This is a genomic window from Nonomuraea sp. NPDC005983, from assembly GCF_040614375.1.
Lineage (GTDB): Bacteria > Actinomycetota > Actinomycetes > Streptosporangiales > Streptosporangiaceae > Nonomuraea.
Genome location: NZ_JBEXUP010000003.1, coordinates 1 through 162610, shown reverse-complemented (window position 1 = coordinate 162610; position 162610 = coordinate 1). Strand labels below are relative to the sequence as shown.

Annotated in this window: 157 protein-coding genes and 2 pseudogenes; 70 read left to right on the top strand and 89 right to left on the bottom strand. The window is 70.2% G+C overall.

All coding sequences use genetic code 11. The features are described from left to right. Positions 1-90: 90 nt before the first annotated feature. From ABZ297_RS03235 to clpS, 5 genes are all read right to left on the bottom strand, one after another. Positions 91-1038 carry a cysteine synthase gene (locus tag ABZ297_RS03235; protein ID WP_350802754.1) on the bottom strand — a complete coding sequence of 316 codons (948 nt, stop codon included), beginning with the start codon at positions 1036-1038 and terminating at the stop codon, positions 91-93. Position 1039: 1 nt separating this feature from the next. Next, entirely contained in the window at positions 1040-1312 is a 273-nt protein-coding gene (locus tag ABZ297_RS03230) for a MoaD/ThiS family protein (RefSeq protein ID WP_355338555.1), read from the bottom strand. A gap of 137 nt (positions 1313-1449) precedes the next feature. Continuing rightward, positions 1450-1851, bottom strand: a complete 402-nt coding sequence (locus ABZ297_RS03225; RefSeq protein WP_355338552.1) for a M67 family metallopeptidase — start codon at positions 1849-1851, stop codon at positions 1450-1452. A 9-nt stretch (positions 1852-1860) separates the two neighbouring features. After that, positions 1861-2385 (bottom strand): DUF2017 domain-containing protein, encoded by a 525-nt coding sequence (locus tag ABZ297_RS03220; RefSeq protein WP_350802758.1) that lies wholly within the window; start codon positions 2383-2385, stop codon positions 1861-1863. A 10-nt stretch (positions 2386-2395) separates the two neighbouring features. Continuing rightward, on the bottom strand, positions 2396-2689 hold the full coding sequence (gene clpS / locus ABZ297_RS03215; protein ID WP_253766829.1) for an ATP-dependent Clp protease adapter ClpS: 294 nt from the start codon (positions 2687-2689) through the stop codon (positions 2396-2398). A gap of 46 nt (positions 2690-2735) precedes the next feature. On the opposite strand from clpS, the gene ABZ297_RS03210 reads away from it, so the two are divergent. Both ABZ297_RS03210 and ABZ297_RS03205 read left to right on the top strand, forming a co-directional pair. Further along, a complete protein-coding gene (locus tag ABZ297_RS03210) occupies positions 2736-4019 on the top strand; it encodes a nicotinate phosphoribosyltransferase (protein WP_355338547.1) in 1284 nt (427 codons plus the stop codon). 15 nt (positions 4020-4034) lie between these two features. Further along, a complete protein-coding gene (locus ABZ297_RS03205) occupies positions 4035-4604 on the top strand; it encodes a nicotinamidase (protein WP_355338544.1) in 570 nt (189 codons plus the stop codon). A 140-nt stretch (positions 4605-4744) separates the two neighbouring features. On the opposite strand, the gene ABZ297_RS03200 is transcribed toward ABZ297_RS03205, so the two are convergent. Beyond that, on the bottom strand, positions 4745-4987 hold the full coding sequence (locus tag ABZ297_RS03200; protein WP_355338541.1) for a CopG family transcriptional regulator: 243 nt from the start codon (positions 4985-4987) through the stop codon (positions 4745-4747). Between the two features lie 156 nt (positions 4988-5143). On the opposite strand from ABZ297_RS03200, the gene ABZ297_RS03195 reads away from it, so the two are divergent. Next, positions 5144-5683 carry a hypothetical protein gene (locus ABZ297_RS03195; RefSeq protein WP_355338538.1) on the top strand — a complete coding sequence of 180 codons (540 nt, stop codon included), beginning with the start codon at positions 5144-5146 and terminating at the stop codon, positions 5681-5683. Between the two features lie 130 nt (positions 5684-5813). Here ABZ297_RS03195 and ABZ297_RS03190 read toward each other — a convergent pair whose 3' ends face one another. The 6 genes from ABZ297_RS03190 to ABZ297_RS03165 all read right to left on the bottom strand — a co-directional run bounded on the left by ABZ297_RS03190 (position 5814) and on the right by ABZ297_RS03165 (position 13527). Next, the gene (locus tag ABZ297_RS03190; protein ID WP_355338535.1) at positions 5814-7565 is read right to left on the bottom strand and encodes a DEAD/DEAH box helicase; all 1752 of its coding nucleotides are present in this window, start codon (positions 7563-7565) and stop codon (positions 5814-5816) included. Positions 7566-7699: 134 nt separating this feature from the next. After that, the gene (locus ABZ297_RS03185) at positions 7700-8734 is read right to left on the bottom strand and encodes a hypothetical protein (RefSeq protein WP_355338532.1); all 1035 of its coding nucleotides are present in this window, start codon (positions 8732-8734) and stop codon (positions 7700-7702) included. Between the two features lie 339 nt (positions 8735-9073). Further along, positions 9074-10459 carry an MFS transporter gene (locus ABZ297_RS03180; protein WP_355338529.1) on the bottom strand — a complete coding sequence of 462 codons (1386 nt, stop codon included), beginning with the start codon at positions 10457-10459 and terminating at the stop codon, positions 9074-9076. A 9-nt stretch (positions 10460-10468) separates the two neighbouring features. Then, positions 10469-11458: a zinc metalloprotease gene (locus ABZ297_RS03175; protein WP_355338526.1), complete on the bottom strand. Its 990-nt coding sequence runs from the start codon at positions 11456-11458 to the stop codon at positions 10469-10471. Positions 11459-11535: 77 nt separating this feature from the next. After that, positions 11536-11802, bottom strand: a complete 267-nt coding sequence (locus ABZ297_RS03170) for a DUF3039 domain-containing protein (RefSeq protein WP_355338523.1) — start codon at positions 11800-11802, stop codon at positions 11536-11538. A gap of 120 nt (positions 11803-11922) precedes the next feature. After that, positions 11923-13527: an MFS transporter gene (locus tag ABZ297_RS03165; protein WP_355338520.1), complete on the bottom strand. Its 1605-nt coding sequence runs from the start codon at positions 13525-13527 to the stop codon at positions 11923-11925. 156 nt (positions 13528-13683) lie between these two features. On the opposite strand from ABZ297_RS03165, the gene ABZ297_RS03160 reads away from it, so the two are divergent. Next, complete coding sequence (locus ABZ297_RS03160) at positions 13684-14295, top strand: TetR family transcriptional regulator (protein ID WP_355338517.1); 612 nt, start codon at positions 13684-13686, stop codon at positions 14293-14295. On the opposite strand, the gene ABZ297_RS03155 is transcribed toward ABZ297_RS03160, so the two are convergent. Continuing rightward, positions 14292-14870: a YqgE/AlgH family protein gene (locus ABZ297_RS03155; protein WP_355338514.1), complete on the bottom strand. Its 579-nt coding sequence runs from the start codon at positions 14868-14870 to the stop codon at positions 14292-14294. The two genes, ABZ297_RS03160 and ABZ297_RS03155, sit on opposite strands and share 4 nt — an antisense overlap. A 109-nt stretch (positions 14871-14979) precedes the next feature. Here ABZ297_RS03155 and ABZ297_RS03150 point away from each other — a divergent pair, with 109 nt between their 5' ends. After that, entirely contained in the window at positions 14980-15534 is a 555-nt protein-coding gene (locus tag ABZ297_RS03150; protein ID WP_355338511.1) for a hypothetical protein, read from the top strand. An 18-nt stretch (positions 15535-15552) separates the two neighbouring features. Here ABZ297_RS03150 and ABZ297_RS03145 read toward each other — a convergent pair whose 3' ends face one another. Then, entirely contained in the window at positions 15553-16170 is a 618-nt protein-coding gene (locus ABZ297_RS03145; protein ID WP_355338508.1) for a TetR/AcrR family transcriptional regulator, read from the bottom strand. A gap of 67 nt (positions 16171-16237) precedes the next feature. On the opposite strand from ABZ297_RS03145, the gene ABZ297_RS03140 reads away from it, so the two are divergent. After that, positions 16238-17617: an MFS transporter gene (locus ABZ297_RS03140; protein WP_355338505.1), complete on the top strand. Its 1380-nt coding sequence runs from the start codon at positions 16238-16240 to the stop codon at positions 17615-17617. Positions 17618-17690: 73 nt separating this feature from the next. Beyond that, a complete protein-coding gene (locus ABZ297_RS03135) occupies positions 17691-18188 on the top strand; it encodes a hypothetical protein (RefSeq protein ID WP_355338502.1) in 498 nt (165 codons plus the stop codon). Positions 18189-18197: 9 nt separating this feature from the next. On the opposite strand, the gene ABZ297_RS03130 is transcribed toward ABZ297_RS03135, so the two are convergent. The 4 genes from ABZ297_RS03130 to ABZ297_RS03115 are packed head-to-tail and all read right to left on the bottom strand — an operon-like array spanning position 18198 to position 21775. Continuing rightward, positions 18198-19607 carry an NAD-dependent malic enzyme gene (locus tag ABZ297_RS03130; RefSeq protein ID WP_355338499.1) on the bottom strand — a complete coding sequence of 470 codons (1410 nt, stop codon included), beginning with the start codon at positions 19605-19607 and terminating at the stop codon, positions 18198-18200. Positions 19608-19662: 55 nt separating this feature from the next. Then, on the bottom strand, positions 19663-20292 hold the full coding sequence (locus ABZ297_RS03125; protein WP_355338496.1) for a cytidylate kinase-like family protein: 630 nt from the start codon (positions 20290-20292) through the stop codon (positions 19663-19665). A gap of 9 nt (positions 20293-20301) precedes the next feature. Next, on the bottom strand, positions 20302-21240 hold the full coding sequence (locus tag ABZ297_RS03120; RefSeq protein ID WP_355338493.1) for a tetratricopeptide repeat protein: 939 nt from the start codon (positions 21238-21240) through the stop codon (positions 20302-20304). Continuing rightward, entirely contained in the window at positions 21224-21775 is a 552-nt protein-coding gene (locus ABZ297_RS03115) for a MarR family transcriptional regulator (protein ID WP_355338490.1), read from the bottom strand. The genes ABZ297_RS03120 and ABZ297_RS03115 overlap by 17 nt, the downstream gene beginning before the upstream one ends. A 230-nt stretch (positions 21776-22005) precedes the next feature. Between ABZ297_RS03115 and ABZ297_RS03110 the strand changes: the two genes are divergently transcribed. The 3 genes from ABZ297_RS03110 to ABZ297_RS03100 all read left to right on the top strand — a co-directional run bounded on the left by ABZ297_RS03110 (position 22006) and on the right by ABZ297_RS03100 (position 24359). After that, a complete protein-coding gene (locus ABZ297_RS03110; protein WP_355338487.1) occupies positions 22006-23355 on the top strand; it encodes a hypothetical protein in 1350 nt (449 codons plus the stop codon). 91 nt (positions 23356-23446) lie between these two features. Next, entirely contained in the window at positions 23447-24055 is a 609-nt protein-coding gene (locus ABZ297_RS03105) for a DUF4230 domain-containing protein (protein WP_355338484.1), read from the top strand. A gap of 151 nt (positions 24056-24206) precedes the next feature. Continuing rightward, positions 24207-24359: a hypothetical protein gene (locus ABZ297_RS03100; protein WP_355338481.1), complete on the top strand. Its 153-nt coding sequence runs from the start codon at positions 24207-24209 to the stop codon at positions 24357-24359. A 170-nt stretch (positions 24360-24529) separates the two neighbouring features. On the opposite strand, the gene ABZ297_RS03095 is transcribed toward ABZ297_RS03100, so the two are convergent. Beyond that, on the bottom strand, positions 24530-25711 hold the full coding sequence (locus tag ABZ297_RS03095; protein WP_355338478.1) for an acetyl-CoA C-acetyltransferase: 1182 nt from the start codon (positions 25709-25711) through the stop codon (positions 24530-24532). 85 nt (positions 25712-25796) lie between these two features. Here ABZ297_RS03095 and mce point away from each other — a divergent pair, with 85 nt between their 5' ends. From mce to ABZ297_RS03080, 3 genes are all read left to right on the top strand, one after another. Then, positions 25797-26219 (top strand): methylmalonyl-CoA epimerase, encoded by a 423-nt coding sequence (mce, locus tag ABZ297_RS03090; RefSeq protein ID WP_355338475.1) that lies wholly within the window; start codon positions 25797-25799, stop codon positions 26217-26219. Between the two features lie 192 nt (positions 26220-26411). Next, positions 26412-27701 carry a DivIVA domain-containing protein gene (locus ABZ297_RS03085; protein WP_355338472.1) on the top strand — a complete coding sequence of 430 codons (1290 nt, stop codon included), beginning with the start codon at positions 26412-26414 and terminating at the stop codon, positions 27699-27701. 145 nt (positions 27702-27846) lie between these two features. After that, entirely contained in the window at positions 27847-29094 is a 1248-nt protein-coding gene (locus ABZ297_RS03080; RefSeq protein WP_355338469.1) for an AI-2E family transporter, read from the top strand. On the opposite strand, the gene ABZ297_RS03075 is transcribed toward ABZ297_RS03080, so the two are convergent. From ABZ297_RS03075 to ABZ297_RS03060, 4 genes are all read right to left on the bottom strand, one after another. Further along, entirely contained in the window at positions 29054-29848 is a 795-nt protein-coding gene (locus tag ABZ297_RS03075) for an alpha/beta fold hydrolase (protein ID WP_355338467.1), read from the bottom strand. The two genes, ABZ297_RS03080 and ABZ297_RS03075, sit on opposite strands and share 41 nt — an antisense overlap. Before the next feature lie 181 nt (positions 29849-30029). Further along, a complete protein-coding gene (locus ABZ297_RS03070) occupies positions 30030-30734 on the bottom strand; it encodes an alpha/beta fold hydrolase (RefSeq protein ID WP_355338464.1) in 705 nt (234 codons plus the stop codon). Between the two features lie 36 nt (positions 30735-30770). Continuing rightward, positions 30771-31061, bottom strand: coding sequence for an ATP/GTP-binding protein (locus ABZ297_RS03065; RefSeq protein ID WP_355338462.1), 291 nt, complete (start codon positions 31059-31061; stop codon positions 30771-30773). Then, the gene (locus ABZ297_RS03060; RefSeq protein WP_355338459.1) at positions 31058-31210 is read right to left on the bottom strand and encodes a hypothetical protein; all 153 of its coding nucleotides are present in this window, start codon (positions 31208-31210) and stop codon (positions 31058-31060) included. The genes ABZ297_RS03065 and ABZ297_RS03060 overlap by 4 nt, the downstream gene beginning before the upstream one ends. A gap of 36 nt (positions 31211-31246) precedes the next feature. On the opposite strand from ABZ297_RS03060, the gene nucS reads away from it, so the two are divergent. From nucS to ABZ297_RS03035, 5 genes are all read left to right on the top strand, one after another. Continuing rightward, positions 31247-31909: an endonuclease NucS gene (gene nucS / locus ABZ297_RS03055; RefSeq protein ID WP_350802793.1), complete on the top strand. Its 663-nt coding sequence runs from the start codon at positions 31247-31249 to the stop codon at positions 31907-31909. A 133-nt stretch (positions 31910-32042) separates the two neighbouring features. Further along, positions 32043-33347, top strand: coding sequence for a carotenoid oxygenase family protein (locus tag ABZ297_RS03050; protein ID WP_355338456.1), 1305 nt, complete (start codon positions 32043-32045; stop codon positions 33345-33347). Then, positions 33344-33904: a GNAT family N-acetyltransferase gene (locus ABZ297_RS03045; RefSeq protein WP_355338453.1), complete on the top strand. Its 561-nt coding sequence runs from the start codon at positions 33344-33346 to the stop codon at positions 33902-33904. Before ABZ297_RS03050 ends, ABZ297_RS03045 begins: the two co-directional genes overlap by 4 nt. Before the next feature lie 32 nt (positions 33905-33936). After that, positions 33937-35409: an aldehyde dehydrogenase family protein gene (locus tag ABZ297_RS03040; protein WP_355338450.1), complete on the top strand. Its 1473-nt coding sequence runs from the start codon at positions 33937-33939 to the stop codon at positions 35407-35409. A 145-nt stretch (positions 35410-35554) separates the two neighbouring features. Next, the gene (locus tag ABZ297_RS03035) at positions 35555-36097 is read left to right on the top strand and encodes a TetR/AcrR family transcriptional regulator (RefSeq protein ID WP_355338447.1); all 543 of its coding nucleotides are present in this window, start codon (positions 35555-35557) and stop codon (positions 36095-36097) included. Between the two features lie 201 nt (positions 36098-36298). On the opposite strand, the gene ABZ297_RS03030 is transcribed toward ABZ297_RS03035, so the two are convergent. From ABZ297_RS03030 to ABZ297_RS03015, 4 genes are all read right to left on the bottom strand, one after another. Beyond that, on the bottom strand, positions 36299-36616 hold the full coding sequence (locus ABZ297_RS03030; RefSeq protein WP_355338444.1) for an STAS domain-containing protein: 318 nt from the start codon (positions 36614-36616) through the stop codon (positions 36299-36301). Between the two features lie 90 nt (positions 36617-36706). Further along, entirely contained in the window at positions 36707-37879 is a 1173-nt protein-coding gene (locus tag ABZ297_RS03025) for a histidine kinase (protein WP_355338441.1), read from the bottom strand. After that, positions 37880-38989, bottom strand: coding sequence for an ABC transporter permease (locus ABZ297_RS03020; RefSeq protein WP_355338438.1), 1110 nt, complete (start codon positions 38987-38989; stop codon positions 37880-37882). After that, positions 38986-39882, bottom strand: a complete 897-nt coding sequence (locus tag ABZ297_RS03015; protein ID WP_355338435.1) for an ATP-binding cassette domain-containing protein — start codon at positions 39880-39882, stop codon at positions 38986-38988. Before ABZ297_RS03015 ends, ABZ297_RS03020 begins: the two co-directional genes overlap by 4 nt. 127 nt (positions 39883-40009) lie before the next feature. Here ABZ297_RS03015 and ABZ297_RS03010 point away from each other — a divergent pair, with 127 nt between their 5' ends. Then, positions 40010-40600 (top strand): cob(I)yrinic acid a,c-diamide adenosyltransferase, encoded by a 591-nt coding sequence (locus tag ABZ297_RS03010; protein WP_355338432.1) that lies wholly within the window; start codon positions 40010-40012, stop codon positions 40598-40600. A gap of 45 nt (positions 40601-40645) precedes the next feature. Here ABZ297_RS03010 and ABZ297_RS03005 read toward each other — a convergent pair whose 3' ends face one another. The 19 genes from ABZ297_RS03005 to rpmE form a co-directional block, all read right to left on the bottom strand. Then, the gene (locus ABZ297_RS03005) at positions 40646-41026 is read right to left on the bottom strand and encodes a DUF2550 domain-containing protein (protein WP_355338429.1); all 381 of its coding nucleotides are present in this window, start codon (positions 41024-41026) and stop codon (positions 40646-40648) included. Between the two features lie 25 nt (positions 41027-41051). Then, positions 41052-41453 carry a F0F1 ATP synthase subunit epsilon gene (locus ABZ297_RS03000; protein ID WP_355338426.1) on the bottom strand — a complete coding sequence of 134 codons (402 nt, stop codon included), beginning with the start codon at positions 41451-41453 and terminating at the stop codon, positions 41052-41054. A 64-nt stretch (positions 41454-41517) separates the two neighbouring features. After that, positions 41518-42966 carry a F0F1 ATP synthase subunit beta gene (atpD, locus tag ABZ297_RS02995; protein ID WP_355338423.1) on the bottom strand — a complete coding sequence of 483 codons (1449 nt, stop codon included), beginning with the start codon at positions 42964-42966 and terminating at the stop codon, positions 41518-41520. 1 nt (position 42967) lies between these two features. Then, entirely contained in the window at positions 42968-43870 is a 903-nt protein-coding gene (locus tag ABZ297_RS02990) for a F0F1 ATP synthase subunit gamma (RefSeq protein ID WP_350802806.1), read from the bottom strand. Positions 43871-43873: 3 nt separating this feature from the next. Further along, entirely contained in the window at positions 43874-45523 is a 1650-nt protein-coding gene (gene atpA, locus ABZ297_RS02985) for a F0F1 ATP synthase subunit alpha (RefSeq protein ID WP_355338420.1), read from the bottom strand. Positions 45524-45546: 23 nt separating this feature from the next. After that, the gene (locus tag ABZ297_RS02980; RefSeq protein WP_355338417.1) at positions 45547-46356 is read right to left on the bottom strand and encodes a F0F1 ATP synthase subunit delta; all 810 of its coding nucleotides are present in this window, start codon (positions 46354-46356) and stop codon (positions 45547-45549) included. Beyond that, positions 46356-46907, bottom strand: coding sequence for a F0F1 ATP synthase subunit B (locus ABZ297_RS02975; protein ID WP_355338414.1), 552 nt, complete (start codon positions 46905-46907; stop codon positions 46356-46358). Before ABZ297_RS02975 ends, ABZ297_RS02980 begins: the two co-directional genes overlap by 1 nt. A 31-nt stretch (positions 46908-46938) precedes the next feature. After that, positions 46939-47169 (bottom strand): ATP synthase F0 subunit C, encoded by a 231-nt coding sequence (atpE, locus tag ABZ297_RS02970; RefSeq protein ID WP_350802810.1) that lies wholly within the window; start codon positions 47167-47169, stop codon positions 46939-46941. A 70-nt stretch (positions 47170-47239) separates the two neighbouring features. Beyond that, positions 47240-48031 (bottom strand): F0F1 ATP synthase subunit A, encoded by a 792-nt coding sequence (gene atpB / locus ABZ297_RS02965; RefSeq protein ID WP_355338410.1) that lies wholly within the window; start codon positions 48029-48031, stop codon positions 47240-47242. 67 nt (positions 48032-48098) lie between these two features. Then, complete coding sequence (locus ABZ297_RS02960; protein ID WP_355338407.1) at positions 48099-48314, bottom strand: AtpZ/AtpI family protein; 216 nt, start codon at positions 48312-48314, stop codon at positions 48099-48101. Between the two features lie 72 nt (positions 48315-48386). Next, on the bottom strand, positions 48387-48809 hold the full coding sequence (locus tag ABZ297_RS02955; RefSeq protein ID WP_355338404.1) for a hypothetical protein: 423 nt from the start codon (positions 48807-48809) through the stop codon (positions 48387-48389). Between the two features lie 130 nt (positions 48810-48939). Beyond that, a complete protein-coding gene (locus ABZ297_RS02950) occupies positions 48940-50220 on the bottom strand; it encodes an MraY family glycosyltransferase (RefSeq protein ID WP_355338401.1) in 1281 nt (426 codons plus the stop codon). Positions 50221-50277: 57 nt separating this feature from the next. After that, the gene (gene glyA / locus ABZ297_RS02945; protein WP_355338399.1) at positions 50278-51543 is read right to left on the bottom strand and encodes a serine hydroxymethyltransferase; all 1266 of its coding nucleotides are present in this window, start codon (positions 51541-51543) and stop codon (positions 50278-50280) included. A 20-nt stretch (positions 51544-51563) separates the two neighbouring features. Continuing rightward, entirely contained in the window at positions 51564-51941 is a 378-nt protein-coding gene (locus ABZ297_RS02940; protein ID WP_355338396.1) for a hypothetical protein, read from the bottom strand. Beyond that, on the bottom strand, positions 51941-53650 hold the full coding sequence (locus tag ABZ297_RS02935; RefSeq protein WP_355338393.1) for a hypothetical protein: 1710 nt from the start codon (positions 53648-53650) through the stop codon (positions 51941-51943). Before ABZ297_RS02935 ends, ABZ297_RS02940 begins: the two co-directional genes overlap by 1 nt. An 88-nt stretch (positions 53651-53738) precedes the next feature. After that, positions 53739-54386: an L-threonylcarbamoyladenylate synthase gene (locus ABZ297_RS02930; RefSeq protein ID WP_355338390.1), complete on the bottom strand. Its 648-nt coding sequence runs from the start codon at positions 54384-54386 to the stop codon at positions 53739-53741. 9 nt (positions 54387-54395) lie between these two features. Beyond that, entirely contained in the window at positions 54396-55250 is an 855-nt protein-coding gene (gene prmC, locus ABZ297_RS02925) for a peptide chain release factor N(5)-glutamine methyltransferase (RefSeq protein ID WP_350802819.1), read from the bottom strand. Further along, positions 55247-56299 (bottom strand): peptide chain release factor 1, encoded by a 1053-nt coding sequence (gene prfA, locus ABZ297_RS02920; RefSeq protein ID WP_355338386.1) that lies wholly within the window; start codon positions 56297-56299, stop codon positions 55247-55249. The genes prmC and prfA overlap by 4 nt, the downstream gene beginning before the upstream one ends. Positions 56300-56388: 89 nt before the next feature. Beyond that, positions 56389-56607, bottom strand: coding sequence for a 50S ribosomal protein L31 (gene rpmE / locus ABZ297_RS02915; RefSeq protein WP_355338383.1), 219 nt, complete (start codon positions 56605-56607; stop codon positions 56389-56391). A 217-nt stretch (positions 56608-56824) separates the two neighbouring features. On the opposite strand from rpmE, the gene ABZ297_RS02910 reads away from it, so the two are divergent. Next, positions 56825-57904: a hypothetical protein gene (locus ABZ297_RS02910; protein ID WP_355338380.1), complete on the top strand. Its 1080-nt coding sequence runs from the start codon at positions 56825-56827 to the stop codon at positions 57902-57904. A 180-nt stretch (positions 57905-58084) separates the two neighbouring features. Here the strand turns inward: ABZ297_RS02910 and rho are convergent, their stop codons facing one another. The 3 genes from rho to thrC form a co-directional block, all read right to left on the bottom strand. Then, positions 58085-60091 carry a transcription termination factor Rho gene (rho, locus tag ABZ297_RS02905; RefSeq protein WP_355338377.1) on the bottom strand — a complete coding sequence of 669 codons (2007 nt, stop codon included), beginning with the start codon at positions 60089-60091 and terminating at the stop codon, positions 58085-58087. A gap of 453 nt (positions 60092-60544) precedes the next feature. Further along, positions 60545-61450 carry a homoserine kinase gene (thrB, locus tag ABZ297_RS02900; RefSeq protein ID WP_355338374.1) on the bottom strand — a complete coding sequence of 302 codons (906 nt, stop codon included), beginning with the start codon at positions 61448-61450 and terminating at the stop codon, positions 60545-60547. Between the two features lie 83 nt (positions 61451-61533). Continuing rightward, entirely contained in the window at positions 61534-62592 is a 1059-nt protein-coding gene (thrC, locus tag ABZ297_RS02895; RefSeq protein WP_355338372.1) for a threonine synthase, read from the bottom strand. A 145-nt stretch (positions 62593-62737) separates the two neighbouring features. Here thrC and ABZ297_RS02890 point away from each other — a divergent pair, with 145 nt between their 5' ends. Next, positions 62738-64222, top strand: a complete 1485-nt coding sequence (locus ABZ297_RS02890; protein ID WP_355338369.1) for a glycosyltransferase — start codon at positions 62738-62740, stop codon at positions 64220-64222. Between the two features lie 19 nt (positions 64223-64241). On the opposite strand, the gene ABZ297_RS02885 is transcribed toward ABZ297_RS02890, so the two are convergent. Together ABZ297_RS02885 and ABZ297_RS02880 are read right to left on the bottom strand one after the other, a co-directional pair. Continuing rightward, positions 64242-65855: a glycosyltransferase gene (locus tag ABZ297_RS02885; protein WP_355338366.1), complete on the bottom strand. Its 1614-nt coding sequence runs from the start codon at positions 65853-65855 to the stop codon at positions 64242-64244. After that, on the bottom strand, positions 65852-66931 hold the full coding sequence (locus tag ABZ297_RS02880) for a glycosyltransferase (RefSeq protein WP_355338363.1): 1080 nt from the start codon (positions 66929-66931) through the stop codon (positions 65852-65854). The genes ABZ297_RS02885 and ABZ297_RS02880 overlap by 4 nt, the downstream gene beginning before the upstream one ends. A 236-nt stretch (positions 66932-67167) precedes the next feature. Between ABZ297_RS02880 and ABZ297_RS02875 the strand changes: the two genes are divergently transcribed. Genes ABZ297_RS02875 through ABZ297_RS02860 form a run of 4 tightly spaced genes read left to right on the top strand, consistent with a single transcriptional unit; the run spans position 67168 to position 72849 of the window. Continuing rightward, entirely contained in the window at positions 67168-67605 is a 438-nt protein-coding gene (locus ABZ297_RS02875; protein ID WP_355338360.1) for a hypothetical protein, read from the top strand. Further along, the gene (locus tag ABZ297_RS02870) at positions 67602-69104 is read left to right on the top strand and encodes a glycosyltransferase (RefSeq protein WP_355338357.1); all 1503 of its coding nucleotides are present in this window, start codon (positions 67602-67604) and stop codon (positions 69102-69104) included. The genes ABZ297_RS02875 and ABZ297_RS02870 overlap by 4 nt, the downstream gene beginning before the upstream one ends. Beyond that, on the top strand, positions 69101-71047 hold the full coding sequence (locus ABZ297_RS02865) for a glycosyltransferase (RefSeq protein ID WP_355338354.1): 1947 nt from the start codon (positions 69101-69103) through the stop codon (positions 71045-71047). The genes ABZ297_RS02870 and ABZ297_RS02865 overlap by 4 nt, the downstream gene beginning before the upstream one ends. Then, positions 71044-72849 (top strand): glycosyltransferase, encoded by a 1806-nt coding sequence (locus tag ABZ297_RS02860; RefSeq protein WP_355338351.1) that lies wholly within the window; start codon positions 71044-71046, stop codon positions 72847-72849. Before ABZ297_RS02865 ends, ABZ297_RS02860 begins: the two co-directional genes overlap by 4 nt. Positions 72850-73036: 187 nt before the next feature. Here the strand turns inward: ABZ297_RS02860 and ABZ297_RS02855 are convergent, their stop codons facing one another. Further along, a complete protein-coding gene (locus ABZ297_RS02855) occupies positions 73037-73630 on the bottom strand; it encodes an ATP-binding protein (RefSeq protein ID WP_355338348.1) in 594 nt (197 codons plus the stop codon). 285 nt (positions 73631-73915) lie between these two features. Between ABZ297_RS02855 and ABZ297_RS02850 the strand changes: the two genes are divergently transcribed. Continuing rightward, positions 73916-74725: a helix-turn-helix transcriptional regulator gene (locus ABZ297_RS02850; protein ID WP_355338345.1), complete on the top strand. Its 810-nt coding sequence runs from the start codon at positions 73916-73918 to the stop codon at positions 74723-74725. Then, entirely contained in the window at positions 74713-74919 is a 207-nt protein-coding gene (locus ABZ297_RS02845; RefSeq protein ID WP_355338342.1) for a DUF397 domain-containing protein, read from the top strand. Before ABZ297_RS02850 ends, ABZ297_RS02845 begins: the two co-directional genes overlap by 13 nt. A gap of 250 nt (positions 74920-75169) precedes the next feature. Here the strand turns inward: ABZ297_RS02845 and ABZ297_RS02840 are convergent, their stop codons facing one another. The 4 genes from ABZ297_RS02840 to ABZ297_RS02825 form a co-directional block, all read right to left on the bottom strand. Continuing rightward, entirely contained in the window at positions 75170-76459 is a 1290-nt protein-coding gene (locus tag ABZ297_RS02840) for a homoserine dehydrogenase (protein WP_355338339.1), read from the bottom strand. Beyond that, positions 76456-77838 carry a diaminopimelate decarboxylase gene (gene lysA / locus ABZ297_RS02835; RefSeq protein WP_355338336.1) on the bottom strand — a complete coding sequence of 461 codons (1383 nt, stop codon included), beginning with the start codon at positions 77836-77838 and terminating at the stop codon, positions 76456-76458. The genes ABZ297_RS02840 and lysA overlap by 4 nt, the downstream gene beginning before the upstream one ends. Positions 77839-77962: 124 nt before the next feature. After that, complete coding sequence (locus ABZ297_RS02830; RefSeq protein ID WP_355338333.1) at positions 77963-78565, bottom strand: anticodon-binding protein; 603 nt, start codon at positions 78563-78565, stop codon at positions 77963-77965. A 7-nt stretch (positions 78566-78572) separates the two neighbouring features. Then, positions 78573-80414 carry a hypothetical protein gene (locus ABZ297_RS02825; protein ID WP_355338330.1) on the bottom strand — a complete coding sequence of 614 codons (1842 nt, stop codon included), beginning with the start codon at positions 80412-80414 and terminating at the stop codon, positions 78573-78575. Between the two features lie 71 nt (positions 80415-80485). Here ABZ297_RS02825 and ABZ297_RS02820 point away from each other — a divergent pair, with 71 nt between their 5' ends. Together ABZ297_RS02820 and treS are read left to right on the top strand one after the other, a co-directional pair. Continuing rightward, a complete protein-coding gene (locus ABZ297_RS02820; protein WP_355338327.1) occupies positions 80486-82129 on the top strand; it encodes an asparagine synthetase B family protein in 1644 nt (547 codons plus the stop codon). Between the two features lie 258 nt (positions 82130-82387). After that, complete coding sequence (gene treS / locus ABZ297_RS02815; protein WP_355338324.1) at positions 82388-84076, top strand: maltose alpha-D-glucosyltransferase; 1689 nt, start codon at positions 82388-82390, stop codon at positions 84074-84076. Here the strand turns inward: treS and ABZ297_RS02810 are convergent, their stop codons facing one another. Genes ABZ297_RS02810 through ABZ297_RS02800 form a run of 3 tightly spaced genes read right to left on the bottom strand, consistent with a single transcriptional unit; the run spans position 84077 to position 87598 of the window. Continuing rightward, positions 84077-86344 (bottom strand): FtsX-like permease family protein, encoded by a 2268-nt coding sequence (locus tag ABZ297_RS02810; RefSeq protein WP_355338321.1) that lies wholly within the window; start codon positions 86342-86344, stop codon positions 84077-84079. Positions 86345-86363: 19 nt separating this feature from the next. After that, positions 86364-87095 carry an ABC transporter ATP-binding protein gene (locus ABZ297_RS02805; protein ID WP_350802854.1) on the bottom strand — a complete coding sequence of 244 codons (732 nt, stop codon included), beginning with the start codon at positions 87093-87095 and terminating at the stop codon, positions 86364-86366. After that, positions 87092-87598, bottom strand: a complete 507-nt coding sequence (locus ABZ297_RS02800) for a PadR family transcriptional regulator (protein ID WP_350802855.1) — start codon at positions 87596-87598, stop codon at positions 87092-87094. Before ABZ297_RS02800 ends, ABZ297_RS02805 begins: the two co-directional genes overlap by 4 nt. A 129-nt stretch (positions 87599-87727) precedes the next feature. Here ABZ297_RS02800 and ABZ297_RS02795 point away from each other — a divergent pair, with 129 nt between their 5' ends. The 7 genes from ABZ297_RS02795 (at position 87728) to ABZ297_RS02765 (ending at position 94069) form a co-directional block, all read left to right on the top strand. Further along, entirely contained in the window at positions 87728-88975 is a 1248-nt protein-coding gene (locus ABZ297_RS02795; RefSeq protein ID WP_355338317.1) for an ABC transporter substrate-binding protein, read from the top strand. Between the two features lie 8 nt (positions 88976-88983). After that, positions 88984-90309, top strand: a complete 1326-nt coding sequence (locus tag ABZ297_RS02790; RefSeq protein WP_355338314.1) for an ABC transporter substrate-binding protein — start codon at positions 88984-88986, stop codon at positions 90307-90309. An 11-nt stretch (positions 90310-90320) separates the two neighbouring features. Next, positions 90321-91688: an ABC transporter permease subunit gene (locus ABZ297_RS02785; RefSeq protein WP_355338311.1), complete on the top strand. Its 1368-nt coding sequence runs from the start codon at positions 90321-90323 to the stop codon at positions 91686-91688. After that, on the top strand, positions 91685-92584 hold the full coding sequence (locus ABZ297_RS02780) for a carbohydrate ABC transporter permease (RefSeq protein ID WP_355338308.1): 900 nt from the start codon (positions 91685-91687) through the stop codon (positions 92582-92584). Before ABZ297_RS02785 ends, ABZ297_RS02780 begins: the two co-directional genes overlap by 4 nt. Positions 92585-92665: 81 nt before the next feature. Continuing rightward, positions 92666-93343, top strand: a complete 678-nt coding sequence (locus ABZ297_RS02775) for a uracil-DNA glycosylase (protein WP_355338305.1) — start codon at positions 92666-92668, stop codon at positions 93341-93343. 11 nt (positions 93344-93354) lie between these two features. Next, the gene (locus ABZ297_RS02770; RefSeq protein ID WP_355338302.1) at positions 93355-93675 is read left to right on the top strand and encodes a hypothetical protein; all 321 of its coding nucleotides are present in this window, start codon (positions 93355-93357) and stop codon (positions 93673-93675) included. A gap of 103 nt (positions 93676-93778) precedes the next feature. Beyond that, the gene (locus tag ABZ297_RS02765) at positions 93779-94069 is read left to right on the top strand and encodes an MTH1187 family thiamine-binding protein (protein ID WP_350802867.1); all 291 of its coding nucleotides are present in this window, start codon (positions 93779-93781) and stop codon (positions 94067-94069) included. Between the two features lie 118 nt (positions 94070-94187). On the opposite strand, the gene ABZ297_RS02760 is transcribed toward ABZ297_RS02765, so the two are convergent. After that, entirely contained in the window at positions 94188-94748 is a 561-nt protein-coding gene (locus tag ABZ297_RS02760; RefSeq protein ID WP_355338299.1) for a GNAT family N-acetyltransferase, read from the bottom strand. Between the two features lie 238 nt (positions 94749-94986). Between ABZ297_RS02760 and ABZ297_RS02755 the strand changes: the two genes are divergently transcribed. Next, positions 94987-96627 (top strand): FAD-dependent monooxygenase, encoded by a 1641-nt coding sequence (locus tag ABZ297_RS02755; RefSeq protein ID WP_355338296.1) that lies wholly within the window; start codon positions 94987-94989, stop codon positions 96625-96627. Between the two features lie 243 nt (positions 96628-96870). Here ABZ297_RS02755 and ABZ297_RS02750 read toward each other — a convergent pair whose 3' ends face one another. From ABZ297_RS02750 to glgX, 5 genes are all read right to left on the bottom strand, one after another. Then, positions 96871-97356, bottom strand: coding sequence for a hypothetical protein (locus ABZ297_RS02750; protein ID WP_355338293.1), 486 nt, complete (start codon positions 97354-97356; stop codon positions 96871-96873). A 245-nt stretch (positions 97357-97601) separates the two neighbouring features. Next, a complete protein-coding gene (locus ABZ297_RS02745) occupies positions 97602-98546 on the bottom strand; it encodes a hypothetical protein (RefSeq protein WP_355338290.1) in 945 nt (314 codons plus the stop codon). A gap of 194 nt (positions 98547-98740) precedes the next feature. Continuing rightward, complete coding sequence (gene treZ / locus ABZ297_RS02740; protein ID WP_355338287.1) at positions 98741-100453, bottom strand: malto-oligosyltrehalose trehalohydrolase; 1713 nt, start codon at positions 100451-100453, stop codon at positions 98741-98743. After that, complete coding sequence (gene treY / locus ABZ297_RS02735) at positions 100443-102851, bottom strand: malto-oligosyltrehalose synthase (protein WP_355338284.1); 2409 nt, start codon at positions 102849-102851, stop codon at positions 100443-100445. The genes treZ and treY overlap by 11 nt, the downstream gene beginning before the upstream one ends. Further along, a complete protein-coding gene (gene glgX, locus ABZ297_RS02730; RefSeq protein WP_355338281.1) occupies positions 102844-104937 on the bottom strand; it encodes a glycogen debranching protein GlgX in 2094 nt (697 codons plus the stop codon). Before glgX ends, treY begins: the two co-directional genes overlap by 8 nt. Positions 104938-105245: 308 nt before the next feature. Here glgX and ABZ297_RS02725 point away from each other — a divergent pair, with 308 nt between their 5' ends. Next, positions 105246-105824, top strand: coding sequence for a hypothetical protein (locus ABZ297_RS02725; protein ID WP_355338278.1), 579 nt, complete (start codon positions 105246-105248; stop codon positions 105822-105824). A gap of 42 nt (positions 105825-105866) precedes the next feature. Continuing rightward, on the top strand, positions 105867-106838 hold the full coding sequence (gene pip, locus ABZ297_RS02720; protein ID WP_355338275.1) for a prolyl aminopeptidase: 972 nt from the start codon (positions 105867-105869) through the stop codon (positions 106836-106838). On the opposite strand, the gene ABZ297_RS02715 is transcribed toward pip, so the two are convergent. Continuing rightward, the gene (locus ABZ297_RS02715) at positions 106780-107340 is read right to left on the bottom strand and encodes a phosphatase PAP2 family protein (RefSeq protein ID WP_355338272.1); all 561 of its coding nucleotides are present in this window, start codon (positions 107338-107340) and stop codon (positions 106780-106782) included. The two genes, pip and ABZ297_RS02715, sit on opposite strands and share 59 nt — an antisense overlap. Positions 107341-107472: 132 nt before the next feature. On the opposite strand from ABZ297_RS02715, the gene ABZ297_RS02710 reads away from it, so the two are divergent. Next, positions 107473-108315: a universal stress protein gene (locus ABZ297_RS02710; RefSeq protein ID WP_355338269.1), complete on the top strand. Its 843-nt coding sequence runs from the start codon at positions 107473-107475 to the stop codon at positions 108313-108315. Between the two features lie 31 nt (positions 108316-108346). Here ABZ297_RS02710 and ABZ297_RS02705 read toward each other — a convergent pair whose 3' ends face one another. Both ABZ297_RS02705 and ABZ297_RS02700 read right to left on the bottom strand, forming a co-directional pair. Next, positions 108347-109462: a glycosyltransferase gene (locus ABZ297_RS02705; protein WP_355338266.1), complete on the bottom strand. Its 1116-nt coding sequence runs from the start codon at positions 109460-109462 to the stop codon at positions 108347-108349. Then, positions 109459-110445, bottom strand: coding sequence for a glucosyl-3-phosphoglycerate synthase (locus ABZ297_RS02700; protein WP_355338263.1), 987 nt, complete (start codon positions 110443-110445; stop codon positions 109459-109461). Before ABZ297_RS02700 ends, ABZ297_RS02705 begins: the two co-directional genes overlap by 4 nt. 106 nt (positions 110446-110551) lie before the next feature. On the opposite strand from ABZ297_RS02700, the pseudogene ABZ297_RS02695 reads away from it, so the two are divergent. From ABZ297_RS02695 to ABZ297_RS02685, 3 genes and pseudogenes are all read left to right on the top strand, one after another. After that, a pseudogene (locus tag ABZ297_RS02695) lies at positions 110552-110905 on the top strand (Gfo/Idh/MocA family oxidoreductase); the annotation flags it as partial. 24 nt (positions 110906-110929) lie between these two features. Next, positions 110930-111499 (top strand): Gfo/Idh/MocA family oxidoreductase, encoded by a 570-nt coding sequence (locus ABZ297_RS02690; protein WP_355338559.1) that lies wholly within the window; start codon positions 110930-110932, stop codon positions 111497-111499. Further along, positions 111492-112595 carry a zinc-binding dehydrogenase gene (locus ABZ297_RS02685; protein WP_355338260.1) on the top strand — a complete coding sequence of 368 codons (1104 nt, stop codon included), beginning with the start codon at positions 111492-111494 and terminating at the stop codon, positions 112593-112595. The genes ABZ297_RS02690 and ABZ297_RS02685 overlap by 8 nt, the downstream gene beginning before the upstream one ends. A gap of 1184 nt (positions 112596-113779) precedes the next feature. Here ABZ297_RS02685 and ABZ297_RS02680 read toward each other — a convergent pair. Both ABZ297_RS02680 and ABZ297_RS02675 read right to left on the bottom strand, forming a co-directional pair. After that, positions 113780-114565 (bottom strand): sugar phosphate isomerase/epimerase family protein, encoded by a 786-nt coding sequence (locus tag ABZ297_RS02680; RefSeq protein ID WP_355338256.1) that lies wholly within the window; start codon positions 114563-114565, stop codon positions 113780-113782. A gap of 4 nt (positions 114566-114569) precedes the next feature. Next, the gene (locus ABZ297_RS02675) at positions 114570-115598 is read right to left on the bottom strand and encodes a zinc-binding alcohol dehydrogenase (protein ID WP_355338253.1); all 1029 of its coding nucleotides are present in this window, start codon (positions 115596-115598) and stop codon (positions 114570-114572) included. 114 nt (positions 115599-115712) lie between these two features. Here ABZ297_RS02675 and ABZ297_RS02670 point away from each other — a divergent pair, with 114 nt between their 5' ends. The 4 genes from ABZ297_RS02670 (at position 115713) to ABZ297_RS02655 (ending at position 119856) form a co-directional block, all read left to right on the top strand. After that, entirely contained in the window at positions 115713-116600 is an 888-nt protein-coding gene (locus ABZ297_RS02670; protein ID WP_355338250.1) for a sugar phosphate isomerase/epimerase family protein, read from the top strand. A 32-nt stretch (positions 116601-116632) separates the two neighbouring features. Continuing rightward, the gene (locus tag ABZ297_RS02665) at positions 116633-118003 is read left to right on the top strand and encodes an extracellular solute-binding protein (protein WP_355338247.1); all 1371 of its coding nucleotides are present in this window, start codon (positions 116633-116635) and stop codon (positions 118001-118003) included. A 112-nt stretch (positions 118004-118115) separates the two neighbouring features. Further along, positions 118116-119024: a sugar ABC transporter permease gene (locus ABZ297_RS02660; RefSeq protein WP_355338244.1), complete on the top strand. Its 909-nt coding sequence runs from the start codon at positions 118116-118118 to the stop codon at positions 119022-119024. Continuing rightward, the gene (locus tag ABZ297_RS02655; protein WP_355338241.1) at positions 119011-119856 is read left to right on the top strand and encodes a carbohydrate ABC transporter permease; all 846 of its coding nucleotides are present in this window, start codon (positions 119011-119013) and stop codon (positions 119854-119856) included. Before ABZ297_RS02660 ends, ABZ297_RS02655 begins: the two co-directional genes overlap by 14 nt. 229 nt (positions 119857-120085) lie before the next feature. On the opposite strand, the gene ABZ297_RS02650 is transcribed toward ABZ297_RS02655, so the two are convergent. Further along, complete coding sequence (locus tag ABZ297_RS02650; protein WP_355338238.1) at positions 120086-120844, bottom strand: helical backbone metal receptor; 759 nt, start codon at positions 120842-120844, stop codon at positions 120086-120088. 119 nt (positions 120845-120963) lie between these two features. On the opposite strand from ABZ297_RS02650, the gene ABZ297_RS02645 reads away from it, so the two are divergent. Next, complete coding sequence (locus ABZ297_RS02645; RefSeq protein WP_355338235.1) at positions 120964-121767, top strand: SAM-dependent methyltransferase; 804 nt, start codon at positions 120964-120966, stop codon at positions 121765-121767. A gap of 73 nt (positions 121768-121840) precedes the next feature. Here the strand turns inward: ABZ297_RS02645 and tpx are convergent, their stop codons facing one another. From tpx to ABZ297_RS02625, 4 genes are all read right to left on the bottom strand, one after another. Then, a complete protein-coding gene (gene tpx, locus ABZ297_RS02640) occupies positions 121841-122341 on the bottom strand; it encodes a thiol peroxidase (RefSeq protein WP_355338232.1) in 501 nt (166 codons plus the stop codon). Between the two features lie 141 nt (positions 122342-122482). After that, the gene (gene icmF, locus ABZ297_RS02635) at positions 122483-125695 is read right to left on the bottom strand and encodes a fused isobutyryl-CoA mutase/GTPase IcmF (RefSeq protein ID WP_355338229.1); all 3213 of its coding nucleotides are present in this window, start codon (positions 125693-125695) and stop codon (positions 122483-122485) included. A 51-nt stretch (positions 125696-125746) separates the two neighbouring features. Beyond that, a complete protein-coding gene (locus ABZ297_RS02630; RefSeq protein ID WP_355338226.1) occupies positions 125747-126559 on the bottom strand; it encodes a CHAP domain-containing protein in 813 nt (270 codons plus the stop codon). A 181-nt stretch (positions 126560-126740) separates the two neighbouring features. Further along, complete coding sequence (locus tag ABZ297_RS02625; RefSeq protein ID WP_350802915.1) at positions 126741-127511, bottom strand: protein phosphatase 2C domain-containing protein; 771 nt, start codon at positions 127509-127511, stop codon at positions 126741-126743. Between the two features lie 76 nt (positions 127512-127587). On the opposite strand from ABZ297_RS02625, the gene ABZ297_RS02620 reads away from it, so the two are divergent. From ABZ297_RS02620 to ABZ297_RS02585, 8 genes are all read left to right on the top strand, one after another. Continuing rightward, positions 127588-129336 carry an N-6 DNA methylase gene (locus ABZ297_RS02620; RefSeq protein ID WP_355338222.1) on the top strand — a complete coding sequence of 583 codons (1749 nt, stop codon included), beginning with the start codon at positions 127588-127590 and terminating at the stop codon, positions 129334-129336. Between the two features lie 39 nt (positions 129337-129375). Next, entirely contained in the window at positions 129376-130266 is an 891-nt protein-coding gene (locus ABZ297_RS02615) for a serine/threonine-protein kinase (RefSeq protein WP_355338219.1), read from the top strand. A 123-nt stretch (positions 130267-130389) separates the two neighbouring features. Then, positions 130390-131685 (top strand): ABC transporter substrate-binding protein, encoded by a 1296-nt coding sequence (locus ABZ297_RS02610; protein ID WP_355338216.1) that lies wholly within the window; start codon positions 130390-130392, stop codon positions 131683-131685. Then, positions 131682-132638, top strand: coding sequence for a sugar ABC transporter permease (locus tag ABZ297_RS02605; RefSeq protein WP_355338213.1), 957 nt, complete (start codon positions 131682-131684; stop codon positions 132636-132638). Before ABZ297_RS02610 ends, ABZ297_RS02605 begins: the two co-directional genes overlap by 4 nt. Continuing rightward, positions 132635-133438, top strand: a complete 804-nt coding sequence (locus tag ABZ297_RS02600; RefSeq protein WP_355338211.1) for a carbohydrate ABC transporter permease — start codon at positions 132635-132637, stop codon at positions 133436-133438. The genes ABZ297_RS02605 and ABZ297_RS02600 overlap by 4 nt, the downstream gene beginning before the upstream one ends. Next, complete coding sequence (locus ABZ297_RS02595) at positions 133435-134805, top strand: GH1 family beta-glucosidase (RefSeq protein ID WP_355338208.1); 1371 nt, start codon at positions 133435-133437, stop codon at positions 134803-134805. Before ABZ297_RS02600 ends, ABZ297_RS02595 begins: the two co-directional genes overlap by 4 nt. A gap of 65 nt (positions 134806-134870) precedes the next feature. Beyond that, on the top strand, positions 134871-135878 hold the full coding sequence (locus tag ABZ297_RS02590; protein ID WP_355338205.1) for a hypothetical protein: 1008 nt from the start codon (positions 134871-134873) through the stop codon (positions 135876-135878). 73 nt (positions 135879-135951) lie between these two features. Then, the gene (locus tag ABZ297_RS02585) at positions 135952-136947 is read left to right on the top strand and encodes a LacI family DNA-binding transcriptional regulator (RefSeq protein WP_355338202.1); all 996 of its coding nucleotides are present in this window, start codon (positions 135952-135954) and stop codon (positions 136945-136947) included. 12 nt (positions 136948-136959) lie between these two features. Here ABZ297_RS02585 and ABZ297_RS02580 read toward each other — a convergent pair whose 3' ends face one another. The 6 genes from ABZ297_RS02580 to ABZ297_RS02555 form a co-directional block, all read right to left on the bottom strand. Then, the gene (locus ABZ297_RS02580) at positions 136960-137517 is read right to left on the bottom strand and encodes a carboxymuconolactone decarboxylase family protein (protein WP_355338199.1); all 558 of its coding nucleotides are present in this window, start codon (positions 137515-137517) and stop codon (positions 136960-136962) included. Beyond that, complete coding sequence (locus ABZ297_RS02575; protein ID WP_355338196.1) at positions 137514-139028, bottom strand: glycoside hydrolase family 13 protein; 1515 nt, start codon at positions 139026-139028, stop codon at positions 137514-137516. Before ABZ297_RS02575 ends, ABZ297_RS02580 begins: the two co-directional genes overlap by 4 nt. A 2-nt stretch (positions 139029-139030) precedes the next feature. Continuing rightward, positions 139031-139960, bottom strand: coding sequence for a carbohydrate ABC transporter permease (locus tag ABZ297_RS02570; RefSeq protein ID WP_355338193.1), 930 nt, complete (start codon positions 139958-139960; stop codon positions 139031-139033). Beyond that, on the bottom strand, positions 139957-140823 hold the full coding sequence (locus ABZ297_RS02565; RefSeq protein ID WP_355338190.1) for a sugar ABC transporter permease: 867 nt from the start codon (positions 140821-140823) through the stop codon (positions 139957-139959). Before ABZ297_RS02565 ends, ABZ297_RS02570 begins: the two co-directional genes overlap by 4 nt. A 5-nt stretch (positions 140824-140828) precedes the next feature. Beyond that, positions 140829-142181 (bottom strand): extracellular solute-binding protein, encoded by a 1353-nt coding sequence (locus tag ABZ297_RS02560; protein WP_355338187.1) that lies wholly within the window; start codon positions 142179-142181, stop codon positions 140829-140831. Positions 142182-142275: 94 nt separating this feature from the next. Continuing rightward, the gene (locus ABZ297_RS02555; RefSeq protein ID WP_355338184.1) at positions 142276-143265 is read right to left on the bottom strand and encodes a LacI family DNA-binding transcriptional regulator; all 990 of its coding nucleotides are present in this window, start codon (positions 143263-143265) and stop codon (positions 142276-142278) included. A 268-nt stretch (positions 143266-143533) separates the two neighbouring features. On the opposite strand from ABZ297_RS02555, the gene ABZ297_RS02550 reads away from it, so the two are divergent. After that, positions 143534-146761 carry a discoidin domain-containing protein gene (locus tag ABZ297_RS02550; protein ID WP_355338181.1) on the top strand — a complete coding sequence of 1076 codons (3228 nt, stop codon included), beginning with the start codon at positions 143534-143536 and terminating at the stop codon, positions 146759-146761. Between the two features lie 9 nt (positions 146762-146770). Here ABZ297_RS02550 and ABZ297_RS02545 read toward each other — a convergent pair whose 3' ends face one another. Further along, on the bottom strand, positions 146771-147649 hold the full coding sequence (locus ABZ297_RS02545) for a sugar kinase (protein WP_355338178.1): 879 nt from the start codon (positions 147647-147649) through the stop codon (positions 146771-146773). A gap of 192 nt (positions 147650-147841) precedes the next feature. On the opposite strand from ABZ297_RS02545, the gene ABZ297_RS02540 reads away from it, so the two are divergent. The 3 genes from ABZ297_RS02540 to ABZ297_RS02530 all read left to right on the top strand — a co-directional run bounded on the left by ABZ297_RS02540 (position 147842) and on the right by ABZ297_RS02530 (position 149881). Then, positions 147842-148570: a hypothetical protein gene (locus ABZ297_RS02540; protein WP_355338175.1), complete on the top strand. Its 729-nt coding sequence runs from the start codon at positions 147842-147844 to the stop codon at positions 148568-148570. Positions 148571-148815: 245 nt separating this feature from the next. Continuing rightward, positions 148816-149526 carry a maleylpyruvate isomerase family mycothiol-dependent enzyme gene (locus tag ABZ297_RS02535; RefSeq protein WP_355338172.1) on the top strand — a complete coding sequence of 237 codons (711 nt, stop codon included), beginning with the start codon at positions 148816-148818 and terminating at the stop codon, positions 149524-149526. A 79-nt stretch (positions 149527-149605) separates the two neighbouring features. Next, a complete protein-coding gene (locus tag ABZ297_RS02530; protein WP_355338169.1) occupies positions 149606-149881 on the top strand; it encodes a DUF6343 family protein in 276 nt (91 codons plus the stop codon). A gap of 48 nt (positions 149882-149929) precedes the next feature. On the opposite strand, the gene ABZ297_RS02525 is transcribed toward ABZ297_RS02530, so the two are convergent. Together ABZ297_RS02525 and ABZ297_RS02520 are read right to left on the bottom strand one after the other, a co-directional pair. Beyond that, complete coding sequence (locus ABZ297_RS02525; RefSeq protein WP_355338166.1) at positions 149930-150166, bottom strand: DUF3040 domain-containing protein; 237 nt, start codon at positions 150164-150166, stop codon at positions 149930-149932. A gap of 197 nt (positions 150167-150363) precedes the next feature. Beyond that, complete coding sequence (locus ABZ297_RS02520; protein ID WP_355338163.1) at positions 150364-150609, bottom strand: type B 50S ribosomal protein L31; 246 nt, start codon at positions 150607-150609, stop codon at positions 150364-150366. 152 nt (positions 150610-150761) lie between these two features. On the opposite strand from ABZ297_RS02520, the gene recQ reads away from it, so the two are divergent. Further along, a complete protein-coding gene (recQ, locus tag ABZ297_RS02515; RefSeq protein ID WP_355338160.1) occupies positions 150762-152567 on the top strand; it encodes a DNA helicase RecQ in 1806 nt (601 codons plus the stop codon). A 160-nt stretch (positions 152568-152727) separates the two neighbouring features. Here recQ and ABZ297_RS02510 read toward each other — a convergent pair whose 3' ends face one another. Together ABZ297_RS02510 and ABZ297_RS02505 are read right to left on the bottom strand one after the other, a co-directional pair. After that, complete coding sequence (locus ABZ297_RS02510) at positions 152728-153324, bottom strand: helix-turn-helix domain-containing protein (protein WP_355338157.1); 597 nt, start codon at positions 153322-153324, stop codon at positions 152728-152730. 157 nt (positions 153325-153481) lie between these two features. Then, positions 153482-154090 (bottom strand): TIGR03086 family metal-binding protein, encoded by a 609-nt coding sequence (locus ABZ297_RS02505; protein WP_355338154.1) that lies wholly within the window; start codon positions 154088-154090, stop codon positions 153482-153484. A 565-nt stretch (positions 154091-154655) separates the two neighbouring features. On the opposite strand from ABZ297_RS02505, the gene ABZ297_RS02500 reads away from it, so the two are divergent. The 5 genes and pseudogenes from ABZ297_RS02500 to ABZ297_RS02480 all read left to right on the top strand — a co-directional run. Next, positions 154656-155201, top strand: a complete 546-nt coding sequence (locus ABZ297_RS02500; protein WP_355338151.1) for a hypothetical protein — start codon at positions 154656-154658, stop codon at positions 155199-155201. Positions 155202-155332: 131 nt separating this feature from the next. Then, positions 155333-155824, top strand: coding sequence for a methylated-DNA--[protein]-cysteine S-methyltransferase (locus ABZ297_RS02495; RefSeq protein ID WP_355338148.1), 492 nt, complete (start codon positions 155333-155335; stop codon positions 155822-155824). Continuing rightward, complete coding sequence (locus tag ABZ297_RS02490) at positions 155821-156531, top strand: 2OG-Fe(II) oxygenase (RefSeq protein WP_355338145.1); 711 nt, start codon at positions 155821-155823, stop codon at positions 156529-156531. The genes ABZ297_RS02495 and ABZ297_RS02490 overlap by 4 nt, the downstream gene beginning before the upstream one ends. After that, entirely contained in the window at positions 156531-157232 is a 702-nt protein-coding gene (locus ABZ297_RS02485) for an Ada metal-binding domain-containing protein (protein ID WP_355338142.1), read from the top strand. Before ABZ297_RS02490 ends, ABZ297_RS02485 begins: the two co-directional genes overlap by 1 nt. A gap of 76 nt (positions 157233-157308) precedes the next feature. Next, positions 157309-157431, top strand: a pseudogene (locus tag ABZ297_RS02480) (alpha-ketoglutarate-dependent dioxygenase AlkB); the annotation flags it as partial. Here the strand turns inward: ABZ297_RS02480 and ABZ297_RS02475 are convergent. Beyond that, complete coding sequence (locus tag ABZ297_RS02475; RefSeq protein ID WP_355338139.1) at positions 157426-158127, bottom strand: helix-turn-helix domain-containing protein; 702 nt, start codon at positions 158125-158127, stop codon at positions 157426-157428. The pseudogene ABZ297_RS02480 and the gene ABZ297_RS02475 overlap by 6 nt on opposite strands. A 64-nt stretch (positions 158128-158191) precedes the next feature. Here ABZ297_RS02475 and ABZ297_RS02470 point away from each other — a divergent pair, with 64 nt between their 5' ends. The 3 genes from ABZ297_RS02470 to ABZ297_RS02460 all read left to right on the top strand — a co-directional run bounded on the left by ABZ297_RS02470 (position 158192) and on the right by ABZ297_RS02460 (position 159913). Continuing rightward, positions 158192-159169 carry a hydroxyacid dehydrogenase gene (locus tag ABZ297_RS02470; RefSeq protein WP_355338136.1) on the top strand — a complete coding sequence of 326 codons (978 nt, stop codon included), beginning with the start codon at positions 158192-158194 and terminating at the stop codon, positions 159167-159169. Positions 159170-159255: 86 nt separating this feature from the next. Continuing rightward, positions 159256-159441 carry a hypothetical protein gene (locus ABZ297_RS02465; RefSeq protein ID WP_355338133.1) on the top strand — a complete coding sequence of 62 codons (186 nt, stop codon included), beginning with the start codon at positions 159256-159258 and terminating at the stop codon, positions 159439-159441. 109 nt (positions 159442-159550) lie between these two features. Beyond that, positions 159551-159913, top strand: a complete 363-nt coding sequence (locus tag ABZ297_RS02460; protein WP_355338130.1) for a nuclear transport factor 2 family protein — start codon at positions 159551-159553, stop codon at positions 159911-159913. 111 nt (positions 159914-160024) lie between these two features. Here the strand turns inward: ABZ297_RS02460 and ABZ297_RS02455 are convergent, their stop codons facing one another. Then, on the bottom strand, positions 160025-160741 hold the full coding sequence (locus ABZ297_RS02455; RefSeq protein WP_355338127.1) for an amino acid racemase: 717 nt from the start codon (positions 160739-160741) through the stop codon (positions 160025-160027). A gap of 108 nt (positions 160742-160849) precedes the next feature. Between ABZ297_RS02455 and ABZ297_RS02450 the strand changes: the two genes are divergently transcribed. Then, positions 160850-161890 carry an Lrp/AsnC family transcriptional regulator gene (locus ABZ297_RS02450; RefSeq protein WP_355338124.1) on the top strand — a complete coding sequence of 347 codons (1041 nt, stop codon included), beginning with the start codon at positions 160850-160852 and terminating at the stop codon, positions 161888-161890. 10 nt (positions 161891-161900) lie between these two features. Here ABZ297_RS02450 and ABZ297_RS02445 read toward each other — a convergent pair. Then, positions 161901-162610 (bottom strand): amidase family protein (locus ABZ297_RS02445; protein WP_355338121.1); only part of this gene is annotated, 710 nt, incomplete at its 5' end.

Sequence of the window (162610 nt, the reverse complement as noted above, 5' to 3'; positions counted from 1 at the left end):
GGGCGTGGGGCCGGGCGGCACCATCTGCCCCGCGCGGGCGGCCGGCGACAGGCCGGCCGCCCGATTCGTTCCGGGCCCGGCCGCGTGGCCTCAGGCCCAGAGCTGGCCTTCGAGCCTCTCCTCTGCCTCGTCCAGGGTGCCCTCGTAGGCGCCGGTGGACAGGTACTTCCAGCCGCCGTCGGCCACCACGAAGACGATGTCGGCGCGCTCCCCCGCCTTGACGGCCTTGCTCGCCATCCCGAGGGCGGCGTGCAGGGCGGCGCCGGTGGAGACACCCGCGAAGATCCCCTCGGACGCCAGCAGCTCGCGGGTGCGGCGCAGGGCGTCGGCGGAGCCGACGGAGAAGCGCGTGGTCAGCACCGACTCGTCGTACAGCTCGGGGACGAAGCCCTCGTCGACGTTGCGCAGGCCGTACACCAGCTCGCCGTAACGGGGCTCGGCGGCCACGATCCGCACTTCGGGGACGCGCTCGCGCAGGAACCGCCCGACGCCCATCAGGGTGCCCGTGGTGCCGAGACCGGCGACGAAATGGGTGACCGTCGGCAGGTCCGCGAGGATCTCCGGGCCGGTCGTCTCGTAGTGGGAGCGCCAGTTCGCCGGGTTGCCGTACTGGTACAGCATCACCCAGGACGGGTTCTGCGCCGCGAGCTCCTTGGCGACCCGCACGGCCTCGTTCGAACCGCCCGCGGCGGGCGACGAGATGATCTCGGCGCCCCACATGCGCAGCAACTGCCTGCGCTCCTCCGAGGTGTTCTCCGGCATCACGCAGATCAGCTTGTAGCCCTTGAGCTTGGCCGACATCGCCAGCGAGATGCCGGTGTTGCCACTGGTGGGCTCCAGGATCGTGCAGCCGGGCGTGAGCAGGCCGTCCTTCTCCGCCTGCTGCACCATCCAGAGCGCGGGCCTGTCCTTGATCGACCCGGTCGGGTTGCGGTCCTCCAGCTTCGCCCAGAGCCGCACGTCCGCGGACGGCGACAGGCGAGGCAGGCCCACGAGCGGCGTGCGGCCGACCGAGTCGATCAACGATTCGAAGCGCATGTCACCCGCCGGCGACGGCAGGCAGCACGGTCACCGTGTCACCGTCGGACACCGGGGTGCCGAGGCCGCCGAGGAAGCGCACGTCCTCGTCGTTCAGGTACACGTTGACGAAGCGGCGCAGGGTGCCCTGGTCGACCAGGCGGTCCTTGAGGCCCGGGTGGCGGGACTCAAGATTGCTGATGAGCTCGTCGAGGGTGGCGCCCTCGGCGTCGACGGACTTGGCGCCGTCGGTGTAGTTACGCAGGATGGTCGGAATGCGAACCTCGATGGCCATCGCGGTCAGTCTCCTCAGGTCGGGTCGTCCCATCGGCGGCAACGCCGACGGCTGGCTGTGGATTCCAGCTCAGCGACAGTCGTAGACGACAACGGCCGGGGTGTGCGCGAAGAGGAAGCTCTGCACCGGCCGGACCATCATGGGAGAAACCTTACCTCCTCCTCCGTGACCGCCCCATCGAGGATCCGGTAGGAGCGGAACTCCACCTTGTCCTCGTCCCTGGTCGACACCAGGACGTAGTGGGCGTTCGGCTCGGAGGCGTAGGTGATGTCGGTGCGCGAGGGGTAGGCCTCGGTCGCCGTGTGCGAGTGGTAGATCACGACGGGCTCCTCGTCGCGGTCGTCCATCTCGCGCCAGACGCGCAGCTGCTCCAGCGAGTCGAAGCGGTAGAAGGTGGGCGAGCGTTCGGCGTTCTCCATCGGGATGAACCGCTCGGGCACGCCGTCGCGGCCGGCGATCACACCGCACGCCTCGTCCGGGTGGTCGGCCCGCGCATGGGCCACGATCTTGTCAACCAGTTCCTGCGCGATCGTCAGCATGCCCGGAAGCTACCAGAGGGCGCGAACCAGGCTGTCCTGGAGGAAGGTGAGCCAGTCGTAGGTGACGTAGGCCGGGTAGCGGGGGTCGTCCTCGGACATCGTGGCGATCACGTCGTGGATCTCCTCGGTCACCTCCAGCTTGGTGCCGAGCGCCAGCCGCACGTCGTTGAGCGCGCGCAGCCACGCCTGCGCCTGCTCGGGCGTGAGCTCCCTGCGACCGGGCTCGGCGGTGTCGAGCATGGTCTGGGCGTCGGCGCGCTTGCCGTCGCGCAGCGTCGCCTCCGTGTAGCGGCGGAACTCCGCCGCTTCCTCCGGATCCTGGTAGGCGGACGGGAACAGGCGCGCGAGCACCGGGTCGGACGGCGTGCGGGCGTCGCCGATGCCGAGGGCGCGCTCCAGCGGGTCGTCGCTGGTCTCGCCGGGCGCCACCAGGCCGAGGACCTGGCTGACCAGCGAGCGCAGGATCGACACCTCCGCCGCCTCGAACTCCGCGATGACACCGCCGCCGCTCCTGGCCGAGAACCCCGAACTCACCCGCGCCGCCTCACTTGATCGAGTCCGGCTGGACCGTCGCCCACAGGCCGTAGGAGTGAAGAATCTGCACATCGCGTTCCATCTCTTCACGGGTGCCGCTGGACACGACGGCCTTGCCCTTGTGGTGGACGTCCAGCATGAGTTTCTCCGCCTTCTCGCGCGTGTAGCCGAAGACGGTCTGGAAGACATAGGTCACATAGGACATCAGGTTGACCGGGTCGTTCCAGACGATTGTCACCCATGGCAGATCGGGCCGGACGTCCGAGGACGGACGCTCGACGGCGATTGGAGCGGTGCTACCCACATTCACCATCCTGCCCTACCTCGGCCGTAGTCTTCGACTTGTGACAATGACCATGAGCACTGCGTTGCTCACAGATCACTATGAGCTGACGATGTTGCAGGCGGCGCTGCGGAGCGGCGCCGCCCACAGGCGCGCGGTCTTCGAGGTGTTCGCCCGGCATCTGCCTGGTGGACGGCGTTACGGGGTTGTCGCCGGTGTGGGCCGTGTCCTCGACGAACTAGAACATTTCCGTTTCGGTGATGAGGAACTCACCTTCTTGCGGGAGAACCAGGTGGTCGACGAGTCGACCCTGGCCTTCCTCGCCGACTACCGGTTCTCGGGGAGCATTCACGGCTACCGCGAGGGCGACGTGTACTTCCCGGCCTCCCCGATCATGGTGGTGGAGGGCAGCTTCGCCGAGGCCGTGCTGCTGGAGACGCTGATCCTGTCGATCATGAACCACGACTGCGCGATCGCGTCCACCGCCTCGCGGATGTCCAACGCGGCGGGCACCCGTCCGATCATCGAGATGGGTTCGCGCCGCACGCACGAGTGGGCGGCCGTCGCCAGCGCCCGAGCCGCCTACCTCGCCGGTTTCGCCTCGACGTCCAACCTGATGGCCGGACGCCTCTACGGCGTGCCCACGGCCGGTACGGCGGCGCACGCGTTCACCCTGCTGCACGACTCCGAGCAGGAGGCGTTCGAGGCCCAGATCGCCTCACTCGGCCCCGAGACGACGCTGCTGGTCGACACCTACGACGTGGCCGAGGCCGTGCGCACCGCGGTCGAGCTGGTCGGGTCCAAGCTGGGGGCGGTCCGCATCGACTCGGGCGACCTGGGCGCGGCGGCGCAGGACGTCCGCGAGCAGCTCGACGCGCTGGGCGCGTTCAACACCCGCATCCTGGTCACGTCCGACCTGGACGAGTACGCCATCGCCGCGCTCGCCGCCGCCCCCGTCGACGGGTACGGCGTCGGCACCTCGCTGGTGACGGGCTCGGGAGTCCCGACGGCGGCGCTGGTCTACAAGCTGGTGGCGCGCGAGACCGCGGCGGGCTCGCTGGAGCCGGTGGCCAAGCGCTCGGTCGGCAAGCCCTCGCGCGGCGGGCGCAAGCAGGCCTACCGCCTGATGGACGAGTCCGGCCACTTCGACACCGAGCTGATCACCACCTCGGGCCTGGTGCCGGACGGCGGCATCCCCCTGCTGCACGAGCTGGTGCGCGACGGCGAGGTCGTCGGCAGGGAACCGCTGGCGACGGCCCGCATCAGGCACGCCGAGACAGTCGCCAGGCTCCCCCAGGAGGCGCTCCACCTCGGCAGGGGGTACGCGGCGATCCCCACGGAGTTCGCCTGACGTATCGTGCTCAGTATGGGTAGCGCGCTGATCGTCGTGGACGTGCAGAACGACTTCTGCGAGGGAGGCAGCCTCCCCGTGGACGGCGGCTCCGAGGTGGCGGCCGCCATCACCCACCACATGTCGGAGCACGGCTACGACCACGTGGTGGCGACCCGCGACTACCACGTCGACCCCGGCCCCCACTTCTCCGAGACCCCCGACTACGTCGGCACCTGGCCCCAGCACTGCGTGGCCGGCACCCCCGGCGCCGACTTCCACCCGTCCCTCGACGTGTCGGGGATCGACGAGTTCTTCAGCAAGGGCGCCCACGCGGCGGCCTACAGCGGCTTCGAAGGCTCCTCGGGAGACGGTGTCACCCTGGCCGACTGGCTCGACGAGCACGGCGTGCGCGAGGTGGACATCGTCGGCATCGCCACCGACCACTGCGTGCGGGCCACCGCCCTGGACGCGGCCAAGCACGGCCTCGCCGTCCGCGTCCTCCTGGGGCTCACGGCCGGCGTGGCCCCCGAGACCACGGAGGCGGCCCTGGAAGAGCTGAAGGCGGCCAGAGTCATCCTCCAGGGCAGCCCCGTGCTCCGCTAGGCGGCATCCGCGGGCAACACCGTGAAGGCGTCACCCCAGAGCGGTTTCATCGTGCGAGCCGATGATCGAGCGTCAGCACCCTGGTCGTACCATGACGGCTCGCGGCCAACGCACGCCGCGGGTCGCGTCCAGGACGAGCATCAGCCGAGCCCGTCCCTGCCGAACCCCTCGGCGAGGATCTCGTCGACACTTCGGGCCAGCGAGGGATTCCCGCTGTCGAACAGCGGAAGCGTCGGGCGCGGGCGCTCGCCGATGATCTCCTCGCTGAGGACGCGCTTGATCGCTTCCCGCATGTAGTCGGCCTCGGTCATCCCGTGCACGCGCGCCGCCTCGGCGACTCGCTGCTTGATGTCCTCGTCCAGGTGCAGGCTCACCTCAGGCACCTCTCTACGGTAACGCGGCACCCTTGCGGCGCCACTGATCGCGAAGAGTACACACTGCGCAACGCTCTGTTGATGTGATATTCAAGACGGCAAAAGCTCTCCGAAGCCGAAGTACTACAGGGAGCTACATACGTCCGTCCCGGTGTGAGGTTCTTCATGCTCGCGTTCTGTCTCGGCCTGGCCTGGTTGCTGCTCGCGCCCCTCGCCCTGTGGGTACTCGTACGCGGCAGGAACCCGGCGCGGGTCGGGGCCGTGCTGACGTTCGGGCTGCTGGAGGCGGCCACCATGACACTTCAACCCACCGACTCGGCGGAGCCCGCGCCGGAGATCGTCGCGCACGGCCTGCCCGCCACCCCGCAGTGCGAGGTGCGCACCCCGGTGCCCGAGAGCGCCCGGCTCAACGGGCCGCGCGACGGCCTGCTTCTGTCCTGGCCCGCCGCGTCCGACGAGTGCGCGACCGCCAAGGCGGTGCTGCGTCAGGATGGCCGCAGGCTGCGGGTCTGGGTGCACGAGGGCCCGCTCAAGGGCGAGCACACGGGGGTGCGGACCCTCCCGGTCAGCGTCGCGGGTGGCGCCGCGTCCCTGGTGGTGCCGGTGAAGCTCACCGGAAAGGGCCGGTACGTCGCGATCGACGGACGTTCCGGCGACCGCATCCCGGCCGAGCCGGCGCACGCGCAGCCGAGCACCACCCCGTAGTACGTGCGACCAGGGGCCCCGGGAAACCTCGGCGCTCTCGTGGCGTCGCGTGCGGCCCCGTCCGGCACCTGAAGCCGTGCGGGGCCTGCTGCCCTGGCCTGGGGCGGCACACCAGCACCCCTGAGGGCGCTCAGCGTCGTTGGGTGGCCCAGCGGCGGATGGTGTTGATCCGGTCCTGGATCTGCTCCGTGGTGGCCTGGGCGATCGGGGGGCCGCCGCAGGCCCGGCGTAGTTCCGAGTGGATCACGCCATGGGGCTGGCCCGTGCGGTGGTTCCAGGCGCCGACCAGCCCGTTCAGCTCCTTGCGCATCTCGGCGATCTGCTCGTGCGGGGCCAGCTGGGTGCCGGAGGCCTCCTCCGGGCGTTTGCGCCGGGCGGCCTGCTGGTCGGACTGGCGTTTGCGGAGCAGTGTCGCGACCTGGTCGGGCTCCAGGAGACCAGGGAGGCCGATGAAATCCTCCTCTTCCGCGGAGCCCACCTCGGCCCCGGTGCCGAACTCGCCGCCGTCGAACAGGACGCGGTCGAAGGTGGCCGACGTCTCCATCGTCTCGAACGGCAGCTCGTCGCCGAGGACGTCCGGGTTGTCCTTCTGGCGGTTGGCCTGCTCCAGGAGGCTGTCGTCGAGGCCGTCCTCCGGCGGTTTGCGGTTGAGGACGTGGTCGCGCTCGACCTCCATCTCGTTGGCCAGGCCCATGAGGGTCGGCACCGAGGGAAGGAAGACCGAGGCCATCTCGCCCCGCTTGCGGGCTCGCACGAACCGGCCGACGGCCTGCGCGAAGAACAGCGGCGTCGAGGTCGAGGTGGCGTAGACGCCCACGCACAGCCGGGGGATGTCGACGCCTTCCGACACCATGCGGACCGCCACCAGCCACCGGTCTTGGGACGCGGTGAACTGCTTGATCTTCTTGGACGCGCCCGGGTCGTCGGAGAGCACCACGGTGGCGCCCTCCCCGGTGATGTTGCGCAGGTGCCTGGCGTAGGCGCGGGCGGTCTCGTGGTCGGTGGCGATGACCAGCCCGCCCGCGTCTGGGACGCCCCGCCGCACCTCCGTCAGCCGCCGGTCGGCCGCCTGCATGACCTGGCGGATCCAGTCGCCCTTCGGGTCGAGGGCGGCCCGCCACGCCTGGGAGAGCTGGTCCTTGGTCAGCGGCGTGCCGAGGGTGGCGGCGATCTCGTCGCCCGCCCGGGTGCGCCACTTCATCTCACCGGAGTACGCCAGAAAGATGACGGGACGCACCACCCCGTCGTCGAGGGCCGGGCCGTAACCGTAGGAGTAGTCGGCGACGCTGCGCTTGAACCCCTCGGCGTCCTCGTCGTAGGCGACGAACGGGATCGGGTTGTCGTCGGACCGGAACGGGGTGCCGGTCAGCTGGAGCCTGCGGGCGGCGGGCTCGAACGCCTCGCGGACACCGTCGCCCCAGGATTTGGCGTCGCCGGCGTGGTGGATCTCGTCGAAGATGACGAGCGTCTTGCGGGCCTCGGTGCGCGCCCTGTGGAGGGCGGGGTGCATGGCGACCTGCGCGTAGGTGACGGCGACCCCCACGTAGTCGCGGGACGTGGCCCCCTGGCTGTTCTTGAACTCGGGGTCGATGTTGATGCCGACCCTGCCGGCGGCGTCGGCCCACTGGCGCTTGAGGTGCTCGGTGGGCGTGACGATGGTGATCGCTTTGATCACCCCGTTGGCCAGGAGCTCGCTGGCTATGCGCAGGGCGTAGGTGGTCTTGCCGGCGCCCGGGGTCGCCACGGTGAGGAAGTCGCGGGGCTCCCGACTGAAGTAGAGGTCGAACGCCTGCTGCTGCCAGGCGCGCAGCTTGGGGGCGGTGCCCCAGGCGGCGCGGTCTGGGTAGGAAGGCGAAAGGTGGGACGCGGCGAACGTGCTCACCGCATCACCTCTGGGGTTCGTGTGCTTCGCTTTCTCACAGTGACCCAAGAGTAATCGGGCCCACTGACAAGACGTGCCGTGCACCGGGAATCCTGGTCAAGCTCATCCTTGCGTGCTATTGGGCGTCCCGTGGCTTATCGGACGCCTGACAGCACCGCGTCGAGCGCCTGCCTGCGGTTGCCGTCGTCGGGTTGGAGGAGGCCGACGAGGAGGACATCCCTCCCCGGACGAGTGAGAAGTGTCACGCGCAGGTAAGCCGGACCGTTCACAACATCTCGGTACTCGGCCCTGAGCGCACGGGTGTATCCGTGTTCGAGCGACCTGTCGTCGACGACCGTGACCCGGTCGCCCTTGAGCAGGAGCCGGGAGTACAACTCTGCCGCCTCCCGCGCGGCCTTCCGCGCGTCGGCGACGGGGCCGGCCACCGGTCTCGCCATCACGAGCGCGCCGCCTCCGTCGCGCAGCACGGACGTGAACCCCGTCACGGGCGGCACCGCCTCCTCCCGCCACCCCGGAGGCAGGGAGAGGGTCACTCCGGCAACCGCGTCGCGGACCTGCACGGTCACGGCCTCGGGAGCGGCAGGCCGCGTCAGAATCACGACCAGCCCGGCGACGAGCCCACCGGCCACGACGAGCGCGAGCCCCACACCCGCCCAGCGCCGCCACCGGCGGCCCCTGACCTTCCGCCCCAACCCGGGGTCGGCGGGGGCGCCGTAGAGCCGGGCGGACGGCGGCAGCGACTCCCACGGCACCTTCTCCCCGACGGCCCTGATCCGGGGGATCCACCGCCCCTGCTCGCCGGGCTCGTCTCTGGGCCACTCCCCGTCGTCGGGGTCGTCACGCCGCCCCCAGGCGGTGGACGGACGCCGGCCGTGCCGGGGCTCGGCGGCTCGGGAGGCACTCTGCGAGGGCGTCAGGTCCCAGGGATCACGGCGGTCGCCGCGCGAGGGCTCCGGGGCCTGGGAAGGAGTACGGTCGCCCCGCCGAGAGCCCGGGGCTCGGGGAGCACCCAGCGGCGGCGCAGGGACATAGGGGTCACGGCGGTCGCTCCGCGGGGGCGCCAGATCACGGGGATCACGGCGGTCACTCCGTGGGGGCTCGGGGGCCCGGGGAGAGGTACGGCGGTGCTTCGGCGGGCCTGGCGGCCAGACACGGTGATCATCATCCATGACACCTCCCTGTCCCGCTGTCCTATCACTCCTTGTCGTTCTCGACCGGCGATCCGTGATCGCAGTGACAGGAGATGCGGAATCCCCCTCAAGGACAGGCCCGAAACGCGTATACCGGCCGTGGAGGAACGAACGCGTGAGGCGTGCCGCCAGGGCGCGGAGACGGTTGCCGCGGGCCGTGGCGGCGGCCCGCCCCGTACCGGTCAGCGGCCGTCTCCCTGGAGGCCCTCAGCCCCGTACGGCGGATGGCGCCGGCCCATGCGTGCCGTAATAAAAGGAGCGAAAGGAGCGAAAGGAGGGCACCACGACAGCACCGGCCCCGCACCGGCGACGGGACGATCAGCGGGCGCGGCGGGCGAGCAGCATCGCGGCGAAGGCGACGAGCGCCATCAGGCCCCCGATCACCTCGAACCCGCGGGCGATCTCGGACGGGCTGTGGCCGATCAGGTTGATCAGCGCGCCGCCCACGCCGAAGGCCAGGGCGCTGCCGAGCATGTCCGTGACCGACAGGGCCGCCGAGTTGGCCCCCTGCTCGTTGACCGGCGACTGCTTGAGCGCCGTGACGCTCACCGTGGTCATCCCCAGCCCCATCCCGAAGCCCGCCACGATCCAGGCCGGGACGGCGACCCACCCGGTGACCCCGGGAAGCACCGAGAGCAGCGACAGCAGCACGCCCGCCATCACGCAGGCCGCCCCGGTCCTGATCCGCCGGTACGGCTCGGCGCTGCGCCGGCTCTGCAGGTACGACCCGGTGGACCACCCCAGCGCCCCGGTGGTGAGCGCGATGCCCGCAAGCCTCGGATCGAACTCCTTGACCTCCTCCAGCACGAGCGGGATGAACCCGTTCACCCCGAAGAACGCCGCCGAGAAGAACCCACGCAGCATGATCGTGGTCGGCAGCCCCGCCCCGAAGCGCAGCGCCCCCGGCGGCAGCAGCTTGCGCAGCCCGTAGCCGAGCGCGGCCAGACCGGCGACGACGGCGACCGCGCTGCGCGCGGGCTCGTCGTGCAGGCCGTCGACGCCCCACAGCAGTACTCCGGCTCCTCCCGCGGCCGCCAGGGCGGCCAGCGTCATCGCCACCGGACGGGAGCGCGGCCCCTCCGACGGCGCAGCCTCCTGCGAGGGACGCCTCTTCAGCGCGGGCACCAGCATGACCAGGGCCGGCAGCACGAGCGGGATGATGCCGTAGAACACCCACCGCCACCCCCAGGTGTCGGCCACGAACCCGGCCACGGCCGGGCCCACCATGGCGGGCACCACCCACGCCGCCGACAGCGCCGCGAACACTCTGGGCCGCACGTCCGCCGGATAGACCCGGGCGATCATGACGTAGATCGCCACGATCGTGCAGCCCGCCCCCAGCCCCTGGACGGCCCGCGCCGCCAGGAACAGCTCCTTGTTCACCGCCGCGCCGGCCAGCCCCATCCCCAGGACGAAGAGCACCACGCCGAGGAGGAACGGCATGGTGTAGCCGCGGCGATCCGCCCAGAGCCCGGAGACCACGTTGGCGAACAGGCTGGCGATGAGGAAGGCCGAGAAGCTCAGCCCGTACAGGTCGAGGGCGTCGAGCTGCTTCGACACCTGCGGCATGACGACGCCGACGGACATGCCCTCGAAGGCGACCAGTGTGACGACCAGCAGGATGCCGATGGTGGCCGCGCGGTAGGCGGCACCGAAGATGCGGGGTTGCTCGTATGGAGTGTCGACTGCCTTCGGTGCTTTCACTCCGACATCCTATTTCCCACCCGAACGGGGCAAACGCGGGTGGGTGGGGATCGCGGACATGGGGGAGACGGTCGCGACCCCGCCGGGAATACGGAGGGCGGCCGAAGAGCGGGGGGTGCGGTAGGCGGCCCAGGCTTCGCGCATGCGGATCGCCTGGCCGCTGGTGAACTCGCGCATGCACTCGTCGTCGGCGTAGTCCATGAAGTTGTGCATCGGGTCGTCGCCCGCGTCGGGGCAGGTGTCCTTGGTGGTGGGGCAGCCCTCGGTCGGCCTGGCCTCCGGCGCGGTGTCGGCGATGCCGTCGCCGGGGTCGTCGCAGCCGTTGTCGAAGGTGTGGAAGAGCCCGAGCCAGTGGCCGATCTCGTGGACGCCGGTGAATCCGCGGTCGTAGTCGACCAGCGACCCGCCGGGCAAGGTGCGCCAATCGATGACGACGCCGTCGAGGACGGGGTCGCTGTCGTACAGGTACGGGTAGGTGGAGAAGCCGAGAAAGGCGTCGCTGAGCTGGGCGAGGTAGAGGTTCAGGGTCTCGGGCCCGCCACGGCGGAGCGCCCGCTTCATGGCCGTCTCGTTGCCGACGGGGTCGGTGAACCAGCCGGTGTTCAGCTCGACCGAGATCTCGTCGAGGCGGAAGCGCACGCCCGTGTCGACGCCGCCGTACCGGCCGGAGTAGGCGGCGTTGAGCGTGTCGATCTGCTCTCTGGCCGCCTGGTCGGATGCCCGCCTGACGCCGTCAGTGAGGACGTGCACCCGGGTCGGCACGGTGACGATGTCGGGCGGGGTTCTGCCGCGCAGCCGCCTGCCCAGGTCGGCGAGCATGTCCGACACCTGATTCGGCCGCAGGGACCTCGGCTCCGGAGATCGGGGGTCGTCGGTGGACCGGCGGCCGGGTTTCGGCTTGACGCAGACGGACTGCGCGACCAGCGCGGGTTGGGGCGGCAGCGCCGGCCCGGCCGCGAGCAGGCATGCCAACGAGACGGCGGTCGCACGCCTGGCCATGCGGCCTCCAGTTACGATTTGAGTCGATGCGACTACAGACCGTAACTCGACCTACGGCGCTGACCAGGCAGCGACACTCACTGGTTCTTGTCGCCGCCGCCCTCGCCGCCGCCAACCGGCAGGCTCTCGTAGATCTCCTTGCACTCCGGGCACACCGGGTACTTCTTCGGGTCACGGCTGGGCACCCAGACCTTGCCGCACAGGGCACGGATCGGCGTGCCGGTCACCATGCTCTCGGTGATCTTGTGCTTGTCGGCGTAGTGGGAGAACCGCTCGTGATCGCCGTCGCCATGGGACGTGCGCGGCGTGGTCTCCTGCTCAGGGAGGATCTTCGTGGTGCTCACCCCGCTTAGTCTATGCCCCGCGGCCCAGCGCTCCTTCCGGCTCGGCGAGCCCCCGGCGTCCCTGGAAAACAGGGCGGCTCCCGCCCCGGAAAGGGAGCGGGAGCCGCGAGGAAGCGAGCGTCAGCCGACGTGGACCGGCGCGCCCTCCGTCTTGCGACCGGCCTTGACGAACAGGGCCAGCACCGCGGTCAGGATCGCGATGCCGGTGCTGACCAGGAAGGCCAGGTGCATGCCGTCCATGAACGCGTTGTGCACCGCGCCGCCGACCATCTGCTTGAGCTCAGCGGGGGTTCCCGGGGGCAGCCCGCCGAAGGAGGCGGCCTTCTCCAGCAGCGTCATCTTGTCGGCCGGGATCGCCTTGGCCGCCGGGCCGAGGTAGCCGGGCAGCTTGCTGGAGATCTCGGCGGCCATGACGGCGCCCAGGATCGCGGTGCCGAGCGCGCCGCCGACCTGCATGGCCGACTGCTGCACGCCGCCCGCGACGCCGCTGAGCTCGACGGGCGCGTTACCGACGATGATCTCGGTGGCGCCGACGAACACCGGCGAGAGGCCGAAGGCCAGCAGCAGGAAGGGGATCCCGCTCTCGATGAACGAGGCGTCGAGGCTGAGCCGCGACATGAGGAACATGGAGCACGCGGTGATCAGCAGGCCGACGGCCATCGTGATCTTCGGGCCGGCCTTGCCGATCATCATGCCCGCCAGCGGCGAGGCGACGATCATGCCCGCGCTCATCGGCAGCATCCGCATGCCCGCCTCCAGCGGGGTCAGGCCGTGGACGCCCTGGAAGAAGAAGCCCAGGAAGAACATGGCGCCGAACATCGCGAACGCGACCATCATCATCAGCACGGTGCCGATCGAGATCGACGGGTTCTTGAACAGCCCGAGCGGCACCAGCGGCTGCTTGGCCCTGCTCTGCCAGAAGATGAACCCGGCGATCAGCACGGCGAAGCTGGCCAGGAAGCCCAGCGTCTTGCCGTCGCCCCAGCCCCACTCGGGGGCCTTGATGATCGACCAGATCAGCGCGAACATCGCGCCGGACAGCAGCACCACGCCGCCCCAGTCGATGCGCGAGAGCGACTTGGCGCGGTTCTCCTTGATGATCAACACGCCCATGACCAGGGCGACGACGCCCACCGGGGCGTTGATGAAGAAGACGGACTGCCAGCTCACGTTCTCGACCAGCACACCGCCCACGATCGGGCCCGCGGCGCTCGACAGGCCGATGATGGCACCCCACGCCCCCATCGCCTGGTTCAGCTTCTCACCAGGGAACGCTCCACGCAGCAACGCCAGGGCGGCGGGCTGGAGCAGCGCGCCGAACAGGCCCTGCAGCACACGCAGGCCGATCAGGGCACCGACCGGCGACAGGCCGGGAATAACGTCCGAGATCTCGGCGCTGAGGCCGATGCCCACCGAAGAGAGGGCGAATCCGGCGACGCCGATCAGGAAGACCCGCTTGTGCCCGAACAGGTCGCCGAGCTTGCCCGCGGTGATCAGGAACACCGCCAGGGCGAGCAGGTAACCGCTGGTCACCCACTGCAGGTCCGACAGGGAGGCGCCGAGGTCAGCCTGGATCACCGGGTTGGCGATACCGACCACGGTCCCGTCGAGCATCACCATGATGACGCCCAGACAGACCGCGAGCAGGGTCAGCCACGGATTGCCCGCTCCCGTCTTATCTGGGCCGGACGACGACGGCGCGTCGACCGTCCTCGTGTGAGCCATAAGTCCCCCTCAAGTACAGCTGCCCCACGCCAGGGCATAAGTCTCGTAAGCCTCCGGTAATATATGTCAGTCGATGACAGATGACAAACGGATTTTATTCGGCGCAGTATGACTTCTGGCAGTCTGTGACAGAATGATGTCGAGGGAGTGAAATCTGTGGGGCTGCGGGAGCGCAAGAAGGAGAAGACGCGGCTGGCGATCCTCGACGCCGCGATCGACTTGTTCCTCGAACAAGGGTACGACTCCACCACCGTGGAGCAGATAGCGGGGGCGGTCGACGTGTCGCCGCGCACGTTCTTCCGCTACTTCACCAGCAAGGATCACATCGTGCTGTGGTTCCACGACCAGGGCGAGGAGATCATGCTGGAGACCCTGCAGGCCCGCCCCGCCGACGAGCCTCCCTTCACCTCGCTGGCGCACGCGTTGCGTGCGGTACTGAGCAATGTGGCCGATTCAACGCCCGCCGACACCCAGAGGTTCCTGAAACTGCGCCGCGTCCTGGAGGAGCACCCGCACCTGGTGGGCCTGTCAGTGGCCAGGGGCACGGAGACCGAGAGGCGCCTGGCCGACGAGGTCGCCGCCCGCCGCGGCGTCGACCCGGCGCAGGACCGCCTCACCCACCTCATCGTGGCGTTCGCCATGTCAACGATGCGGGTCGGCTTCGACTGCCCGCAGTCCGAGCCGCACGACGTTCGGGAGATCGTGGGCCGGTTGGAGGCGACGATCCAGCTCGCCGAGCTGTCGCTGCGCCCCGGCTGGGACGCCTAGTTCAGCGTCGGGTCGTCGGGGCAGGTGGCCACGAAGGCCAGCTCGCCGGGCTGCCGCCGAAGAACGTTCCGCCAAAGGGAGCCGGGGTCGGCGTGGAAGGTGTCGCCCGCCTCGGAGTCGACCACGTACCAGGCGCCCTCCGCGATCTCGCTCTCCAGCTGCCCGGACGTCCAGCCCGCGTAACCGGCGAAGATCCGCATCTGCGCGATCTCGCCCTGCAGGATCTCGGGCGGCGCGTCGAGGTCCACCGTGCCCAGCCTGGAGACGGCGGGTGTGCCCGCGTGAAGCCTGCGCCAGCCCAGCGGCTCCTCCCCGCTCGGAACCGCGGCCAGCGCCAGCGCGCTGTCGGTCTGCACGGGACCGCCCTGGAACAGCACGGGCGGCCCGGTGACCAGCGGATCCCAGACCGGCAGCACCTGCGTGACCGAGATCTCGCTCGGCCGGTTCAGCACCACGCCCAGCGTTCCGCCGTCGTGGTCGTGTTCGAGGATCAGCACGACGCTACGCCGGAAGTTGGGGTCGTCTAGGAGCGGGGTCGCCACCAACAGACCGCCGACGTAGATCGCCTCCGCCATACCTCCATCATGAGGGGTCAACCCCGCATCTCGCTCCCCCGTCGTGTCGATGTTACTTTCCGCAATCAACAGGGGACCATGGGTAGCAGAGATCACTTTCGGAGGAGCAATGCGCATCGGCACCCGCCTCGCCCTGGCAGCGCTGCCTGTCGGGGCGACACTCCTCCTGCCGTCGGCGGCCTGGGCGTGGCCGCAGCCCGACAACCCCGGCGACCCGTTCACCATGAAGACGGACCGGGTGGCCTGCGGCAGGGGGCGTGTGCCGGTCAACCTGACCAACGACAGCGGCGAGGCGGCCCGGTACGACCTGCAGTCCGACTCCCAGACCGTCGCGACCGGCTCCATCGACGCGCACGACACGATCACCAGGAACATCAGGGTCGGCCGCGGGAGCAGCGTGCGGATCGAGGCGTTCTCGGTGGACGACGACGAGTCCGACTCGCTGATCGACTCGACGCTCATCAGGAACGACTGCCCCTGGGGCCGCCGCTTCGACCGCCCGGCCTACACCGGCGGCGCCTGGGGCCGCCGCTCCGGCCGCCTGCCCTACACCGGCCCTCCAGCCGACCTGTGGGGCAAGCTCGCGACCGCCGGGGGCCTGGTCATCACCGGCGGCATCATCTGGTGGTACGGCTCGATCTGGCCCCGCCAGACCTACTCCTAGCCGCCGGGTCAGGCGCCGTCACACCTCACCCACGAAGGCTCCGGCACGGGCGGCCGCCAGGGCACGCGTGGCCGCCAGGGTCGCGACCGTCTCGTCCACCGGCTCCCTGGTGACCACGAGGCGGTAGTAGAGCGGCGCCGAGACCGCCCTGATCAGCTCGCGGCCGTCCGTGCCCGCCGGGAGTTCGCCGCGCTCCACCGCGAGGTCCACCGCCTTGGCCCACTCGTCGATCCTGCGCGCGTAGAAGGCGCGCAGCGCGGTGGCCGCCTCCTCGTCGCAGGTGGCGGCCGCGATGACCGCCTGGAAGGTGGCGCTCAGGCGTTCGTCCCTGAGGGCGGCGAGGACACCGGCCGCGTTCGCCCGCAGGTCGCCCTCGATCGTCCCCGTGTCGGCGTGGGACGCCGACTGGTCGGCCAGCTCCGTCATGAGGCCGGTGACCAGGCCCGCGGCGCTGCCCCAGCGCCGGTAGACGGTGGTCTTGCCCACCCCGGCCCGGGCCGCCACCGCGTCCATGCTGAGGCCGTGGAAGCCGTGTTTCACCAGTTCGTCCTGGGTGGCCTCCAGCACGGCCGACCGGACCCTGGCCGTGCGGCCGCCGGGCCTGACCGTCCCGGCCAAACGGGACTCTTGTTCCATTAGTGCGCCTCCTTGTGTTACCGTCATGCCCACCTTAACGGAACCTCTGCCCCATTAAGGGGGATTCATGACCGCACTCACCGAGAGCCAGGACGCGCGGATGACCGCGCGCCAGCGGATGGTGCTCGTGCTGCTGCTCGGCTCGCAGTTCATGCTGGCCGTCGACTTCTCGATCCTGAACGTGGCGCTGCCCGTGATCGGGTCCGGGCTCGGGTTCGCGCTGGCCGACCTGCAGTGGGTGGCGACCACGTTCGCGCTGGCCGCCGCCGGGTTCACGCTGCTGTTCGGACGCGTCGCCGACCTGTTCGGACGCCGACGGCTGTTCCTCGCCGGGATGGCCCTGCTCGGCCTGTCCTCGCTGGCAGGAGGGCTGGCCGCGTCCCCCGCGACGCTGCTGGCCGCCAGGGTCGCGCAGGGCCTGGCCACGGCGATCGTCACGCCCGCCGGGCTGTCGCTGCTGACCACCTCGTTCCGCGAGGGTCCGCTGCGGGCTCGGGCGCTGGGCCTGAACGGGGCGCTGATGTCGGCCGGCTTCACCTCGGGGGCGATCCTGGGCGGGCTGCTGACCGACCTGCTGAGCTGGCGGTGGGCGTTCCTCGTCAACGTGCCCGTCGCGGTGGCCGTCCTGGCCGCGGCGCCCGCGCTGCTGTCCGAGAGTCGTCCCGCGCAGCGGCCCAGGATGGACCTGCCGGGTGCCGCGACGGTGACGGCGGGCCTGCTCGCGCTGGTCTTCGGGCTGACCCGCGCCGGCGAGCACGGCTTCGCCGACCCTGCCGGGCTCGGCGGGCTCGCGGTCGGCGCGCTGCTGCTGGTGGCGTTCTGGTTCGTGGAGCGGCGGGCGTCCTCGCCGCTGGTGCCGGTGACGATCCTGGCCAGGGCGAGCGTGAAGTGGGGGAACCTGGCGGGGCTGGCCGCCTTCGCCACCGAAACCTCGCTGGTCTTCCTCATGACGCTCTACCTGCAGAAGGTGCTGGGCTACTCGGCACTGGCGACGGGGCTGGCGTTCGGCGTGCTGGGGCTCGGCACCGTGCTGGGCGGCGTCGTCGCTCCCCGGGTGCTGTCGCGCCTCGGCACCGGGCGGGCGCTCGCGGCCGGGTTCGCCGTGCAGGCCGTGGCCACGGCCTCGCTGGCGCTGCTCGGGACGGGGTCCGGCTGGATCTGGCTGCTGCTGGCGGCCACGTTCATCGGCGGCGTCGGGAACATGGTGGCGATCGTCGGCTTCATGGTGACGGCCACCTCGGGCCTGCCCGACTCCGAGCAGGGGCTCGCCACCGGCCTGGCCACGATGACCCAGCAGGTCGGCATCACCATGGGCATCCCGATCATGAGCGCCGTCGCCACCGCCGCCATGGGCTCCTCGGTGCTGCGCGGGGTGACCGTCGCGGTGCTGGTCAACGCCCTGCTGACGCTGGCGGCCGGATTCGTCCGCACCGGTCGTGGACGGTGACCGCCGCGAGCTTTACACCCTCTCCGAACGGGAAGCAGGACCACCGACGGCCCCGACCGGCAAAGGACGCGCCATGAGAACCCACGAGGCGTTGCTGCGGCACTTCCGTGACCTTCGCGACGGCACCTACGGCCACGCCTCCTCTCGCGAGGACAAGGAACGCCTCTTCACCGAGACGGTCGCCCTCATGGACGCGGTGGCCCGGCAGACCCTGGACGAGGTCAACGCCGAACTCCTCCTCGGCACGGGCCAGGTAGAGGCCACCGGCCTGACCAGGAGCCAGGACGGCGGCCTCATGGCCGTGTGGTCGCTCACCTGGCCGGAGCAGCGGCGGGCCGGAGTCGAGCCCGTCGCCCTGGTGGCGCACTACGGCCGCGGCTTCCACCATCCGCACCTGCGGGGCGGCACGGTGGGCGAGTGGCCGCTGAACGTCTTCAACGCCTCGGACGCGGCCGACCAGCTTCCGACGCTGCGCGCCATCGCCGCGGCCGACGTCCACAACCTGGTCTTCCAGGCCGACTACCGGCTGATCCCGGCCGTCGCCGAGGAGGCGCCCCCAGAGGGCAGGTGACGCCGGGGATCAGGCCTCGGTGAAGCCGCGGGCCCGGCCGCCCGCCGACTCCCGCACGGCCGCCGCGACGGCGGTCGCCACGTCGGGGTGGAAGACGCTCGGGATGATGTAGTTGGGGCCGAGCTCCTCGGGGGTGACGACGGCGGCGAGAGCGTGCGCGGCGGCCAGGAGCATCTCCTGGGTGACCTCGGTGGCCTGGGCGTCGAGCAGGCCGCGGAAGACGCCGGGGAAGGCCAGCACGTTGTTGATCTGGTTGGGGTAGTCGGAGCGGCCGGTCGCCACCACGGCGGCGTGCTCGCGGGCGTCGTCGGGCGAGACCTCGGGCTCGGGGTTGGCCAGGGCGAAGACGACCGCGTCGCGGGCCATGCCGGCGATGTCGTCGCCAGACAGGATGCCCGGGGCCGAGACGCCCACGAACACGTCGGCGTCCTTGACGGCGCCGCGCAGATCGCCCGAGTAGCCCTCGTCGTTGGTGTGCTCGGCGATCCAGCGCAGCGAATCGTCGAGGTCGTCGCGGCCCTTGTGGACGGCGCCGAGGTAGTCGCAGACGACGACGTTGCGGGCTCCGGCGGCGAGCAGGAGGCGCAGCACGGCGTTGCCCGCCGCCCCGGCGCCCGCCATGGTGATCTTGACGTCCTCGATCGGCTTGTTGACCACGCGCAGCGCGTTGGTGAGCGCGGCCAGCACGCAGATGGCGGTGCCGTGCTGGTCGTCGTGGAAGACCGGGATGTCGAGCAGCTCGCGCAGCCGCCGCTCCACGTCGAAGCAGCGGGGCGCGGAGATGTCCTCGAGGTTGATGCCGCCGAAGCCGGGCGCGATCAGCTGCACGGCGCGGACGATCTCGTCGACGTCCTGCGTGTCGAGGCAGATGGGCCAGGCGTCGATGCCGGCGAACCGTTTGAACAGCGCCGCCTTGCCCTCCATGACCGGCAGCGCCGCCTCCGGGCCGATGTTGCCGAGGCCGAGCACGGCCGAGCCGTCGGTGACGACGGCGACGGTGTTGCGCTTGATGGTCAGCCGCCGCGCGTCCTCCTTGTTGCGCGCGATCGCCATGGAGACCCGCGCCACGCCGGGCGTGTAGGCCATCGACAGCTCGTCGCGGTTGCGCAGCGGCACCTTCGACTTCATCTCGATCTTGCCGCCGAGGTGCATGAGGAAGGTGCGGTCGGACACCTTGTGGATGACCACGCCGTCGACGGCCTCGAGCTGATCGACGATGGCCTGAGCGTGGTCGGTGTCGCGGGCCGCGCAGGTGACGTCGATGCGGAGCTTCTCGTGGCCCGCGTTGGTCACGTCGAGGGCGGTGACCACGCCTCCCGCCGACTCTACGGCGTGGGTGAGCTGGCTGACGGCCTTGCCGCCTGCTGGCACCTCGAGCCGCACGGTGATGGAGTACGACACACTGGGGACGGTCGCCACGTCAATCGCTCCTTCGCGCCTGACCAGGAAGTCCTCCCATGGTAGGGGGTTTCGGTCAGTCAAGCGCCTCGGCGGCGGTGACGATCAGATCCACGCAGGTCGGCACGGGGATGCTGGTGCTGTCGAGCACCAGGTGGTACTGGCAGGGGTCGGCGGGGTTGACCCGGTAGAAGTGGCGCACGTAGGCGCCGCGCGCCCGGTCGTTGTCCTCGATGAGCTTGCGGGCCTCGCGCTCGCTCAGCTCGCTGATCGTGGACGTCTGCCGGACCCGGCGTTTCAGCGGGGCGTCGAGCCGGACATGCAGCGCGCCCGGATGGTCGGCCAGCACGACCGCGCCCGCCCTGCCGAGGAAGACGCCGCCCTCGGCGCGGGCGATGTCCTTCAGCATGCGCTCGGTACGGCGGACGAACTCCTCCGGCGCGAGCGGCATCGCACCGGGAACGTACATGTCCACGCCGCCGAAGGTGACCGTCGGCAGTCGCATCGCTCCGCCCAGGAGCCTGCCGAGGCCGTGCTCGGCCCTGTCGTCGTGCGCCAGCGCCTCTTCCAGGGTGCAGCCCAGCTCCTGCGCCACGGCGCTGGGGATGGCGCGGTCGACGAAGGGCACGCCCAGACGTTCGGCGACGGCCGGACCGATGACGCTCCCGGCCGTGCCGTATGTCGCCGAAATCGTGACGACCCGCATACCTTCAGGTTAGAACAATGCGCTTGACAAAGCTCTACGTGCTTTGGCCAGAGATGGGTCGTCTGCTGGAAGCGCGGCGAAAAGGTCGAGCAGGTGACGCCTGGCCTTGTCGCGCTCGTCGCCCGAGGTTCGCTTCACCACCTGGATGATCCGCTCGAACGCCTCGTCGACCGCGCCGGACAGCATCTGCAGGTCGGCCGCGAGCAGTTCGGCGTCGATGTCGGACGGGTCCTGCAGGCGACGCTGGACCTCGGCCGGGTCGGCGTCGGCCGTCCGCCTGATCAGGCCGACGCCCGCCAGGCCCATCTTCGCGTCCTCGTTGCCCGGCGCGCGGGCCAGCAGCCGCTCGTAGGCGGCGGCCGCCGCGTCGAGGTCGCCCTTGTCGATGGCCTCCTCGGCGGCCACCAGGTCGGGGTCGGCCGGGGGCTCGGCCGGAGCCTCCTGCCCGCCCTCGGCCGCGGGCGGCCGGGCGTCGGGGTTGGCCTGGTAGAACTGCTCGACGGCGGCCATCAGCTCGTCGAGCCAGCGGCGCACCTCCTGCTCGGGCAGCACCTGCTGGAAGCCCGTGACCGCCTGCCCCTGGAAGATGGCCAGCACGGTCGGCACCGCCTGCACGCGCAGCGCCTGCGCGATCTGCGGGCTGGCGTCGACGTTCACCCTGGCCAGCACCGCCCGGCCGCCGGTCTCGCCGACCACCTTCTCCAGCACGGGGCTGAGCTGGGCGCTGCCGGGGGCCCGCGGTGACCAGAGGTCGAGAACGACAGGCACGCTCACGGAGCGGTCGATGACGTCGGACGTGAACGTCTCCTCGGTCACGTCGACGACCGTGGCAGAAGAGGCCGCCTGAGGACCCGCGGCCTCCCGCCGGGCCTGCGACTCCAGTGCCTGCTTGCGCGCGCCCAGGTCGATGGCTCCGTAGAGCGACCCGGGCCTAGAGAAGTCCGCCATGCTCCTCATCTTGCCGCATGTCGGAGGCGGGGAAGTCACCAGCGGCCACCCTGAGCGTGCGCAACTGGTCGAACATCTGCCCCAGCGCGGCCTCGTCGTACATCCCCAGGCCGAAATCCGCCGCCATCAGGTCGTCGGTGGCCCGCCGCACGACGTCCCGGCCCGCCTCGGTGATCTCGGCGAGCACGCCACGCCCGTCGCGCGGATTCGGCATCCGGGAGACCAGCCCCGACTTTTCCAACCTGTCGACCGTGTTGGTGACGCTGGTGGGATGGACCATCAGGCGTTCACCGATCTTTGACAGCGGCAGCGCGCCGGACCTGCTGAAGGTCAACAACACCAACGCCTCATACCTGGCGAAGGTCAAGTCGTACGGTTTCAGGAGCGAGTCAAGTTGCGACAGCAGGATCTGATGCGCTCTCATGATCGACGTGACGGCGGCCATCGCGGAAGAGGGGCCGAAGTGAACACGCCAGGTCTCCGCGGCGCGCGCGATCGGATCGAACGGCAGGTTGAGCGGCTTCGGCTGCGACACAGCGCTACGGTAGCGCGCCGCTCGTCCGGGTTCGTGCGGTTACTCTAAGCGATCAGATTCACTGCTTGCCCAAGAATCCGGACGACAATCATCACGCTCAGTTATGGTTCTCGCATCAAGGGTGACGCGGAAGCCAAGTCCATCGCCTGTGGGGACCGGCGTGGGCTGCTCCGCTTCCGCATCGCCCACGGGGCACGGGGGGTGCTTGATGGACTTCAACGGGATGATGCGTGCGTGAGCATGCGGGCGTTGCACGCGAGGAGCTGAAGCAGAGCGCGGCCGTCACGGTCGCCGTGCTGCTCGCGCTCGGCCTGGCAGCCGCGTGGAGCGTCCTGATCCCTGGTGTCGACGCGTGGGACAACATCGTGGCCGCCGTCATCGGGTCGCTGCGGCTGACGGGTCCCGTCGCCGCGGCGTTCGCCGCATGGGTGGCCCTGCGCAAGCGCAGGGCCCTGCGCCGCCGCGCGCTGACACCCTGGCGCGCGCTGAAGGCGCCGCTCGCCATCATCGTCGTGGTGCTCGGCTCGTTCGCCGCCACCGTGCTGGTACTGGCCGTCAAGACGGTGCTGACCGAGCAGTCCGGACGGCTGAGCCTGCCGGGCCTGGGCGTCGGTGTGGCCGGGCTCGCGCTCTACTCGGTGATCGGCTGGATCGCCGGCTGGGCGCTGCCGCGCGCCGTCACCCCGCCGATGGCCGGGCTCGGCTGCTACGGGCTGTTCACCTGGCTGGCCGAGGGCCAGTCGTGGGCCGACAGGCTGGCCCCGGGCACCGGCGAGCCCTACGACCTGTTCCAGGGGTTCAGCGGGGCGGCCTTCTTCGACCAGACGATCTGGCTGGTCGGCGTCACCGCGGCGCTGCTGCTCGGCTGGGCGGCGATGGTGACCAGGCAGGCGCTGGTGCTGGCGTGCGCGCTGCTCGCCGTGCTCGCCGCCGGCCTGGGCGTGGCCAGGCTGCTGGCCGAGCCGGAACCCGCCGCCGCCCAGGACATCGCCTACAGCTGCCAGGACTGGCCGATCACGGTCTGCGTCCACCCGGGCATGCGGGCAGGCCTGACCGAACTCGGCGCGGCCTTCACCCCGATCGCCTCCCGGCTCGCGGGCACGCCCGCCGCCTTCACCCGGGTGGAGCAGCGCCCGCTCGACGAGCAGCTGAAGCCGTTCGCCGGGCTCGCCCCGATCCACGTGCCCGATCTGTCGGCCGGGTTCGCCGACGAGTCGGCCTCCGAGTACCTCGAGTCGCTGGCGGCCAGATGCCCCGACACCACCGCCGACGGATACCGCGAGATCGTGATGGCCTGGCTGCGCGGCGAGCCCCTGCCCGGCGGCCCGCTGCCCGAGCACCAGTACGCCGCCGCCTGGTTCTCCGGGCTGAGCGAGCACCAGCGGCGCGAGTGGCTGCGCATGTTCTACAGCGACTTCCAGTCGTGCAGGCTGTCGAGCACCCACTTCGGGGGCGGTCCCGCGCAGGCGGCCACGCGTCCGACGCCCAGCGCGTCGCAGGTCTATCCGGTCTACCCGCAGCCCACCGCCGGCCCGCCCCCGAGCTGGGGACCGGAGATGTCACCAAAAGGCTGGCAATGATGATCGCCGTTCGGGTAGTCAAGCCCGCATGACGACTTCCCAGACGGCGCCCGCCATGGTCCCCCCGAGGCGGCGCCGAAGGTGGCGATACGTGGCCGGGCTGCTGGTCCTGGCCGTCCTGCTGGTCGTGGGCGGACGGCTGGCGTGGTCCTGGCTCAACCCCCTGGGCGAACGGACCGTCGACCGCAGCCAGCCGGTGCTGCTGCAGTCCATCAAGGACCTGAGCAGGTTCGAGGCGGCCACCGGCACCTTCCAGGTGGTGGTGGACCTGGAGAAGGACGCCGCGTTCCTCCCCGACGCGGTCAAGGGCACCCGCACGCTGTTCGTCGGCGCGGGCAGCGTCGACGCCTACGTCGACCTCTCCGGCATGGCCGCCAACGCCGTGACCGTCTCCGATGACCGCACCCAGGCCACCATCCGCCTGCCCCGGGCCCAGCTCGAGAAGCCCAACCTCGACAACCGCCGCTCCTACGTCTTCGCCCAGCAGCGTGGGCTGCTCGACCGGGTGCAGGACTTCCTGTCGTCCTCCCCCGGCGACCAGCGCGAGCTCTACGTGCTCGCCGAAACCAAGATCACCGAGGCGGCGAACGCGAGCGACCTGCGGTCCAGGGCCGACGGCAACACCAAGGTCATGCTGGAGGGGATGCTCAGGTCCCTGGGCTTCACCAAGGTGACGGTCAAGTTCGCCGACGAGCCCTGAGCACCCCCCTTAGACGAGCCCTAAGCACCTCCTTAGGCGTCCTGAGCCCGGCCCCCGGCGGAGAGATAAGGCATCCGCCCGATGTGCGGGTGTGGGCCTTAGGCGGAGTCTTAAGAGTGCAAGAAGCCGAACACAGCACGGGAGAACTCGGATGCACGCCGAACTCGAGTACGTCGTCATGCAGAACCACGCCGCCGAGCTGCGGCAGGCCGCCGCGGAGCACCGGCGGGCGCTGGAAGCGCAGCGGGGCCGGAAGGCCGAGGGCCGCCACCGCTCGCTGTTCGCCCGCTTCCTCGCCTCGTGACCCGCCCAGGACACCCCGGCCGCCCACGTCGGTGCGGCCGGGCCAACCTCCCATAACGCCACCGTCCCTGGAAGGGACAGGCCCCTCAAAAGGCTCCCTTCCGTGGGGTGCTCACCCCATCCAAGAGGGCAGCCCGCCCCGAGACCCAGGCTCCGTCCGAGGGGTCCCGGCTACGGGACCCGGATGATGAGGGCGTCGCCCTGGCCGCCGCCGCCGCACAGACCCGCCGCGCCGAGGCCGCCGCCGCGTCGCTTGAGCTCGTGGGCGAGCGTGAGCACGATGCGCGCCCCAGAGGCCCCGATCGGGTGGCCGAGCGCGATGCCGCCACCGTTGACGTTCACCTTCTCCATCGGCACGCCCAGCTCCTTGACGGACTGGAGCACCACGCTGGCGAACGCCTCGTTGATCTCCACCAGGTCGAGGTCGTCCGCCGACAGCCCCTGCTTGGCCAGCGCCTGCTTGATGGCGTTGGCGGGCTGCGACTGCAGCGACGCGTCGGGACCGGCGACGTTCCCGTGCCTGCCGATCTCCGCCAGCCACGGCAGCCCGAGCTCCTCGGCCTTGGCCTTGGACATGACCACCACGGCGCAGGCGCCGTCGGAGATCTGCGACGCGGACCCCGCCGTGATCGTCCCGTCGGCGGCGAACGCGGGACGCAGCTTGGCCAGCGCCTCCACGGTGGTGTCAGCGCGCACGCCCTCGTCGTCCCTGACCACCGTCGGCTCGCCGCGCCGCTGCGGGATCTCCACCGGGACGATCTCGTCCTCGAACACGCCGTTCTTGATCGCCTGGGCCGCGAGCTGGTGCGAGCGGGCGGACAGCTCGTCCTGCTCCGCGCGCCCGATGCCGAGGCGGGCGTTGTGGCGCTCGGTCGACTCGCCCATCGCGCACTGGTCGAAGGCGCAGAACAGGCCGTCGTGCGCCATCGAGTCGACCACCTCGGCGCCGCCGTACTTGACGCCCTTGCGCAGGCCGGGCAGCAGGTGCGGTGCGTTCGTCATGGACTCCATGCCGCCCGCGACCACGATGTCGAACTCGCCCGCGCGGATGAGCTGGTCGGCCAGCGCGATGGCGTCGAGGCCGGACAGGCACACCTTGTTGATGGTGATGGACGGGACCGTCATCGGGATGCCCGCCTTGACCGCGGCCTGGCGGGACGGGATCTGCCCGGCGCCCGCCTGGAGCACCTGCCCCATGATCACATACTGGACGTCGGTGGGCGCGACCCCTGCGCGCTCCAGCGCCGCCTTGATCGCGAGACCGCCCAGGTCGACCGCCTGGAGCCCGGACAGGGCGCCGAGCAGCCTCCCGATCGGCGTACGCGCTCCTGCGACGATGACAGATCCAGACATGACGGCGGGCCTCCTGTGCGCAGGTCGGGTTCTTTGACACCATACCCACGAGTAAGACGCTGTTCGCCATGGAGGTAGGCCACACATGTTCATGCGGATCGACCACATCGGGATCGCCTGCCGTGACCTGGAGGAGAAGATCGCGCTCTTCTCCGGCCTGTTCGAGCTGACCGTGGTGGCCCGCGAGGTGAACGAGGAGCAGGGGGTGAAGGAGGCCATGTTGCACATCGCGGACGGTGAAGGCGGCGGCTCCTACATTCAGCTTCTGGAACCGCTCTCGGAAGACTCACCCGTGGGGAAATTCCTGGCGAAACGGGGCGAAGGTGTCCATCATGTGGCATTTGGAGTCCCCGATGTCACGGAGGCGATGGAACAGATTGGCGCGAAAGGCGTCAGGCTGCTGGATGCTCGGCCCAGGCACGGTTCCATGGGATCCTCGATCGCGTTTCTGCACCCCAAGGACACGGGAGGAATGCTGACCGAGCTGGTCCAAGCAGCCAAGGCCTAACAAACGCAAAAAACGTTCATATGTAACTAGTCACGCAGAAAGTCGGACGGGGCTTCGAAGGCGGCATCAGCGGAGTACGCTGGCCTTCCACCGGACATGGGGCCTGCCGCGAGGCACGGGCTCCTGGCTCGGATGTCCCGAACCCCCCGTCCGGCACGTGTAGCCGTCTCGACAACCCAGGATCGAGCCTCCATGCAGTCCGACATCGACGCCCAGCTCAACAACTTCTTCGAGGACGCTCCAGCACGCGAGTTCGACGTGGTGCTCCGTGGTTATGACCGCCACCAGGTCCACGACCACCTGAAGCAGCTCGACGGCGAGCTTCGCCAGGCCCGCGAGCAGGCGACGTCCCTGCAGCGCGACCTCTCCGACTCTCAGCGGCAGCTCCAGGAGCAGGAGCGCCCCACCTACTCCGGGCTCGGCGCCCGTATCGAGCAGTTGCTCCGGCTGGCCGAGGAGCAGGCCACCGAGCTCGTGCAGGCCGCCAGGTCCGAGGCGAACGAGATCAAGGCGGCCGCCAAGGTGGAGGCCGCCGACATGCGCGCCGCCGCCGAGGCCGAGGCCGCCGAGAAGCGCGCGCAGGCCACTCGCGAGAGCGACGAGATGCGCACCACCGCCGAGCGGGAGGCCGACGAGATCCGCTCGACGGCCCGCCGCGAGGCCGACGAACTGACCAACACCACCGAGCGCGAGGCGGCCAAGCTGCGCGCCACCGCCGACCACGAGGTGGCGGAGAAGCGGGCCGACGCCGAGCGCGAGATCGCCAAGCTGCGCACGACCACCGAGCGCGAGGTCGCCCAGCTCAGGGCCTCCACCAAGCGCGAGCGCGACGAGGTGCTGACCACCGCCAAGCGCCAGGCCGACGAGATGCGCGCGCAGGCTCAGCGGGTGCTGGAGGAGTCCGAGGCCAAGCGGGCCCAGGACGAAGCCGAGTTCGAGATCCAGCTCGCGTCGCGGCGTGAGGAGGCGGAGCGCCAGGAGGCAGAGCGCCACGCCACCGCGCAGGCCGCCACCCAGAAGCTGGTCGCCGAGGCCGAGCAGCGCGCGGCCACGGCCGAGTCGCGGGCCACGAAGGCCACCCAGCAGGCCGACCAGACCCGCCGCGAGGCCGATCTGCACGCCAAGCAGCTGGTCGCCAACGCCCGTAAGAGCGCCGAGACCATCGTCACCGAGGCCAAGACGAGCGCCGAGACGATCGTCACCGAGGCGAAGAACGAGGCCGAGCGCACCCGCACCTCGATGCAGCGCCAGGTCGACGAGCTGACCCGCCAGCGCGACAGCATCACCAGCCACCTGGCGCAGCTCCGCCAGCTGCTCGGTGGCGCGGCGCTGCCGGGCATGGAGCCCGAGCCCGCGGTCGCCGCGGCCGTCCCGAAGCCGGCGCTCGCGGCGCCGGTCAGTGACAAGCCGAGCTCGCCCGCGCCCACCGCCACCAAGACGGAGGCCAGGGCCGAGGACGACGCGGAGTGGTGGCAGGAGTAGTCACCGCACGGGGGGCTGATCGACGGCTGAAGAGAGCCTGGCGACCGGGAGGTCGCTAGGCTCTCTTCGTTGTCGAGCCCGGTCGTCGAGCCGCGCGGCCTACGTCCGGCTCGTGGTGATTGTCCGCGACCCCCCAGGAGTTCCCGTGTCCGCAGAGGCCCGAGCCCGCGCTGACGACCCGCAGGAGACCGGCAGGGACAAGGAGTCGCGGGCGGGCTCAAGCGCCGACGGCCCGCAGGCGACCACCGGAGACACGGGGGCGCGGGCGGGCTCAGAGGGCGAGGCCGGCGCTGACGGTCCGCGGGAGGGCGGGCGCGGGCGGGCGGCCGACGAGCAGGGCGATTCGCTGCCCTACGGACTGCCCGGCAAGGCCCTCACGCGCGGGCCGTTCCTGTTCGGACTGGTCGGCGGGCTCGGCGTGCTGACAGCGATCGCGATCGCGCAGATGGTGGTCCACTCGCTGAGCACGATCGTCCTGGTCGTGGTGGCGATGTTCCTGGCGGTCGGGCTGAACCCGGCCGTCGAGGCGCTGCAACGGCGCGGGCTGGCCAGGCGGGCGGCGATCTCGATCGTGTTCGCCGGGGTCATCGTGGCGTTCACGCTGTTCGGCCTGGCCGTGGTGCCGCCCGTGAGCCAGCAGCTCGCGGACTTCGTCGCGGCCGCGCCCGGCTACTTCACCGAGCTGAGCGGCAACCCGACGCTCCGCCAGCTCGACACCGACTACCAGATCCTGCAGCAACTCCGCACCTTCGTGACCACCACGCTCGGGCCCTCGCTGGCCACCGGGATCATGGGTGCCGGGCTGGTGGTGCTCGACGGCGTGTTCACCACGGTGACGCTCCTGGTGCTCATGCTCTACTTCCTCGGCTCGCTGCACACGATCAAGGCGTACCTGCTGAGGCTCGTCCCGGCCAGCAGGCGCGAGCGCACCGGGGCGATCACCGAACAGGTCCTCTCCGGCATCGGCGGCTACGTCGCCGGCAACGTCCTCATCTCGGTCATCGCGGGCGTGCTGACCTGGATCTTCCTGTCGGTCGCGGGCGTCCCCTACGCTCTGGCGCTCGCCCTGGTGGTCGCGCTCACCGACCTGATCCCGCTGGTGGGCGCCACGATCGGCGCGGTGCTGGTGACGGGCGTGGCGCTGCTCGGGTCGGTGCCCGCGGGCATCGCCTGCGGCGTCTTCTTCGTGGTCTACCAGCAGGTCGAGAACTACCTCATCTACCCGCGCGTCATGAAGCGCTCGGTGGACGTGACGCCCGCCGTGACGGTGATCGCCGCGCTGTTCGGCGGCGCGCTGCTCGGCATCGTGGGCGCGCTGCTCGCCATCCCTGTCGCCGCGGCCATCGCGCTGATCATTCGCGAGATCGTGATACCGCGCCAAGCCCGTTACTGAGGAACTCCGTCACGGCCGCGTTGAACGCCTCGGGCTGCTCGACCGCGCTCAGATGCCCCGCCTTGGGGATGATCTCCAGCCTGCCGTCGGGGACGGATCGCGCCATCGCCTCCGCGTCCGCGACGGTCGCCAGTTCGTCCTCCTCCCCCACCAGGACCAGCAGCGGCACCTTCAGCCCGGCGAGCGTGTCGAACGACTCCGGACGGGCCGCCATCGCCCGCTGGGCCCAGGCCACCGCCCCGGGCGGCGCCGACTGCACCAGCCCCTTCACGCGTCCGAACACCATGGCCCTGCGCGCCTTGGTGGTGGGCCCGATCAGCGCGGGCAGCACCTCCGTGACCAGCACCTCGCTGCCGCCGGACAGCACCGCCGCGGCGATGCGCTCGCGGTTCGCGCGGGCGGTGTCGGCGTCGGCGCTCGCCTTGGTGTCGGCGAGGATCACGCCCAGCACCCGGTCGGGGTGGCGGCGGCAGAACGCCATCGTGACGTAGCCGCCCATGGACAGGCCGCCGACGACGGCCCTGTCGATCCCCTCGGCGTCGAGCAGCCGCGCGACGTCGTCGGCCATCACCTCGATGGACGGCTCGTCGTCGCCCAGCCGGGTGCCGCCGAAGCCGCGCAGGTCAGGCGTGATCACCCGGCAGGTTCGGGCCAGCCCCTCCCGCTGGGCCAGCCACATGGCCGAGGAGAGCGGGAACGCGTGAAGAAGGACGACCGGGAGCCCGGTTCCGGCTGATCTTGAGTAGAGCTGCACGGACCACACGGTAGCCCTGATCTCTCCGACAATCACTCAACGACGTATGCCGATATACCCCTCTGGGCCTGACCGGTTCCCCATCTATCCCGCTTTTTCACTGCACGCGCCTTTTGCACCAAACCTCCGCCCCAAAGGCCACCGGCACGATGGGGCGACGCCAGCGGGCGGGCGTGGCTGATCAGACGTCCGTGGGGAGTGGGTAGGCGGCCGGGTTGACGTGCCTGACGATGTTGTTCAGCGCGATACGGACGTAGGGCTCGCCCACCCACAGGTGCTTGGCGCCGTCAACGCCCACGACCTCCGCCTGCGGCACCCGGGCGAAGCGCCTGCGGGCCTCCTCCGGACGGAGGTAGTCGTCGAACTCCGGCACCAGCGCCACCAGCGGACGCCCGAACCGCGCCCAGGCGTCCAGGTCGTCGTCGGTGGCCCGGTGCAGCGGCGGCGACATCAGGATCGCCCCCTCCACCACCGGATCGTGCGCCCACTTCAACGCCAGCTCGGTGCCGAACGACCAGCCGACCACCCACACGTGCGGCAGGTCGTGGTACTCGGCGTACTCCAGCGCCGCCGCCACGTCGAACCGCTCGCCCTCTCCCCCGTCGAACTCCCCCTGCGAGGTGCCGCGCTCGGAGGAGGTGCCGCGGGTGTTGAAGCGGAGCACGGCCAGGTCGGCGAGGGCGGGCAGACGGTTGGCGGCCTTCTTGTAGACGTGGCTGTCCATGAACCCGCCGTGGGTGGGCAGCGGGTGCAGGGTGACCAGCGTCGCCACGGGCGGACGGTCGAGGGGCTGGGCGAGCTCGCCGACCAGGGTCAGGCCGTCGCCGGTGTGCAGCTCGATCGGCTCTCGCCGGGCGGGCAGCACGGTCGCCGCGCGAATCTCCACATCGGTCCTTTCTGGGGTGTCGGTCGGGGCTCGGGCTCAGTAACGGCTGCGTCCGGGGCCGCGGTCCAGTCTCTTGCGCCAGCACGCCGCGTGCCAGTGGCGGCGCTCCTCGTCGCCTCCGGCCCAGTTCGGCCAGCTCACCAGGTGCGGCAGCCCGCTGGGGATCTCCTGGTCGCAGCCGGGGCAGCGGTAGCTCTTGGACGAGGAGGCGCCGGTGAGCATCCGCACCTTCCACTCGCCGTCGGGCCACTCCTCGACCCGGTCCATGCCGCGGGGAAGGCCGACGGGCCGTGCCTCGTCCCTGCGGCGTGCGCGACGCGGGCTCACGGGCGCGAGAAGGCGCGCGGGCCCGCGGTGACGAGCCGGTCGAGCAGGGGGGCGGGCGCGTGGGCGGGCTCGCGGTACGCGGCGCACAGGGCACGCAGACCGCCGCGCACCCGGTCCGGGCCGATCGTCTCCAGCATCTCGAACGCCATGCCCCCAGTTTTCCAGAGCCGATAGGGTAGGCCGTCATGCGGTTGGTCATCGCGCGATGCAGCGTGGATTACATCGGACGGCTCACGGCGCACCTGCCCATGGCCCCCAGGCTCGTGCTCATCAAGGCCGACGGAAGCGTGTCCATCCACGCCGACGACCGCGCCTTCAAGCCTCTCAACTGGATGAACCCGCCCTGCAAGCTCAAGGAGGACGGCGAGACCTGGACTGTCACGCACGGCAAGACCGGCGAGAAGCTGGTCCTGACCATGGCGGAGGTCCTCCATGACTCCAGCCACGAGCTGGGCGTCGACCCCGGCCTCATCAAGGACGGCGTCGAGGCGCACCTGCAGGAGCTGCTGGCGGAGCACATCTCCACCCTGGGCGACGGCTACTCGCTGATCCGCCGCGAGTACATGACCGCGATCGGCCCGGTCGACATCCTGTGCCGCGACGGCGCCGGCGCGACGGTCGCGATCGAGATCAAGCGCCGGGGCGAGATCGACGGCGTCGAGCAGCTCACCCGCTACCTCGAACTGCTCAACCGCGACCCCCTGCTGGCCCCGGTCCGCGGCGTCTTCGCCGCCCAGGAGATCCGGCCCCAGGCCCGCGTCCTGGCCACCGACCGCGGCATCGACTGCGTCACCCTCGACTACGACGCCCTGCGCGGCATCGAGCCCGAGAACCCCACCCTCTTCTAGCGCCCGGGCGGGGCCCGAGCGGCCCCGCCCGGCGAAACCTCCCCCTTTGCGCACACCCCTGCCCCGACATTCCACAATTGACAGGTCAGACCTGAAGGTTCTACGGTCGACCTATCACGATTGGAGTGTGCACATGACGACCCCCGCCTATCTGCGCGGCAACCTGGCTCCCGTCCCCGACGAGACGGAGGCGTACGACCTGCCCGTCACCGGCGCCCTCCCGCCCGAACTGAACGGCCGGTACTTCCGCAACGGCCCCAACCCGCGGCCGGGCGAGGACCCGGGGCACTGGTTCGCCGGGCACGGGATGATCCACGGCGTGCGGCTGAAGGACGGCCGGGCCGAGTGGTACCGCAACCGCTGGGTCCGCACCAGGCAGTTCACCGACGACGCCCCCTTCTTCAGCGACGAGGGCCTGGACCGCACCGCGGTCCGCGCCAACACCCACGTGATCAGGCACTCCGACCGGATCCTCGCCCTGGTCGAGAACGGCCTGCCGTACGAGATGACGCCCGAGCTGGCCACGGTGGGCCCGTGCGACTTCGGGGGGCGGCTGACGACGGCGATGACCGCGCACCCCAAGCAGGACCCACTGACCGGCGAGCTGCACTTCTTCGGCTACGGGTACGCCCCGCCGTTCCTGACCTACCACCGGCTGTCGAGGGACGGCGAGCTGGTGGAGAGCCGCGAGATCGAGGTGCCGGGCTCGACGATGATGCACGACTTCGCGGTCACCGAGAACCACCTGATCTGGCTCGACCTGCCCGTCACCTTCGACCTGGACCGCGCCGGCATGCCGTACGCGTGGGACGACGCCTACGGCGCCCGCCTCGGCGTCACGCCACGCGGGGGCGGCGTGACCCGCTGGTTCGACGTCGATCCGTGCTACGTGTTCCACGTCGGCAACGCCTGGGAGGACCAGGAGGGCCGGATCGTCCTGAACGGCGCCCGCTACACCCCCGGCGCCTTCGTCGCGACGTGGGAGCGCATCAGCGGCTCGAAGGACCCCGCCAGGCACGCCGCCGCCACGGGCGCCGCGCGCCTGCACCGCTGGATCCTTGACCCTGCCTCGGGGGCGGTCAAGGAGGAGGCGCTGGACGACCGCCCGGTGGAGTTCCCGACGTTCAACGACGACAGGCTCGGCAGCGTCAGCCGCTACCTCTACGCGGTCGGCGACGACGCCGTGGTCAAGTACGACCAGCGCACGGGTGGTGGGGCCGTGGTCAGGCAGACCGGGGGCGACACCGGCGAGGCCGTGTTCGTGGCGGCGGAGGGCGCCGCGGCGGAGGACGACGGCTGGCTGCTGTCCGTGGTGACCTCGGGCGAGTCGTCCGAGCTGCTCGTGCTCGACGCGAGTGACCTGTCGAGCGTGGCGTCCGTGCGGCTGCCGCGCCGCGTCCCCGCGGGGTTCCACGGATCCTGGCTGGAGGAGTCATGACGAGCGCCGACATACGGCCCGGCGACCCGGTGGAGGCCGGCCAGGTGCTGGCGAGGGCCTTCCACGACGACCCAGTGATCAACTGGATGCTGCCCGGCGGCACGGGTGCGCCCCTGATGTTCACCATGCTCGCCCGCCACATACACGCGATCACCGAGGCCGTCCACGACGAGGGCGGGGCGATGGTGGGCGCCGCGCTGTGGGATCCGCCCGGCCACGTCCCCGACTTCGAGAGCGCGGTGCCAGGGTTCGTGGAGGCGATGGGCGAGCGGGTCTCGTACGGCATGGTGCTGGACGAGACGCTGGCCGCGCACCGGCCGCGGGAGCCGCACTGGTACCTTGCCCAGATCGGCACCGTGCCCGAGCGCCAGGGCACAGGCCTGGGCGGGGCGCTGATGCGGGCGGGGCTGGCCAGGTGCGACTCCCTGCCCGCCTACCTGGAGAGCAGCAAGGAGGCGAACCTGCCCTTCTACGAGAGGCACGGCTTCGCGATGACCGAGAAGTTCTGGCTGCCCGACGGCCCGCCGATATGGGGCATGTGGCGCGAGGCCGTCTAGTAAGCGCTGACTTACCGGTCTATCGTGGCGCCATGACGACGCCGACCTTCGACTCTCTGAACCCGGCCACCGGCGAGGTCGTCGGCAGCCATCCCAAGCAGCCGGCCGACGCCGTGAGCGCGGCCGTAGGCAGAGCCGACGAGGCCGCGGCCTGGTGGTCGGCGCTGGGCGCCGCCGAGCGCAGGCGGCGGCTGCTCGACTACAAGGCGGTCCTCACCCGGCACCTCAGGGAACTGGCGGAGCTGGTCCATGAGGAGACGGGCAAACCGGTCGGCGACGCGACGCTGGAGATCGTGCTGGCCATCACGCACCTCGACTGGGCCGCGCGTAACGCGGCGAAGGTCCTCGGCCGCCGTCGCGTCTCGACCGGGATGATCGGCCTGAACCTGGCCGCCACGCTGGAGTACCTGCCGCTGGGGGTCGTCGCGGTGATCGGGCCGTGGAACTACCCGGTCTTCACTCCGATGGGCTCGATCGCCTACGCCCTCGCGGCGGGCAACGCGGTGGTGTTCAAGCCCAGCGAGCTCACGCCCGGGGTCGGCGTGCGGCTGGCGGAGCTGTTCGCCGAGTCCGTCCCCGAGCAACCGGTCTTCCAGACCGTGACAGGGCTGGGCGAGACGGGCGCGTTCCTCGCACGGGACCCGCGTGTCAGGAAGGTCGCGTTCACCGGCTCGACCGCGACCGCCAAGCGGGTGATGGCGGCCTGCGCGGAGAACCTCACCCCGATCGTGGCCGAGTGCGGCGGCAAGGACGCGTTCATCGTCGACGCCGACGCCGACCTGAAGGCCGCCGCCGACGCCTGCCTGTGGGGCGCGATGTCCAACGCGGGGCAGACGTGCGTGGGAGTGGAGCGCGTGTACGTGGTCGACGCCGTGTACGCCCCGTTCATGCGGGAGTTGTCGGAGCGGGTCAGCGCGGTCAGGGCGGGTGAGCACTACGGGCCGATCACCATGCCGGGCCAGCTCGACATCATCAGGAGACACATCGACGACGCCACCAAGTCCGGAAGGGCGGTGACGGGCGGCCCCGACTCCGTCCGCGCGCCGTACGTGGACCCGGTGATCGTCGAGGACGTCCCGGAAGACTCCCCCGCCGTGCGCGAGGAGACGTTCGGGCCGACCATCACCGTGCGGCGCACCCGCGACGCGCGTGAGGCGCTGGAGCTGGCGAACGCCTCGGCCTACGGCCTGGCCGGCACGATCTTCTCCCGCGACGCCCGCCGCGCGACGGACCTCGCCCGGATGATGCGCACCGGGATGACGGCCATCAACTCGGTCATCTCGTTCGCGGGGGTGCCCGCGCTGCCGTTCGGCGGCGTCGGCGACTCCGGGTTCGGACGCATCCACGGCGCCGACGGCCTACGGGAGTTCACCAGGCCAAAGGCCATCTCCCGGCAGCGCTTCGCGCTGCCCGGCATGAACCTCACCTCGTTCTCCAGAGGCCCCGCGGAACTTGAGCGACTGATCAGGCTTGTCACGTTCTTGCATGGCCGACGTAAGAGGTAATCCGTCCACTCTTTCCCAAAACGGATCATCCGTCCATAATTGTGTGCTCTGGGGGCTACGATCATGTTGGACGGGTGGAAATGTGAACCGGTCTTACCGGGGAATGACGGCTGAGCAAAGGCTGGCAGACAGACGGGAGCGGCTGATGACAGCCGCCTACACGCTATACGCCAAGCCTGGATTCGCGGCGACGACGATCGAAAGGCTGTGCTCGGAGGCCAGGATCTCCAACCGCGCCTTCTACGAATGTTTCGGCGGGCGTGAGGAACTCCTTCAAGCCCTCCACGAGCGGTGCGTGGAGGAAAGCCTGGCCGTCGTCACCAAAGCGTTACAAGAGGCCCCCGGCACGCTTGACGGCAGGATCGAGGCGGGGATTCGCGCGTACGTCGAATTCACCACCGCCGACTGGCGCAGGGCGCGCATCATGCACCTGGAGGTCCGCAGGTCGGGTGACGTTCTGGCGACCTCGCGGCAGCGTGCGGTGGAGTCCTTCGCCAGGCTTGTCGAGGAGGCCGCGGCTGATTTCCCCCAATCACAATCGCTCAATCGCCGCCTCGTGACGCGCGGAGCAATTGGAGCGCTACAAGAGCTGCTCATCGAATGGCTGCTGGCCGACGATCCTCCGGAGGTCGGCGAACTGGTCTCCGTGGCCGTGCACATCTTCAGCCGGACCCTGGGTAGGCCGTGAGGCGTCGATTACGGTTCGTGATTATCGGGCAATCCGGTAGGGCGATAATCCGCTATTCGGCATAACCGTTGTATTGGTCGTCCGGACACCCGAGTCAAGGGACATCCGAAACCGAAGAGAGCGGGCAACGGCTGATCGTGGCCCGCTCCGATATGTTCCGGCGACCACCGGCGGCACCCCCGTGAACCGCCGGCCATCGCCTCAGGCCACCGCGGCCGCGGGCACCTCGACGTTCAGGACCCGATTCAGCCGGGTCACCGCAAGTGTCCGCATGACCCGCGGAGGCACCCTCCGAAGGACAAGGCGGCGTTGCACGCTGAGCGCGCGCCGATGCGTGCCCACGAGCACCCCGAGGCCGGTGGCGTCGATCATCTCCAGCCGGGAGACGTCGAGGATCAGGTCGCCCGCCCCGGAGTCGACCGCCGCGTGCAGGCGTTCGCGCACCCCCGCCGACGTGCCGGCGTCGAGCCGCGCACCAATCCGCACCACCTGAGCTCGTGGATTGCCCCGGACGCGCATGCCACCTCCTCACGCCCGCTGCGCATCTCACGCAGCGTAGCCATACGCTCCCATAAAGCGAAGGTCGAGCTGAAACCTGACACCTGTCCACTACCCGCGCAGCGGAAGTGACACGGCCACGGTCAGAACAAATGCCCCGTCACCCGTCGGCAGGGCGGTCATCTTCCCGCCCACGGCGGCGACCCGCTCGCCCATTCCGGTCAGCCCGCTTCCCACGTCGGCGCCCTGACGGCGGGCCACCCCGTCGTTGCGCACCTGGAGTTCCGCCATCGCGTCGGTGAAACGCAGGGTGATCTCGCAGTAGGTCGCCATGCTGTGCTTGAGCACGTTCGTGACGGCCTCGCGGACGGCGTAGGCGAGCACCGGCGCCACGCCGTCCGGCAGGTCGCGGTACGGCAGCCGCACCTCGCACCGGATCCCCGCCGCTTCGAGCACTCCTTGCACGCTCTTCAGCTCGGCGGCCAGGTCGAGGTCGCGGTAGCCGCGCACGGCCTGCCGCAGCTCCCGCAGGGCCGTCCTGGTCAGCTTGTTCACCTCGACCATCTCCGCCTTGGCGGCCGGGCCGTCGGTGTCCGACAGGCGCACGGCGAGCTCGGTCTTGACGGCGATGGCGGAGAGCTGGTGCCCGACGAGGTCATGCAGGTCGCGGGCGAACCGCAGGCGCTCCTCGGCGAGCGCCAGCCGCGTGTGCGCCTCCCGCCCCTCGTGCGCCTGGACGGCGAGCGTCCAGATCCACGCCCAGATCCGGTTGGACGGCGGGAGCGCCGCGCTCATGACGGCGTAGATCAGGATGACGGAGACCAGCACCGCCCCACGGTCGGCCTCGCCCGCCGGCCACATGCCCGTCCCCGTCGTGAACAGGGACAGGGCGCTCAGCGCGACGGTGACCGCGAACGTCCCCAGAGTCAGGGCCACGGCCGCCCGCCGCGACACCTGCACGGTGGCGATGGACAGCCAGACCATGACCACGAACCCCCAGCCGATGGGGTCGGCCCCGCCCACGGCCGCCGCGAACACGGCCAAAGCTCCGGCGACCACCACGTCCCTGGTGGCGTGCCGCCGCTCGAGGATGGCGTTGGTGATGCGCAGATACAGCCAGGTGAAGCAGATCGCGGCAATCAACGCGGGAGCGACGCGCACCCAGTGAGCCTGGCCCTGGGCGAGCCTGAGGCCGGTCGAGATGACGACACAGATCCACATCGCCACCAGGATCGAGTTCAGCACTCCCCGGGTGAGGCGTCGCGCCCGCTTGATCGCGTCCATCTACTTGGCGCGCAGCACGTCGCCGAGCTTCACCCTGGCGCCGGTGCGCAGCACGGCCCGCTGGTAGACCTTCGCGCCGACGGAGAGCACACCCAGCACGGCCAGCACCATCAGCGCACCCGACACGCCGACCTGCCAGAACGGCACGTCCACGGCGGCCATCCGCACCGGCATGACCATGGACGAGAACGGCGGGACGAACGACAGCACCTCGGCCAGCGTGCCGGTCGGGTCGCTGGTGGAGTAGAACGCCCCGAGGTACGTGATCATGATGAGCATCGTGAGCGGCGACATCACGTTGCTCACCTCCTCCTGCCGGGAGACCAGCGAGCTGAGAGCGGCCGCGAGCGTGGCGAAGAAGGCGTAACCGAGCACGAACCAGACCAGCACCCCCGCCACGATGCCGGGCATGCCGGGCGGGAAGTCGGTCGCGAGGCCCGAGCCGACCGAGGCGGCCACGCCCACAGCCAGGATCGTGACCAGGTTGATCAGCCCCAGCACGCCCAGCCCGAGGATCTTGCCGGCGAGCAGCTGCCAGGGACGCACCGAGGCGAGCAGGATCTCCACGATCCGGCTGCCCTTCTCCTCGACCACGCCCATGGCCACCATCATGGACTGCCCGATGATGAGCATGAACAGGACGAGCACCAGCACCACGGCGATCCCGGTCCGGGCGGCCTGGTAGCGGGTGTCGGCGCCGACCGACTCCATCTGCAGCGGCGGGATCTGCACGCCTGCCGCGCCGAGCTTGACCTCCCGGTTGGTGCTCTGCAGCAGGACGCCGAGCTGCTGGTCGATCTGCCCGTCGGTGATCACCTTGGCGCCGTTGACCAGCACCGCGTCCACGTCACCGTTCAGCACGGCCTTCTTGGCGGCGGCCTCGTCGGGGAAGGCGCGCCATTCGATCTCGGCCTCGGGGGCGGCGGCCTTCAGGGGCAGCTGCTGGGAGTTGACGGTGCCGAGCTTGTAGGAGTCGGGCCCGCCGAAGACCTTCGGCGCGAACGCCGCCGCGCCCACCAGCGCGGCGGTGATGAGCAGGCCGATGAGGAACGCCCTGGTCCGGATCTGCGTGGTGATCTCGCGCCGGGCCACCAGCATCACGCTGTTCACGCCACTGCCTCCTTGAAGATGTCGGTGAGGGTCGGCTGCTCGGCGCCGAAGTGCTCGACGTGCCCCGCCTTGAGGGCACGGCGCAGGATCTCCTGGTCGTCGCCGTCCTGGGTGACCAGCACGTGCCGGTCGCCGTTGACGGTGACCGTCCCGGGCAGGCCGTCGGCCCAGCCGGGCGCGGGGTCGCGCACCACCACCCGCAGCGTGTGGCCCTCCGCCGCCCGCAGCTCACCGACGGTGCCGCTGGCGACCATCCGACCGGCCGAGACGATGCCGACCGAGTCGCACAGCCGCTCGACGAGGTCGAGCTGGTGGCTGGAGAAGATCACCGGCACGCCGCCCCGGCAGCGCTCCTGGAGCACCGAGGCGAGGGCGTCGACCGCGATCGGGTCGAGGCCGGAGAACGGCTCGTCCAGGACGAGCACCCCGGGGTCGTGCACCAGGGCGACGGCGAGCTGGGCGCGCTGCTGGTTGCCCAGCGACAGCGACTCGACCGCGTCGTTCCTGCGCTCGGTCAGCGCCAGCCGTTCCAGCAGCTCCTCGGTCGCCTTCACGGCCGCGGACGGGCTCATGCCGTGCAGCCGCCCGAAATACTCAACCTGCTCGGCCACCCGCATCTTCTGGTAAAGCCCGCGCTCCTCCGGCATGTACCCGAACCGCCGGCGGTCGGCGTGGTCAAGCGGCCTGCCCTGCCAGCTCACCGAGCCGGAGTCGGGCTGGAGCACCCCCATGACGATCCGCATCGTCGTCGTCTTGCCCGCACCGTTCGCGCCGACGAACCCGAACATCTCACCTGGGCGCACAGTGAAGCTGACCCCGTCGAGAGCGACCTTGCCCCCCGGCGAGTCCGGCCCGCCCGCGAAGCGCTTGCGCAGTTCACTGATCTCAAGCATCAGATCCACTCCTTCGTCATGTGGCAATCGTGCCTTGCGGGCGATACGCCCAGGTAGTCGCGGAAATCACGGGCCGGATATGGATCCTGAGTCCTTCGGAGGTGACATTTGTCATTACGCTGAGGCCATGACGCGCGCAGACAAGGACAAGCCAGTCGTCCTCTCCCGCATCTACACCCGCACCGGCGACGACGGCACCACCACGCTCAGCGATCTGAGCCGGACGTCCAAGACGGACCCGCGCCTGGCGGCCTACGCGGACGTGGAGGAGGCCAACGCGCACCTGGGCGTGGCCCTGTCGCACAGGACGCTCTCGGAGGACCTGACGGCCGTCCTCGAACGCGTCCAGAACGAGCTCTTCGATCTCGGGGCCGACCTCGCCACCCCGGTCGTGGAGAACCCGGAGTTCCCGCCGCTGCGGGTGGAGCAGCCCTCCATCGACTGGCTCGAAGAGCAGTGCGACCGCTTCAACGCGGGGCTGAAGCCGCTGCGCAGCTTCATCCTGCCGGGAGGCGACCCGGCGACGGCGCACCTGCACGTGGCCAGGGTCACGGTCAGAAGGGCGGAGCGGACGACCTGGTCGGCACTGCACGAGCACGACGACATGAACCCGCTGACGGCCAAGTACCTCAACCGGCTCTCCGACCTGCTGTTCATCGCCTGCCGGGTGGCGCACGCGGGCAACGAGGTGCTGTGGAAGCCGGGAGCGACCCGGTAGATCAGCGGTCTCGGCAGCAGCGAGGTTCCGTGGGGGCCGAGAGGGTCAGGCGACGTCCAGGTACGCACTGGGCGGCGCCGACTCCAGCCAGGCGAGGAACCCCGTGAGCGCGTCGGCGCTCATCGCCAGGGAGACGTCACGCGTCGAGCCGGAGCAGTCGACGGCGTACAGCCCGCCCTCCAGCTCCCTGCGGGAAGAAACGATCAGGCCGCGCCTCGCGATAGCGTGGCGCGGCCTGAGTCGCACACCCATGAGCGGGATCCAGTGGAGTTCCCCGTCGGCGTATCGGGCTACCCCGCTCCGCCAGCCGTGGTCGACCACACGCAGCCGACAGGGGACGCTTCCCCGGGAGCGGACCAGCGTGAACCAGCGCAGGACCGCCAGGGCGGCAAGCAGCAACACGAAGAACAGAACCGCCGCTACCATGCCGCCCCCTGAGTTGTCGGTAGACCTAGACCTCTTCGCCTGCGGCGCGGAGCCGGGCCCTGGCCCGCTTGGCCTCGATCGCCGCGTCGACGTCTTCCTGGTTGGCCTCGACCGAGGCCTGGGCCCGCTCGAGAGCGTCGCGGGCAGCCGCGACGTCGACCTCGGAACCGAGTTCGGCCACCTCGGCGAGGACGGACACCTCGTCGTCGGCCACGGAGATGAAGCCCCCATGCACGGCCGCGACGAGTTCGTCCTCGCCCTCACGCTTGACCCGCAGCACGCCGCCCTCGACGAGGACGCCGAGCACAGGTGCGTGTTGCGGCATGATACCGATCTCGCCGTCAACCGTCTTGGCAATCACCATGTCGGCCTCGCCCGACCAGATCTCACGCTCGGGTGAGACAACCCCTACGCGTAGCTTCGCCACTGGTGTAGGTTCCTTTCCGATCAGGTGGCGGCACGGCGTCGCCGCGCCGCCACCGTGGGGCGACTTAGCGGCGCTCGAGTTCCTTGGCCTTGGCGATGGCCTGGTCGATGCCGCCCACCATGAAGAACGCCTGCTCGGGCAGGTGGTCGTACTCACCCGCGCAGAGGCCCTTGAAGGAAGCGATGGTCTCGTCCAGCGGCACGTTCTCGCCCGGCTGGCCGGTGAACGCCTCGGCGGCGTACATCGGGTGCGACAGGAACCGCTCGATGCGACGCGCCCGCTGCACCGTGACCCTGTCCTCTTCGGACAGCTCGTCGATACCGAGGATCGCGATGATGTCCTGGAGCTCGCGGTACTTCTGCAGGATCCGCTTGGTCTCCTGGGCCACCCGGTAGTGCTCCTCGCCCACGATCTGCGGGTCGAGGATCCGGGAGGAGGAGTCGAGCGGGTCCACCGCGGGGTAGATGCCCTTCTCCGAGATCGGCCGCGAAAGAACGGTCTGCGCGTCGAGGTGCGCGAACGCGTTGTGCGGCGCCGGGTCGGTGATGTCGTCGGCGGGCACGTAGATCGCCTGCATGGAGGTGATCGAGTGACCACGCGTCGAGGTGATGCGCTCCTGGAGCACACCCATCTCGTCGGCCAGCGTCGGCTGGTAACCCACCGCGGACGGCATACGGCCGAGCAGCGTCGACACCTCGGAACCCGCCTGCGTGAAGCGGAAGATGTTGTCGATGAACAGCAGCACGTCCTGCTTCTGCACGTCGCGGAAGTACTCCGCCATGGTCAGCGCCGACAGCGCGACCCGCAGACGGGTGCCCGGCGGCTCGTCCATCTGACCGAAGACGAGCGCGGTGTCCTTGAGGACGTCCGCCTCCTCCATCTCCAGCCAGAGGTCGTTGCCCTCACGGGTGCGCTCACCCACGCCGGCGAAGCACGAGGTGCCACCGAAGTTGCGGGCGACCCGGCGGATCATCTCCTGGATCAGAACGGTCTTGCCCACGCCGGCGCCGCCGAACAGGCCGATCTTTCCACCCTGCACGTACGGCGTGAGCAGGTCGATGACCTTGATGCCCGTGACGAGCATCTCGGTGCGGGACTCGAGCTGGTCGAAGGCCGGGGACGGCCGGTGGATGCCCCACCGCTCGCTGATCTTGAGCGACGAGGTCGGCACGTCAAGCGTCTCGCCCAGCGCGTTCCACACGTGGCCCTTGACGACGTCGCCGACCGGCACCGAAATGGGAGCGCCGGTGTCCGTGACCGCCTGGCCGCGGACCAGGCCGTCGCTGGGCTGCATGGAGATGGTCCGGACCAGGTTGTCGCCCAGGTGCTGGGCGACCTCCAGGGTCAGGGTCTTGGTCTCACCGCCGAGGGTCACCTCGACCTTGAGAGCGCTATAGATGTTCGGCATCGCCTCGACGGGGAACTCCACGTCGACGACGGCGCCGGTGACACGTGCCACGCGGCCCGTGCCGGCCGCCGCGGCCTCTACGTTTTCAACAGCCTCTGCAGTCATTTCACTCTTTCCCCGCTGCGGCGTCAGCGAGCGCGTTGGCGCCACCGACGATCTCGCTGATTTCCTGGGTGATCTCCGCCTGGCGAGCCTGGTTCATCTCCTGGGTGAGCACCCGCATGAGCTCGTTGGCGTTGTCGGTCGCGGACTTCATCGCGCGGCGCCGCGCGGCCTCCTCCGAGGCCGCGGACTGCAGCAGCGCGGTGAAGATACGAGACTCCACGTAACGCGGGAGCAGCGACTCCAACACGTCGGCAGCGGTCGGCTCGAACTCGAAGTACGGCGGGATCGCGGTGGCCTCCGTCGCCTCGGTCTCCTCGACCTCCAGCGGCAGGACGCGCTTGACCACGACGTTCTGGGTCAGCATCGAGACGAACTCGGTCGAGACGATGTGGATCTCGTCGATCCCGTTCTCGTCCTTGAACGAGTCGATCAGCGTCTGCGCAATCTCCTTGGCGTCGGCGTAGGACGGCTTCCTGGAGAAGCCGACCCACTGGCCGCCCATGTCGCGGCCGCGGAAGGAGTGCCAGGTGACACCCTTGCGCCCGGTGACGAACGGGACCACGGTCAGGCCGCGGCTCTCCAGCAGCCCGCGCAGGGCCTCGGTCTCGCGCAGCACGTTGGCGTTGAAACCGCCGCAGAACCCGCTGTCACTGGTGACGACGAGGACGCCCGCCTTGGCGGGGTTCTCCTTCGCCACGGTCAGCGGATGGTCGACGCTCGCCGCGTTGCTGACGACGCCGGTGACGGCGCGAGTGATCTCACGCTCGTACGGCAGCGCCGCCTGCATCCGCTGCTGCGCCTTCACGATCCGTGAAGAGGCGATGAGCTCCTGGGCGCGCGTGATCTTCGCGGTCGACTTGACCGAGCTGATCCGCCGCCGCAGCAGCCTTAGCTGGGCACCCATGTCCTACTTCTTCTCCGCCGGACGGACGACCTTCTTGATCTTCTCCTGGCCGACCTCTTCGGCGCCCAACGGCGCCACCGGCTCGTCCTTGACCAGCAGTTCGCCCGAAGAAGTGGTGAAGCTCTTCTTGAAGTCCGTGACAGCGTCCTTCAGAGCGGTCACCGTGTCGTCGGACAGGTCCCTGGTCTCCCGGATGGTGTCGAAGATGCCCTTGTGCGAGGTCTGGATGTGGTCCAGGAACTCGGACTCGAAGCGACGGACGTCCTCGATCGGCACCTCGTCCAGCTCGCCCGTGGTGCCCGCCCAGATCGAGGCCACCTCGCGCTCCAGCGAGAACGGGCTGTACTGGGGCTGCTTGAGCAGCTCCACCAGCCGCTGGCCGCGCTCCAGCTGAGCCTTCGACGCGGCGTCCAGGTCGGAGGCGAAGGCCGCGAAGGCCTCCAGGTCACGGTACTGCGACAGCGACAGACGCAGCGTGCCCGCGACCTTGCGCATGGCCTTGGCCTGCGCGGAGCCACCGACTCGGGACACCGAGACGCCCACGTTGATGGCCGGACGCACACCGGCGTTGAACAGGTCGGTCTCGAGGAAGACCTGGCCGTCGGTGATGGAGATGACGTTGGTCGGGATGAAGGCCGAGACGTCGTTGCCCTTGGTCTCGATGACCGGCAGGCCGGTCATCGAGCCACCGCCCATGTCGTCAGAGAGCTTGGCGCAGCGCTCCAGCAGACGGGAGTGGAGGTAGAAGACGTCGCCGGGGAAGGCCTCACGGCCCGGCGGGCGGCGCAGCAGCAGGGAGACGGCGCGGTACGCGTCCGCCTGCTTGGTCAGGTCGTCGAAGACGATCAGGACGTGCTTGCCCTGGTACATCCAGTGCTGACCGATCGCCGAGCCGGCGTAGGGCGCGATGTACTTGTAACCAGCGGGGTCGGAGGCAGGGGCGGCGACGATGGTGGTGTACTCCATCGCGCCGGCCTCCTCCAGGCGAGCGCGCACCTGCGCGATGGTCGAGCCCTTCTGGCCGACCGCGACGTAGACGCAGCGGACCTGCTTGGCGGGGTCGCCGGAGGCCCAGTTCTCGCGCTGGTTGAGGATGGTGTCGACGGCGATCGCGGTCTTGCCGGTACCGCGGTCACCGATGATCAGCTGGCGCTGACCACGGCCGATCGCGGTCATGGCGTCGATCGCCTTGATGCCGGTGGCCAGCGACTCCTTCACGGGCTGCCGCTGGACGACGGTGGGGGCCTGCAGCTCGAGGGCACGAATGGCCTCGGCCTCGATGGCGCCCTTGCCGTCGAGCGGGTTGCCCAGGGGGTCGACCACGCGACCGAGGAAGTTGTCGCCGACGGGCACGGACAGGACCTCGCCCGTCCGGCGGACCGTCTGGCCCTCCTCGATGCCGCTGAAGTCACCCAGGATCACGGCACCGATCTCGCGGGTGTCGAGGTTGAGTGCCAGGCCGCGCGTGCCGCCCTCGAACTCGAGCAGCTCGTTCGCCATCGCCGAGGGAAGGCCGGAGACATGGGCGATACCGTCGCCGGCGTCGACGACGGTCCCGATCTCCTCGCGCGCGGCGCCTTCCGGTTCGTACGCCTGGACGAAGCGCTCAAGCGCGTCCCGGATCTCGTCCGGCCGGATCGTAAGCTCCGCCATCTCTACTCTGTCTCCCTATTCGCCTAGCCGGCCAACCGGCGGCGGACTTCTTCGATTCGTCCCACAATGGTGGTGTCGATGATCTCGTCGCCGATGCGGACCGAGAACCCACCGAGCACTCGCTTGTCCACCTCGACGTTCAGGTGCACGTCGCGACCGTAGGAGGTGCGCAGCCACGCGCTCAGGCGCTGCCTCTGCTCCTCGGACAGCGCGATCGCGCTGCGCACCACCGCGACGAGGCGCTGGCGCTGCTGGGCGACGAGCTGGCCGAACTCCTCCAGGCCCGCTTCCAGGCTACGTCCTCTCGGATGTGCGACAACCTGCGCGATAAGCCGCAGGCTGGGCTCCGAGACCTTGCCGCCGAGCAGGTCGAGCAGCAGCTGCCGCTTGCCCTCCTCGGGGACGGCCGGGTCGACGAGGACGCGACGCAGATCGGTGTTGGCGGCCACGATACGGCCGAAGCGGAAGAGCTCGTCCTCCACGTCGTCGAGCTTGCCGAGGCTCTCGGCCTCGGCGGACGCGGCCGCGACGCCGAGCCTTCCCAGCGCGTCGGCCAGGTCACCGGGGCGAGACCACTTGGCCGAGACCGCGGTCTCGCTCGTGGCGAGCGCGGCCTCGCTGACCTTGCCCGCGAGCAGCGTGCGCAGCGTCTGCGCCTTCTGCTCGCCGGGCCTGGCCGGGTCGGACATGGCACGGCGCAGGCCGTGCTCCCGGTCGAGCAGGTCGGCGACAGCGAACAGCTCGTCGGAGAGGGTGCCGAGGTCGGCGCTACCGGCGACCGCGTTGAACCGCTCCTCGACCTCTGCCAGCGAACTCCTGCTCAGACCGCGCATCAGCGCACCGCCTCTGCGCCCGAGCGCTCCAGCTCGTCGAGGAACCGGTCGACCGTGCGGCGCTGCCTGACCTCGTCCTCAAGGGACTCGCCGACGATACGGCTGGCCAGATCCGTCGACAGACGACCGATCTCGGTACGGAGCTGGGCGAACGCCGCCTGGCGGTCGGCCTCGATCTGGGCGTGCGCTGCCTCGACGAGGCGGCGGGCCTCGGCCTGCGCCTCCTCGCGGAGCTCGGCCTTGATCTGCGCGGCCTGCTCGCGAGCCTCCTCGCGGAGCCGAGCGGCCTCGTGCCTGGCCTCGGCGAGCTGGTCGCGGTACTGCTGCTGCAGCGCCTGCGCCTCCGCCTGGGCCTCCTCCGCTCTCTTGATGCCACCCTCGATGGCGTCGGTGCGCTCGGCCAGCGTCTTCTGGATACGCGGGACGAGCAGCTTGCCGACGACGAAGAGAACGACGAAGAACGAGAAGATGCCGACGATCAGCTCGTACCCATGCGGGATCAGGGGGTTGGCGCCGCCCTCCGCTGCGAGAAGCGTAGCTGCCTTGATCATGTCTGCAGCCTTTCGTCAGAGATTCTGGTCTTTAGAGCTGCGCGAAGATGAACGGCGCGACCAGACCGATGAGGGCCAGGGCCTCGGTGAGGACGAAGCCGAGGAGCATGTTCTGGCGGATCAGGCCGTAAGCCTCGGGCTGGCGCGCGATGGCCTGCACGCCCTGACCGAAGATGATGCCGACGCCGATGCCGGGGCCGATGGCGGCGAGACCGTAACCGATGGCGGTGACGTTGCCGGAGACCTCAGCGAGAACGCTCATTGCTGTTTTCCTTTACTGGACGGCCGGTGATCGGAGTTTCACCGGTCATGGATATTCCGGTCGTTGGTTCTCAGTGCTCTGGGTGCAGCGATCCGCCGATGTACATCGAGGCCAGCATCGCGAACAGGAACGCCTGCAGGAACTGGATGAACATCTCGAACCCGGTCAAGATAATGGTCATGACGACGCCGACGACGCCGACGGGCGCGCCCAGCGGGGTCAGCTTCTCGAACAGGAACCAGAAGCCCACCATGCTGAAGAACGCCAGGAGCATGTGGCCGGCGAACATGTTCGCGAACAGTCGCACGGCGTGCGTGAACGGCGCGATGATCAGGTTCGACAGGAACTCGATCGGCGCGAGGAGCAGGTAGATCGGCTTGGGCAGCCCCGGCGGGAACATCATGTTCTTGAAGTAGCCGATCGGGCCCTGCGTCTTCATGCCGAGGTAGACCTTGAGCACGTAGATCGTCCCGGCGAGCACCGCCGGGAAGGCGATGTGCGAGGCCACGGGGAACTGGATGAGCGGGATGACGCCCATGATGTTCCACAGGAACACCAGGAAGAAAAGGGTGAGCAGCAAGCCCATGTAACGGTCGGCGTCCTTGCCCAGGAAGGGCCGGGCGACCTGGTCACGGACGAACATGTAGCCGTACTCGGCGATGTTCTGCACGCCCCTGGGCACGATCTTCGGGTTGGCGAAGGCGGACCAGCAGAAGACGATCACGACGATCGAGGTCAGGATGGCGAGCAGAACCGGCTTGGTCAACCAGTCGACCCCGGGAATGATGGGGGGAAGGTCGAACAGCTCGTGAGGCGTCGGCGCCCCGAACTGATCGTCAGCGAGGACCGTCAGCGCAATCACGCGGCGTTCCCTTCAACGTCGTAGTGGATCACAAGGAATTCCTCAGCAAAGTGGTCGCGGTGCGGAGCTAGCGACCGTACTTGCGGTAGACCAGATACACGGACAGCACGACCCCCAGGACGATGCCTATGGGGAAGAACGCGGACGTGTCTAGCCAACGGTCCAGCAACCAGCCAGCTCCGCCGTAGATCGCCATCCCGGCGAGCAGGTAGCTGGGGATCGACCAAGCGGCGTTGGCGAAGTCCTGGCCGTCGTCTTCCGGCCGGCGTTTCTGTTCGCTCATCGCGCGCCTGACGATAGCAGGCAAGGAGAGGACTAGTCATATCAGGCCTCATCCCTTTACCTGTTGGCGTCGTCATGAGTCGCCATGCCCGGGGACCTTGGCGTCGGGATCGACGTACAGCATTTTCGTCTTGATGAACGCCCGGACCTCGAAGGCTGTCCAGACGAGCGTGCAGACCACCACGGACCAGGCGAACGCCCTCGAATTCCAAGCGGTGGTATCGCCGAAGGTGGCCAGCATCAGCATGATGACGACCACTTTGACGAGATAGCTGCCCATCGCGCCGATGGCCATCATCTGCGGGGAGATCCGGGAGGCATAGGACACGGCCACCACGCTGATGCTGAAGAAGACGCCGACCAGCAACGTTCCGACCGCCGCGCCCAGCGCGCCCTTGCCTCCGGAGAGCAGCAGCGCCACGACGACGGCGACCACCCCCACCGCCAAGGTGGGCAGCGCGGCGCTCTTGAGTACGCGCACGTCGTTGGCCTGCATCAGTGCTCCAGAAACGAGTTGTCAAGCGAGCGTTTGCTACCCCCAGAGCATGCGCATTGGGGGCCCCTGCTCGTGAAAGATATCACAAGCTCACGGAAGACCGCTTTTACCTGCCGTTTCTAGTTCACGATCATGATCGACCCGGGAAGGCAGGAATGACCGGATTCCCCTCGGCGCTCGCCCGTTCCTGCGACGGCCCGTCAGGACGCCGAGCCGGCCCTCTGACCTGCGTGTCAGGCGTGATGGGCGGCATCGGCCCGGTGGGCGGGCCGTCGTCGTCGTCGCCGCGGCCCGACGCGTGCGCGCCGCCCCTGCCCCGCCACCGCGGCGCGGCCATCAACACCAGGACGCCGAGTGCGAGCAGAATCAGCACGGGGAAGAGCAGGACCGGCACACCGATCTTCGACATCGCCACGATGCCGAACGCGAACAGGAACGTCCACGCGTACATGATCAGGACGGTCCGGCGGTGGGAGTGGCCGATGTCGAGCAGCCGGTGGTGCAGGTGACCGCGGTCGGGCGCGAACGGCGACAGGCCTTGTGAGGTGCGCCTGACGACGGCGGTTATCAGGTCGATGAGCGGCAGGACCAGCACCGCGGCCGGGATGATCAGCGGCAGCAGCACCCCGAACTTGTTCATGTTCTCGATGACGGACGGGTCGAGCGGCGTGACGGTGACGATCGAGGAGGCCAGCACCAGCCCGATCAGCATCGCGCCGGTGTCGCCCATGAAAATCTTCGCCGGGTGGAAGTTGTGCGGCAGGAACCCCAGGCAGATGCCGATGAGGATGGCGGCGATGGCGGCCGTGGTGTCGATCCGCAGGCCGCTGATGCTCTCCTTGAGGAAGATCGAGTAGGCCCAGGTGGCCATGGCCGCGATGCCGACGATCCCGGCCGCGAGCCCGTCGAGCCCGTCGACGAAGTTGACCGCGTTGATCGCCACGACCACGACCAGGATGGTGATGATCGTGCTCAGCGTGTAGTCGAGGCTGGTGGAGCCGCCCCAGTCCTTCGGCAGCGGGATGTAGGTGAGGCGGAGCCCGAAGTAGACCAGCACCCCGGCGGCGGCGACCTGACCCGCCAGCTTGATGAAGGGGTCCATCCCCCACCAGTCGTCGAGGAACCCGGTCACCGTGATCAGGCCGCCGGCGATGATCAGCGCCAGCACCGGCTGGCCCTCGGACTTGCTGAGCGCCTCGCCGGTCTTGGTCAGCTCACTGGCGACCAGCAGCCCCACGACCAGCCCGCCGTACATCGCCAGGCCGCCCAGCCTGGGTGTCGGTGTGGTGTGCACGTCACGGTCGCGAACCTCGGGCACGGCGCCGATGCGGATGGCGAAGCGGCGTACGAGCGGCACGAGCAAGTACGTCACCGCTGCCGCGATGAGCGCCATGAACAGGTATTCGCGCACGGACCTAGTTTCCCGGATGCTCCGGCCAGCTGTGACCGGAAAACGACACAGACCAGCTTAATATTCGCTGAGATATGGCTGATGGATGGCGAGGAGCGCCGCAACCCGCTCCCGCACGCTCGCCGCGGTTCCGGGATGTCGAACGGCCTGTGCCACCAGAGTGCCTACCTCTTTGAGCTCCTGAGGCCCCATGCCCTGGGTGGTGACGCACGGCGTGCCGACGCGCAACCCGGACGTGATGGCCGGTGGTTCTGGATCATACGGGATCGCGTTGCGGTTCAGCGTGATCGCCGCCTCCGCGCAGCGCCGCTCGGCCTCCGCGCCCGACACTCCCAGCTCGCGCAGGTCGATCAGCGCCAGGTGGGTATCGGTGCCCCCTGACACCGGCCGCATCCCCTCGGCCGCCAGCGAGTCACACAGCGCCCGCGCGTTGACCACCACTTTCCTGGCGTAGTCGGCGAACTCCGGCCGCATCGCCTCCCCGAACGCCACCGCCTTCGCCGCCACCGCGTGCATGAGCGGACCGCCCTGGATGAACGGGAACACCGCCCTGTCGATCCGCGCGGCCAACTCCTCCGTGCACAGGATGCCGCCGCCACGCGGGCCGCGCAGCACCTTGTGCGTGGTGAAGGTGACGACGTCCGCGTACGGCACCGCCGACGGGATCGCCCCGCCCGCCATCAGCCCGATCGGATGCGCCACGTCGGCGAGCAGCCAGGCGCCCACCTCGTCGGCGATGCCGCGGAACACCGAGAAGTCGATCAGCCGAGGGTAGGCGGTGGCGCCACAGACGATCACCTTCGGCTGGTGCCGCAGCGCCAGGTCCCGGACCTCGTCGTAGTCGATGAGCTCTGTGTCGCGCCTGACGCCGTACGAGACGACGTCGAACCACCTGCCCGAGAAGTTGACCTTGGAGCCGTGGGTCAGGTGGCCGCCGTGCGACAGGGCCATCGCCAGCATCGTGTCGCCCGGCTGGAGCAGCGCGGCGTAGGCGGCCAGGTTCGCCGACGCGCCCGAGTGCGGCTGGACGTTGGCGTGCTCGGCGCCGAACAGCCTGCGCGCCCGGTCGATCGCCAGCCGCTCCGCGCGGTCGACGACCTCGCACCCGCCGTAGTAGCGCCTGCCGGGATAGCCCTCGGCGTACTTGTTGGTCAGCGTGGATCCGAGCGCGGCAAGGACGGCGGGCGAGGTGAAGTTCTCGCTCGCGATGAGCTGGATGCCACCGCGAACCCTGTCGAGCTCGTCGAGCAGCACCTGAGCCAGCTCCGGGTCCTGGCGCTGGAGCAGGCCGAAGTCTGGACCGTAGTAGGGTTCACCACCCATTTTCCTACTGTACGACCGATCTACTGGAACGCGTGTGGCGCCCCGGCAGAGCTCGGAATCCAGCGAGGAGTGTCGGCGGCCTCGTCGCTGATGGACGTGAGCACCGCCTGCCGGTACAGGGCGAGCCTGGAACGCCACTGGGCGATGTCCTCGACGTAGCGCTTGCCCACGGGGGCGTCCCACGTCTGCGGGCTCCTGGCGAGCTGGTAGGCCTTGTCCAGGGACGTTGTGAGCGTGTCCAGCAGGGGCAGGACGGTCTGCCACGCCGTGACCAGGCGCTGGTACTCCGGGTTGAACTCCCAGGCCCTCGGCTGGCCGTCGAGGGGGTTGGCGGAGGAGGACGCGGGCGGCTTCTCGCCGGGTTGGCGGGGCTGGGGGGCGGGCGGGTCCACGTACATCACGCGCTCCTCTCCGGTGTGCCCGGGTCGACCGACCCCGGCGGGCCGTCGGGGCCGACGTCCCTCGGCGCCCACTCACCGTGGCCGTACTCGCCCGCGGGCACCTCGACGGAGGGCAGGTCGAGGGGCTGGATCTCGCGGGCGTGCTCGACGACCGCCCTGAGGGTGTCGAGGTCCATCGGCCTGGCGTCAACGGAGACCACGTCGCCGCCGCCCGCCAAGGCCGCACCGGCCTCGGTGGTGTGCTGCGCGACCAGCGTGATCGAACCGTCGCCCGTGGTGGGGGGCCGCGCCACGTGCGTCGTCGTGCCGTCGCCGCCGACCGTGCCCGGGGTCTGCGGGACCTGTGTGGCGGGGGTGCCGTCACCGGCCGGCGCGGTGGGCGGGATGACGTCGCCGGTGCGCGGCGTAGTGGGTGTCGCCGTTCCGTCGGTGGGCGGAGTGACTGGTGTGGTCGTGCCGTCGGTGGGAGGTGTCGTGGGCTGGGTCGTTCCGTGCGTGGGCGGGGTGACCGGTGTGACCCGGCCGTCGGTGGGAGGGGTGGTGCCGTCGGTCGGCGGAGTGGTGGGTGTTGTTGTCGTGCCGTCGCCGGGGGGCGGAGTCGGTTGGACGGTGCCGTCCGTCGGCGGTGTCGTCGGCCTGGTGCCGTCGGTGGGAGGCGTGGTCGGCTGGTTCGCGCCGTCGCACGGCGTGTTGCCCGTGGTGGAGGGCGTGTCGGTGGTGGGCGGGGTGACTGACGGGTCGTTGCGGTGGACGTCGATGGGCTGGATGTTCCTGGCGTGGTCGGCCGCGGAGCCGTAGGCGTCGCCGTTCGGCGGGGTGGCGTTGGCGGAGACGACGTCGCTGCCGTCGTTCGCCCAGGGGTTCGTCGCCTCTGTGCCGGTGGTGCCGGTGGTGCCGGTGGTGCCGGTGTGTGCTCCGTGGGGCATGGCCGGCATGTCGGCGGGACGGATGTGGTCGATGTTCCTCAGCAGGTCGTCCAGCTCGGCCGCGGTGGGCGGGTCGATCGGCACCTGCAGCACCTTGACGCCGTCGACCACGACCACCTGGGGCTTGTGCGCGTCGGGGTGGTTGTTGATCGGGGTGGTACCCGTGGGGGTGTCGCCGGTCTTCGGGGTGCCGGTGGCCCTGGGGTCCTCCGTGGCCCGCGTGCCGTCGCCGGTCCTGGTGTCGTGGCAGGGCTTCCCGTCGTCGCCCGTCCTGACGTCGTCGCCGGTCTTCGGGGTGTCCTTCGGCTGAGAGTCGTCGGCCTTGGGGGTGTCCTTCGGGAGCGTGTCGCCGGTCTTCGGGGTGTCCTTCGGCTGAGAGTCGTCGGCCTTGGGGGTGTCCTTCGGGAGCGTGTCGCCGGTCTTGGGGGTGTCCTTCGGCTGGTGGTCCTCGGCCTTGGGGGTGTCGGCTCGGGGGTTCTCGTACCTGGCGCGCTCGTCGCCGTGCCGTTCCTTGGCGTCACCCGTCGGCCCCGATTCGGCCGCCTTCGGCTGGTCGGCCTTCTTCTCCAGCAACGCCAGCCTGGTGTTGACGTCGCGGACCATCTCCTCGGCGGTGTCGGCCACCTGCGCGGGACGGTACGTCGCGTGCGTCGCCAGCCCGGCCGTGCTCATGGCCTGCGTGACCCGGCCCTCCGTGGTGCGCAGCTGCGTGGTGGCCCGCTTCACCTCGGCCAGCAGATCGCGAACCAGCTTGGGATCCATGCCGTCGAACTTGCCCATGCGCCACCCCCGGACCTGTCGCCGCTCCAGGATTCACCGTACGCACGCAAGGCCCGCGGCCGCAGCCGGGATAAGCAGACGGTATACGTCACTCGTCGGTGGCGACGTACCCGATGATGCCGCGCAGCTTCTGCACGGGGATGGCGCCACTCCTGAGCAACCTGGGCACGGCCGTGGTGAGGTCGAGGATGGTGGACGGCGTGTCGTCGGTGGTCTTGCCCCCGTCTAGGTAGACGGCCACCGAGTCGCCGAGCTGCTCCTCGGCCTCCTCCGCCGTGGTGGCGGCGGGGGCGCCGGAGCGGTTGGCGCTGGAGACGGCCATCGGGCCGGTCTCCTTGAGCAGGTCGAGGGCGACGGGGTGGAGCGGCATCCGCACCGCCACCGTGCCCTTGGTGTCGCCGAGGTCCCACGACAGCGCCCGGTTGGCCTTGCACACCAGCGTGAGCGGGCCGGGCCAGAACGCGTCGATGAGGTCCTGCCCGTAGGGGCCGAGGTCCTCGACGAGCGCGGTGGCGGCCCTGACCGTGCCGACGAGCACGGGCGGCGGCATGTCGCGGCCCCTGCCCTTGGCGTCGAGCAGGGCGGCGACGGCCGTGTGGGTGAAGGCGTCGGCGCCGATGCCGTACACCGTGTCGGTCGGCAGCACGACGAGCTCGCCGCGCCGCACGGCGGCCGCGGCCTCGGTCAGGCCCTGGGCACGCTGCTCCAGGTCTGTGCAGTCATAGCGGTTGCCCATGGCGTGCTCCTAGTCCTGGCCCAGTCGGGCGGTGACGAAGCGGTCTCTTCTGGTGAGGTCCTGGCGGAGGCGCACGTCGCGCCAGCCGTTGTCTTCTGGGAAGGTCAGGTAGACGTCGCGGCCCTGCTGGTCGGCGTGCTCGACGGCGGCCCAGCCACCGGGACGCAGCAGGCGGCGGGCCGTACGCTCGACGGCCCGCACCTCGCCGAGCCCGTCGTCGCCGGTGCCGTACAGCGCCCGTGTCGGATCGTAGTCGCGGACCTCGGGGTCGCGCGGGATCGCGCCGGGCGGGATGTAGGGCGGGTTGGAGATGACCAGGTCGACCTTGCCGTTCAGCTCCGGCAGGGCTTCGGCGAGGTCTTCCGGGTGCAGGTGGACGCGGCCCTGACCGTGCTCGCTGATGTTGCGCTTGGCCCAGCCGTACGCGTCGGGATCGACCTCGACGGCGTGCACCTCGGCGAGCGCGACCTCCTGGGCGATCGACAGCGCGATCGCGCCGGAGCCGGTGCCGAGGTCGACGACCAGCGGGGCGGTGACGTCCATCGCGCGCAGGGTCTCGATGGCCCAGCCCGCCATGACCTCGGTCTCGGGACGCGGCACGAACACGCCCGGCCCGACCCTGAGCTCCAGGTAGCGGAAGTAGGCGTGCCCGGTGATGTGCTGGAGCGGCTCGCGGGCCTCGCGCCTGGCGATGCCCTCCCAGAACAGGGCGTCGAAGTCGGCGTCCTTGATTGTGTGCAGCTCGCTTCTGCGCACGCCGTGGACGAAGGCCGCTATCTCCTCCGCGTCGGTGCGCGGGGAGGGCACGCCTGCCTCGGCCAGCCGGGCGGTGGCGAGAGCGATCTCGTCCAGCAGAAATGTCATGAGTGTTGTGCGAGCTTCTCCGCCATCTCGGCGTCGATGAGGGCCTGGGTGACGGCGCTGAGCTCGCCGTCGAGAACCTGGTCGAGGTTATACGCCTTGAAGCCGACGCGGTGGTCGGAGATGCGGTTTTCCGGGAAGTTGTAGGTGCGGATGCGCTCGGAGCGGTCGACCGTGCGCACCTGGGACTTGCGCTCCGCCTGCGCCGCGGCGTCGGCCTCCTCCTGGGCGATGGCCAGCAGCCGGGCGCGCAGGATGCGCAGCGCGGAGTCCTTGTTCTGGAGCTGGCTCTTCTCGTTCTGGCAGGAGACCACGGTGCCGGTGGGCAGGTGCGTGATGCGCACCGCGGAGTCGGTGGTGTTGACGCTCTGGCCGCCGGGGCCGCTGGAGCGGTAGACGTCGATGCGCAGGTCGTTGGGGTCGATCTGGACGTCGACCTCCTCGGCCTCGGGGTAGACGAGCACTCCGGCGGCGCTGGTGTGGATGCGGCCCTGCGACTCGGTGACGGGCACCCGCTGCACGCGGTGGACGCCGCCCTCGAACTTCAGCCTGGACCACACGCCGTCGTCGCCCTTGGCCTTGATCGCGACCGTGACGTCCTTGTAGCCGCCCAGGTCGGAGGGCTGGGAGTCGATGATCTCGGTCTTCCAGCCGATGCGCTCGGCGTAGCGCAGGTACATCCGGAGCAGGTCGCCCGCGAAGAGCGCGGACTCCTCTCCGCCCTCGCCCGCCTTGATCTCCATGATGATGTCCTTGTCATCGTTGGGATCGCGCGGGATGAGCAGATGCTTGAGCCGCTCCTCCAGGTGGGGGATGCGCTCCTCGATCTCGGCGGCCTCGGCGGCGAACGCGTCGTCCTCGCTCGCCAGCTCCCTGGCGGCGGTGAGGTCCTCGCGGGCCGAGCCGAGCTCGCGGTAGGTGCCGACGATCGGGGTGAGCTGGGCGTAGCGCTTGCCGAGCGTGCGGGCCTTGTTCTGGTCGGCGTGCACGGCGGGGTCAGCGAGCTGCGTCTCCAGCTCGGAATACTCCTTGAGCAACTCGTCGAGATTCACCGTGCGTCCTTCTTCTGGGTGGTACCGGGCGATTCACCAACAACGCCGACCCGGCGCACGAGCGTGCGTCCGGGCCGGCGTCGGTTGGGCTACTTGCCCGAGGACTTCTTGCCGAAGCGCTTCTCGAAGCGCGCCACCCGGCCGCCGGTGTCGAGGATCTTCTGCTTGCCCGTGTAGAACGGGTGGCAGGCCGAGCACACGTCGGCGTGGATGACGCCGTTCTTCGCGGTGCTGCGGGTGGTGAACGTGTTACCGCAGGAGCAGGTCACCTGGGTCACGTGGTAGTCAGGGTGGATATCGGCCTTCATGGCTGTCCTTTCGGGGTGCGGCCGCCGGGTCGCCAGCATGGCGGGAACCGGAACCGCTCAATGGTCAGCTACCAGTGTGCCAGATGCTGTAACCGTCCCAGGCCACCAGGCATTCCCACGATCTTTATGACGAAGTCACCCCAGTCACACTAGGCTCCAGCGCACAAACCATAACTTTCCCCACATATGGGATCGAGCCCGAAGGACAGACCAACAGATGAAGAGAAGGGTGCGGTTGCTTCTGGCGACCGCCACGGGGGCCGCGATTCTCCTGGGGGGCGCAGGTCTCTCCGCAACCGCCGCGCAGGCTTCACAGCAGGCGCTGAGGGCCGGGGACGACTTCACGGGGGACGCCTCGGCCAACGCCTACGTCCCGCTCCAGAGCGACGTCGAGGCGACCGTGACGCTCAGGCTCAAGGACCCGGACTCGGTCAGGAGCAGCATCACGGGCAGCATCGAGCCGCCCGGCAAGTCGTCCCGCGCGGTGAGCTTCGACTTCACGCCGAGCACCTCGCCGGGCACCCCCAGCGCCACCCCGTCCCCGTCCGCCGACCGGACCATCACCGGCAAGTGGACGATCAGCAAGGACGACCCCGCCGGCGACTGGAAGCTGACGGTCAACGTCACCCGCAACGGCGGCTCGCAGGCGACGGCGTTCGTCGTCAGGGTCACCGGCAAGCAGGGCATCTCCGGCGCCAACGTCACCCCCGACCCGGTCAAGCTGGTCAAGGGTGAGGACGTCAAGGTCACCGTCGAGGCGTCCGTGAAGGACGCGAGCACGGTCTCCGCCAAGCTCGTCAGCGACACGACCAACGAGTACTACGACCTCGGCGACCTGTCCAAGGACTACGACGGCTACTACCGCGGCACCACGTACTTCAGCGACGACACCGCCCCCGGCGCGTGGACCGTCGAGATCTACGCCAGCCGCGACGGGCAGGCGCTCAAGGGCGTCGCCTCGTTCTCGGTCGAGGCCCCGACGGGCGGCGCCTCCAAGAAGGCCAAGGCCAGGGTCACGATCAACGCCCCGGCCAAGGTGAAGAAGGGCAAGACCTTCAAGGTCTACGGCAAGGCGTACCGCGGCACCAAGGCCTACAAGAACAAGACCCTGGAGGTGTACTTCAAGGCCAAGGGCGCCAAGTCGTACAAGTTCCTGGGCTTCGCCAAGGCCAACTCGAGCGGCAAGTACTCCAAGACGTACAAGGCCAAGAAGGACGGCTACTTCCGCGTGAAGTCGCCGGGCACCGGCTCCACCCGCAGCGCGCTGTCGCCGCAGGAGTTCGTGGACGTCAGGTAGCCGGTACGGTCCGCATCCCCAACCCCGGGTGCAGGCCGTATCAGCGGCCCTCGGGCATCAGCCCGGGGCCGGCACCGAAACGAGCGCCACACAACGCACAGAGGCGGCCGGGGACTCCCCCGGCCGCCTCTGTCATGTCACGAGCGCCACGTCATCGCGTCGCGGTCACGACGAGCGGACCTAGTCGCGGTCGTTGCTCACGGTGGTCTTCTGGACCTGCAGGAGGAACTCCGCGTTGGACTTCGTCTCCTTCATCTTCTCCAGAAGCAGCTCGAGAGCCTGCTGCATGTCGAGCGCGTGCAGCACCCGGCGCAGCTTCCAGACGATCTGGAGCTCTTCCTTGGCCATGAGGATCTCTTCCTTACGGGTGCTGGACGCGTCGACGTCCACCGCGGGGAAGATGCGCTTGTCGGCCAGGGAGCGGTTGAGCTTGAGCTCCATGTTGCCGGTGCCCTTGAACTCCTCGAAGATGACCTCGTCCATCTTGGACCCGGTCTCGACCAGGGCCGTGGCGAGGATCGTCAGCGAGCCGCCGTTCTCGATGTTCCGCGCGGCGCCGAAGAAGCGCTTCGGCGGGTACAGCGCGGTCGAGTCGACACCACCCGACAGGATGCGGCCGCTCGCGGGAGCCGCGAGGTTGTAGGCGCGCCCGAGACGGGTGATGGAGTCGAGCAGCACGACCACGTCGTGGCCCAGCTCCACCAGGCGCTTCGCCCGCTCGATGGCGAGCTCGGCGACCGTGGTGTGGTCTTCGGCCGGACGGTCGAAGGTCGAGTGGATGACCTCGCCCTTGACCGACCGCTGCATGTCGGTGACCTCTTCTGGGCGCTCGTCCACGAGCACGACCATCAGGTGGCACTCGGGGTTGTTGTGGGTGATCGCGTTGGCGATCGACTGCAGCACCATCGTCTTACCGGCCTTGGGCGGCGAGACGATGAGACCGCGCTGGCCCTTGCCGATCGGCGAGACGAGGTCGATGATCCGCGTGGTGAGGACGTTCGGCTCGGTCTCGACGCGCAGGCGCTCCTGCGGGTAGAGCGGCGTCAGCTTGTTGAAGTCGGGCCTGTTGCGGGCCTGCTCCGGGTCCATGCCGTTGACGGTGTCGAGGCGGACCAGGGCGTTGAACTTCTCGCGCCGCTCGCCATCGCGCGGCTGCCGGACGGCGCCGGTGATGACGTCGCCCTTGCGCAGGCCGTTACGGCGGATCTGGGCGAGCGAGACGTAGACGTCGTTGCTGCCAGGCAAGTAGCCGCTCGTGCGGACGAACGCGTAGTTGTCGAGGATGTCGAGGATGCCGGCGATCGGGATGAGCACGTCGTCGTCGCCGATGACGGGCTCGCTGCTGTCGAAGCGGTCGCGGCCACGACCGCGGTTGCGCTCCCTGAAGCGGCCCCTACGGCCACGCCCGCCGCGCTCGTCGTCGTCGCCACGCTGGTCGTCGCGCTGGCCGCCACGCTGGTCGTCGCGCTGGCCGCCTCGGCTGCCCGCGTCGGCGGCGCGCTCGCGCTGGTCGGCGCGGTTGCCGTCGCGCCCATCACGGGAGTCGCGGCCATCACGGGAGTCGCGCCCATCACGGGAGTCGCGCCCATCGCGGGAGTCGCGCCCATCGCGGGAGTCGCGCATGCTCTCGCCACGGCCGCCCTCGCCGCGGTCGTTGCCGGGCCGGTCGCCACGGTCGCGGCGCTCACCGCGGCTGCGGCGCTCGCGGCGGCTCTCGCCCCGCTCGCCTCGGCTGTCGTTCGCCGGGTCAGCAGCCTGCTCGACGACCGGCTCGGCCTGTGCGACCACGGGCTCGGCGGCCTTCGCCACCGGCTCGGGAGCCTCTACGGCAGGCGCCGGGGCGGGCTCTTCCGCGGCCCGGGTCCGGGAACGTTCCCGGCGGGCGCGGGTGGGCCGCTCCGCGGCGGGCGCCGGGTCAGCGGCGGCCGGTGCCTCTGCTGCGGCAGCGGGCGCGCTGTCTCCGGTACCGCCACCCTGCTTCTCCTGGATGGCCGCGATGAGCTGGCTCTTCCGCATCCGCCCGGTCCCGCTGATGCCCAGCTCGGCAGCCATTTTCTGCAGCTCGGGCAGCACCTTGGCGGACAGGCCGGTGCCGGAGCGACGCGCGCGCGGCTTGGCCGCGGCGCGGGTGGGGGTGTCGCCGGACGCACCTGATGCGTCGGAGAGGAGTTCGGTGGTGTCGCTCAACTAAAAGGTCCTTCCCAGGGGTCGGGCGCCGGTTTTGTTCTGCCGGACGTCCCGGAGGTGCTTGCGATCCGGCGGGACAGACCGGGTCGGGGTGCACGTTGCGATCTTCGGCCGCCTCTGGGGACGGCCGCCACTCTTGGGGAGGGGCTCGTCCAGGCCGCCACAGGACGGTGGCGCGTGGATAACACCCCCCAGATTGCTGTCGCCAGCCAGATGTCGAGTGATTCGAACGCGCAGGCCCCCGTCGCCATCGCCTCACGTTGGGCCAACCGGGTGTGGGCCAACCGGAGGCGACAGATTCCGGGGAGACAGCCGCGCTCACGCCTCGCGACGTGAAGCACGATGCAGCGATGTGTGGCTGACAAGCACGCACCCACCAAGGGGGCATCTGGTGCGGCTACCAGCCTAACATCACCAGCGCACACGGCTATTCCCTGAAGGTCTAAAGAGGCATCAGCGTGTCTCGGGGAACCGAACGTCCGCACCAACCTGGTCGACGTCCATTTGCTGGATGTGCCAGTCTTTACCCACTTCTGGCGCGATCAAATCCTGCGTATCCGGTGTCGAAAACGCAAGAACTGTGGGACCCGCTCCCGAAACGACCGCGGGCACGCCCACTGCACGGAGACGTTCTACCAGATCCATACTCCCCCGCATCGCAGGCGCGCGGTAGCCCTGGTGGAGCCGGTCTTCCGTGGCGGCGAGCAGCAACTCCCGCTCCGGCCGCTGGGTCAGCGCGGCGATCAGCAGCGCGGCCCTGCCGGCGTTGAAGGAGGCGTCCTTGTGGGGCACATCCTTCGGCAGCAGCCCCCTCGCCGTCTCCGTGGACAGCCGCGTCGCCGGTACGAGCACGACGGGACGGATCCGCGGATCGGGTTCAAGTTTCACCTTACGCGGTGCGCCGGAGTGGTCGGACCAGGCGATGACCAGCCCACCGGCCAGGCAGGGCGCGACGTTGTCGGGGTGCCCCTCTATCTCCGTGGCCAGCGCGAACACCTCGTCGTCGGACATCTCGGCGTCGCCCAGCGCACGCGCGGCGAGGATGCCGGCGCTGACGGCCGCGGACGACGAGCCGAGACCGCGCGCGTGCGGGATGCGGTTGCGGCAGTGCAGCCGGATCCCGGCGGGCTGCGGAACGCGCATGTGGTCGAACGTCTTGCGCATCGTCTGGACGACCAGGTGCCCCTCTCCGAGGTCCACCTCGCCCGCGCCCTCGCCCTCGACGCTCACCCGCACGCCCTGCTCCCCGGTGATGGCCGCCTCGACCTCGTCGAAGAGCGTCAGCGCCAGCCCGAGCGCGTCGAACCCCGGCCCCAGGTTCGCCGACGTCGCCGGCACCCGTACCTCAACGGTCCTCATGTCGTCTTCCTCTGGTTGGTCTCTCGTGGGCACGCCGACGGGACGGGGCACGCCGGCACGGCCCCGCCTGCGCGTCGCGCGCGTTACGCCAGGTTCAGCGCCGCGGCCGCGGCGTGGACGTCGATGGGGATGGTGACGGGCGCCGGAGCGCCGGCGATGGCCCAGTCGGGATCCTTCAGGCCGTTGCCCGTGACCGTGCAGACGACGCGCTGACCGGGGGCGATGAGGCCCTGCTGGTGCGCCTGCAGGAGCCCGGCGACGCTGGCCGCGGAGGCGAGCTCGACGAAGACGCCCTCCTCCTGCGCGAGCAGCTTGTAGGCGGCGGCGATCTGGCGGTCGGTGACGGCCTGGATCGCGCCGCCCGACTCGTCGCGCGCCGCCGTGGCGAGCTGCCAGGAGGCCGGGTTGCCGATGCGGATGGCGGTCGCGATCGTGTGCGGGTGCGCCACGGGCGCGCCCTGCACGATCGGGGCCGCGCCGCTGGCCTGGAAGCCGAACATGCGCGGCGCCTTGGTGGCGACGCCGTCGGCGGCGTACTCCTGGTAGCCCATCCAGTAGGCCGAGATGTTGCCCGCGTTGCCCACGGGGATGCAGTGGATGTCGGGGGCGTCGCCGAGCGTGTCGACGATCTCGAAGGCGGCCGTCTTCTGCCCCTGGAGCCTGAACGGGTTCACCGAGTTGACCAGCGCGATCGGGTAGCTGGACGACAGCTTGCGGGTCATCTCCAGGCAGTCGTCGAACGACCCCTCGACCTGCAGGAGGGTGGCTCCGTGGACGAGCGCCTGGGCCAGCTTGCCCATCGCGATCTTGCCGCGCGGCACGAGGACGGCGCAGGTCAGCCCGGCGCGCACGGCGTACGCGGCGGCCGAGGCCGAGGTGTTGCCGGTGGAGGCGCAGATGACCGCCTTGGCCCCCTCCTCGACGGCCTTGCTGATGGCCATGGTCATGCCACGGTCCTTGAAGCTGCCCGTCGGGTTGGCGCCCTCCACCTTCAGGTAGACGTCGCACCCGGTGAGCGCCGAGACGCGGTGCGCGGGCACCAGCGGCGTGCCGCCTTCGAGGAGCGTGATGACGGGCGTCTTCGTGGTGACCGGAAGCCGCTCGCGGTACTCCTCGATGAGGCCACGCCAGGACCTGCTCATGTTGACTCCCCTACCTGCGGTGTTGGGCACAAAGTCTACCGGGATGCGAAGGCTGGGCCGGAGCCGAGTCCGGCCGCGCGGGCAGTCAGCAAATCAGGAAATTCTCAGCATCTCCCGATACAGTCTCGGCAGGGGGGTCATCACCATGAACGCGCGTCCTGCTCTGGCGCAGAACGACTTTTCTCCACTGACGCCACCGCCGCTCGGCGGCTGGTCGCCTGCCCTGTCCGTGAGCGTGGTGATTCCCGCGCACGGCGGGCCGCACCTGGCCCTGACGCTGGCGGCGCTGGCCGCGCAGACGTACCCGGACCACCTCATGGAGGTCCTGGTCGTGGACGACGGCAGCGAGCCGCCGATCCGCCTGCCGGAGATCAGGCCGGTCAACACCCGCGTCGTCAGGCCCGAGACGGGCTGGGGCATCTCGAACGCGATCAACACCGGCGCGAGGGCCGCCGACGGCGAGATCATCCAGCGCCTCGACGCCGACATGCTGCCGAGCCGCGAGCACATCGAGGCGCTCGCCCGCTGGCACCACCTGACCGACTACCTGGTCACGATCGGCATGAAGAGGTTCGTCGAGGCGCCCCCGATCACTCCTGAGCAGGTCTTCCGGGCCGGGCAGCTGTCGGACCTCGTCGACCTGGACCGGGCCGTGGCCAGCTCCACGGAGGCGACGATCGCCAAGACGGACGGCCTGCGCAAGAGCCGCAACCCCTACCACGTGTGCACCGGGCCCACCGTCTCCCTTCCCCGTGACGTCTTCCACGCGGTGGGCGGCCTGGACCCGACAGTGGTCCGCGGCGAGGACACCGAGTTCGCCTACCGCCTGGCCATGCACGGCGTCGTGTTCATCCCCGACCTGGACGCGCAGGCGGTGCACCTGGGCCTGCCCGCGCAGCACCTCGACAGGGAGCGCGCGGTCCGCGCCGTCGAACCGTACCTGGCGCACCGCATCCCGCTCCGCCGCGACCTGCGCAAGGACCGCGGACGCCGGTGGCTGGTGCCGTACGTGGAGATCGTCCTGGACGTGACGGACGCGTCCGAGTCCGTGGTGCGGGAGGCGGTCGCGGCGGCCCTGGACGGCAAGCTGCAGGACGTCGTGGTGACGCTGGTCGGCCCGTGGTCGCGGCTGGCCGGCGGGCGGCGCTGGTCGCTCGGCGACCCGGACTTCGAGCTGCGGCTGATGCGCGACCTGTTCTCCCATGACGAGCGCGTCAGGCTGATCGACGAGGCCGCGCCGACGCCCGCGCCGACGCCGTTCCGCTACCGGGGCCCGGTGGACGTCCCGCTGCACAGGGCGACGCTGGAGCGCATGGTCGAGACGGTCCAGAAGGACCTGACGGGCGTGCTCGTGGTCGACCTGGACGACGGCAGGACCGCGCGTCTCGAGCGCACCTCCGCCCTGGCCCGCGCCCTGCTGCTGGCCGATCCCGGCGACGATCTGGACGGGATCGTCGCGACCACGCACGGCGTGCGGCACGTCGAGCCCGCCCGCTACTGGCCGCCTGCCCCCGCGCCCCAGCCGGTCACCATCCCGGCTCCCGCGACGCCCGCCCCCGAGGCCGCCGGGCCGGAGGAGGGGGACAAGAAACTGCTCCGCCGCCTGCGCTCAGCCCTGCGCGCCAACTGACGGGCGCCCGGCCCGTCGGTCAGGTGCGTGGTTTCTTGCCCAGGGCGCGCTTGACCGTGGTCGAGAGAAGGGCGCGCATGCCGGGCTGGGCACGGTTGGCGACGCTGAGCTTGCGGCGTAGCGTGCCGACCTCGCGGCGCAGCTCCACGGCGCTCTTGCGCCAGCGCTTCGACTCCTCGCGCCACTTGGTGACCTGGGCGCGCAGCCGCTCGACCTCCTTGGCCAGGCGGGCGGCCTCGGCCTGGGCGTCGCCCCTGGCCCGGTAGGCGCTCCTGCGTCCGGCGGGCTCTCCGGGCTCGCGGGTGAAGCCGTAGCTCTCGCCCTCGACCCAGGACACGCCCGACACGTCGTCGACGGCGTCGTCCAGCGACTCGCCCGGCCGGACGACCAGCGCTGCGCGGGCGAAGGCCGACACGCGCTCAAGGCGCGCGGCGACGACCCCCTGCTCCGACTCGTGCAGCAGCACGTTGACCAGCCCCAGCCCCTCGTCGCGGGCCAGGTCGAGGAGCCTGGCCAGGCTGTCCTCCCCCGGGGCCCAGCCGGGCGGCAGGCGCAGCACGTACGGCGCGCCGGGGTCGCACTCGCCGGTTTCGGCCAGGCACACCCGCCCCTCGTGCAGGTAGTGGCCGTGGACCAGTACCAGTTCGAGCGAGGGGTCCTTGAGCGGGGCGCGGCGGTCGCGCTCCAGCAAGGCCCACGGGCCGACCAGGGTGACCGAGACGTCCGGGACGGTGCCCGCCAGCAGGGCGTCCACGGCGGGCCGGACGACGTCGTAGCCGGCCGTCCCGTCGAGGACGGCGGCGACGTACGGGACCTTCCACTGCCTGGACGGGTGCGAGCGCAGCCAGCGGTAGGCCGGGATGCGGTCGGCGACGAAGGCGTGACTGACCCGGTCGATGCGCTGTTTGTCGCGCATCCGCATGGTGGGCCCGAGGTGGTAGGCGCGGGCCTGCGGCTCCGGCACGAACACCGCGCCGGCCTGCGCCAGCCGGTAGCCCATCTCGGTGTCCTGGCCGAGGATCAGCTCGTCGTCCATCGGGCCGGCGGCCTCGACCAGGCGGGCGTTGACCGAGGTGGCGCCGCCGACGTGCAGGCTGAACGGGCGCTGCGGGTTGTCGGTGAGCCCGTTGGTGCGCTCGACCAGGTCGACGATCCAGGCGTGCGGCTCGGCGGGCTCGAAGGCGCGCTCCAGGTCGTCGGGCAGGCTCGCGGGCACGGGGGCGTCGGTGAACCTGATGTAGCCGGTCACGACCAGGTACGGCGCGGCGTGGTGCCAGCGCATGTGCGCCTCGACCGCGCCGGGGGTGAGCACGACGTCGGAGTCGAGCCACTGGATGACGTCGCCGGTCGCCTCGGCCAGCCCGGCGTTGCGGGCGGCGGCGCGTCCGGGCTGCTCGCAGACGAGCAGGCGGGCGGCTGAGCCGGGCGGCAGCGTGAGCGGGGGCGAGCTGCCGTTGTCGATCACGAGGATCTCGGTCAGCTCGGCCGGGTAGGTCTGCCGGGCCAGCGCCGCGAGGACGAGGTTCAGCTTGTCCTGGGCTCCGTAGGCCGGGACGATCACGCTGACGCGCAGCTCGGGCGTGAACCGTTCCGGCGGCTGGAGGACGCGGTAGTCGTTGCCGCGTACCCTCATGCCGCTTCCATCAGCAGGCTCGGGTGGAAGCCCCGCCACTGGTTGGCGGCCACCTTGAGGAAGTGGGAGAGCGGCAGCTGCCAGGTGTGCTCGCCGCTGAGCATGCGGCGCAGCACGTATCCGAGGCCGTGGGTGCGGTAGATCCGGGCGCCCGCCTCCTGCGCGGCCTTGAGGAATTCGCGGTCCACTGCGCTGGTCAGGGCGCGAAATCCACCAATATCGCGGAATTGCGCTCGGGATAACAAGATCGTGCCGCCCGCGACATGATCACTCCAAACCTCGCTCGGATAGGCGGCGCCGCTGCCGAATGTGGTGCGCCTGATCGTCGCGTTCAGGGGCTCCAGATAGAAGAACTCGGCGGCGGCGCCGACGACGTCGGCCCCCGAGTACGACTGCGCCATCACCAGGTCGGCGAGGTGGTCGGGGCCGTACCAGTCGTCGTCGTCCCACTTGGTGACGAAGTCGCCGCTCGCCATGGCCGCCACCTCGTTCAGCACCTGGCCGAAGGGGACCTCGGCCGCCGCCTCGAGCCACGCGACCGGCAGCGGGCAGCCTTCGACGGCCTCCCGTACCTGCTCGAAGGAGAGCCCGTGCAGGCCGAGCAGCACCTCGACCTCCAGGCCGCGCTGGCGGGCGATCTGCGCGAGCGCGCCGCCGAGCAGGTGCGGACGCCTGGACGCCATCACCACGCTGACCTTGGGCGGGTTGGCCGCCGGAGGGTGGGCCAGGCGGCGCAGCCGTACGCTGTGCTCCTCGCGGCGCAGGTCTGCCAGACAGCGCGCGGTGCCGTCGGCGGCGTGCGCGAGCCAGGCGCGGTCGGTGAGCAGTGCGGCGAGGCCGGCAGGCAGCCAGGCGGGGGCGCGGTCGGCGGTCAGCGGCACGCCGGCCGCCGCCAGCCGCATGAGGCCGTCGAGCGGCACCGCGGCCTCGGGCCACTCGATCTCCAGGCCGCGCAGCGGGCGCAGGCTGTCGACGTCGGCCGGACAGCCGTCGACGGCCCAGCCTTCGCTGGACCAGTGCAGGCGGGCGAGCCCCTTCTCCGGCGTGCGGGCGAAGCCGCAAGGGGTGACGGGCATGGGTGGTGCTCCTTGACCGGCGGGACTCAGTCAGGCGCCTACCTTACGCCGGTTTTACTGAAGTCTGACCAAGAGTTCACCCCCGATGGGGCGGGCGATGCAGGTCGAGTGCCGGGGAGATTCCCAGTTTTCGCCCAGGAACCTATGGCACGGTAGTGCTGGCTGTTTATTAAGGTGTCAATATCCCCTGACATCCCCGACGCCCGTTTAAGTCCTGATGTGAAAGGTATGCGCGGATGCTCTCGCCCCGCCGACTGGCAGCGACCGTCGCAGTATTCGGAGTTCTGGCCTTCGCCGTACTCGTACTGCTCGTCCTGACGGACGCGTTTACGCTCGCCGCTGCCGCCGCCACGGGGGCGTTCCTGCTCTCGCTCGCCGCCCTCGCCTTCCTCGTGCTGACCGTGCGCCGCCTGGACGGCAAGGCGCACCGCATCGACCTCCGGGTCAAGAAGTACGAGGCCGAGCTGGCCAGGACCACCACCGCGATCAGGCAGATCGAGGCCAGGATCGACAGGCTGACCGGGGCCGTCGAGAAGTCCAGCACACGGCGCGGCGAGGACCTCGGCGCGATCCTGGCCTCGCTCGGCGAGGACCGGGTCAACGCCATGACGCGCGCGCGAGAAGTGGAAGAGCTGCGCGAAGAGGTCCGGGCGCTGGTCAAGGGGCGGACGTGAGACGGGTCAGGCACAACGACTACGGGACGTTGGAGCCGCCGCCCCTGGGCGGCTGGCAGCCTTCGCTGACGGTCTCCGTGGTCATCCCCGTCTACAACGACCTGGCCGGGCTGGAGCGGACGCTCACCGCCCTCGCCGCACAGACCTACCCGGCGGATCTGGTCGAGGTGGTCGTCGCCGACGACGGCAGCGAGCCGCCGATCGACCTGCCCGGTGTCCGGGTCGTCCGGGTGCGTGACGGCTGGGGACGCGGCGCGGCCAGGCAGGCCGGCAGGCTCGCCGCCGCCGGCCAGGTGATCCATTGGCTGGACGCCGACATGATCCTGGCCGGGGACCACCTCGAGGCGCACATGCGCTGGCACCACCTGATCGACTACGCGGTCGTGATCGGCGACACCCGGTTCGTGCAGGAGCTGGGCGAGGAGGGGGTGCAGAGCGAGTACACGAGGAAGACCCTGGAGGCGACCGACCGGCTGAAGACCGCCGGGTCCAACGCGTACCTGCTGCACACGGGGGCGTCCACGTCGGTCAGGGCCGACCTGCTCAGGGCCGCTGGGGGCGTCGACACGTCGCTGAACATGGCCGAGGACACCGAGCTCGGCTACCGGCTGGCGCAGGCGGGCGCGGTGTTCGTCCCCGACCCGCTGGCGCGCGGCTTCCACGTCGGGCCGTCCACGGTGATGCGGCGCGAGAAGGAGGTGCACCGGCACAACTGGTCCTTCCTCGGCGACTACGTCCCGGACCTGCGCTGGCTGCGCAACCATCCGCGACGCGGCTGGCTCGTCCCCTACGTGCGGGTGATCGTCGAGGCCGGCGGCTACGAGGAGACGCGCGCCGGCGTGGACTCCGCGCTCGCGGGGACGCTGCCCGACACGGCCGTCACCCTCGTCGGCCCGTGGAGCAAGCTGACGGACGAGCGCCGCGCCAATCTGGACGACCCGCTGCTCGACCTGCGGCTGCTGCACAACCTGTACAAGCACGAGCCGCGCGTCGCCTTTACGGAGTCCGTGCCCGACGCCGCGCCCTCGCCCTTCTCGCTCACGCTGCCCACCGGCTGGGTGCTCGGCGCCGACACGCTCGCCAGGCTGGTGCGGCTGGCCGAGCCGGACCAGCTCGGCCTGGTCAACGTGGCCCTGGAGGAGTCGGCGTCCGGCGTGCTGACGGCCCGGCTGCGGCGCACCTCCGCGTTCGCACGGGCCGCCAGATTCGACGGCCCGGCCGGAGACCAGGCCGACGACCTGGTCGACGAGATGTTCGGGACGACCTGGGTGAGCGGCGCCGAGTACGGCTTCACGCCCGAGGACGAGGCCGAGCCGCTCGCCGGAGACGCGGCGAAGTGGCGGGCGCTGGCGGAGCGACGACAGGGCGAGGTGAAGTCGCTGCGCCAGGAGGTGGCCCGGCTGACGGCCGAGGTCGAGCGGCTGTCCGAGCAGCCCGCCGAGAAGCCCCGGAGCGGGCCGGTCACGTCGCTCATCAGGCACCTGCGGAGCGCGGGGTGATCCGTCAGCTGATGGCGGAGATGCCCGCGGCCCGGGTCTTCGTCGCGGGCGTCGAATCCCCGCCCGCCCCCTCTCATGACCTGGACCGCGACCTCCTGGAGCCCACCGGCCCGCAGCAGGTCAAGGAGGTGCTGGTGGTCGCCCGCACGCCGGCCGACCTCCGGCGCGCGGCCACCCTGCACAAGCTGCTGCCCGACGCCGAGCGCGTGGTGGTCGCCGTCCTGGACACGCCGGCCTCCCACCCGGCCCCCGTCCCGACGCCGACGCCCGCGCACCGCTGGCGCGCGCTCACCGAGCTGCGGGTCCACCAGCCGAAGGCCAGGGTGTGGGTGGTGGACGCCCGCTTCTCCGCGTCCGTCCCGGCCGGCCGCACGGTGACGGCGACGGCCCGCGCGTTCGCCGGGCACCGCCTCGACGTGATCGCCGCACCCGCCGCGGCCATCGCCGGGGTGGGGGCCGCCGACTGGCGTCCCGGCGACCCCAACGCCACTCCCGCGGAGGTCACGGGCCCCGTCCCGGAACGCGTCGGCGCGCCCGGCAGCGACGTCGTCCTGCGCACCCTCGACCCGGAGACCCCCGCTGCGGCGCACGCCCTCCACCTGGAGGCCACGCCCGGCTCCGTCCCCGAGGGCGGCGGCCCGGCCGAGTGGGCCGGAGATGAGACGCCCATCGAGCGACCCACCCTGGGAGCCGTGAGCTGGGAGCGGATCGGGCGTCCCGGCATGAGCGGGTCGCCGCTGGCCGACCCCGACGTGCTCGGGGAGCCGTCGATGATCCCGCCCGTGGACGAGCGGCTGGTGAACCCGCAGGGCTTCGTCACCACCCCGTCCCGGGGGACGGCGTCGCTGGCCGAGCGCGACGGCCGATGGTCGGTCCTGCTCGACGGCAAGGTGGTGACGGCCTTCGCCGAGTCCGGCGGCGTCACCGACGCCGAGGTGTCGAGGCTGCGCCAGATCCGCGCCGTCGAGGTCGACTGGCACCGCGCGCACAGCGGGCCGCTCGCCGCCGTCCGGGTGCTGGCAGGGCTGGCCGCTGCCGGGGTCCCGCTGGTCGCGGAGGCCGTACCGCGCTGGGCGGGAGCGCTGGGCGACGACCTCGTCGCCCTGCTGACCAAGCGGCCCGACCTCTCCGACGACCTCCGCCGGGAGGAGCACAGCATCAGGCTCCGCCGGGAGGCCCTGCGCACCCACGGCGTCGCCGCCCGCTGGGAGCAACTCGGCTCCCCCAGCCCCGCTCCCCCGCTGACGTCCGTGCTGCTCGCGACGCGGCGCACCGACATGGTGGGCTTCGCCCTCGACCAGGTCGCCCGCCAGCGCGGCGTCCAGCTCGAAGTGATCCTCGCCCTGCACGGCGTCCCGCCTCACCACCCGGACGTAGCCGCCGCCGTCGAGCGCTTCGACGGGCCGATCACCGTCCTCGAAGCCGACCACCAGGCCGTCTTCGGCGAGGTGCTGAACGACGCCGCCGCCAAGGCGTCGGGCTCCTTCCTGCTCAAGATGGACGACGACGACTGGTACGGGCCCGACTTCCTGTCCGACCTGCTCCTCGCGCACTCCTACTCAGGCGCCCAGGTCGTGGGGACGGTGCCGGAGTTCGTCTACCTGTCGTCCATCGACGTCACCGTCCACCGCAAGCAGGTCACCGAGCAGATCACCAGCTTCGTCGCGGGCGGGACGATCCTGGTCGAGCGCTCGGCCTTCCAGGCGGTGGGCGGCTTCAGGCCGCTGCGCCGCTCCGTCGACACCCAGTTCCAGGAGGCGCTGCAAGCGGCGGGCGGGCAGATCTACCGCACCCACGGCCTCGGCTACATCCTGCGCAGAGGCCCGGCGGCCAACCACACCTGGCAGGAGCCGATCGGCACCTTCCTGCAGCGCAACAGGAACCAGTGGCGCGGCTTCCGCCCGAGCGCCCTGATGGAGCTGGACGGGAGCCCGCGACCATGACCCCGGGACGGCCGACACCGCCGCGCATCCGGCACAACGACTTCGGTGTGCTGACCCCGCCCGCGCTGGGCGACTGGGACCCCACGCTCACCGTCACCGTCGTCATCCCGGCCCACAACCGGCAGGACACGCTGGACCTGACCCTCGCGGCCCTGTCAGCGCAGAGCTACCCCGCCGACCTGCTGGACGTCATCGTCGTCGACGACGGCAGCGCCGTCCCTCTGCGCCTCCCCGCCCTGGCCCCGGCCAGAACGCGACTCGTCCCCAGCCCGGAGGGGGGCTGGGGACGGGCCTGGGCCGTCCAGACCGGGCTCGACCTGGCCACCGGCGAGATCGTCTTCGTGCTGGACGCCGACATGGTCCCGTACAGGCAGCATGTCGAAGCCCAGCTCCGCTGGCACCATCTGGCCCCCTACCTGGTGGTGCTCGGCTGGATCGACTTCGCCCCCGCCGACACGCTGCCCACCCCGCATGAGGTGCGCGAGGCGCTGGAGTCGGGCACCGAAGCCAAGCTCTTCCACCTGTCGCCGCACCGCCACGACTGGGCCGAGCAGATCATCGCGGACCACGACGGCCTGCGCACCGCCCCCAGCTCCCTGGCCACCCGGGTGCACGTCGGCGCCACGGCCTCCTATCCGGCCGCGCTGCTGCGGTCCATCGGCGGGATGGACACCTCGCTGGTGCTGGCGGAGGACACCGAGCTCGGCTACCGGCTCACCCAGGCGGGCGCGGTCTACGTCCCGGACCCGGAGTCGCGCGCCTGGCACCTCGGGCTGCCCACGGCCATGCGCGAGTTCGCGGCGCTCAAGCGCTACAACGACCCGTACGTGGCGGACCGCGTCCCCTACCGTCGCTATCTGCGCACCGACCACGGCAGGCAGTGGCTGGTGCCGTACGTGGCGGCGACGGTGCCGCCCGGCTCCTACGAGGACGTCCGCGCGACGGTGGACGGCCTGCTCGCCGGCTCGGTGCCGGACCTCGCCGTCACCGTCCCGGCGCCCTGGAGCACTCTGACCGCCGCCCGCCGCTCCCCCCTCACGGACGCGGACCTCGACCTCCGTCTGGTCCAGGCCACCTTCGAACACGACCCCCGCGTCCTCCTCGCGGACACCCCGGCACCTCAGCCGGCATCCTTCTCCCGTGCGGAACCCGACGCCCTCCCTGCTGACGGTTCTCCGGCGGCCGACCCCTTCCGCCCGGACGGTTCGGCGCCACAGGACCCCTGGGCGACGGCCCCGTTCCGCCTGCTCCTGCCACCCGGCTGGGTCCCCGGCAAGGACACGGTCGAACGCCTGCTCGCGCACCTGGAGGACCGCGACGCCGGCGCCTTGTGCGTCGCCCTCGACGAGACCCAGGACGGCGTGGTGGTCGCCCGCCTGGAACGCACGTCCGCCCTCTCACGCGCCGCCCTGGTGGCCCGGCCCGGCGACCGCCTGGACGACCTCCTCGACGACCTGTTCGGCCTGGAATGGCTGGACGGCGCCTCGTGGGGCTTCAAACGCCGCCCCAGGACGTACCCGCCGCGCAGGCGTCCCGTCCCCGAACACGACCTCCTGCTGGCCCAGCGCGACAAGGAGATCCTGCAGCTCCGCAACAGAACCGCCACCCTCCGCGCCGAACTGGCCCAACTCCGCAGAGAAGCCGGAAAGGCGACCAGGGACGCGGCCCGCTGGCGCGAAAAGGCGGAAACCTGGCGCCAAAAGGCGGTCGCCCTCTCCCGAACCCAGACCCGCGCCCAGAACCGCACCGTCCTCAAACGGGCCGCCCGCCGAGTCCGCAACCTCGCCTTCCCCGACAACTGACCACCAGGCACGGCCAGGTCCTCGCGATGGGGCGCGCTACGTATCGTCGATCCACTCGGCCAGATCACCCCCCTGAGTGCGACATCAGGCGCAAGCGTTTCCCGTGGATACGTGGCGCTGCCTACGAGGTCAGACTCAGCGGAGAGGAAGTGCCCGGACCCTGATTGCCTGCATCCGTGGCCCGCGGTCAGCACGCGCCGGCAGGTGCGTGCTGACCCGTGGTCAGCACCGCCCAGACCGCGCGCCGCCTCCCGCCCAACCGGCGTACGCCCCACTTGGCCGCGACCTGCTCGACCAGCCACAGCCCCCGCCCGTGGCAGTCACCGTCGCCGAACTCGCGTGGACGGGGAACGGTGTCCGCGCCGTCATCAGCGACCTCGACACGGACCGTGACGGCGTCAACGGCGATGACCTCCACCACGACCACACCACCGCGCAGCCCCGAGGCGGTGTGGACCAGGGCGTTGCTCACCAGTTCACTGACGACCAGCCGCGCGTCGTCCACGTCCCGATGCCCTGACGCCGTCAGGATCTCGCCGAGGCAGCGACGAGCCACCGCCACCGAATGCGCCACCCCCGGCAGCACGATCTCACCGAGAAACCGCTCGTCCACCGCGACACCTCCCAGCGCCGCGTGGCCGGCTCCACGTCCCACGTGGCGCCACCCTGCGACCCGAAAGACGACTCCGTCCTCGCCCACCGGGGCCACACAGCGGCTCCAGGCGTACCGCACCAGGTCAAGGTGCTGCTTCTGCCTGGCGGGCAGCGGTTCCGTGGTCATCCGATCACCTCGTTCCGGGCCGCGAACACCGATCCCCGGACACGCCCATCGCGCTGCCCCTCACCCGTCCGTCTGAGGCGCGTGCGCCGCTCCCCCACGACAGACATTTCGTCTTGTACGACCGCGTGGATTATCAGCATGCGCATTCGCTCGGATCAATGGAGCGCTTACCTCGCGAAACCTGAGCGACAAATAGCGACACTCGAAGTGTATTGATTGTCACAGAGCTGTCGCTGTACTGTCACGCACAGTGATTTGCCTGGGACGCGGCGACGGGGAGGTGGCTTGGACACCAACGACCGGACGTCTCCCCGGGCGCACTTCGCCTTCGACCTGGTGCACTACCGCAAGAATGCGGGCATGTCCCAGGTGGCGCTGAGCACGCGAATGCGTTGTCACACGTCTCTCATCAGCCACGTCGAAAGGGGACGGAGAGCCCCCACTCTCGACTTCGCCGAGGCGCTGGATCGCATCTTTCACCTCGACGCGCATTTCGCCAATCTATATAGGCAAATATCCCATTCGCCCACTCTCGGCTGGTTCGCACGATGGGTGGAGGAGATCGAACCACAGGCGGTCATCCTTCAGTCGTGGGATCCGCTCCTGGTTCCGGGGTTGCTCCAGACCCCGGAGTACGCGAGGGCGATCTTCGCCACCATGGCCTCCGCCGATCAGATAGAGGAGCGCGTTCAGGCTCGAACGCGACGCATGCAGATCTTCGACACTCCCGACCCTCCGGTCTTCCTCGCCCTGATCGACGAGGGCGTCCTCCATCGTCCGATCGGAGGGCCGAAGGTGCTCTCGGAGCAGCTTCGCTACCTGCTGGAAATGTCAGAGCATCCGCGGATCACCATCCAGCTCGTGCCTGTGGTCGCCGGTTGCGCGGCCGGCATGATGAGCGCGTTCGCACTGGCGCGGCTACGCGATGGGGCCGAGGTCGTGTCGGCCGACTCCATCCTGTCCGGCCAGGTCACGGGCGATCTCGATTCTGTCGCGCAGCTCAAGATGAGGTATGACACCATCAGAGCAGACGCGTACCCACAGTCACAGTCGCAACAGGCGATAGAGGATGCGGTAAGAAAATGGACCAAGTGAACCTTGAGCAGGCGAAGTGGCGCAAGGCGACTGCCAGCGGCGACAACGGCCAGTGTGTCGAGGTGGCGACCAACCTGCCCCACGTCGTGGCGGTGCGCGACAGCAAGCACCCGAACGGATCCGCCCTGGTCTTCACGCACCAGGAGTGGCGGGCGTTCCTGCACGGAGCCACCCACGGCGAGTTCAACATCTGACCGTCTCCCGTGGGAGACAGGTTCGATGTGACCGGAGTCGAAACAGCATCCTTGTCAGCCCGGCACAGGTCGTCGTCGCCTGCTCGCACCGGGCCCATCCCGTGATCGGGGCGTGGTCAGCGGCCTGAACCGGCCCGAACTCGCCCAACGCCGGGGGTGCGGGGGAGCTCGGCTCCCCCCCTCAGCGCAGCCCGAGCCGGTACGCGCGAAGCGCGCCCACCGGCGCGGACCATGCCGTTCAGCCCTTCGTCTAGTCGTCGCCCTCGACGCGCATGACGCTGGCCACCGCGCGGACGATGTCCAGGTCGCGGAGGCCCTCCATGGTGGCCGTCAGGGCCGCGTCGGTGGCCCGGTGGGTGACGATGACGAGCTGGGCGTCGTCGCCGTGGCCTTCCTGGCGCACCGTCTGGATCGAGACGTCGTGCTTGGAGAACAGCTCCGCCACCCGCGCCAGCACGCCGGGCTTGTCGGCCACGTCCAGGGCGACGTGGCAGCGCGTGACCGTCTCGCCCATCGGGTGGACCGCCAGGTCGGCGTAGGTGGACTCTTCGGGGCCGTGGGTGCCGGCGAGGCGGTTGCGCGCGACCGCCACCAGGTCTCCGAGCACCGCCGACGCCGTGGGCGCGCCGCCCGCGCCCTTGCCGTAGAACATGAGCTGCCCGGCCGACTCGGCCTCGACGAAGACCGCGTTGTACGCCTCGCGGACCCCGGCCAGCGGGTGGCTCCGGGGGATCATCGCGGGGTGCACCCTGACCCCGATGGTGCGGCCGTCGTCGGAGCGGGCGCAGATGGCGAGCAGCTTGATGACGTAGCCCATCGCCTTGGCCGAGGCGACGTCGGTGGCGGTGATCTCGGTGATGCCCTCGCGGTGCACCTCGGCGGCCGTCACGCGGCTGTGGAAGGCCAGCCCGGCCAGGATCGCGGCCTTGGCGGCGGCGTCGAAGCCCTCGACGTCGGCGGTGGGGTCGGCTTCGGCGTAGCCGAGGGTCTGGGCCTCTTCCAGGGCGTCGGTGAAGGACGCGCCCGTGGAGTCCATCTTGTCGAGGATGTAGTTGGTGGTGCCGTTCACGATGCCGAGCACGCGCTTGACGTGGTCTCCGGCCAGCGACTCGCGCAGGGGACGCAGCAGCGGGATGGCGCCCGCGACGCTGGCCTCGAAGTAGAGGTCGCCGTTGCCGGCGCGGGCGGCCTCGTGCAGCGTCGCGCCGTCTTCGGCCAGGAGCGCCTTGTTGGCGGTGACGACGGACTTTCCCTTGCCGAGGGCGGCCACGATCAGCGACCGGGCGGGTTCGATGCCGCCGATGACCTCGATCACGATGTCGACGTCGTCGCGGGTGACGAGCGACTCGGCGTCGGTGGTGAACAGCGCGGGATCGACCTCGACGTCGCGCTTGCGGCCCAGGCGGCGGACGGCGACGCCCGCCAGTTCCAGCGGCGCCCCGATGCGGGCCGCCAGGTCGCCGGCCTGCTCGTGCATGAGCCTGATGACCTGCGAGCCCACCACGCCACAGCCCAGCAGGGCCACTTTCAGCGGTTTCACAGCTGCCCCCTCAACAGGTCGTCCTCGCTCTCGCCTTGCACGATCACCCGGGCCTTGCCGCCCGAGACGGCGACCACCGCGGGCTTGGGCAGGTAGTTGTAGTTGCTGGCCAGCGACCGGCAGTAGGCGCCGGTCGCGGCGATCGCGATCAGGTCGCCGGGCGCGAGGTCGGCGGGCAGGAAGCAGTCGCGGACGATGATGTCGCCGCTCTCGCAGTGCTTGCCGACGATCCGGCTGAGCATCGGCTCGGCGGTGCTCTCGCGGCTGGCGAGCACGGCGGTGTACTCGGCGCCGTACAGGGCGGTGCGCACGTTGTCGCTCATCCCGCCGTCGACGCTGACGTACGTGCGCAGCCCCTCGACGTCCTTGACGGTGCCGACCTCGTAGAGCGTGATGCCGCCCGGCCCGATGATGGCGCGGCCCGGCTCCACGGTCAGCCGTGGCACCGGCAGCCCCGCGTCGCGGCAGAGCCTGGTGACGATCTCGCGCAGGCTGTCGGCGAGCTCCTTGAGGTCGGGGGCCTGGTCACTCTCGACGTACGCGATGCCGTACCCGCCGCCGAGGTCCAGTTCGGGCAGGACGACGCCGTGCTCGTCCTTGATCTGCACGAGCAGCGTGGCCAGGCGGCGCGCGGCCACCTCGAAGCCGGCGGTGTCGATGATCTGCGAGCCGATGTGCGAGTGCAGGCCGACGAGTTCCAGCTGCGGGAGCGCCAGGACACGGCGGACGGCCTCGGCCGCGGCGCCGGTGTTCAACGACAGGCCGAACTTCTGGTCGTCGTGGGCGGTGGCGATGAACTCGTGCGTGTGCGCCTCGACGCCGGTGGTCACCCTGATCATGACCTTGGGACGCTTGCCGTGCTGCTCGGCCAGGTAACCGAGCCTGGCGATCTCCTCGTAGGAGTCGACCACGATGTGCCCGACCCCGGCTTCCAGCGCCCTGGTGAGCTCGGCCACGGACTTGTTGTTGCCGTGCATGGTGATGCGCTCGGGCGGGAACCCGACGCTGAGCGCCACGGCCAGCTCGCCGCCGCTGGCGACGTCGAGGCCGAGCCCCTCCTCCGCAAGCCAGCGGACGACCTCCTTGCACAGGAACGCCTTGCCGGCGTAGTGCACCTCGGAGCCCGCGAAGGCGGCGGCGTAGTCGCGCATGCGGGAGTGGACGTCCTGCTCGTCGAGGACGTACAGCGGGGTGCCGTGCTCGCGGGCGAGGTCGCGGACGTCCATCTGGCCGATCGTGAGCGCGCCGTCGGCCCGGCCCGACGTTCGGGGCCAGATCGCGGGGTTGATCCGGTTGAGGTCGTCGGGCGCCAGCGGGGGGCGCTCGTGGGGCAGCATCTCGGCGTGCCTGTCCCCGGCGGGATGGACGAATCGACTCACCCGAACGAGGCTATCGGAACCGCCGCTCCTCTCGGACCGCTGCCCACGTATCGAGACACCGTTCAGCCCAGAAGTGGGATATTTTTACGATTTTTCGTCGTTTGGCCGGATATTTTGCGACCTATCACAGCCGTTCCGGCCCCGGCAGCACCCCGCGCACCGCGGCGGCCAGCCGCACCCGCGCGGCGTGTACCGGCGCGGGCGCTTCGTCCCCCTTCGGGACGGCGGGCGCCAGCTCGTGCGCGTCGTGGTAGGCCAGGGCCAGCCGCACCAGGTAGGGCTCCCATCCGGGGTCGCGGCTCACCAGCCGCCCCGGGATCTCGGCCAGCACCCGCAGCACGGCCCGGTCGCGGACGTCGTCCAGCACCTCGGGCCGGAACCCCGCGGCAGGCACCCCAAGGTCGCGGGCCCATCTGAGCACGGCGGCGGCCCGCGCGTGCCCGTAACGCACCACGAACCCGGGGTTGTCCCAGGTACGCGGCAGATCGGGCCAGACGTCCGGCAGATCCAGCGCAGGCGTCTCGTCGAGCAGCGCCCCCGGCACGTCCACGACGATCCGCAGGAAGCCGTTGCGCAGCACCTCGCACCCCCGAATCCGGGCGGCCAGGACCTCGGGCGGGATCCCGCGGCGCAGCGCGGCGGCCGAGACGTAGACGGCCTCCCGCTCCCAGGTCCCCTCGGGCACCGGCGGCTCCCCCAGCACCTCGGCGAGCTGCCCGGGTGTCACGCGAGCCTCAGATGAGCGCGTGCGGCTCGGCGGAGCCGTACTCGACGAGCTGGGCGGCGCCCAGCAGCCACCGGTCCTCGTCACGCACCCGGACGTAGCCGAACCGGTCGGCGGAGAAGACCTTGACCCCGTCGGCGCGGCACTGCCGCATCATGACCTCGTCCCAGCCCTCCGTGAGATCGGCGAAGCCCAGCTCGCGCAGGGTGTTACGGCGGGCGAGCAGGGTGGCGCCGATGATCTCGGGCAGGTACGAGTACTCGGCGTCGGGCTGCTTGAGCAGCGTCGCCTGCGGCTTGCGCAGGTGCGCGTAGAAGGCGGCCTTGCCGACGATGTCGGCGGTGCTGAACAGGAAGGCCCGGCGCAGGTCCGACAGGTAGTGGGTGCCGTAGACGTCGCGCGGGTCCATCACCGCCACCAGGTCGGACTCGCACAGGTCGAGCCCGCGGCCGAGCATCGCGCCGGTGGAGCGGGCGGCGTGGAGGTGGCGGAAGACGACGTCGACGTCCGGCAGGACGTCGCGCGCCCGCTGCTCGGCGGCGGGAGGGCCGAAGAGCACCAGCTGCGAGACCCCCGACTGCCGCGCGACCTGGGCCAGGGCGTGTTCGAGCAGCGACGGATCGGTGACGGGCAGCAGCACGGAGACGTTCAGCGTGGCGCGGGCGCTCGGCAGGCCGACGGCGTCGAGCAGCTGGTCGATCCGCTCGGTCATGGTGCCGCCCAGGTAGGCGCGGCGCATCGCGACGTGCGCCCTGCGCGGGTCGGGCTCGGCGCCGATCGACGTGCCGCAGGCGGCGATCTCGGCGAGCCGCCACTGCGGCGTGCCGGGCGGCACCTCGACGGCGGCGGGCCACCGGTAGGACGTCAGCACGTCCGGATAGCTCAGGTGGTCGGGCAGGAGCTGCTCCAGCGTGAGCACCCGATCGACCCGCCCGCCCGACAGCGGCATCGGGTTGTGCACACGCGGCTGCACGCCGAACTGCAGGCGCGGCCAGCCCACGGTCAGGTCGGTGGTGAAGCGGTGCTCGAACAGCTCGGCGGCGGCCGCGTAGTCGGCCACGTCGCCCCTCGTGTGCCAGAACACGGTGCGGATGCCGCGCTCGGCGCACCAGGCCAGCAGCGCCCTGAGGCCCTCGCCCGGCTCGCCGACCAGCTCCTCCGCCCACGGCCCCTGCGTGACGGACTCGACCACGAGCAGGTGCGGCACCTCCAGCGGCAGCACCCTGGCGAAGTCGCGCGGCGTGAAGCCGGTGCTCTGCCGCCACTCGTAGCGCAGCAGCGCCTCGACGTGCGGGTCGGCGATGACGGCGGCGGTCAGGTGCGGACGGGTGTTCGGGCCGGTCGGCACCCGGAACGGCTTGAGCTTGAACGAGGCCCCTTCCAGGACCCTGGTGGAGGTGGTGGCCTGGAAGGCGGCGCCGGGCCTGTCGGCCTTCTGGCCGGCGGCGACGGGCTTGCGCTTGGGCGCGATGGGCCGCTTGACCGGCTTGGCCGCGCCCTTCAGCCCCCTGGCCAGGCGGACCGGGTTGCTCTTGCCGCTCTTGATGGCGTCGCCGAGGCGGTTCCAGCGGGCGACCTTGATCGAGGAGAGCTTCCAGTTGGCCACCTCGGCCTGGTAGCGCTGCTCGGCCAGCTCCTTGCGGAGCTTCTCGGCGGCGGCGCGCTCATCCTCCAGCTGCTCCTCAGCCGCGCTGAGCCGCTCGGCCAGCATTCGGGCCTCTTCCGCGCTCTGGTCGGCGGCGGCCAGCTTCGCCTGGGCGGCGTCGAGCAGCCTGGCCAGCTCGGCGGCGTGCTCCGCCTGGGCGATCGCCTCACGCAGTGCCCTGCGCGTGCTTTCCAGCTCGGTTGACAACTGGACCTCCGCTCTCTCAGCCCGGCAAAGGATACTCTTTTGCGGGAAGCGTCTCGAAGGGATGAGATCCGGTGCAGTTCAATGTGCGGCCCTATGTCTGCGGCGCTCTCGGCCGGATCGACCCCGTCATGCTCGGCAAGCTGGCGGGCGCGGGCCCGAGGGTGCGTCCCGCGTTGCAGAGCGCCGAGGCGGCTCTCTTCAGCACGGCTCCCCTGCCGCCGTACCACCGGGGCGAGGGCGCGTTCGCGTTCTCCTGGGGCGAGCGCCGCCCGTCGGGCCCCAGCGAGTGGACCGGCGACTGGATGGCGGTCGCCGAGACGTACGAGACTCCCGGGCTGATCGGCGACGGCAGGCGGGTCACGCTGCACGCGGGCGCGCTCGGCCTGGTCGACGTCTACTACGTGCGGCTGGGCGAGGCGGTCTACTTCTCCTCGCTGATCAAGCCGCTGCTGTCGCTGGTGCCGGTCGAGCTCGACTGGTCGGCCTGGGCGTCCATCCTCCAGGTGACCTTCCCGCTCGGCGACGCCACGCCGTACCAGCAGGTCAAGCGGCTGCCCGGGTCGAGCGCGCTGGTCTTCGAGGAGGGCCTGTCGACCGAGCGCAGGCTGCCGCGCTGGCTGCGCAGTGAGCCGTACGAGGCGTGGACCAGCGCGCACGAGATCCTGGAGATCCTGCACGAGGTCTACAAGGACTACGACGGGCGCAGGCTGCTGGTGCCGGTCAGCGGCGGGTACGACTCGCGGCTGCTGGCCAGCGTGGCCATGGCCCGCGGCGCGGACGTGGAGTCCTGGACGACCAGCCCCGACGACGGCACCGACACCGACATCGCGTTCGCCAGGGCGATCACCCGCGAGCTGGGCATCCCGCACCGCGTCATCACCCAGGACCCCGCCGACTACCCGGCCGACGCCCGGGAGGTGGCCCGCAGACTGGAGTACCTGACGCCGCACCACGCCTGGTACGCGCCGTTCGCCAAGGAGGTGCACGGGGCCGGGCGAGTCCTGGTCGACGGGCTGGCGGGCGGGCCGCTGCTGAAGAACTTCATGGTCAGCGGGGCCGCACTGGAGGCCACCTCGCAGGCCGAGCGGTCGGCCGCGATCCTGAACTCGCTGTCGCTGGGCACGCCGTCGCAGCCGTTCCTGTCGCCGAAGGCCCTGGTGTGGATCGAGGAGGCGGTCAGGGAGCAGTTCACCGCCGCGACCTCGATGCTGCACGGCCACCGGGCCGAGCTGCCGCTGTCGGTCCTGCACACCCGCACCGTGCGCGGCATCGCCCGCTCCGCGGTCAACCTGGTGGGCCCGGAGGCGTCGTTCGCGGCGCCGTTCATCCATCCGGAGTTCTTCGACGCGGCCCTGTCGGTGGGCGTGGCCCGCAAGGACAAGGGGCGCTTCTACCGCGAGGTGCTGCACGCGGCCAACCCTCGGGTGGCGGCGCTGCCGTCCACGAACGTGGTGAAGCAGCCGCTCCAGCGGGTGCCGCTGCGCTCCACGGCCGCTCCGGCGCGTCAATACTCGCACCAGATGCTGGAGACGCTCGCCTCGCGGGTTCCCGGGCTGCTGTCAGACGAGTTGCGCGAAGTGATCGCCGGCGGGCCCGACGCGTTGACGCGGTTCAACGGGTGGAACGACCGGTTCTGGGTGCGCGGGCTGGTGCTGTTCGGACTCTGGTTGAATGACATGGAAAACGACCTGGTAGACGTGACGTCGCCGTTCTAGGTGAACCGTGGGTAACAGGACGATTACACGGCGATCTCGTGGGTATTAAAGGTCCCACAGCAATAGCGGGTTCCGGAAAGCCAACGGGCTGGTAGTGTCGGCCCGTAAGCGCCGCACAAGCGGGCACCGGGTCACAAATCCGGTCCGTCAAGGGCATGGGGTTCGCAGGGATGACGACTCCAGGCGGCGCGGTCACCAGATAAACGCCGGGGTAACCGGTGACTTCGTCCTGCCCACATCTCTTCCTGTGAGCGACATATGATCAACACATCCCCAACACCGGAGCCGATCTCGGAGACCTTCGTCTCCGAGGATCCCTCCTGGTACAAGCGGGCGGTGTTCTACGAGGTACTCGTCCGGGGGTTCAAGGACTCCAACGGCGACGGCACCGGCGACCTGCGCGGTCTCATCGAGAAGCTCGGGTACCTGGAGTGGCTCGGTGTCGACTGCCTGTGGCTGCTCCCGCTGTACGAGTCGCCGCTGCGCGACGGCGGCTACGACATCTCCGACTACATGAAGATCCTGCCTGACTTCGGGGATCTTGGGGATTTTGTTCAGCTGATAGAGAAGGCTCACGAGCGCGGCCTGCGGATCATCACTGACCTGGTGATGAACCACACGAGCGACCGTCATCCCTGGTTCCAGGCGTCCCGTCACGACCCCGAGGGGCCGTACGGCGACTTCTACGTGTGGGCCGACGAGCCGACCGGGTTCCCCGACGCGCCGATCATCTTCATCGGCGCCGAGGAGTCCAACTGGACCTACGACCCGGTGCGCAAGCAGTACTACTGGCACCGTTTCTTCCACCACCAGCCGGACCTGAACTATGACAACCCGGCCGTGCAGGAAGCCATGCTGGAGGTGCTGCGCTTCTGGCTGGACCTGGGCATCGACGGCTTCCGCCTCGACGCGGTGCCGTACCTGTTCGAGCGCGAGGGCACCGCGTGCTCGGGCCTGCCGGAGACGCACGCGTACCTGAAGAAGATCCGCGCCGAGGTCGACCGCCTCTACCCCGACCGGGTGCTGCTCGCCGAGGCGAACGGCTGGCCCGAGGACGTCGTCGAGTACTTCGGCGACCCCACGGTCGGCGGTGACGAATGCCACATGGCCTTCCACTTCCCGCTGATGCCGCGCATCTACATGGCGGTCAAGAAGGAGACCCGCGAGCCGATCTCCGAGATCATGTCGCGCACTCCCAAACTGCCCGAGACGGCCCAGTGGGGCATCTTCCTCCGCAACCACGACGAGCTCACGCTCGAGACGGTGACGGAGGAGGAGCGCGACTACATGCACAATGAGTACGCCAAGGATCCGCGCATGCGCGCCTACCTGGGCATCCGCCGCAGGCTCGCGCCGCTGCTCGACAACGACCGGGACCGGATCGAGCTGTTCACAGCCCTCCTGCTGAGCCTGCCGGGTTCGCCGATCATGTACTACGGCGACGAGATCGGCATGGGCGACAACATCTGGCTTGAAGACCGCGACTCCGTCCGCACGCCGATGCAGTGGAGCCCCGACCGCAACGCCGGCTTCTCCGCCGCCGACCCCGGACGGCTCTACCTGCCCGCGGTCATGGACCCGATCTACGGCTACCAGGCGATCAACGTGGAGGCGCAGCAGAAGAACGAGGGCTCGCTGCTCCACTTCACCCGCCGCATGCTGGAGATCCGCCGCCACCACCCGGTCTTCGGCGTCGGCGCGTACACCGAAATGTGGTCGTCGAACCCGTCCGTGCTCACGTTCGTGCGCGAGGACCGCGACGACATCATGCTGTGCGTGAACAACCTGTCGAAGTACCCGCAGCCGGTCGAGCTGGACCTGCGGCGCTTCGAGGGGATGACGCCCGTCGAGGCGCGCGGCGGGGTGCACTTCCCGCAGATCGGCGAACTGCCGTACCTGCTGACGCTGCCGGGCCACGGCTTCTACTGGTTCGCGCTCAAGTCTTAGCTAGCGCGAGGCGACGGGTACCTGGGCACGGGCCGCGCGGCGGGCCGGGATGAGCGCCACCGCGAGGGCCGTGCCCACGGCGATCAGCACCGCGACCACGAGGGTCAGCACCGAGGGCGGGCGGCCGATGCCCGCCCCCACCCCGCTCGTGTGCCCCTGCAGGTCGATCAGCCCGGTCACGACCGAGGCCCCGGCGGCCGTGCCCGCCACGACGCCGAGCACGACGAGCAGCCCGGTGCCCGTCACGAGCGTGGCCATGACCTGCCGGGGGGTCAGCCCCATCGCCTTCAGCACGGCCAGGTCGAAGGCGTGGTCACGCAGCCCGAGCGCGCTGGCGGTGAGCAGGTTCGCCAGGCCGATCAGCGTCAGCACGGCGATCAGCGCCACGATCACCACCCGGATGATCGACAGCCGGTCGGCGGGGTTGACCGCCCGCTGCACGTCCAGGCTCTCCCCGGACGCGGCCAGCAGCCTCGCGCGCACCTCGGCCGGGTCCGCGCCGGGCCGCAGCGCCAGCGCGTAGAACTCGGGCGGCACGGAGTCCTTGGCCGCCAGGCTGTCGAGCCCGACCGAGAGCACCTCGCCGTCGGAGTCGGGCTCCACGGTGCGGCCCACCACCCGGACGATCAGCGGCGTGCCGCCGACGGTCAGCCGCACCCGGTCGCCGATCTTCACGCCCAGCAGGTCGAGCAGCCCCTGGCCGGCGACGGCCTCGCCCTGATCGCCGTACGCGCGCCCCTCGACCACCGGGTACGGGTACGGCTCCGTCGAGCTGCCGATGGCCCGCACCCTGACCGAGCGCGCCTCTCCCGGCGCCAGCGCGTTCACCTCGGTGCCCGGATAGACGGTGCGGACGTCCTTGTCGCGTTCCGCGATGCTCTGGGCCTCGGCCGGCTCCAGCTTGCCCGGCCTGACGTACAGGCCTGCGTGCTGGCCCACCTGCTCGGGGTGGCTGAGGAAGTTGTCGAGCGTGGCCCACACGCCGAGCCCGATCGTGATCATCATCATCGGGACGGCCAGGCCGAACGCGGTGAGGAACGCGGGTACCCGCCGGGTGAAGGCGTCTCGGGTGCCGAGGATGAGCGCGGGCGGCAGCCGCACCAGCAGGGCCAGCCTGGCCAGCCGCGACAGGTGGCCGCGCGGCGGGGCGGCGGGGACGTCCGGGATGGGCGGGGTGCGCCCGCCGCGCCACGCGGGCAGCCCCACGGCGGCGAGCACCACCAGCGCCGTGCCCGCGACGAGGGCGAGCACGGGCATCGGCGCGACCGAGGTGGCGCCGAGCACGGCCACCGTCGCGCCCCACCCGGCCAGCGTGCCGACCCCGATGCCGAGCAGGCCCAGGGCGCCGTGCTCGACCAGCAGCAGCAGTGCCACCTGCCCCCTGGTGAAGCCCATGGCCTTGAGCGTGGCCAGGTCGCGCAACTGGCCGAGCACCCGGCCGCCGGCCGCGTTGGCCAGCGCGAGCGCCGCGGCCACCAGGCCGACCACGCCGAACAGTGCCAGCAGGGTGCCGAGCAGCCGGTTGTCGAGCTCCATCGCGGCCCGCACCTCGCGCCAGGTGTAGACCCGCTGGAGCTGGTCCTCCAGCATGACGACCACCCGCTGCGAGACGACCTGGGTCGCGTCGGGGTCGGCCAGGCGCAGCCCCGTCACCCATTCGCTGCGGCCGAGCATGGGCTCGACCTGGTCCAGTGTGGTGGGCAGCACCCAGGCCAGGCCGGGAGTCCACTCCGGGTAGAAGCCCTGTTCCGCGGAGTCGGCGATGCCGCGCACGTACAGCGTGTGGCGCTCGCCGCTGAGCGCGATGACCGTGAAGGGCGCGCCGGGCTTGAGCCGCAGCGCGCGGGCGAAGGAGCGCTCGACGACCACGCCGTCGGGCTGTGCCCCGTCCAGCCACTGGCCCTCGACCACCACCGGGTGCGCCACCTGCGGCTGCGTGACCGGCATGGCGCGCAGCGCGGCGGGGTCCTTCTTGCCGTCCTGCACCACGGTGACGGGCGCCGACCGGTAGGGGCCGGCCGTCTGGGTGACGCCGTCGATGTCGTGGAAGCGGGTCTGCGGGCTGTCGCGGGTGTAGAGCCAGACGTGCGCGCCGTCGGTCTGGGCGAACAGGCTGCGCCACGGGTTGGTGCCGTCCTCCAGCAGGGTGACGGCGGCGATCAGGGCGGCCACGATCCCGGCCACGACCAGCACGGTCAGCGCGGCCTGGCCCTTCCTGGCGCGCAGGTCGGCCCTGATCCACCGGCTGCCGGCCCGTGCTGTGCTCATGGGGTGCTCGTGCGGTGCTTCATCGGAGGTCGATCACCTGTCCGGCGGTGCCGGTGCGCCTGCGGGCGATCCGGCCGTCGTCGACGATCTCGCCGTCGAACAGCGAGACCAGGCGGTCGGCGAGGCCGGCCACGCGGGCGTCGTGGGTGACCATGATGATCGTCTGGCCTTCCTTGTGCACCTCGCCGAGCAGCCGCAGCACGTCGCGGGTGTTGCGGCTGTCGAGGTTGCCCGTCGGCTCGTCGGCGAGCAGCACGCTCGGCTGGTTGGCCAGGGCCCTGGCCAGCGCGACGCGCTGCTGCTCCCCGCCGGACAGCTGGGCGGGCGCGGCGTCGGCGCGCTCGGTGAGGTTGAGCGCGCCGAGCAGGTGCTCCCTGCGCTCGCGGGCGTCCTTCGGGGACGCGCCGGCCAGCAGCGCGGGCAGCTCCACGTTGTCGGCGACGGTCATGTTGGCGACCAGGTTGAAGAACTGGAAGACGAACCCGATCTTCTTGCGCCGCAGCAACGCCCAGGCGCTCTCGGAGAGCGTGTCGACGCGCTTGCCGTCGAGCCAGATCTCGCCGCTGGTGCGGGCGTCGAGCCCGCCGAGCATGTGCACGAGCGTGGACTTGCCCGACCCGGACGGCCCCATGACCGCCACGAACTCGCCCGGCTCGACCTGGAGGTCCACGCCGCGCACGGCGGGGACGGGCACCGCGCCACCCGAGTAGATCTTCACCAGGTTGACCGTCTTGATCACGGGGCTCGTCACGCGAGGTCCTCCTGACAGCGCTCCAGCCAGTCGAGGTCCGCCTGCAGGTGCAGCATGGCGCCCTCGATGAGGAGGGTGGCCACCCGGTTGTCGGGGTCGGTGCGGGCGAGCAGGTCGTTGAGGTCGCCCATGAGCGAGAGGTAGTGCCGCCGCTGCCGGTTGATGAGGGCCATGCGGTCGGCGATGCCGGTGAGGGGGGCCAGGACGAGCTTCATGAAGAACTCGTCGCGCACGCGCGGGCCCTCCGTGGGCTCGTCGACCCAGATCGTGAGCAGCTCGCGGCCTTTGGCGGTGAGGTAGTAGACCTTCTTGTTCGGACGGTTGCTCTGCTCCACGTCGACGGCCCGGACCAGGCCGTCCTTCTCGAGCCTGCCGAGCGTCACATAGATCTGGCCGATGTTGGGAGACGGGTAGGCGCTGCCGAAGGTCTGTTCGAGCGCCTGTTTGAGCTCGTAGCCGTGGGCGGGCTCCTTGGCCAGGAGCGCCAGCAGGTGAAGCCGCACGCCTCACCTCCCCGCTGTGTTACGTAGGCGTTACGTGGCAATCCGTTGACCTCCAGATTACCTCTGTGCATAACATGAATGCATCTACCTAACACGTATGTAACCCATCCTCGCCATGGAGGTAACAGGGTGAGACGCTCGCTTCCACTCGTGCTGGCCGTCCTCCTGGTGGCCGGATGCGGGACGGCGAGCGACGAGCACGGCGGCGAGACCGGGACCACGGGCACCGGCCCGATCACCTTCGCCACCGGACGCGACACCACGGCGTACCTGCAGCCCTTGCTGGACCGCTGGAACCAGGCCCACCCGGCCGAGAAGGTGACGCTCCTCGAACTGCCCGAGGCCGCCGACGAGCAGCGCGCGCAGATGGCGGCCAACCTCCAGGCCCAGAGCACCCGGTACGACGTACTGGGGCTCGACGTCGTATGGACCGCCGAGTTCGCGGAGAACGGCTGGATCATCCCCCTGGAACGCGGGCTCTTCCCGCTCGACAGGTTCCTGCCGCCCGTCGTGGAGACGGCGGTCTACAAGGACAAGCTCTGGGCGGTGCCGTACACCAGCAACGCCGGCCTGCTCTACTACCGGACCGATCTGATCAAGAAGCCACCCCGCACCTGGGCGGAACTTCGCGAAAAAGCGCTAGAAGTAACCAAAAAGCACGATATTGGAGGTTATGCCGGGCAGTTCCTCGCGTACGAGGGGCTGACCGTCAACTTCTCCGAGGCCGTCCAGTCAGCCGGCGGGCAGATCGTCAGCCCCGACGGCACCAAGGTGACCCTCGACCTCGCCAAGGCCAGAACCGCCCTGAACTTCCTCACCCAGGGCCTGCGCGAGGGCTGGATCCCCAAGGAGTCGCTGACCTACAAGGAGGAGGAGTCCCGCCTGGCCTTCCAGGAGGGCCGCCTCGCCTTCGCCCGTAACTGGCCGCACGCGTACGGCCCCGCCAAGGCCAAGCTCGGCGACAGGTTCGCGGTCACCAGGCTCCCCGGCCTGGACGGCCCCGGGTCCAGCTCGCTCGGCGGCGTCAACCTGGCCATCAGCGCCTACTCCAGGCACCAGCACACCGCACAGGACTTCATCCGCTACTTCACCGGCCTCGACAACGAGCGCCGGGTGCTCACAGAGGGCTCGTTCCCGCCCGTGTGGACCGAGCTCTACGACGACCCCGAGCTGATCAGGCGCTTCCCCTACCTGCCGGCGCTCAAGGAGAGCATCCTCACCGCCAAAGCCCGGCCGGTGAGCGCCAACTACAACCAGCTCAGCCTGGTGATCGCCAGTTCGGTCGCCAAGGGGCTCAGCCCGCCCTTCGCCGAGTCCGCCGACGACGTCGCGGCCTCCATGAAGTCAGAACTCGAAGAGATCATCAGAACCCAGTGAGGCAAGCCATGCGAAATGCCAGAGCAGCAGCGATCCTGGCCGGGCTCGCGGTTGCGGCCGCGGCCTGCGGCAACGCGCCGACCACGACGGAGCCGAGCGCGTCCGGCTCGGCGTCGGCACCGGCCGCCGCCGACAAGCCGCTCCAGGGCGTCAAGCTCGAGGTCGCCGCCAAGTGGACGGGCCAGGAGCAGAAGAGCTTCGAGCAGGTGCTCAAGGCCTTCTCCGACAAGACCGGCGCGCAGGTCACCTACGCCTCCACCGGCGAGGACACCGGCGCCTACCTCGGCCCGCGCATCCAGGGCGGCAGCCCGCCCGACGTGGCCATCCTGCCGCAGCCGGGCCTGGTGCAGCAGTACGCCAAGCAGAACGCGCTCAAGCCGCTGACCGACGCCGTCACCAAGGAGATCGACGCCAACTACACGCCGTACTGGAAGGAGCTCGGCTCCGCCGACGGCAAGGTGTACGGCGTGCTGGTCAAGGCCGCGCACAAGTCGCTGGTCTGGTACCGCTCGTCGGCGTTCGACGAGGCCGCGGTGCAGCCGCCCACGAACTGGGACGAGCTGATCAAGGCCGCGCAGACCATCGCCGACTCCGGCACCGCGCCCTTCTCGTTCTGCGGCGCGTCCGGCTGGACCCTGACCGACCTGTTCGAGAACGTCTACCTGTCCACGGCGGGCCCGGAGAACTACGACAAGCTGTCCAAGCACGAGATCCCGTGGACGGACCCGTCGGTGGCCACCGCGCTGCAGAAGATCCAGCAGATCGTCGGCAAGAAGGAGTTCGTGCTCGAGGGCAACTCGGGCGCGCTGCAGACCGACTTCCCCACCTGCGTGACCAAGGTCTTCAGCACGAAGAAGGCCGCCATGGTGATCGAGGCCGACTTCGTGGCCACGGAGGCCACCCAGTCCGGCGCGAAGGTGGGCGAAGAGGCCAAGATGATCCCGTTCCCGAAGGCGGGCGACACCGCGCCGGTCATCCTCGGCGGCGACGTCGGGGTCGCGATGAAGGACTCCCCCGGCGCCATGGCCCTGCTGCAGTTCCTCGCCTCCGCCGAGGGCGGCGCGATCTGGGCGAAGCTGCCCGGCTACCTCTCCCCCAACAAGAACGTCTCCCCCGACAACTACCCGGACCCGCTGACCAAGCAGCTCGGCCAGACCATCATCTCGGCCGGTGACTCCGTCCGGTACGACATGTCCGACCTCGCGCCCAGCGCCTTCGGCGGCACCGACGGCAAGGGTGAGTGGAAGGTGCTGCAGGACTTCCTGCGCAACCCCAGTGACATCAAGGGCACCCAGAGCAAGCTCGAGGACGAGGCCAAGAAGGCCTGGAAGTAAGAGGTAAGGCCGTGACCGAACGGTTGGACGGCCCGCAGGACCCGCCTTCGGGCGGGTCCCCCACCGGACCGGCTGAAACCCCCCGCACTCGACGACGCCTCGGCCCCTCCCCGGCGGTCGCCATCGCCTTCCTCCTCCCGGCCGCTCTGCTGCTGGGCATCTGGGTGGTCTATCCGATCGTCTACTCCGTCTTCCGCAGCCTGTTCGACGCGTCGGGCAGCGGATTCGTCGGGCTGGGCAACTACACCACGATCTTCACCGACCGCGGCATGCTGACCACGATCCGCAACAACCTCATCTGGGTGGTCGTCGCGCCGATCCTGGTCACCACGCTGGGCCTGATCTTCGCGGTGCTGACCGAGCGCATCAGGTGGTCGACCGCGTTCAAGCTGATCGTGTTCATGCCGATGGCGGTCTCGCTGATGGCCGCCGGTGTGATCTTCCGTCTCGTCTACGACGAGGACCCCGGCAAGGGCGTGGCCAACGCCGTCCTGACCACCGTGCACGACACGTTCTCCTCGTCCCAGGGCTACCCGGAGGCGCGCCCGCGCGAGGGCGACCAGTCGTCGGTCGTTGCCGACAAGGGCGCCGTCGTCACCAAGCAGCCCGCCCAGGCGGGCCAGCCGGTGCTGATCCCCATCGTCGGGATCAAGCAGGAGATCATGCCGGGCAACGCGCAACCCGCCAAGTCCCCGCCGGGCGGCGGCGGGCTGTCGGGGACGGTCTGGTTCGACTTCACGCCGGGAGGCGGCGGCAAGAACGGCGCCGTCGACCCCAAGGAGAAGGGCCTGCCGGGGATGACCGTGGAAGCGGTCAAGGACGGCCAGGTCGCCGGCACCGCCACCACCGCCGACGACGGCTCGTTCCGCTTCGAGGGACTGCCCGCGGGCTCCTACGTGGTACGGCTCCCGCAGTCGAACTTCGAGGCGTCCTACCGCGGCCTGACCTGGCTCGGCCCGACCCTCATCACTCCGGCGATCATCGGCGCGTTCGTCTGGGTGTGGGCCGGATTCGCGATGGTGCTGATCGCGGCGGGCCTCGCGGCCATCCCGCGTGACGCGCTGGAGGCCGCCCGCATCGACGGCGCCACCGAGTGGCAGGTGTTCCGCCGGATCACCGTGCCGCTGCTGTCTCCGGTGCTGCTCGTCGTCTTCGTGACGATGATCATCAATACGCTGAAGGTGTTCGACCTGGTGTTCATCATCGCGCCGCCGTCCGTCCAGCCGCAGTCGAACGTGATCGCGCTGGAGATGTGGCGGGTGTCGTTCGGCGGCGGGAACAACCAGGGGCTGGGCAGCGCGCTCGCGATCTTCCTGCTCATCCTGGTCCTTCCCTTCATGATCATGAACATCCGCAGGTTCAGAAGGGAGAGCACATGACCACCGCAACGGCCGAGGCGCACATCGCCCGGCATACAGGGGCGCCGCGCAGGGGCGTGCTCGGCCGGATCGTCGACCGCCTCGGAGGCGGCGGCGTCCAGGTGGTGATGGTCCTGCTGGGCCTGTTCTGGCTGGTGCCGACGCTCGGCCTGCTGGTCGTCTCGCTGCGCTCGGTGAAGGTCAACAACGCCGAAGGCTGGTGGACGGTCTTCACCAAGCCGGCCGAGCTGACCATCAAGAACTACCGCGACCTGCTGGCCAGCGGCTTCACCGCGTCCTTCTGGAACACCGTGCTGATCACGGTGCCGACCACGATCCTGGTGATCGGCATCGCCGCGATGGCCGCCTACGCCTTCGCCTGGATGGAGTTCCCCGGCCGCGACCTGCTCTTCCTCATCGTCGTCGGGCTGCTGATCGTGCCGATCCAGATCGCGCTGATCCCCGTCGCCGTCTTCTACGGCGGCATCGGGATCTTCGGCTCGATCCCCGGCGTGGTCCTGTTCCACGTGGCGTTCGGACTGCCCTTCGCGATCTTCCTGCTCAGGAACTTCTTCATCGGCATCCCGGCCTCGCTGCTGGAGGCCGCCCGCATGGACGGCGCGCCCGAGTGGAAGATCTTCGCGTCGGTGGTGTTCCCGCTGGGCAAGCCGGCGATCGCGTCGCTCGGCATCTTCCAGTTCCTGTGGGTGTGGAACGACATGCTCATCGCGCTGGTCTTCGCCAACACCGAGAACCAGCCGATGACCAAGGCGCTGCAGTCTCAGATGCGGCAGTTCGGGTCCAACGTGGACATTCTCTCGTCGGGAGCCTTCCTGTCGCTGATCATCCCGCTGATCCTCTTCTTCGCCTTCCAGCGCTACTTCGTCCAGGGCATGATGGCCGGCTCGGTCAAGTAACCGCACTTGTGATCATTCTGGTACGGCCTGTACCCCGGTTTCGGGCACGGGCCGTACCAGACCTGGATAGGCTCAACGGCCATGGCCGGACGTCCACTACACGAAGTCGTTGAAGCCGGATGGGCCCGTGCGCTCGAGCCCGTCTCTGAGCGGATCTCCCACATGGGCGAGTTCCTGCGCAAGGAAATCGCCGAAGGCAGGCAGTACCTCCCCACGGGCGCGAACGTCCTGCGCGCGTTCAACCAGCCCTTCGACGAGGTGAAGGTGCTGATCGTGGGGCAGGACCCGTACCCCACTCCCGGCCACCCGGTCGGGCTGTCGTTCTCGGTCGCCGCCGACGTGCGGCCGCTGCCGGGCAGCCTGCTCAACATCTACAAGGAGATGGAGAGCGACCTCGGCCTCCCCCGCCCGTCCAACGGCGACCTGACCCCCTGGGCCGAGCAGGGAGTCCTGCTCCTCAACAGGGTGCTCACCGTCATGCCGGGCAAGCCCGCCTCGCACCGCGGCAAGGGCTGGGAAGAGGTCACCGAGCAGGCCATCCGCGCCCTCGTCGACCGCGGCAAGCCGCTGGTCGCCATCCTGTGGGGCCGCGACGCCCGCAACCTCGCCCCCATGCTCGGCAGCGTCCCGCGCATCGAGTCGGCCCACCCGTCGCCGCTATCGGCACGTAGCGGATTCTTCGGCTCCCAGCCCTTCAGCCAGGCAAATCAGCTCCTCGTCCAGCAAGGCGCAGCACCCGTGGAGTGGAAGCTCCCGTAGCATCTCCTCCCATGAGTGATAAACCAAGCTTCCTGCGCCTGACCGTCGAACTGACCGTCGAAGTGCTCGACGTCGACGCGCTGCAGGCAGCGGCGCTGGCCGAGATCCGGCACCCCGAGGCCGATCTGAGCGAAGAGGAGCGGGCCGAGCAGGCCGAACTCGTCTCCTCCGACGAGACCGGCGCGTCCGCGCTGCAGTGGCTGATCGAGCCCGACCACGTTCTCGCGCTCGTCGAGCACATCGACGAGATCGAGCCTCGTGAGGCCATGCTGGGCGTGGAACCGTCCGAGGGGCCCAGCGAGGAAGACGACGAAGAAGCGCACGTCCACTGACTTCGCCGCCGATGGCCACGGCGCCGCCGCGTGCCGTGGCCGTCGGCGCGCCCTCCGCTAAGCTCGGCTCCGGTCCAGCCGTCATCCCGCCAGGAGGCATCTCGTGATCGTCGCCTTCTCCATCACCCCGCTCGGCGTAGGCGAAGGCGTCTCCGAGCCCGTGGCGCGAGCCGTCAAGGTCGTCCGCGACAGCGGGCTCCCCAACCGGACCGACGCCATGTTCACCACCGTCGAGGGCGACTGGGACGAGGTCATGGGCGTCATCAAGCAGGCGGTGGACGCGGTGGCGGAGGTGGCTCCCCGGGTGAGCCTCGTCCTCAAGGCCGACCTCCGCCAGGGGGTCACGGACGGGATGACGAGCAAGCTCGAATCCCTGGAACGCCACCTCCCCTGACCGCCGAAAAGGCCCCCACCACCCGCCGCACGCGCCCAGGCGTGACGTCTGTCACCACCACGCGCCGTAGCGGGCCACCCGGCCCTTCCCCGCGCGACGCCTGCTGTGTGCGCCGATATCAGGCTTTGAACGAGGACAGGCGAGCGGTGGCGAGGGTCTGCTCCGCGCCGAACTCCTCGAAGGTGCTCCCGTGGCGGAAGCCGAGGCGGGCGGCGAGTTTCAGCGAGCGCTCGTTCGCGGTCTGGGTCACGACCAGGACCGGCTGGTCGGGCAGTTCGTCAGCGGCGGCGCGCAACGCGACCGTCGCGGCCTCGAACGCGAGCCCCGCGCCCCACGCACTGCGCCGCAGGACGTAGGACAGTTCCAGTTCCTCGCCATCCTCGGTGACGTGCCCGGGCCGCTCCGCGGACCGACGGTCGAGCATCAATGTTCCGAGGAGCCGGTCGGTCGCGCTGTCGGCGATGACGTAACTGCCGGGCTTGGAGGTCGCGTTGGCGGTGCCGACCGCATCGAGGTACTGCTCGACGTCACTCCGGGGCCGCGGACCGCCGAGGTACGCCCGGACCTCGGGATCGGTGAAGAGCTCGATGAGTCCTTCGCGGTCAGCACCGTGCGCTTTGCGCAGCAGGAGTCGATCCGAGAGAACTTCCGTGGCGGACAGCGTGGGCAACCGGGTCATGGGCCCCATCTTGGCTGTGAACACCCTGGCGCTCAACCGCGCGCTCCGCACCCGCGATCGCCGCCGCAGGTCGGCGAGGCCGGCCTCATCGCCGCCGAGTTCGACGACGCCGCCGACGGGCGTGGAACGCTACGCGTCACAGGGCGTGACGGAAGGGCGCCCCCAAAGGGTGGGCCTGAGTTGGCAGTCGATCGGTAATCGAGATATGTCTTGACCCGCCCGGAATACGCGACATATCGTGTCTCTCGACATCGACGCGATATTACGCGTTCCGGAGGTGGACATGGAGCACGAGCGAGTACCCGTCCTCATCGTCGGCGGCGGCTACGCGGGCCTGAGCGCCGCGGCGCTGCTCGCCTGGCGTGAGGTCCCGGTCCTGCTGGTCGAGAAGCATGCGAGCACCTCGATCCAGCCCAAAGCGTTCGGCGTGGGGCCCAGAGCCGTGGAGATGCTCCGGCCGGCCCAGGGCATCGAGCAGGCACTGAGCAAGATCTGGCAGGGCATCGGCGACGGCATGCGCATCGCCATCGCCTCAAGCCTCACCGACCCGAACCCGCACATGATCATGGAGGACGAGTCGGAGGCGTTCGCCTTCCTGGCCGACGCGACCCCCGCCGCGCAGATCGGCGCCCCGCAGGCCGAGGTCGAGCGGGTGCTCCGGGCCAAGGCCGAGGAGTTCGGGGCCGACCTGCGCTTCTCCACCGAGCTGGTCTCCCTGGAACAGGACGCCGATGGCGTGACGGCGGTGATCCGCTCGGACGGCGTCGACAGCACCGTCCGCGCCGACTACGTGGTGGCCGCCGACGGCTACAAGAGCCCGCTGCGGAACCGGCTGGGCATCCCGACGTCCGGCAAGGGCGAGCTGGGCCAGATGTGCTCGATCATGTTCGACGCCGACCTGACCGACCTGGTCCGCGAGCGCGAGGTGACGCTCTGGTACGTGCAGAACGAGGTCTTCACCGGCGTGATCGTCACCGGCACCGGCGTCGGCGCGCACGTGGTGGGAGTCAACTACTCCCCTGGCCAGAGCGCCGACGACTTCACCACCGAGCGCTGCGTCGAGCTGGTGCGGCTCGCGGTAGGCGTCCCCGACCTGGACGTGCGCATCCTCGACACGACCACCTTCGCCATGGCCCACGTCCTGGCCGACCGCTACCGGGAAGGCCGGGTGTTCCTCGCCGGGGACGCGGCGCACACCATGCCTCCGACCGGCGGCCAGGGCGGCAGCACCGCGCTCCAGGACGGCTGCGACCTCGCCTGGCGCCTCTGGCTGGTCACCACCGGCCAGGCTGGCCCGGACTTCCTCGACAGCTACGACGCCGAACGCCGCCCGATCGGCGCGCTCACCGCCGACGGCCAGCTGGCCAACCTCGGCGAGCGCATGCCCCCGGCCATGCGCACCGACTACCCGGAGCCGCTCAAGGACCCGATGGAGGTCATCCTCGGCTACCGCTACCACTCCTCCGCCATCCTCGCCGAGCCCGGCGACGACGGCGCCATCACCGAGGACCCCCGTGTGCCGACCGGCCGCCCCGGCAGCCGCGCCCCGCATTTCGTCCTCGACTGGGACGGCCAGCACATCTCCACCATCGACCTGTTCGGCTCCGGCTTCGTCCTGATGGCCAAGCAGCCCGCCGGGCAGCCGTGGATGGAGGCCGGGCGCGTGGTCAGGGACCGGCTCGGCATCCAGCTCACCCGCGTTCTCCTGGACGACGAGCTGAAGGACGTGGACGGCCGCTGGCATGACCGGTACGGCGTGAGCGGGGGCGGCGCCGTGCTGGTCAGGCCCGACGGCTACGTGGCCTGGCGCTCCTCGGGGCCGGACCCGGACCCGGCGTCCAGCCTGGAACGCGTCCTCAGGCAGATCCTCAGCCGCTGACGCCGTCCGACATGCCCGGCGCTCCCCGCCTCCAGCGCCGGGCGTCCGCTCAGAACAGCCGGAGCCGGCCGGTGCGCTGCACCCGCGCCTCACCGACCCGGAGCGCCACCACCGCGCCCAGCGGTCTTGGCCAGCGCCGTCTGCAGCAGGTCCTCGGCCGCGTGCTGGTCGTTGGTCAGGACGTAGGCGAGCCTGATCAAGCTGCCTGAGCGGGCGACGCCGAACGCGTTGGACCCGGTTCGGCTATGCGACGTGGAAGAGCGCGCCTTCGCCGCGTTCGGCGACCGCGAGGATGAACGTGCGGAACTCCTCGAAGTCGTCCTTGATGAAGTCGTGTTCGTCCGGCCCGCCGTACACGTCCTCGAACCGCACACTGCTCAGCCAGTCGGCCAGCTCGGCGATGAGGCCTGAATCGAGCTCCATGGCCTGGCTGCGGTCGTCGTCCTCGTCGTCGTCGAAAGCGTCGTCCTCGTCGTAGTCCCAGTTCAGGTCGAGGTAGTCCGCGCCCGTGAACACCTTGACGGGCGCGTCGCCGACCAGACTCTCCCACAGGTCGAGCGAGAAACCTTCGATGTGAAACGTGGTGCGCTGAACGCTGAGGCCCGAGTCGAGCGGGGTCTCGTCGCCCTCCGGAAGCTCGTTCAGCAGGCGCGCGGCGTACGACGGCTCCTGGCGCGCGCGGGCCATCTGCTGTTCGGTGACGCTTCGGAAGGTCGCGGTGACGCCCACAGGGTCGGCCTTTCGCGCAGTGGCACAACACAAGATCGACCTGGCGGATCGTACCAGGTGACAGCGGGGTTGCCCGGGACCCGCCAGATCCCCAAGCGCGTCCGGGAGGGCGGGCCTGCTGCGCGGCGCAGTTCGGCCAGGGACGATCAGCGCCGCCCAGACGGAGGAACTCCGCGATCAGGGCCGCGCGACCTTCGGAAGGGAGTCGTGTCGCGTTCGGCCGGCAGCGCCCGCCCAGGCCGGGGCTACGCCGCGAACAGGCGGCGCGGGCGGGTGGTGGAGGTCGGGGCGGCGGCTCCTGCTTGCTGGGTGGCGCAGAGCCAGTCGTTCACCGAGCCGTCGAAGCCCGAGGGCGGGCCGACCCTGAGGCAGGCAGGGCGGCCGATGCCGGGGGCCGGGCCGACCTTGAGGCGTCTGACGCCGCCCAGTTCCACCGGGTCGGTGTCGCATGGGGTGAGACGGACTCCGAACGCCTGGTAGACGCCTTCGATCTGCAGGTGATCGTCGATCACGCGGACCCCGGCCCGTGGGCGGGCGGAGACGAACGCGAGTTGGTCGGCGACCAGGCGTTGGGCGACCGTGCGCAGGAGGTTGGTCGCGCACAGGGTGTGGGCGCAGGCGGCGCCGTCGACGGTGATCTCGGGCAGGGCGAAGCGGCCCAGCCCCTTGGAGGTCACGCGCAGGCAGTCGCAGGCGGCGGCGTCGGCTGGGCCGGACTGCGGGCAGGCTACGTCGCCGTGCGCCTGGACATCCCAGCCCAGCCAGTCGTCCGCGAGCCTGAAGTCGGTCGGCTCGCCCGCGCGCCTGTCGCAGCTCAGCACGCTCGCGCCCGTCAGCGGGTCGATCACCAGGCCGCCGCACTCGCGCGCGAGGGCCCGCGCGGTGGCACGGGCGAGTTGCGCGCTGCCGGGCAGTTCGGACGGCGGCGCTGTGGATGAGACCAGCAGGTGCTGCCTGGTTCTGCGCAGCGCGCCGCGTTCGTCGTCGCTGAGGTCGAGCCCGGCCGGTTTCCAGGGGGAGCCGTGATGGGTGATGGTGAGCAGCGGGCTGCCCAGCGCGGCGGCCGCGGCCTGTCTGTACGGCCGACCGACACGCCATGGCAGGAACGACCCGAGGTCGAACGGCATGCGCTCGACGGCGACGACGAAGAGGGACGTCAGGAGCGCGGGCAACGGCAGGTTGATCTTCATAGGAGCCTCCAGGGCCTTCGGTGAGGCGCCCAGCATGAGCGACTGCGGAACCCTGGCAAGGAGCAGAACGCGGCTCTGTGGATAACTGCTGCTTCCGAGAAGATCCATGGGGCAGGCGGGCGATGGCGCCCGACTGGTGTTCGGGGGTGCCTACTGCGGCGGGGCGGGCCGGCAGCCGCGGCCGCCCGGGCGGGTCAGGTTGTCGGGTGGCAGATCACCATGGCCTGCCCGGGGAGTCGCAGGCCGTCCTGACCTGCTCGGACTGGTTCGTCCGAGGCCAGCAGCACGGCTCCGACGTGAATCGGCAGCGTCACCGACTCCTCGGAGAAGTTGACGACGACGCAGAGCGAGCCGCGCCACATGACCAGCCAGTTCCCAGCGGGGTCGGCGTCTATCCTGACCCGGTCGAGGCGGGGGTCGGACAGCTCCGGCAGCGCCTTGCGCAGCGCGATCAGGTCGCGGTACCAGCACAGCAGCGACCAGTGCTCCTCCTCCTTGAGCTCGTCCCAGTCGAGCTTGGACTGCTGGAAGGTCTCCTCGTCGGACGGGTCGGGCGCGTCCCAGACGTACCCGAACCCGTCGAACTCCCGCTGCCGCCGCCCCCCTTCGCCGTCGCGTAGTTCCTGCTCGACGTGGTCGGAGAAGAACAGGAACGGCGTGCGGGCCCCCCACTCCTCGCCCATGAACAGCATGGGCGTGAACGGCGAGGTGAGCAGCAGCCCGGCGCCGAGTTTGAGCGCCGGCATCGGCAGCCTGTCGCCCAGGGGCCGGTTGCCGATCTGGTCGTGGTTCTGCAGGAAGGCGACGAGCCGGTGGCCGGGCACCCCGGCGTACGACCGTCCGTGGGAGCGCTCGCGGAAGCTGGAGTAGCCGCCGTCGTGCAGCACTCCGGACGTCAGCACCTTGACCAGCGCCGACAGGTCGGCGAAGTCGCCGTAGTAGCCGTGTGCCTCGCCGCTGACGGCGGCGTGCAGCGCGTGGTGGACGTCGTCGTCCCACTGCGCGGTCATGCCCAGCCCGCCCGCGTCGAGCGAGCGCACCATGCGCGGGTCGTTCAGGTCGGACTCGGCGATCAGCGACAGCGGCCTGCCGACGGAGCAGGCCAGCGCGTCGACCTCCTCTGCCAGCTCGGCCAGCAGGTGCGAGGCCCGCTTGTCGTGCAGGGCGTGCACGGCGTCGAGCCGCAGCCCGTCAAGGTGGAAGTCGCGCAGCCACTGCAACGCGTTCTCGATGAAGTAGCGGCGTACCTCGTCCGACCCCGGACCGTCCAGATTGACCGCCTCGCCCCAGTAGCTTCCGTCGAAGCCGGAGAAGTACGGCCCGAACGGATGCAGGAAGTTCCCCGAGGGCCCGAGGTGGTTGTAGACCACGTCGAGGAGCACGCCGATGCCCATCCGGTGGCACGCGTCGACGAACGACTTGAGCCCGTCGGGGCCGCCGTAGGTCTCGTTGACGGCATACAGGTCCACGCCGTCGTATCCCCAGTTGCGCCCGCCCGGCACCGGGGCCACCGGCATGACCTCGACGAAGTCGACGGAGAGCTCGACGAGGTGCTCCAGTTTCTCCACAGCCGCCTCGAACGTTCCCGCCTGGGTGAACGTCCCGACGTGCAGCTCGTAGATCACCGACCCGCGCAGGTCACGGCCGGTCCACTCGTGGTCGGACCAGGTGTAGTGGCCGTGGTCGTAGACGGCGCTCGGCCCGAACACCCCCTCGGGCTGGCGGCGGGAGCGGGGGTCGGGGTAGGGGCCGTCGCCGTCGAGGACGTACCCGTACCGGGTGCCGTGCGCGGCCTCCGGCACCTCCGTACGCCACCAACCCCTCTCCCCCGAGGTCATCGGCCGGCGCCCGCCCAGGACGTCGACCTCCACCGCTGTGGCCTTCGGTGCCCAGACCTCAAAGATCATGTCTCTCCAGGAGTGCGACGGGATGGCGACCCAGCAGATGCGCCAGGGGGATCCGGCCGGTGTACAGGCCGCCGGTGAGCAGGTCGCGCCAGGTTCCGGCGGGCAGGGTCAGGGTCGTGCCGCTCCACCCCAGCCGCACCTCTCGCTCCCCCAGTTGACTTCCCCGATGTCCTGCGATCTCTCCGGCCTCGACCGTTCCTGCCTCGACCGTTCCTGCCTCGATCGTTCCTGCCTCGATCGTGACGGCGCTGTCAGGGCCCCCGGCGACCAGGGAGCCGACCCGGCTGCCGGCCCCTGAGACGACCAGGTCCGCCTCCAGTTCGGCGACCTCCATGACGTCTGCGCGGAGGCCGCGACGCGCCAGGCCCACGGGGAGCCTGGTGGCGACTGCGATGGCGTGCGGCCGGGAGGGCACGCCCCGGGCGGACGCGCGGTCGCGGCTGAAGGCGATCACGTGCTCCGCCGCCTCACCTTCCGCCCGCAGCGGCGTGTACGGCGCGGCGGGGTCGAGGCGGCGGCGCAGCCGCAGCGCCTGGGTGGTCACGAGCAGCTTGGCGGAGTCCCAGGACGAGGACGGCCTGCGCGGGTGGCTCACCGGCCGCCGGTTGTCGGGATCGACCAGGGAGAAGTCGGTCGTCTCGTTGCCCTGGTAGACGTCCGGGACCCCGGGCATCATGAGCTGGACGAGCTTGGCCCCCAGCGAGTTGGACCTGGCGAAGACGTCGATCCGCTCGGTGAACTCCCCGACGGGCAGCCGCACGGCCTCCCGGGCGAACTGCCGCAACCCCTGCTCGTACCACGGATCCGGATTTATCCAGGAAATGGCGGTCTTGGCCTCGCGGGCCGCCTTGAGCAGGTAGTCCGTGAAGCGCTCGGCGGAGATCGGCCACGCGGCCATGAGATTCTGCCAGGCCAGGTAGTCGAGGTGCGGGTCGAAGCGCAGAGCCGACGACCACTCGGACACCGCCTCGGCCCACTCCTCCGGCATCTCGGACAGCACGGACAGCCGCGCCCGCACGTCCTCGGACCGCTTGGTGTCGTGCGTGGAGAGCGTCGTCATCGTGTGCGGACGCAGACCGGCGCAGAACTCGTGGAACTCCTCGGCCGAGACCCCGAACACGTCGGGCTCGCCCCCGACCTCGTTCAGGCAGGACAGCGGGAACCACCGGTACAGCGCGGTGTCCTCGACGCCCTTGGCCATGACCGGCCCGGTGGTCTGCTGGAACCGCGTGATCGCCTCGGCGGCGCCGTACAGGACCCGCGGGACGAGCGACCGCGCGGCGGGCGAGCACCCGGCGGCGGCACGCTCGACGATCTCGACGGACTCGCGCGGCGGCGCCTCCCCAGGCACCACGTACGCCCGGTAGACCGGCATCGCGGCGAGCAACTCCGCGACGGCCGCCCTGAGCGTCCCCGCCCCGTCAGCGCCGTCAGCGCCGCCCGGGCCGAGCGCCTTGGCGAGCCTGGCCACCTCGGCGCCGAAGAACAGGTCGATCACCTCGCGCTTGGCCCGCGCCATCACCGCCTGGTAGTCGCCGGACTGCCCGGTCAGCCGGGTGAACAGCTCGACGAGCGGCCCCTCGCTCGCGGGATCGACGAACAGCCCGTTGACCTTGTTCAGCACGTCGTAGCCCGACGTGCCGTCGCACGCCCAGTCGTCCGGCAGCCGCTCATCACCGATGAGGATCTTCTCCACGACCGTCCACACCCCGCCCGACCTGGCGCGCAGCCGCTCCAGATAGCCGCGCGGGTCGGCCAGGCCGTCGGGATGGTCCACGCGCAGCCCGTCGACCAGCCCCTCGTCCAGCAGCCAGAAGATCACCTCGTGGGTGGCGAACAGCACCGCGGGGTCCTCGACCCGCAGCCCGATCAGCGACGACACGTCGAAGAAGCGCCGGTACCCCGGCCCCTCGCTCCAGTCGACGAGCCGGTAGTGCCCTGGGTGGGGGAACTCGTGCTCGTGGTAGCGCAGCACGTCGCCGTCGACCACCGGCTCGGTGCTGTCGCCGAGCACCGGCAGCGCGACCTTCCCGTCGACCCAGTCGATGTCGAACCAGTTCGCGTACGGCGAGGCCGGGCCGTCCTTGAGCACCGACCAGAACTGGGCGTTGGTGGTGTTCATGTGGTTGGGCACGATGTCGAGGACGATGCCCAGATCGTGGGCGGCGAGCTGCTCGGCCATCTCGCGGAATCCCGTCGCGCCGCCGAACTCCGCGCGGATCCTGGAGTGGTCGATGACGTCGTAGCCGTGCCGCGAGGCGGGCGTCGCCTGCAGGATGGGCGACAGGTAGACGTGGCTGACCCCCAGCTCGCGCAGGTAGCCGGCGATCTCGGCCACCTGCGCGAAGCCGAAGTCGGGCGTGAGCTGGACCCGGTAGGTCGAGACCGGCCTAGACACGGCGGAGCACCCGTACGCTGCGGCCCGGCACGGGCACTCCTTCCCCGGCGTGACAGATCCGGACGTCGACGCTGATCGGCATGGCGGTGTCGATCTCGGTCTGCCACAGGTCGCCGTAGTCCTTGGGAACGGTGAACTTGAGCATGTCGTGGTGGGCGTTGAACAGCAACAGGAACGAGTCGTCGACGATCGGCCTGCCGCGCCGGTCGGGCTCGGTGATGGCCTCGCCGTTGAGGAAGACGGCCAGCGACTTGGCGTATCCGACGTTCCAGTCGCTGTCGGTCATCTCCTCCCCCGAGGGGGTGAGCCACGCGATGTCGCTCAGCCCGCGCACCGGTTTGCCGTAGAAGAACCTCCTGCGGCGGAAGACCGGATGTCTCTTGCGCAGCGCGGCCAGGCTCTGGGTGAACTCGAGCAGCAGCCAGTTCTCCCTGATGTCGGACCAGTCGACCCAGGTCAGCTCGTTGTCCTGGCAGTAGCCGTTGTTGTTGCCCTTCTGGGTGCGGCCCAGCTCGTCGCCGTGCGAGAGCATCGGGACGCCCTGCGACAGGAACAGCGTGGTCAGGAAGTTGCGCTTCTGCTGCTCGCGCAGCGACTCGACGCCCAGCCCCGCTGGGCCCTCCTCGCCGCAGTTCCAGGAGCGGTTGTCGTCGGTGCCGTCGCGGTTGCCCTCCTTGTTGGCCTCGTTGTGCTTGTTGTCGTACGAGACGAGGTCCTGCAGGGTGAAGCCGTCGTGGCAGGTGACGAAGTTGATGGAGGCGGCGGGGCGGCGGCTGTCGTCCTGGTAGAGGTCGCTCGACCCGGTGATCCTGGAGCCGAACTCGGGCAGCGTGGCGGGCTGCCCGCGCCACAGGTCGCGGATCGTGTCGCGGTAGCGGCCGTTCCACTCCGTCCACCGGGAGGGGAAGTTGCCGACCTGGTAGCCGCCGGGGCCGACGTCCCAGGGCTCGGCGATGAGCTTGACCTGCGAGAGCACGGGGTCCTGCTGGACCAGGTCGAAGAAGGAGCTCAGCCGGTCGACCTCGTGCAGCTCCCGGGCCAGCGTGGACGCCAGGTCGAACCGGAACCCGTCGACGTGCATCTCGGTGACCCAGTAGCGGAGCGAATCCATGATCATCTGCAGGACGTGCGGCGACCGCATGAGCAGGCTGTTGCCCGTGCCCGTGGTGTCCATGTAGTAGCGGCGATCGCCGTCGACCAGCCGGTAGTAGTCGCGGTTGTCGATCCCCCTGAGCCCCAGCGTGGGGCCGAGATGGTTGCCCTCGGCCGTGTGGTTGTAGACGACGTCCAGGATGACCTCGATGCCCGCCTCGTGCAGCGCGCGCACCATCGCCTTGAACTCGAGCACCTGCCCGCCGCGCTGCCCCTGGCTGGAGTAGCGGTTGTGCGGCGCGAAGAAGCCGATCGAGTTGTATCCCCAGTAGTTCGACAGCCCGCGCTGTTCGAGGATGTCGTCGCTGACGAACTGGTGCACCGGCATCAGCTCCAGCGCCGTCACCCCCAGCTTCGTCAGGTGGTCGAGGATCTCCGGGTGCCCGAGGGCCGCGTACGTGCCCCTGATGTGCTCGGGGATCTTCGGATGGCTGACCGTCAGGCCGCGCACGTGCGCCTCGTAGATCACGGTGTCGTGGTACGGCGTGGCCGGCGGCCGGTCGTGGCCCCAGCCGAAGAACGGGTTGATCACGATCGACCGGGGGACGTACGGCGCCGAGTCGAGGTCGTTCCTGCTGTCGGGCTGGCCGAAGCGGTACCCGTACACGGCCTCGTTCCAGGTGACGTCGCCTTCGATCGCCATCGCGTACGGGTCGAGCAGCAGCTTGGCCGGGTTGCACCGCAGCCCGCGCGCCGGATCGTAGGGCCCGTGCACGCGGTAGCCGTACCGCTGGCCCGGCCCGATGCCCGGCAGGTAACCGTGCCAGACGAACCCGTCGACCTCGCTGAGCGACACCCTGGACTCGGTGTTGTCCTCATCGAAGAGGCAGAGCTCGACCTGGTCCGCGACCTCCGTGTAGAGCGAGAAGTTGGTGCCCGCGCCGTCGTAGCTCGCCCCGGGGGGATAGGGGTCTCCCGGCCAGACTTCGATCATCGAGGCTCCCTTGCGGTCTCTCCCATGTTCCGTTCCCCCGCTCCACCGGACAAGCCCGGCCTCGTAGGCGTCGATGCCCGGATGCGCCCGGCCCGGTGCCGGCCTGGCTGATCGTCCGATTCCTTCCCCTCGGCCAGCCGGACGGCCATCACGCTCTTTCCCCCGCACACGCCGATTACCACTCACGGCGTCGGCCCACTCCGAGGTTCGCGCCGCGCCACGCGGACGAGCGGCGGCCGGGGCGGGGGTGTGGCGCTTTCCTGGCCGGGCTGCGCGGAGCGAGGCGGCCGTTCGACACAATGGGGTGGATGAGCGTTGAGTTGATGGTCTGGGACGAGCCGGAGCCGATCACCCGGGATCAGGCGCGAGCCGTGTATCTGGCGGTCAAGAAGTCCGAGCCCGTCGGGGGCGTGCTACCGGAGATCGTCAAGGAGCTGCCCGGCCAGGTCACGGTGTATCCAGGGCACGTGCTGGTGGGCATGGACCTCGAGTCGATGGACGAGATGTCGGCCCAGGTGTTCACGATCGCCAGGGAGCACGGGCTCGTCTGCTACGACCCGCAACGCGACCTGGTGCACAACGTGGCGCCGCTCGGCGTCTATCAGGGGATGCAGCTCCACACGGGCGACGGGATGATCGTCCACGACCCCGATCTCGGCCTGGTGCGGGACGTGCTGGCCACCATGTCGCCGCAGAACCCGTTCGTCGCCCTGGTCAACTTCGGCCATCACTTCCTGCAGGTCTCGCCGGGGTACGAGCTGGAGTACAAGGAGCAGGCGCTCCAGCGCGCGCTGCTCACCGACCTCGCCGACGTGCAGCGGGCGTTCCAGGAGTACGCCACGGGCGAGCGCGCCTTCCTGACCCGGCACGAATGGACGCCCATCTGACGGACTGGCGTCCCACTCACCGGGTCCGGACATACTGGCTGCATGAGATCTCTGTACCCTCCGATCGAGCCGTACGACTCCGGGATGCTCGACGTCGGCGACGGCAACCAGATCTACTGGGAGGTCTGCGGCAACCCCGACGGCAAGCCCGCCGTCATGCTGCACGGCGGCCCCGGCGGCGGATGCAGCGAGAAGCACCGCCGCCAGTGGAACCCGGAGCTGTACCGGATCGTCCTGTTCGACCAGCGCAACTGCGGGCGCAGCCTGCCGCACGCGAGCGACCCCGAGACCTCGCTGGCCGCCAACACCACCTGGAACCTCGTCGCCGACATGGAGCGGCTCCGCGAGCACCTGGGGATCGACAGGTGGCAGGTGTTCGGCGGATCGTGGGGCAGCACGCTGGCCCTGGCGTACGCGCAGACCCACCCCGACAGGACGACGGAGCTGGTGCTGCGCGGCATCTTCATGCTCCGGCCGAAGGAGCTGCGCTGGTTCTACCAGGAGGGCGCGTCGTTCGTGTTCCCCGACGTCTGGGAGTCGTTCGTGGCGCCGATCCCCGAGGAGGAGCGCGGGGACCTGATGGCGGCCTTCAGGGCACGGCTGGAGGGCCAGGACCAGGACGCGCGGCTGGCCGCCGCCAGGGCGTGGGCGCAGTGGGAGGGCAGCACGATCCACTTGCTGCCCGATCTCGGAGTGGTCGAGAAGTTCGGGGAGGAGAAGCTGGCCGTCGCGTTCGCCAGAATCGAGAACCACTACTTCACGCACGGCGGCTGGCTGGAGCCGGAGCAGCTCCTCAGGGACGTCGACAGGGTCAGGCACATCCCGGCGGTGATCGTCCAGGGCCGCTACGACATCTGCACGCCCATGGCCACCGCCTGGGACCTGCACCAGGCCTGGCCCGAGGCGGCGTTCGAGATCGTCCGCGACGCGGGGCACTCGGCCACGGAGCCCGGCATCATCGACCGGCTTGTTGCGGCCACAGACGGCTTCGCGCCAGCCGCACCACCGGCGTGACGGCGCCCACCAGCAGCAGCGTGAACAGCGGAGCCAGGGTCAGGCCGAGCAGGTAGCCCGCGGCGACGTCATGCGGGTAGTGCACGCCGACGAACACCCGCGAGAACGCCATCAGCGCCGACAACGGGAGCACCACCCAGGCCAGCGCCCGCCAGGCCAGGATCAGCGCGCCCGCGGCTCCGGCGGCGATCACCGAATGGTTGCTGGGGAAGGACCAGTCGCCCGTGGGCGGGCACGTCGCGATCGTCACGACGCCGCCCCGGCACGGCCGGTCCTCCCGGATGAAGACCTTGAGCACCTCGCTGACGACGTACGCGCCCACCACCCCCGCCGGCCCCGCGATGGCGACCGCCAGGTCGCGGGCGGGGGCGGACCGGGCCCGCCACCAGCACAGCGCGAACAGCGCCACGAAGAGGAACAGCCCGGCGTCGGTGCCTGTCTCGGCGAGCGAGTGCAGCCACGCCGGCGTGCTGAGAGCGAAGTCGACGATGTCGCGGTACACACGTGTCCAATCAGTAAACGGCTGATGGACACGACCTTACGAGTGATCAGTGTGTGAACGCCTCGACCGAAATGCCGACTGCCGACCGGCGCACTCGCGTAGCCGCTGTTCGGAGCGGGTAGGGAGGGGTTCGTGATCGGAGAGCACGTGGTCGTGGGATACACCACCGACTCGGGCGGGCGCGACGCTCTCGCCCTCGGCGCCGCGATCTCGCGGATCACCGGCGGCGAGCTGACGGTGGCGACCATCTACCCGCCGGGAAGCCCCGGGCTGGCCGTCGAGGCCCAGGCGAACCTGGCCGACGCCGCGTCGAAGCTGGTGTCGGAGCCGGCGTCGGAGCCGGCGTCGGAGCTGGGCGTCGAATCGGGAGGCGTGCCGGCCGAGTTCCTGACCTTCGAGAGCCGCGGCGCGGGACGCGGGCTGTCGGTGCTGGCCAGCAGGATCAGGGCGGACCTCATCGTGGTCGGCTCGGCCGGCGGCGGGCAGCGCGGGCGCATCGGCATCGGGTCCACGTCCGACCACCTGCTGCACCTGTCGTCCGAGGCGGTGATGCTGGCACCCGAGGGGTACCCGCCGTTCGACGGCCTCGCCCGGCTCACGCTGGCCTACGTCCACCGCCCGCAGTGCGACGAGGCCGTGGAGCGGGTGGCGCAGGCGGCGCTGCGGCTCGGCGTGCCGCTCCGCCTGATCACGTTCGACCTGCGGACGGAGGACCAGGGACGCCTCAGGGACGACCTGGCGCTGGCGGTGCGGCTCGCGTGGGAGTCCACCGGGATCGAGGCGGAAGCCGAACTGGCCGAAGGGCACGACGTGACGGCGGCCATGGCGAACGTCGAATGGCTGCCGGGCGAGCTACTGGTCTGCGCCGCCAGCGAGGACGCGCAACCGCACCGGGTGTTCCTGGGCGAGCTGGCGATGAAGGTCCTGCGTGCGTCCCCCTGCCCGGTAACCGTCCTCCCCCGGGGGTTCACCTAGCGAGGTCTCCTGGGGCGGTCCGCGCGCGGCGTCATCGACGGGTGACGGTCTCGTACAGCTCCAGGTAGCGCTCGGCCATGACGGACGGGGAGAAGCGGCGGCGGGCCTCCCTGCGGCACTCCTCCGGGTCCAGCTCGCCGACCCGCAGCACCCACTCCGCCAGTTCCTCCTCGGTGTCGGCGAGGAAGCCGGTGCGGCCGTGGTCGATGATCTCCGGAAGGCAGCCGCGGCGCAGGCCCACCGGGGGGACGCCGAGCGCCAGGGCCTCCACCACGGCCGTGCCGCCCGGTTCGTCCCATTGGATGGGGAAGAGGGCGGCGCGGGCGGAGGCGTAGAGGTCGTCCCTGGCCTGGCCGCCCACCGCGCCTATCCAGCTGACCAGGTCGCCGTCGAGGTAGCGGGAGACCTGGTCCAGGTGGTAGCGGACGTCGGGGTGGCCGTGCAGGGGGTGGTCGGGGTCCTGGGCGACCTGGTCCAGCTCCGCTCGGGTCTGCAGGCCGCTGACCGGGCCCGCGAGGACGAGCGGGAGGCCGAGCTTCTGGCAGATCCTGGCGGCCACGTGCTGACCCTTGAGCCGGCAGACCCGGCCCATGACGATCAGGTGCTCGCCCGGCTCCGCGCGCACGTCCTGGCAGGCCAGCGGGGTGGCCAGGTGGACGGCCCCCAGGGAGGCGTCGCGCAGCGCGGCGGGGGCGCGTGCCAGCTGCGACTCCGACACGCCGTTGACCGCGATCGACTGCGGGAAGGCGCCGTAGAAGGCGGGGTGCTTGCACAGGTCCCAGTGCAGCGTGTGCAGGACGGGCGGCCCGGCCAGGGCGGACAGGACGGCGGGCCCGACGACTTCCAGGTGGTCGTGCACCAGGTCGAGGTCGTCGCGGGCGCGCAGTTCGGCCACCACGCGGGCCTGGTGGGCGTGGGCGATGCCCATCACCTGGTTGTACGGCTTCTGCAGGTGAGGGAACTGGCCCTCGTCGTACGCGCTGATCAGCTCGTCCACCTCCAGGGTGCTCGACCCGACGGAGGCGAGCACGACCCGGACCCCGCGCTCACGCAGGGCGGGCACGAGGGTGGCGACCACGTTCTCGATACCGCCGTATCCCGGCGGCGGGACGGCGAGCCAGGGTCCTGCGTTCACCAGCACGTTCACGCGACGTCCTCCTCAACATCCGGCTCGACCGAGAGGGAGGCGAGCGGCGGCCGTTCCGCGACGGAGACGTCCACCACGCCGGCCTTCCCGCCGATCCCGAACTGCAGCAGCGTGGACGCGGGCGGCTCCGCGACGCGGGCCCGTCCCTGGCGTTCCAGCCGCGACCAGGCGGTCAGCATGATCTGCCCGGACATCCGGCCGAGCGCGGCCACCGACTGGTGACTGTGGACGCGGACGCCCAGGTCCACCTGGGACATCGCGTCCAGTCCCGCCAGTTCGAGCAGGTCCACCAGCAGCCCGAACTCCACCCCGTACTCGGTGACGAACGGCACCTGCTCCAGCACCTGGCGGCGGCCCGCGTACTCGCCGCCGAGGGGTTGCACGAAGCCGGCCAGTTCCGGCCAGAACATGTTGAGCAGCGGCCTGGCGACCAGCTCGGTGACGCGCCCGCCGCCGCCGCGCAGCATCACCCCGTCGTCGCCGGTCAGCGGCCGCTCGTAGGCGCCCTTCACGAACTGGATGTCCTTGTCGAGCAGCAGCGGCCCCAGCAGCCCCGACACGAAGTGGGCGCCGAAGTTGCGCAGGTCGGAGTCCACGAACACGACGAGGTCGCCGGTGGACGCGGCGAGCCCTTTCCACAGCGCCTCGCCCTTGCCCGTCAGGGGCGGCAGGTGGGAGAGCACCGCTTCCTGCGCCACCACGCGGGCCCCCGCCGCCGCGGCTCGTTCGGCGGTCGTGTCGGTGGAGTTGGAGTCGACGACGATGATCTCGTCCACCAGCGGGGTCCGCTCGACGAGGTCGCGGCGGATCACGGTGACGATGTCTCCAACGGTGAGCTCTTCGTTTCGAGCGGGCAACACCACGCTCACCGTTGTGGCCCCCTTGGCAAGGAGGAGGGAGTCGAGCGGCCACTCTGCCGCTGTGCTGGAATGTGGCCCGTACCACTCCCGGACCTTGGCCAAGGCCCGCAGATCTGTGTCCATGCGGTCAGCCCCGATCTCACGAGGTCACGGTCGGCGACTTCTGCCCGATCAGTGAGGCTTGGAACATCTTTGTTTGGTTTCAGCCAGATGTGGGATATGCCGAACTGTGTCCCCAACTCGTGTCGGCATCATCGGCGCCGGAAATGTCGCCGCTCGCCATGCAGACGTCCTGTCCGGCTTTCCCGATGTGACGATCGCCGGAATCGCGGACACCGACCTCCACAGAGCAGAGGCACTGGCTTCATCGCACGGCTCCCCCGCCTATGGCGGCCATGCCGACCTCCTGGAGGCCGGCGGTCTGGATGCTGTCTACGTGTGTGTGCCTCCTTTCGCGCACGGTAATCCGGAGTATGACGTATTGTCGTGCGATCTGCCTATTTTTGTGGAAAAACCGCTGTCTCTTGACCTCGAAACCGCAGAAAAGATCTCAGCCGAAATAGACCGCCGCGGGCTTCCGTCCGCAGTGGGGCATCACTGGCGATATTTGGACATTCTCGAACGGGCGCGCGACCTGCTTGCCGACCGGCCGGTACGGCTCGCGCTGGGGCACTGGCTGGACAAGGTGCCCCCTGTCGGCTGGTGGCTGAAACCCGAGCTGTCGGGCGGGCAGGTGCTGGAGCAGGCCGTCCACGTGCTCGACCTGGCGAGGGTCCTCGTGGGCGAGGTGACCATGGTGCACGCCGTCTCGGCCGAGAACGGCGTGCACGGCGAGGTGGACCGGGCCACCGCCACCGTCCTCAGGTTCGCGACCGGCGCGGCCGGACTGCTGGCCGCCACCAGCCTGCTGCGGCACAAGCACCGGGTGGGCCTGGAGGTGCACGCCGAGGGCGTCGCGCTCGACCTGAGCGAGACCCGTCTGATGATCGACGGCGAGACGCTCGTCCAGGACGGCGGGCAGGCCAAGGTCCGGGTCGACAGGGAGTTCGTCGACGCCGTTCGGGGCAGACGGGCCGACGTGCGCGTCCCGTACCGGGAGGCGCTGCGGACGCACCGGCTGGCCCACGCGGTCGCCCGGTCGGCGATGGAGCGGACGCCGGTGACGCTCGATGGGTGAGGTGCTGAGCATCGAGGCGCCGGGCGAGATCACGCTGGTCCAGGAGCGGTTGACCCACGTCCCCGACGGCGGGTTCAGGGTGGCGACCACGCACAGCGGGATCTCGGCGGGCACCGAGCTGACCTACGTCAAGGGCAGCAACCCCTACCTGACCTCCACCTGGGACCCGGCGCTCGGCCTGTTCACGCGGGGCACGCCGTCGATCGCCTACCCGGTGCGCGGCATCGGATACATGCAGGTCGGCATGGTCGTCGAGACCCGGACCCGGGCGGTGCGCGAGGGCGTGCTGGTCGCGATGGCGTACGGGCACCGCTCCGCCTACGTGGCCGACCCGATGGCCGACCGGTTCGTGGAACTGCCCGGCGACCTCGACGGCATGCTCGGCATCTACGTCGCCCACATGGGGCCGATCTGCGCGAACGGGCTGCTGCACGCGGCCCACGACCTGCACGGGCCGAACGTCCGCGACCTCGGCGACGGCGTGCGCGGGCGGCGCGTCGTCGTGGTGGGCGCGGGCGTGGTCGGCCTGCTGACGGCGTCGTTCGCGATGGCGCACGGCGCGGCCGAGGTCGTGGTCGTGGACGAGACCCCGGCCAGGCTCGGCGTCGCCGAAGCCCTGGGCGCGAACGTCCTGTCTGTCGAGGACGACCCGGCGGCCGAGCTGAAACGCCGCTGGCGGCACGCGCCCAACGACCGCGGCGCCGACGTGGTCTTCCAGTGCCGGGGTCAGGCCAGGGCGCTGGCGCTGGCGCTCAAGCTGCTCAGGCCGCAGAGCACGGTGATCGACCTGGCCTTCTACACCCAGGGCGCGGACGAGGTGCGCCTCGGCGAGGAGTTCCACCACAACGGGCTGACCCTGCGCTGCGCCCAGATCGGCAGGGTGCCGCGCGGGCTCGCACACGCCTGGGACAGGGAGCGGCTGTCGCACGAGACGATCAGCCTGCTCAGGAGGTACGGCGGGCTGCTACGCGAGCACATGATCACCGATGTCGTCGGCTTCGCCGAGGGACCCCGGCTGCTTGCCGACCTTGCCGCCCGCCGGCGGCACGCCGTCCAGGCCGTGCTCCGCGACCACGTCCAGGATGAGGGCGGCTGACCAGCTGAAGTCGCGGCAGCCGTGGCCCCGCAGGGTGAACGGGTCGAAGTACTCGCGGAACCCGGACCGCGTGACAGCGGCGATCATGCCGTCGGCCAGCGGCTCTGCCAGGTCGGACCGGCGGTGCCTGAGCCCCTGCCAGACCAGCCAGGTGAGGTTGATCCAGCTCGGCCCGCGCCAGTAGCGCGCCGGGTCGAACTCGGGCGCGGCGGGCGCGAAGCTGGGAAGCACCCCGTCTTTCAGCGCGAAGCGGTCGAGGCCGGTGCCGATCAGCCCGTTGACGATGTCGCGCGGCAGGTCGGGCAGCATCAGCGGCACCAGGCCGGCAGCGCTGTTGGAGCGGAGCAGGCAGCCGGTGAGCACGTCGCGGGCGTGGAACAGGCCGTCGTCGTAGAGGTGCTCGACCATCGCGGCGGTCGTCGCGGCGGCCTCACGGTGGTGCGGCTCGGGGTCGAGCCCGCACGCCTTGGCGATCTTCGCCAGCGTCACCTCGGCCACCCCGTAGGCGGCGTTGAACAGCGGATCCTCGACGCGGAACGCCCCCGCGCGGCGGTAGCCGGTGTCGCGGTAGGCGCGGGCGAGGCCGACATAGCGCTCGTAGTCGCGGTCCGTCGGCCGCTCGTCGGCGCTGACGTGGGTGAGGTCCCTGCGCCTGACCCCGGTTGGGGACGCCTCGACCGCGGCGAGCGGGAGGTCCCAGGCCGGGCTGTTGTCCATGCCCGACTCCCAGGGATGGACGATGGAGATCAGCCCCTCGTCGGACCGCCTGGCGGTGCGCAGGAACTGCTGCTGGGCCACCAGCCGGGGGTAGATCCGGCGTAGAAAGGGGATGTCGGGCTCGGCCAGGTGCACCCGCCAGGCGGCCAGCGCGTGCACGGGCGGCTGCACGATCCCGGACGTCGCCACCCCCGACGGCGCGCTCACCTGCCAGAAGTCGGGCCCGGGAAAGTAGGCGCCGTCGGGCACCTTCGGGTTGAACGCGATGTGCGGCACCCGTCCGTCGCGCCACTGCGCGCCGAACAGGGTGAGCAGCTCCGACCTGGCCCGCCTCGGCGACCAGTGGGCGTTGCCGATCGCGATGAAGGCGGAGTCCCAGCTCCACTGGTGGGGGTAGAGGCGGCGCGACGGGACGGTGTAGCTGCCGTCCCAGTTGGAGACCAGGACGCGGACGGCATCGCGAAGGATCATAGGAATTTCCTGATGAAGGCGGCGGTCTCGGGGAGGACGGCCTCGGGCTCGCCGCGCAGGCGGCACTCCAGGGCGAGGTAGCCGTCGTAGCCCGCGGCGTCGAGCGCGGCGAGCTGCGCCCCCCAGTCGAGGTGGCCGGTGCCCGGCTGGTTCCTGTTCGACTCGCTGATCTGCATGTGCGCGAGGTAGGGCGCGGCCTCCAGCAGCGAGCGGCAGGGGTCGTCCTCTTCGATGTTCATGTGGTACGTGTCGCCGACGACCCTGATCGAGTCCATGGAGCAGTACGACACGGCCTCCGCGAGGGTGTTGACCATGTGGTTCTCGTACCGGTTGAGCGGCTCCAGCATGATCAGCACGCCGTTGCGCTGGGCGTGCTCACCGAGGACCCCCAGCGCCTCCGTCAGCACCTCGCGGTCCTCCTGCGGGGAGCGCGGCGGCTCGAACGGCGGCAGGCGGCGGGAGAACTGCCCCCACGAGGCGGGCGTCATCACGCCGAGACCGCCCAGCTCGGCGATGACCGTCAGCTGCGACCGGAGCTGCTGGATGGCGTCCATCCGCTTGGCCGGGTCGAAGTCGCCGATGAAGTGCGGCATCTCGACGCACACGGTCGGCATGACCACGCCGTCGGCGAGCGCCCGCTTCAGCTCGGTCAGCCGGTTGGCGAAGTGGAACTCGCCCTTGCCGCGCAGCTCGATCGCGTCGAACCCGGCCTCGACGGCGAAGGCGAACTTCTCCTGCAGCGTGCGGCCGGGCAGAAGCTGCTCCTGGACGGAAAGCTTCACTGTGCTACTCCTCGAATCGGAAGACGAGCTGGAGGACGTCTGAGGGGTGCCTGTCGAGCAGGTCGTACGCCTCGGCGGCCTGTTCGACGGTCATGACGTGGCTGACGAGCTCGTGGACGTCGACCTCGCCGCGGTACACCAGCTCCATGAAGGTGCGCTGGAGGCGCTCGATGTCCCAGCGGTGCGCGAGCCAGGACGCGACCCCGCCGATCTGGGACGAGACGAGCTGCACCTGGTTGTGGTGGAACTCCTCGCCGAGCCGCAGCCCGACCCCGTCGCCCTGGTAGAAGCCGGCCGCCACGACCCTGCCGCCCTTGCGCACGGTGCGGATCGCCTCGTGCAGGCCCTGGTTGCTGCCGCTCAGCTCGATCGCGGTGTCGGCGCCCTCGACGCGCTTGCGCATGAACTCGGCCACGGAGCCTGACTGCACGTCGAACGTCTCGGCCGCGCCGAACCGCCTGGCGAGCGCCAGGCGGGCCGGGAGGGCGTCGACCGCGACCACCCTGGCGCCGCTCAGCACGGCGAGGCGGGTGGCGAGCAGGCCGATGACCCCCTGCCCGAAGATCGCGATCTGGTCGCCGAGGTGCACGTCGGCGGCGTGGACGGCGTTCAGCGCGATGGCGCCCACCCGCGCGAAGACGCCGGTCAGCGGGTCGATGCCCGGCGGCAGGATGTGGCCGACGAGCTTCTCCGCCGGGACGACGGCCTCGGCGCGGTGGCCCCAGATGCCCCAGACGAGGTTGCCGACGGGCGGGTCGGCGACGTCGGGCGCCGCCTCGACCACTTCGCCGACCTCCTGGTAGCCCCAGCCGCTCAGCGGGTAGGCATGCGTCTGGCCGTCGAGGAACAACCGGCGCTCGGTGTCCCACTTGCGATTGAGATATGGATTGGTTCCGCGATAGGCGGTGAGCTCGGTGCCCGCGGAGACTCCCGAGTACATGGTTCGGACCCGCACGCTGCCCGGCACGAGTTCGGCGGACGGCTCCACGCCGACGCGAACCTGGCCCGGCTTTTCAAAGGTTATGACGCGCATTCCTCAACACTTACGCTTTATGATCAGACAAAAGTCAAGGGATTATAGATTGTTTGCCTACGATAGTTGCGCCCAGAACACTCTTAAGTCTACGACTTCCGCCGGAGGTGACTGATGAAATTGGGCTTCCTGACAGCGTGTCTTCCGGAAAGCGATCTTACCGACATAGCACACTGGGCCGCACAGCAGGGTTTCGAGGCGCTCGAAGTGGCCGGATGGCCGTCCACAGATGACCGAAATCACATCAAAGTCGACCATTTCGACGAGGCAGAATGTGATCGCGTCAGAGGAATCTTCGCGGAGACCGGGCTCACGCTCTCCTCCATCGCCTACTACGAGAACAATCTGCACCCCCGTGAGGGGGCTCAGGTGAACGCGCACGTGCGCCGGTGCGTCGACGCGGCGGCCGCACTGGGCTGCCCGACGGTCGGCACGTTCGTCGGGCGCGACCCCGGGCTGCCCGTGCGCGACAACCTCAAGCTCGCCGCCGACGTCTTCAAGCCGCTCGTCGCGTACGCCGCCGACCGCGGGGTCGAGATCGTCATCGAGAACTGCCTGATGAAGAGCTGGCATCCCGACGGCTACCCCGGGAACCTGGCCTACTCCCCCGAGTTGTGGGAGTGGATGTTCACGCTCGGGCTCAAGCTGAACTACGACCCGTCGCACCTGGTGGCGCTGGGGATCGACCCGACTGCGGCGGCCATGCCGTACATCGCGCACATCGCGCACGTCCAGGCCAAGGACACGCAGATCATGCCCGAGAAGATCAACCGGTACGGCTTCTACGGGCCCATCACCGGCGAGAAGGGGTGGTACCAGTTCCGGGTGCCCGGGCTGGGGCAGGTCGACTGGGTCCGGTTGATCGACGCGCTGCAGGAGGGCGGGTACGACGGCGTGGTCTCCGTGGAGCACGAGGACCCGGTCTACAGCGGAAGCACGGAGAGGGTACAGACCGGTCTCGGTATCGCCTACCACACGTTGCGCCATCTCGTGAAGGGGTAAGCCCGGCTTATCCCCAAGCAGAGGAGCGCGCCATGCCGAAGCAGGTAACCGCCGTCCTCTCCGTCGCACTGCTGTCGGCGGCCGCTCTGGCCGCGTGCGGCAGCGACGGCGGCAACGACAGGAGCGCCGATCAGATCACGGTCTGGACCGAGGAGAACCTCGCGGACCGGATGGGCGCGCAGCAGTGGATCGTCGACGAGTTCACCCGCAGGACCGGGATCAAGGTCAAGCTGGTCGGGGTGGGCGAGGACCAGTTCAGCCAGACCATCACCGCCGCCGCCGCGGCGGACGACCTGCCCGACGTGATCGGCGCGCTGCCCCTGGCGTCCGTCCGTGAGCTGGAGGCCAACGACCTGCTCGACACCGAGACGCCGGGCAAGGTCGTCGACCAGCTCGGCCGCGGCTCCTTCTCGCGGCGGGCGCTGGAGCTCGACTCCTCGGGCGGCAAGCTGCTCGCCGTCCCGAGCGACGGGTGGGCACAGCTCATCCTCTACCGCAAGGACCTGTTCCAGAAGGCCGGCCTCCAGCCGCCCGACACCTACGAGCGGCTGGAGGCCGCGGCGGCCAAGCTGAACACGGGCGGGGTCGCGGGCATCACGCTGGCCATCGCGCCCAAGGACTCGTTCACGGCGCAGAGCTTCGAGCACGTCGCGCTGGCGAACGGCTGCCAGCTCGTCGACAGTTCCGGAAATGTCGCCCTTGACTCGCCGCAGTGCGTGAAGGCGTTCGAGTTCTACGCGAAGCTCGCGAAGAACTACTCCGTCAAGGGCAAGCAGGACGTCGACTCGACCAGAGCCACCTACTTCTCCGGCAAGGCGGCCATGACGATCTGGTCGTCCTTCATCCTCGACGAGCTGGCGGGGCTGCGCAACGACGCGCTGCCGAGCTGCGCCGAGTGCCGCGACGACCCGCAGTGGCTGGCGCGGAACACGGGCGTGGTCACCGCGCTGAAGGGCCCCGACGGCCAGGCGCCCGCCCAGTACGGCGAGATCGTATCGTGGGTGATCACCCGCGACGCGGCCAAGAACTCGGCGGCCAGGTTCGTCGCGTACCTGATGAACGAGGGCTACCAGCGCTGGATCGGCATGGCCCCCGAGGGCAAGTTCCCGACCCGCGAGACCTTCGCCGCCGGGTGGAACAAGCTGCCCGCCGGGGTCGACACCAAGAAGCCGCTGGCGGAGGTGTACCCGTCCGAGGTGCTCGAGGCGCTGCGCAGGAGCCCCGACACGTTCGCCCGCTGGGGCATCCCGCAGGGTCAGGGCAAGCTCGTCGGGGCCATCATGGGCGAGCTGCCGGTGCCCAGGGCGCTGAGCGGCATCGTCGAGGGCTCGCTCACCCCGCAGGCCGCGGCGGCGCAGGCCAAGGCGAACGTGGAGACGATCAAACGCGGGATCCGGCAGTGAGCCCGCGAGGGAGCGCCGTCGCCTGGACTGAGGAGCGGCGGGAGCGCAGCGACCAGAGCGACGAGGGAAGGCGACGGATCCCAGCGACCGAGCCGCCGCACGGAGTGCGGCAATGAACACCACACTGCGCCGCCAGGAGGAACGCGCCGGGCTGGCGCTGATCTCCCCCACCCTGGTCATCACCCTGGTCGTGGTGGTCGTGCCGCTGCTGTGGGCGGTCATGCTGGCCTTCCAGGACGCACGGCTGATCAACATCCGCCGGGTGGGCGTCTTCGGGCACTACACGCTGGAGAACTTCGGCTACGTGATCTCCGAACCCGGGTTCTGGTCGGCGCTGGTCAACACGCTGGTCTACACGGTGGCGGGCACGGCGCTGTCGATCGCCATCGGACTGGTGGCCGCGCTGGCGCTGCGCGACAGGTTCCGGGGCAGGACCCTGGTCAGGGCCTCGATCCTGGTGCCGTACGTCGCGCCGGTGGTGGCCGTGGCGTTCCTGTGGGAGACGATGCTGAACCCGCAGTACGGCATCGTGAACTCCTGGCTCGCCGAGCCGATCGCGTTCCTCACCCAGGCGAAGGGGACCTTCCTCGGCGTCCAGGTGCCGGTGGCGCTGCTGACGGTGATCGCGTTCGAGGCGTGGCGGTACTTCCCGTTCGCGTTCCTGTTCATCCTGGCCAGGCTGCAGGCGCTGCCCGCCGAGTTGGAAGAGGCCGCGGTGGTCGACGGCGCGACGCCCACGCAGCGCTTCCGGTACGTGATCATGCCGCAGCTCTGGCGGATCATCGCGCTGCTGGCGGTGCTGCGCTTCGTCTTCACCTTCACCAAGTTCGACGACGTCTACCTGCTGACCGGCGGCGGGGCGGGCACCGAGGTCGTCAGCGTGCGCGTCTACAACTTCCTGACCTCGCGCGACGACATCGGCGCGGCGGCGGCCCAGGCGATCGTGCTCGCCGTGGTGCTGGTCGTGTTCCTGGCCCTCTACCTCAGGTTCTTCGCGGGAGGCGAGCGTGAGCAGGGATAGGTTCGAGCGGGGGCTGTTCAAGGTCCTCAGGCCGCTGGTGATCGCCTTCCTCTTCGTGATCACCGCGTTCCCGTTCCTGTACATGGTGACGCTGTCGGTGCGCGACATCCAGGAGCTGATCCTGGCCCCAGGCTCGCTCTGGCCGCAGCACCTCACCCTCGACACCTACGCCGACGTGCTGACCAGGCAGGGCTTCCTGACGTTCATGCGCAACAGCGCGATCGTCGCGGTGGCGTCGGTCGCGGCCACGCTGCTGATCTCGATCCCGGGCGCGTACGCGGTGGCCAGGCTGCGCTTCTTCGGACGGCGGCAGGTGCACTTCCTGTTCCTGGCCGTCTACCTGTTCCCGGCGATCGTGCTGGCCATCCCGCTGTTCGTGCTCTTCACCATGCTCGGGCTGCGCGGGTCGTTGGCCGGGTTGATCCTGGTTTACGGCGCGCAGACGGTGCCGGTCACGGTATACATGCTCCGCAACTACTTCGAGACCGTGCCGCAGAGCGTGGAGGAGGCCGCTGCGATCGACGGCTGCACGCGGCTGTCGACGATCTGGCGGGTGGTGTTGCCGCTGTCCAAGCCCGCGCTCATGGCGACAGGTCTGTACGCGTTCATGATCGCCTGGAACGAGTTCCTCTTCGCCCTGCTCTTCCTCGTCGAGAAGCGGGAGAGCTGGACGGTCTCCCTCGGGCTGTCGCAACTCGCGGGGAGCATCGAGATCCCGACGACGGTGCTCATGGCAGGTTCGGTGGTGCTGACGCTGCCCATCGTGATCGTGTTCTTCGCCAGCGAGCGACTGCTGACCGAGGGCCTCACGGCCGGGGCGGAGAAGGGATAGATGCTCACGGCAGGCCAGATCCTCCAGCTCATCAGAGATGGTGCCTGCCGTTCACGACCCGCAATCTGGAGATCGTCACCAGTTCGCTCGGGGACCACGCGGGCATCGTGGGGGCTGCGGTGCTCGTCATCGAGCACGTGCTCTCCCCCGCCGCCGCGCTGGCCATCGCCCCCCAGACGTGAACCTGACCTCCTGGCGAGGACTCAGGCGACCGCCGTCTGCGAGGTGGTCAGGGTTCCAGGCGGGGGCGGAGGTGGGCGGGGGCTTCGATGAGGGAGGGGCCGTACCAGGTGAGGTAGCGCCCGCTGACCAGGGCGCAGGGCAGACCGGGGAACGCCTCGGGGCCGTCGTCTTCGCCGAAGGCGTAGGGCTCGTCCGGCAGCACCACCAGATCCGGATTTTTCCTGACAAGCTGGTCCAGCGGGATCTTCGGGTACCGCTCGGGGTGATCCGCGTAGAGGTTGGCCACGCCCAGCCGCCTGAGCACGTCCCCGGTGAACGTGTCGCGCCCCACCACCATCCACGGACGCCGCCAGATCGGCACGATGGCGGTCCTGCGCACCGGCGGCGGCTCGCCCCACGCCTCTCGCGCCCGGTCGAGCCACTCCGGCCGCCCGGCGCGGCAGGCGTGCCTGAACATCCGGTCCAGCGACAGGAACGCCTCGTCCAGCGTCTCGATCCTGGTCACCCAGACCGCCAGGCCCGCCTGCCGCAGCGCCTCGATGTCGGACGCCCGGTTCTCTTCGGCGTTGGCCAGGACCACGTCGGGTTTGAGCCGCCTGATCGTGTCGAGATCCGGGTTCTTCGTCCCCTTCACCCGGGTGACGTCCAGGTCAGCCGGGTGGGAGCACCAGTCGGTCGCGCCGACGAGCGCGTCCGGCAGCGTCGCCGCCACCGACTCGGTCAGCGACGGCACGAGCGACACGATCCGGGAAACCTGCTCCGGCACCGGCACCGGCACGCCGGTGTCATCTTCGTGGATGTTCACACCTGAACCCTAGGACGACGGAAGCCGGCAGAACCGGTTACGAAAACATCTCCACAAGCATGGTTACTAATCCGTAGAATTCCGAAAAGATCGTTAACTCTAGATCGGGGGATTGCTGGTTGGAGCAGGAACCGCCGGGCTTCGATCCGACGACGCCGAACGTCGCCCGGCTGTACGACTACTACCTCGGCGGGAAGGACCATTTCCCCGCCGATCGCGAGGCCGCCGAGAGGCTTCTCAAGGTGGCCCCGGAGGTGCGCGCCGCCGCCCGTGCCAATCGGGCGTTCCTGGGGCGAGCCGTGCGATTCCTCGCCGACTCCGGCATCACGCAGTTCCTCGATATCGGGACGGGTCTGCCCACGCAGGGCAACGTGCACGAGGTGGCGAGAGCCGTCGCGCCCGACTCTCGCGTCGTCTACGTCGACCGCGACCCGGTGGTCCTGGTACACGCGCGGGCCCTGCTGGCCGAGGACGACACCACGAGGGTGGTGCAGGGCGACCTCCGCAAACCCGAGGAAATCCTGAAAAATCCAGACTTACTGGATTTTATCGATTTCACTAAGCCCGTCGGGGTACTGCTGGTGGCGATCATGCACTTCATCAGCAAGTCGGACGATCCACACCGGATCGTGGCCACCCTGCGGGAGGCGATGGCGCCGGGCAGCTTCCTGGTCATGTCACACGGCACCAGCGACGCCCGTGCCGACGCCGTACGCAAGGGGACGGAGGTCTACCGCGCCTCCACGTCCCCGCTCAGCCTCCGCAGCCGCCAGCAGGTGGAGGAGCTCTTCGAGCACTTCGACCTGGTGGACCCAGGGGTGGTGTGGCTGCCGGAGTGGCGTCCCGACCAGGCCGACACGATCGACTTCGTCAACGGCCCGGAGTCGTCGCTCATCCTGTGCGGGGTGGCCAGGAAAGGCTGACCGGCGCGGCCCGAGAACAGGCGGAGGGGCGAGTGGACGACCGTCCACCCGCCCCTCCTCAGCCTCTGGCCGGCTACTTGATGGCGCTGAGAGCGCCCTCGTAGTCGGGCTCCTGGGTGATCTCGGACACCAGCTCGGAGTAGATCACCTTGTTGTCACCGTCGAGCACGATCACCGCGCGGGCGGCGAGACCGGCCAGCGGCCCCGACTCCTGCGCCACGCCGTAGTCCGTCAGGAACTCGCGCCCCCGCATGAGCGACAGCATGGTCACGTTCTCGATGCCCTCGGCGCCGCAGAAGCGCTTCTGGGCGAACGGCAGGTCGGCCGATACACACAGGACCTGGACGTCGGGGTAGTCGGCGGCCAGCTCGTTGAAGCGGCGCATGGAGGCCGCGCAGACGCCGGTGTCGACGCTCGGGAAGATGTTCAGCACCTTCTTGACGTCGCCGAAGTCGGCGAGCGTGGCCTCGGAAAGGTCGCCGCGGACCAGACGGAAGGCGGGCACGTCGTCGCCGGGCTTCGGGAAGGTGCCGCCGACGGTGATGGGGTTGCCCTTGAAAGTGACATCGGACATAAGAACCTCCTGGTTAACTGTGGTGCCCCGAGGTGGTGATCCTATCGGCGCGGGTTCCGCCCGAAGGGCGAGCCCCGCCCGGCGGCGAGCCCGCCCAACAGGAACTCAGCACATCCTCAACAGCGCCCTGCGGAGCGGAGGTCAGACGTTGCGGCGGTACTGGCCTCCGGCCTCGAACAGGGCCTCCGTGATCTGGCCCAGGGAGCAGACCCTGGCCGCGTCCATCAGCACCTCGAACGCGTTGCCGTCGGACATCGCGCTCTCGCGCAACCGGGCCAGCGCCGCGGGAGCCTCGGCCCGGTTGCGCTCCTGGAAGGCGTGCAGGCGGTCGAGTTGCGACCGCTTCTCCTCTTCCGTCCCCCTCGCGAGCTCCAGCTTGTGCGGCTGGGGCTCGTCGCCGCGCGGGTTGCGGAAGGTGTTCACGCCGATGATCGGCAGTGAGCCCTCGTGCTTGCGGGTCTCGTACAGCATCGACTCGTCCTGGATCCTGCCGCGCTGGTAGCCGGTCTCCATGGCGCCGAGCACGCCGCCTCGGTCCGACAGCCGCTCGAACTCCCGCAGCACCGCCTCTTCGACCAGGTCGGTCAGCTCGTCGATGATGAACGCGCCCTGGAGGGGGTTCTCGTTGCGGGCCAGGCCCCATTCCCTGTTGATGATGAGCTGGATCGCCATCGCCCTGCGCACCGAGTCGGGCGACGGGGTGGTCACGGCCTCGTCGAAGGCGTTGGTGTGCAGGCTGTTGCAGTTGTCGTAGATCGCGATCAGGGCCTGCAGGGTGGTGCGGATGTCGTTGAAGTTCATCTCCTGGGCGTGCAGCGACCTGCCGGACGTCTGGATGTGGTACTTGAGCTTCTGCGAGCGTTCCGCCGCGCCGTACCTCTCGCGCATCGCGACCGCCCAGATCCGCCGGGCCACCCGCCCGAGGACGCTGTACTCGGGGTCCATGCCGTTGGAGAAGAAGAACGACAGGTTGGGCGCGAAGTCGTCGATCCGCATCCCGCGCGCCAGGTACGCCTCGACGTAGGTGAAGCCGTTGGCCAGGGTGAAGGCGAGCTGGCTGATGGGGTTCGCCCCGGCTTCGGCGATGTGGTAGCCGGAGATCGACACCGAGTAGAAGTTGCGCACGCGGTTCCGGATGAACCACTCCTGGATGTCGGCCATCATCCTGAGCGAGAACTCCGTGGAGAAGATGCAGGTGTTCTGGCCCTGGTCCTCCTTGAGGATGTCGGCCTGCACGGTGCCCCGCACGGTGGCGAACGTCTGCGTCCGCAGCTCGCCGGCCTCCTCCTCGGACGGTTCGCGTCCCTGCAGCGCGCGGAACCTGTCGAGGGCCTGGTCGACGGCGGCGTTGAGGAAGAAGGCGAGGATGGTCGGGGCCGGGCCGTTGATCGTCATCGACACGGAGGTGTTCGGCGCCGACAGGTCGAAGCCGTCGTAGAGCGCCTTCATGTCGTCGAGCGTCGCGATGGATACCCCAGAAGTGCCGACTTTTCCGTAAATATCCGGCCGCAGGTCGGGGTCGTGACCGTACAGCGTCACCGAGTCGAACGCGGTGGACAGCCTGGTCGCCGGCTGGCCCTCCGACAGCAGCTTGAAGCGCCTGTTGGTGCGGAACGGGTCGCCCTCCCCCGCGAACATCCTGGTGGGGTCCTCGTCGTCGCGCTTGAACGGGAACACCCCTGCCGTGAACGGGAAGGTGCCCGGCAGGTTCTCGCTCCGCAGGAACCGCAGCAGGTCGCCGTGGTCGGTGTGGCGGGGCAGCGCGACGCGCGGGATCCGGTTGCCCGACAGGGTCTCGCGCCACAGCGGCGTGTGGATCTCCCGGTCGCGCACCTTCACCACGAGCTCGTCGGCGGTGTACCGCTCCTTGACGGCCGGCCAGCCGTCGAGCAGCGCCCGGCTCTCGTCGCTCAGCTCACCGTCGGCCCGCGCGGCCAGCTCGGCCAGCCTGGCGTCGTCGCCGTCCAGGAGGGAGCGGACGGCGGCGAGCTGCTGGCGGCGGCGCGCCACCTCGGCCTGGGCGAGCGTCTCGGCGTGGTAGCCGCGGACGCTCTCGGCGATCTCGGCGAGGTAGCGCACCCGCGCGGGCGGGACGATCGCGTCGGTCTCGTGCGAGGTGCGGCCCCGCACCACCGGCAGCAGGCCGGGCCCCGCCGGCATGCCCTTGCTCGCCAGCAGTCCCTTGAGGTGCTGGTAGAGCGCGGTGACCCCGGCGTCGCTGTAGCGAGAGGCGATCGTGCCGAACACCGGCATCTCGTCGGGCGCCACGCCGAAGGCCCCGCGGTTCCTGACGAGCTGGCGGCGCACGTCGCGCAGGGCGTCCTCGGCGCCGCGCCGCTCGTACTTGTTGATCACGACGGCCTCGGCGAAGTCCAGCATGTCGATCTTCTCCAGCTGGGACGCCGCGCCGAACTCGGGCGTCATGACGTAGACGGGCACGTCCACGTGCGGCACGATGCCCGCGTCGCCCTGTCCGATGCCGGGGGTCTCGACGACGATCAGGTCGTACCCGGCGGCCCGGCAGGCGGCGAGCACGTCATCGAGGCAGGCGGGCACCTCGCTGGCTGCGCCTCTGGTGGCGAGCGAGCGGAAGTAGGTCTGGGGGCCCAGGCTGTTCATCCGGATCCGGTCGCCGAGCAGCGCGCCGCCGCCGCGCCTGCGGGTCGGGTCGATCGCGATGACCGCGATGCGCAGCTTGTCGTCGTTGTCCACCCGCAGCCTGCGCAGCAGCTCGTCGGTCAGCGACGACTTGCCCGAGCCGCCGGTGCCGGTGATGCCCAGCACGGGCGCGCGGGTGCCGCTCGCGGCCGCCGCGCGCAGGCCGTCGAGCAGGCCCTCGGGGGCGCGATCGGCCTCGATCAGGGTGATCGCCCTGGCCAGCGCCGCCTGGTCGCCCGAGGCGACGGCCTCGACCGAGGGAGAGCCGTCGAGATCGACGTCGCACTCCTCGATCAGCTTGTTGATCATGCCGGGGAGTCCGAGGCGCTGGCCGTCCTCGGGCGAGAAGACCCGGGTGACGCCGCGCGAGTGCAGGAGGTCGATCTCGTCCTGGACGATGACGCCGCCGCCACCGCCGTAGACCTTGACGTGCCCTGCGCCGTGCTCGCGCAGCAGGTCGACCAGGTAGGAGAAGAACTCCACATGCCCGCCCTGGTAGGAGCTGATCGCGACCCCCTGGACGTCTTCCTGGATGGCGGCGGTGACGACCTCCTCCACGGACCTGTTGTGCCCGAGATGGATCACCTCCGCCCCCTGGGTCTGGAGGATGCGCCGCATGATGTTGATCGCCGCGTCGTGGCCGTCGAACAGCGCAGCAGCGGTGACGAACCGGACGGGATGGAGCGGGACGTGCACGATCACTCCTTCGTGAAAGGGCCTCACTCACGAAGATACTAGGACGTCCTATTAATTCCCAAGAGACGCGACATCACGCCTGTCTTCACGCTCCCGTGGCTCATACGGCCTGCGCCGCGTCCCGGCGGGCGGCCCGGCCTGCTTCGGGACGGAAGCGATGGTGGCCACCAGGACGGGACGGCCCGTCGGCGCCGGGAGCTCCGGCTCGACCGGCTCCGCGGGCGGGCGGGATGGCGCGTTCCACGGCAGCGCGAACCTGCGGCGGACGCCGCGGCGGCGGCCCGCCAGGCGGAAGGAGACCACGACCGTGATGAGGACCATCGCGGCGAGCAGCGCCTGCGGCGTGCCCAGGAAGTCCAGCGCAGAGCCCTGCGACTCCCGCGGCCCCACCCGGACGAACGGCTGCTCGGTCGAGCGGATCTCATCCAACGGGGCGCCGGGCTTGACCAGGCGCGGCAGGCCGTACCCGACGACCTTGTCCGTCTCGCGGGTCTTGCGCTTGAGCCAGACGCGGTCGACGTTGGCCTCGATCGTGTGGATCTTCTTGCCCTCGACCCGCTCCACCACGCCGACGTGGTCGATGCCCTTGTAGCTCTTCCTGCCGCTCCAGTCGAAGAAGACCAGGGCCCCCGGCTCGGGCTTGCGTGACCAGGCGCCCTGCTTGATGAACCAGGCGGCGTGGGACGGGGTCCAGGCGAACTGGCCGACCTGGTCCGCCACGCCGGCCTTCTGCGCCGCCCACGCGATGAACATGTCGCACCACGGAGCGTTGCGATACTGCGCGTCCTGGACGCGATCCGCGTACCACTGGCCGAACTTGGTGTACTGGCCGCCTTTCTCCCGGTAGCCGACTTCCCGCCGCACCTCTTTCAACAGGGATTCCGCGATCGGGTCCAGGGTGACTCCTCCCAGAAAACCGCCAGATCACGATGGACTGTAGTAGCGGCATCGCGTTCCCGCGCGGAACACCCAGAAAGTGTCAGGCTATGTACCGAAATTTCGGTTCTGTTGCTGGTGAGACTGGCGAGGCTTACTACTATCGACGCTAGGAGCCAGCGCCGACCCGGTAGACCTGCGCCTCCCCGGCGCCCGGCGCGACCACGTCCGCCACGATGACGGTCACGTTGTCGGGAGAGCCTCCCTCGTTCGCCAGGTCGATCAGCCGCTGGACGGCCGCGCCCGGGTCTGCCACGGTGGTCAGGACCTCGTGCAGGACCTCGGGCCCGAGCACGGTCGTGAGCCCGTCGGAGCAGAGGAGGTAGCGATCATCAGGCTCGGCCTCGCGCAGCGCCATGTCCGGCTCGGCCCTGCCCTCGCTGCCCAGCACCCGGAGCACCATCGACCGCCGGGGATGAACGGCGGCCTGATCCTCCGTTATCCGCCCTTCGTCCACCATCGACTGCACAAGTGTGTGATCCTTGGTCATCTGGTAAAGAGCACCATCGCGAAGCAGGTATCCGCGGGAGTCACCAAGATGAGCCAGGGCGAACCGGTAGCCGTCCCACAGCATGGCGGTCACCGTGGTTCCCATCCCCCGGCGGGCGGGGTCGATGTCGGCCAGCTCGACCAGCCTCCGCGCCGCCTCGTGCACGGCGCTCTCAAGGGCGGCCTCCAGGTCGGAGCCCGACTCGGGAAGCGTGGCATCCAGCTCGCGCATGACAGCGATCGCGGCCGAGCTCGCCAGCTCTCCCGCCGCGTGACCGCCCATCCCGTCGGCAACCACGAGCAGCCGGCCGCTCGCGTACCCAGAATCCTCGTTCTGCTCCCTGCGGCGCCCCACGTCTGAACCGGCGGCATAGCGGATGTTGTGCTTCATACCATGCAGTAAATCATTGGTTGAAAGACTTCACAAGCAGATGCGGTGAAGACTCTTGTGAACTACTGTGGGCTCCATGAGCCACGACCCGACCGTGAACGCCGGGGACATCGCCCGGCTCGCTGGTGTCGGGCGTGCCGCGGTGAGCAACTGGCGCCGCCGCCACGACGACTTCCCGCAACCCACCGGCGGCACCGCCAACCAACCGCTGTTCTCGCTGCGCCAGGTCGAGGCCTGGCTGCGCCGCTATGGGAAGTCCTACCAGGTCTCGCTGGGAGATCGGGTGTGGCAACGCCTGAAAGCCGCGGGAGATTTGCGGCTGGGCGAGCTCGTGGCCCAGGCGGGAACGCTTCTGGCCACGGGTGAGAGCCCGCTGGAACCCGAGCTGGCCGACCTCGTGTCGGAGCTCGCCGCCCAGCATGGGGCGCTCACCGCGTACGAGTTCCTCGTCGAGCGCTACCTGGAGGCGCACTCCCGGCAGCTCTCGGTCACCCGCGACGACGTCGCCGAGCTGATGGTCAGGCTGGTCGACGCCGGCGGCACGACGATCCTCGACCCCGCCTGCGGCGTCGGCACGCTGCTGCTCGCCCCGAAGGCGGCCAGGGTGCTCGGGCAGGACCTGAGCGAGACCTCCGCGTCGATCGCCGCCGCGAGGCTGCGCCTGCGCGGCACCGAGGCGGCGGTGGTGGCGGGCGACTCGATGCGGCACGACGGCTTCGCGGGCGACAAGGCCGACGCGGTCGTCTGTGATCCGCCGTTCAACGAGCGGGCGTGGGGCTACGAGGAGCTGACCGGCGACCCGCGCTGGGAGTACGGCCTGCCGCCGCGTGGCGAGCCCGAGCTGGCCTGGGTGCAGCACTGCCTCACCCACGTCAGGCCGGGCGGCCTGGTGGCCGTGCTGATGCCTCCGGCCGCCGCCAGCCGCAGGGCGGGCCGGCGCATCAGGGCGAACCTGCTGCGGGCGGGCGCGCTGCGGGCCGTGGTGGCCCTGCCGGGGTCCGACCTGTGGCTGCTGCGCCGCCCGTCGGCGGGTGAGCGGCCGCCGTCCGAGGTGCTGATCCTCGACGCGACGGCCGACCTGTCGGTGGTCGAGCCCGCGTGGCGGGCCTACCTCGACGACCGCTCCGACCAGACCGTGCGCATCATCGACCTGCTCGCCGACGAGGTCGACATGACCCCGGCCCGTCACCAGCGCCGCGGCGACCTGGGCCGGGCGTTCGCCGAGGCCCGCGACCGCTTCCTCGCCGCCGGCGCCACCCCGCCCGACCTCCGGGTCCTCGACGAGCCGCTCGACCAGCCGGTCACCACGGTCGGCGACCTGATCAAGGAGGGGCTGATCATCGCGTTGCAGGCGCCGCCGAAGATGGCGGCGCACGGCGGCGAGCTGCCCGTGCTCACCGCCGACGACGTCGCCCACGGCACCCCGCCCTCCGGCCGCGCCACCGCCCAGCAGGGGCTGGTCCACGTGCAGCCGGGCGACGTGGTGGCGTCCTACTCCAGCGTCCGGGTGCTGGCCGACGGCGGCTGCGTGCTCGGCCCGCACCTGACGCTCTACCGCGTCGACGCGCGCAGGCTCGACCCCGACTTCCTGGCCGGCTTCCTCAGGGCCGCGGGCAGCCGGGTGACCACCGGCTCCAGCCGGTTCGACGTGCGCCGCACCCGCCTGCCGCGGCTCTCGCTCAAGGAGCAGGAGCCGTACGGCGCGGCCTTCCGGCAGCTCGCGGTGCTGGAGGACGCGCTGCGCGAGATCTCCACCCTGGGCCAGACACTGATCCGGCTGGGGCTCGACGGGCTGACCGACGGCCACCTGCACCCGCAGTCCTGACGGTGTAGTTTTTTCCCCGATGGACGGCGGGAGGGGCTAATGGTCATCGGCGACCGCTATGAGCTCGACGACCTCCCTCTCGGGCAGGGCGGCATGGGCGCGGTCTACGCCGGGCACGACAGGCGCCTCGAACGCCGGGTGGCGGTGAAGCTGCTCAGGCTGCCGAGCGGGCCCGACCAGGAGCTGGAGCGCCGCTTCATCCGCGAGGCGCGCATCCTGGCCAGGCTGGAGCATCCGGGCGCGCCGGTGCTGTACGACTTCGGCACCCACGAGCAGCGGCTCTACCAGGTCATGCAGTTCATCGAGGGCGTCACGGTCGCCGACCTGGTCATCGAGCACGGCCCGCTGCCGGTCTCCTGGGCGGCCGCCATCGCGGCCCAGGCGTGCGCGGTGCTGTCGGCGGCGCACGCGCTGTCGATCTGCCATCGCGACCTCAAGCCGACCAACCTCATGCTGTGCCCCGACGGCAGCGTGAAGGTGCTCGACTTCGGCCTGGCACTGTTGCGCGACGCGGACGTCACCACGTTCACCCGCATCGGCCAGATCCTGGGCACGCCCGCTTACATGGCGCCCGAGCAGATCCAGCGCGGTGTCGCCGAGCCGCGCAGCGACCTGTACGCGCTGGGCTGCGTCATGCACGAGATGCTGACCGGGCAGCAGCTCTTCACCGGCCCGACCGACTACGTGGTCTTCGAGAAGCAGGTCAAGGAGCGTCCGCCGACCATCCCCGGCCTGCCGCCCGAGCTGGCCAGGCTGCTGGCGGAGCTGCTGGAGAAGGAGCCGACCGACCGTCCGGCCGACGCCGACGAGCTGTATGAGCGGCTGGAGCCGTTCGCGGTGGCCCTGCCGATGCTGCCGGGCTTCCTGGCCAGGTCGCCCAGCCCGGGGCGAATGTACGCCCGGATGGTCGGGCGCGTGCTGAGCGGCTGAACACGCTCTCTCCGTAGCCCGGATCGTTACCCAACCATCGTTGACAGTGCCGTGTGATGGCCACGACTCTTGCGAGAGAGCGCTCTCTCAACCACCCCCCAGGCACGAACCCAGGAGGGTTCCATGACCCCTCGCGTCCGACGGCTCGCCCTGCCCCTGCTCACCGCGTCCCTGCTCGCCCTGACGACGGCGGCCTGCGGGGGCGGCGGCGACACCAGCACCGGGACCGCCGCGAAGCCAGGAGAGAAGATCAAGCTCACCATCGGCCTCTTCGGCGACTTCGGCTTCAAGCCCCTGTACGAGGAGTACAAGAAGACCCACCCCGACATCGAGGTCGTCGAGCAGGTCACGCAGTTCAACGACCACCACAACAACCTGATCAAGCGGCTGGCGACGAACGCGGGGGCGGCCGACATCGAGGCGGTCGAGGTCGGCTACATCAGCACGTTCACCGCCCAGCCCGCCAAGTTCTACGACCTGAAGCAGTTCGGGCTGGAGAAACGACAGGGCGACTACCTCGACTGGAAGTGGCAGCAGGGCCTGAGCAAGGGCGGCGGGCAGCTGCTGGGGCTCGGCACCGACGTGGGCGGCCTGGCCATGTGTTACCGCAAGGACCTGTTCAAGAAGGCCGGGCTGCCGACCGACAGGACCGAGGTCGCGGGCCTCTGGCCGACCTGGGAGCAGTACATCGAGACCGGCAGGAAGTTCGCCGCCGCCAACGTCGCAGGGGCCAAGTTCGTGGACAGCCCCGGTGAGATCTTCCGCGCGATGGTGAACCAGGCCCCGGTCGGGCTGTACGACGCACAGGACAAGATCACCATCGACGCCAACCCGGACGTGAAGAAGGCCTGGGACCTGTCCAACCAGCTCACCCAGAGCGGCCTGACCGCCAAGCTCGCGGCCTTCTCCCCGCCGTGGAACACCGGTTTCGCCAAGGGCTCGTTCGCCACGATCATCTGCCCGGCCTGGATGACCGGCTTCATCCAGGAGCAGGCCAAGGACTCGGCCGGCAAGTGGGACATCGCCACCGTGCCCGGCGGTTCCGGCAACAGCGGCGGCTCGCACCTGATGCTTCCCAAGCAGGGCAAGCATCCCAAGGAGGCCGCCGAGCTGATCGACTTCCTCACCTCCAAGGACAACCAGGCCAAGGTCTTCAAGGAGGAGGGGACGTTCCCGTCGATCCCGTCGCTCTACGACGACCCGTCGATCCAGAACTTCACCAAGCCGTTCTTCGGTGACGCCCCGATCGGCAAGATCTACTCCGAGGCGGCCAAGGCGCTGAAGCCGCAGCACCTCGGGCCGAGGGAGGCGGACGTCCGCGTCGTCATCGGCGACGGGCTCGGCCGGGTCGAGCAGGGCAAGCAGACGCCCGACCAGGCCTGGGCCCAGGTGCTCGAGGACGTCAAGAAGATCAAATGAGCAGCCTTCCCCTGGCGGTGCCGAGCCGGCGCCGGCGGAGCGTGCGGCACACCCTCGACGTGAGGGTGTCGCCGTACGCCTACGTGGCCCCCTTCTTCCTGCTGTTCTGCGCGTTCGGCCTGTTCCCCCTCGCCTACACGGCCTGGGTGAGCCTGCACGACTGGACGCTGCTGTCCGACGAGCACACCTTCGTCGGCCTGGACAACTTCGCGACACTGCTGGGCGACGGGTACTTCTGGAACGCGACGTTCAACACGCTGTCGATCGGCGTGCTCTCGACGGTGCCGCAGTTGCTGCTGGCCATCTGGCTGGCGCACCTGCTGAACCGGCGGCTGCGCTGGCAGACGCTGTTCCGGGTCTCGCTGCTGCTGCCCAACGTGACCAGCGTGGTGGCGGTAGTGGTGATCTTCAGCCAGCTCTTCGGACGCGACTTCGGGTTGATCAACTGGGTGCTCTCGTGGTTCGGGGTCGGGAAGATCGAGTGGGCCGCGGGCACCGCGACCTCGCACATCGCCCTCTCGATCATGATCATGTGGCGCTGGACCGGTTACAACGCGCTGATCTTCCTGGCGGCGATGCAGGCCGTCCCGCGCGAGCTGTACGAGGCGGCCACCATCGACGGCGCGTCGAGCTTCACCCAGCTCCGCAGGATCACGATCCCGATGATCCGGCCGACGATCATCTTCGTGGTCATCGTGTCCACGATCGGCGCCATGCAGATCATCGCCGAGCCCCTGCTGTTCGGCATGAGCAGCGGCAGCGGGGGCGGCGCGGTCAGCGGCGGGCCCGACCGGCAGTTCCAGACGCTGGCGCTGTTCGTCTACGAGCAGGGCTTCACCAAGTTCGACTTCGGTTACGCCTCGGCCGCGTCCTGGCTGATGTTCCTGGTCGTGGTGGTGGTCGCGACGGTCAACTACCTGCTGACGCGCCGGATGAGGGGCGGGCTGGCATGAGGCTGCGCTATCTCACCCTGACCGCGGTGGCCTTCTTCTCGGCCTTCCCGCTGTACTACAGCGTGGTCGTGGCCTCCAGGCATAACTCGGCGCTGGCCGAGGTGCCGCCGCCGCTGTGGCCGGGCGGGAACTTCTTCGCCAACGTGTCCAGGGTCTTCGACACCGTGCCGTTCGGGCTGGCGCTGCTGAACTCGGTCGTCGTGGCGGGGTCGATCTCGATCGCGGTGATGTTCTTCTCGACGCTGGCGGGCTTCGCCTTCGCCAAGCTGGCGTTCAGGGGCAGGAACGTCATGTTGCTGATCACGGTCGGGACCATGATGGTGCCGGCCCAGCTCGGGATCATCCCGCTCTACCTGCTCATGGTGAAGCTGGAGTGGACCGGCACGGACTACGCGCTCATCGTGCCCGCGCTGGTCAACGCGTTCGGCGTGTTCTTCATGACGCAGTACCTGTCCAGGGCGCTGCCGACGGAGCTGCTGGAGGCCGGACGGGTCGACGGGTGCACGACGTGGGGGCTGTTCTGGCACGTCGTGCTGCCCGCCGCGCGGCCCGCGGCGGCGGTGCTCGGCATGCTCACGTTCATGTCGGCCTGGAACGACTACTTCTGGCCGCTGGTCGTCCTCACCCCGGAGAACCCGACGGTGCAGGTGGCCCTGTCGTCGCTGGCGAGCGGCTACGTCAACGACTACGTCCTGGGCCTGGCCGGGACGGCGGTGGGCACCCTGCCGCTCGTCCTCGTCTTCGTCCTGTTCGGCAAGCAGATCATCGGTGGAATCATGCAAGGAGCTGTAAAAGGATGATTTTCCCGGAAGACTTTGTCTGGGGTGCCGCGACGGCTTCCTACCAGATCGAGGGGGCAGCCAAGGAGGACGGGCGGGGCCAGTCGATCTGGGACACCTTCTCCCACACCCCCGGGAAGGTGGCCGGCGGCGACACCGGGGACGTGGCCTGCGACCACTACCACCGCCACGCCGACGACGTCAGGCTCATGCGCGAGCTGCGGCTCGCGGCCTACAGGTTCTCGGTGTCCTGGCCGCGCGTGCTGCCCGAGGGCCAGGGCCGGGTCAACCCCAAGGGCCTGGCCTTCTACGACAAGCTGGTGGATGAACTCCTAAACGCCGAAATTTCGCCGTACGTCACGCTTTATCACTGGGATCTCCCCCAAGCCCTGGAGGACCGCGGCGGCTGGACGTCCCGCGACACCGCCCACCGCTTCGCCGAGTACGCCCAGATCGTCCACGAGCGGCTCGGCGACCGGGTGAGCCACTGGACCACGCTGAACGAGCCGTGGGTCGCGGCCTACCTCGGCTACGGCAACGGCGTGCACGCGCCCGGCCGCCGCGACCCCGCCGCCGCCATGCGCGCCGCCCACCACCTGCTGCTGGGCCACGGCCTGGCGGCGCGGGCGCTGCGGGAAGCGGGCGCGCGGAGCCTCATGCTGGTCGTGAACTCAGCCCCGGTGCTCACCCCCGCCCAGGTCAACGACCCGGAGGCGACGCCGGGCGAGGCGGACGCCGCCGCCGCACACCGCATCCACGCGTTGCTGACCAGGCAGTTCCTCGATCCGGCGGTGCACGGGAGCTATCCGGCGGAGGTCCTGGACGCCGCCGCGCGCAACGGCGGCCTCGGCCACGTCCAGGACGGCGACCTGGAACTGATCAACGCCCCGATCGACCAGATCGGGATCAACTACTACAACCCCTGTGTGGTGGAGGCGAGCCCGGGCGAGCCCGCCGACGCCGCCTGGCCCGGCTCCGAGGGGGTCAGGTTCGCCACCGCCGACGCGCCGACCACCGCGATGGGCTGGCCGATCGTCCCTGACGGCCTGTCGAGGCTGCTGGCGCGGCTCTCGCGCGACTACCCGCGGGTCGGGCTCATGGTCACCGAGAACGGCGCCGCCTTCGACGACGTCGTGCAGGACGGCCGCGTCCGCGACCGGGACCGGGTCGCCTACCTGCGCGGCCACCTGCGCGAGGTGCACCGGGCCATCGAGGCGGGCGCCGACCTGCGTGGCTACCTGGTGTGGTCGCTGCTGGACAACTTCGAGTGGGCGGAGGGCTATCGCCGCCGGTTCGGCATCGTGCACGTGGACTATCCGACCCAGGCCAGGACGCCGAAGGACAGCGCGCTGTGGTATCGCGACGTCATCGGGAGGAACCGGCTGTGAGGCCAAAACGGTCTTCTGTGAAGATTGGGGCTCGCTAGTGCTCGCTCGTCCCGGAGTCTCCCACCGTGTCACGTGGAACGAAGATCGTCGCGTCCCTGCTCGCCGCCGCCGTCCTCCCAGGTTGTTCGGCCCTGCTCCCCCACCCGGCGCCACCGTCGGCGGCCCCCTCCTCGGCGCCTTCCCCGACGACCTCGACGGCGGCGCCCGCCATCGACGCGGCGGGCGCGCAGCGGCAGCTGGAGACCTACGTCGACCTGAACAACAAGGCCAACAAGGCCAGGGACGGCGAGCGACTGAAGGCCTACGAGGCGGGTTCCAGCCTGCTCATCGACCAGGCGTCCTACAGGTCCAGCAAGATCCTCTACCCGAAGCAGCGCTCCTACACGCCCTTCGGGTACACCGACGCCACCTTCCACACCCCTGCGGGCCAGCCGTGGTTCGCGGCCGACGTGGTCTCCACGAACCTCGTCACGAAGAAGCCGAGCAAGGTACGGACCCTGCTGCTCTTCCGCAAGGGCGAGGACGGCTGGCGGCAGGTGTACTCGCCCTACGCCCTGGAGGCCAAGCCCTTCCTCGGCCTGGCCAAGGACGGCTCGGGCCAGGCCGTCGCGCGCTCCCTCACCGACGGGAGCGGCCTGCTCAGCTCCCCGGCCGAGTTCGTCAAGCTGTACGCCAGGCAGCTCGCCGGAAAGACCCCCACCGAGCAGCAGCGCCTGTTCGCCGACGACGCGTGGGTCAAGGACGCGGTCGCCGAGCGGGTCAGGATGAGCCAGTACGCCAAGGTCAGCACCACGGTGCGGCCGGCGCCCGACTACCCCTCCTACGCCCTGCGCACCGCCGCCGGCGGCGCGCTGGTGCTGAGCACGCTGTCCAGGACGGTCCGCTTCGACGTGAAGCCGGGCATGAACGTCTTCCACTCCAAGGAGGGCCTGCTGAAGGGCGAGTTCTACCGCTTCATGCAGCGCAGGGAGCTGATCCAGATCGTGGCCCACATCCCCGCCAAGAGCGCGCAGAACGGAAAGTTCCGGCTGGTTGCCGCGTACGGCGGAATCGTGGAAGGGTCCGGCCGCTGAACCAGCCGGCAGGTGCCATCATTCCTCTCGTGGCCTTGTACTCCCTGTGCTCCCCGCAGTGCCGGATCCCGGCATGAGGCGTCCCACGCTGGAGGCGGTCGCCGCCCGCGCCGGGGTCTCGCGCGCGACCGCGTCCCGCGTCGTCAACGGGCAGGCGACGGTGGCGCCCGGAATCCGTGACGCCGTGCTGCGCGCCATCGACGAGCTGGGGTACGTGCCCAACCCGGCGGCGCGCAGCCTCGTCACCCAGCGCACCGACTCCGTGGCCCTGGTCGTCTCCGAGCCGCCGACCAGGGTCTTCTCCGAGGACCCGCTGTTCTCCACGGTGATCCGCTCGGCGAGCGTGGAGCTGGAGGCGGTCAACAAGCAGGTCGTGCTGATGCTGGCGTCCTCGGCCGAGAGCCACGCGCGGGTGGAGCGCTACATCGCGGGCGGGCACGTCGACGGGGTCATGCTGATCTCCATGCACGGCGCCGACCCGCTGCCCGCCGCCCTGTCGCGGCTGCGCGTCCCCGTCGTCTCGTACGGCAGGCCGGCCGTGCCCGTCGAGATCCCGTTCGTCGACAACGACAACGTGGGCGGGGCCGAGGCCGCGGTCCGCCACCTGGTGGAGTCGGGCAGGCGCCGGATCGCCACGATCGCCGGCCCCCAGGACATGATCGCCGGCCAGGACCGTCTCGCCGGCTACCGCAACGTCCTGCGCGACTCCGACCGCCGCTCGATCGTCGCGGTCGGCGACTTCACCAGGGAGTCGGGCGCGGTGGCGATGCGCCAGCTGCTGGGCGACGACCCGGCGCTCGACGCCGTCTTCGTGGCCAACGACCTGATGGCGGTGGGCGCGCTGCAGTCGCTCAGGCAGGCGGGCCGGACGGTTCCCGGCGACGTCGCGGTGGTCGGCTTCGACGACATCGAGGCGGCGCAGTACACCGAGCCGCCGCTGACCACGGTCCGCCACCCGGTGGCCGAGCAGGCGGCGGCGATGGTCCGCCTGCTGCTCGGCCTGTTCGTCGGCGGCCCCGCCGACCCGGTCATCCTGCCCACGGAGCTGGTCGTCCGCGACTCCGCCTGACCGGCCCGCGGGTCAGCTTCCGGGCTCCTGGGTGCCGGCGGGCGGGGCCGTGAAGACGCGGAGCTGGAGGGCGAGAGTGCCGTAGTAGCCGACCAGCGCGGTCAGCTCGAACAGCACGCCGGGCTCCAGCTGCGCGTACTCCTCGTCGTCCAGCGCGCCGCGGGTGACCAGCGCTCGCGCCACCCGCAGCACCGCCGCCTCCTCGGGGTCGTCGAGGTGCAGCGGCGCGCCGGTGCGCAGGGCCTGGAGCTGGGCGTCCGAGAGGCCGAGGCCGCGGGCGATCGGCTCGTGGACCTCCCGCTCGAACGCGCTGTCCTGGTGGCCCGCCACCACCAGGATGGCGATCTCCCTGGCCCGGTCGCCCAGCCGGGAGCGGTAGCGGATCGCCGCGCCGAGCTCCTGCAACGCCTCACCCACCGGCGGGCTGAGCAGCATCGCGTTGAAGGGGCCGACGAGCGCGCCCTGGCCGTCGAGCATCGACCTGCCGCGCGGGCCGGCGATGATCTTCTCGTACAGGGCCAGGGCGTCCGTGTCGAGCCGGTCCGGCGGCAGCGGTGGGAGGCGGTTCATTCGAGCGATGTTAGCCAGACGGTCGTGTCGGGCGGCAGGTCCGCGTCCTCCAGCGGGCCGCTGGCGAGGACGGCCCTGCCCGGCGGGAGCGGGATCGGGCCGGGGCCCAGGTTGGTCACGCAGATCAGGCCCGACGCGCGGGTGAAGGCCAGGACGCCGTCGCCGAGCGGCAGCCAGCTGAGCGAGCCGTCGCCGAGCAGCTCCCGGCGCAGGCGCAGCCCGGTGCGGTAGAGGTTCAGCATCGAGCCGAGGTCGGCCTGCTGCGCCTCGGCCGTGAGCTTGCGCCAGCTCTCCGGCTGCGGCAGCCACGGGTGCGGCCCGCCGAAGCCGAACGGCGGCTCCTCGCCCGCCCAGGGAAGGGGGACGCGGCAGCCGTCCCTGCCCGGGTTGGCGCCCTGCGACCTGGCGTACATCGGGTCCTGGCGGAGCTCGTCCGGGAGGTCCTCGACCTCGGGAAGGCCCAGCTCCTCGCCCTGGTAGACGTACAGGGAGCCCGGCAGGGCCATCGCCAGCAGCGCCGCCGCCCGCGCCCGGCGGTAGCCGAGCTCCAGGTCGGAGGGCGCGCCGTGCAGGCGGCCTCCGTGGGCGAAGGCGGTGTCGGCCCTGCCGTACCTGGTGACGGGGCGGGTGACGTCGTGGTTCGACAGCACCCACGTCGGCGGGGCTCCGACGGGGGCGTGCGTGGTGAGCGTCAGGTCGATGACCCTGCGCAGCTCCGCCGGGTCCCAGGGGCAGGAGAGGAAGTCGAAGTTGAAGGCCGTGTGCAGCTCGTCCGGACGCAGGTAGCGGGTGAAGCGCTCCTGGTCGGGGAGCCAGACCTCGCCGATGAGGATGCGGTCGCCGTACTCGTCGGCGATCCGTCGCCAGCGGCGGTAGACGTCGTGGACCTCGTCCAGGTCCTCGTAGGCGGTCGCGGACTTGAACAGCAGGGCCGCCGAGTCGATGCGGAAGCCGTCGACGCCCCTGTCGAACCAGAAGCGCAGCACGTCCTCGAACTCCTGGTGGACCTCCTCGTTCGCCCAGTTGAAGTCGGGCTGTTCCGGGGCGAACAGGTGGAGGTACCACTGGCCGTCGGGAACCTGGGTCCAGGCCGGGCCGCCGAAGATCGACTGCCAGTCGTTCGGCTCGTCCCTGAACCAGAAGCGGTCTCTCGCCGTCCTGTCGGTGAGTGCGCGCCGGAACCAGGCGCTGGCCGTGGAGCTGTGGTTCGGCACCACGTCGATGATGATCTTGATGTCCAGCTCGTGCGCCTCCGCGATGAACTTCTCCGCCTCGGCCAGGGTGCCGAACACGGGCTCGATGTCGCGGTAGTCGGCCACGTCGTAGCCGCCGTCGGCCATCGGCGACGGGTACCACGGGTTCAGCCAGATGGCGTCGATGCCCAGGTCCTTCAGGTACGGCAGGCGCGAGCGCAGCCCGGCGAGGTCGCCGACGCCGTCGCCGTTGCCGTCGGCGAAGCTGCGCAGGTAGACCTGGTAGATCGCGGCCCCCCGCCACCACGTGTGGGACATGCTCACCCCTTGATGCTTCCGGCGGTGAGGCCCGCCATGATGTGCCGTTGGAAGAGGAAGAAGACGATGATCGTCGGGATGCTGGCGATCACCAGACCGCCCATGATCGCGTTCTGGGTGACCGCTCCCGCCGTCTGCGACAGGCCCACGCTGATCGTCATCTTGTCGCTCTCGGACATGACCAGCAGTGGCAGGACGAAGTCCCTGAAGGCGTTGACGATGGTGAAGATGGAGACCACGCCGAGGATCGGCCTGGAGACCGGCAGCACCACCGACCAGAGCACGCGCAGCGCTCCCGCGCCGTCGATCTGGGCGGCCTCGACCAGCTCTCTCGGGATGGAGTCGAAGAAGCGCTTGAGCAGGAAGATGTTGAACCCGTTCGCCGCCGCCGGGAACCACAGGCCCCACGGGTTGTTCAGCAGGTTCAGGTCCACGATCGTGACGTAGGTCGGGATCAGCACCACCATCGGCGGGATCATCAGCGTGGCCAGCATCGCGCCCAGCACCACGTTGCCGAACAGCGGCCTGAGCTTCGACAGCGCGTACGCCGCGGCGACGTCCACGGCCATCGAGAACAGCCAGCCGCCCACCGCGTAGTAGGCGGTGTTGCGCAGCAGCAGCCCGATGTCGAACAGGTCCCACGCCTCGACGAACGCGTCGAGCGTCGGGTGGGCGGGGAAGAGCGACGGCGGCATCTGGGCGAGCTCCTCGCCCGTCTTCATGGCGCCGGTGATCATCCAGTAGAGCGGGAAGACGAAGATCAGCGTGAAGCCCACCACGACCGTGACCAGGACGGTCCAGTAGATCCGCCGCCCCCACCTGCTGTTGAGCTGGTGCGGGGAGACGATCGTGCGGAACTGCACCTCGATCGGCTTCGGCCTGCGTCTCTCCCGTCTCCGCCCGGTTACGGCGCGCGCGCCGACGGAGATCATGCCTTGTCCTCCCGGGTCAGCCGGAGCTGGAAGGCGGCGAAGACGAGCAGCACGATCATGAGCATCATGCCGAGCGCGCCGCCCGCGCCGTAGTTCTGGTACGTGAACGCGTACTGGTACATCAGGTAGGCGACGGTGACCGTGGCGTTCTCCGGGCCGCCGCCTGTGAGCATGTACGGCTCGATGAACACCTGCATGGTGGCCACGATCTGCAGCATCAGCATGAGCAGCAGGATCAGCCGCGTCTGCGGGATGGTGACGTGCCGGATCCGCTTGAGGATGCCGGCTCCGTCCAGCTCGGCGGCCTCGTACAGCTCCGGCGGGATGTTCTGCAGGGCGGCGAGGTAGATCAACGTGGCGGCGCCCATGTTCATCCAGGTCGAGACGATGATCAGGGAGATCAGCGCGGTGGCCGAGGAGTCCAGCCAGGCCAGGGCGGGCAGCTGGAAGAAGCCCAGGATCTGGTTGAACAGGCCGGGCCCCGGGTCGAAGAACCACTTGAACAGCAGCACCGCCACGATCGGCGGCAGCATGACCGGCAGGTAGACCACGAACCGCAGGTAGGCGCGGGCGTGGCGGAGCTCGTTGAGCACGAGCGCGACGACGAACGGCACGGCGTAGCCGCACACCAGCGCGAGGAAGGTGAACTCCACGGTGTTCAGCCAGGCCTGGCCGAACGCCGGGTCCTGGCTGACCGCGCGGAAGTTGTCCAGCCCCACCCAGGTGGGCGGGTCGACCAGGTTGGTCTTCTGGAAGCTCAGGATGAACTCCCTGGCCATCGGATACCAGGCGAACACCGCGAAGCAGGCGAGCGCCGCGCACAGGAACCCGTAGGCCGTCAGGTTGCGTCTCAGAACACCCATGCGGGTCAGCCCTTGGCGGCCAGCATGGCGTCGGCCTTGGCTGCCGCGTCGGAGAGCAGCTGGTCGATGTTCGCGTCCTGACGGCTCAGCACGCCGGACATGGCCACGTCGAGGATGGCGTACAGCTCCTGCGCGTGGGCGGGCTCGGCCTTCGGCGGGATGGCCGCGGCGGCCTGCACGTACGGCTCGTAGTTCTGCACCGGCAGCGAGGCGTTCGTCACCCGGTCCTGCTGGATGGCCTTGCCGGTGGGCGAGTCGCCGTACACGGCGTTGTCGGGGACCCCGACGGGGTTGCCGATGCTCTTGCCCCTGGCGAAGTCGAAGCGTCCCTTGCCCACGGTGTTGAAGCGGAAGTCGACCCACTCCAGGCCCGCCTTGGCCTCCTGCGGGGTGGCCTTCGGGTTGATCATGAAGGCTTCGCCGCCGCTCAGGGACGCCTTCGCCTCGGGGAAGCCGGTGATGCCGTAGTCGGCGACGTTGCCCTTGAACTTGTTGACCACGTCGGTGACCACGTCGGGCGCGCCGAGCATCATGCCGACCTTGCCGCTGCCCATCGCCATCATCAGCGACTCCCAGCCGACCAGGAGCTTGTTGCCCATGCTGTTGTCGACCCAGCGCATGTCGTGCAGGTTCTGCAGCACGGCCTTGCCCTCGGGCGAGTTGAACGCGGCCTTCTTGCCGTCCTCGGTGAGGATGCTGCCGCCCCGGCCGTAGATGGCCTGGGTGAAGTGCCAGCCGCCGGTGTTGCCGCCGGAGTACTCGCCGTAGCCGACGTAGCCGGGGCCGAGCCCGGCGATCTTCTTGGCCGCCTCGCGGATCTCGGCCCAGGTCTTGGGGGGCGCGTTGGGGTCCAGGCCCGCCTGGGTGAACAGCTTGCGGTTGTAGACCAGGCCCACGCCGTAGTGGACGTTGGGCACGCCGTACACCTTGCCGTCCTTGGTGACCAGCTCGCGCACGTCGGGACGCAGGTCGTTCCAGTTCTTGATCTCGCCGGTGTACTGCGTGATGTCCAGCGCCTGGCGCTGTCCGATGACGTCGGCGTAGTTGGTCACGGGCACCACGAAGACGGTCTCCATCTGGCCGCCCGCCAGTTTCGGCCCGAACGTCTTGGGGTCGAAGCAGGGCTGCTGGTCCGTGCTCTTGACCGTCACGCCGGGGTGGGCCTTCATGAACGTGGCCACGTCGTCGTCCCAGGCCTGGCGCTCCTTCGGCGCGGACTTGGCGGGCTGGCAGGCCACGGTGATCGTCACCGGTGCGGCGCCGCCCGCCGTGGGCTTGGCCGGCTCGCTCGAACCACAGGCGGTGGCGGAGAGCCCGAGCACGGTGACGATGAACAGCCCTGTGGATCTTCTCTGCATGGGTCTGACCCTTCTGATGCGAGGTGCCCACACCATAGGATCGCTGACCGAACACTGCAATATTTCGACGGACTATTGCAAGATAACGACTGCATTACGCCCGAGCGCGAGCAGTGGACGCCCTGACCACCAGCTCCGGCTCGAACAGCAACTCGTCGGCGGGCACCACGGCCTTGTCGATCTGCGCGACGAGCAGGTCGACGGCCGCCCTGCCCATCGCGTCGATCGGCTGGCGGACCGTGGTCAGCGGCGGCTCCGTGCAGTTCATCAGCGCGGAGTCGTCGAAACCGATGACCGACACGTCGTGGGGCACGGACAGCCCGGCGCGGCGGGCGGCCCTGATCGTGCCGAGCGCGAGCAGGTCGCTGGCGCAGATCACCCCCGTCACCCCCCGCCTGACCAGCCTGGACGCCGCCGCGTGCCCGCCCTCCAGGGAGAACATGGTGTGCTCGACCAGGGCGGGGTCGCCGCCCGCCGCCTGGAACGTCTCCAGCTTGCGCCGCGAGGGCATGTGGTCCTTCGGCCCGAGCACCATGCCGACGCGCTCGTGGCCGAGGGCGCGCAGGTGGGCGAGCGCCATCTCGGCGGCCACCACGTCGTCGCACGACACCTGCGGGAAGTCGAGGCGCTCGACGGCCGCGTTCACCAGGACCGTCGGCAGCTTGCGTTCGTGCAGCAGCTCGTAGTGCCCGTGCGCGGCGTCGGCCTGCGCGTACAGGCCGCCCGCGAAGACCACGCCGCTGACCTGCTGCTGCAGCAGCAGGTCCACGTAGTCGGCCTCGGAGACCCCGCCGACCGTGCGGGTGCACAGCACGGAGGTGAACCCCTGCTGCGCGAGGGCGCCGCCGACGACCTCGGCGAACGCCGGGAAGATCGGGTTCTGCAGTTCGGGCAGGACCAGCCCCACGAGCCTGGCCCTGTCGCCGCGCAACTGGGTGGGCCGCTCGTAGCCGAGCACGTCGAGCGCGGTCAGGACGGCTTCGCGGGTGGCTTCCGACACCCCGGGCTTGCCGTTGAGCACGCGGCTCACGGTCGCCTCGCTCACCCCGACCTTCTTGGCCACCTCTGCGAGTCGTCGTGTCATGCGCAAACTATACGGCTGTCAGCGCAAATACTTGCAACCGCTTACGCGGATCGGACGTCACCACTTGCGGAGGCCGGTGCGGGACTCGTCGCCTTTCAACCCGCTTTGACCAGCAGGAAAGCCCCCGACAGCCCATAGCCTGCCTGTCAATAGTTTGCGAAACCTCGTCGAAATATTGCTGTCATCTGTTTGACAGCCTATGGTTCGGCCATCCGTCTCCTTCGAAGGGCCAACCCCCATGAGAGCTCTCTTAGCCGCCCTTACGTTAGTGCTCGGAGTCCTGGTCAGCCCCGCCCTCGCGGCCGAGACCAACCTCGCGGCAGGCAAGCCCGCCACCGCCAGCAGTTACACCGACGTCTACCCCGCCCCCAACGTCACCGACGGCGACCAGGCCACCTACTGGGAGTCGGCCAACAACGCCTTCCCGCAGTGGGTCCAGGTGGACCTGGGCGCGACGGCCACCGTCGACAAGCTCGTGCTCAAGCTGCCGAACGGCTGGCCGAGCCGCACCCAGACGCTGACCGTGCAGGGCAGCGCCGACGGTTCGGGCTTCACCCCACTCGCCGCGTCGGCCACCTACACCTTCGCGCCGACCGCCACCGTCACCCTCACTCCGGCAGCCGCCCGGTACGTCCGGCTGCAGATCACCGCCAACACCGGGTGGCCCGCGGGCCAGCTCTCCGAGTTCGAGGTGTACGGCCAGCCCGGCGACGGCGGCGGAGACGGGACGAACCTGGCGACAGGCAAGCCGATCACCGAGTCGTCGCACACCCAGACCTACGTGGCAGCCAACGCCAACGACGGCAACGTGGCCACCTACTGGGAGGGGGCGGCGTACCCGAACCTGCTGACCGTCCAGCTCGGCGCGAACGCCGACCTCACCTCGGTGGTCCTGAAGCTCAACCCCGCCCCGGCCTGGGCCAGGCGGACGCAGACCATCCAGGTACTCGGACGTGAGCAGAGCGCGAGCGGGTTCACCAGCCTGGTCGCGCAGGCCACGTACACCTTCGACCCGGCCTCGGGCAACACGGTGACGATCCCCGTCACGGCCAAGGTCGCCGACGTGCAGCTGAGGATCACCGCGAACTCCGGCGCGCCCGGCGGGCAGGTCGCCGAGTTCCAGGTCTTCGGCACGCCGTCCGCCAACCCCGACCTGACGGTCACCGGCGTCACCGCCAGCCCGGCCGCGCCGGTCGAGACCGACACGATCACGCTGTCGGCCACGGTCAGGAACGCGGGCACGACGGCGTCCGGGGCGACCTCGGTCTCCTTCTACCTGGGCAGCACCAAGGTCGGCAGCGCCGCCGTCGGCGCGCTCGCCGCCGGGGCCTCCGCCACCGTGACCGCCGGCATCGGCGCCAGGGACGCCGCCACCTACCAGGTCACCGCGAAGGTGGACGAGGACGACAAGGTCATCGAGACGAACGAGACGAACAACTCCCTCACCGTCCCGCTGACCGTGAAGCCGGTGGACACGGCCGACCTGGTCGCGTCCTCGGTGTCGTGGACTCCCAGCAACCCGGCGCAGGGCGACAGCGTGACCTTCGCGGTCTCGGTCAAGAACCAGGGGACGATCGCGACGTCCAGCGGCTCGCACGGCCTCACGCTGACGGTCGCCGACGCCTCGGGCACGGTCGTCTCGACGATGACCGGCTCCACCAGCGGCGTCATCGCCCCCGGCGCGACAGCCAGCCCCATCTCCATGGGCGCCTGGACCGCGGCCAACGGCCGGTTCACGGTCAAGGTGGTGCTCGCCGACGACCCCGCCGAGCTGCCGGTCAAGCGCGCCAACAACACCAGCACGCAGCAGCTGTTCGTCGGCCGCGGCGCGCACCTGCCGTACGACACCTACGAGGCCGAGGACGCGGCCATCGGCGGCGGCGCCGTCCGCGTCGGCCCGAACAGGACCATCGGCGACCTGGCCGGCGAGGCGTCCGGGCGCAGGGCCGTGACGCTCGGCACGACCGGCTCGTACGTCGAGTTCACCACCAGGGCCAGCACGAACACGCTGCTGACCAGGTTCTCCATGCCCGACGCGCCGGGCGGCGGCGGCACCACCTCCACGCTGAACGTCTACGTCGACGGCGTCTTCCTCAAGGCCATCGACCTCACCTCGCGCTACGCCTGGCTCTACGGCGCGGAGGCGAGCCCGAACAACTCGCCGGGCTCGGGCACCCCCAGGCACATCTACGACGAGGCCAACCTGCTGCTGGGCACGACCGTCGCACAGGGCAGCAAGATCAGGCTGCAGAAGGACGCCGCGAACGGCTCGACCTACACGATCGACTACGTCGACTTCGAGCAGGTCTCGCCCATCGCCAACCCGGACCCCGCGCACTACGCCGTCCCGGCCGGCTTCACCCAGCAGGACGTGCAGAACGCGCTCGACAAGGCCCGCCAGGACAGCACGCTGACCGGCGTCTACCTGCCTGCCGGCGACTACCAGACGTCCGGCAAGTTCCAGGTGTACGGCAAGGCCGTCAAGCTCGTCGGAGCAGGCCCCTGGTACACCCGCTTCTACGCGCCGTCGGGGCAGGAGAACACCGACGTCGGGTTCCGCACCGAGGCGTCGGCCAACGGCTCGACGTTCGCGAGCTTCGCCTACTTCGGCAACTACACCTCGCGCATCGACGGCCCGGGCAAGGTGTTCGACCTGTCCAACGTGGCGAACATGGTGATCGACAACATCTGGGTGGAGCACCAGGTCTGCATGTACTGGGGCAGCAACACCGACAACATGACGATCAAGAACTCGCGGATCCGCGACACGTTCGCCGACGGCCTCAACATGACCAACGGCAGCACCGGCAACCTGGTCACCAACGTCGAGGCCCGCTCGACCGGCGACGACAGCTTCGCGCTGTTCTCCGCCATCGACAACAACCCCGGCGAGCAGCGCGACAACGTCTTCGAGAACCTGACGTCGCTGCTCACCTGGCGGGCGGCCGGCGTCGCCGTCTACGGCGGCTACGCCAACACCTTCAGGAACATCTACGTCGCCGACACGCTGGTCTACTCGGGCGTCACGATCAGCTCGCTGGACTTCGGCATCCCGATGAACGGCTTCGGCGCCAGCCCGCCCACGAGCTTCGAGAACATCTCGCTGGTCAGGGCCGGCGGCCACTTCTGGGGCCAGCAGACCTTCCCGGCGATGTGGTTGTTCTCGGCGTCGAAGGTGTTCCAGGGCATCAGGGTCAGCAAGCTGGACATCGTCGACCCGACCTACCACGGCATCATGTTCCAGACGAACTACGTGGGCAACCAGCCGCAGAACCCCGTCACGGACACCGCCTTCACCGACGTCTCGATCAGCGGGGCGCACCGGAGCGGCGACGCCTTCGACGCCAAGTCCGGGTTCGGCATCTGGGCCAACGAGCTGCCGGAGCCCGGCCAGGGGCCGGCCGTCGGCTCGGCCACCTTCGCCAACCTCAGGTTCTCCGACAACGCCCAGAACATCAGGAACACGACCTCGACGTTCACCATCAACGTCAACTAGGGAGCAACGTCAGCTAGGGAGCTCGGCCCTGACGGGCAGCCCCTGCCAGTCGCTCGCGCTGGTCACCGCGGCGGCGCTCAGCAGCGCCCCGCGGTGCAGCCGTTCCTGCGGGGTCAGCCCGTCCAGGGCCGCGCTGATGTACCCGGCCACGAACGCGTCGGCCGAGCCGGACGTGTCGACGATCGGCACCTGGATGACGGGCTGGTCGTAACGGACCCGATCCGCCCGCACGCTGGCGCCCTTGCCGCCGCGGTTCACCACGACCTCGCGCTCGGGGGTCAGTGCGGGCTTGACCAGGTCCAGCTCGTCCTGGTCGAGGAAGAGCAGGTGGGAGTGGCAGGCGAGCTCGCCGAGCACCTCCTCGGCCTCGCGCACGGACGGCCACAGGTCGGGGTGGTACTCGACGGTGAAGGAGATCATCACCTCCGCGGTCCTGGCCGCGGCGACGGCGGCCCGCACCGCCTCCAGCACGTCCCTGCCGAGCGCCGCCGTGACGCCGCTGACGTGCAGCATCTTGGACGCGGCGATCCGGTCGATCGGCACGTTCCCCGGTGACAGGCCCGAGCCCGCCGATGCGGTGCGGTAGTGCGTGACGTGCGGCTGCCCGCCCACGCGCGACTCCCTGAGCAGCAGCCCGGTCCGCGCGCCCGCGGCCACCCGCATGTCCGTGACGTCCACGCCCTCGCCCCGCAGGACGGTGAGGATCCTGGCGCCCAGCTCGTCGCCGCCCACCTTGCCCAGGTAGGCGCACTGGTGCCCGAGCCTGGCCAGGGCGATGGCCAGGTTGAACTCGGGGCCGGTGACGTCCAGCCTGGCCTCGCTCTCGTGGCGGACCCTGCCGCTGGACACCACGCCCAGGGCCTCACCCAGCGTGTAGACGTCGGTCATGCGCCAGACTGTAGTCCCCCCAAGAGCACGCAAATCGGATTTTTGCCTAACGGTGCTGGTGGGGGGCGTGATCAAATTTTTTCTATATTTTTAGCCAACCTTCTTCCCTTCTCGTGCCTCAAAGTAGTAGAGGGGCCGGCGATCCCGAGCCGGCCCTAGCGTTACGGGGAAATGAGAGGAATCAGCACCCTCATGAAGAAGATCACTGTAGGCATCGTCTCCGCCGTCGTCGGCGGAGCCCTCCTGGTGACCGGCGGGCCCGCGTTCGCCGCCAAGAAGGCACCCACGGTCGAGATCCAGTCGATCTCGCCGAACCCGGTCGTGGTCAAGGCCGGTAGCGAGACGGAGGCCTTCTTCAAGGTCGCCGCCAGCTCGGACCTCGACAGCGTCAAGCTCAGCGTCCAGCCGGTCAACCCGAAGATGCGCACGCTCGCGGCCAAGGACGTCAAGCCGCTGGAGAGCTGGCGCTTCTCCGTCCCGTTCAACGAGAACGACCAGGACGGCAAGTGGAAGGCCACCGCCACGGGCGTCAAGGACGGCAAGGTCGTCGTCACCGACGACGCCTACTTCTCCGTGGAGATCCAGCAGGGCAAGGCCGACACCCGCATCTCGCGCTTCAGCGCCGACCCCAACAAGGTCCGCAAGGGCAAGACCATCGAGTTCACCGGCCGTCTCCAGGCCAACGACGATGGCTGGGAAGGCGTTCGCGGTGAGAAGGTGAGCATCTACTACCGCGCCGACGGCTCGAGCGGCTGGAAGTGGGTCGCCAACAGCAAGACCCGCTGGGGTGGCAAGTTCTACGCCACCACCCGCGCCTACCGGAGCGGCTCGTTCAAGGCCGTCTTCGAGGGCAACGACGAGCTGACCGGCTCCGAGAGCGGCAGCGACTACGTCCGCGTGGTCAAGCGCTGGTGGCACTGAGCACCAACTGACTGAAGGCCCGGTTCCCGCTCCTGCGGGGCCGGGCCTTCGGCATTTTTCACGCCCGCCACCTCCTCGCCCGGCAGAGGCCGGGCCTTCGGCATTGCCACGCCCGCCACCTCCTCGCCCTGCCGTTCCCTGCCCCCGCCCGCCCCCTGGCCCGCCCGTTCCCCCGGCCCCGCGCTCTCCCCCACCTGCGCGCTTCTTACCGTGAATAGGTGACGCCCTACGGGTAGCGTCCTGGTATGGGTGAGGACCTGCTGAGACAGTGGAACCCGTTCGACATCTTCGACACCGAGGCGGCCAGGCTCGACGGCTTCTTCTCGGGGCTCGCGGAGGGCGACGAGGAGTGGCAGCGGCCGTCCCGCTGCGCGGGCTGGTCCGTCCGCGACGTGCTCGCCCATCTCGCGGGCGAGGAGCTGTACAACCACGCCTGTCTCGACGGGAACGTCCAGGACCTGCTCGCCCGGCTCGCCAGAGAGGGAGTGAACGGCTTCCACGACTTCAACGAGTGGTCCGTACGGCAACGCCGAGCGCTGCCGGTGGGCCAGGTGCTGGACGAGTGGCGCACGCAGAACGGCGAGACCCGCGCCCGCATGCGTGCGCTCGGCCGCGACGCGCTGATCGACACGATGGCCGGGCCGTATCCCGTGGGGTGGCAGACCTTCCACTACGACTCGGAGTACGCGACGCACGCCGACGACGTCGGCGCGCCCGTCTCGGACGAGGAGGCCGACGGCAGGACACTGTGGCGGGTCGCGGTGGGCCGGTTCGTGCTGGCCGAGCAGGAGTCGAAGGCGCAGGTGGAGCAGACGGCCGACGAGATCTGGGTGTGCGCCGACGGGGTGACCACCACGCTGTCGTACCCGGAGTTCGTCATGGCCACGGTGGCCCGCCTGGGGCCCGGCCACGAACTGGACCCGCGCGTCGCCGCAGCCCTGAGGTGCCTGGCCTGAGGTGCCTGGCCTGAGATGCCTGGCCTGAGATGCCTGGCCTGGCCTGAGGCGTCTCGGGGCCTGAGGGAGGAGGCCGATCATGTGGTTGCGGAATCGGGCGGGCACCGAGCCGGTGACCGCGCTCAGTGCGCTGCGTGCCCGGCGGGTCCTGTCGATCATCGCTCTGGTGGTCGGCGTGGCGGCGGCGGGGTTCTTCGGCTGGCTCGCGGCAGGCACTGGAGAGGCGGTCTGGGGCTGGGAGGCTGCGATCGCGGCCGCGGTGTCCGTCATCGCGGCGGTCGACCTCGCGATGATCGCCAGGCACCGCCGCCAGAACTCGCCGCCCGGACACCATCAGGAGCAGTCGGGTCGGTGATCGCCAGGGCTCGGCGTCGGGTCGTTGATCGCCAGAGGGCCCGCCAGGTCAGGACGTCGCCACGGCGAGTACCAGCAGGATCACCGTGAGTACTCCGGCCAGGACGACCACCCATACATGGCCGAGTGCCCACATCCTGATCCGCTCGCCGTACAGACGGGGCGACGAGTCGCCGCCCTCGATCCTGTTGATCGCCGCCACGCGCCTGGCCAGATCGGGATCCTCCAGCTCCAGCGCCTGCTCGATCTCAGCGAGGATGCGGCGTTCCTTCCCAGAGAGACTCATTGCGATCACCATCGCTTCCACGCCGGTGAAAGCCTTGTACCCATTAGTAACCACCGCATGCGCCGCCCGCGGCTCGTGCGGACGCTTCGATGATGACACCGATTCGCCGCGACGGCACCCCTGACCGGCGACCTGGTGGAACGACGAAGCCCCCGGTCTCCCGGCTTGGGGGAGACCGGGAGATCGGGGGCCTGACGTCACCGCTTGCCGTAGCGCTGCCTGAAGCGCTCGACGCGCCCGGCGCTGTCGAGGACGCGGCCGCGGCCGGTGTAGAACGGGTGGCTCGCCGACGAGACGTCGACGTCGACGACGGGGTAGGTGTGGCCGTCCGCCCACTCGACGGTCCTGTTGCTCGTCAGGGTCGAACGGGTGAGGAAGGCGAAACCCACGCTCGGGTCACGGAACACCACGGGACGGTACGAGGGGTGCAGGTTCTTCTTCATGCCCCCTCCAACCAGGCGACAACGGTTTTCATTCCGCGGCCTCCAGCTCCCACCACCGGTCACCACATACGACGAACCCACGACCACGGCGCAAGGCGATCGCCGTGGGCGAACAGGGCGATCGCACTCCGGCGAACACGTAAGGTAGCCGCATGGATACCCCCATCGAGGTCCTCCACCGCGTGTTCGGCTACGACTCCTTCAGGGCGGGTCAGCAGGAGATCATCGAGCACGTGGTGGCGGGCGGCGACGCGCTCGTGCTCATGCCCACCGGCGGCGGCAAGTCGCTGTGCTACCAGATCCCGGCGCTGGTGCGTCCCGGGGTCGGGGTGGTGGTCTCGCCGCTGATCGCGCTGATGCAGGACCAGGTCGACGCGCTGACCGCGCTGGGGGTGCGGGCGGGCTTCCTCAACTCGACGCAGGACTTCGCGGAGCGGCAACAGGTGGAGTCCGCGTTCCTGGCGGGCGAGCTCGACCTGCTCTACCTCGCACCCGAGCGGCTCAGGGTCGAGGCCACGGTGCGGCTGCTGGCCAAGGGCGAGATCTCGATGTTCGCCATCGACGAGGCCCACTGCGTCTCTCAGTGGGGGCACGACTTCAGGCCCGACTACCTGGCCCTGTCCGAGCTGCGCGAGCTGTGGCCGGAGGTGCCGCGCATCGCGCTGACCGCCACCGCCACCCCGGCCACCCACGCCGAGATCTCCTCGCGGCTGGGGCTCGACGGGGCCAGGCACTTCGTGGCCAGCTTCGACCGTCCCAACATCCAGTACCGCATCGCGCCCAAGAGCGAGCCCAAACGGCAGCTCCTCGAGTTCCTGCGCACCGAGCACCAGGGCGACGCCGGCATCGTCTACTGCATGTCGCGCGCCTCGGTCGAGAAGATCGCCGCGTTTCTGGTCGAGAACGGCGTCGACGCCGTTCCGTACCACGCCGGGCTCGACTCCCGTACCCGCGCTGCGCACCAGGCCCGCTTCCTGCGCGAGGAAGGGCTGGTCGTGGTGGCCACCATCGCGTTCGGCATGGGCATCGACAAGCCCGACGTCCGGTTCGTCGCCCATCTCGACCTGCCCAAGTCCGTCGAGGGCTACTACCAGGAGACCGGGCGGGCCGGGCGCGACAGCCTGCCCGCCACCGCCTGGATGGCGTACGGCCTGCAGGACGTCGTGCAGCAGCGCAAGCTGCTCACGGAGGGCGACGAGGCGCACCGCCGCCGCCAGGCGCTCCACCTCGACGCGATGCTGGCGCTCTGCGAGACCGTCGGGTGCCGCCGGGTGATGCTGCTCGACTACTTCGGCCAGGAAGGGTCCGAGCCGTGCGGCAACTGCGACACCTGCCAGGCGCCGCCCGAGTCGTGGGATGGCACGGTCCCCGCGCAGAAGGTGCTGTCGGCCGTGCTGCGGCTGGCACGGGAGCGGCGGCAGAAGTTCGGGGTGGGGCAGATCGTCGACATCCTGCTCGGCAAGCAGACGGCCAAGGTGCTGCAGCACGGCCACGAGTCGCTGACCGTGTTCGGCATCGGCACCGAGCTCGGCAACGCCGAATGGCACGGCGTGGTACGCCAGCTTCTGGCGCAGGGGCTGCTGGCCGTCGAGCCCGACTACGGGGCCCTGGTGCTCACCGACGCCAGTGCTGATGTGCTGCGCGGCCAGCGCCAGGTGCCGCTGCGCCGCGACGCCCCCCGTCCCCTGCGCGCCAAGACGGCCGCCGCCGCCAAGTCCCGCCCGGCGGCCGAGCTGCCGCAGGAGGCCGCCCCGGTGTTCGAACGGCTCCGCGCCTGGCGCGCGGCCACGGCCAAGGAGCAGGGGGTACCCGCGTACGTCATCTTCCACGACGCGACACTGCGCGAGATCGCCACGCTGGCGCCGTCCACGCTGGAGGAGCTGGCGACGGTCAACGGGGTGGGCGAGAACAAGCTGGCCAAGTACGGCGAACAGGTCCTGGAGGCGCTCACCGCCTGATCCTCAGCCGTTCACCCGCGCAGCCGCCGACTCCCTGGTGCGGTCGCCGGGGCTGCTGCTCGCCGTGACGACGTATCTCGCCGCCACCACCTGTCGACGGTGGATGGCCCCCGGCCTGCGAGGCCCGATGAGCGAGCGGTGCTGTCTCCATGCGGGGCGTCTATTCGTCGGTGGGGACCTTCGTGATGGACGGATGGACCGCGACGAACAGCCTGTGCTCGCGTCCGCCCTCGGCGTTCTCGTCGTGGTACTTGCTGACCAGCGAGGCGACCGTGTTCGACAGTTCCTCGGCGAAGGCCGCTCTGTCGGCGGCCGACGCGAACCGTACGTCGGCGTCCAGGGCGAACGTCGCCACCCGCTTCCGCGCCCTGTCCGCGCCCGCGAGGAGGGTGCCGACATCGCGCACGAGGCGCGCCGCCAGCGCCAGCAGCCAGCGGGCCGAGAGCTGGTCGGGCGATCGGGCGGGGTCGGGCTGCACCGCCGCCAGCGCCGTGGGCGAGATCACGTACGAGGCGGCGGAGGCCTGCATCACCCGCTCCGTGCAGTTGCCCTTGCGCCGCTCCTCGACCAGTTCCACCAGCCCGTGCCGCTCCAGCGCCCTGAGGTGGTAGTTGACCTTCTGCCTGGCCAGCCCGACCTTGGCGGCCAGGGTCGTGGCCGAGCCCGGCTCCGACAGCTCGGCCAGCAGCCGGGCGCGCACCGGGTCCAGCGACATCTCGGCGGCGGCCGGGTCCTCAATCACCGCGACTTCATGCATGACTCAACGCTGACACCGACAATTATTACTGTCAAGGTCTCGACAGTTGTCGAAGCGCCACACGCGCCCTCGTCGCGCCATTGTCCTCTCCCATTCCGTCCCGCCGCGCGCCGTCACCTCCCTCGACGCGGACGGGCGAATCTCCGCTGGGCGACCGTCAAGGTCTCCGCGGCCGTCCGGCGGCCTGGTGCGGGTCACGGCCGAGGAAGGCCAGCAGGCGATCGGCCGCCGAGGCGTGCGGCGGGAGGGCTCGCGGTGCGGCGAACCGGTCGGGACGATCATCGGCCGTGACGAGGAGGGGCGCCAGGCCGAACAGCTCCTCGGCCATCGGCTCCGGGATCGGCACGGAACCGCCGCAGGCCCGGCCGACGTCCCAGCCGTGTACGGCGACCTCGACGGCCCCGACGGTGGCCACCATCGCGGACGTCAACCAGCAGTCGCCGACCACCACCCGGCCACGTGCCACGCCGGCCCACGCCCCCAGCAGCCCAGAGGCGCCCCTGCGAAGAGCGAGCACCGGATCGCCCGGCCCGCCCCCGAACGGGTTCGCGGGGCGGACGGCACCCGCGATCGCGGCCTGGTGCAGGGCGGCGACGGAGTCGTTCAGGTGGCACAGGAGGGCGCGTAGGTCCCAGGCCGCACAGGGGGTTGGGCGGGTGAGGGAGTTGGGGGTGACCAGGCACAGGGTGCCAAGGGTGTAGGCGACGGCTCGCTCCAGCAGGGCGACGCCCCCCAGAAGGGCCGCCCGGGCCTGCTCCTCGGTCATCGGATGCTCGCAGCGAAGCGTTTCATGGCCACCTTCCTTCACAGGGGAAGACAGCGGAGCGGCGGAGAAATCATCGGCCCGGCGACGAATTCCCGGCGCAAATCCTCCATAAACCAGGCAAAAGCACCTTCAGAAGGGGAGATCGACGCGCCAAGCCGACCGCACGGAACGGGCACGGGCCGGGCTCCCCCGGCGAAGGCCGCAGGGGCCACAAGGGGCCGGTTGCCGGAGTTGAGGGGCGAATGGTGCGCGCGTGCAGCTGTCAGCCCGTCCCGTACGTCTCCGGAGAAGCCGACGAGGTTGATTTTCATGACGAAAAGCTGCGGCGTGGATTTCGCCAATTAGCCGGCACGGGTTCCCGCGTATTCTCTGTGGCATGGATCCGAACCTGGGTCGCGACGAATGGGGTGATCGGGGAAGGCGCCGCACCTTCGTCCCAGGTTGCCTGGTTCTCTGCATCCTCGGCGCGTTTATCTGGATAATCGCGTTGAGCATTGTCGTTTATTTGATCGTGCGATCTTAAAAGCGTCTGGAACCTCGTGGCGCGCTGGAGCGTACGTGAGGCATGAGAAGGTTGATGACCATGGCCGTGCTCGTCCTGACAGCCGGATGCGCGGCCGGATGCGCGACCGGCGGGCGGGCGGCGGCCTCGCCCAGCGCCGCACCCACCACCTCTGGCACACTCGCGGCGGCCTCGCCGAGCGCCGGGCTGTCCACCGCACGCACGTCCGCCACCCCGGCCGTGACCAGCGCGGGCTGTAACGGCTCGTCGGTGGTCAGGCAGGGTGGCGACGGCTTTCCCGAGGTACGCGGTGTGGCGACGGACGCCGAGTTGTGGGGGCTGCTGTTCGCGCCGGTGCCGTTCCGGCGCGGCGAGGAGATCAAGATCGTGTGGCGGATGACGGGCGAGGGGCCGCTGAAGGTCACCGCCACGCTCCCCGACGGGACTCGGGCCAGGCGCGTGTTCGGTCCGGAGCGGCACAGCGGGTCGAACTGGGAACGTCCGGGCGAGGAGTGGGGGACGGGGTTCGCCTTCCCGAAGAAGGGGTGCTGGAAGCTGGAGCTGACCCGGACCCGCGGGTCCGGGTACGTCTGGCTGCCCGTCGGCTGAGCATCCGGCCCGCCACGTCAGACAGCTGCCTGAGCGGACGGCGTGGGCTGGCTGCTTCCTGGGAGTTGGCGGCCCGGGTCAGAGGTCCGAAAACCGCCGACTTCTGGCGGGCCCACGGTGTTGTACAGGGCATGAGCATCTACACGACCATCGACAGCCCACTGGGTGAGATGCTGCTCGTCGGTGACGGCCGGGCGCTGACCCGCGTGGCCTTCCTCGACGGCGCGGCCATCGACCCCGGCTGGCGGCGGGATCCGGCTGCGCTCGCCGAGGCGGCGCGGCAGCTGCGGGAGTACTTCGCGGGCGAGCGCACCGCCTTCGACCTCGACCGGGCCGGTCACGGCAGCGAGTTCCAGGAGCGCGTCTGGGCCGCCGTGGACGCGCTCCCGTACGGGGCCACGACCACGTACGGCGAACTGGCGGCCGAGATCGGCGTGTCACGGGACCGGGTCCGCGCGGTGGGCGCGGCGATCGGCGCGAACCCGCTGCTGGTCGTCCGGCCGTGCCATCGGGTCGTCGGCGCGAACGGGTCGCTGACCGGGTACGCGGGCGGCGTGGAGCGCAAGCAGCGGCTGCTCACGCTCGAAGGCGCCCTCCAGCCGCAGCTCTGGGAGGTCTCATGAGCGCCGAGCCGGACGGGGTCGTGAACGCTGACTGGGCCGCGCTGGCCGAGGAGGTCAACTCCTACGGTTGCGCGCTGACGCCGCAGGTCCTCACGCCGGACGAGTGCGCGAGCATCTCCGAGCTGTACGACGACGAGGCCCGGTTCCGCTCCACGATCGACATGGAGCGGTACCGGTTCGGCCGCGGGCAGTACCGCTACTTCCGCAGCCCGTTCCCCGAGCTGGTGAACGAGCTGCGGGCGGCGTTCTACCCGCGGCTGCTGCCGATCGCCCGCGACTGGGCGGCCAGGCTCGGGCAGCCCGCGCCCTGGCCCGACTCGCTGGACGAGTGGCTGGCCATGTGCCACGAGGCCGGGCAGACCAAGCCGACGCCGATCCTGCTGCGGTACCGGGAGGGCGACTGGAACGCCCTGCACCGCGACCTGTACGGGGACCTGGTGTTCCCGTTGCAGGTCGTCATCGGCCTCGACCGGCCGGGCCACGACTACTCGGGAGGCGAGTTCCTGCTGGTGGAGCAGCGTCCGAGGGCGCAGTCGCGGGGCACGGTGACGATGCTGCCGCAGGGGCACGGGCTGGTCTTCACCACCCGCGACCGTCCGGTTCGGTCGGCGCGCGGCTGGTCGGCGTCCCCAGTGCGGCACGGTGTCAGCACGGTCCGCTCCGGCCTGCGTCACACGCTGGGCCTGGTCTTCCACGACGCCGCCTGATGTTCACGCTGACCAGCGCCGACGGCGACTACCTGAGCCCCACACCGGGCACGCTGGGCGGCCACCGCCGCGCCCGCCTGTACGGCCGGTTGGACTGCCCGTCGGCGCTCCGCGCGATCGCGCGCGGCGGCTACGTCCGGCACCGCGTCTTCTTCGCCGACGAGGCCGCGGCGGTGGCGGCCGGCTACCGCCCCTGCGCCTCCTGCCTCCCGCGGCGATACGCCGAGTGGAAGGAGCGACGCGCCGCAGCCGGGCACACCGATGCCGAGCTGGGCGCGCTGATCGGGCTGCTGGAGCGGGAGCGTCCGCGCGTGCGGGCGGTCGTCGTGGGGCACGGCCGCGACACCGCCTCCGCGGCGGCCGCCGAGGCGTTCGCGCGGGCCTGGGACGGGGACGTGCTCGCGGTGGTGGACTGGCCGGAGGAGGCGGCGTCCTGGTTGCGCCAGGCCAGGCGGTTCGCCTCGGGCGAGCCCGACGCATGGGTGGTGGCGGGGGCGCCGCTCGGCTGGGCCAGGATGAGCAGCCGCCTGCGGGTCAGCACCGCCTGGGATCCGGCGCGGACGTTCGGGTTCGCCTCCGTCGCCCGCGCCGTCGCCCTGGCCCCACCTGGGACGATGGAAGGGGTCCGCGGCGCCGACCCCGACGGCCGCGCCTGGCGGATCGGCCGCAACCTGATCACCTACCACGAGGACGAACGATGACTCCGCTACCGGCGCGGGAGATCGCGCCAGGCGCCGTCCACGTGCCGAGCTGGCTGACGCTGGACGAGCAGCGCCCTTCGGCGGTCCGTCGCGGTTCGCCTACCACGGGGTTCCCAAGGTCTACCCGGGCACCGGCGACCCCGCCACCGGCCTCGCCTCGGGCCGCCTGAACATCACGATGCGGGTGACCGGCCTATGACGCGGGGTACTCGGGGGTGATGTAGTCGAACTCCGACGGGTCGAGTTTGCGCTGCAGGATGCGGATGACCTTGCCCGGGTCGTCGTTGGGCCCGGCGACGAAGAACGGCCTGCCGTCCCTGCCGAACGTGATCGCCGAGTCGCCCTCCCACTTGCCGAGCAGGTCGGACACCGGCGGGAAGTCCTCGTGCGGCTCGAACCCGAGGGTCTGCGCGTAGTCGGCGGACCCGAAGACGATGTCGCGCGCCAGCTCGATCGGGGCCTCCTGCCAGCCCGGGTATTCGCCGAAGTAGTAGTCGCGGAAGACCCGCAGCTCCCGCTCGTCGAGGACGTCGGGGCCGATGGTGTTCTTGACGCCCAGGCAGTAGACGTCGGCGAGGTAGCCGCAGACGGTCATCTTGTCCCAGGTGTGACGCCGGGCCAGCAGCACGCTCACCAGGCCGCCGCCGGGCCCCGACGGGTTCTCGTCGACCCAGCCGCGCGCCGGGTCGACGCTGAGGCCGACGCTCCAGCCGACGTTCACCCAGCAGCCGACGACCACTGGCTCGCGGGCGGTGCTGCCGCCCTCGGCCGCGATCTCCCGCACCAGCGGCGCCACGGCCGACGGCGACACGCCGAGCGTGCGGGCGATCTGCTTCGGCGAGCTGCCCTGCGCCCGTAGTTCGCGTACCCGGTTCTTCAGTTCTGCGCTGTCCACGGGCGAAGCCTAGCCGCTCCGCCGGCTCCCGATAGGATGATCTTCCCCGGTTGAAAGGAACTTTGTGCTCACCGCGGCCTTCGTCCTCAACCCCGAAGTCTTCGACGATGTGTACGGCCCGTGCCTGGACCGGCTGCGGCGCTTCGCCCGCGTGGCGTACGGCCCTGCCGCCAAGCCCGACCCCGACCTGATGTCCGGCGTGGAGGTGCTCTGCACGAGCTGGGGGGCACCGGTGCTCGACCGGGCCACGCTCGACACGCTCCCCGAGCTCAAGCTGGTCCTGTACGCGGCGGGGTCGGTGCGGGCGGTCGTCACGCCCGAGTTCTGGGAGCGTGACATCCCGATCGTGTCGGCGTACCGGGCCAACGCGCTCCCGGTGGCCGAGTTCACGTTCGCGCAGATCGTCTACGCGCTCAAGCAGGGGTGGCGGCACGTCCTGATGGCGAGGGAGCGGCGGGAGGCGGCCGACCACGTGGCGGCGGCGGGCACGTACGGCTCCCGGGTGGGCCTGCTGTCGCTCGGCGCGATCGGGCGGCTCGTCGCGTCCAGGCTGGCGCCACTGGACGTCGAGGTGATCGCCCACGACCCGTTCGCCGACCAGCGCGAGGTGGCTCCGCTCGGCGTCCGGCTGGTGGGGCTGGACGAGCTGTTCGGCACCAGCGACGTGGTGAGCGTGCACACGCCGCTGCTGCCCGAGACCCGCGGCCTGGTGAGCCGCGAGCTGGTGGCGTCGATGCGGTTCGGCGCCAGCCTCGTCAACACCTCGCGCGGCGCGGTCATCGACGAGCCGGGCCTGGTGGAGGTGCTGGCCGAACGTCCGGACCTGTTCGCGGTGCTCGACGTCACCGACCCCGAGCCGCCGCCGGCGGGCTCGCCGCTGTTCACCCTCCCGAACGTGGTGGTGACCCCGCACATCGCGGGCAGCCTCGGCGCGGAACGGGCCCGGCTCGGCGACCTGGTGGTGGCCGAGCTGGAACGCTTCGCGACGGGCCAGCCCCTCGAGCACGCCCTGACCAGGGAGGCCGCGGAGAGGCTGGCGTAACGGCCAGGGGGACGGCGACGAGCACGGCCAAGCTGGGTCTGCTGGAGCAGCTGCGCTCCCCCTCCTGGCGTCAGGTTTTCAAGGACGTGCTGCGCTCGGCGCGCGTCCGGCGCGGCAAGGTCGTCAACACCTTGGCGCTCGACGTCCTCGACGGGCAGATCCAGACGATCCGCGCGGTGATCAACCCCGACAAGCTCGGGCACCTGGGGCCGGTGGCGGACGCCTGGGCGGTCGTTCGCGAGACGAACCAGGCCCGCCGGCCCAAGGACTGACTCCGCCTCTTCTCGATCCGGTCAGTTGGCTTCCAGAAGGGGTTGCATCTTTCCCGTCGCCACGTAGCGTCCCCAACAGCGACCCTCGCCACTGGGAGGAGAGATCGGCATGTCCGACGATGGGGCACAGCGCGTTTTCCAGGTGGTCGACTCGTTCGAGCCCGGCAAGTTCGTGCAGTTGCTGGCGGAGGACGCCAGAATGGTGTTCGGCAATGCCGAGCCCATGGTGGGACGCGACGCCATCGCCGAGGGCCTGCGGATGTTCTTCGCCACCATCGCGGGCCTCGCGCACAGGCTCGTCAGAACGTGGCAGGTCGACACCGACACCATCGCCGAGACCGAGGTGACCTACCGGCGGCTCGACGGCGAGGACGTCAGCGTCGTGGCCGTGTCGATCTGGCACACCCGCGACGACGGTCTGATCTCGGACTACCGGGTCTTCGTCGACCTCGCGCCCGTCTATGCGATGTAGAGCCACGTCTACTGCGGTGCATGCGAGCTCTCCGCCCACGGCGGCGAGTACGCCGCGGTGAGGTGGGTTCGAGTGGATCTCCGCACCCGGATGGCGCCCATCGCAGAAGGGTCACCCCAAGGAGACGGCGGCGACTCTGCGGGCCAGGAGGCGGGCCGGGTCCACCACGGGTACGGGCACCCGGCTGCCGTCCAGCGCCAGGACGATCTCGGTGCAGGCCGCCACCACCTGCTCGGCGCCGCGCTCGGTGAGGGCCTGCGCGACCTCGGCCAGGGCGTGACGGTGCGCGGCCGTGACGGCACCGGCCTTCACCGCCGCGATCACCGCCGACACCTGCCGCTGCTCGTCGGCGGACGGCTCGACCGCCTCGATCTCCCGCTTGCGCAGCGCATCGGTGTACAGCCCGGAGTGCAGGGTGCCGGAGGTGGCCAGCAGCCCGGCGGCTGTGACGCCCGCCGAGGCGAGCGCGTCCGCGGTGACCTCCACGATGCTCACCAGTTCGAGGCCCGCCTCGTCGGCCAGGCGCGGGACGAAGGCGTGCGCGGTGTTGCACGGCACCGCCAGCACCTCGCACCCGGCGCGCTTGAGTGCCTGGATACCGTGCTGTAGCTGCGGGGTCGGGTCCTCGCCGAGGCCGAGCAGGTTCAGCGACCGGTCGGGGATGCGCGGGTCGGCCCAGATGACGACCGGCACGTGGCTCTGGTCGCCGGTGGCGGGCGTCTCCTCGATGAGCTTGCCGTAGAAGTCGGCGGTGGCGGCGGGGCCCATGCCGCCCAGGACGCCGACCAGGCGCGGCGGGCGGCTGTGCCGGTCGTTGAACCACGTCACGGGATGCGTCCTCTCCTTCGCAGCCGACGGACAGCCGCAGGCAACAGGATCGCCGGATAAGGTGACCTCGCCCGTCAAATGCCGCAATCAGCCACCAAAGGAATGGAAATGCAGGATTCCGGCACTGAGCCTCTGCGGTTGCTGTCGGAGGCCGAGCTGGAGCTCATCGACGCCCTCCAGATCAACCCACGTGCGAGCTGGGTGGACATCGGACTGGCCATCGGCTCGGACCCGGCCACAGCTGCGCGGCGCTGGCGGCGGCTGACCGGCTCGGGCGAGGCGTGGACCACCGTCGCCCTCGGCAAGCGGCAGATGCACGAGATGAGCATGGCGTTCCTGGAGATCGACTGCGAGGCAGGCGCCGCCGTTGACGTCGCGGCGACGCTGGCCGAGGCCAGGCATCTGATCACTGTGCAGCACGTCGCCGCGGGGCACGACCTGTTCGTGATCGCCGCGACCGCCTCGATGCCGGCGCTGGCCGACTACCTGCTCACCGATCTGCCGAGAGTGCCCGGCGTCGCGAAGGTGCGCACCCACCTCGCGACCCGCGTCTTCGAGGCGTCGTGCCGCTGGCGGCTGCGGGTGCTGTCGCAGGGGGCGGCGGCCGGGCTGGCCAGGCGGAGCGGACCGCCCGAGTCCACCAGGCAGATGGACGCGATCGACAGGCTGCTCTTCCACGCCCTGCTGGCCGACGGCAGGGCCGGGTACGCCGATCTGGCCGCGATCGTGGGCACCTCTGAGCGGACCGTGCAGCGCAGGCTCTCCAGGCTCGTCGCGACCGAGGACATCGACTTCCGCTGCGACCTGGCCCGCTCGCACGCCGGCTGGCGTTCCTCCGCCGTGCTGTGGCTGCGCATGCCCGACCGCCTGCTGGAGGAGACGGGCACGGCGCTGCTCGGCTGGCCGGAGACCCGCACCTGCGCCGCCCTCGCGGGGAGCAACAACATGCTGCTCACCGTCGGCCTGCACACCGTCACCGACCTGCACCCGCTGGTGATGCGGCTGGAGAAGAGGTTCCCGCACCTCACCGTCGCCGACCGCCAGATAGTCCTGCGCCAGACCAAGCTGTACGGCAGGCTGCTCGACCCCGTCGGCCGCTGCACCGGCGTCGTGCCCGTCGATCCGTGGAGCCTGACGCCGCGCCGCTGACCGGACCGGCTCAGCGCGGCTGCGGGATCGCCTCGCCACGCGCCTCCCACGCCAGTCCCGCGCGCAGCACCGCCGACTCGTCCCTCCCGACCAGTTGCAGATCGCCGATCGCCAGCGCGGGCAGGCCGAGCGCGGACACCACCGAGGTGATCCTGCCGACCTCGCCCCGGACGGCGGCCTCGTCGCAGCCCACCCTGGGCGCGGGCCCGCCGAGCGTGGGCATGATCAGCAGGTCGAGCCCGGTCATCAGGCTCGCGAACTCCGCTCGCGCGGCGGCCAGCCCCGCGACGGCCGCCGCGTAGTCGGCGTGGCCGATCCCGCCGGCGTCGTCGAGCTTGCGCCGTACGCCCTCGCTGTAGTCCGCGGCGTTCCTCGGGTAGGTCGCCTCGTGCGTGCGCCGCGCCTGCGCGCCGACGATCGTCCAGTAGGGGCCGAGGATGCCGTACGGCAGAGCGATCTCGTGCAGCTCGGCCCCCAGCTCGGCGAAGGAGGCCGCCCACGCGCAGCCTTCGGCGACGCCGACCGCCCACCCGGCCAGCGAGTCGACGGGGTCGACAGGAGCGCCGGAGAGCACCTCCCACACCCGGGTGAGGTCGGCGACCGAGGTGGCCATCGGGCCGACCACGTCGAACATCGGCGCCAGCGGCGCGACGCCCGCACTGGGCACCGCGCCCGCGCTCGGGCGCAGCCCGACCACGCCGCAGCAGGACGCCGGGATCC

What these genes read in the sequence shown, in the direction of transcription:
- ABZ297_RS03235 (WP_350802754.1), bottom strand. Translation starts at nt 1,038, where the DNA reads ATGCGCTTCGAATCGTTGATCGACTCGGTCGGCCGCACGCCGCTCGTG.
- ABZ297_RS03230 (WP_355338555.1), bottom strand. Translation starts at nt 1,312, where the DNA reads ATGGCCATCGAGGTTCGCATTCCGACCATCCTGCGTAACTACACCGAC.
- ABZ297_RS03225 (WP_355338552.1), bottom strand. Translation starts at nt 1,851, where the DNA reads ATGCTGACGATCGCGCAGGAACTGGTTGACAAGATCGTGGCCCATGCG.
- ABZ297_RS03210 (WP_355338547.1), top strand. Translation starts at nt 2,736, where the DNA reads ATGACCATGAGCACTGCGTTGCTCACAGATCACTATGAGCTGACGATG.
- ABZ297_RS03205 (WP_355338544.1), top strand. Translation starts at nt 4,035, where the DNA reads ATGGGTAGCGCGCTGATCGTCGTGGACGTGCAGAACGACTTCTGCGAG.
- ABZ297_RS03195 (WP_355338538.1), top strand. Translation starts at nt 5,144, where the DNA reads ATGCTCGCGTTCTGTCTCGGCCTGGCCTGGTTGCTGCTCGCGCCCCTC.
- ABZ297_RS03185 (WP_355338532.1), bottom strand. Translation starts at nt 8,734, where the DNA reads ATGGATGATGATCACCGTGTCTGGCCGCCAGGCCCGCCGAAGCACCGC.
- ABZ297_RS03175 (WP_355338526.1), bottom strand. Translation starts at nt 11,458, where the DNA reads ATGGCCAGGCGTGCGACCGCCGTCTCGTTGGCATGCCTGCTCGCGGCC.
- ABZ297_RS03165 (WP_355338520.1), bottom strand. Translation starts at nt 13,527, where the DNA reads ATGGCTCACACGAGGACGGTCGACGCGCCGTCGTCGTCCGGCCCAGAT.
- ABZ297_RS03155 (WP_355338514.1), bottom strand. Translation starts at nt 14,870, where the DNA reads ATGGCGGAGGCGATCTACGTCGGCGGTCTGTTGGTGGCGACCCCGCTC.
- ABZ297_RS03150 (WP_355338511.1), top strand. Translation starts at nt 14,980, where the DNA reads ATGCGCATCGGCACCCGCCTCGCCCTGGCAGCGCTGCCTGTCGGGGCG.
- ABZ297_RS03145 (WP_355338508.1), bottom strand. Translation starts at nt 16,170, where the DNA reads ATGGAACAAGAGTCCCGTTTGGCCGGGACGGTCAGGCCCGGCGGCCGC.
- ABZ297_RS03140 (WP_355338505.1), top strand. Translation starts at nt 16,238, where the DNA reads ATGACCGCACTCACCGAGAGCCAGGACGCGCGGATGACCGCGCGCCAG.
- ABZ297_RS03135 (WP_355338502.1), top strand. Translation starts at nt 17,691, where the DNA reads ATGAGAACCCACGAGGCGTTGCTGCGGCACTTCCGTGACCTTCGCGAC.
- ABZ297_RS03125 (WP_355338496.1), bottom strand. Translation starts at nt 20,292, where the DNA reads ATGCGGGTCGTCACGATTTCGGCGACATACGGCACGGCCGGGAGCGTC.
- ABZ297_RS03120 (WP_355338493.1), bottom strand. Translation starts at nt 21,240, where the DNA reads ATGGCGGACTTCTCTAGGCCCGGGTCGCTCTACGGAGCCATCGACCTG.
- ABZ297_RS03100 (WP_355338481.1), top strand. Translation starts at nt 24,207, where the DNA reads ATGCACGCCGAACTCGAGTACGTCGTCATGCAGAACCACGCCGCCGAG.
- ABZ297_RS03095 (WP_355338478.1), bottom strand. Translation starts at nt 25,711, where the DNA reads ATGTCTGGATCTGTCATCGTCGCAGGAGCGCGTACGCCGATCGGGAGG.
- mce (WP_355338475.1), top strand. Translation starts at nt 25,797, where the DNA reads ATGTTCATGCGGATCGACCACATCGGGATCGCCTGCCGTGACCTGGAG.
- ABZ297_RS03085 (WP_355338472.1), top strand. Translation starts at nt 26,412, where the DNA reads ATGCAGTCCGACATCGACGCCCAGCTCAACAACTTCTTCGAGGACGCT.
- ABZ297_RS03060 (WP_355338459.1), bottom strand. Translation starts at nt 31,210, where the DNA reads ATGGCGTTCGAGATGCTGGAGACGATCGGCCCGGACCGGGTGCGCGGC.
- nucS (WP_350802793.1), top strand. Translation starts at nt 31,247, where the DNA reads ATGCGGTTGGTCATCGCGCGATGCAGCGTGGATTACATCGGACGGCTC.
- ABZ297_RS03050 (WP_355338456.1), top strand. Translation starts at nt 32,043, where the DNA reads ATGACGACCCCCGCCTATCTGCGCGGCAACCTGGCTCCCGTCCCCGAC.
- ABZ297_RS03045 (WP_355338453.1), top strand. Translation starts at nt 33,344, where the DNA reads ATGACGAGCGCCGACATACGGCCCGGCGACCCGGTGGAGGCCGGCCAG.
- ABZ297_RS03040 (WP_355338450.1), top strand. Translation starts at nt 33,937, where the DNA reads ATGACGACGCCGACCTTCGACTCTCTGAACCCGGCCACCGGCGAGGTC.
- ABZ297_RS03035 (WP_355338447.1), top strand. Translation starts at nt 35,555, where the DNA reads ATGACAGCCGCCTACACGCTATACGCCAAGCCTGGATTCGCGGCGACG.
- ABZ297_RS03030 (WP_355338444.1), bottom strand. Translation starts at nt 36,616, where the DNA reads ATGCGCGTCCGGGGCAATCCACGAGCTCAGGTGGTGCGGATTGGTGCG.
- ABZ297_RS03025 (WP_355338441.1), bottom strand. Translation starts at nt 37,879, where the DNA reads ATGGACGCGATCAAGCGGGCGCGACGCCTCACCCGGGGAGTGCTGAAC.
- ABZ297_RS03015 (WP_355338435.1), bottom strand. Translation starts at nt 39,882, where the DNA reads ATGCTTGAGATCAGTGAACTGCGCAAGCGCTTCGCGGGCGGGCCGGAC.
- ABZ297_RS03010 (WP_355338432.1), top strand. Translation starts at nt 40,010, where the DNA reads ATGACGCGCGCAGACAAGGACAAGCCAGTCGTCCTCTCCCGCATCTAC.
- ABZ297_RS03005 (WP_355338429.1), bottom strand. Translation starts at nt 41,026, where the DNA reads ATGGTAGCGGCGGTTCTGTTCTTCGTGTTGCTGCTTGCCGCCCTGGCG.
- atpD (WP_355338423.1), bottom strand. Translation starts at nt 42,966, where the DNA reads ATGACTGCAGAGGCTGTTGAAAACGTAGAGGCCGCGGCGGCCGGCACG.
- ABZ297_RS02990 (WP_350802806.1), bottom strand. Translation starts at nt 43,870, where the DNA reads ATGGGTGCCCAGCTAAGGCTGCTGCGGCGGCGGATCAGCTCGGTCAAG.
- atpA (WP_355338420.1), bottom strand. Translation starts at nt 45,523, where the DNA reads ATGGCGGAGCTTACGATCCGGCCGGACGAGATCCGGGACGCGCTTGAG.
- ABZ297_RS02980 (WP_355338417.1), bottom strand. Translation starts at nt 46,356, where the DNA reads ATGCGCGGTCTGAGCAGGAGTTCGCTGGCAGAGGTCGAGGAGCGGTTC.
- ABZ297_RS02975 (WP_355338414.1), bottom strand. Translation starts at nt 46,907, where the DNA reads ATGATCAAGGCAGCTACGCTTCTCGCAGCGGAGGGCGGCGCCAACCCC.
- atpE (WP_350802810.1), bottom strand. Translation starts at nt 47,169, where the DNA reads ATGAGCGTTCTCGCTGAGGTCTCCGGCAACGTCACCGCCATCGGTTAC.
- ABZ297_RS02960 (WP_355338407.1), bottom strand. Translation starts at nt 48,314, where the DNA reads ATGAGCGAACAGAAACGCCGGCCGGAAGACGACGGCCAGGACTTCGCC.
- ABZ297_RS02955 (WP_355338404.1), bottom strand. Translation starts at nt 48,809, where the DNA reads ATGCAGGCCAACGACGTGCGCGTACTCAAGAGCGCCGCGCTGCCCACC.
- glyA (WP_355338399.1), bottom strand. Translation starts at nt 51,543, where the DNA reads ATGGGTGGTGAACCCTACTACGGTCCAGACTTCGGCCTGCTCCAGCGC.
- ABZ297_RS02940 (WP_355338396.1), bottom strand. Translation starts at nt 51,941, where the DNA reads ATGTACGTGGACCCGCCCGCCCCCCAGCCCCGCCAACCCGGCGAGAAG.
- ABZ297_RS02935 (WP_355338393.1), bottom strand. Translation starts at nt 53,650, where the DNA reads ATGGGCAAGTTCGACGGCATGGATCCCAAGCTGGTTCGCGATCTGCTG.
- ABZ297_RS02930 (WP_355338390.1), bottom strand. Translation starts at nt 54,386, where the DNA reads ATGGGCAACCGCTATGACTGCACAGACCTGGAGCAGCGTGCCCAGGGC.
- prmC (WP_350802819.1), bottom strand. Translation starts at nt 55,250, where the DNA reads ATGACATTTCTGCTGGACGAGATCGCTCTCGCCACCGCCCGGCTGGCC.
- rpmE (WP_355338383.1), bottom strand. Translation starts at nt 56,607, where the DNA reads ATGAAGGCCGATATCCACCCTGACTACCACGTGACCCAGGTGACCTGC.
- ABZ297_RS02910 (WP_355338380.1), top strand. Translation starts at nt 56,825, where the DNA reads ATGAAGAGAAGGGTGCGGTTGCTTCTGGCGACCGCCACGGGGGCCGCG.
- thrB (WP_355338374.1), bottom strand. Translation starts at nt 61,450, where the DNA reads ATGAGGACCGTTGAGGTACGGGTGCCGGCGACGTCGGCGAACCTGGGG.
- thrC (WP_355338372.1), bottom strand. Translation starts at nt 62,592, where the DNA reads ATGAGCAGGTCCTGGCGTGGCCTCATCGAGGAGTACCGCGAGCGGCTT.
- ABZ297_RS02890 (WP_355338369.1), top strand. Translation starts at nt 62,738, where the DNA reads ATGAACGCGCGTCCTGCTCTGGCGCAGAACGACTTTTCTCCACTGACG.
- ABZ297_RS02885 (WP_355338366.1), bottom strand. Translation starts at nt 65,855, where the DNA reads ATGAGGGTACGCGGCAACGACTACCGCGTCCTCCAGCCGCCGGAACGG.
- ABZ297_RS02880 (WP_355338363.1), bottom strand. Translation starts at nt 66,931, where the DNA reads ATGCCCGTCACCCCTTGCGGCTTCGCCCGCACGCCGGAGAAGGGGCTC.
- ABZ297_RS02875 (WP_355338360.1), top strand. Translation starts at nt 67,168, where the DNA reads ATGCTCTCGCCCCGCCGACTGGCAGCGACCGTCGCAGTATTCGGAGTT.
- ABZ297_RS02860 (WP_355338351.1), top strand. Translation starts at nt 71,044, where the DNA reads ATGACCCCGGGACGGCCGACACCGCCGCGCATCCGGCACAACGACTTC.
- ABZ297_RS02855 (WP_355338348.1), bottom strand. Translation starts at nt 73,630, where the DNA reads ATGACCACGGAACCGCTGCCCGCCAGGCAGAAGCAGCACCTTGACCTG.
- ABZ297_RS02845 (WP_355338342.1), top strand. Translation starts at nt 74,713, where the DNA reads ATGGACCAAGTGAACCTTGAGCAGGCGAAGTGGCGCAAGGCGACTGCC.
- treS (WP_355338324.1), top strand. Translation starts at nt 82,388, where the DNA reads ATGATCAACACATCCCCAACACCGGAGCCGATCTCGGAGACCTTCGTC.
- ABZ297_RS02810 (WP_355338321.1), bottom strand. Translation starts at nt 86,344, where the DNA reads ATGAGCACAGCACGGGCCGGCAGCCGGTGGATCAGGGCCGACCTGCGC.
- ABZ297_RS02790 (WP_355338314.1), top strand. Translation starts at nt 88,984, where the DNA reads ATGCGAAATGCCAGAGCAGCAGCGATCCTGGCCGGGCTCGCGGTTGCG.
- ABZ297_RS02780 (WP_355338308.1), top strand. Translation starts at nt 91,685, where the DNA reads ATGACCACCGCAACGGCCGAGGCGCACATCGCCCGGCATACAGGGGCG.
- ABZ297_RS02775 (WP_355338305.1), top strand. Translation starts at nt 92,666, where the DNA reads ATGGCCGGACGTCCACTACACGAAGTCGTTGAAGCCGGATGGGCCCGT.
- ABZ297_RS02770 (WP_355338302.1), top strand. Translation starts at nt 93,355, where the DNA reads ATGAGTGATAAACCAAGCTTCCTGCGCCTGACCGTCGAACTGACCGTC.
- ABZ297_RS02760 (WP_355338299.1), bottom strand. Translation starts at nt 94,748, where the DNA reads ATGACCCGGTTGCCCACGCTGTCCGCCACGGAAGTTCTCTCGGATCGA.
- ABZ297_RS02745 (WP_355338290.1), bottom strand. Translation starts at nt 98,546, where the DNA reads ATGAAGATCAACCTGCCGTTGCCCGCGCTCCTGACGTCCCTCTTCGTC.
- treZ (WP_355338287.1), bottom strand. Translation starts at nt 100,453, where the DNA reads ATGATCTTTGAGGTCTGGGCACCGAAGGCCACAGCGGTGGAGGTCGAC.
- glgX (WP_355338281.1), bottom strand. Translation starts at nt 104,937, where the DNA reads ATGATCGAAGTCTGGCCGGGAGACCCCTATCCCCCCGGGGCGAGCTAC.
- ABZ297_RS02725 (WP_355338278.1), top strand. Translation starts at nt 105,246, where the DNA reads ATGAGCGTTGAGTTGATGGTCTGGGACGAGCCGGAGCCGATCACCCGG.
- pip (WP_355338275.1), top strand. Translation starts at nt 105,867, where the DNA reads ATGAGATCTCTGTACCCTCCGATCGAGCCGTACGACTCCGGGATGCTC.
- ABZ297_RS02700 (WP_355338263.1), bottom strand. Translation starts at nt 110,445, where the DNA reads ATGGACACAGATCTGCGGGCCTTGGCCAAGGTCCGGGAGTGGTACGGG.
- ABZ297_RS02685 (WP_355338260.1), top strand. Translation starts at nt 111,492, where the DNA reads ATGGGTGAGGTGCTGAGCATCGAGGCGCCGGGCGAGATCACGCTGGTC.
- ABZ297_RS02675 (WP_355338253.1), bottom strand. Translation starts at nt 115,598, where the DNA reads ATGCGCGTCATAACCTTTGAAAAGCCGGGCCAGGTTCGCGTCGGCGTG.
- ABZ297_RS02670 (WP_355338250.1), top strand. Translation starts at nt 115,713, where the DNA reads ATGAAATTGGGCTTCCTGACAGCGTGTCTTCCGGAAAGCGATCTTACC.
- ABZ297_RS02665 (WP_355338247.1), top strand. Translation starts at nt 116,633, where the DNA reads ATGCCGAAGCAGGTAACCGCCGTCCTCTCCGTCGCACTGCTGTCGGCG.
- ABZ297_RS02660 (WP_355338244.1), top strand. Translation starts at nt 118,116, where the DNA reads ATGAACACCACACTGCGCCGCCAGGAGGAACGCGCCGGGCTGGCGCTG.
- tpx (WP_355338232.1), bottom strand. Translation starts at nt 122,341, where the DNA reads ATGTCCGATGTCACTTTCAAGGGCAACCCCATCACCGTCGGCGGCACC.
- ABZ297_RS02625 (WP_350802915.1), bottom strand. Translation starts at nt 127,511, where the DNA reads ATGAAGCACAACATCCGCTATGCCGCCGGTTCAGACGTGGGGCGCCGC.
- ABZ297_RS02620 (WP_355338222.1), top strand. Translation starts at nt 127,588, where the DNA reads ATGAGCCACGACCCGACCGTGAACGCCGGGGACATCGCCCGGCTCGCT.
- ABZ297_RS02615 (WP_355338219.1), top strand. Translation starts at nt 129,376, where the DNA reads ATGGTCATCGGCGACCGCTATGAGCTCGACGACCTCCCTCTCGGGCAG.
- ABZ297_RS02610 (WP_355338216.1), top strand. Translation starts at nt 130,390, where the DNA reads ATGACCCCTCGCGTCCGACGGCTCGCCCTGCCCCTGCTCACCGCGTCC.
- ABZ297_RS02605 (WP_355338213.1), top strand. Translation starts at nt 131,682, where the DNA reads ATGAGCAGCCTTCCCCTGGCGGTGCCGAGCCGGCGCCGGCGGAGCGTG.
- ABZ297_RS02600 (WP_355338211.1), top strand. Translation starts at nt 132,635, where the DNA reads ATGAGGCTGCGCTATCTCACCCTGACCGCGGTGGCCTTCTTCTCGGCC.
- ABZ297_RS02595 (WP_355338208.1), top strand. Translation starts at nt 133,435, where the DNA reads ATGATTTTCCCGGAAGACTTTGTCTGGGGTGCCGCGACGGCTTCCTAC.
- ABZ297_RS02585 (WP_355338202.1), top strand. Translation starts at nt 135,952, where the DNA reads ATGAGGCGTCCCACGCTGGAGGCGGTCGCCGCCCGCGCCGGGGTCTCG.
- ABZ297_RS02580 (WP_355338199.1), bottom strand. Translation starts at nt 137,517, where the DNA reads ATGAACCGCCTCCCACCGCTGCCGCCGGACCGGCTCGACACGGACGCC.
- ABZ297_RS02575 (WP_355338196.1), bottom strand. Translation starts at nt 139,028, where the DNA reads ATGTCCCACACGTGGTGGCGGGGGGCCGCGATCTACCAGGTCTACCTG.
- ABZ297_RS02570 (WP_355338193.1), bottom strand. Translation starts at nt 139,960, where the DNA reads ATGATCTCCGTCGGCGCGCGCGCCGTAACCGGGCGGAGACGGGAGAGA.
- ABZ297_RS02565 (WP_355338190.1), bottom strand. Translation starts at nt 140,823, where the DNA reads ATGGGTGTTCTGAGACGCAACCTGACGGCCTACGGGTTCCTGTGCGCG.
- ABZ297_RS02560 (WP_355338187.1), bottom strand. Translation starts at nt 142,181, where the DNA reads ATGCAGAGAAGATCCACAGGGCTGTTCATCGTCACCGTGCTCGGGCTC.
- ABZ297_RS02555 (WP_355338184.1), bottom strand. Translation starts at nt 143,265, where the DNA reads ATGACACGACGACTCGCAGAGGTGGCCAAGAAGGTCGGGGTGAGCGAG.
- ABZ297_RS02545 (WP_355338178.1), bottom strand. Translation starts at nt 147,649, where the DNA reads ATGACCGACGTCTACACGCTGGGTGAGGCCCTGGGCGTGGTGTCCAGC.
- ABZ297_RS02540 (WP_355338175.1), top strand. Translation starts at nt 147,842, where the DNA reads ATGAAGAAGATCACTGTAGGCATCGTCTCCGCCGTCGTCGGCGGAGCC.
- ABZ297_RS02535 (WP_355338172.1), top strand. Translation starts at nt 148,816, where the DNA reads ATGGGTGAGGACCTGCTGAGACAGTGGAACCCGTTCGACATCTTCGAC.
- ABZ297_RS02530 (WP_355338169.1), top strand. Translation starts at nt 149,606, where the DNA reads ATGTGGTTGCGGAATCGGGCGGGCACCGAGCCGGTGACCGCGCTCAGT.
- ABZ297_RS02525 (WP_355338166.1), bottom strand. Translation starts at nt 150,166, where the DNA reads ATGAGTCTCTCTGGGAAGGAACGCCGCATCCTCGCTGAGATCGAGCAG.
- ABZ297_RS02520 (WP_355338163.1), bottom strand. Translation starts at nt 150,609, where the DNA reads ATGAAGAAGAACCTGCACCCCTCGTACCGTCCCGTGGTGTTCCGTGAC.
- recQ (WP_355338160.1), top strand. Translation starts at nt 150,762, where the DNA reads ATGGATACCCCCATCGAGGTCCTCCACCGCGTGTTCGGCTACGACTCC.
- ABZ297_RS02510 (WP_355338157.1), bottom strand. Translation starts at nt 153,324, where the DNA reads ATGCATGAAGTCGCGGTGATTGAGGACCCGGCCGCCGCCGAGATGTCG.
- ABZ297_RS02505 (WP_355338154.1), bottom strand. Translation starts at nt 154,090, where the DNA reads ATGACCGAGGAGCAGGCCCGGGCGGCCCTTCTGGGGGGCGTCGCCCTG.
- ABZ297_RS02500 (WP_355338151.1), top strand. Translation starts at nt 154,656, where the DNA reads ATGAGAAGGTTGATGACCATGGCCGTGCTCGTCCTGACAGCCGGATGC.
- ABZ297_RS02495 (WP_355338148.1), top strand. Translation starts at nt 155,333, where the DNA reads ATGAGCATCTACACGACCATCGACAGCCCACTGGGTGAGATGCTGCTC.
- ABZ297_RS02490 (WP_355338145.1), top strand. Translation starts at nt 155,821, where the DNA reads ATGAGCGCCGAGCCGGACGGGGTCGTGAACGCTGACTGGGCCGCGCTG.
- ABZ297_RS02485 (WP_355338142.1), top strand. Translation starts at nt 156,531, where the DNA reads ATGTTCACGCTGACCAGCGCCGACGGCGACTACCTGAGCCCCACACCG.
- ABZ297_RS02460 (WP_355338130.1), top strand. Translation starts at nt 159,551, where the DNA reads ATGTCCGACGATGGGGCACAGCGCGTTTTCCAGGTGGTCGACTCGTTC.
- ABZ297_RS02450 (WP_355338124.1), top strand. Translation starts at nt 160,850, where the DNA reads ATGCAGGATTCCGGCACTGAGCCTCTGCGGTTGCTGTCGGAGGCCGAG.